This is a genomic window from Acinetobacter haemolyticus (genome assembly GCF_003323815.1).
Lineage (GTDB): Bacteria > Pseudomonadota > Gammaproteobacteria > Pseudomonadales > Moraxellaceae > Acinetobacter > Acinetobacter haemolyticus.
In genome coordinates this window covers 576,714-807,399 of the sequence record NZ_CP030880.1, presented here as the reverse complement: position 1 = coordinate 807,399, position 230,686 = coordinate 576,714, and the positions used below count along the sequence as shown (strand labels likewise).

Annotated in this window: 199 protein-coding genes, 7 tRNA genes, 4 pseudogenes and 1 riboswitch (1 of these 211 running past the window's edge); of the genes and pseudogenes, 103 read left to right on the top strand and 107 right to left on the bottom strand. The window is 39.9% G+C overall.

The features are described 5' to 3' along the window. Window positions 1-303: the start of a LysR family transcriptional regulator gene (locus tag DS737_RS03805; protein ID WP_113996805.1), read on the bottom strand. Its footprint begins 573 nt before the window's first position; 303 of the gene's 876 nt are visible here — the first part of the coding sequence; it begins with the start codon at window positions 301-303; the stop codon falls past the left edge of the window. 102 nt (window positions 304-405) lie between these two features. Between DS737_RS03805 and DS737_RS03800 the strand changes: the two genes are divergently transcribed. Beyond that, complete coding sequence (locus DS737_RS03800; protein WP_113996804.1) at window positions 406-1,011, top strand: LysE family translocator; 606 nt, start codon at window positions 406-408, stop codon at window positions 1,009-1,011. 127 nt (window positions 1,012-1,138) lie between these two features. Here the strand turns inward: DS737_RS03800 and DS737_RS03795 are convergent, their stop codons facing one another. Together DS737_RS03795 and DS737_RS03790 are read right to left on the bottom strand one after the other, a co-directional pair. Next, entirely contained in the window at window positions 1,139-1,663 is a 525-nt protein-coding gene (locus tag DS737_RS03795; RefSeq protein WP_004640385.1) for a YecA/YgfB family protein, read from the bottom strand. Between the two features lie 72 nt (window positions 1,664-1,735). Then, window positions 1,736-1,942 carry a PA3496 family putative envelope integrity protein gene (locus DS737_RS03790; RefSeq protein WP_004640386.1) on the bottom strand — a complete coding sequence of 69 codons (207 nt, stop codon included), beginning with the start codon at window positions 1,940-1,942 and terminating at the stop codon, window positions 1,736-1,738. A 343-nt stretch (window positions 1,943-2,285) separates the two neighbouring features. Here DS737_RS03790 and rpoD point away from each other — a divergent pair, with 343 nt between their 5' ends. The 6 genes from rpoD (at window position 2,286) to DS737_RS03755 (ending at window position 8,919) form a co-directional block, all read left to right on the top strand. Beyond that, window positions 2,286-4,166: an RNA polymerase sigma factor RpoD gene (gene rpoD, locus DS737_RS03780; RefSeq protein WP_004640390.1), complete on the top strand. Its 1,881-nt coding sequence runs from the start codon at window positions 2,286-2,288 to the stop codon at window positions 4,164-4,166. A gap of 138 nt (window positions 4,167-4,304) precedes the next feature. Next, window positions 4,305-4,592, top strand: a complete 288-nt coding sequence (locus DS737_RS03775; protein ID WP_005083022.1) for a YbeD family protein — start codon at window positions 4,305-4,307, stop codon at window positions 4,590-4,592. Between the two features lie 172 nt (window positions 4,593-4,764). After that, on the top strand, window positions 4,765-5,418 hold the full coding sequence (lipB, locus tag DS737_RS03770) for a lipoyl(octanoyl) transferase LipB (RefSeq protein WP_113996803.1): 654 nt from the start codon (window positions 4,765-4,767) through the stop codon (window positions 5,416-5,418). Between the two features lie 82 nt (window positions 5,419-5,500). Next, window positions 5,501-6,034 carry a hypothetical protein gene (locus DS737_RS03765; protein WP_005083027.1) on the top strand — a complete coding sequence of 178 codons (534 nt, stop codon included), beginning with the start codon at window positions 5,501-5,503 and terminating at the stop codon, window positions 6,032-6,034. Between the two features lie 2 nt (window positions 6,035-6,036). Continuing rightward, a complete protein-coding gene (locus tag DS737_RS03760) occupies window positions 6,037-7,221 on the top strand; it encodes an iron-containing alcohol dehydrogenase (RefSeq protein ID WP_004640396.1) in 1,185 nt (394 codons plus the stop codon). A 300-nt stretch (window positions 7,222-7,521) separates the two neighbouring features. Next, window positions 7,522-8,919, top strand: a complete 1,398-nt coding sequence (locus tag DS737_RS03755; protein ID WP_017394983.1) for an APC family permease — start codon at window positions 7,522-7,524, stop codon at window positions 8,917-8,919. Window positions 8,920-8,978: 59 nt separating this feature from the next. Here DS737_RS03755 and DS737_RS03750 read toward each other — a convergent pair whose 3' ends face one another. After that, window positions 8,979-9,536 carry a flavodoxin family protein gene (locus DS737_RS03750; RefSeq protein WP_004640399.1) on the bottom strand — a complete coding sequence of 186 codons (558 nt, stop codon included), beginning with the start codon at window positions 9,534-9,536 and terminating at the stop codon, window positions 8,979-8,981. Between the two features lie 116 nt (window positions 9,537-9,652). Here DS737_RS03750 and DS737_RS03745 point away from each other — a divergent pair, with 116 nt between their 5' ends. After that, window positions 9,653-10,033, top strand: a complete 381-nt coding sequence (locus tag DS737_RS03745) for a winged helix-turn-helix transcriptional regulator (protein ID WP_004640401.1) — start codon at window positions 9,653-9,655, stop codon at window positions 10,031-10,033. 15 nt (window positions 10,034-10,048) lie between these two features. Further along, window positions 10,049-10,372, top strand: a complete 324-nt coding sequence (locus DS737_RS03740; RefSeq protein ID WP_113996802.1) for a VOC family protein — start codon at window positions 10,049-10,051, stop codon at window positions 10,370-10,372. Window positions 10,373-10,442: 70 nt separating this feature from the next. On the opposite strand, the gene DS737_RS03735 is transcribed toward DS737_RS03740, so the two are convergent. The 5 genes from DS737_RS03735 to lolA form a co-directional block, all read right to left on the bottom strand. Continuing rightward, window positions 10,443-10,913, bottom strand: a complete 471-nt coding sequence (locus DS737_RS03735; protein ID WP_005083031.1) for a tRNA (cytidine(34)-2'-O)-methyltransferase — start codon at window positions 10,911-10,913, stop codon at window positions 10,443-10,445. 146 nt (window positions 10,914-11,059) lie between these two features. Then, window positions 11,060-12,436, bottom strand: coding sequence for a siroheme synthase CysG (gene cysG / locus DS737_RS03730; protein WP_113996801.1), 1,377 nt, complete (start codon window positions 12,434-12,436; stop codon window positions 11,060-11,062). Between the two features lie 67 nt (window positions 12,437-12,503). Continuing rightward, window positions 12,504-13,775, bottom strand: a complete 1,272-nt coding sequence (gene serS, locus DS737_RS03725) for a serine--tRNA ligase (protein ID WP_113996800.1) — start codon at window positions 13,773-13,775, stop codon at window positions 12,504-12,506. Window positions 13,776-13,877: 102 nt separating this feature from the next. Further along, window positions 13,878-14,642 carry a DUF3298 domain-containing protein gene (locus tag DS737_RS03720; protein WP_113996799.1) on the bottom strand — a complete coding sequence of 255 codons (765 nt, stop codon included), beginning with the start codon at window positions 14,640-14,642 and terminating at the stop codon, window positions 13,878-13,880. A 119-nt stretch (window positions 14,643-14,761) separates the two neighbouring features. Beyond that, on the bottom strand, window positions 14,762-15,457 hold the full coding sequence (gene lolA, locus DS737_RS03715; protein ID WP_004640412.1) for an outer membrane lipoprotein chaperone LolA: 696 nt from the start codon (window positions 15,455-15,457) through the stop codon (window positions 14,762-14,764). Between the two features lie 292 nt (window positions 15,458-15,749). On the opposite strand from lolA, the gene DS737_RS03710 reads away from it, so the two are divergent. After that, entirely contained in the window at window positions 15,750-16,619 is an 870-nt protein-coding gene (locus tag DS737_RS03710; protein ID WP_113997954.1) for a pirin family protein, read from the top strand. A 65-nt stretch (window positions 16,620-16,684) separates the two neighbouring features. On the opposite strand, the gene rpmA is transcribed toward DS737_RS03710, so the two are convergent. Together rpmA and rplU are read right to left on the bottom strand one after the other, a co-directional pair. Continuing rightward, window positions 16,685-16,939: a 50S ribosomal protein L27 gene (gene rpmA, locus DS737_RS03705; RefSeq protein ID WP_004640422.1), complete on the bottom strand. Its 255-nt coding sequence runs from the start codon at window positions 16,937-16,939 to the stop codon at window positions 16,685-16,687. An 18-nt stretch (window positions 16,940-16,957) separates the two neighbouring features. Continuing rightward, complete coding sequence (gene rplU / locus DS737_RS03700) at window positions 16,958-17,269, bottom strand: 50S ribosomal protein L21 (protein ID WP_005083041.1); 312 nt, start codon at window positions 17,267-17,269, stop codon at window positions 16,958-16,960. A 447-nt stretch (window positions 17,270-17,716) separates the two neighbouring features. On the opposite strand from rplU, the gene sdsA reads away from it, so the two are divergent. From sdsA to DS737_RS03660, 8 genes are all read left to right on the top strand, one after another. After that, window positions 17,717-18,694, top strand: a complete 978-nt coding sequence (sdsA, locus tag DS737_RS03695) for an All-trans-nonaprenyl-diphosphate synthase (RefSeq protein ID WP_005083044.1) — start codon at window positions 17,717-17,719, stop codon at window positions 18,692-18,694. Between the two features lie 13 nt (window positions 18,695-18,707). After that, complete coding sequence (locus DS737_RS03690; RefSeq protein ID WP_004640429.1) at window positions 18,708-20,750, top strand: site-specific recombinase; 2,043 nt, start codon at window positions 18,708-18,710, stop codon at window positions 20,748-20,750. A gap of 161 nt (window positions 20,751-20,911) precedes the next feature. Beyond that, entirely contained in the window at window positions 20,912-21,562 is a 651-nt protein-coding gene (locus DS737_RS03685; protein WP_005083047.1) for a phosphatase PAP2 family protein, read from the top strand. Beyond that, on the top strand, window positions 21,549-22,772 hold the full coding sequence (locus DS737_RS03680; RefSeq protein WP_113996798.1) for an AdeA/AdeI family multidrug efflux RND transporter periplasmic adaptor subunit: 1,224 nt from the start codon (window positions 21,549-21,551) through the stop codon (window positions 22,770-22,772). Before DS737_RS03685 ends, DS737_RS03680 begins: the two co-directional genes overlap by 14 nt. Window positions 22,773-22,784: 12 nt before the next feature. Further along, on the top strand, window positions 22,785-25,961 hold the full coding sequence (gene adeJ, locus DS737_RS03675; protein ID WP_004640435.1) for a multidrug efflux RND transporter permease subunit AdeJ: 3,177 nt from the start codon (window positions 22,785-22,787) through the stop codon (window positions 25,959-25,961). After that, window positions 25,961-27,418, top strand: a complete 1,458-nt coding sequence (adeK, locus tag DS737_RS03670) for a multidrug efflux RND transporter AdeIJK outer membrane channel subunit AdeK (RefSeq protein ID WP_113996797.1) — start codon at window positions 25,961-25,963, stop codon at window positions 27,416-27,418. Before adeJ ends, adeK begins: the two co-directional genes overlap by 1 nt. A gap of 118 nt (window positions 27,419-27,536) precedes the next feature. Beyond that, complete coding sequence (locus tag DS737_RS03665) at window positions 27,537-27,887, top strand: YbjQ family protein (protein ID WP_005083051.1); 351 nt, start codon at window positions 27,537-27,539, stop codon at window positions 27,885-27,887. 9 nt (window positions 27,888-27,896) lie between these two features. Next, window positions 27,897-28,337 carry a YbjQ family protein gene (locus DS737_RS03660; RefSeq protein WP_113996795.1) on the top strand — a complete coding sequence of 147 codons (441 nt, stop codon included), beginning with the start codon at window positions 27,897-27,899 and terminating at the stop codon, window positions 28,335-28,337. A 68-nt stretch (window positions 28,338-28,405) separates the two neighbouring features. Here the strand turns inward: DS737_RS03660 and DS737_RS03655 are convergent, their stop codons facing one another. The 4 genes from DS737_RS03655 to DS737_RS03640 all read right to left on the bottom strand — a co-directional run bounded on the left by DS737_RS03655 (window position 28,406) and on the right by DS737_RS03640 (window position 31,047). Next, window positions 28,406-28,741, bottom strand: a complete 336-nt coding sequence (locus DS737_RS03655; RefSeq protein WP_113996794.1) for a hypothetical protein — start codon at window positions 28,739-28,741, stop codon at window positions 28,406-28,408. A gap of 19 nt (window positions 28,742-28,760) precedes the next feature. Beyond that, the gene (locus tag DS737_RS03650; protein WP_113996793.1) at window positions 28,761-29,567 is read right to left on the bottom strand and encodes an SDR family NAD(P)-dependent oxidoreductase; all 807 of its coding nucleotides are present in this window, start codon (window positions 29,565-29,567) and stop codon (window positions 28,761-28,763) included. A 12-nt stretch (window positions 29,568-29,579) separates the two neighbouring features. Continuing rightward, window positions 29,580-30,242: a hypothetical protein gene (locus tag DS737_RS03645; RefSeq protein WP_100833928.1), complete on the bottom strand. Its 663-nt coding sequence runs from the start codon at window positions 30,240-30,242 to the stop codon at window positions 29,580-29,582. Window positions 30,243-30,366: 124 nt separating this feature from the next. Continuing rightward, window positions 30,367-31,047: a hypothetical protein gene (locus DS737_RS03640; protein WP_017394992.1), complete on the bottom strand. Its 681-nt coding sequence runs from the start codon at window positions 31,045-31,047 to the stop codon at window positions 30,367-30,369. 251 nt (window positions 31,048-31,298) lie between these two features. Here DS737_RS03640 and DS737_RS03635 point away from each other — a divergent pair, with 251 nt between their 5' ends. The 3 genes from DS737_RS03635 (at window position 31,299) to DS737_RS15975 (ending at window position 36,023) form a co-directional block, all read left to right on the top strand. Beyond that, entirely contained in the window at window positions 31,299-34,196 is a 2,898-nt protein-coding gene (locus DS737_RS03635; RefSeq protein ID WP_113996792.1) for a valine--tRNA ligase, read from the top strand. 79 nt (window positions 34,197-34,275) lie between these two features. Further along, window positions 34,276-35,526: an AAA family ATPase gene (locus DS737_RS03630; protein WP_113996791.1), complete on the top strand. Its 1,251-nt coding sequence runs from the start codon at window positions 34,276-34,278 to the stop codon at window positions 35,524-35,526. Between the two features lie 5 nt (window positions 35,527-35,531). Further along, window positions 35,532-36,023: a hypothetical protein gene (locus DS737_RS15975; RefSeq protein ID WP_162784519.1), complete on the top strand. Its 492-nt coding sequence runs from the start codon at window positions 35,532-35,534 to the stop codon at window positions 36,021-36,023. Between the two features lie 111 nt (window positions 36,024-36,134). On the opposite strand, the pseudogene DS737_RS03620 reads toward DS737_RS15975, so the two are convergent. From DS737_RS03620 to DS737_RS03610, 3 genes and pseudogenes are all read right to left on the bottom strand, one after another. Further along, window positions 36,135-36,389 (bottom strand): annotated as a pseudogene (locus tag DS737_RS03620) (endonuclease domain-containing protein); the annotation flags it as partial. Window positions 36,390-36,513: 124 nt separating this feature from the next. Beyond that, window positions 36,514-37,554, bottom strand: coding sequence for a coiled-coil domain-containing protein (locus DS737_RS03615; protein WP_113996789.1), 1,041 nt, complete (start codon window positions 37,552-37,554; stop codon window positions 36,514-36,516). 122 nt (window positions 37,555-37,676) lie between these two features. Beyond that, window positions 37,677-38,582, bottom strand: a complete 906-nt coding sequence (locus tag DS737_RS03610) for an AEC family transporter (protein WP_113996788.1) — start codon at window positions 38,580-38,582, stop codon at window positions 37,677-37,679. Between the two features lie 407 nt (window positions 38,583-38,989). Between DS737_RS03610 and DS737_RS03605 the strand changes: the two genes are divergently transcribed. The 6 genes from DS737_RS03605 to DS737_RS03580 all read left to right on the top strand — a co-directional run bounded on the left by DS737_RS03605 (window position 38,990) and on the right by DS737_RS03580 (window position 44,804). After that, window positions 38,990-40,174 carry an ammonium transporter gene (locus DS737_RS03605; RefSeq protein WP_005089390.1) on the top strand — a complete coding sequence of 395 codons (1,185 nt, stop codon included), beginning with the start codon at window positions 38,990-38,992 and terminating at the stop codon, window positions 40,172-40,174. Window positions 40,175-40,626: 452 nt separating this feature from the next. Further along, window positions 40,627-41,571: a transporter substrate-binding domain-containing protein gene (locus DS737_RS03600; protein ID WP_113996787.1), complete on the top strand. Its 945-nt coding sequence runs from the start codon at window positions 40,627-40,629 to the stop codon at window positions 41,569-41,571. Window positions 41,572-41,649: 78 nt separating this feature from the next. Continuing rightward, window positions 41,650-42,393, top strand: coding sequence for an amino acid ABC transporter permease (locus DS737_RS03595; RefSeq protein WP_113996786.1), 744 nt, complete (start codon window positions 41,650-41,652; stop codon window positions 42,391-42,393). A gap of 1 nt (window position 42,394) precedes the next feature. Continuing rightward, window positions 42,395-43,078 (top strand): ABC transporter permease subunit, encoded by a 684-nt coding sequence (locus DS737_RS03590; RefSeq protein ID WP_004640466.1) that lies wholly within the window; start codon window positions 42,395-42,397, stop codon window positions 43,076-43,078. 14 nt (window positions 43,079-43,092) lie between these two features. Then, window positions 43,093-43,818: an amino acid ABC transporter ATP-binding protein gene (locus DS737_RS03585; RefSeq protein WP_171055809.1), complete on the top strand. Its 726-nt coding sequence runs from the start codon at window positions 43,093-43,095 to the stop codon at window positions 43,816-43,818. A 173-nt stretch (window positions 43,819-43,991) separates the two neighbouring features. Further along, complete coding sequence (locus tag DS737_RS03580) at window positions 43,992-44,804, top strand: BUD32 family EKC/KEOPS complex subunit (protein WP_113996785.1); 813 nt, start codon at window positions 43,992-43,994, stop codon at window positions 44,802-44,804. Between the two features lie 22 nt (window positions 44,805-44,826). Here the strand turns inward: DS737_RS03580 and DS737_RS03575 are convergent, their stop codons facing one another. The 5 genes from DS737_RS03575 to DS737_RS03555 all read right to left on the bottom strand — a co-directional run bounded on the left by DS737_RS03575 (window position 44,827) and on the right by DS737_RS03555 (window position 51,709). Next, window positions 44,827-46,167, bottom strand: a complete 1,341-nt coding sequence (locus DS737_RS03575; RefSeq protein WP_113996784.1) for a sensor histidine kinase — start codon at window positions 46,165-46,167, stop codon at window positions 44,827-44,829. Window positions 46,168-46,169: 2 nt separating this feature from the next. Next, complete coding sequence (locus DS737_RS03570; RefSeq protein WP_005089378.1) at window positions 46,170-46,847, bottom strand: DNA-binding response regulator PmrA; 678 nt, start codon at window positions 46,845-46,847, stop codon at window positions 46,170-46,172. 14 nt (window positions 46,848-46,861) lie between these two features. After that, window positions 46,862-48,502 carry a phosphoethanolamine transferase gene (locus tag DS737_RS03565; RefSeq protein WP_113996783.1) on the bottom strand — a complete coding sequence of 547 codons (1,641 nt, stop codon included), beginning with the start codon at window positions 48,500-48,502 and terminating at the stop codon, window positions 46,862-46,864. 169 nt (window positions 48,503-48,671) lie between these two features. Further along, a complete protein-coding gene (locus tag DS737_RS03560; RefSeq protein WP_113996782.1) occupies window positions 48,672-49,934 on the bottom strand; it encodes a DcaP family trimeric outer membrane transporter in 1,263 nt (420 codons plus the stop codon). Between the two features lie 524 nt (window positions 49,935-50,458). After that, the gene (locus DS737_RS03555; protein ID WP_109441849.1) at window positions 50,459-51,709 is read right to left on the bottom strand and encodes an MFS transporter; all 1,251 of its coding nucleotides are present in this window, start codon (window positions 51,707-51,709) and stop codon (window positions 50,459-50,461) included. Window positions 51,710-51,854: 145 nt separating this feature from the next. On the opposite strand from DS737_RS03555, the gene DS737_RS03550 reads away from it, so the two are divergent. The 4 genes from DS737_RS03550 to DS737_RS03535 all read left to right on the top strand — a co-directional run bounded on the left by DS737_RS03550 (window position 51,855) and on the right by DS737_RS03535 (window position 54,924). Then, window positions 51,855-52,481 (top strand): lysophospholipid acyltransferase family protein, encoded by a 627-nt coding sequence (locus tag DS737_RS03550; protein ID WP_004640488.1) that lies wholly within the window; start codon window positions 51,855-51,857, stop codon window positions 52,479-52,481. Window positions 52,482-52,543: 62 nt separating this feature from the next. Next, a complete protein-coding gene (locus DS737_RS03545) occupies window positions 52,544-53,461 on the top strand; it encodes a patatin-like phospholipase family protein (RefSeq protein WP_005089351.1) in 918 nt (305 codons plus the stop codon). A 131-nt stretch (window positions 53,462-53,592) separates the two neighbouring features. Continuing rightward, entirely contained in the window at window positions 53,593-54,054 is a 462-nt protein-coding gene (locus DS737_RS03540) for an NfeD family protein (RefSeq protein WP_004640493.1), read from the top strand. Window positions 54,055-54,072: 18 nt separating this feature from the next. After that, on the top strand, window positions 54,073-54,924 hold the full coding sequence (locus DS737_RS03535; protein ID WP_004640495.1) for an SPFH domain-containing protein: 852 nt from the start codon (window positions 54,073-54,075) through the stop codon (window positions 54,922-54,924). 53 nt (window positions 54,925-54,977) lie between these two features. Here DS737_RS03535 and DS737_RS03530 read toward each other — a convergent pair whose 3' ends face one another. Both DS737_RS03530 and prpF read right to left on the bottom strand, forming a co-directional pair. Beyond that, a complete protein-coding gene (locus tag DS737_RS03530; protein ID WP_004640497.1) occupies window positions 54,978-55,889 on the bottom strand; it encodes a polyprenyl synthetase family protein in 912 nt (303 codons plus the stop codon). A gap of 113 nt (window positions 55,890-56,002) precedes the next feature. Then, the gene (prpF, locus tag DS737_RS03525; RefSeq protein ID WP_113996781.1) at window positions 56,003-57,190 is read right to left on the bottom strand and encodes a 2-methylaconitate cis-trans isomerase PrpF; all 1,188 of its coding nucleotides are present in this window, start codon (window positions 57,188-57,190) and stop codon (window positions 56,003-56,005) included. A gap of 367 nt (window positions 57,191-57,557) precedes the next feature. Here prpF and DS737_RS03520 point away from each other — a divergent pair, with 367 nt between their 5' ends. Together DS737_RS03520 and DS737_RS03515 are read left to right on the top strand one after the other, a co-directional pair. Beyond that, a complete protein-coding gene (locus tag DS737_RS03520) occupies window positions 57,558-58,916 on the top strand; it encodes an amino acid permease (RefSeq protein WP_005083094.1) in 1,359 nt (452 codons plus the stop codon). 70 nt (window positions 58,917-58,986) lie between these two features. Next, window positions 58,987-59,062, top strand: a tRNA-Arg gene (locus DS737_RS03515). Between the two features lies 1 nt (window position 59,063). On the opposite strand, the gene DS737_RS03510 is transcribed toward DS737_RS03515, so the two are convergent. Together DS737_RS03510 and DS737_RS03505 are read right to left on the bottom strand one after the other, a co-directional pair. Continuing rightward, a complete protein-coding gene (locus DS737_RS03510) occupies window positions 59,064-60,344 on the bottom strand; it encodes an OprD family outer membrane porin (protein ID WP_113996780.1) in 1,281 nt (426 codons plus the stop codon). Between the two features lie 29 nt (window positions 60,345-60,373). After that, entirely contained in the window at window positions 60,374-61,723 is a 1,350-nt protein-coding gene (locus DS737_RS03505; RefSeq protein ID WP_113996779.1) for an MFS transporter, read from the bottom strand. 398 nt (window positions 61,724-62,121) lie between these two features. Here DS737_RS03505 and DS737_RS03500 point away from each other — a divergent pair, with 398 nt between their 5' ends. The 5 genes from DS737_RS03500 to DS737_RS03480 all read left to right on the top strand — a co-directional run bounded on the left by DS737_RS03500 (window position 62,122) and on the right by DS737_RS03480 (window position 68,187). Beyond that, window positions 62,122-63,798, top strand: coding sequence for an arylsulfatase (locus DS737_RS03500; protein ID WP_113996778.1), 1,677 nt, complete (start codon window positions 62,122-62,124; stop codon window positions 63,796-63,798). A gap of 10 nt (window positions 63,799-63,808) precedes the next feature. Continuing rightward, entirely contained in the window at window positions 63,809-64,771 is a 963-nt protein-coding gene (locus DS737_RS03495; protein WP_171287574.1) for a formylglycine-generating enzyme family protein, read from the top strand. Window position 64,772: 1 nt separating this feature from the next. After that, window positions 64,773-65,960, top strand: a complete 1,188-nt coding sequence (locus tag DS737_RS03490; RefSeq protein WP_113996777.1) for an OprD family outer membrane porin — start codon at window positions 64,773-64,775, stop codon at window positions 65,958-65,960. A 193-nt stretch (window positions 65,961-66,153) separates the two neighbouring features. Then, window positions 66,154-67,230, top strand: a complete 1,077-nt coding sequence (locus tag DS737_RS03485; RefSeq protein WP_113996776.1) for an aromatic ring-hydroxylating dioxygenase subunit alpha — start codon at window positions 66,154-66,156, stop codon at window positions 67,228-67,230. A 12-nt stretch (window positions 67,231-67,242) separates the two neighbouring features. Beyond that, window positions 67,243-68,187, top strand: coding sequence for a PDR/VanB family oxidoreductase (locus DS737_RS03480; protein WP_113996775.1), 945 nt, complete (start codon window positions 67,243-67,245; stop codon window positions 68,185-68,187). A gap of 42 nt (window positions 68,188-68,229) precedes the next feature. Here the strand turns inward: DS737_RS03480 and DS737_RS03475 are convergent, their stop codons facing one another. Together DS737_RS03475 and DS737_RS03470 are read right to left on the bottom strand one after the other, a co-directional pair. Continuing rightward, a complete protein-coding gene (locus tag DS737_RS03475) occupies window positions 68,230-68,916 on the bottom strand; it encodes a GntR family transcriptional regulator (RefSeq protein WP_005083105.1) in 687 nt (228 codons plus the stop codon). Between the two features lie 174 nt (window positions 68,917-69,090). After that, window positions 69,091-69,645, bottom strand: a complete 555-nt coding sequence (locus tag DS737_RS03470) for a phosphatase PAP2 family protein (protein WP_113996774.1) — start codon at window positions 69,643-69,645, stop codon at window positions 69,091-69,093. Window positions 69,646-69,792: 147 nt separating this feature from the next. Between DS737_RS03470 and DS737_RS03465 the strand changes: the two genes are divergently transcribed. Beyond that, window positions 69,793-71,253, top strand: a complete 1,461-nt coding sequence (locus tag DS737_RS03465; protein WP_113996773.1) for a coniferyl aldehyde dehydrogenase — start codon at window positions 69,793-69,795, stop codon at window positions 71,251-71,253. Between the two features lie 41 nt (window positions 71,254-71,294). On the opposite strand, the gene DS737_RS03460 is transcribed toward DS737_RS03465, so the two are convergent. Genes DS737_RS03460 through kdpA form a run of 5 tightly spaced genes read right to left on the bottom strand, consistent with a single transcriptional unit; the run spans window position 71,295 to window position 79,018 of the window. Continuing rightward, on the bottom strand, window positions 71,295-72,005 hold the full coding sequence (locus DS737_RS03460; RefSeq protein WP_113996772.1) for a response regulator: 711 nt from the start codon (window positions 72,003-72,005) through the stop codon (window positions 71,295-71,297). Between the two features lie 9 nt (window positions 72,006-72,014). Continuing rightward, entirely contained in the window at window positions 72,015-74,657 is a 2,643-nt protein-coding gene (locus DS737_RS03455) for a sensor histidine kinase (RefSeq protein ID WP_113996771.1), read from the bottom strand. 13 nt (window positions 74,658-74,670) lie between these two features. Further along, the gene (gene kdpC / locus DS737_RS03450) at window positions 74,671-75,282 is read right to left on the bottom strand and encodes a potassium-transporting ATPase subunit KdpC (RefSeq protein WP_113996770.1); all 612 of its coding nucleotides are present in this window, start codon (window positions 75,280-75,282) and stop codon (window positions 74,671-74,673) included. Window positions 75,283-75,291: 9 nt separating this feature from the next. Then, a complete protein-coding gene (gene kdpB / locus DS737_RS03445) occupies window positions 75,292-77,301 on the bottom strand; it encodes a potassium-transporting ATPase subunit KdpB (RefSeq protein ID WP_113996769.1) in 2,010 nt (669 codons plus the stop codon). A 13-nt stretch (window positions 77,302-77,314) separates the two neighbouring features. Then, complete coding sequence (gene kdpA, locus DS737_RS03440; RefSeq protein ID WP_113997952.1) at window positions 77,315-79,018, bottom strand: potassium-transporting ATPase subunit KdpA; 1,704 nt, start codon at window positions 79,016-79,018, stop codon at window positions 77,315-77,317. Window positions 79,019-79,495: 477 nt separating this feature from the next. Between kdpA and DS737_RS03435 the strand changes: the two genes are divergently transcribed. Both DS737_RS03435 and DS737_RS03430 read left to right on the top strand, forming a co-directional pair. Next, window positions 79,496-80,935: an outer membrane protein transport protein gene (locus DS737_RS03435; protein WP_113996768.1), complete on the top strand. Its 1,440-nt coding sequence runs from the start codon at window positions 79,496-79,498 to the stop codon at window positions 80,933-80,935. Window positions 80,936-81,159: 224 nt separating this feature from the next. Then, window positions 81,160-82,374, top strand: a complete 1,215-nt coding sequence (locus tag DS737_RS03430) for an OmpP1/FadL family transporter (RefSeq protein ID WP_113996767.1) — start codon at window positions 81,160-81,162, stop codon at window positions 82,372-82,374. A gap of 98 nt (window positions 82,375-82,472) precedes the next feature. Here DS737_RS03430 and thrH read toward each other — a convergent pair whose 3' ends face one another. After that, window positions 82,473-83,090 carry a bifunctional phosphoserine phosphatase/homoserine phosphotransferase ThrH gene (gene thrH, locus DS737_RS03425; protein WP_004640546.1) on the bottom strand — a complete coding sequence of 206 codons (618 nt, stop codon included), beginning with the start codon at window positions 83,088-83,090 and terminating at the stop codon, window positions 82,473-82,475. Between the two features lie 173 nt (window positions 83,091-83,263). Here thrH and DS737_RS03420 point away from each other — a divergent pair, with 173 nt between their 5' ends. Beyond that, window positions 83,264-83,995 carry a phosphoadenylyl-sulfate reductase gene (locus DS737_RS03420; protein WP_004640549.1) on the top strand — a complete coding sequence of 244 codons (732 nt, stop codon included), beginning with the start codon at window positions 83,264-83,266 and terminating at the stop codon, window positions 83,993-83,995. A gap of 183 nt (window positions 83,996-84,178) precedes the next feature. Further along, a complete protein-coding gene (locus DS737_RS03415; RefSeq protein WP_005083130.1) occupies window positions 84,179-85,567 on the top strand; it encodes a WS/DGAT/MGAT family O-acyltransferase in 1,389 nt (462 codons plus the stop codon). Between the two features lie 29 nt (window positions 85,568-85,596). On the opposite strand, the gene DS737_RS03410 is transcribed toward DS737_RS03415, so the two are convergent. The 6 genes from DS737_RS03410 to DS737_RS03385 form a co-directional block, all read right to left on the bottom strand. Continuing rightward, entirely contained in the window at window positions 85,597-85,770 is a 174-nt protein-coding gene (locus tag DS737_RS03410; protein WP_004640552.1) for a PA1571 family protein, read from the bottom strand. 134 nt (window positions 85,771-85,904) lie between these two features. After that, window positions 85,905-87,359 carry a ribonuclease G gene (gene rng / locus DS737_RS03405; RefSeq protein WP_004640553.1) on the bottom strand — a complete coding sequence of 485 codons (1,455 nt, stop codon included), beginning with the start codon at window positions 87,357-87,359 and terminating at the stop codon, window positions 85,905-85,907. A 54-nt stretch (window positions 87,360-87,413) separates the two neighbouring features. Beyond that, window positions 87,414-87,974, bottom strand: coding sequence for a Maf-like protein (locus DS737_RS03400; protein ID WP_113996766.1), 561 nt, complete (start codon window positions 87,972-87,974; stop codon window positions 87,414-87,416). After that, window positions 87,962-88,456 (bottom strand): rod shape-determining protein MreD, encoded by a 495-nt coding sequence (gene mreD, locus DS737_RS03395; protein WP_004640557.1) that lies wholly within the window; start codon window positions 88,454-88,456, stop codon window positions 87,962-87,964. Before mreD ends, DS737_RS03400 begins: the two co-directional genes overlap by 13 nt. Beyond that, window positions 88,443-89,300 carry a rod shape-determining protein MreC gene (mreC, locus tag DS737_RS03390; RefSeq protein WP_005083136.1) on the bottom strand — a complete coding sequence of 286 codons (858 nt, stop codon included), beginning with the start codon at window positions 89,298-89,300 and terminating at the stop codon, window positions 88,443-88,445. Before mreC ends, mreD begins: the two co-directional genes overlap by 14 nt. A gap of 17 nt (window positions 89,301-89,317) precedes the next feature. Beyond that, entirely contained in the window at window positions 89,318-90,358 is a 1,041-nt protein-coding gene (locus DS737_RS03385; protein WP_004640560.1) for a rod shape-determining protein, read from the bottom strand. A 133-nt stretch (window positions 90,359-90,491) separates the two neighbouring features. Between DS737_RS03385 and gatC the strand changes: the two genes are divergently transcribed. From gatC to gatB, 3 genes are read left to right on the top strand one after another with little or no spacing between them, the layout of a single operon-like run. Beyond that, window positions 90,492-90,809: an Asp-tRNA(Asn)/Glu-tRNA(Gln) amidotransferase subunit GatC gene (gene gatC / locus DS737_RS03380; protein ID WP_005083137.1), complete on the top strand. Its 318-nt coding sequence runs from the start codon at window positions 90,492-90,494 to the stop codon at window positions 90,807-90,809. A gap of 53 nt (window positions 90,810-90,862) precedes the next feature. Next, window positions 90,863-92,341: an Asp-tRNA(Asn)/Glu-tRNA(Gln) amidotransferase subunit GatA gene (gatA, locus tag DS737_RS03375; RefSeq protein ID WP_113996765.1), complete on the top strand. Its 1,479-nt coding sequence runs from the start codon at window positions 90,863-90,865 to the stop codon at window positions 92,339-92,341. After that, entirely contained in the window at window positions 92,341-93,810 is a 1,470-nt protein-coding gene (gene gatB, locus DS737_RS03370) for an Asp-tRNA(Asn)/Glu-tRNA(Gln) amidotransferase subunit GatB (protein ID WP_113996764.1), read from the top strand. The genes gatA and gatB overlap by 1 nt, the downstream gene beginning before the upstream one ends. Window positions 93,811-93,839: 29 nt before the next feature. Here the strand turns inward: gatB and DS737_RS03365 are convergent, their stop codons facing one another. The 4 genes from DS737_RS03365 to DS737_RS03350 all read right to left on the bottom strand — a co-directional run bounded on the left by DS737_RS03365 (window position 93,840) and on the right by DS737_RS03350 (window position 98,546). Beyond that, window positions 93,840-95,666 carry a DUF4209 domain-containing protein gene (locus DS737_RS03365; protein ID WP_113996763.1) on the bottom strand — a complete coding sequence of 609 codons (1,827 nt, stop codon included), beginning with the start codon at window positions 95,664-95,666 and terminating at the stop codon, window positions 93,840-93,842. Between the two features lie 222 nt (window positions 95,667-95,888). Continuing rightward, complete coding sequence (locus DS737_RS03360; RefSeq protein ID WP_113996762.1) at window positions 95,889-96,410, bottom strand: hypothetical protein; 522 nt, start codon at window positions 96,408-96,410, stop codon at window positions 95,889-95,891. Window positions 96,411-96,491: 81 nt separating this feature from the next. Further along, window positions 96,492-97,562, bottom strand: a complete 1,071-nt coding sequence (locus DS737_RS03355) for a DUF1176 domain-containing protein (protein ID WP_113996761.1) — start codon at window positions 97,560-97,562, stop codon at window positions 96,492-96,494. Window positions 97,563-97,655: 93 nt separating this feature from the next. Further along, a complete protein-coding gene (locus DS737_RS03350) occupies window positions 97,656-98,546 on the bottom strand; it encodes a LysR family transcriptional regulator (protein WP_005083153.1) in 891 nt (296 codons plus the stop codon). A 99-nt stretch (window positions 98,547-98,645) separates the two neighbouring features. Here DS737_RS03350 and DS737_RS03345 point away from each other — a divergent pair, with 99 nt between their 5' ends. After that, entirely contained in the window at window positions 98,646-99,218 is a 573-nt protein-coding gene (locus DS737_RS03345; RefSeq protein ID WP_113996760.1) for a chromate transporter, read from the top strand. Next, window positions 99,215-99,730, top strand: coding sequence for a chromate transporter (locus DS737_RS03340; protein WP_113996759.1), 516 nt, complete (start codon window positions 99,215-99,217; stop codon window positions 99,728-99,730). Before DS737_RS03345 ends, DS737_RS03340 begins: the two co-directional genes overlap by 4 nt. Window positions 99,731-99,790: 60 nt before the next feature. On the opposite strand, the gene sbmA is transcribed toward DS737_RS03340, so the two are convergent. The 5 genes from sbmA to DS737_RS03315 all read right to left on the bottom strand — a co-directional run bounded on the left by sbmA (window position 99,791) and on the right by DS737_RS03315 (window position 106,607). Continuing rightward, window positions 99,791-100,987, bottom strand: coding sequence for a peptide antibiotic transporter SbmA (gene sbmA / locus DS737_RS03335; protein ID WP_113996758.1), 1,197 nt, complete (start codon window positions 100,985-100,987; stop codon window positions 99,791-99,793). A 202-nt stretch (window positions 100,988-101,189) separates the two neighbouring features. After that, complete coding sequence (locus tag DS737_RS03330; protein ID WP_213068178.1) at window positions 101,190-102,140, bottom strand: patatin-like phospholipase family protein; 951 nt, start codon at window positions 102,138-102,140, stop codon at window positions 101,190-101,192. A 139-nt stretch (window positions 102,141-102,279) separates the two neighbouring features. Then, window positions 102,280-103,755, bottom strand: a complete 1,476-nt coding sequence (locus DS737_RS03325; protein ID WP_113996757.1) for an alanine/glycine:cation symporter family protein — start codon at window positions 103,753-103,755, stop codon at window positions 102,280-102,282. A 95-nt stretch (window positions 103,756-103,850) separates the two neighbouring features. Then, window positions 103,851-105,086, bottom strand: coding sequence for a sodium/glutamate symporter (gltS, locus tag DS737_RS03320; protein ID WP_113996756.1), 1,236 nt, complete (start codon window positions 105,084-105,086; stop codon window positions 103,851-103,853). Window positions 105,087-105,266: 180 nt separating this feature from the next. Then, window positions 105,267-106,607 (bottom strand): DcaP family trimeric outer membrane transporter, encoded by a 1,341-nt coding sequence (locus DS737_RS03315; RefSeq protein WP_113996755.1) that lies wholly within the window; start codon window positions 106,605-106,607, stop codon window positions 105,267-105,269. 424 nt (window positions 106,608-107,031) lie between these two features. On the opposite strand from DS737_RS03315, the gene DS737_RS03310 reads away from it, so the two are divergent. Further along, window positions 107,032-107,739 carry a nitroreductase gene (locus DS737_RS03310; RefSeq protein WP_113996754.1) on the top strand — a complete coding sequence of 236 codons (708 nt, stop codon included), beginning with the start codon at window positions 107,032-107,034 and terminating at the stop codon, window positions 107,737-107,739. A gap of 49 nt (window positions 107,740-107,788) precedes the next feature. Here the strand turns inward: DS737_RS03310 and DS737_RS03305 are convergent, their stop codons facing one another. Further along, window positions 107,789-109,000 carry a multidrug effflux MFS transporter gene (locus tag DS737_RS03305; protein ID WP_113996753.1) on the bottom strand — a complete coding sequence of 404 codons (1,212 nt, stop codon included), beginning with the start codon at window positions 108,998-109,000 and terminating at the stop codon, window positions 107,789-107,791. 193 nt (window positions 109,001-109,193) lie between these two features. On the opposite strand from DS737_RS03305, the gene yccS reads away from it, so the two are divergent. From yccS to DS737_RS03275, 6 genes are all read left to right on the top strand, one after another. Beyond that, window positions 109,194-111,323, top strand: a complete 2,130-nt coding sequence (yccS, locus tag DS737_RS03300) for a YccS family putative transporter (RefSeq protein ID WP_265735951.1) — start codon at window positions 109,194-109,196, stop codon at window positions 111,321-111,323. Window positions 111,324-111,455: 132 nt separating this feature from the next. Then, entirely contained in the window at window positions 111,456-112,040 is a 585-nt protein-coding gene (locus tag DS737_RS03295; protein WP_005089297.1) for a YcxB family protein, read from the top strand. Window positions 112,041-112,415: 375 nt separating this feature from the next. Next, on the top strand, window positions 112,416-114,101 hold the full coding sequence (gene aspT, locus DS737_RS03290) for an aspartate-alanine antiporter (RefSeq protein ID WP_113996751.1): 1,686 nt from the start codon (window positions 112,416-112,418) through the stop codon (window positions 114,099-114,101). A gap of 55 nt (window positions 114,102-114,156) precedes the next feature. Then, window positions 114,157-115,761: a bifunctional aspartate transaminase/aspartate 4-decarboxylase gene (locus DS737_RS03285; protein ID WP_113996750.1), complete on the top strand. Its 1,605-nt coding sequence runs from the start codon at window positions 114,157-114,159 to the stop codon at window positions 115,759-115,761. A 218-nt stretch (window positions 115,762-115,979) separates the two neighbouring features. Then, window positions 115,980-118,508, top strand: coding sequence for a PepSY domain-containing protein (locus DS737_RS03280; protein ID WP_113996749.1), 2,529 nt, complete (start codon window positions 115,980-115,982; stop codon window positions 118,506-118,508). 123 nt (window positions 118,509-118,631) lie between these two features. Next, window positions 118,632-119,417 carry a YdcF family protein gene (locus DS737_RS03275; protein WP_113996748.1) on the top strand — a complete coding sequence of 262 codons (786 nt, stop codon included), beginning with the start codon at window positions 118,632-118,634 and terminating at the stop codon, window positions 119,415-119,417. Window positions 119,418-119,469: 52 nt separating this feature from the next. On the opposite strand, the gene DS737_RS03270 is transcribed toward DS737_RS03275, so the two are convergent. From DS737_RS03270 to DS737_RS03230, 9 genes are all read right to left on the bottom strand, one after another. After that, complete coding sequence (locus DS737_RS03270; protein WP_004640608.1) at window positions 119,470-119,940, bottom strand: DUF2750 domain-containing protein; 471 nt, start codon at window positions 119,938-119,940, stop codon at window positions 119,470-119,472. Window positions 119,941-120,033: 93 nt separating this feature from the next. Next, window positions 120,034-120,109: transfer RNA gene (locus DS737_RS03265), tRNA-Val, on the bottom strand. Window positions 120,110-120,249: 140 nt separating this feature from the next. Continuing rightward, window positions 120,250-120,326: transfer RNA gene (locus DS737_RS03260), tRNA-Asp, on the bottom strand. A 39-nt stretch (window positions 120,327-120,365) separates the two neighbouring features. After that, window positions 120,366-120,441, bottom strand: a tRNA-Val gene (locus DS737_RS03255). Between the two features lie 100 nt (window positions 120,442-120,541). After that, window positions 120,542-120,618: transfer RNA gene (locus tag DS737_RS03250), tRNA-Asp, on the bottom strand. 43 nt (window positions 120,619-120,661) lie between these two features. Then, a tRNA-Asp gene (locus tag DS737_RS03245) sits at window positions 120,662-120,738 on the bottom strand. A 23-nt stretch (window positions 120,739-120,761) separates the two neighbouring features. Beyond that, a tRNA-Val gene (locus DS737_RS03240) sits at window positions 120,762-120,837 on the bottom strand. Window positions 120,838-120,980: 143 nt separating this feature from the next. Further along, window positions 120,981-121,511: a cell wall-recycling L,D-carboxypeptidase ElsL gene (elsL, locus tag DS737_RS03235; protein WP_004640609.1), complete on the bottom strand. Its 531-nt coding sequence runs from the start codon at window positions 121,509-121,511 to the stop codon at window positions 120,981-120,983. A gap of 286 nt (window positions 121,512-121,797) precedes the next feature. Then, window positions 121,798-122,163, bottom strand: a complete 366-nt coding sequence (locus tag DS737_RS03230) for a YbaN family protein (RefSeq protein WP_004640610.1) — start codon at window positions 122,161-122,163, stop codon at window positions 121,798-121,800. A 100-nt stretch (window positions 122,164-122,263) separates the two neighbouring features. Here DS737_RS03230 and DS737_RS03225 point away from each other — a divergent pair, with 100 nt between their 5' ends. From DS737_RS03225 to dapE, 3 genes are all read left to right on the top strand, one after another. Further along, window positions 122,264-123,127 carry a DUF1853 family protein gene (locus DS737_RS03225; protein ID WP_113996747.1) on the top strand — a complete coding sequence of 288 codons (864 nt, stop codon included), beginning with the start codon at window positions 122,264-122,266 and terminating at the stop codon, window positions 123,125-123,127. A 109-nt stretch (window positions 123,128-123,236) separates the two neighbouring features. Further along, window positions 123,237-123,380 (top strand): entericidin A/B family lipoprotein, encoded by a 144-nt coding sequence (locus DS737_RS03220; RefSeq protein ID WP_004640614.1) that lies wholly within the window; start codon window positions 123,237-123,239, stop codon window positions 123,378-123,380. A gap of 125 nt (window positions 123,381-123,505) precedes the next feature. After that, the gene (dapE, locus tag DS737_RS03215; RefSeq protein ID WP_005089285.1) at window positions 123,506-124,639 is read left to right on the top strand and encodes a succinyl-diaminopimelate desuccinylase; all 1,134 of its coding nucleotides are present in this window, start codon (window positions 123,506-123,508) and stop codon (window positions 124,637-124,639) included. Between the two features lie 48 nt (window positions 124,640-124,687). On the opposite strand, the gene DS737_RS03210 is transcribed toward dapE, so the two are convergent. The 7 genes and pseudogenes from DS737_RS03210 to pilG all read right to left on the bottom strand — a co-directional run bounded on the left by DS737_RS03210 (window position 124,688) and on the right by pilG (window position 133,880). Continuing rightward, a complete protein-coding gene (locus DS737_RS03210) occupies window positions 124,688-125,143 on the bottom strand; it encodes a hypothetical protein (RefSeq protein WP_004640619.1) in 456 nt (151 codons plus the stop codon). A gap of 16 nt (window positions 125,144-125,159) precedes the next feature. Next, window positions 125,160-127,496: pseudogene (locus tag DS737_RS03205) on the bottom strand (hybrid sensor histidine kinase/response regulator); the annotation flags it as partial. A 236-nt stretch (window positions 127,497-127,732) separates the two neighbouring features. After that, window positions 127,733-130,241 (bottom strand): annotated as a pseudogene (locus tag DS737_RS16405) (Hpt domain-containing protein); the annotation flags it as partial. A 157-nt stretch (window positions 130,242-130,398) separates the two neighbouring features. After that, the gene (locus DS737_RS03200) at window positions 130,399-132,480 is read right to left on the bottom strand and encodes a methyl-accepting chemotaxis protein (RefSeq protein ID WP_004640623.1); all 2,082 of its coding nucleotides are present in this window, start codon (window positions 132,478-132,480) and stop codon (window positions 130,399-130,401) included. A 47-nt stretch (window positions 132,481-132,527) separates the two neighbouring features. Continuing rightward, window positions 132,528-133,064 carry a chemotaxis protein CheW gene (locus DS737_RS03195; protein ID WP_004640625.1) on the bottom strand — a complete coding sequence of 179 codons (537 nt, stop codon included), beginning with the start codon at window positions 133,062-133,064 and terminating at the stop codon, window positions 132,528-132,530. Between the two features lie 48 nt (window positions 133,065-133,112). After that, window positions 133,113-133,475, bottom strand: coding sequence for a response regulator (locus DS737_RS03190; RefSeq protein ID WP_004640626.1), 363 nt, complete (start codon window positions 133,473-133,475; stop codon window positions 133,113-133,115). Window positions 133,476-133,496: 21 nt separating this feature from the next. Next, window positions 133,497-133,880, bottom strand: a complete 384-nt coding sequence (pilG, locus tag DS737_RS03185; RefSeq protein ID WP_004640629.1) for a twitching motility response regulator PilG — start codon at window positions 133,878-133,880, stop codon at window positions 133,497-133,499. 277 nt (window positions 133,881-134,157) lie between these two features. On the opposite strand from pilG, the gene DS737_RS03180 reads away from it, so the two are divergent. Both DS737_RS03180 and DS737_RS03175 read left to right on the top strand, forming a co-directional pair. Further along, window positions 134,158-134,814, top strand: a complete 657-nt coding sequence (locus tag DS737_RS03180; protein ID WP_004640632.1) for a hypothetical protein — start codon at window positions 134,158-134,160, stop codon at window positions 134,812-134,814. 202 nt (window positions 134,815-135,016) lie between these two features. Continuing rightward, window positions 135,017-136,732: a proline--tRNA ligase gene (locus DS737_RS03175; RefSeq protein ID WP_113996745.1), complete on the top strand. Its 1,716-nt coding sequence runs from the start codon at window positions 135,017-135,019 to the stop codon at window positions 136,730-136,732. Between the two features lie 62 nt (window positions 136,733-136,794). Here DS737_RS03175 and DS737_RS03170 read toward each other — a convergent pair whose 3' ends face one another. From DS737_RS03170 to DS737_RS03160, 3 genes are all read right to left on the bottom strand, one after another. Then, window positions 136,795-137,130, bottom strand: a complete 336-nt coding sequence (locus tag DS737_RS03170; RefSeq protein ID WP_113996744.1) for a YegP family protein — start codon at window positions 137,128-137,130, stop codon at window positions 136,795-136,797. 159 nt (window positions 137,131-137,289) lie between these two features. Continuing rightward, window positions 137,290-137,634: a zinc ribbon domain-containing protein YjdM gene (locus DS737_RS03165; protein ID WP_004640637.1), complete on the bottom strand. Its 345-nt coding sequence runs from the start codon at window positions 137,632-137,634 to the stop codon at window positions 137,290-137,292. 186 nt (window positions 137,635-137,820) lie between these two features. Beyond that, the gene (locus DS737_RS03160) at window positions 137,821-138,273 is read right to left on the bottom strand and encodes an SRPBCC family protein (protein ID WP_171055811.1); all 453 of its coding nucleotides are present in this window, start codon (window positions 138,271-138,273) and stop codon (window positions 137,821-137,823) included. Window positions 138,274-138,454: 181 nt separating this feature from the next. Here DS737_RS03160 and ygfZ point away from each other — a divergent pair, with 181 nt between their 5' ends. From ygfZ to DS737_RS03140, 4 genes are all read left to right on the top strand, one after another. Further along, a complete protein-coding gene (ygfZ, locus tag DS737_RS03155; protein ID WP_113996743.1) occupies window positions 138,455-139,177 on the top strand; it encodes a CAF17-like 4Fe-4S cluster assembly/insertion protein YgfZ in 723 nt (240 codons plus the stop codon). Window positions 139,178-139,268: 91 nt separating this feature from the next. After that, window positions 139,269-139,502, top strand: coding sequence for a hypothetical protein (locus tag DS737_RS16235; protein ID WP_075314906.1), 234 nt, complete (start codon window positions 139,269-139,271; stop codon window positions 139,500-139,502). 2 nt (window positions 139,503-139,504) lie between these two features. Further along, a complete protein-coding gene (locus tag DS737_RS03145; protein WP_113997950.1) occupies window positions 139,505-139,822 on the top strand; it encodes a low molecular weight protein tyrosine phosphatase family protein in 318 nt (105 codons plus the stop codon). Between the two features lie 253 nt (window positions 139,823-140,075). After that, window positions 140,076-140,882 (top strand): tetratricopeptide repeat protein, encoded by an 807-nt coding sequence (locus tag DS737_RS03140; RefSeq protein WP_113996742.1) that lies wholly within the window; start codon window positions 140,076-140,078, stop codon window positions 140,880-140,882. A gap of 62 nt (window positions 140,883-140,944) precedes the next feature. On the opposite strand, the gene DS737_RS03135 is transcribed toward DS737_RS03140, so the two are convergent. Continuing rightward, a complete protein-coding gene (locus DS737_RS03135) occupies window positions 140,945-143,029 on the bottom strand; it encodes a TonB-dependent receptor family protein (RefSeq protein ID WP_407641406.1) in 2,085 nt (694 codons plus the stop codon). Window positions 143,030-143,281: 252 nt separating this feature from the next. Here DS737_RS03135 and mutM point away from each other — a divergent pair, with 252 nt between their 5' ends. After that, window positions 143,282-144,103 carry a bifunctional DNA-formamidopyrimidine glycosylase/DNA-(apurinic or apyrimidinic site) lyase gene (gene mutM, locus DS737_RS03130; protein WP_113996740.1) on the top strand — a complete coding sequence of 274 codons (822 nt, stop codon included), beginning with the start codon at window positions 143,282-143,284 and terminating at the stop codon, window positions 144,101-144,103. Between the two features lie 22 nt (window positions 144,104-144,125). Further along, window positions 144,126-144,404, top strand: a complete 279-nt coding sequence (locus DS737_RS03125; protein WP_113996739.1) for a peptidylprolyl isomerase — start codon at window positions 144,126-144,128, stop codon at window positions 144,402-144,404. A 209-nt stretch (window positions 144,405-144,613) separates the two neighbouring features. Here the strand turns inward: DS737_RS03125 and DS737_RS03120 are convergent, their stop codons facing one another. Both DS737_RS03120 and DS737_RS03115 read right to left on the bottom strand, forming a co-directional pair. Continuing rightward, entirely contained in the window at window positions 144,614-146,068 is a 1,455-nt protein-coding gene (locus DS737_RS03120; RefSeq protein ID WP_456049162.1) for a S8 family peptidase, read from the bottom strand. Between the two features lie 43 nt (window positions 146,069-146,111). Further along, window positions 146,112-146,423 (bottom strand): hypothetical protein, encoded by a 312-nt coding sequence (locus tag DS737_RS03115; protein ID WP_228206840.1) that lies wholly within the window; start codon window positions 146,421-146,423, stop codon window positions 146,112-146,114. Between the two features lie 319 nt (window positions 146,424-146,742). Here DS737_RS03115 and DS737_RS03110 point away from each other — a divergent pair. Beyond that, window positions 146,743-147,029: pseudogene (locus DS737_RS03110) on the top strand (peptidylprolyl isomerase). A gap of 69 nt (window positions 147,030-147,098) precedes the next feature. On the opposite strand, the gene DS737_RS03105 reads toward DS737_RS03110, so the two are convergent. The 3 genes from DS737_RS03105 to typA all read right to left on the bottom strand — a co-directional run bounded on the left by DS737_RS03105 (window position 147,099) and on the right by typA (window position 150,107). After that, window positions 147,099-147,434, bottom strand: coding sequence for a gamma-glutamylcyclotransferase family protein (locus DS737_RS03105; protein ID WP_113996737.1), 336 nt, complete (start codon window positions 147,432-147,434; stop codon window positions 147,099-147,101). A gap of 157 nt (window positions 147,435-147,591) precedes the next feature. After that, complete coding sequence (gene mscL / locus DS737_RS03100) at window positions 147,592-148,026, bottom strand: large conductance mechanosensitive channel protein MscL (protein WP_004640655.1); 435 nt, start codon at window positions 148,024-148,026, stop codon at window positions 147,592-147,594. A 245-nt stretch (window positions 148,027-148,271) separates the two neighbouring features. After that, window positions 148,272-150,107, bottom strand: coding sequence for a translational GTPase TypA (typA, locus tag DS737_RS03095; RefSeq protein WP_113996736.1), 1,836 nt, complete (start codon window positions 150,105-150,107; stop codon window positions 148,272-148,274). A 175-nt stretch (window positions 150,108-150,282) separates the two neighbouring features. Between typA and DS737_RS03090 the strand changes: the two genes are divergently transcribed. The 5 genes from DS737_RS03090 (at window position 150,283) to DS737_RS16030 (ending at window position 155,871) form a co-directional block, all read left to right on the top strand. Beyond that, the gene (locus DS737_RS03090) at window positions 150,283-151,641 is read left to right on the top strand and encodes a uracil-xanthine permease family protein (protein ID WP_005083229.1); all 1,359 of its coding nucleotides are present in this window, start codon (window positions 150,283-150,285) and stop codon (window positions 151,639-151,641) included. A 61-nt stretch (window positions 151,642-151,702) separates the two neighbouring features. Continuing rightward, window positions 151,703-152,728, top strand: a complete 1,026-nt coding sequence (locus DS737_RS03085) for a methyltransferase (protein WP_005083230.1) — start codon at window positions 151,703-151,705, stop codon at window positions 152,726-152,728. A 68-nt stretch (window positions 152,729-152,796) separates the two neighbouring features. After that, window positions 152,797-154,254: an amino acid permease gene (locus DS737_RS03080; RefSeq protein WP_004640663.1), complete on the top strand. Its 1,458-nt coding sequence runs from the start codon at window positions 152,797-152,799 to the stop codon at window positions 154,252-154,254. 248 nt (window positions 154,255-154,502) lie between these two features. Next, the gene (locus tag DS737_RS03075; protein WP_113996735.1) at window positions 154,503-155,708 is read left to right on the top strand and encodes an RtcB family protein; all 1,206 of its coding nucleotides are present in this window, start codon (window positions 154,503-154,505) and stop codon (window positions 155,706-155,708) included. A gap of 4 nt (window positions 155,709-155,712) precedes the next feature. Then, window positions 155,713-155,871: a hypothetical protein gene (locus DS737_RS16030; protein WP_005083233.1), complete on the top strand. Its 159-nt coding sequence runs from the start codon at window positions 155,713-155,715 to the stop codon at window positions 155,869-155,871. 124 nt (window positions 155,872-155,995) lie between these two features. Here the strand turns inward: DS737_RS16030 and omp38 (DS737_RS03070) are convergent, their stop codons facing one another. After that, window positions 155,996-157,024 carry an outer membrane protein Omp38 gene (gene omp38 / locus DS737_RS03070; protein WP_113996734.1) on the bottom strand — a complete coding sequence of 343 codons (1,029 nt, stop codon included), beginning with the start codon at window positions 157,022-157,024 and terminating at the stop codon, window positions 155,996-155,998. 431 nt (window positions 157,025-157,455) lie between these two features. After that, complete coding sequence (gene omp38, locus DS737_RS03065; RefSeq protein ID WP_017396692.1) at window positions 157,456-158,505, bottom strand: outer membrane protein Omp38; 1,050 nt, start codon at window positions 158,503-158,505, stop codon at window positions 157,456-157,458. 390 nt (window positions 158,506-158,895) lie between these two features. On the opposite strand from omp38 (DS737_RS03065), the gene DS737_RS03060 reads away from it, so the two are divergent. The 3 genes from DS737_RS03060 to DS737_RS03050 all read left to right on the top strand — a co-directional run bounded on the left by DS737_RS03060 (window position 158,896) and on the right by DS737_RS03050 (window position 161,274). After that, window positions 158,896-159,408, top strand: a complete 513-nt coding sequence (locus tag DS737_RS03060) for a GspH/FimT family pseudopilin (RefSeq protein WP_005083237.1) — start codon at window positions 158,896-158,898, stop codon at window positions 159,406-159,408. Between the two features lie 112 nt (window positions 159,409-159,520). Further along, window positions 159,521-160,696 (top strand): thiolase family protein, encoded by a 1,176-nt coding sequence (locus tag DS737_RS03055; RefSeq protein WP_005083239.1) that lies wholly within the window; start codon window positions 159,521-159,523, stop codon window positions 160,694-160,696. 128 nt (window positions 160,697-160,824) lie between these two features. Further along, the gene (locus DS737_RS03050) at window positions 160,825-161,274 is read left to right on the top strand and encodes a VOC family protein (RefSeq protein ID WP_008942327.1); all 450 of its coding nucleotides are present in this window, start codon (window positions 160,825-160,827) and stop codon (window positions 161,272-161,274) included. Between the two features lie 44 nt (window positions 161,275-161,318). Here DS737_RS03050 and DS737_RS03045 read toward each other — a convergent pair whose 3' ends face one another. From DS737_RS03045 to DS737_RS03005, 9 genes are all read right to left on the bottom strand, one after another. Continuing rightward, the gene (locus DS737_RS03045; protein ID WP_109439726.1) at window positions 161,319-161,804 is read right to left on the bottom strand and encodes a DUF934 domain-containing protein; all 486 of its coding nucleotides are present in this window, start codon (window positions 161,802-161,804) and stop codon (window positions 161,319-161,321) included. Beyond that, entirely contained in the window at window positions 161,797-163,440 is a 1,644-nt protein-coding gene (locus tag DS737_RS03040; RefSeq protein ID WP_005089243.1) for a nitrite/sulfite reductase, read from the bottom strand. Before DS737_RS03040 ends, DS737_RS03045 begins: the two co-directional genes overlap by 8 nt. Window positions 163,441-163,698: 258 nt before the next feature. Next, window positions 163,699-164,214 carry a hypothetical protein gene (locus DS737_RS03035; RefSeq protein WP_113996733.1) on the bottom strand — a complete coding sequence of 172 codons (516 nt, stop codon included), beginning with the start codon at window positions 164,212-164,214 and terminating at the stop codon, window positions 163,699-163,701. Continuing rightward, a complete protein-coding gene (locus DS737_RS03030; RefSeq protein WP_113996732.1) occupies window positions 164,198-166,585 on the bottom strand; it encodes a hypothetical protein in 2,388 nt (795 codons plus the stop codon). The genes DS737_RS03035 and DS737_RS03030 overlap by 17 nt, the downstream gene beginning before the upstream one ends. Continuing rightward, the gene (locus DS737_RS03025; RefSeq protein ID WP_113996731.1) at window positions 166,585-167,121 is read right to left on the bottom strand and encodes a hypothetical protein; all 537 of its coding nucleotides are present in this window, start codon (window positions 167,119-167,121) and stop codon (window positions 166,585-166,587) included. The genes DS737_RS03030 and DS737_RS03025 overlap by 1 nt, the downstream gene beginning before the upstream one ends. A gap of 3 nt (window positions 167,122-167,124) precedes the next feature. Further along, window positions 167,125-170,529 carry a type VI secretion system Vgr family protein gene (locus DS737_RS03020; RefSeq protein WP_113996730.1) on the bottom strand — a complete coding sequence of 1,135 codons (3,405 nt, stop codon included), beginning with the start codon at window positions 170,527-170,529 and terminating at the stop codon, window positions 167,125-167,127. 147 nt (window positions 170,530-170,676) lie between these two features. Further along, window positions 170,677-173,076, bottom strand: coding sequence for a glucose/quinate/shikimate family membrane-bound PQQ-dependent dehydrogenase (locus DS737_RS03015; protein WP_113996729.1), 2,400 nt, complete (start codon window positions 173,074-173,076; stop codon window positions 170,677-170,679). Between the two features lie 142 nt (window positions 173,077-173,218). Continuing rightward, window positions 173,219-174,442, bottom strand: coding sequence for a carbohydrate porin (locus DS737_RS03010; protein WP_171287600.1), 1,224 nt, complete (start codon window positions 174,440-174,442; stop codon window positions 173,219-173,221). Between the two features lie 144 nt (window positions 174,443-174,586). Beyond that, the gene (locus DS737_RS03005; RefSeq protein WP_113996727.1) at window positions 174,587-175,705 is read right to left on the bottom strand and encodes a CaiB/BaiF CoA transferase family protein; all 1,119 of its coding nucleotides are present in this window, start codon (window positions 175,703-175,705) and stop codon (window positions 174,587-174,589) included. Window positions 175,706-175,919: 214 nt separating this feature from the next. Here DS737_RS03005 and DS737_RS03000 point away from each other — a divergent pair, with 214 nt between their 5' ends. Continuing rightward, window positions 175,920-176,933, top strand: coding sequence for an AraC family transcriptional regulator (locus tag DS737_RS03000; protein WP_005083262.1), 1,014 nt, complete (start codon window positions 175,920-175,922; stop codon window positions 176,931-176,933). A gap of 19 nt (window positions 176,934-176,952) precedes the next feature. On the opposite strand, the gene DS737_RS02995 is transcribed toward DS737_RS03000, so the two are convergent. Continuing rightward, window positions 176,953-177,507: a P-loop NTPase family protein gene (locus DS737_RS02995; protein WP_113996726.1), complete on the bottom strand. Its 555-nt coding sequence runs from the start codon at window positions 177,505-177,507 to the stop codon at window positions 176,953-176,955. 178 nt (window positions 177,508-177,685) lie between these two features. On the opposite strand from DS737_RS02995, the gene DS737_RS02990 reads away from it, so the two are divergent. The 5 genes from DS737_RS02990 (at window position 177,686) to DS737_RS02970 (ending at window position 182,805) form a co-directional block, all read left to right on the top strand. Next, window positions 177,686-178,891, top strand: a complete 1,206-nt coding sequence (locus DS737_RS02990) for an acetyl-CoA C-acetyltransferase (protein WP_113996725.1) — start codon at window positions 177,686-177,688, stop codon at window positions 178,889-178,891. A gap of 10 nt (window positions 178,892-178,901) precedes the next feature. Then, window positions 178,902-181,037 (top strand): 3-hydroxyacyl-CoA dehydrogenase NAD-binding domain-containing protein, encoded by a 2,136-nt coding sequence (locus tag DS737_RS02985; RefSeq protein ID WP_113996724.1) that lies wholly within the window; start codon window positions 178,902-178,904, stop codon window positions 181,035-181,037. A 164-nt stretch (window positions 181,038-181,201) separates the two neighbouring features. Continuing rightward, window positions 181,202-181,465, top strand: coding sequence for a hypothetical protein (locus DS737_RS02980; RefSeq protein WP_113996723.1), 264 nt, complete (start codon window positions 181,202-181,204; stop codon window positions 181,463-181,465). 66 nt (window positions 181,466-181,531) lie between these two features. Beyond that, window positions 181,532-182,386, top strand: coding sequence for a patatin-like phospholipase family protein (locus DS737_RS02975; RefSeq protein WP_004640699.1), 855 nt, complete (start codon window positions 181,532-181,534; stop codon window positions 182,384-182,386). A gap of 188 nt (window positions 182,387-182,574) precedes the next feature. After that, window positions 182,575-182,805, top strand: coding sequence for a hypothetical protein (locus DS737_RS02970; RefSeq protein ID WP_004640700.1), 231 nt, complete (start codon window positions 182,575-182,577; stop codon window positions 182,803-182,805). Window positions 182,806-182,833: 28 nt separating this feature from the next. Here DS737_RS02970 and DS737_RS02965 read toward each other — a convergent pair whose 3' ends face one another. Together DS737_RS02965 and DS737_RS02960 are read right to left on the bottom strand one after the other, a co-directional pair. Next, complete coding sequence (locus DS737_RS02965; RefSeq protein ID WP_113997948.1) at window positions 182,834-183,274, bottom strand: GNAT family N-acetyltransferase; 441 nt, start codon at window positions 183,272-183,274, stop codon at window positions 182,834-182,836. Between the two features lie 11 nt (window positions 183,275-183,285). Further along, window positions 183,286-184,503, bottom strand: a complete 1,218-nt coding sequence (locus DS737_RS02960) for a class I SAM-dependent methyltransferase (protein WP_113996722.1) — start codon at window positions 184,501-184,503, stop codon at window positions 183,286-183,288. A gap of 100 nt (window positions 184,504-184,603) precedes the next feature. Between DS737_RS02960 and trhA the strand changes: the two genes are divergently transcribed. From trhA to lpxO, 3 genes are all read left to right on the top strand, one after another. Continuing rightward, window positions 184,604-185,245: a PAQR family membrane homeostasis protein TrhA gene (trhA, locus tag DS737_RS02955; protein WP_026056297.1), complete on the top strand. Its 642-nt coding sequence runs from the start codon at window positions 184,604-184,606 to the stop codon at window positions 185,243-185,245. Window positions 185,246-185,363: 118 nt separating this feature from the next. After that, a complete protein-coding gene (locus DS737_RS02950) occupies window positions 185,364-186,674 on the top strand; it encodes an MFS transporter (protein WP_005083279.1) in 1,311 nt (436 codons plus the stop codon). Between the two features lie 156 nt (window positions 186,675-186,830). Further along, window positions 186,831-187,736: a lipid A hydroxylase LpxO gene (gene lpxO, locus DS737_RS02945; protein ID WP_004640707.1), complete on the top strand. Its 906-nt coding sequence runs from the start codon at window positions 186,831-186,833 to the stop codon at window positions 187,734-187,736. Between the two features lie 58 nt (window positions 187,737-187,794). On the opposite strand, the gene DS737_RS02940 is transcribed toward lpxO, so the two are convergent. Further along, entirely contained in the window at window positions 187,795-188,223 is a 429-nt protein-coding gene (locus DS737_RS02940) for a hypothetical protein (protein ID WP_005083282.1), read from the bottom strand. A gap of 138 nt (window positions 188,224-188,361) precedes the next feature. Next, window positions 188,362-191,094 (bottom strand): preprotein translocase subunit SecA, encoded by a 2,733-nt coding sequence (gene secA / locus DS737_RS02935; protein WP_075314868.1) that lies wholly within the window; start codon window positions 191,092-191,094, stop codon window positions 188,362-188,364. Window positions 191,095-191,458: 364 nt separating this feature from the next. Here secA and DS737_RS02930 point away from each other — a divergent pair, with 364 nt between their 5' ends. Both DS737_RS02930 and DS737_RS02925 read left to right on the top strand, forming a co-directional pair. Beyond that, entirely contained in the window at window positions 191,459-192,094 is a 636-nt protein-coding gene (locus DS737_RS02930; protein WP_004640715.1) for a peroxiredoxin, read from the top strand. A gap of 224 nt (window positions 192,095-192,318) precedes the next feature. Then, window positions 192,319-192,900 (top strand): dual specificity protein phosphatase family protein, encoded by a 582-nt coding sequence (locus DS737_RS02925; protein WP_017394632.1) that lies wholly within the window; start codon window positions 192,319-192,321, stop codon window positions 192,898-192,900. A 38-nt stretch (window positions 192,901-192,938) separates the two neighbouring features. Here the strand turns inward: DS737_RS02925 and DS737_RS02920 are convergent, their stop codons facing one another. The 4 genes from DS737_RS02920 to trpA are packed head-to-tail and all read right to left on the bottom strand — an operon-like array spanning window position 192,939 to window position 196,988. Further along, a complete protein-coding gene (locus DS737_RS02920; RefSeq protein ID WP_004640720.1) occupies window positions 192,939-194,018 on the bottom strand; it encodes an SPOR domain-containing protein in 1,080 nt (359 codons plus the stop codon). Then, on the bottom strand, window positions 194,009-195,295 hold the full coding sequence (folC, locus tag DS737_RS02915) for a bifunctional tetrahydrofolate synthase/dihydrofolate synthase (protein WP_005089203.1): 1,287 nt from the start codon (window positions 195,293-195,295) through the stop codon (window positions 194,009-194,011). The genes DS737_RS02920 and folC overlap by 10 nt, the downstream gene beginning before the upstream one ends. Then, the gene (gene accD, locus DS737_RS02910; RefSeq protein WP_004640724.1) at window positions 195,292-196,188 is read right to left on the bottom strand and encodes an acetyl-CoA carboxylase, carboxyltransferase subunit beta; all 897 of its coding nucleotides are present in this window, start codon (window positions 196,186-196,188) and stop codon (window positions 195,292-195,294) included. The genes folC and accD overlap by 4 nt, the downstream gene beginning before the upstream one ends. After that, a complete protein-coding gene (gene trpA / locus DS737_RS02905) occupies window positions 196,185-196,988 on the bottom strand; it encodes a tryptophan synthase subunit alpha (protein ID WP_004640725.1) in 804 nt (267 codons plus the stop codon). Before trpA ends, accD begins: the two co-directional genes overlap by 4 nt. Window positions 196,989-197,306: 318 nt before the next feature. On the opposite strand from trpA, the gene DS737_RS02900 reads away from it, so the two are divergent. Beyond that, window positions 197,307-198,638: a Na+/H+ antiporter NhaC family protein gene (locus DS737_RS02900; protein ID WP_113996721.1), complete on the top strand. Its 1,332-nt coding sequence runs from the start codon at window positions 197,307-197,309 to the stop codon at window positions 198,636-198,638. Window positions 198,639-198,668: 30 nt separating this feature from the next. Here DS737_RS02900 and DS737_RS02895 read toward each other — a convergent pair whose 3' ends face one another. Next, window positions 198,669-199,691, bottom strand: coding sequence for an AraC family transcriptional regulator (locus DS737_RS02895; RefSeq protein WP_113996720.1), 1,023 nt, complete (start codon window positions 199,689-199,691; stop codon window positions 198,669-198,671). A gap of 115 nt (window positions 199,692-199,806) precedes the next feature. Here DS737_RS02895 and DS737_RS02890 point away from each other — a divergent pair, with 115 nt between their 5' ends. Beyond that, window positions 199,807-200,682: a metal-dependent hydrolase gene (locus DS737_RS02890; RefSeq protein WP_005083294.1), complete on the top strand. Its 876-nt coding sequence runs from the start codon at window positions 199,807-199,809 to the stop codon at window positions 200,680-200,682. A gap of 53 nt (window positions 200,683-200,735) precedes the next feature. Here the strand turns inward: DS737_RS02890 and DS737_RS02885 are convergent, their stop codons facing one another. Next, the gene (locus DS737_RS02885; RefSeq protein WP_113996719.1) at window positions 200,736-201,731 is read right to left on the bottom strand and encodes a DUF2804 domain-containing protein; all 996 of its coding nucleotides are present in this window, start codon (window positions 201,729-201,731) and stop codon (window positions 200,736-200,738) included. 228 nt (window positions 201,732-201,959) lie between these two features. Here DS737_RS02885 and DS737_RS02880 point away from each other — a divergent pair, with 228 nt between their 5' ends. Further along, window positions 201,960-203,735 carry a bifunctional metallophosphatase/5'-nucleotidase gene (locus DS737_RS02880; RefSeq protein WP_113996718.1) on the top strand — a complete coding sequence of 592 codons (1,776 nt, stop codon included), beginning with the start codon at window positions 201,960-201,962 and terminating at the stop codon, window positions 203,733-203,735. Window positions 203,736-203,785: 50 nt separating this feature from the next. Here DS737_RS02880 and trpB read toward each other — a convergent pair whose 3' ends face one another. Continuing rightward, window positions 203,786-205,030, bottom strand: coding sequence for a tryptophan synthase subunit beta (gene trpB, locus DS737_RS02875; RefSeq protein ID WP_004640735.1), 1,245 nt, complete (start codon window positions 205,028-205,030; stop codon window positions 203,786-203,788). Then, a complete protein-coding gene (locus DS737_RS02870) occupies window positions 205,011-205,670 on the bottom strand; it encodes a phosphoribosylanthranilate isomerase (protein ID WP_005083299.1) in 660 nt (219 codons plus the stop codon). The genes trpB and DS737_RS02870 overlap by 20 nt, the downstream gene beginning before the upstream one ends. 119 nt (window positions 205,671-205,789) lie before the next feature. Continuing rightward, a riboswitch (cobalamin riboswitch) is annotated at window positions 205,790-206,002 on the top strand. A 35-nt stretch (window positions 206,003-206,037) separates the two neighbouring features. Between DS737_RS02870 and DS737_RS02865 the strand changes: the two genes are divergently transcribed. The 3 genes from DS737_RS02865 (at window position 206,038) to DS737_RS02855 (ending at window position 209,317) form a co-directional block, all read left to right on the top strand. Then, entirely contained in the window at window positions 206,038-207,885 is a 1,848-nt protein-coding gene (locus tag DS737_RS02865) for a TonB-dependent receptor plug domain-containing protein (RefSeq protein WP_113996717.1), read from the top strand. A 103-nt stretch (window positions 207,886-207,988) separates the two neighbouring features. Continuing rightward, window positions 207,989-208,576 carry a cob(I)yrinic acid a,c-diamide adenosyltransferase gene (locus DS737_RS02860; protein WP_113996716.1) on the top strand — a complete coding sequence of 196 codons (588 nt, stop codon included), beginning with the start codon at window positions 207,989-207,991 and terminating at the stop codon, window positions 208,574-208,576. Window positions 208,577-208,597: 21 nt separating this feature from the next. Continuing rightward, window positions 208,598-209,317: a glycerophosphodiester phosphodiesterase gene (locus DS737_RS02855; RefSeq protein WP_113996715.1), complete on the top strand. Its 720-nt coding sequence runs from the start codon at window positions 208,598-208,600 to the stop codon at window positions 209,315-209,317. Window positions 209,318-209,352: 35 nt separating this feature from the next. On the opposite strand, the gene DS737_RS02850 is transcribed toward DS737_RS02855, so the two are convergent. After that, the gene (locus DS737_RS02850; protein WP_004640743.1) at window positions 209,353-209,880 is read right to left on the bottom strand and encodes an META domain-containing protein; all 528 of its coding nucleotides are present in this window, start codon (window positions 209,878-209,880) and stop codon (window positions 209,353-209,355) included. Window positions 209,881-210,091: 211 nt separating this feature from the next. On the opposite strand from DS737_RS02850, the gene DS737_RS02845 reads away from it, so the two are divergent. The 4 genes from DS737_RS02845 to DS737_RS02830 all read left to right on the top strand — a co-directional run bounded on the left by DS737_RS02845 (window position 210,092) and on the right by DS737_RS02830 (window position 214,780). Next, complete coding sequence (locus DS737_RS02845) at window positions 210,092-211,261, top strand: acyl-CoA desaturase (RefSeq protein WP_005089185.1); 1,170 nt, start codon at window positions 210,092-210,094, stop codon at window positions 211,259-211,261. A gap of 139 nt (window positions 211,262-211,400) precedes the next feature. After that, entirely contained in the window at window positions 211,401-212,843 is a 1,443-nt protein-coding gene (locus DS737_RS02840) for a protein adenylyltransferase SelO (RefSeq protein ID WP_113996714.1), read from the top strand. 32 nt (window positions 212,844-212,875) lie between these two features. Further along, on the top strand, window positions 212,876-213,472 hold the full coding sequence (locus tag DS737_RS02835) for a L,D-transpeptidase family protein (protein WP_042874462.1): 597 nt from the start codon (window positions 212,876-212,878) through the stop codon (window positions 213,470-213,472). A gap of 222 nt (window positions 213,473-213,694) precedes the next feature. Further along, entirely contained in the window at window positions 213,695-214,780 is a 1,086-nt protein-coding gene (locus tag DS737_RS02830) for a peptidase associated/transthyretin-like domain-containing protein (RefSeq protein WP_113996713.1), read from the top strand. A gap of 53 nt (window positions 214,781-214,833) precedes the next feature. Here the strand turns inward: DS737_RS02830 and DS737_RS02825 are convergent, their stop codons facing one another. Together DS737_RS02825 and baeS are read right to left on the bottom strand one after the other, a co-directional pair. Further along, window positions 214,834-215,517: a response regulator gene (locus DS737_RS02825; RefSeq protein WP_005083316.1), complete on the bottom strand. Its 684-nt coding sequence runs from the start codon at window positions 215,515-215,517 to the stop codon at window positions 214,834-214,836. Between the two features lie 44 nt (window positions 215,518-215,561). Further along, the gene (gene baeS / locus DS737_RS02820; protein ID WP_004640752.1) at window positions 215,562-217,238 is read right to left on the bottom strand and encodes a sensor histidine kinase efflux regulator BaeS; all 1,677 of its coding nucleotides are present in this window, start codon (window positions 217,236-217,238) and stop codon (window positions 215,562-215,564) included. Window positions 217,239-217,369: 131 nt separating this feature from the next. Here baeS and DS737_RS02815 point away from each other — a divergent pair, with 131 nt between their 5' ends. The 4 genes from DS737_RS02815 to DS737_RS02800 all read left to right on the top strand — a co-directional run bounded on the left by DS737_RS02815 (window position 217,370) and on the right by DS737_RS02800 (window position 222,429). Continuing rightward, entirely contained in the window at window positions 217,370-217,741 is a 372-nt protein-coding gene (locus DS737_RS02815) for a heavy-metal resistance (RefSeq protein ID WP_113996712.1), read from the top strand. Between the two features lie 326 nt (window positions 217,742-218,067). Next, on the top strand, window positions 218,068-219,870 hold the full coding sequence (locus DS737_RS02810; protein WP_005089176.1) for an acyl-CoA dehydrogenase C-terminal domain-containing protein: 1,803 nt from the start codon (window positions 218,068-218,070) through the stop codon (window positions 219,868-219,870). Window positions 219,871-220,030: 160 nt separating this feature from the next. Beyond that, window positions 220,031-221,812, top strand: a complete 1,782-nt coding sequence (locus tag DS737_RS02805) for an acyl-CoA dehydrogenase C-terminal domain-containing protein (RefSeq protein ID WP_004640759.1) — start codon at window positions 220,031-220,033, stop codon at window positions 221,810-221,812. Between the two features lie 116 nt (window positions 221,813-221,928). Further along, the gene (locus DS737_RS02800; RefSeq protein ID WP_113996711.1) at window positions 221,929-222,429 is read left to right on the top strand and encodes a phosphate-starvation-inducible protein PsiE; all 501 of its coding nucleotides are present in this window, start codon (window positions 221,929-221,931) and stop codon (window positions 222,427-222,429) included. Window positions 222,430-222,469: 40 nt separating this feature from the next. Here DS737_RS02800 and DS737_RS02795 read toward each other — a convergent pair whose 3' ends face one another. Both DS737_RS02795 and DS737_RS02790 read right to left on the bottom strand, forming a co-directional pair. Further along, on the bottom strand, window positions 222,470-222,844 hold the full coding sequence (locus DS737_RS02795) for an RcnB family protein (protein WP_113996710.1): 375 nt from the start codon (window positions 222,842-222,844) through the stop codon (window positions 222,470-222,472). Between the two features lie 153 nt (window positions 222,845-222,997). Beyond that, window positions 222,998-223,489 carry an RcnB family protein gene (locus tag DS737_RS02790; protein ID WP_113996709.1) on the bottom strand — a complete coding sequence of 164 codons (492 nt, stop codon included), beginning with the start codon at window positions 223,487-223,489 and terminating at the stop codon, window positions 222,998-223,000. A 168-nt stretch (window positions 223,490-223,657) separates the two neighbouring features. Here DS737_RS02790 and DS737_RS02785 point away from each other — a divergent pair, with 168 nt between their 5' ends. Then, a complete protein-coding gene (locus DS737_RS02785; protein WP_171065834.1) occupies window positions 223,658-224,104 on the top strand; it encodes a hypothetical protein in 447 nt (148 codons plus the stop codon). 41 nt (window positions 224,105-224,145) lie between these two features. Here the strand turns inward: DS737_RS02785 and DS737_RS02780 are convergent, their stop codons facing one another. Further along, window positions 224,146-225,609, bottom strand: a complete 1,464-nt coding sequence (locus DS737_RS02780) for a phospholipase D family protein (protein WP_113996708.1) — start codon at window positions 225,607-225,609, stop codon at window positions 224,146-224,148. Window positions 225,610-225,688: 79 nt separating this feature from the next. Beyond that, window positions 225,689-227,788 carry a zinc piracy TonB-dependent receptor ZnuD gene (gene znuD, locus DS737_RS02775; RefSeq protein ID WP_113996707.1) on the bottom strand — a complete coding sequence of 700 codons (2,100 nt, stop codon included), beginning with the start codon at window positions 227,786-227,788 and terminating at the stop codon, window positions 225,689-225,691. Between the two features lie 135 nt (window positions 227,789-227,923). Between znuD and DS737_RS02770 the strand changes: the two genes are divergently transcribed. Both DS737_RS02770 and aspS read left to right on the top strand, forming a co-directional pair. Further along, the gene (locus DS737_RS02770; RefSeq protein WP_113996706.1) at window positions 227,924-228,688 is read left to right on the top strand and encodes a DUF4184 family protein; all 765 of its coding nucleotides are present in this window, start codon (window positions 227,924-227,926) and stop codon (window positions 228,686-228,688) included. A gap of 137 nt (window positions 228,689-228,825) precedes the next feature. Further along, window positions 228,826-230,604 (top strand): aspartate--tRNA ligase, encoded by a 1,779-nt coding sequence (gene aspS, locus DS737_RS02765; protein ID WP_113996705.1) that lies wholly within the window; start codon window positions 228,826-228,828, stop codon window positions 230,602-230,604. The last annotated feature ends 82 nt before the right edge of the window (window positions 230,605-230,686 follow it).

Below are 230,686 nucleotides of genomic sequence, written 5' to 3'. Positions count from 1 at the left end.
CTCACATGAAAGGACCAGATTTTTTTGTACTACTGATTGTTTATTTAATTGCGTTAAACATTGGTCAATTTGCTGAAAAGCTTGCTGGCAGCAATCAAACAAAGCTTCTCCTTCAGCAGTTAAACGGAGCTTTCGAGATGCTCGAATAAATAAAGTAAAACCTAAAGCATCTTCTAAATTTCTAATTTGTTTACTCACTGCACCTTGCGTCACAAATAAACGATCAGCCGCAACCGTCACACTTTGATAGTGTGCTGCAAAATAAAAAAACTTTAATGAATTCAATGATAGACGCTCAATCATTCCAAAAACTCATATATGTATGCGAATTATTTTCGATTTTAAATATAACAAGATTATGAAAAATATAAAAATTATGTAAAAAGCCTTATTAGGAATAGATGAGTGAATGAAATATTAACAGTAGGTTTGATTACCCTACTCGCTGTGATCAGCCCTGGTGCAGACTTCGCACTTGTTACTCGAAATAGTTACCTATATGGGCGAAATTTAGGAATTTGTACCGCCTATGGCATTGCATGTGGTGTTTGGATTCATATTAGCTATAGTTTAATCGGCTTAAACTTTTTGAAGAGCCTTCTTCCTGATTTTATTCAACTTATCCAATATATTGGTGCAGCGTATCTCATATATATTGGCTATAAGACTTACACCCAAACTTCCGTTAAGTTAAATGACAAGCAGACAAACATCACCAGTTGGCAAGCATTCAAACATGGATTTTTAACCAATAGCTTAAATCCAAAAACAACCTTATTTGTGATGAGCATTTATTCTCAGATCATGACGATAGAGAACCAACTATTTACGCTCCTCGCTTATGGTATCTTTATTTCTAGTAGCCATCTGATCTGGTTTTGCTTAATTACGATTTTCTGCTCAACACCAGCGATTCGGCACAAAATTTTAGCTAAACAGCTCCTACTAAACCGATTAATCGGCATGATACTCAGTGGATTAGGTCTGAGTTTGTTATTCGCAAACCTGTAAATCAAAAAAGTTAAGTATAAAAACGACGCAGCAAAAATCATAAAAAAACGTCCATTACGGACGTTTTTAATTAATCTTTTTTTGTGATACGCAAGCTTCACCCTTGCGCAGTACAAGAGCTTCAGCTTTAGCTAGGCGTATGGTACATGAGATAAATTTCGTTTAAATTATCTGGAATCTCTTCTGCCAATTCATCCATGAGTTGACCATTGCGACGGAAAGACTCCATTTGTGGGTCTTCTTCATCAATACCGCTAAACACCATAATCGGTAGCGTCAAATCAACTAATTGTTCTTCATATTCAGGTGCAAACCAAGCATCTTCATTTAAGAACATTGCATCAACAAAGCCGACACTCCAATCACCTAAACTTGAATCAACATCAGCTTCTTCGATTTCAAATGGAAACTCAATTCCATCCTCATTCGCCAAATCCTGACGAATTGATTCCAACCAAAGTTTGATTTGCTCAATCACATCACTTGGAACTTTCTTTTGATTATTATCAAAAAGCTCATCTAACCAGCGATCAAAAGTAGGACCGACAGCAATTGCGCATAAAAAGCCATGAGTTGCAGCGAAATCTAGACCGTATTCGTTTTGATCACCGTCAAGATAATTACTCAATAAGTCTAAATCTAACGTGCTCATTCTCTATCCAACTCTAAAAATACATCGTCAACAGCATAACATTTTAGAACCTAAAATCTTAAGCAATTTTGCTTAATCTTCGTCATCAAAATCGTCGTCGTCGAAATCATAATCAAAATCTTTTAATTCTCGCTCTAAACGGCGTTGCGCTAACAAATCATCGATTAAACGGCGCTTTTCTAATGATTCTTTAGCACTGAGCTTGCTTGATGACTCATCAAAACCAGCGTCGTCTTCACCGTAGTTGTCATCATCTAGTTCAAAATCTGTAGAAGACACTAAGTACCTCAAATGAAAAAATGTTAATGGGCCTAGCCGCTATTTATCTGTCTTAGATTTTCTTGTCAAGTTTTATTTGCTTTTTTTACTATAAATCGCGGTTTTGTACTTTTTTTCAGCAGTTTTTTTGTGTATTTATAATCTAAGAACTTTAGGTATAAAAACACGTTTAGGAATTTTAGGCTTGAAAAAATACAACACACCCCCATATTCAAAAAATCATTGGAAAATGAAACCTATTTTTTATTTAGTGCAAACGGATCAAATCCAAAACATTCCTCGTGAATTGTGCTATCATGCACGGTTTTTCACCGCCACAGATTCAACAAAAGAGTAAGCAAAGATGAGCGATATGCATTCCCCTACTTCGCAAGTAGCGGCTCTGATTAGCCGAGGCAAAGAACAAGGTTACTTAACTTACGCTGAGGTTAACGATCATCTACCAGACTCGATTACAGAAAGTGAGCAGATTGAAGATATTATTCAAATGCTCCAAGACGTCGGTATTCCAGTGCACGAACGCGCACCAGAAACTGATGACACTATGTTTGGTGAATCGACTGAAGCAGCGGATGAAGTTGCTGAAGAAGAAGCTGCTGCCGTATTAGCATCGGTTGAAAGTGAGCCAGGTCGTACTACAGATCCAGTACGTATGTACATGCGTGAAATGGGTACGGTTGAACTTCTAACCCGTGAAGGCGAGATTAGCATTGCGAAACGTATCGAAGAAGGTATTCGTGATGTTTTACATTCGATTGCTTACTGGCCAAATGCCGTCGAAGTGGTTTTACAAGAATATAATGACTTTCTAACTGGTGAGCGTCGTCTTGCCGATATTCTCTCTGGTTATTTAGACCCAGAAACAGACGAAGAGATTCCTGAAGTTCTTGAAGATGAAGCTGAAATCGAGGAAGAAGAAAGCCCAACTTCAACAACCAAAGAAGTTAAACTCGATGATGACGATGAAGAAGAATCTGAAAGTGATGATGACTCTGAAGGTGATTCAGGTCCAGATCCTGAAGTTGCAAAAATACGTTTCACCGAATTAGAAACAGCTTGGAACGATACTAAAGCCATTATCGAAAAGCATGGTCGTAATAGCAAAGAAGCAGAAGCTGCTCTTGAAGCATTAGCTGCTGTATTTATGATGTTCAAATTTACACCACGTTTATTTGATATCATTTCTGAAATGATTCGTGGTACACATGATCAAATTCGTGCCAATGAGCGTGAAATCATGCGCTATGCGGTTCGTCGTGGTCGTATGGATCGTACTACTTTCCGCACGACCTTCCCTGAGCAAGAATCAAATCCAGCTTGGTTAGATGAGCAAATTGCAAAAGCTCCTGCGGAAATCAAAACACATTTAGAAAAAGTTCGTCCTGATGTATTGGCATTCCAACAAAAGATTGCTGATATCGAAAAAGAACTTGGCTTAAACGTGAAAGATATCAAAGATATTTCTAAACGTATGGCTGTAGGTGAAGCAAAAGCACGCCGTGCCAAGAAAGAAATGGTTGAAGCAAACTTACGTTTAGTAATTTCGATTGCGAAGAAATATACCAACCGTGGCTTACAGTTCCTTGACTTGATTCAAGAAGGTAACATCGGTCTGATGAAAGCCGTAGATAAGTTTGAATATCGTCGTGGTTATAAATTCTCGACTTATGCAACTTGGTGGATCCGTCAGGCAATTACCCGTTCGATTGCGGATCAGGCACGTACTATTCGTATTCCTGTTCACATGATTGAAACGATTAACAAGATCAACCGTGTGTCTCGCCAACTACTTCAAGAAATGGGTCGCGAACCGACTCCTGAAGAATTAGGTGAACGTCTGGAAATGGACGAAGTTAAAGTTCGTAAAGTACTTAAAATCGCAAAAGAACCGATTTCGATGGAAACACCGATCGGTGATGATGAAGATTCGCATCTTGGTGACTTCATTGAGGACTCAAACATCACTTCCCCAGTAGATGCTGCAACCTCAGAAGGCTTAAAAGAAGCGACGCGTGAAGTCCTTGAGAACTTAACTGAACGTGAAGCTAAAGTATTGAAAATGCGTTTTGGTATTGATATGCCAACCGACCATACTCTAGAAGAAGTAGGTAAACAGTTTGACGTAACTCGTGAACGTATTCGTCAGATTGAAGCGAAAGCTTTACGTAAGCTGCGTCATCCGTCTCGTTCAGAACACTTACGTTCATTCTTGGAAAACGACTAATATTGGGGAAATCCTGTGTAAAAGCAAAGCAATGCTTTGCCCTTACGCAGGGCTTGAAGTTTAATACTTTATCCCCATTTATGTATTAGATCATAAGCGCCTGCACTGATGCAGGCGTTTCAAATTAAGAGGTTGCTCATGTTAGACCGCACTCCTTCTCGTGAATTGCAAGAACATCTTTGGGTTTTCCCGATGGACTATCCAATCAAATTGATTGGTAATGCAGGGGATGAACTTCGAGTAGCTGTTGTTGATATTTTGCAGAAGCACTTCCCTGACTTTGATGGCGAATCAATTAAAATTCAGCCTTCACGTACAGGTAAATACCATTCTTTAACCGCACAATTGCGTTTTGAAGAGCTGGAGCAAGTTCATGCACTATATGCAGATCTTGCAGCATGTCCTTTAATTAAGACAGCGCTTTAATAGAAAAATCCAAAATACGAAAGTGTTTTGGATTTTTTCTTTTCACTCAGAACAATCATAACGATAGAATGTTTTTCAGCTAATTTTATAAAAGATCTCTATTTATCTTAGCCAAATCATTAGATAATCGATACCAAGATAAAACTGCACCAATCAAAGGAAAAATGCTGTAATGAACTTTGAGAAGCCCTCATTAATCATTCGCTGTTTCAAAGACCTACAAGATTATACCGATCGATTTGAAGCGATGAAAAATTTCACTGAAAATCGAGATGCAGATAGCTCTGATGAAATTTGGTTATTACAACATCACGACGTACTCACGCAAGGACAAGCAGGCAAAGCAGAACATATTTTAATACCCAGCCATCTTCCAATTGTGCAAACAGATCGTGGCGGCCAAGTGACATGGCATGGTCAAGGACAATTAGTGGCTTACTTTTTGTTTGATTTAAATCGTTTAAAATGGAATGTTCGCACCCTAGTGAGTTTTGCTGAGCAAGCAATGATTGACCTACTCAAAAAATACGGTATCACGGCCTACGCCAAAGCGGATGCACCAGGCGTCTATGTAGATGAGCGTAAGATCGGTTCTCTGGGTTTCAAAATTCGCCGAGGTCGTAGCTATCATGGTTTAGCACTGAATATTGACTGTAGTTTAACAGGCTTTCAAACCATTAATCCTTGTGGATACGCAGGTTTGGAGATGGTACGCTTACAAGATCTACTGCAAGACTATCCGAAATTTGAACAGCTTTGTGAGGATTTCACTCACTATCTACAAAATACAAATTTCTTTCATGACCTTGTAGTCAAATCTGAATAATTTACTTTTCAATTCAAAAGAAATAAATTAGAGTAAATACTCTAAATTAGCTTTTTGCATAATTTTAACAAGGGATACGCAAGTGATTTCAAGCAAAGCAGTGAAACCCACCTTGCAATTTGCCTACGTCAAACTCATGATGGATGTTGTCGGTCGTGGTTTAGTCATGGCAAGTCAGGTGGATGATGAAGTACATGAGGAAGTATCAAAATTTCCTGTCGGTTTTGTACTTTCGATGAATGTTTTCCCCAATGGACCTGCATTTATTGCAAAAGTAACCGAAGATAAAACGCTGGAACTTGTACCAAACTACAAAGGGAAACCAGATTTAACTATTACCTTTAAGCATCTTACCCATGCATTTTTAGTATTCTCATTTCAAGAAAGTACTGCCCAAGCTTTTGCCAATGATCGCATGATTGCTGACGGTGACGTATCTAGTGCAATCCGTCTTGTTCGTTGCCTAAATAAGATGGAAGCATTAATCCTGCCAAAATTAATTGCTTCACTCGCAGTAAAACGCTACCCAGCCGAATTGACATTAAAAGAAAAATTCACGGGTGCAAAAAATATCTATCTGAAAGTCGCTAAATCATATCTCAAACGGAGCGCATAACCATGGCTAAGCCTTATTACGAGTTTTTCTGTCCTGTAAAAGTCATTGCTGGTAACGCTGCGTTAGAGCATATCCCTTTCGAACTTGCAACTTTAGGTGCAAAACGCCCTATGATCATTACTGATAAAGGCGTTCGAGCAAATGGCTTACTCAGCCCAATTGAAGCAGCATTCAGCACCACAGATGCGGTAATCGGTGCAATTTTTGATGATGTTCCACCTGACTCAAGTTTAGAGGTAGTTCGCTCCGCAGCTGAAACTTATCGCAAACAAAACTGTGATGCCATTATCGCCATTGGTGGTGGTTCAGTGATTGACACCTCTAAAGCAACCAATATCTTGGTATCTGAAGGCGGTGATGACCTGTTACAGTACTCAGGTGCACACAACTTACCAAAGCCACTCAAACCTTTCTTTGTAATTCCAACAACATCAGGTACGGGTTCTGAAGTCACGATGGTTGCTGTAGTTTCTGATACGCAACGCAATGTAAAATTGGCTTTTGCTTCCTATTATTTGATGCCTCATGCAGCGATCCTTGATCCACGTATGACCATGACTTTACCTCCGCATTTAACCGCAATGACAGGTATGGATGCACTTACTCACTGTGTAGAAGCGTATACGTGTTTGGCAGCCAATCCACTCAGTGATGCATATGCAAGTGCGGGTATAAAGAAAATCAGTGAAAATCTATTCAAAGTCCTCGACAATCCAAGTGATGCACAAGGTCGTTTAGAGCTTGCTCAAGCATCGACAATGGCAGGTATCGCATTTTCAAATTCAATGGTCGGTCTTGTTCACTCGCTTGGTCATGCTTTAGGTGCGGTTGCCCACCTCCCGCATGGACTATGCATGAATTTATTCTTACCGTATGTACTTGAATACAACAAAGAAGTGAATGGCCAAAAGATAGGCGAGTTGTTGCTTCCTTTAGCAGGTGCAGACATCTATTCTCAAACCCCTGCAAACCAACGTGCTGACAAAGCAATTGCTACGATTTTGACGATGCGTGATCGTTTACATAGCTTGACCAAATTACCGCGTACGTTGCGGGAAACAGGTAAGATTACTGAAGCCCAACTGGATGAGGTTGCTGAAAAAGCATTGAATGATGGATCTATCATCTACAATCCGAAAGAAGCAAATCTCAAAGATCTTCGCGCTATTTTACAAAAAGCGTGGTAAGACCTCACTTAGCTAAATAAATATTTAGTAAATAAGCCTCGACTCACTTAGATTTACATCATGATCCATGTAAATTTAGGGTTCGAGGCTTTTTTATGGCAAATGAACCCATAATTCATCGAATTCTCAACCAAATTGGCAAAAAAATTGCTAAAAAATACAGAAAAGTGCTGACAATTTACGCCAAATTAGGATAGATTGGCGCACTTCGCTTTTTTTTCTGTAGGGGGGATCATTTTTGTCTCAAATGATCCTTAAACCATAGCTGATCCTTGATCAACGATAATGAGGATAACGCCGTTGACAAACATCTCTGGGACTCAATCAGCAGCTAAACTGCAAAAAACATTAGGTCTATGGCACGTCATAATTATTGGTTTGGCTTATGTTCAACCAATGACGTTATTTGATACTTTCGGTCTCGTATCCGAAGCAAGTAATCACCATGTTCCAACCTCTTATATCTTCGCCCTCGTTGCCATTTTGCTAACCTCAATTAGCTATGGGCATATGATCCGACGTTATCCTTCGTCAGGCTCCGCCTATACCTACGCACAAAAATCGATTCATCCGAATGTCGGTTTTATGGTCGGTTGGTCATCTTGGCTAGATTACCTACTCTCTCCTATGGTGAATATCATTCTTGCTGTCATTTATTTGACTGCATTATTTCCAGATATTAATCACTGGGTTTGGGTTGTAGTTCTCACCGCATTTATGACGGGTGTTAATTTACGTGGTGCAAGATTCGTTGCGAACTTTAACAGTTGGATTGTATTGGTACAGTTAATTGTTATCGGTACATTTACCTACTTGGTTTACAGTAAATTGCAGATGGGTGTAAACGCGGATGGTCCGATTACCGCAGAAACTCGTTATCAATTATGGACACTTGAGCCATTTTGGAATGAGCTCACATCTGTTGGTGCGCTGATTACAGGTGCAACTTTACTGTGCTTCTCATTTACGGGCTTTGACTCGTTGAGTTCACTTGCTGAAGAAACTAAAGATACCGAGAAAACGCTACCTAAAGCAATTTTCTTAACTGCTTTATTTGCAGGCGTAATCTTCATTATCAGCACGTATTTCATTCAGCTTTATTTCCCTGGTAACCCAAGCAGTTACTTTAAAGATATTGCTGAAACACAACCAGAAATCCTATTGCTCGTGGGTGGTTCACTGTTCCAATCATACGTACTTGCATTTGCAATTATTACTGTAATGGCTTCAGGTATTTCAGCGCATGCTGGTGTTTCACGTCTCATGTATGTGATGGGTCGCGATGGCATTATTAACAAAAAGATTTTCGGTCATATTAGTCCAAAAACATTTACACCATCTTATAACATCTTGATCGTTGGTCTTGTTGCTTTATCAGCAGGCTTTATGGATCTAGATATTGTGATTTCGATGATTAGTTTTGGTGCTTTAACCGCATTTACCTTTGTAAATTTATCGGTTATTTCTCGTTATGCACTTCGAGATGGCCGTACCAAGACATTTAAAGAAATCATCAATTATGTCGTTATTCCGTTGTGTGGTTTTATCAGTATCTTTGCCTTATGGCTAGAAATTGAGGAAACTGCATTGAAATACGGTTTATGGTGGGCAATGTTTGGGGTGCTATATCTAGGCTATAAAACTAAGGGCTTTAAATATACCGCTCCACAATACAATGAGTTTGATGACAAGCATTAACTTGCTTCCCAATTAACTCATTAAAAAAGGTGCAGTTTTCAACTGCACCTTTTTTTGTATTATGCAGAAGCCAAACGCTCCACAACATTTTTGACACGTTGTGCATAATGTTTAGCGGTTTCCAAATCTCCAGATGGAATTTCATCAGTACTCGCATCCGAAGGTGATTGCACCAATAAGCCAACCGATCCGCCTAGGTTGTTGACATCTTCCCTTTTGGCGGCTTTGGTATTGGCAGGAAGTAAGCCTAAGCTCACCCATATTCCACCATGCTGTGAAGCCAAAGTTTGTAGTTGAATGAGTGTCACTTGCTTATCACCATTTAAACTTGCGCTATTGGTAAAACCTGCAAAAACTTTGTCTTGCCAACCACGTGTAAACCAAATTTTTGATGATGCATCAGCAAATTTCTTAAATTGCCAAGGTGCAGCAGCCATATAAGTTGGTGTCCCAAAAACGATTCCTTGCGCATCACTTAAAGTTTGCCAGTCTTGTTCCGTAATTTCACCATTTTGATCAATCTCGATTAATGTTGCATCAATTGCTTGTGCAAAAGTTTCAGCCACAACTTTGGTATGGCCATAGCCTGAGTAATAAACCACTGCAATTTTTGTCATGAGTTCACCTAGTGTTTTTAAAAGTTCGATTTAATGATATATTTTAGAAACTAGGTGTCAATTAGTTACCAATAGGTAACTAGTGAACTGTGAATGAAAAGTTGAGGGTACCAAAGATGATTAAAGGCTTGAAATATAATATTTATCAACAGCATTGCCCTGCTCGATTATTTTTTGAAAAAATTGCAGATAAATGGGTTTTATTAATCATCAATGTTTTGGCTAAAGAGAGTCAGCACTTCAATTTACTTAAAAAGAACATCGAAGGGATTTCGCCAAAGGTTCTCTCACAAAAATTAAAAATGCTTGAGCGAGATGGCTTTATTGAAAGGCAAGTACAAGACACCTCACCAATTCGTGTGGAATATTCTTTGACGGCTTTAGGTTTAGAAGTTGCAGAAATGGCATTTCAGTTGAAAGATTGGGCTGAGAGTAATATCGAACAAATCATTTCTGCTCAACAACGTTTTGATGCTATACAAGAAAAAATAGAATAATCCGATGAGGTTCGTATGCACCCACAACCTTTAATTGCTGTTACAGATGTCGAGAAAACCAGTCAGTGGTATCAAACTGTGCTTGGCCTGCAAAGCGGACATGGCGGCAAAGAATATGAACAGTTGCTATTTGAGCAAACCATGGTGTTGCAATTACATCAATGGCAAGCGCATGACCACTCATATATTGGAGAGCCTAAATATGTGATTGGCAATGGTGTTCTGTTATGGTTTGAAAGCAAGCAATTTGATGAAATTGTCAAAAGCTTGCAAGCCCACCACGTTGAAATATTGGAAGGTCCAAAATACAACCCGAATGCACACCATCGCGAAATTTGATTTAAAGACCTAAATGGTTATACTCTCGTTGTTGCTAGTCCATATGGTGATATATAAAAGTCCAATACAATCAGAGCTGTTTGAACCCTTGTTGTCTCCACGCCTCGTACACAATAACTGCAGTTGCGTTAGATAGATTTAAGCTTCTAGAGTTTTCAGCCATGGGCAGGCGAATCCACTGATCTTGAGGGAACATCAAACGGACTTGTTCAGGTAGGCCTCGAGTTTCTGGCCCCATTAACAATGCAACAGGACGATTTAGATCAACTGTATGCGGTGTTGCAGTTCCTTTTGTTGTCAGTGGAAAAACATGTTCCACACCTTTAGCTTTTAGATCAGCAAGGCATAATTCTATATTATCCCAAATTTGCATTCTCGCCCATTCGTGATAGTCCAAACCTGCACGTTTCAACTTTTTATCATCTAGCTCAAAACCCAAAGGTTTGACCAAATGTAGTTGTGCACCAGTATTGGCACATAGACGAATGATATTACCTGTATTCGCAGGAATCTCAGGCTCGTATAGAACGACATGAATCACTTAATTACTCACTTATACATATATTAGCTAGCTTGGCACAGAACCCTAATTTAGTCGGGAATATAGTCATGAGTGTCCCTCAGGCACATATCCTTCTTGCGGAGTTTTCACTCCTCAGGGCAGCGATAGTCAATCGCTGCATCCCCTCACTCATGCCATTTTAACTGTTCACGTAGACTCACCACTTCACCAATAATGGTTAAAGTCGGTGCTACGATTTGATGCTCTGATACTTTGGTTGCAATATCCGCCAAAGTACCGACCACCACTTTTTGTTCAGGAGTAGTTCCTTTAGAAATGAGCGCTACAGGCATAGTTGGGCGCTGACCATATGCAATCAGTTGCTCACAAATTCGCTCTAATCCAACTAAACCCATATACAGTACCAAAGTTTGGTTTTCATAGACCAGTTCGTTCCAAGGTAACTCTGGTGAACCTTCTTTTAAATGCCCTGTCAAGAAACGTACACTTTGTGCATAATCACGATGTGTTAGTGGGATACCCGCATATGCAGAACAACCTGAAGCAGCGGTAATTCCCGGCACCACTTGAAAGGTCACATTGGCTTCTACCAATTCTTGAATTTCTTCACCACCACGCCCAAAGATAAAAGGATCTCCCCCTTTTAAACGGCAAACACGTTTACCTTTTTGCGCATACTCCACCAATAAAGCATTGATACCATCTTGCGGCACAGAATGATTGGAACGTGCTTTACCCACGTAGATCTTTTCTGCATCACGGCGGCATAATTCCAAAATGGGTGCAGATACCAAACGATCATAGATCACGACATCTGCCTGCTGCATGAGACGCAATGCTTTTAACGTTAAAAGTTCTGGATCACCCGGCCCTGCACCCACTAAATAAACTTCACCTTTGGGTGCAATCCATTCACTAAGTGCCTGCTGAATCAGATCGTTGGCAACATCAATATTGTCATTGAATACCTGCTCTTTAAGTGGGCTGGCATACAAATTTTCCCAAAAGATACGACGCTCATCTGGATTTGTGATTTTTTCTTTGACTTGCTTACGCCATTTTCCTGAAAACTCAGCAAGTCTCCCCATGCCATGCGGCACAATCGTTTCAATTTGAGTACGAAGCTGTCTAGATAAAACAGGTGATGCACCATTAGATGCAACTGAAATCACCAAAGGCGAACGATCAATAATTGCAGGAACCATAAAACGACAATGTGGAATATCATCAACACTGTTGACCAGCAGATTACGCTGTTCACATTGCTCAAATACCGTTTTATTGACCAGAGGTTGGTCGGTCGCTGCAATAACCAGGCGATAAGGAGTTGCAAGAATATCTTCTGAGAAAGGTTTGTAAATACACTGCCCTGCTGACTTTTCAACCAGAGCAGTTAATTCAGGCTCGATCTCAGGCGCAATCACATCAACAATTGCACCCGCTTTGACCAACAAGTTTGCTTTGCGATAAGCAATATGCCCACCACCGACAATCAGACATCGTTGCTGCTGCAACTTTAAAGAGATTGGGAAAATTTCCACATCATGCCTCTATATTTTCAATCTGATTGAGATAAAGCAAAAACTGTGCACAAATTCGATGCAAAGCTTAATCGATATAAGTTACACCGCCCATATATGGACGTAAAACTTCAGGAATCTCGATTGAACCATCTGCACGTTGGTAGTTTTCCATCACTGCAAGTAAGGTACGCCCCACTGCGAGTCCAGAACCATTTAAAGTGTGCACCAATTCGATCTTCTTCTGATCGACACGGTAACGTGCTTTCATACGGCGAGCTTGGAAATCCCCCATATTTGAGCAACTTGAAATCTCACGATACGTATTTTGGCTAGGTACCCAAACTTCGAGGTCATATGTTTTAACTGCACCAAAGCCCATGTCACCACCACAGAGCAAAATCTTACGATACGGCAAACCCAATGCCTGTAAAATGCCCTCTGCATGTGCAGTTAAGTCTTCAAGCGCCTGCATTGAGTGCTCTGGTTTTACGATTTGCACCATTTCGACCTTGTCGAATTGGTGTTGGCGAATCAGACCACGGGTATCACGACCATAAGAACCTGCTTCACTACGGAAACATGGAGTATGTGCTGCGTATTTAAGTGGCAAGCGATCTGCGTCAATAATTTCATCACGCACAAAGTTGGTGATCGGCACTTCTGCTGTTGGAATCAAATAATATTCTTTTTCGCCTTGAAGCTTGAATAGATCTTCTTCAAATTTTGGTAATTGACCTGTACCACGTAAGGTATCCGCATTCACCAAATACGGAACATAAGCTTCGGTATAACCATTTTTAAGCGTATGTGTATCCAACATGAATTGGGTTAATGCCCGTTGTAAACGTGCTAAAGGACCTTTCAATACACTGAAACGTGAACCTGTAAGTTTAGTCGCAGTTTCAAACTCAAGACCACCCATCCATTCGCCAAGATCAGTATGATCTTTGATTTCAAAATCGAACTGACGTGGTGTGCCCCATTTTAAGATTTCAAGATTATCGCTTTCATCTTTACCAAATGGAACAGACTCATCTGGTAGGTTTGGAATCGCAAGAGACTTCTGCTCAAGTTCAGTTTGCAATTCAGCCAAAGCGACTTCAGCCGCTTTGATTTCATCACCAATCGCAGCCATACGCGCCATAATTTCTGACGCATCTCCACCCGACTTTTTGATTTGACCAACTTGCTTTGCACCTGCGTTACGTTCAGCTTGTAAATTTTCTGCTTTAGATTGCAAATCTTTACGGCGAGCTTCTAAATCAGCCCATTCTTGTACATTGAGCTGAATACCACGTTTTGCCAAAGCAGCATTTACCACTTCGATATTATTTCTAAGTAATTTTGGGTCGATCATAATCAATCATGAATAGAGAAAAAACTGGCTATAGTGTAAGGCTTTAACCTGAAAAAATACAGCATCTACCTCGTAATTGCAGATGCTGTATCTAGATTAAGATTAATTAGGGACTTTCGGTAGGCTTGGCAAGTATTCTGCCTTGATAAACTCTTTTGCTGCATAATAAGGTAAGATCAACTCACTCATACCTTCAGCATAAGATGCAAGCTCATAAAGTGGATAAACGAATACGATTCCATTGACCCCATAATAATAATTATCGCTGACTTGTAGTTGATCTTTCTTGATATTGTGCTCATCTAACCAATTTTGATTTGCAGCGTACAACTCGTCCCGCAGTTTTTGATCCATACCATCTTTAACCAAATCCTGTACACGAATATGTTTTTTATCGCTTAAATCAAAATTAACAAATTCTTGATGATACATCCCATGTGCAGCACCCGCGGGATAGGTATAGCTCTGAATCGCAAAAGTCGCCAAATTGTAATTTTGCCCAACAAAGCGAACATAAGTACTGCTTTCACTGAGTGCAGGCTCTCCCTCAGGAACTTTTACTTGTTGATCATTCAAATTTGCAAACGCATTTGGTTCTGCTTTTTTCATACGCGCTACAAAATAATCATCAATCCATTGCAGATTGGTTTTTACCGTTTGCAGATCATAGTTGGTACAACCATCCTCTAAACAGACTTTCTGTTTAGGTAACTCAACTGCCACAACTTGAGCCTGAACCAATGGGATATTGGTTTTCTCAACTTTAGGTGTCGTATCTGATTTTGGTTGGCAACCTGCTAATGCGAAAATGGTCAGTATAGGAATCAATGGAATTAATATTGATGATTTTGAGCTGTTCATTGTCATGCAAGTCTCTAATGTTTTTCTTCACTATACAAAGCCTTGCTCACAGATGAAATTAAAAAATGTATCTGACAAAAAGCCGCAATATCTGCGGCTTTTTTGAGATAACATCTATAGAAATATTATTGATCAATAATATCAGTGCCTTTTGGCGGCTCAAAATTAAATACAGAAGCAGGAATTGCTTGATTGACCTTCACATTACTGAAACGCACATAAGTGGTTTGACCCAATGAGTCTTGTAAAATCATCAAATTCGGTGCTCTATTCGCGCCAAAGCTGATTGTTAAACTTTGGAACGTGCTGTCATCCTGTTTTGGATACAAGGTATAATACAATTTCGTGCGATCGGGTTGTGTCACACGATAAGACTGCATGATTTGATTGGTATTTCCCGACAACAATAATGCAGGGGTATTTGCCACCTGATCATCTAGGTTTTGACGAATTGCCTGTTGTAGATCAGGATCATAAATCCACACTGTTTTCCCAGATGTGACAATCGTTTGTTTTGCTGGGCTAGTAATTTCCCAATAGAATTTACCTGGGCGTTCAACCTTCATCACACCTTTAAAAGTTTGATTCATGTGCTGAGCAGTAAGCCCGCGTTTTGGTGCAGCCTTATTGTTGCTTACTTTCGTTGTTTGTTCAAAGTCTGCAGTGAAGCGTTGCAAGCTTGATAATTGTTGAACCAAACTCGTCGTTGCCTGTTGAGCTGATGCCGCCACCGGTGCAGCAGACACCTGAATACTAACAACAGGCGCAAGTGTAATTGCACTTAAAGTTGTCGCGTAAGCTATTTTTTTCATAAAATTCATAAAATGAACCTTCTATCAGAGTTCTACTGTTATGACGACATCTTACTGTTTTTAATCACTAAAAAAATGAAGAAAAGCAGCGGTTTTGTGTAGTTCGTGTCGCAAAGTTCAGCATTATGTATGAAGTTACAGCCTTTATGTAGAAATTGTAATAAATAAAAATTCTATTCCTCGACCACAATTTATGAGTTTGATGCTATGACATTTTGGATAGAAATTATTGATAAAGAATGTACTAGACCATAGCTTACAGTTTGATAATCTAAGTCCAATGACACAAAAAGCCCGAACCATGAAAAGTCTTGCGTTTATTCATCGTAACGATACTCGTTTTGCTATTGGTGATTTTTATCCTGCCTTATCAGTATTTTCATATCATGAACTTGGAAATACTACTTCACCCTTTTTATTACTCGACCACCTTGGTCCTGGGCAATTAGAACCACAAAGCAATAAAAAAGGTGTCAATGAACATCCACATCGAGGTTTTGAAACCGTCACCTTTGTTTTTGCAGGAGAATTAGCGCATAAGGACTCTACAGGTCAAGGTGGCATTATTCAACCAGGCGATGTGCAATGGATGACCGCCGCTGCAGGTATTCAACATATCGAACAATTTAGCCCTGAGTTTCGTCAACAAGGCGGAAAGTTTGAAATGGTACAACTGTGGGTGAATCTGCCCGCTAAAGACAAAATGTCAGCGCCACGGTATCAAAGCCTATCCAATAGTGAAATTCCTAAATGCATACTTGATCATCAAGCAGGTTATATTCGTGTAGTCGCTGGTCAATATCGAACTACGCAAGGCATCGCCAAAACCTTTACCCCAATGAATATTTTTGACATTCATTTAAAAAAGAACCAGCAAATTACCCTCCCCGCAGAAGAAGGAACCACAACATTAATCTACTTGCGTAAAGGCAAAGCCATGTTTGCAGCGGATGAAGATCATCTTGAAGAACAAGCTCTAGCCGTGATGTCGAGTTTAGGTAGCGATGTTGAAATAACAGCGATTGAGGATTGTGATTTGTTATTTTTATCCGCCCAACCTTTAAATGAACCGATCAATGGACATGGCCCCTTTGTAATGAATAGTTATGATGAAATTCTTGAAGCCTATGATGATATTAAAACTGGAAAATTCGGCCACTATTCAAACTAAAAATCTTTTAAAATATATCCATAAAAAAACCCGCTTAACGCGGGCTTTTTTTGAACCATAAAAGCTTAAGCTTCAACAGTTACGTAGCGACGGCCAAATTGACCTTTCACTTCAAATTTTACTACGCCGTCAGCAGTAGCAAATAAAGTATGGTCACGGCCCATACCAACATTTGCACCAGCGTGGAACTCAGTACCACGTTGACGAACGATGATGTTACCAGCAGTTACAGTTTGACCACCGTAAACTTTAACACCTAACATCTTAGGATTCGAATCACGACCGTTTTTCGTCGATCCACCGGCTTTTTTAGTTGCCATGTCTATTTACTCCTCGTGTTAGCCTGCGATACCAGTAATTTTCAACTCGGTAAACCATTGACGGTGACCTTGTTGTTTACGGTAATGTTTACGACGACGCATTTTGATGATGCGGATTTTGTCGTGACGACCATGGCCAACTACTTCTGCAGTTACTTTTGCGCCAGCTACAACTGGAGCACCGATTTGAATGCTATCACCGTTTACAAGCATTAATACGTCATCAAACGTAATAGTTGCACCAGTTTCAGCTTTCAACAATTCAACTTTAAGGGTTTCACCCTCAACAACACGGTGCTGTTTACCACCGCTTTGGATTACTGCGTACATAATGTACTCCAACATGCCCGTGTCGTCGTGTCGATAAAGGGATATACCGAACTTAAAACGAACGCCACTGGGGTTATACAAGGGGACAAATTTTAAGTGAAAATTGATCAAACAACAAGTGATTTTGCATAAATGCATAGATCCGTATGCATTATTTTATTTTCCCAATAAAATCAAATAGATTAACCATACATTGTTTTGATTGATTCTTTTTGTGATTTGCAATACATTTTTAACCAACCCATTTGGCAATAACAAACTGTGTTTTAACAAAATCTAGAAACCGTCTTTTTCTCGGTCAGGAAGTCAATTTTTCTGCCTAAAATAAGACCAAAAAACACCTTACCCTGTTCTAAACGGCAAATAACCATATGTGTATCAATGTTTAGCAACAGATTAGTTGATACACTTAACGCACTCACTCATCTATACGAGGTTCTTCTTCATATGGTCATCGATTTCAAGCAAGACATTCTCTCCCCTGTTGCGACAGATTTTGCTGCGATGGATCACCTCATCAATGAAGGAATCAGTTCTAAAGTCGGCTTAGTAATGTCCGTGAGCAAGCATGTGGTTGAAGCTGGCGGCAAACGTATGCGCCCGATTATGTGTCTACTTGCTGCACGTGCATGTGGATTAACCAATATGCAGCAAGCTCAACACTTAGCCGCTGTCATTGAAATGTTGCATACCGCGACACTGGTGCATGATGATGTCGTCGATGAATCCAATTTACGACGAGGCCGCCCGACAGCCAATGCGACGTGGAATAATCAAACTGCGGTTTTGGTCGGTGATTTTTTGATTGCACGTGCATTTGACCTACTGGTCGATTTAAACAACATGACACTATTAAAAGATTTCTCAACGGGGACATGTGAGATTGCTGAAGGTGAAGTTTTACAACTCCAATCTCAACATCAACCAGACACCACAGAAGAAATCTATTTAAATATTATCCATGGTAAAACTTCACGTTTGTTTGAGCTTGCGACCGAAGGTGCAGCAATATTGGCAGGTACTGAAGAATATCGTGAACCGTTACGTCGCTTCGCTGGGCATTTTGGCAATGCATTCCAAATCATTGATGATATTTTAGATTACACCTCGGATGCAGAAACATTAGGTAAAAATATTGGTGATGATTTGATGGAAGGTAAACCAACTTTACCTTTAATTTCTGCACTGGCGCACTCAACAGGTGAAGATCATGCGATTATCCGTCGCAGTATCGCAACTGGTGGTATCGAACATCTGGATAAAGTGATTGAAATCGTTCATCACTCAGGTGGTTTGGATTATTGCCAAAAGCGTGCTCAACAAGAAACTGACGCGGCTTTAGAGGCACTGAAAGCACTGCCTGACAATGAATATCGTCAAGCACTGATGAATTTAACCTTGATGGCTTTACATCGACTACAATAATGTCTGACTGCTTATGCATTTAAATTTATCTGATTTATTTTTAAAAATGCAGGAACAGCTTGAGCACCCTCAAACTGTTCTTGATGAAAATCTCCTCATTGAATTGGTTAATCGCTTACGACCGAAAAACCCAAATGATGCAGATGAAGTAAAACAAAGAATTCATCATCTCATCAAAACATTGTTACTGACACCTACATCTGCCAATTTACTTCAGCATTTTTTGTTGAAGCTGATGAGCCAATATAAGCAAATTAGCTTATATGCAGATAGTGGAATCCTCTCTCTTGATGGTTTTTGGAATCAGCTTGGACAACGTTTAGGTGCGCACTTTCTTCCATTAGTTGAAGATGGGCAACAACTCACAACGCTTGTAGGCAAGGTCTTTCATCAAGAAACAGACAGTGAATGGCTAGATCTCATCGACAAACAAGATTGGTCTACATTGTTTAATTTGATTTGTGAAAGCTCAAATAGTAGTGCTGAAAAACAAGTTTCAAGCAATGAGTTGATCAAAGCCATTACGGTTTTATCCTATCGAATCAGTGGTATTGGGTTATATCCTGAGTTTATTAATGCTCAACCCGATATTACCGAATACGAATCACCATTCTTGGTACAAAACCGAGAAATAGTTGATTTTATAGAAAAATATAAAAAACAAGTTGATCAGCAAGATGCTGTTGCAGTTCTCCCACCGCTGGATGCATCACAAGCTTTCGTGATGCTTGATCAGTGTCGTGATGTGGTGATGAAAATTCGTCGTGCTACGAAGCGGATTGGTGTCAGTATTAGTTTGACTTATTTATTGTCATTATTAGAACAAGCCTTAGATCGTATTGAATTATTACTCAGCCTATTAGCAAGTAAAGACGAAGTAAAATATCTTGCTCTGGGTGAATTAATAACAGATCTAACTAAAGCGCATTACGATAGTCGAAGCGTTCGTCATCTCCTATCCTCTACCAGTGAATTAATCGCCTTACAGGTAACAGAAAACGCGAGTAAAACCGGCGAACATTACGTAAGTACCGACAAAGCTGGCTTCTTTGGCATGTACAAAGCAGCAGCTGGTGCAGGTGCCATTATTGCCACCATGGCAACCTTAAAAATTCTGACTGCACGTTTGGTGTTAGCACCGTTTACCCATGCTTTTTTATATAGCATGAACTATTCACTCGGTTTCATGTTGATCCATGTGTTGCATTTTACTGTTGCAACCAAACAACCCGCCATGACTGCGGCTGCGCTAGCGTCTACTGTACAACAGCAAAAAGGTAGCCGAACCGCTCAAATTGCAGAGTTAGCTGCGCTAATTATTAATATCATTCGAACACAGTTTATTGCCATTTTAGGTAATATTTCGATTGCGATTCCTGTCGCCGCGCTGATCACATTTTCATGGCAGTTTTATTTGGATGAGCCACTATTAAATCATGCTAAATCAGCAGCGCTATTACATAGTCTCAATCCATTCACCTCGCTTGCTGTACCACATGCTGCAATCGCAGGTGTATGCTTGTTCCTTTCAGGTTTAATTGCTGGTTACTTTGATAATTTAGCTGTCTATCGAAAAGTTGGTCCTCGACTCAAACAACATCGTCGCTTGAAACGCTGGATGGGACAAGAACGTTTAGACAAATTTGCCAACTATATTGAAACCAATTTAGGTGCTTTAGGTGGTAACTTTCTCTTCGGTATCATGCTTGGGAGCATGGGAACCATTGGTTTTATCCTAGGATTACCTTTAGATATTCGTCATATTGCCTTCGCATCAGCAAACTTTATTCAAGGTTTGATGACCATTGGTTCTCCTGACATTGCATTGATTATTGTGTCATTCCTAGGCGTGTTATTGATCGGTTTAACCAACTTATTCGTCAGTTTTACTTTAACGATTATTGTGGCTTTACGTGCACGTCGAGTCCGTTTTTCACAATGGAAACCACTGGCACATTTGGTGATGACTCATTTCCTTACAAGACCAAGTGACTTCTTTTGGCCACCTAAACAACCCGTTGAAGTACAGGAAAAAACGACCACCGAGAAAAAATGAGATATCAATCAAATTTTGTTATGTTTTTTTACTAAACCTTAAAAAAACTTGAAAATGAAATTATCATAAAATTTCAATGCTTGACCAAAAGTGTACTCTTGAGTACACTTCAAAACACTCTACAACCCTTAAAATGGTTAAGCAAAAAAACTGAGGTTCGCATGCCGTACCTACTACTTTGTATTGGTTGCATTTTTTTAGTTTTAGGTGTGATTGGGCTGATTCACCCCTCTACATCAAACTTAGATCTTTTGAGTGTTCAAATGCTATTTGAACACCGTTTTTCCGTGCTTGATCATGTGGCGATCCTACTTTCTCAATTGGGCGGAATGCCCTTTTTAATCGTTTTAATTACATTTTTGTGCATATATCAAACTTGGATGAAAAATTATAAAAGTTTAGTTTTTATCGCATTGAGTGTAATCGGAAGTATTGCTATTGGTTGGCTCCTAAAATGGGGGATTGATCGACCTAGACCTTTAGAGTTTTATCATTTGGTCCAAAGCTATGGCGCCTCATTCCCAAGCGGTCATAGCCTTTACGCGGCAACCCTAGCGAGCTTAGCGTTGTTATTGTGTCAACAACATCGATATCGCCTATTTGTCATTTTAATCGCAACGTTATGGATTATGGTGATGGGTATATCAAGAGTCTACTTAGGAGTGCATTACCCAACAGATGTGCTCTCAGGCTGGGGAATTGGATTAATTTGGACTTCGTTGCTTTGGTTATGGCTGTACCAAAGCAACTTCAACAACAATTTGTTTTTTAGATCAAAATCTAAATTGAGGTGGAACAATGATGTCGGCTAAGCTTTGGGCTCCTGCCCTAACTGCTTGCGCATTAGCAACAAGCATCGCGCTTGTTGGTTGTAGCAAAGATACAAATGATGCACAGCAAGCTGCTGCTGCACAACAAATGCCACCTGCTGAGGTTGGTGTAATTGTAGCTCAACCGCAAAGTATTGAACAAAACGTTGAACTTTCAGGTCGAACATCTGCTTATCAAATTTCAGAAGTTCGCCCACAAACCAGTGGTGTGATCTTAAAACGCTTGTTTACCGAAGGCAGTTATGTCTCTGAAGGTCAAGCGCTTTATGAGCTTGACTCACGTGCAAATCGCGCAGCTTTAGACAATGCCAAAGCTGCACTTTTGCAACAACAAGCAAACCTAAGCTCATTACGTACCAAATTAAATCGTTATCAACAACTTGTTTCTAGCAACGCAGTCTCTAAACAAGAATATGATGACTTACTTGGTCAAGTACGTGTTTCCGAAGCGCAAGTTGCTGCTGCTCAAGCACAAGTGAAAAATGCAGAAGTTGATTTTGGTTATTCAACCATCCGCTCACCGATTTCTGGACAATCTGGTCGTTCATCCGTAACGGCTGGTGCGTTGGTGACTGCCAATCAAACTGCACCATTGGTCACGATTCAACAACTTGATCCAATCTACGTTGATATTAATCAATCCAGTGCGGAACTTTTGCGCTTACGTCAACAATTGAGCAAAGGCAGTTTAAGCAACAGCAATAACACCAAGGTAAAGTTAAAACTTGAAGATGGTTCAACCTATCCGATTGAAGGTCAATTAACCTTCTCAGATGCGTCTGTAAACCAAGATACAGGTACAGTTACTTTACGTGCAGTGTTCTCAAACCCAAATCATTTGCTGCTTCCGGGTATGTATACAACAGCACAAATCGTGCAAGGTCTTGTACCTAACGCTTATCTAATTCCTCAAGCGGCTGTAGCGCGCTTACCAACAGGACAAGCAACAGTCATGATCGTCAATGACAAAGGCGCTGTTGAAACTCGCCCTATTGATACAGCAGGTGTTCAAGGTCAAAACTGGATTGTTACCAATGGTCTTAAGGCTGGTGACAAGGTAATTGTTGAAGGCGCTGCTAAAGTCAAAGATGGCCAAGAAGTTTCAGCAAAACCTTATCAGGCCCAACCAGCAAATGAAAAGAATGCTGCGCAACCTGCTCAAGCAGAGCAAAAAGCAACTGTAAAAGCATAAGGGGCACATTGAATGGCTCAATTTTTTATCCATCGCCCCATATTTGCGTGGGTGATCGCATTAGTCATCATGTTGGCAGGGATATTAACCTTGTCAAAGATGCCTATTGCCCAGTATCCAACGATTGCTCCGCCAACCGTTACGATTTCTGCAACTTATCCGGGTGCATCAGCTGAAACTGTTGAAAACACCGTAACCCAGATCATTGAACAACAGATGAATGGTCTAGATGGTTTACGTTATATTTCATCAAACAGTTCTGGTAATGGTCAAGCATCGATCGAGCTTAACTTTGAGCAAGGTATCGATCCTGATATTGCACAAGTTCAAGTACAAAATAAATTGCAATCCGCAACAGCGCTTTTGCCTGAAGATGTACAACGTCAAGGTGTAACTGTTACTAAATCTGGTGCAAGTTTCTTACAAGTTCTTGCATTTTATTCACCAGATAACAGCATGTCTGACTCTGACATTAAAGACTATGTAAACTCATCAATCAAAGAACCGATTAGTCGTGTTGCTGGTGTTGGTGAAGTCCAAGTCTTTGGTGGTTCTTATGCGATGCGTATTTGGCTTGATCCAGCAAAACTGACCAACTATCAACTTACACCAAGTGATGTTGCTCGTGCATTACAAGCTCAAAACTCTCAAGTTGCTGTTGGTCAGCTCGGTGGTGCACCTGCGGTAAAAGATCAAGTGATCAATGCTACGGTGAATGCGCAAAGCTTATTGCAAACGCCTGAACAGTTTAAAAATATCTTCTTAAAAAACACAGCTTCTGGTGCTGAAGTTCGCTTAAAGGACGTTGCTCGAGTAGAGCTGGGTTCAGATACTTATGCATTTAACTCTATGTTTAATGGTAAACCTGCTGGTGGTCTTGCGATCAAGATGGCAACAGGTTCCAATGCACTTGATACCGCTGCTGCTGTTGAAGAGCGTTTAACTGAATTACGTAAGAATTACCCAGCAGGTCTTGAAGACAAACTGGCATATGACACCACACCATTTATCAAGCTCTCAATCGAAAGTGTTGTACACACACTGATTGAAGCGGTGATTTTGGTATTCATCGTGATGTTCCTGTTCTTACAGAACTGGCGTGCGACAATTATTCCAACGTTGGCGATCCCTGTGGTTGTACTCGGTACATTTGCAGTGATTAACATTTTTGGATTCTCGATCAATACTTTAACCATGTTTGCAATGGTGCTGGCGATTGGTCTACTGGTCGATGACGCGATTGTTGTGGTTGAGAACGTCGAACGTGTAATGACTGAAGAGCATACTGATCCTGTCACATCAACTGAAAAATCCATGAAACAAATCTCTGGTGCACTAATTGGTATCACCAGTGTATTAAGTGCGGTATTCGTACCGATGGCATTTTTTAGTGGTACGACTGGGGTAATTTATCGTCAGTTCTCGATCACGCTCGTTACGGCAATGGTTCTATCATTGATCGTTGCGCTCACCTTTACCCCTGCTCTTTGTGCAACATTGTTAAAACAGCATGATCCAAATAAAGCACCGAGTAACAGTATTTTTGCTCGCTTCTTTAGATGGTTTAACCATAGCTTTGACCGCGTATCGCATGGCTATCAGAACGGCGTAAGTCGTATGTTAAAAGCCAAAATCTTTTCAGGTGTGCTCTATGCCGTTGTGATTGGTTTATTGGTGTTCATGTTCCAAAAACTCCCTTCTTCATTCCTACCAGAAGAAGATCAGGGTGTTGTCATGACATTAGTACAACTACCGCCAAATGCAACGCTTGATCGTACCGATAAAGTTATTGATACCATGACCAACTTCTTTATGAAGGAAGAAGATACTGTTGAATCAATCTTTACTGTATCAGGCTTCTCATTTACAGGGATTGGTCAAAATGCAGGTATCGGCTTTATTAAGCTAAAAGACTGGAAGGATCGTACCACTGCGGAAACGCAAATTGGCGCATTGATTCAACGTGGTATGGCACTCAATATGATCGTCAAAGACGCATCATACATCATGCCATTACAGCTTCCAGCAATGCCTGAATTGGGTGTCACTGCTGGTTTCAACCTACAGTTGAAAGACTCAGCGGGTCAAGGTCACGAAAAACTGATTGCTGCACGTAATACAATTTTAGGTTTAGCATCTCAAGACAAACGACTGGTTGGCGTGCGTCCAAATGGTCAAGAAGATACACCGCAATATCAAATTATGATCGACCAAGCACAAGCGGGTGCAATGGGTGTTAGCATTGCTGACATCAACAGCACCATGAGCATGGCGTGGGGTGGTTCATATATTAATGACTTTATCGATCGTGGTCGTGTGAAGAAAGTTTATGTTCAAGGTGAAGCGGATAGCCGTATGATGCCTGAAGACTTAAACAAGTGGTATGTGCGTAACAATGTAGGTGAAATGGTTCCGTTCTCTGCGTTTGCAACAGGTAAATGGACCTATGGTTCTCCTCGTCTTGAACGTTATAACGGCGTGTCATCGGTGAACATTCAAGGTACACCAGCACCAGGAACAAGCTCTGGTGACTCGATGAAAGCCATGGAAGAAATTATTGCGAAACTTCCATCAATGGGCTTACAAGGTTTCGATTATGAATGGACAGGCTTATCTCTCGAAGAACGTGAGTCTGGTGCTCAAGCGCCATTCCTTTATGCGCTTTCTTTATTGATCGTATTCTTATGCTTAGCAGCATTATATGAAAGCTGGTCTATCCCGTTCTCTGTCTTACTTGTGGTTCCACTTGGTATTATCGGTGCGATTCTCTTAACTTACTTTGGTATGGTACTGAAGGATGATCCAAATCTTTCAAATAACATCTACTTCCAAGTGGCAATCATTGCTGTAATTGGTCTATCGGCTAAGAATGCGATCTTGATTGTAGAGTTTGCAAAAGACTTGCAAGAACAAGGTGAAGAGTTACTAGAAGCAACATTGCACGCAGCAAAAATGCGTCTACGTCCAATTATCATGACCACACTTGCCTTCGGCTTTGGTGTACTGCCACTTGCATTATCTTCTGGTGCAGGTGCTGGTAGTCAGCATTCAGTAGGTTACGGTGTATTGGGTGGTGTACTCTCTTCAACACTTCTAGGTATTTTCTTCATCCCTGTATTCTTCGTGTGGATTCGTAGTATCTTTAAGTACAAACCAAAAACTATAAACATTCAGGAGCATAAATCGTGATGCAAACAGTATGGTCTATTTCAGGTCGTAGCATTGCGGTATCTGCACTTGCGCTTGCTTTGACTGCATGTCAAAGCATGCGCGGCCCAGAACCGGTCGTGAAAACCGATATTCCAGAAAGCTATGCATATAACAGCGCTTCTGGTCCTTCTATCGCAGAACAAGGTTATAAACAGTTCTTTTCCGATCCTCGTTTAATCGAAGTGATTGATTTAGCATTGACCAATAACCGTGATCTGCGTACTGCAGCGCTCAATATTGAACGTGCTCAACAACAGTATCGAATTACTGAAAACAATCAGCTTCCAACGATTGGTGCGAGTGGCAGTGCGATTCGTCAGGTTACACCTACACGTGATCCAAACAACCCATATTCAACTTATCAAGTAGGTTTGGGTGTCACTGCTTATGAGCTTGATTTTTGGGGTCGCGTGCGCAGCCTAAAAGATGCAGCTTTAGATAATTATCTAGCCACTCAAAGTGCACGTGATTCGACGCAAATCAGTTTGATTAGTCAAGTCACTCAAGCTTGGTTAAATTATTCATTTGCAACAGCGAACTTAAAACTTGCTGAGCAAACCTTTAAAGCGCAACAAGAGTCTTATAATCTGAACAAACGACGCTTTGATGTTGGTATCGACAGTGAAGTTCCGTTACGTCAGGCTCAGATCTCAGTTGAAACAGCACGCAATGACGTTGCAAATTACAAGACACAAATTGCACAAGCAGCAAACTTACTGAATCTTCTAGTAGGTCAACCTGTACCGCAAAACTTGTTGCCTGTGCAACCTGTTAAACGTGTTACTCAGCAGAATGTATTTGCTACTGGTTTGCCAAGTGACTTACTGAACAACCGTCCAGATGTCAAAGCAGCCGAATATCAATTAAGTGCTGCCGGCGCCAATATTGGTGCGGCAAAAGCACAGTTGTTCCCAAGCATTAGCTTGACAGGTACTGCTGGCTACGCCTCAACTGATTTAAGTGATTTATTTAAGTCTGCAAATAGCATGTGGTCAATCGGGCCAAGCCTTGATATGCCAATTTTTGACTGGGGTACACGTCGTGCCAATGTCAAAATCTCTGAAACTGATCAGAAAATTGCATTGTCTAACTATGAAAAGTCTGTGCAATCTGCTTTCCGTGAAGTGAACGATGCCCTTGCAACACGCGCTAACATTGGTGAACGTCTTGCAGCACAACAACGTTTGGTTGAAGCCACCAATACAACTTATAAACTTTCAAATGCACGATTCCGTGCTGGGATTGATAGTTATTTGACTGTACTGGATGCGCAACGATCAGCATACGCAGCAGAACAAGGTTTATTGTTATTGCAACAAGCTGAACAGAACAATCAAATTGAACTGTACAAAACACTGGGCGGTGGTTTAAAAGCATCAACCAATGAAACAGTCACACTTCAACCTTCAAGTTCTGAAAAGTACTACAACAAGTAGCAAATAGCCTTTCGGTTATTTTCTAAAAAAGCTCACTGCAAATCAGTGAGCTTTTTTTATTGCAAGTTGAGTCAATATTTCTTATCTTCAAAAAGAATTTTTAATGGTCAAAAAAATAATGTTATTGAGCAATTTAGAATCTGTACCCGGTCATACGATCTTACGCCAACTCGACGTCGTTTATGGCAGCACAGTACGCAGTAAACATGTCGGACGCGATTTTCTCGCGGGCTTAAAAAACATTGTTGGTGGCGAATTAACTGCGTATACCGAACTGTTAGAAGAATCTCGCCAAGAAGCCATGCAACGCATGATCGATAAAGCACAAAGTCTAGGTGCAAATGCAGTCGTTGGTATTCGTTTCTCAACATCGAGTATTACACAAGGTGCATCTGAGTTATTTGTCTACGGCACCGCTGTCGTGGTGCAACCGATCGCACCCAAACTCCCAGATCCATTTAGTTCATAGGAATACCAAATGGATGGCTTAATTTTTCAGATTGTCATTTTTCTCATTTTATTCTCTGTAGGCTGGGGATTTGGTCGTTATAACGAACAAAAACACTTAAGAGAACTGGACGAAAATGAACGTCTATTGGCAGATATCCACATCGATAGTCGCCGCTTTGCAAGTAGTGAACATCCAGGACACTTAATTAGCAGTAATGTCGTGATCTCACATGATTATTTTAAATTCATCCTTGCATCAATTAAAAATATTTTAGGTGGTCGCTTAACCAGTTATGAAAGTATCGTTGAACGTGCACGCCGAGAAGCGATTGTACGTTTGAAGCAACAAGCGAAAGCCATAGGTGGCCATCAAATTTTAGGGGTACGTTTAAGTACTACTGAAATGGGCATGCAAGGTGGCATGGTTGAAGTATTTGCTTATGGAACGGTGATTGTAGAGCCACAATAATACGCCTTGCCGTCAAAAACCGCCTTGCTCTTTATGCTTGGGATTTTATTCTAGACTTGTCTGAGTTATTACATGAGGGTTAAAGAAAAAATCAAACATAGAGACAAGGCGGCAAATATCCAATTCATTACGGACAATGCTTTTGGATATTTCTTTATCAAGATCGGCAATGTAATTAAGCACAGTATATAAATCAAAGGTGCGATGATCATGAGCCATCCAATCCACGCATATCCACTCGCCCCTTCAAAATTAGAGACATTGTTTATCGTCACCAATAACAGCGCAACCAACCCAGCAATAAAAATACTCACCGGGACAGCAAATAACAGATAAAGAATAATTGAGAGAAGTGATACACGCTTTTTTATGAGTGAATGTGTCTCATTGGCATCACCTTTCATTTTCAACCTATTCTCCCCACTACTTCACTTTACTCTTACGGATCATTTTATATAGCAAACTTGGGGATAAACGAGAGACGAACACACCGAGTTGCTCTTTTTTACCACCAACGACAATGTATTCCTCTCCCGCCATCAATGATGCAACCACGCGCTCTGCAAAAATATCAGCGTCTAATCCATTCTCAATCGCTTCATCTTGATGCCCTTGTGGCTTTCCTTCTCCATTTAACGCATTAAAGGAAACATTGGTTTTCACAAAACCTGGGAACACCACAGAAACCTGTACCCCCTGTTTTGCAACTTCGGCACGCAGACTATTCGCCCACATATGAATCGCAGCTTTTGCCGCAGAATAACTGGCTCGATATTGTGTCCCTAATAGTCCAGCAACACTCGAAACAAATACCACTCGACCTGATTTCTGTTTCAGGAAAGTCGGGAGCACCGTTTTGGTCAGAAACACTTGTGAAAAGTAATCCACCTCCATGATGGCACGTTCTGTTTGCATCGTTGTATCTTGGATCAAAGCACGCTGACTTAAACCTGCATTATTGATCAACCAGTCGATGCGTCCCTTACATGCCAATACTTGCTCATACGCATGTCGAACTTGTGATTCATCGGTAATATCGGCAGCAATCGAAATATGTTGTTCTGGCTTAAATAAACCGACGCGCACTGACTCCAATTCATCATAACGGCGTGAAGTTAAGACCACCTGAGCACCTTGTAATGCGCATTCACGAGCCAAAGCTTTGCCCAAACCAGAAGATGCACCGGTGATCCAAACTATTTTATTTTCAAGACTTTTTAGCTTTGCCATATTTTTCCCTACCTATGCTTGCTGGCGCATAAACTTTAGAAAATAATCAACATAAGTCGATGCCATCTGTTGATCAAGTTGAGTGCCTAATTTTTCTAAGCGCTTGTAACCAAGATGCGTTGTCATATTGATCACGCCATTTAAGGTTTTATCAACGACAAAGTTAAATTTTAAACATTTTTTCGGCTCTCGAATCAGATGGGTTACCCCAACATCAATTACCTCTGTTAAAAGTTTGAGTGCGTGCTGAATTTCTTGTTGATTACCCACAGCTAATTTTTGTGCAGATGCCGTAACCTGCTGAGCGAGTTGCGACTCTACTGGATAAGTCATGTAAATATGATCATCTTCGATTTGCAACGTTTTGGATAAGTATTCAACCAGTGGAATGAGACGGTCATTTCCAAAAAAGGATACAGACCAAGGCATATATTTGCGAATCGCCTCTAGAATCTGCTGAATCACTTTTTCAGACTCGCCTGTTTTTGAATGCTGTTGGTTTTCTTGTAGTAACACCATAAAAACTTGTTCAATCACCTCACAAGCCATTTCAGACAATACATTACCCAACGCATTGGCCTGACTTTCTTTATTACCCTGCAATAATTGCGTTCGAATATGCGCAAATCTTGCATAAGTATCTGCATGAATACTTAAATAAACAGCGGTCTTCATCCTCACAACCTTAATTCTTTGAGTTCCGTAAATAAAAAAGACTTGTCAAAACAAGCCTTTTTCAAATTTAAAAGTAAAAATCTATTCTATCATTTTGGCTTTTACTTCATGAATGTAGCACAACCTAATTCGGTTCTGTATGCATAAATGCCAAAAAATGGTTAACGCACGCTGTAGCAGCCCCTGTATCCACTTGCTCGCCCATTTTTTCAAGTCGCTTATAACTTAAATTTGCAGTGAGATTGATGACACCATTGAGTGTTTTATCGACTACACGATTAAAATTAAGACATTTTTTCGGTTCACGAATCAGATTGGTGACCCCCAAATCCACGATTTGAATCAGTGTTTGAAATACATCCATCATGTCTTGAGTTTCATTATTTTTTAATTGCTCAACCAAAGCATGTGCTTGTTGGACCAAATGATGATCAATGGGATACGATACATATACTTGTTCATCATGATATTTAATCATATTGGAAAAATAATTGACGAATGGACATAAACGTTCATTGCCAAATAATGCAATCGACCACGGCATGTATTTTCGAACTGCAGCAATAATTTGTTGAATGATTTTTTCTGATTCTACGGTGTATTTCTGAGTTAAATGGGTTGGTTTTCGATTTTGGATCAACAGTACTGAAAAAACTTGTTCCACAATATCGCAAGCGATTTCAGATAACACCTCACCCAACACACGCGATTGATTTTCATCACTCCCTGTATTTAATCGTTGGCGTATCGCCTCAAACTGGCTATAGGTCGTCGTATTAATTTTTAATAGGATTGAATAGCTCATTGAAATCATCCTTTTCTTAGTTTTAGCATTGTTATTTTGTTGTTTTATGCATCAACATTATTTAATTATGTGATCCAATACACATAAATTTAACTTTTTATTATCAAAAAACCAACGCATTTCGTCGGCTTATTTAAACTTTGTAAAATTATTTAAGCAGATACGCTTTGCCAGCGGTGAAATGCCAACAGATTCGATAGATTTTTGCTACAATAGATGCAATTTTTTATTCATTTTTGATCTTCTGTACTATGACTGACGCTCAATCTGCTCAAAATATCGCAACGACTTACGATCCAACTGAGATCGAGAAAAAATGGTATCAAATCTGGGAACAACAGGGTTATTTCAAACCATCAGGTCAAGGTGAATCATTCTGTATCATGATTCCACCACCAAACGTCACGGGTAGCTTGCACATGGGTCATGGCTTTAACAATGCCATTATGGATGCCCTCACCCGTTACAACCGTATGATGGGTAAAAATACCTTATGGCAACCAGGAACTGACCATGCAGGGATTGCAACGCAGATGGTCGTCGAGCGTCAACTTGGGCTACAGGGGATTAACCGTCATGACTTAGGTCGTGAAAAGTTCATCGACAAAGTTTGGGAATGGAAAGAACAATCAGGCGGAACAATTACACGTCAAATCCGTCGTTTAGGCTCATCAGTCGACTGGTCACGTGAACGCTTCACGATGGATGAAGGTTTATCCAATGCGGTGAAAGAAGTGTTTGTTAAACTTCACGAAGATGGTTTGATCTATCGTGGTAAGCGTTTGGTGAACTGGGATCCAAAACTACAAACTGCCCTTTCTGATCTTGAAGTTGAAAGCAAAGAAGAAAAAGGCTCGTTGTGGCACTTCAAATATTTCTTTGAAGACAAATCGCTTAAAACCAAAGATGGCAATGACTACCTTGTGGTTGCAACGACACGTCCTGAAACATTATTGGGCGATACTGCCGTTGCAGTACATCCTGAAGATGAACGCTATGCACACCTTATCGGTAAAAACATTGTTCTACCGATCACAGGTCGTTTAGTCCCAGTTGTTGCAGATGAATACGTTGAAAAAGACTTCGGTACAGGCTGTGTAAAAATCACGCCTGCGCATGACTTCAATGACTATGAAGTAGGTAAACGTTGTGGTCTAGCGATTATCAATATCTTCAACAAAAATGCAGAAGTTTTGGCCGAGTTTGAATACATCGCTAAAGCCGGTGAGCAAATTTCACAATTGCTTCCTGCACCTGCTGACTATATCGGTTTAGAGCGTTTTGCAGCACGTAAGAAATTGGTTGAACAAGCGGAAGCTGAAGGCTGGTTAGATCAAATCCAACCTTATGACTTAAAAGCACCACGCGGTGACCGTTCAGGTGTGATCGTTGAACCATTATTGACAGACCAATGGTATGTGAAAATTGCGCCACTTGCTGAGCCTGCAATTGAAGCGGTTCAAGATGGTCGTATCAAGTTTGTTCCTGAGCAATACACCAACATGTATATGTCTTGGATGCGTGATATTCAAGATTGGTGTATCTCTCGTCAACTCTGGTGGGGTCACCGTATCCCTGCTTGGTATGATGCAGAAGGCAACATTTACGTGGGTCGCAACGAAGAAGAAGTTCGTAGCAAGAACAACATCGCTGCTGACGTAGAACTTAAACAAGACGAAGACGTTTTGGACACATGGTTCTCATCTGCGCTGTGGACATTCTCAACATTGGGTTGGACTGGCGACGCACAAAAAGATGCAGCGAATGATTTCCTTAAAACCTTCCACCCAACAGATGTGTTGGTGACTGGTTTTGACATTATCTTCTTCTGGGTTGCGCGCATGATCATGATGACCATGCACTTCATGAAGAATGAAGATGGTTCACCACAAGTTCCATTCAAGACGGTTTACGTTCACGGCTTAGTACGTGATGGTGAAGGTCAGAAAATGTCGAAATCTAAGGGTAACGTCCTTGATCCATTAGATTTGATCGACGGTATTGATTTAGAAAGCCTCGTTGCGAAACGCACCACGGGCTTAATGAATCCGAAAGATGCTGCGAAGATTGAGAAATCAACGCGTAAAGAATTCCCAGACGGCATCAATGCTTATGGCACAGATGCAGTACGTTTCACCTTCTGTGCGCTTGCAAATACAGGTCGTGACATCAAGTTCGACTTAAAACGTGTTGAAGGCTACCGTAACTTCTGTAACAAGATTTGGAACGCAACTCGTTTCGTTCTGATGAATGTTGAAGGTCAAACTGTTGGTCAAGAAGCACGTCCTGATCTTTGGGAACTTCCAGAACAGTGGATCATCAGCCGTTTGCAAAAAGCAGAAGCTGCGGTACATCAAGCATTTGCAACATATCGTTTAGACCTTGCAGCACAAGCGATCTATGATTTTATTTGGAATGAATACTGTGACTGGTACGTAGAGTTAACCAAGCCTGTTCTGAATGATGCGAATGTATCTGAAGAGCGTAAAGCTGAAGTTCGTCGTGTATTGCTTGCCGTGATGGAATCTTCACTACGTTTAGCACATCCACTCATGCCGTATTTGACAGAAGAAATCTGGCAAACCCTTGCGCCGATGTTAGGCAAAGGTGGTGCAACGATTATGACTGCACAATACCCTGTTCCTGAACAAGCGAAGATCAATGATCAAGCTGAAGCAGATATGCAATGGTTACAAGGTTTGATCGGTGCAGTACGTAATATTCGTGGTGAAATGGGCTTAGGTAATGCGCGTTTATTGCCTGTATTGCTCAAGAACATTTCTGATGCAGAACGCGAGCAAATCATTCGTATCGAAGCTTTGTTCAAAGCACTCGCAAAAGTTGAAAGCATTGAGTTCTTGACCAATGAGCAAGAGCCACCTCTTTCATGCTCTAGCGTTGTAAGCCATGCATCTGTATTTGTACCGATGAAAGGCTTGATTGATCCTAAAGCTGAATTGGGTCGTTTGCAGAAGGACTTGGATAAGGTTCAAAAGCAACATGATCAAATTGCCAATAAACTTTCTAACGAAGGTTTTGTCGCTAAAGCACCAGCAGCAGTAGTTGAAGGTGAAAAGGTTAAATTGGCTGAGTTTGCTGATCAGTTAAGTAAAATTAAAGCAAGTATGGAGCAGATTGCTGCGCTTTAATTTGTAATAATAAATCTATAGACTATAACTCTCTTTCCGTTTAGATTGGCGTTATAGTCTTCTTACATATAAAGGTTATATGGAAACTTTAGTTGTAAAAAACTTCTTAGTTATCAAAGAAGCAAATCTTGATGTTAAAAAAATTAACATTATCATTGGCTCTCAAGGTACTGGGAAGAGTGTACTTGCAAAAACTCTATATTTAGTTAAAAACTTAGAAAATCTAATTAGATCTCATCTACTTAAAGGGGCTGATTTTGAAATCTTAAATAGAGAAGTAAAAAGCAAATTTATTTCTATTTTTCCTGAATATGCTTGGAAATCTCAGAGTTTTGAAATCATTTATAAAATACATAATGTTTCTATTATCATAAAGAATGATAATGGGTTGGAATTTACTTTTTCCAAAAATTTAATCGACGATTACAAGAAAATAACCGAACAATTTAATATTATTAAAGAAAGTATTGATAAAGAGTATATAAAACAAAATGATGATGATGATGAGGTTTTAAACATCTTACCCAAGAACTTCATATATCGCAGGCATATTGGCAAGTTACTTAATGATTCTAATTTTTTACATTTAATGCCTACTAGTCATTTTATACCCGCTTCACGCGCATTTTTTTCATTATTCTACGAAAATTTATTTTCTATATTAAGTTCTGCTAGCAATTTAGACCCCTTTTTAATGGAATTTGGAAAATTATATGAAAGCTTTAGGTCAATGTATAATCGACATTTAGATGCTATTCAAGATTCATTTCCTCTTGAGTTCTCAAAACAAATATTAAATGGGGATATTGTCTTAAAGGAAGAAAAATGTTTTATTGTTAATGAGAACCAATCAATTGAACTTATTCAGGCATCTTCAGGACAACAAGAAGCTCTCCCGATGCTACAAACATTAGCTGTTTTAAGTATTTTTAGCAGAAATACCTTCACTTTTATTGAAGAACCAGAAGCTCACCTTTTTCCTACATCCCAAGCAAATATAATGAAACTTTTATCCTTTCTAAACAATAAAGGACAAAATTTCTTTATCACAACACATAGCCCATATATATTAAGTGAACTTAACAATTATCTATATGCTCAAGATCTCATAAAAAGAGAGTTATTATCTTTAGAAGATTTTGATAAAATTCTACCATCTACTTCTCCTATAGATATTAACAATATATCTGCATATAAAATTGAAAATGGTATTTTAACTTCCATAATAGATGAAGAGTTTTCAATTATAGATTCTGATGAACTAGATAAAGCTTCTAGTCATGCATCTGATATTTATAATCAATTATTAGAATTTGAAACTGAAGATTAATTTTTATGTCTACTTACGAATCTTGTTCATGTAAAAAAATTTTCTCTCAAAAAGAGAATAAATCCTCATACTCACTTCATAATAAAAACTATTACATTTGTGAGGTAAAAATTGATGGCGGCCTTATCAATACAGGAAATAGATGTGATTGGCTATATAAGATATATGAGCATTCATGCAAAAGTCGAGAGACTAATCCTATGTCAGCCTGCCCTACACACAATACCTGTAATACTCAGCAGTTAACTTTAAAAGAAACTATTTTTATTGAATTAAAAGGTGAGGACTTAGATAAAGCTGTTCTTCAAATAGAAGCTACTCATAAATATCTTAAGCAAAATCATCCTGATTATTTGTGTAACAATAAAAGAGCATACGCGGTAACAACTCGTTGTCCTAGCAAAACCTCTGAACTTGATAAGATCAAACGAAATCTTAAAAAAACCACTGGGATAACTCTTGATAGGCTAAAACCCACTTCCAATATAACTATCTGATTTCGTTATTAAATGTTTCTTTCATTTTAATCGAAAGAAACATTTTTTTATCTAATACTAAAATGTATAAAACCATCATGATATAAATATTTAGAAAATTTCCATTTTAACCTCTAAAAATTTAGTTCGTTCAGCGTCATATTCTTTTCCATCATTAGTCCCGTGCTGACTACCATCTAACTCAATGACCAAACCTAAATCATGACAGTAAAAATCTACAATATATGGTGCAATCACATGCTGACGGCGGAATTTCAAATTCATAAATCGTTTAGCACGAAGCAATTGCCACATCAGATTTTCGGCATCTGTCGCATTACTCCGCATGGTTTTGGCGAATTCTAATAATTGTGGGTCTAGTTTCATTTATTATTTTACCTCTCCCTAGCCCTCTCCTAAAAGGAGAGGGAACGTTCATTATAAATTTATGCAGGTACATAATCACTTGTAACTCCCTCTCCCTATGGGAGAGGGTTGGGGTGAGGGAAAATCAAAGCACCCCATGCCCCAACAACATCTCCACCCCACTTACCCTTTTCGTATGCTTTAAACGTTCCTTTTCCCATTTCATTTGCTGCTTTAACTCAGCACGATCCGCATCTATCGCTTTATACACATCGCTAATATGCAGATGCTCAGCTTTGACTTTCTTCGCTAACTGAAAAGAATCCAAAATTTCTTCTATTTGACTTTCAAGCTGCTGACTTTGTGCATCCAACGCCAGTTTATAAAACTTCACTTGCTCGGTACTAAGCTCTTTAGTTCCTACACCTTTATTCTGTTCAAGCTGTAATTGAAGTTTGAGCAAATAAAATAAATCCTGCTGTTCATATGCCTGACTCGACTGTTGAAACAATTCGGTTTTTTCTGCTTTCTTAGTTTCATCTTGCTCACGGTCAGGATGAATCATCGCAGCAATTTTTAAATACACCGTTTTAAGTGACTGTGCTGCCAGTTGCTCAGCTTGTTCACGTTTCTGTTGTTGGCGTAACTGTTTGGCTTTTTCTCTTGCCTGTTGCTGATCCGCCGCATATTGCTCAAAGTCGTCTTCTAGTTCGCTTGCTTGTTCTACATGTTGTTCGATGCTCTGTTCAGATGATGCTTGATACTCAAACTTTTTAGACTGTGCTTTTTTAGGCTTTTTAACAGATTGTTGTACGTGTTGCTGATAAAAGGTATCGATCTGCTTCACAAGATTGAGTTGTTCTTCATCCAACATTTGTGAGCGTTTCAACATACGGGCAAGTTGTGCGATTTTCTCATCGAGTTGTTGTAAGTCGGTTTTGGAAAATGTATGCGATTGCAACATTTGCCAAAGTTGCTCTAATTGTAGAAACAATACCTCATGTAGTTCACGGTAGACTGGCATTAACTTTTGTCGGGTATGTTGTTGAATCTCGTCTTGCGCATTTTTCCATGTCGCAAGACTGATTTTTTGCTGTTCAATTTGAGCAATCAAACGATTCAGTTTTTTCTGCTGTGCAGATGGTTCTGACCTTTGTTTGAAACTAACTTTGAGATCAAAGGACATGTTCATCTACCTGAAAAAGAAGAATTGAATAATAAGACAAATAAGGAATTAACTCTTTATAAGTATAGAATAATAATCCTTATGTTTAAGCATGAAGAGTAACTTGCCGCTCGATGTATAGCTCAAGATACCCACCAAATCACGATTGGCAGGGTCACAGCCGCACATAAAGTTTGAAAGCTAATCACCGCAGCCATCAATTGACTATCCCCGCCCAAGACCTTCGTTAAAATATAAGCAGCGGATGCCGTTGGCAAAGCAAAAAACACCACTAAAATTTGAGTTTGTAAGCTTGGCAAACCTAACCATGTACAGACCAAAAATGCCAAAGCTGGTACTGCTAAAAGTCGAGCAAATGTATCCGCAACTAACACCACAATATCTTTTTTCATCTGCATAAACTGTAAAGCCGCGCCAACACATAACAAACCCAGTGGCAAACTTGATGCTGAAAACAGCTTGATCAAACCAGAAAGACCATCCCAAATCGGAATATTTAAAACGTTAACCACTCCACCCACAATACAAGAAACAATCAACGGATTCTTGAGTAACGCAATTAAAACAGGTTTAACCGCCATCTGCTCTTTAGAGGTTAAAGCCAGCACTGAAATCACATTGACCAATGGAATACACAGCGCCAGTAAAATCACCAAAATCGCCATTCCTTCTTTTTGGAATAAAGAAGCAACCAACGCTAAACCAATGTAAGTATTGAAACGAACCAAACTCTGGACATGTACACCAAAACGAGCAGGTTGAATATTCCAAAACATTCGCAATACATACATAAAAGCCGTCACGAGCAGCACGACAAAGAACATAGCGAATATCGCTGTACTCAGACTTTGAAAGTCCACCTTTGTGGTCGATAAGGTATTGAATAATAAAGCAGGAAATAAAATATAGTAATTTAGCTTTTCTGCACCTGCCCAAAAATCTTGACTCAGGAAATGATATTTTTTAAATAGATATCCTGATGCAATCAATGCCACCAAAGGAAACAGGGCCAGAATAATACTATTCATTACTTTACTCAGCTTTTAATGTTGCAATGCTTGGATATTTCAAAAATCAACTTATTGGTATTGATTAAAGATGATTTACAGTTTGTTTTAAACCCGTTATTACACTTAAGTACGATATGAACTTTATAAATTAGAAGCATCTAGCTCTGTCACACCATAATGCATGCTCATTTTCCAGTTAATATCAAATAATGGCTTAAGGTTCTACCCAAAAGCCAAAATGCACTACTTTTCATCAAAAATAAAATATTACCTCTAAATTGGTGCGTTTTTTGCATATCTCAGTGCATCAAAATGAGCTTTTTATAGATCGCTCTAGTTTTTAGATGAATTAAATCCATTTTGGTGCAAAAAATGATCGTTTTATTTGCACCAAAATTGGGTTTAGCACTTATATCGAGCATGTTATGCAAAACGTAGATATCTTTTTTCTATTACTTGGTGCTGTACTCGTCCTCTCTATGCACGCTGGATTTGCTTTCCTCGAACTAGGAACAGTACGCCATAAGAACCAAGTCAATGCACTTAGTAAAATCCTGACCGACTTCTGTATCTCTGCAATTGCCTACTTCTTTGTCGGCTACTGGATCGCTTATGGTCAAAACTTCCTCGTGACTGGCGAATTGCTATCTGCCAATCATGGCTATGATCTCATGCGTTGCTTCTTCTTACTTACCTTTGCAGCGGCAATTCCAGCGATTGTTTCAGGTGGTATCGCAGAACGCGCGAAGATGCGCTCACAAGCATTGGCCACTTTATTATTGGTCGCACTGATCTACCCATTTTTTGAAGGTATGATTTGGAATGGCAATTATGGTGTACAAACATGGTTGGAAAATCAGTTTGGTGCCCCGTTCCATGATTTTGCTGGCTCAGTCGTCGTCCATGCGATGGGTGGCTGGATCGCACTTGCAGCAGTCTTGTTATTGGGTGCACGAAATGGTCGCTATAAAGATGGACGCGTGAGTGCTCATCCACCATCATCTATTCCCTTCCTTGCTTTGGGTTCATGGATTTTGATCGTGGGTTGGTTTGGCTTTAATGTAATGAGCGCGCAACGTGTTGAGGCCATCTCAGGACTCGTCGCCATTAACTCACTCATGGCTATGGCGGGTGGTACATTAGCAGCCAATTTCATGGGTAAAAATGACCCAGGTTTCTTACATAATGGCCCGTTGGCAGGACTTGTGGCAATCTGTGCAGGCTCCGATATTGTGCATCCAATTGGTGCATTAGTGATTGGTGCAAGTGCAGGAGCGATTTTTGTGTACTTCTTCACTTATACTCAAAATAAACTCAAAGTCGATGATGTACTTGGTGTTTGGCCTTTACATGGTATTTGCGGTGCATTCGGCGCCATCGTTGCAGGTATTTTTGGTCAACAAGCACTTGGCGGTTTAGGTGGTGTATCTTTTATTTCACAATTAATCGGTACAGGATTGGGTATCAGTGTGGCTTTAATCGGCGGTTTCATCGTCTATGGTCTATTGAAGCTCACTATAGGTATTCGCTTATCTCAAGAAGAAGAATTCCGTGGTGCAGATCTATCTGTTCATAAAATTTCAGCGAACTCAGAGCAATCAATGTTCTAATTTTTCAATTATTTAAAGCGGCAATCTAGCCGCTTTTTTTTCGACGATGATACGGATTTAAAGAATTACCGATCAATCACGGTACTTATTTTAATCTTTGACGACATATAACATCTAGAACGAAACCTAGTTCTAATGTCATCTATGGTTTTACATCCTAAAATTTACGCTGAAATTTATCCTCGCTAAAAATACAAGTTGTGGCATGTATTATGCTTTCTTTTTCCTGCAATTTTTACTGTAATTCGTTCGTTATTAAATTGCGTGATTGATCCATAGTTACGTTTAACAAAACCGTAAAAAATATCGCTTGAGCAACCGTATTGAAGTCTATTAATATGAAAACTAATGTATTTTTATACATGAAAAAAGATATTATTTTTCATAAAAACTGACCGCTCAATAGTAACAATTACGAATGCGTCCATAACGATACAAAAGGAGTTTTGTACATGACACCTAAACACACCATGACCTCTTTGCTTTGCGCAAGCGCTTTAATGTTCGGCCTAAGTGCCTGTAGTGATAATAAAGCCCCAGCCGCAGGTGATAAAGCAACTGAAGGTGATGTCTCTACCTCAGGTACCTTAAATAAAATCAAGAGCTCTGGCACGATCGTGCTAGGTTATCGCGATTCTTCTATTCCATTTTCTTATATTGCTGGCAATCCAAATCAGCCTGAAGGATATGCCCATGATCTACAACTGAAAGTGGTTGAGGCTGTTAAGCAAAAACTAAATATGCCTGACCTGAAAATCCGTTATAACCTCGTCACCAGCCAAAACCGTATTCCCCTCGTATCAAACGGTACCGTAGATCTGGAATGTGGTTCCACCACCAATAATAAAGAACGCCAACAACAAGTTGATTTCTCAGTGGGTTTCTTTGAAGTTGGTTCACGACTGTTAACAGCCAAAGATTCTGGAATTAAAGATTTTGCCGACCTCAAAGGCAAAAAACTGGTGACCACCGCAGGTACGACTTCAGAACGCTACATCCGTCAACATCAACAAGAGTTAGGCATTGGTGAAATCATTTCAGCCAAAGATCATGCTGAATCATTCCTGATGTTACAAAATGGTCGTGCGGTTGCGTTCATGATGGATGACATTTTACTTGCAGGTGAAAAATCAAAAGCCAAAGATCCGAATAAATGGGACATTGTGGGCACTGCACCTATCCAAGAAATTTATGGCTGTATGTTGCGCAAAGGTGATACCGGATTTAAACAAGTGGTCGATGATGCCATTAAAGCCACCTATGCTTCAGGTGAAATTAACCAAATGTACGAAAAATGGTTCCAACAACCAATTCCACCTAAAAATATTAACCTGAACTTTGCTATGTCTGATCAACTTAAAGCGTTAATCAGCAATCCGCATGATCGGGATCAATAACCCAATCACTTATATCGAAAATATTATTGCGGAACCGGGGAACAATGGATGTTCTCCCGCTTCTTCTCAGGAGTTATTATGACTTATAGCTGGAACTGGGGAGTTTTGTGGCAATCAACGGGTGTGGGCGATACCACTTACTTAAACTGGGTTGTAACGGGTCTAGGATGGCTGGTGGTTATTGCTGTGGTAGCGTGGACGATTGCCATGCTTCTCGGCAGTATCCTTGGCATTATGCGTACACTTCCAAATAAAACAGCCAGAGCCATAGGCACCGCCTACGTCACGCTGTTTAGGAATGTACCTTTACTTATTCAGTTATTTATCTGGTTTTATGTGGTTCCAAACTTTCTCCCTGCGCCAATTAAAAACTGGTGGATGAGTGATCTTGGTGCCAATACCACCGCATTGATTTCTGCCAGTATCGGACTCGGACTATTTACCGCTGCACGTGTTTGTGAACAAGTAAGAACGGGCATTGAAGCCTTACCCCAAGGTCAAATCAATGCAGGCTATGCAATGGGCTTTTCTACGGCACAACTGTATCGCTATGTGATTCTGCCACAGTCTTTCCGTACAATTTTACCCCCATTGAGTTCAGAGTTAACGAACTGTGTAAAAAATACCTCTGTAGCTTCCCTTGTCGGGGTTGCGGAAATTATTTCACAGATGAAAACCATCAGTGAATACACGCAAAATACCATCGAAATTTACACCATTGTCACCATCATTTTTATCGTCATCAACATCTGCTTGATTTCTGTAATGAACCTACTGGAAAAACGTCTGCGTATTCCTGGTCTAATTTCAGGAGGTAAGTAGTATGGAATGGCTAACTTCTTTTCTGAATGATTTACAACAATCTGGCCCTGCCCTTTGGCACGGTTTCAGCATCACCATAAAAGTGGTCGTGATTGCCACAATTGGCGGTATTTTTATTGGTACGCTGCTTGCGCTAATGCGTTTATCTTCAATTAAAGTCTTGAACCTAATCGCACAAGCTTATGTGAACCTCTTTCGCTCCATTCCACTACTGCTGGTACTGATGTGGTTTTATTTTGCGGTACCGTTTATTTACACCTCTATCACAGGTAAATATCTGACCATTGATACTGCTTTAGTCTCTAGTATCGTGGCATTCATGTTATTTGAAGCTGCTTATTTTTCTGAAATTGTGCGTGCTGGTATCCAATCGATTCCAAAAGGTCAGGTTGCCGCAGCGGCCGCTCTCGGCATGAGTTATGGTCAGTCCATGCGTCTGATAATCTTGCCTCAGGCATTTCGAAAAATGACCCCGCTATTACTTCAACAAACTATTATTCTATTTCAGGATTCCACCATGGTATATGCCATTGGTTTGCTGGATTTTTTCAGAACAAACTATGTCCGTGGGGATCTAATGGGCTTACTCACCCAATATATTTTATTTGCAGGGTTGGTGTACTTTACCGTTAGTGCCATCGCAACATTTGCAGTGAAACGTTTACAAAGGAGGTTACGTGTATGAGTGACAATAAAGTAATGATAGACCTCCAAAATGTCAGTAAGTGGTATGAAAAATTTCAGGTACTGACCGATTGTTCTACTCAAATCCGCCAAGGTGAAGTGGTTGTCGTTTGCGGTCCATCAGGTTCAGGAAAATCGACATTGATTAAAACTGTAAATGGTCTTGAGCCATTTCAACAGGGTAAAATTTTTGTAGATGGTGTACCAATTCATGATTCCAAAACCGATATGACCAAATTACGCAGTCGAGTCGGAATGGTGTTTCAACACTTTGAATTATTTCCTCACCTCAGTATTACCGAAAATCTAACCATTGCTCAGATTAAAGTGTTAGGTCGTTCAGAAGCAGAAGCGAACAAGAAAGGTTTGGCTTATCTCGACCGCGTTGGACTAAGTGCACAAGCCAATAAATACCCTGCACAGCTTTCAGGTGGGCAACAACAACGTGTCGCGATTGCCCGTGCGTTGAGTATGGATCCGATTGCGATGTTGTTTGATGAACCTACATCTGCACTTGATCCTGAAATGATCAATGAAGTGCTTGACGTGATGGTTGGACTTGCCAAGGAAGGGATGACGATGATGTGTGTTACCCATGAAATGGGTTTTGCTCGTCAGGTCGCGAATCGTATTATTTTCATGGATCAAGGAAAAATTGTTGAGGATTGTTCCAAAGATGAGTTCTTTGGTACACCACGCGGCGAGCGTGCTCAGCAGTTTCTGGATAAAATTTTGCATTAAGTTCATCGCAAGCATAAAGCAGCCGACGTGGTTGCTTTATGCTGAAATATAAGCCATTAATTTTCTTTTCGCCATCACACATCGCTATATTTCAATTCCGTAATTAAGCCACAATATGATAAAGTGAGTCCTCATTGAAATGAGTATGATGACTTAGGAATAAATAGCTGCACATGGATGACTTTCAAAAATTCTTAGATACCACAGTTACGACTCAACAAGATTCAATCCAAGCATATGAATTAAGCACCGGTAAAGTATGGTTAAAGAAAGCATCTGAACGTCATGGCTTATGGTTATACACGCCCCTGAAATGGCTCGCCAAAATTTTCAATTTGGGTGCAATCATGCCTGTTCCAAATCAAGGTGGTAGCAAAGCAATCCAGTGTGAATTTAACCGCATTAATCAACTCAAACAACTTGGTATTTCTACGCCGAATATTTTAGCAATTTCTGACCAAGGTATATTACTAGAAGATATTGGCTCACAACGTAAAAGCCACGTTACTCAGCTTGATCAAACCTTAGGCGGTTATAAAGACTATCCTGAAGCAAGATTTTCTTTATTTACCCAAGCGATTCAAGCAATCTCAAATATACATCTACAAAATGGATATTTAAGTGAAGCCTTTGCTCGGAATATCTTGGTTGATCAAAAACAACAATTCACATTTATCGATTTTGAAACAGATCCACAAGATGTATTAAGTCTGCACGACTGCTTTGTTCGTGACTGGCTATTGTTTATATTTTCCACTGCCTATCATTTTGAATTTGAACAATTAAATGATGCAAGCCACATACTTTACCAAGCTTTAAGAGCTGAGCCACAAGTTTATAGTGATATCTGTAAAGTGGGTAAGCGCTTAAATTGGGTACTAAAATTAAATGTTAGCCGAGTCGGTAATGATGGAAAACGTATCCAAAAATGTGTTTTATTTTTACGCTATTTAAAAGAACAATCAGAAGTAAATACCAGCATTTAATTTATGTTTGATAGAACTGATACTAAGTATGTCGTTCAAGGGTTTTGGGAAGTCGAACAGTCACGGATAATCCACCCAAATCTTTACTTTGAGCCAAGGTTAAACTTCCCCCCAAACGTTGCGTAGCTTTATCAACAATGGACAATCCCAAGCCACTACCCACTTCCAAATGATGATGGACACGATAAAAACGTTTAAGAACCTCATCATACTTTTCAGGATCGATCCCTGTACCACTGTCTTCAATTTGAATACAGGCAAAATCTTTATCGTCGCTATATACAGAAATATTGATAATACCTTGATTGGGGGTGTATTTAATCGCGTTATCAATCAGATTAAATATAATCGAATGTACTGTGGATTCAAGGCTTTGCATCTCAACAATGTCATTGCGTTCAAATCCTAGATCAATTTCTTTTTGCATCGACAAACTAACCAGTTGCTCGATACAGTCCAATACAACATCATTTAAACGAAATTGGCTATGCGGCTCCACCAACATTAGGCCAACATCCTGCTTTGCTAAGGCCAATAATTGAGTGACCAAATGCTGAATACGGGCCAACCCCTTGCTTAAATTTTGTAAGGACTGTTGTTCTGGTAATTGGCTCATCAGAATTTTCGTCTGCAAATTTAATGCAGTCACAGGAGTTCTGAGTTCGTGTGCTGCATCTGCAATAAATTGTTTTTGTTCAGCTTGAGCATGCTGAATACGCGCAAATAGATGATTCATTTCTTCAATGGTCGGTATCAACTCTTGTGGATACTCACCGCTATCAATCGGAGCTAGGCCATCTGAATCACGCTGTGTTAACTCTTCTTTGAAATCATCCAAAGGTTTTAAACTTAAACTAATAATGAATGCGAGAATGATGATGGCAAATGGCAAAAGCAACACATAGGGAATAAACATACTCCCAGCCAATTCCCATGCAAAATTCTTACGCACACTTTCTTGCTGACTGACTTGAATTTGATAGTCTTTCGAAGGGATCGCATATACTCGCCATTTACCTTGAGGGGTTTCTTGGCTATAAAAACCTGCTTGTTGTACCGGCGGAATAAGCAAATGGGTATGATGTGATAAATGACTACGATCTTTATATGCCCAAATATCAACCAGCAAATCTTCCTCATGATAACTACGATGCAACTCAACTTTACTGGCGATCGTAGTCATCGGCTGCGTGACAGATCGTTCCGCCATATACTGCATTTGCGTGTCTAGAATCTCATCAACTTCATACAATGCAATTTTATAAGCAGTAAATACCAGCAGACATCCAAGCAAAAGACTGAAAAGTGAAGTACCCCAAATCAGTCTTTTTTTCAGTGAAAATTGCTTAGATATCTTTAGCATTATTAAGGTTGCCCTAGTCGATAGCCTAATCCACGAATTGTCCGAATAAAGTCTTTACCCAACTTTGCACGTAAATGATGAACATACACTTCGATTGTATTACTGGTGACTTCACTATCAAAATCATACAACTTATCTTCTAGATTTGCCTTTGAAAAAATCTTATTAGGATGTGTCACCATCGGAATCAGAATCGCCCATTCTCGGTTCGAGAGTTCGATTTGCTCCCCTTTAAACGTCGCTAAATGCTGTTCCACATCGAGAACAAGATCACCACTTTTAAGAAGTTGGGTATTACCCTTATTCTGATTCATGACAGTATTGCCACGGCGCAATAAAGCATGGATACGAGCCAGCAACTCATCAAACTCATAGGGCTTAATCAAATAATCATCCGCACCTTGATTTAAGCCATCGACGCGATTCTGAAGTTGATCACGCGCTGAGATAATCAACACGGGCATTGCCGTGCGTTGACGAATTTGTTTAAGGATTTGCATACCATCCATCAAAGGTAAACCCAAATCCAGTAACACCAAATCAAAAGCTTGCTTTCCGAGCAAAGCCAAACCATCTACACCATTATTGACCCATTCAACATCAAACTGATGGAACTGCAATAAAGTTATAGTTGACTCTGCAATCATAAAGTCATCTTCGATCATCAAGATCTTGGTCATAAGCTCATCTCACCTTATGGATGGGTACATGCAGTTAGCATATTGTTGTTTGAGTCAATCACTTTGGTTTTCACATCCAATAAACTCAGCATGGTTGGAAATAAGTTATCTTGACTCAGTTTTTTATCCTGTTGTTGTAACAAACAGTGCACTTGTTTTTCTGCCTGTTGCTGCCATGATTTAGAAAACCACATCAACATCGGAATATGGGTTTGTTGTGTTGGTGCGATTGCATAGGGCGCGCCATGTAAATACATACCATGTTCACCAGTGGACTCACCATGATCTGATAAATACCACATTGCACTTCGATATTGCGTTGTATTTTTTAATGTTTCTATTAATGCATCCAATATATGATCTGTATAGAGCACCGTATTGTCATAACTATTGATCAATTGATCATGATCACAACCTTGAATCGCATTGGTATCACACGTTGGTTTAAACTGACTGAATACTCTCGGTACACGTTCATAATACGCAGGGCCATGACTGCCAATTTGATGTAACACAACCAAGCGTGGACGCGTATCTTGTGCTGGAATTTTTTCTAGATAAACCTTTAAACTATCGACTAAAATTCCATCAAGACATTCATCATTCTTACACCATTTTTGTTGAAGCGTATCTGGTATTTTAAACTGTTCAACACGGTCACAGGTTCCTTTACAACCTGAATTATTATCAATCCACGTCACTTGATAACCCGCTCGCTTAGCGATATCCAATAACCCCTCACGATGACTGGCGAGTTGCTCATCATAATCCACTCTAGGCATGCCTGAAAACATACATGGCAAAGATACAGCCGTTGCTGTACCACAAGAGCTCACTTGGGAAAAATTGATGATCTCTTGCTGAGCAAGTTTGGGATTGGTATTTCTTGCATAACCATCTAAAGCGAAACTTTCAGCACGCGCAGTTTCACCAACCACTAACACCATTAATTTAGGTAAATTTTCTGTATTTTGATCGTGAATCTCTGCATCCAAACCATAACCAAGCAAAGGTAGATTTTGCTGTGGTGCTTTCTTTTTATAATAAGAAGCAGATGCTGCAAGCATATTTTGTGGCGATAGCATACGTTTTAAATCTCGATGCTCACGAAAAATTGCAGCAAAATCAACATAAAAAATAAATAATGTCCCAGCTACAAGCAACAAAGCCAGTCCTGAAGCCACAACTTTCTTTAAAATTTGACCCATGATCGGTTCAGATTTAATTTTCAGAAAAAGCATTGCGGTGAGAGGAAGAATAATCATTCCTATAACCCACAACAACAAACTCCATGACCATGTATCTCGAGCTTCTGCAAAATTAGTTTGCATGATATTTTGAATTTGGTCGGCAGTGATCAACACCCCTAAACTTGTTACCATATAAGAAGCCAACCCACCGATTACGATTAAAATCATCGCAATCAGTTTTGCATTCCACTTCCAACTCACCCACTGCAAGATAAAGTTATATACGGCGATCACGACCATAACAGAGGCGGCAACAAATAAATTCGCCTTTATCCCTGTATAGGGTGTGAGTGATCGAAGTCTTTCATAAAAGCTAATATTAAGGAATAATCCCAACCAAACTGCCAACAAAAGGTTAAAAGTCAGTAGAGAAATGGCTTTGATCTTGAGTTTTTGCAGCAGCATGAAAGTCACACTCTACCAATCGATTTTGGAGTGTTGAAACCTTACTGAAACAAACTTAAAAATGACTTAAAGATAAAAGACTCTAATTTGCTATAGAACCTCTTAAGGGTTTTATCAATAAAAAATCGAGGCTTAACCTCGATTTTTTATCCTTGCGTATAGGGATGTGTTAGAAGCTGTATTTCGCCATCAAACCAACACGATTATCTTTAAAAGACTTACCTTCAAATGTTTCGCGCTTACCATTGATATATTCAACCCCTAAATCAATTGGTTTCGCAGGCGTATAAATAAAGTTGATCCAAGCTTGTTGTACTTTCTCATTGGCTGTGACATTGGCTTTGGCATAGTCAGTACCATCATCAGCAAAATGAGCACCGTATGCTAATGTTGAACGCAAGTTAGGTAAGATTTTATAAGTTCCACCGACTTGTACAGCGATGACTTCATTCTGCTCAATATCATTATTTACGACAGTATAGGCTGTATTGCTGCCATATAGATAGCTATTATCTCCGACCACATAAGATGCATCAGCAAAAAGCTTCAATGGGTCAGCAACTTTAAAGTCAGTCCCTAGAGCAATACCCCAACCAGTTTTATCGTCGCCAGCCTTTTCTGATTTATAATTTTCAACTAAAGCACGTGCTGAAGCAGAACCTTTACCTTCTGCATAAGCTTGTGTCACTTTAGCTGTCAACACAGGTAATCTATACTTAATTTTATCATCAGTTGCTGAGCTATCACCTTCTTCTGCTGAAACGAACAACTGTGTGGTTGGACCTAGTTTATAGTTATAACGGACTTGCGGAAGACGCTTTGTACCACCACCAATGTTGGTAGAGAAGTCTATCATTTCAGGCGCATGGCTCGATAGAAAGTTTGATGTGGTTTGACCAAAGAGCCAGTTATTATAAGTTAAGTATGCATGACGAATACGTAATGCTTCATTGGTGCCTGCGAAGTCCACCTCAACTTTCCCTCCTACCTTGGCATCACCGACTGGCGTGGTAAAATCTAAACCAAGACGCGTTGTTTTAGCTGTGGCCCGTAATTTATCTTTCGCCTCACCTGTTGACTTACTTACAGCATTAAAATCATCATCTGCACCTTCGATAATGTAGTTGGCATCTCCTCGAACAAAACCATACAGATTTACGTCAGCTCCCGCTTTCGACTTTAAAGATGCTAATGGAGAAACAGGCGTGGTTACTTGAGGCTGGGTCTTAACTTCCGCTAATTGTACCTGCTGCTGCTGTTGTACCTGTCGTTGTTCTTGGACTAAAGCTTTTAATGCTTCAACTTCCTGACGAAGCTTTTGAATTTCTTCCTTGTCGGAAGCTGCCGCATGTGCTCCGCTCATCATCAAAGCCGTGACAGTTAGCGCTAAACCTTTAATTACAAATGATTTACTATTTAGTGATAATTGCATCGAAAACTCCTAATCTATATTTTATGTTGCCTATCCATGCGAAATTGATCCATATTTTTGCTAAGAACTAAAAGGATCAAACATTTTCCAATGTATTGAGGTGCATGAATTTGGTTACTACATCTAAAAAAATGATTTATATATAAAATAAAGTTGAAACTTGGATCGAAATAAGGTGAAACCATCTTTCCAATTTACCAAGATATTCTCTTTACTATATTTGGTAACAAATCCTACACAGCACCTTTATATTACAGAACGATTAAAAAAATATTTCATTATTCTTATTTAGACTTTAGGCTAATACCCACCTTCTTTCTCACTGTTTTTAGCTTCATTATTCACGTAATTCTAATAATGAAAAATATAAAACCCTCTTCATGTTTTATTCCATATTCACATAAATTTAGTATGATTGAATACATATTTAAATGGCGAAAGAATACACTTTCCAACTATGAAAAAGCATATGCAAAAATATTAAAATAATATTTAATTAATTTATTTCAACAACTTAACACAATTTAAGAGAATTTTTTATATTTCCACGAATAAATTGGTATTAATGTAAACATCCCAACAATCACAATAATCATCAAATAAAAGTAGTAACCTAATACATCCCCCAATATGCCGCTGATCATGTAGAGTGAACCACTTACTGTCGCCATAATCGAAACCTGAAAGGTAAAATCAGTCCCTGCAAATTGTTTACGACTGTAATGCATAATCAAAGTCAGCATCACCACCAGCAATAGAGCAGAACACGCATCTTCAAATGCATTGACTAGATATAGCCACAACGGACTAATCTGATAACCATGTTCATAGACAAAAGCCAAACAAACATACCCCAGCAGGCTCAGGATTTTTAACCAAGAAAATGCAATCAATGCAGTTGGTCTAGCAATATATTTCAGCAAGACACCTGCTATTCCTGCCCCAGCCAAAGCTGCGACTGCACCTAACATAGTGATATAAATTCCAATCTGTGAGAAGCTCAAGCCCATATCAACCATTAATGGTTTGAGTAAAGGCCCCGACAACCCATCCGCAATCTTGAAACTGACCAAAACCAATAGCCATGCTTTTAATTCTGAAGAAGATTTAAAATAATCCAGATATGCAGTAATCGTTTTAAATATAGAGTGAGCTGGCTGATCATGCGTAGTTTGCACTTTGGCATGAATCGGTTCTTGAAAGAAAAGAACGGGTAGCGTATTCAAAAAAACCAATAGCGCCAAAATCAAAAATGTTGCTTGCCAATGTAACCAATCCAAACACCACAACACAGCTCCACCGCCTACGATAAACCCAAGTCGTGAGCCAATCACTTGAATCGTATTCCCCCAGTGTTGTTGATCACTTTTTAGTAAATTCACTGCCAAGGCATCCGTGGCAATATCCTGCGTCGCCCCAGTCAGATTCATAAACAACAATAACCCAAAGAAAATCAACAAATAACTGGGTTGATCAAGTGCATGAATTGGGAAAAAAGAAAGAATAACCAAAATGGTCACGCTGCATAATTGCGTTGGAATAACCCAACTGCGGTATTGTCCCAACCTAGACAATGCAACTCGATCAACAAATGGCGCCCAAAAGATTTTAATTGCCCAAGGCAACATCAATAATCCAAAACCACCGATATGCGCCAAAGACACACCTTGTGCTCTTAAGATCACAGGTAAAGCATGCGTCATAAAGCCAACGGGTAGACCTTGCGCCCAATATAACGAAAATAGCAGGAGATAAACCTGTCGAATATTAGGCATACAAACGATTCCTGTAATCTGCAATCCACATATAGAAGTATCTATTCATTCCATTTTCAAGATCATAAAATCTTATTTTTTGCCAATGCAGTGTATCGTATGACCGCTTAACATAATAAGACGTTGTTATTTTAAATTTTTATTTATGCCACAACATTTTCCTGATTTACCGCCATTAGTGCCACAGCGTGGAAACTTTTATAGCCGAGAATTGTGTAAAAAACTCTTTTTAAGCCAAGGTTGGACGGTCGTCGGCGAAATTCCCAATCTTCCTAAAGCGGTAGCCATTATTTCACCGCACACTTCAAATATTGATGGTTGGTATGGTTTTCTGGCGATTGGTGGCTTGGGACTAAAAATAACAGTGCTTGGAAAAGATACGTTGTTTAAACCACCCTTCAAAGCTTTTCTCAACTGGGCTGGCTTGATCCCTGTACGTCGCGATAGCTCATACGGGCTGACAGAACAAGTTGTTGCAACCATACACCAACACGAACGGATTTGGGTCGGTATGGCACCTGAAGGAACGCGAAAAAAAGCCGAGAAAATGAAAAGCGGTTTTTATCATATTGCGCATGCAGCAGGTATTCCAATCGTCATGTTCGCCTTTGATTATGATCATAAGACGATCTACAGCTTAGGTGCTTTCACACCAACAGGACATTATCAGCAAGATCTAGAGCAGATCATGCAACACTATGTTGGCCATTTCTCACCTAAAAACCCCGAATGGCTTGCAGAGCCATTACAAAAACTAGTGAAAAAAGACTAGAAAAATAAGGGTAAATCTGATCTGATGTGCCCTTCCAATTGGTTAATTAATCTACATTCGATATGAATATTGCTCGACTTTCTTGTTTGGCGCTGGTCAGCTTCACTTTATTTGGCTGTGATCCCACTGCAAAGAAAACTGTTCCCACTCCGACGATGCAAGCACGTGAACCTGTGATTGCAATTGCCTTAGGCGGGGGCGGCGCAAAAGGCTTTGCTCATATTGGTGTGATCAAAGTATTAGAATCACATGGGATTAAGCCTAAAATCGTCACAGGTACAAGTGCAGGCAGCTTTGTCGGCAGTATTTATGCCAGCGGACAAACGCCTTATCAAATGCAAAATCTTGCTTTGAAACTCCAAGAATCAGATATCCGTGATTTGACCATAAATAGTCAAGGATTTATTCTGGGTCAAAAGCTGCAAAACTACGTCAACACTCAAATTGGAAATAAGCCAATTGAAAAATTTCCAATTCGTTTCGCAGCTGTGGCGACACGTTTAGATAATGGTAAAAAGGCTGAGTTCATTAAAGGAAATGCAGGGCAAGCAGTTCGAGCGTCGTGTAGTATTCCAAACGTATTTGTACCTACCGTTATTGGAAATACCAAATATGTCGATGGTGGACTGGTCAGCCCGATTCCAGTGAAAACAGCAAAAGATATGGGTGCTGATATCGTGATTGCAGTAGATATCTCTGCCCGACCAACAGCCGATCGACCTGTCAGCATGTGGGGATTACTTGATCAAACGCTAAATATTATGGGACAGCAAAGTATCAATGAGGAACTCAATCAAGCCTCGATTGTAATCCAGCCTAAAGTCGGACATCTGGGTGTACTTGATTTAAAATCCAGTCATCAAGCCATTCTTGAAGGTGAAAAAGCAGCTCAAGCGAAGATCGTTGCGATTCAAAATGCGATTACTGCATTTAAGAAATCACCAGCTGCATTAAAACCTGCCCCGACACCTAAATTCTAAAAAAAGGACATAGCAGCTATCGATATTTCAAATATCGACAGCTCCTGTATATTCATAGAGTTAATGATCTGCTAGAGTACAGGAGATGAATAAATTTTCATCTCCTGTATTTTTATAATGCGAGCAAATCTATGGAATTTGTAGTTGAGCCTTGGCACTGGTTTGTATTAGGGATTTTACTCATTCTTTCAGAGTTAATTATACCTGCGTTTGCCGCGCTATGGTTCGGCATAGCTGCCATCATGGTCTGCATTTTATTATGGCTCTTCCCAATGATGGGATTTCCAACTCAAGTCATTACTTGGGGTATTTTATCTATCTTATGCACACTTCTTTGGTTCAAATTTATCAAACCGTTATCTATCGACAAAACCAAGGCTGGTCTTTCTCGTGAAGCCACCATTGGTCAAGTAGGTATGGTGATTCAAACAGGCCTTGAGCATGAACAAATTCTGGTTCGTTTCTCATTGCCTGTATTGGGTTCTGATGAATGGCATTGTCGCTGTACAACACCAGTCAAAGTGGGTGATCGCGTTCGAGTAATTGATATTTTGGGCAATGATTTAGTCGTCCAACCACATTGCAATTCATAAACAAAAAGAGGGTTTCAAATGTCTGTCGGTACTATAGTTGTCATTGCGTTTTTAGCATTTGTTGCGACAACCATTTTCAAAGGGGTACGTCTCGTTCCTCAAGGCTACAAATGGATTGTCCAACGATTAGGTAAATACCATACCACTCTACAGCCAGGTTTGAATTTCGTGATTCCGTATATTGACGAAGTCGCTTATAAAATCACCACCAAAGATATTGTTTTGGATATTCCTTCGCAAGAAGTGATTACCAGTGATAATGCTGTATTAGTGATGAATGCTGTGGCATATATCAATATTACAACACCTGAAAAAGCAGTCTATGGTATTGAGAACTATAACTGGGCGATTCAGAACATGGTTCAAACTTCACTGCGTTCAATCGCTGGTGAAATGGCTTTAGATGATGCTTTGTCTTCTCGAGATCAGATCAAAGCGAAGCTTAAAGCTGCGATTTCTGACGATATTGCAGATTGGGGAATTACCCTTAAAACGGTTGAGATCCAAGACATTCAACCATCACACACTATGCAATCAGCAATGGAAGCCCAAGCTGCTGCTGAACGTCAACGTCGTGCAACCGTAACTAAAGCAGATGGTGAGAAACAAGCTGCGATCTTAGAGGCAGATGGTCGTTTAGAAGCTTCTCGTCGTGATGCAGAAGCACAAGTTGTTCTTGCTGAAGCATCTAAACGTGCAATTGAAATGGTAACAAGTGCAGTTGGCGACAAAGAAACGCCTGTTGCTTACTTACTTGGTGAGCAATATGTTAAAGCCATGCAAGAGTTATCAAAATCAAATAATGCGAAAACAGTGGTGTTACCAGCCGATGTACTCAATACAATTCGTGGATTAATGGGCAAACACTAAACCATGATTCTCTAAAAAAAGCGGCAAATTTGCCGCTTTTTTTATTTCTTAGATTAGCTTTTTCGAGCAAGCAAAAAGTGTGAAATAGCAGTTAACTCCTGCGCTTGGTCACCAAAATACGCCAATGCATCAAAAGCCTGATCATGTAAAGTCTGAGCATAGGTTTTAGCCTGTTCCAAACCCATCAGTGCAGGATAAGTTGATTTCTGTACTTGTTCATCCTTGCCCGCAGTCTTTCCTAAAGTTTCAGTACTGGCGGTAATATCTAAAATATCATCTTGCACTTGGAAAGCTAAACCAATGGTTTGCCCGAATTGACGTAATTTCGGAATTGCTGGATCCGTCCCTGCAAAAACAGTAACTGCCCCCATCATGATCGCAGCCTGAATCAATGCCCCTGTTTTATTACGATGAATATTTTCTAATTCAGTTTGATCAACTTGTTTTCCTTCGGCTTGTAGGTCTAAGACCTGCCCAGCAACCATTTTTGAACTCGCAGTTGCCAAAATCTGGACTTGTTTAAGCACAATCGCTGCATCTGTTCCCTGCCCTTGCTCATCAAATAAACGACTAGCCAAAATCTCAAATGCCATCGATTGCAAAATATCTCCTGCCAGCAATGCCGTGTCTTCACCAAATACCACATGACAAGTTGGTTGACCACGACGTAATAAATCATTATCCATACATGGCAAATCATCATGTGCCAAGGAATAACAATGAATTAACTCAACGGCAACGGCAGCACGGCGAACTGCAGCAAAATTATGATTTGGTTTTAACGAAGCTGTGGCATAGCACAATGCTGGACGAACACGCTTGCCCCCAAGCATGACTGCATGATGGACGGCTGCTTTTAACGGTTCTGGAATAGAAAATGCAGCTAATGCAGTCAATAAATCTTGTTGAATACGTTGTTGAGCTTGTTTTAAAACATCCGCATTAACTGGAGAAATAGATGACACAATTGCCTCGAAATATTGAATAAAAAATGATATGACAAGATTTGTCGGAATGTCGACATCATATCATCAATTTCGAGGAAGTCCCCCTTATAACAGGGGGATTTATACAGACCTTAGAAACTATCTCCTGGAACGCGCACCCAGCCTTCCATTAATACGCGCGCACTTCGACTCATAATGGCTTTTTTTACTGACCATTTACCATCAATCAATTCTGCCTGCGCACCAACACGCAATGTTCCTGATGGGTGACCAAAACGTATCGCTTCTCGTTCACCACCACCTGCGGCTAAATTAACTAAGGTACCTGGAACTGCAGCAGCAGTACCGATCGCAACAGCAGCTGTACCCATCATTGCATGGTGCAGTTTCCCCATAGAAAGGGCACGTACCAGCAAATCAACCTCAGTTGCCTCAACAGATTTTCCGCTTGAAGAGATATATGTTTTTGGCTTAGACACAAAAGCGATCTTTGGCGTGTGCTGACGAGATGCTGCTTCAGAAATATCTTTAAATAACCCCATTTGCACAGCACCATAAGCACGAATCTTTTCAAAACGAGCCAGCGCTGTCGCATCACTATTGATATGATCTTGTAACTCAGTCCCTTGGTAGCCAATATCTTCAGCATTTAAGAAAATAGTTGGAATACCCGCATTAATAAAAGTCGCTTGGAATGATCCAATATCAGGTACATTGAGTTGATCCACCACATTTCCTGTAGGGAACATATCGCCGCCATCTTCACCATCATCCGCAGGATCTAAAAACTCAATCTGAACTTCTGCTGCGGGGAAAGTCACACCATCGAGTTCAAACTCACCTGTTTCTTGAACTTCTCCGTTAGTGATCGGCACATGTGCAATAATGGTTTTTTGGATATTTTTCTGCCAAATACGTACCGTACAAATACCATTTTCAGGGATACGCTCAGCATCAACCAGACCATTGCTAATCGCAAATGATCCAACTGCTGCAGTTAAATTACCGCAGTTACCACTCCAATCTACAAAAGGCTGGTCAATTGAGACTTGCCCAAACAAATAATCTACATCATGTTCTGGCTCAGAGCTTTTTGCCAAAATCACGGTCTTACTTGTACTAGAAGTTGCCCCACCCATCCCATCAATTTGCTTAGCATATGGGTCAGGACTGCCGATCACACGGAGAAGGAGTTGATCACGCGCTTGGCCAGCCACTTGTGCTGATGTCGGCAAATCATCTAATTTGAAAAAAACGCCCTTACTTGTCCCCCCACGCATATAGGTAGCAGGGACTTTAATTTGTGGGACTGAGCTCATTTCATTTCATCCTTTTATCGTGTTTTCGTACAATAGCGATTTCATTTAAAATTACTGTACAACAAGCCAAAATACTTTATAACCTATTTTTCTAAGCCAAATATCATGCTTAAATTATGCCCTGTATATTCATTGGATCGGCTGTGTTTGACAATGGCAACAAAATAAAAAATTGTGAATTAAACAGCAAGAGCTATTTCTAGTTGTTTAAACATTCATCTTTGTTTATTTTACCATCGATTCAAATATAGGATTTTCAAGGATTTTTTAACACTACTTTCCAGTCATAGCCTAACTGTTGTTTTACTAGGCGAAAATCTTTCAATCTATTAGAATAATCCACTTATTCCTCGTCGAGCTCAGTCCTTTGAACAACGATACTTCTCAACTTCAGCGTGGACTAAAAAACCGTCATATTCAGCTCATCGCCATGGGTGGGGCAATTGGTACGGGCTTATTTTTAGGTTCTGCACAAGTGATCCAGTCTGCTGGACCATCTATCATTTTGGGTTATGCAATTGGCGGTTTGATCGCATTTCTAATCATGCGTCAACTCGGCGAAATGATCGTCGAAGAACCCGTTGCAGGTTCATTTAGCCATTTTGCGTATAAATATTGGGGTAAATTTCCAGGTTTCCTATCGGGTTGGAACTATTGGGTTCTCTATATCTTAGTGGCTATGGCAGAACTTACTGCTGTCGCAAAATATATCAATTACTGGTGGCCTCATATTCCTGCATGGTCATCTGTATTGTTTTTCTTTCTTGTGATCACCGCGATTAACCTTACTAATGTAAAATTCTATGGTGAATCCGAGTTTTGGTTAGCGATCATCAAAGTAACAGCCGTGATAGCCATGATTCTATTTGGTTTGTTCTTGATCGCTACCGCTGATGCAAACTCAACTGCGTCATTTAGCAATCTTTGGACACATGGTGGCTTTTTTCCAAATGGTTTTGAAGGCTTGTTCTTCATGCTGGCTTTCTTGATGTTCGCTTTTGGTGGTATTGAACTCATCGGGATGGCTGCGGCAGAAGCAAAAGATCCAAAGAAAACCATTCCGAAAGCTATTAACCAAGTGGTATTTCGTATCCTGATTTTCTATATCGGTTCATTGACGATCCTTCTGTCATTGGTTCCTTGGAATCAACTTGATTTAGGTGGTCTCGATAAAAGCCCATTTGTGATGATTTTCAGTCAAATGGGCATCGGTTGGGCAGCACACTTACTAAACTTCATCATTCTAACCGCCGCATTATCTGTTTATAACAGTGGTATGTATGCAAATAGCCGTATGCTCTATGGTCTAGCTCAGCAAGGCAATGCGCCAAAAGTGTTCACAAAAACCAATAAACAAGGCGTGCCAATTCCTGCTGTTTTGCTTTCTGCTTTGTTGATTTTTGGCTGCGTACTTTTAAACTATTTTGTACCAGAAGAAGCACTTGGTCATTTGATGTATGTGGTTGTTGGGGCGTTGGTTTTAAACTGGGCGATGATCAGCTTAACGCATCTTCAGTTTATGAAAATGATCAAGAAAACTGGTCTGAAAACAAGTTTCCCTGCACTTTGGGCACCATTTAGCAATTATTTAGTATTAGCATTTATTGCTGTGGTTCTCTTTATCATGTGGCAACAAGGCTTTAAAGAGTCTGTGCTTATGATCCCTATTTGGATTGTGCTCATGCTTGCGCTATATAAAGTTCTCAACCCAAAATCCAAAGATTAAACAGTTGGTCGCTTTAATCAAAAAGTGATTGCTTCGGCAATCACTTTTTTGTTTATAATCATTGCACTATGCGCTCATAGCTTAACTGGATAGAGCAGTTGCCTCCTAAGCGACCGACGTGGGTTCGAGTCCCGCTGAGCGCACCAATTAAAACCTAAAACTATAATCAATGTTAAAACGCATTTCATTCGCTGAATGGAAAACCATATTCGTTGGCATATCATTACGATAATGGGAAAAACGGGCTCTCATCCCTAAACCTTGTAATTTACCTTCAGGGATTTTATACCCCAGATCGAACTCAATTGATTCCTCTTTAAAACGTTGACCTCCATATTGGAGTAAATCAATATCTTCCCCTTTTGCATATCGTGTCATAAAACGAAGACCATTTAGTGGAATATCACCTAATTGTGCATTTTTGAAATCATATTCATAACGAACTGAATAGACTTTTTCATCCTTATTCGAATAATCCGAACTCATAAAATCAAGCACAACAGGACTTTCTGTTCCCGATAAAAATGGTAATCCCGTCGAACCAAACGACTGCATATATCCCAAAGAAATCGTATGATTTTGATAATTCAAACCAAATAAACCACTCAAATGACGGTTATCCACCTCTCCGATTTGTTTGCTTCCCATTTCAGCACTATTAAAAAAACGCACATCACTTAAAAAATTAAGTTGTTCGTTTAAGGCTTGTTTCCCGTTAAAACCTAAAAATTGTTGCTGGTAAATATCTTTAAGTTCTGCATGATAAGCGCGTAAACGGTAATCTTTTAATTGATAATTTCCCCCGAAGCTATAAAAATGGTCGGTCTTTGCTGATTTATCAAAACGTTGGTTAATATTATCTATACCCACCTCTGTATAGCGAATCGAGTCGCGTTGTCGCACTTCATCTACATAAAACCCCTCTACTTGAAGATTTGGAATTTCATTTGAAACAAAGCGCACCCCGCGATAAGTCTGGGGAAATAAACGTGCTGGCGATGAAAATATAGTCGGCAATTGTGGAACGAGATCCCCCACAAACAGCTCATTTTTTCTGAATTTTGCCTTTCCAGTAACCCCAATTTTTCCATAATAGTCATCACGAGAATTATCCGCATTGACCTGCAATAAACCACTACGGGCATAGTCATCTGCACGATTGCCCATCAAGTTAAAGCCTGCCATCGCTAATACATCAAGACCGAATCCTACGCTACCCTCGGTATAACCTGACTGTCCTTTTAAGATTAAACCCTGTGCCCAATCTCTGACGGCGGTATAGGGATATGGATCTTGCTTATAGTCTCGGTCGAAGTAAAAATTTCGAAGTGTCAGCTCTGCTTTACCATCTTCAATAAACTCGGCATGTGCGATCTGGCTAAATAACGGGCACAAGCATATCCCCATCCATACAGATGTCTTTTTCATTTTTTCTCAACTATTTAATTTTTTAGGATTTAAGGTGCTGTTTTAAGGGAGTAATTTTGCTCTTTTTTATTCCTGTAAAAAGCATTACCCAAGCTTAAAATCAAGAAAATAGCTAAAATAAAGACCACACCGTAATAAGCATAAAGCGTGGCTGGAGCGATACCTTTATCCAGAAAAATGCCTGCAACTGTTGGTGATAAAATTGCACCAATACGACCAAATCCAATGGCATAACCTACACCACGACTACGGATTTCAGCATCATAAATTGTCGGTGAGATTGAATATAAGCCTGCTACACAACCATTGATAAGCGTTCCTAATAGCAAACCAACCACCAGCGCTATACTGACATGCGTTGATACTGCAACAAATAAGAATACACAAACTGCCGTTAACCCTAAGAACAGGCTTAATGCGTAGAAAATTTTGATACGTGAAGCAAGTAATCCGATGATTGCCGCACCAAAAATCCCGCCAATACTAATTAAAATTCCGGTCGTCACACCCTGATCAGCTGACATTCCCATTGAAAGTAAAATTTTAGGTGTCCAGCTCATCACAAAATAAAAACCGAACATTACTAAGAAAAAAGCAAACCAAAGGCAAAGTGTTTGGAAGCGAAGATGACCATCAAATAGCTTGACCAACTCCCCTTTATTTCCCGTGGTACTGGTTTTTACTTGGTGTGGTAAAGCAGACAGAGTACTTCCCCCTATTCTCTGCATCGTTATATTAATTTGCTTTAATGCTTGTTTCGGTCTTTTTGCCAACAAATAATCCAGTGATTCTGGCAGCAACCAGATGCTCACAAATAGCATCATGATCGTCGCAATCCCCCCTGCCAAGAAAATTGAACGCCAACCCAATTGTTCAATCAATGCCAGTGATAATACGCCTCCCAATGTCGCACCGATTCCATAACCAGTAGACATTAAACTCACTGCAAGACTTCTCCATCGCCCATTCGCATACTCACTTGCTAAAACATTACTACTTGCCAAAATTCCGCCGACACCAATACCCGTGATAAAACGAAGTATTGCTAAGGTATGGTGATTGTCTACAAATGCGCAAGCCAACATACTTAGACCAGAAATAACTAAGCAAGATAAAATCAATAAACGACGACCCACTTTGTCTGCAAAAGGCGCTAAAAATATTGAACCAGCAGCCATTCCAAACAGGCCTGCACTCAAGAGCAATCCGATTTGTGCTCCTGACAAAGACCACTCCATAGACACTGAGGGCGCCGTAAATGCCATGACCATAACATCAAAACCATCGATAATATTTAGACAAATACAAATTGAAATCACGAACCATTGATAACGGCTCATCTTATTTTGGTTTATTTCACTTAGAACATCTCGGTTCATGTGTATATCTCCAACACTGGATAAAATACACATACATCAACGCAAAAGCGTGCGATGGCTGATCATGCATATCCCTATCCAAAAATTTATTAACATTGTTTGATTTCACAAACCGCATGCTGTCGATACGTTTTACTAAGCATCCTGCTTTTTTTATAGTGAATATATGGATCCAAAAAATCAATGGTTTTTAACAAACAATTTAAGAATATAAAATTAAATACATGTATTTTATAAAATTAAATATAAAAATCACCAATACCAAAAAAACATTAAAATTATTAAAATTAAATATGGATCCATTTAAAAAAATAAATTATGCTTTTAGCAAGCCTATTTTTTAAACAAAGATAGCTTTTTGAGTGCAAGACGCACCAACCACACCAAAGGATTGCAATATGAAGCTAAAACAATTAGCCCACTTAACACTGGGGATCACTCTTCTTGGACACACCCTTCCAATAGCTCATGCTAAAACGACTCAAACACCAAATATCATGATCATTTTGGCAGATGATTTAGGTTTTTCAGATATTGGTGCTTACGGTAGTGAAATCAAAACACCAAACATTGACAGCCTGCTAAAACAAGGAAAAATGCTTTTTAATTTCCACGCTTCATCAATGTGTTCACCAACTAGAGCACAACTCATGACTGGTGCTGACAATCATCTCGTGGGTTTAGGCGCTATGTATGAAACCTCTAAACGCCAAACAGCACGGGTAGGTGAAAATAGCCCGCGCGCGCTACTTAAAGTCGATGGTTATTCTGGGCATTTAACCCCAAATGCCTACACACTAGCTGAGATTCTTAAGCACAAAAATTATTATACGTTCATGGTGGGTAAATGGCATTTAGGTCATGCGCCAGAACATAATCCTCATGCACGTGGTTTTGATCACTCCTTTGTTCTACTAGATGGATTCGACTTACACTTCAAAGATCAACCTAAAAACTATCCACGCAAAGTTCAATATACCGAGAATGGTCAAAAGACCGAATTGCCTGACGACTACTTCTCTACCGATTACTTTACTCAAAAAGCTTTTGAATACCTCGATAAAAACAAACAAAAAAAACCTTTCTTTGCATACCTTGCATACACCGCACCTCACTGGCCAATTCAAGCACCTGATGCGTATTTAAATCTCTACAAAGGGAAATATGACCAAGGTTACGATGCTATCCGGAAACAACGCTTCGAAAAGCAAAAAACGTTAGGACTTATTCCTGTTAATACAAAACTCCCAACACAACAAGGCAATCAAGCACTCAACACCAAGAGCTGGTCAGAACTATCACCAGAAGAGCGAAAATATGAAGCTCGAAAAATGGAAGTGTATGCAGGGATGATCACCCAATTGGACGATCGTATTGGCGATGTTATCCAGTATTTAAAAAAGCATAATCAATATGAAAATACACTCATTATCTTCATGTCAGATAATGGTGCCGAAGGAGGAAATCATAATTTCCCAATGGGTGAAGCAGACAATAGCTACGAAAATATTGGCAAAGCCACCTCCTATGTATATATGGGTTCACGTTGGTCAGAAGTGAGTAGCACTCCCTTCACCTATTGGAAATCAGCAGCTTCAGAGGGTGGTGTTAGAGTTCCATTCATAGTCAAATATCCACAACACCTCTCCAAAGACCGAGGAATTAATAATCATTTTGCAACTGTTCGCGATATTTTTCCAACCGTAATGGAGTTAGCAAATATTGAATCTGATCACCTCTATCCAGCATCAAACAAAAAAATCCAACCTTCAGGCTTTAGCTTAATTCCAGCCTTGAAAAGCAACAATGCACGTATCCGACCAGTAAACTATTACGACTTCAAAGAACTGCATGGCAGTCGCTATGCAAAGAATGATGAATGGAAACTCGTAGAAAACTCTCCTTCGAAATTTAACAGTCAAGGCTGGGAACTCTACAACCTAAAAAAAGATTTTAATGAACAGCATAATGTTTTTACCCAGCACCCAGATATCGTAAAAATTTTAAATGATAAGTACTTAAAATATGCCGATGAAAATGGTGTTGTCGATTTCGAACAATATATAAAACAATAGGAGTTTGCTGATGAAGACAATCATCATGCTCTTACCACTCCTATTCATATCTGGATGTCAAAAGCATCCACCTGACAAACACATGACTTTAAATCTAGGCGACATGTCAAAATGTTTAAATTATTCTGGCATGCCTCCTAACTGGTCAAACGACAAAACTACAGGCATGGTTCAACTACCTGCAGGTCAAATACAACTAGGTACAACAGAGGGTTATGCTGATGAAAAACCTTTCAAACAAGAGCTCACCTCCGTCAAATCATTTTGGATTGATGCAACTGAAGTAACAAATGCTCAGTTTGCTGAATTTGTACAGCAAACTGAATATATAACAGATGCAGAAAAACAAGGTGGTGCAGCCGTATTCATTCAGCCCACTGCCCCTGTAACAGAAATGCAATGGTGGGCTTTTAAGCCAGATGCCAATTGGAAGCAACCATGGGGGGCAAATAGCAACAAGCACCCACTTCCAAGTGAGCCTGTACGCCTAATCACATGGAATGATGCCTATGCTTATGCACATTGGTTAGGACACGACCTACCAACAGAACTTGAATGGGAATATGCCGCCAAAGGATTTCAACAACAATCAGATATCGGCCCCACCCATCAAGGACATACTACTGCAAACTACTGGCAAGGTGAGTTTCCTTATCAAAACACCCAACAAGACGGTTTCAATGAAGTTGCCCCCGTTGGCTGTTTTAAGGCAAACCCCTTTGGTCTATATGACATGATCGGAAACGTGTGGGAATGGACTCAAACCCCTTATACCGGAGTAAGAGACCATCATATGGGAGATCCAGCCACTTATAGACATGACCCCAACAGCATTTTGCAATACACCATCAAAGGAGGCTCTTATCTGTGTGCAAGTAATTATTGCGCACGTTATCGCGCTGCTGCGAGACACCCTCAAGAGCTAGATTTAGCAACGAGTCACGTTGGATTTAGAACCGTAAAAAGGAATTAACATGAAATACTTATTAGCTTATGGGATGCTTATCCCAGGGATCACTATTGCCTGCTGTTCTGCATACGCAACCGAAACTTTTAATTTTCAAAATGAGCTTAGTTTTAAAACCTTTAGTTTTGAACGCGACTACAAAGATGATCCAAGTGCAAATTCAAACAGCTTGAGCCAAGGCTTGCTTTATCGTGGTGACTGGTCAGTAAAATTGAATGACGTCCAACTTCATCTTATGCCAAGCTTACAATACGCCTATCGACTCAGTTCCGATCAGCATTCAAATGACTTTACCTTACCATTTGATGCAGACACAAAACAACAAGCCCAGCACTACAGCAAATATGGATTAGGCATGGGGGTTGAGTACAAAGACTTTCACATCAATATTGGCGAAATCATCCCGAATACACCACTAACACCACAAGTAGACACCCACCAATTAAGAGTTAATTACAAAGGTGCTGAATTTAAATATCATCAACAACAACAAAATTTCACGCTCGGATTTATCAATCAGTATTCACCACGAAATGAAGAGGACTATAGGAAACTGGCTATTTCGCAACAAGAGTCCGATGGTTTGTATTTTTTTGAATGGAATGGGAAAAAGCCACAATATAGTTGGAAATTCTACAATGGCTATTTAACCGATATCATTAATCAAAGTTACTTGGCCTTTGATTACCAGTGGTCAGACCAACACAATACAAAATTCCGCATGTTTCAACATACCGACATTGGAGATGCAAAATTAGGTCAATATAACAACACATCCTTAGGCGCAATGCACTTTATACAACATGGTAACTTTACTACTGGTATAGGTTATCAAGAAAACTTTGGTAAAAATGGGATACCTAAACTCGATGGATTACCCATTCCACACATGATGAACTGGACATTAGGGGCATTTACTAAAGCCAATGAAAAATCCTATCACTTCGTAAGTAGTTATAATTTTAAAGACTATATCAAAGGACTGAAGATTACCTACAAATACATATATGGCGATTCATTTCAAACGAAAAATAAAGATGACTTCGAACAAGAGAGTGATTTACTCATCCAATATGATTTAAATCACTGGGTTAAAAACCTAAAACTCCTATTCTTGAACATCAACTATGATACAAAACATGGCAAAAGCCTAGATGAGCAAAGAATGATCATTCACTATACGGTAAAGTTTTAAAACACCACAATATGGATCCAATTAATAATTTTATTTCAAACCACCCCACAAAACAAATCACTTAAAAAGACAAAAATAAGTCTAATTAAGCATAAATCACCCCTTAAAGTTACAGTCAACCCAAAACCATGGGTTGACCAACTTAATTATTTATTATAAATTGGATCCAATAAGTGATAAGGAGACGTCACACATGTTTATTAAAAATGCTTGGTATGTCGCATGCCGTCCAGAAGAAATTCAAGATAAGCCTCTTGGTCGCACAATTTGTGGTGAAAAGATCGTTTTTTATCGTGGCAAAGAAAATCAGGTCGCTGCCGTGGAAGATTTCTGCCCACATCGTGGTGCCCCCCTGTCATTAGGTTATGTTGAAGATGGAAACCTCGTATGTGGTTACCATGGTTTAGTGATGGGATGTGACGGAAAAACAGTGTCTATGCCTGCACAACGCACCCATGGTTTCCCATGTAACAAAGCCTATGCGGTGATAGAAAAGTATGGGTTCATTTGGGTTTGGCCTGGAGAAAAGGCTTTAGCTTCAGAGTCGAAACTTCCTGTTTTAGAATGGGCAGAGCATCCAGAGTGGAGTTATGGAGGAGGATTATTTCATATTCAGTGCGATTACCGCCTAATGATCGATAACCTCATGGATTTAACCCATGAAACCTATGTTCACTCAAGTAGTATTGGTCAAAAAGAAATTGATGAAGCCCTACCTGTAACGAAAGTAGATGGCGATCACGTCATTACTGAGCGTTATATGGAAAATGTTATTGCACCGCCTTTTTGGCAAATGGCACTTCGTGGCAACAATTTGGCAGATGATGTACCTGTAGATCGTTGGCAACGATGTCATTTCTTCGCCCCAAGCAATGTACATATTGAAGTCGGTGTGGCACATGCTGGATATGGTGGCTATGACGCACCAAAAGATAAAAAAGTGTCCTCTATCGTCGTAGATTTCATTACACCAGAAACTGAAACCTCGCATTGGTATTTCTGGGGAATGGCCCGTAATTTCCAACCAGAAAATGCCGCACTCACCGATCAAATTCGCGAAGGCCAAGGCAAAATTTTCACTGAAGATTTAGAAATGCTGGAACAGCAACAACAAAATATTTTAAGCAATCCTCACCGAAAGTTATTGATGCTTAACATCGATGCAGGTGGTGTTCAGTCACGTCAAGTCATTGATCGTCTGCTTACTGAAGAAAGCACAACGCCTCCTGAAATATCTAAACATAAGTTTCCAAATATTCATGTGATTTAAAGGAAGATGAACATGGACGTAATGATTCATAAAATTCATCAACTCACTCCCTCAATTCGTGCATTTGAACTGGTGTCAGCGAATGGTACAACGCTCCCTACTTTTGAAGCAGGTGCACATATTGACGTGCATCTTAAGAATGGCTTAACTCGCCAATACTCAATTTCAAATAGCTGCAGTGAACGACATCGTTATGTCATTGGTGTACTACATGACGCCAATTCACGAGGCGGGTCGCGCTGTATCCATACCGAATACCATGAAGGTGATCTTCTACAAATCGGGGAACCCCGTAATTTATTTAAAATTCATCCTGAAACGAAACAAGCTATTTTATTTGCTGGCGGGATTGGAATTACGCCTATTTTATCCATGGCATATCGGCTTAAATCCGCTCAAATTCCATTCGAGTTACATTACTTCGTCCGCAGTCATGACATGATTGCCTTTTATGGCAATTTAACTGAACATTTTGGTTCAAACATTCATTTTCATATTCAAGATCAGCCTGGTACTGGTTGCGATATGTCACAGGTACTTCAGCAGAATGCTCCCGACAAACATCTTTATGTCTGTGGCCCTACAGGGTTTATGGAGTTTGTGACCAATTCTGCAGTACAAGTTGGATGGCAAACTGAACAGTTACACCAAGAGCATTTTGTTGCACAACTCGCAGATACTTCAAATAATGAAGCCTTTACCATTGAAGTTAAAGGTACAGACCGTCAAATCAAGGTGTTAGCCCACCAGACTGCCACCCAAGCTTTGATTGAACATGGTTTTGATGTACCAATTTCCTGTGAGCAAGGCATTTGTGGGACTTGTATTACTCGTGTAATCGAAGGAACACCAGACCATCGTGATGTATTTATGACCGATGAAGAGCATGCGCTTAATAACCAGTTTACGCCGTGTTGCTCTCGTGCAAAGTCGAAAAAACTCGTCATTGAACTGTAGTATTTTCGAGTTCCTTTTCACCTCTGCGTCAAAAGGAACTCATTAAGTTTCATCACTAAGAATACCAGTTAAGGTTTCACCCAATATCACCACACTACTATGTTCGCGCATAAGGGTTTCAGCACGTCCTGCTTGGCGATGTAATAACGCGTCATAAATTGAACAATGTTGGAGATGTGCATAATGCAATCGACGATATTCAGATAACGCCTTTGTTTGATCAAAAGTAATCGCTTGCGCTGATGCCATTGGCAATTGATTATTTTTTGCCAAAGCCTGTAATAGCGCTATATTCTGCGCCCCTTGAATAATCGTATCGTGAAAAATTACATTATAGTGGTGATAGCGCTCTAATTCAGCATCACCAAATTCAGTATGCTCATTAAAAAGCTGTTCTATTTCCTGAATGCATTCTTGCAAGGTGAGTTTTTGCTGATCAGTTAATCCTTGCTCTGCTATTGTTTTTGCTGCTAATCCTTCAAGCACACCACGAACCTCAAGTGCATCATGAATCAGTTTTCCGGAAATCTCTCGTACCGTATACCCGCGAGTTGGATTTTTTATTAACAGACCTTCCTGCTCAAGCAAACGAAATGCCATTCGAATCGGCTGCCTAGAGACACCTAGCAACTCCGCAGTTGGAATCTCAGCAATTCGACTTCCCCCTTCAATTTCCCCTGCGATGATCATTTTTCTGAGTTTAATTAAAACTTGTTGCCCTGAAGACATGCTTAATCACACACTATCTAAACCGATCTTTGATGCTAACAACTTCATCTATAAAATGAAAATATTATTTTCCTCTGGAATTTCTAACGTTCGAGAACTTAAATATATAAATTTGACAACTAATCTGCAAAATAAACCATAAAAGACGGAGCATTTGCTTCGTCTTTTTTAGCTTCAATTTAGCAAAGGTATCGCCTTGCGTAATCTCAACGTTAATATTCTTAGGCTGTAATTCACAAATAATACCAACATTAAACCGATTAGAAAGGCTCCAATGATATCGAAAGGAAAATGAACACCCACAAAAATACGTGATAACCCCACGATCAGACTAAACACTAACCCAATACCACCAATCAATTTAAAACCTGCCAATAAGTACGAGCACCCAATAATCACAATCGTTAATGTATGTTGGCTAGGAAAAGAAGAAGTTGAACCATGACCAATCAATTTATGTCCTAAACCGAGTTGAAATGGCCGCGGTGAATGATAAAAATAATCAACTAAATCACATAATAATAATGATATAAGTACGATAAACAGAGTTTTTGCAAATATTAAATGGTGCGTCTTCCATTGCAGTAATAACAAAAACACAAGAAAACTAATAAAGACTGTGTTTAAATCATTTGCCAAAAAGATCACAATTTGATCTAAGACTGGATATTGTAAAGCAAAAGCATTGATACTATGAAATAAATGAATATTTATATCGTTCAAAATCATCTCTCATCAATCTTTGATCGCTTATTTGATCGCAATGTATATAAAATTGATGAAAGAATTATGAATCCAGCACTGACCGACATACTTTGATAGATATAGATTACTAAGACTCCTTGAAATCAAAGATAAAAACATAGAAGGTAAAATATGAATCAAGCGCATTCACAACAATCTGAGTCACCTGCTCACGAGCATATGTATGCTATTTTCGCTCAACAATCTGCTGCTTTTGCTGCTCAACCCTACCCAGACTTAGACACACGGCGCAGTAAGTTATTCAACCTCAAAAAGCAAATTATTCGCTATCAAGATGTTATTGCTGCTGCAATCAATACTGACTTTAGCTCTCGCTCTATCGATGAATCAAAACTATTAGATTTACTCGGCTCAGTACTCGAAGCGGAACATGCAATTCGGCATTTACGTAAATGGATGCGCCCAAGCAAACGCAGTACAGAATTACTTTTCTTATCCAATCGTTTACGTGTGCAATACCAACCCAAAGGAGTTGTTGGCGTTGTTGTGCCTTGGAATTTCCCCGTTTATTTGGCGTTAGGACCATTAATCGCAGCGATTGCAGCAGGCAATCGAGTCATGGTTAAACTGCCAGAAATTACTCCTGCAACAAATGCGGTCATGAAACGCATGCTTGCTGAGGTTTTCACTGAAGACGAAGTTGCTATTTTTGGTGAAGAAATCACAGACCCTTCATTATTTACAACCCTTCCGTTCAATCATATTGTTTTCACTGGATCACCAGCGATTGGCCGCGTGGTGATGCGTGCGGCAGCAGAAAACTTAACTCCAGTTACCTTAGAACTTGGCGGTAAATCACCTGCTTTGGTGAGTCGTCACTATCCTTTGGCTGATGCAGCAATGCGAATCTTACATGGTAAAGCAACCAATTGTGGCCAAATTTGTGTTGCACCTGATTATGCATTAGTACCGAAGGAAAAAATCAATGCCTTTGTGGAAGAATGTAAATCATATTTTTCATCGATGTATGGCGATAATATTTCAAAAAATACCAATTACACGTCTATCGTCAATGATCGGCATTTAAAACGATTACTCAAAATACTTGAAGATGCTAAAGCAAAAGGTGCAGAGATCATCACATGCGGGGACTATGTTCCAGACCAAGATGGGCGTCGCATGCCTGTACACATTGTCTTAAATTGCACACCAGATATGCGGATTTTAAAAGAAGAGTTATTTGGCCCAGTTCTTCCGGTAGTTGCATATGATGCAATAGATGATGCGATTACATATATCAAAACAGGTGAACGTCCATTGGCACTTTATTGCTTTACCCATGATGCCAATGAACGCGATCATATCTTAAAACAAACGCATTCAGGTGGCGTCACAATCAATGATTGGGGATGGCATGTCGTGAATCATGATGCGCCTTTTGGCGGTATCGGCAATTCAGGTATGGGAACATATCATGGCGTAGAAGGGTTTCGTGAACTTTCACATGCAAAAACAGTGTTTGCTCGTCATCGCTTTTTCCCAACGCAATTATTCTATCCACCCTATGGAACTTGGGTACAAAAACTTGCTTTGCATTTCTTTTTGAAAAAAGGCGATCCAAATTTAAAATAAATATCCATTACCCAAAAGAGAGTTAAAACTCTCTTTTATTTTCAGGTGTCAGATTGCCCTTGAAAACGTAATCCAACACCTGCAATTGTAAAAATATACTTGGGACTGATAGCTGAATCTCCAATTTTGGTTCGAAGTTTTTTGACTAAGATGCGGAGATAGTGAGTATCCTCTTCGTGGCTAACACCCCATAGCTCAGTCATGATTTGTTTTTGGGTAACAATCTTTCCTTGGTGGCGAATCAGTAATGCCAAAAGCTGTAATTCTTTTTTAGTTAGAATGATTTCTTCGTTTTCAACTCGAACAATATGTTCAGCAATATCAACAAATAGTTCCCCATCGTTAAACACTGTCTTCTGCTCTAATGTTGGCGCTTTATTACGAAACAAGACACGCATACGCGCGCAGAGCTCCTGAATACTGAAAGGCTTGGTAACGTAATCATTTGCCCCCGCATCCAGTAATTTAATTTTTTGGTTTTCATCAGGTCGAGCAGAAAGCACAATGACTGGAACATCAGACCACTGACGCAATTCTTTCAGTACGTCATGGCCATCCATATCAGGCAACCCCAAATCCAGAATCAAAAGATCAGCACCTCGTGTAGCTAAAATCTCTAAACCCTTCATACCATTTTCAGCAACTTGCACTCGATAACCTTGCGCCCGCAAAGCAATATCCAAGAATTTTCGAATTTGTGGTTCATCATCAATAATAAGAATTGAAGCTTGAGTATTTAATGTATGAGGCATGAAATCATTTTAATCCTGATGTAATGGTAATCGTATTCTAATTAAAGTGCCTTGACCATGCTTGCCGCTCAATGCTTCTATCGATCCCATATGTGCACCGATAATCGCTTTTACTATCGAAAGGCCAAGCCCTGTTCCTGTTTTACCCCGATCACCTCTTTGCATGGTGTAGAACATATCAAAAATCTGTTCACGTTCATCTTCAGGAATACCAACACCTTGATCTTCAATCTCAATCTGTAAATAGCTTTCGACCAGCTGAATGTTCACCTCTATCGGCACATTATCTGGAGAGAATTTAGCTGCATTTTCTAAAACGTTAAAAATAGCTTGTTCAATTAAAGCGGGATGGACATACAATTGCGGCAGATCTTCAGCTAACTGAACCTGAATTTTGACTTGAGGTTGATAACGTTTCAGACGTTCAGTGGCGGAGCCAATTAATTCATCCACACCAATCCAAGCTCGACTGAGCGTTAAGCCTTGATGTCCCAAACGGGTCATATCCAAAAGGTTTTGAATATAACGGTCTAAGCGCTCACCTTCTATATGAATGGTATCTAATAACTCATCACGATCTGTTTTAGGCATTTGCTCGCCATAATATTTGAGCGTATCTGCTGAACCAATCATCGCAGCCAACGGCGAACGTAAATCATGTGATACCGATGAAAGTAAAGCTGAACGCAATTTTTCTGTTTCAGCCACCACTCTTGAATTTTCCAATTGTAAGGAAAGCTGAATACGGGACAGCGTTTGTGCAATATCATCAATCATTAACTCAGCCAAACGCTGTAGTTCAAAACTAAGTGCTTGTGGATGGTGTCGAAAGCGAATTGCAATAACCCCATGACTCTCGACTAGATTCAGTGGCTTAAACCACCACTCTGTCTGCGTTAAAGTATTGGTAAAACGTCCACAAGGTTTTGCATTTTTTTGAGCCCAATCTGCCGCGATTTGATCTTTCTCATTTAGAACCGAGATTTCACCAGAAACTTGAGTACCAACTCTTAGCCATACATATGCGTTTAATGAGCTTTCTAAGTGTTGCTTAGCTATATTTAGAACCTGTTGAATATCGACACAGCTGGATAACTTTCTTTCTAACTCCTGTAATTGTAGTGAAGCTGAATTGGCAGCGCGTAAACTCAAAACCTGAGCACGCAATTGATTTGCTAAGCGTCCGACCAAAAGTGCTGAAATAATAAAAGTAATAATTGTAATCACACCGCGTTCAGCACTAATCATAAATGTGAAGCGTGGTTCAATAAAAAAGTAGTTATAGAGTAAAAAACAAATAAATACGCTAGCAAGCGTAATCAACATTTTTGCTCGAATTGCGACAAGCAAGACCGTGACAATAAAAATTAACGCTAAATCACTATATCCAATAAATCGGTCACTGATCGCAGCAATCATCAATCCCAATAAAATAATGAATGAACTTTCCAATAATTCTTTATGGTCAACACTAAATTTCTGCTCAGACTGAGCCATATCAAGTAGTGAGTTTTTTAACTCCTGCGACTTAGACGTTAAGGGCTGAACAAAAGTAATCTCAAAGGGATGCTGTTTTTCTAAAAGTTGATCCGCAATATGATCTGAAAACAAACGTTGCCAAAATGATTTTTGTGGGCTTTTACCCAATAAAATATTGGATGCGCCACAATCATATGCTGCCTGTAAAATTGTAGCTGCAATATGATTGCTATAGAGTAAATGGGTATCAGCACCAAGCTTACGCGCTAGGTTGAATGCTTTGCTCACTGCAAAAGTCTGAGTATTTTCAATTTTGCTTTTTTGAATTGAAATCACACTCCAAGTTGCATTCCTCCTTTCAGCGATCCGATGTGCTCGTCTGACCAAATCCTCTGAAAATTCAGTTCCATCAATGGCTAACATCACATGATTTTGAATCGGAATAATTTGTCCCTGAGCTACAAATTTCTCCCGATAATCAATATCCACCTGTCCTGCAACCGTTTGAATCGCAAGGTCTCGTAAAGCCGTAAGATTGGCTGGCTTAAAAAAGCCTTGCAAGGCATGTGGGGCGACATCAGCTAAATAAATTTTGCCATGATGCATACGCTCCAATAGTTCAGGTACAGGCAGATCAACCAAGCGAATATCTTTTAATCTTTTTAATAATGCATCAGGCACTGTTTCAGTTACCCGAATGCCCGTAATTTGATAGACCACATCATTCAAACTTTCGAGATGCTGAATATTCAATGTGCTATACACATCAATACCTGCATCTAGTAACTCATTCACATCTTGCCAACGATATTCATGACGGCTATTGGGTACGTTTCGATGTGCAAGTTCATCTACCAAAACAATTTCAGGTTTCAACTTCAGAAGTTGATCAAGATCCATTTCATCTAAAAATCGATCTTGATACTCAACACTTTTTCTCGGAATTACATTTAACCCATGTATCAAAGCCTGCGTATCAGCTCGACCATGTGTTTCAACAATACCCACCGCCACATGATGCCCTTGCTGCATTAACTCATGTGCTCGAGTGAGCATGGCATAGGTTTTACCTACGCCTGGCGCTGCACCCAAGAAAATGGTCAGACGCCCAGATTGCTCACGTTGGCTATGCGCCAACCATGCATCTGCTTTGTTATTTCGATCGATTTGCATAGGCTAAGCTCTATCAACGTGAAGTTGATGATAACTGATCTAAAGCTAAGTTCAGTTGAAGCACATTCACCCGCGCCTGCCCATACAAGCCCAATTGAGCCGATTGAATCTGCTGTTGCACTAAATCTCTCACTTTCTGCTCGGATAAAGCACGTTGTTGCGCTACCCGTTTCACTTGTAATAAGGCACTTTGAGGTGAAATGTCTGGATCAATTCCACTTCCTGATGCAGTTACCATATCATGTGGAACTTGCTGCACTGTAATTCCATTTTTGTCTGCAAATTGAATCACCCGTTCCTGAATCTGTTGTTGTAATTCAGGATTGGAGAGTGCCAAATTACTTCCCCCAACCGCATCCGCATCATACGCGATGGCACTTGGGCGAGCGTGAAAGTAGTGATCACTCACAAAATTCTGTCCCACCAAGCTTGACCCGACAATTTTTCCATTTAACTCGATAACACTACCATTGGCCTGCTTTGGAAATAACAATTGAGCCAAAGATACACTCACACTGCAATACAATACGCCTGCAATCAGAAATCCAACCACAATTAAACCAAAACTAGAACGAAAGAGTGGTTGTGGCTCAGAAGATAGCGGAAAATTTTCTAATCTATTCATGGTGTACTCCTAAATCCACAACGACACAACAAGGTCAATCAATTTGATGGCAATAAACGGAAAAACCACGCCCCCTACACCATAGATCAGCATATTACGACGCAACAATTGTAAAGCACTGGCAGGTTTAAATTGCACCCCTTTAAGCGCTAAAGGAATCAACATCGGAATGATCAGTGCATTAAAAATCAATGCAGAAATCACGGCACTGCTTGGACTACCCAACTGCAAAATATTCAATACATCAAGCTGAGGAATTGCAACGGCGAACAGTGCAGGCAAAATCACAAAGTATTTAGACACATCGTTGGCTAAAGAAAATGTGGTTAAAGCACCACGGGTAATCAACTGCTGCTTACCAATTTCTACCACATCAAGCAGTTTGGTTGGATCAGAGTCCAGATCAACCATATTTCCCGCTTCTTTCGCAGCTTGCGTACCAGAATTCATGGCTAAACCAATATCGGCTTGTGCCAACGCAGGTGCATCATTGGTTCCATCTCCAACCATCGCCACCAACTTCCCTGCAGCTTGCTCTTTACGAATGCAGGCTAATTTATCTTCTGGGCGAGCTTCAGCAATATAATCATCCACGCCTGCTTCAGCGGCAATTGCGGCTGCGGTCAAAGGATTATCACCCGTAACCATGATGGTTTTAATCCCCATCTCTCTCAACAATGCAAAACGTTCTTTAATGCCTTGCTTAATCACATCTGAGAGTTCAATTACACCTAAAATCCTATCATTCAGTGCGACAACCAATGGCGTTGCACCTTTTGAGGCAACATGCTCAACACAAACATTCAATTCAATATTATTTTTAATAGTTTGATTGGTGAATTTAAGAATCGCATCTACTGCCCCTTTACGAATCTGATCTCCAGAAGCTAAATTTACCCCTGATAAGCGTGTTGAAGCACTAAACTGAATAAATTCAGCATCTTTAGATTCATGGATATTTTCTCCCATTTCTTTAGCTAAACTCACCACTGACTTACCCTCAGGGGTTGGATCAGCAAAAGATGTAAGCATCGCTGCTTGGCGTAATTCACTTGGACTCACACCAGTTAAAGGGTAAAAGGCGGTTGCTTGACGATCACCATAGGTAATCGTGCCTGTTTTATCCAACAGCAACACATCAATATCACCAGCAACTTCAACCGCCTTACCTGATTTCGCCAACACATTGGCTTTTAAGGCTCTGTTCATCCCTGCAATCCCAATCGCAGGCAACAAACCACCAATTGTTGTTGGAATGAGACAGACCAATAATGCAATCAACATCACCAGACTGATTTTGATTCCCACCATAGAACCAATAAACGGTAATGTGGCAACCACAACAATAAAAGTAATGGTCATGATGTTCAGCAAAATACTGAGTGCAATTTCATTCGGTGTTTTTTGACGATTTGCACCTTCAACCAAAGCAATCATGCGATCTAAGAAACTATTGCCTGCCTCATTACTGACACGAACAATAATTTGATCAGACAAAACCTTGGTACCGCCAATCACACCTGACCGATCCGTATTGGCTCCACGCAATACAGGCGCAGACTCACCTGTCACCGCCGATTCATTAATGGTGGCAAAACCTTGAATGATTTCACCATCTGCAGGCACGATTTCACCTGCTTTGATGATCACCAAATCATCTTTTTTTAATAAATTTGCAGAAATCACCGTTGGAGTAGCATTTAGATCAGCAATTTTATTTGCCATTAAGTTTTCACGGGCTTGGCGTAAAGAAGATGCCTGTCCACGCCCTTTAGCTTCTGCCACTGCTTCGGCATAATTGGCAAACAAAACAGTTACTAGTAAGATCAAGCTCAGTAAAATACCAAATCCAAAACTGGTGCTACCCATCAACGTCGCCACGATGCTTAACACCGTTCCAATCCATACACATGCCATCACAGGATTTTTAAAGGCATGCTGTGGTAATAATTTATAAAAGGTTTGCTGAATAATTTCTTTATTCAAGATATCCATTTGTGTCGCATTAGAGTGATTCATGGTATTTGCTCCACTAGATCTTTACAGATAAATAATCAGCAATTGGTCCAATCACCAACACTGGCATAAATTGCAAAAGCGTTAAAATCAGTACAATTCCGATTAGAGTCAGTGCAAATGTAGCCGACTCAATCTGTAATGAACCCTTGGTCTCATCTGCTTTAGGTTTGGTTGCTAAACTAACTGCAATTAAAACGGGAATGATCAACACGCTATAACGACCTGCTAATAACGCAACACTGGCGCTGAGATTCCACCATAAAGTGTTGTCGGCTAAGCCTTCAAAACCAGAACCATTATTGGCAAACGCAGACACATATTCATAAAAGACTTGGCTAATAGCATGCGATGCAGGGTTTGAATTTCCTGTTAAAGATGGGAAAGCGATAGCGATCGCCGTCAAACCAAGAATCACCACAGGTTGTAAAAGAATGACCAGTGCCAATAACTTAATTTCAGTGACTTCAATTTTTCGTCCAAATAATTCAGGCGTGCGACCTGTCATCAAACCTGCAATAAATACAGCTAAAAATAGATAAATAAAGAACTGTAATAAACCACAACCAATCCCACCCCAAATGGCATTGATCAGCATATTGGATAGCTCAACCAAACCCGTTAATGGTGAAGCTGAGTCATGCATCATATTGACCGAACCATTATTTACCTGTGTGGTTAGACTTCCCCACAATGCAGAGGCTTCAGCTCCAAAACGGACTTCTTTCCCTTCCATTAGCGCAATATTTGGAACCAATGACGATTTTTCAGTCCACAAAGCAAATAATGTTGAAGTCAATGACATCAACAGCATCGTGCCCAAAATCATCCACATCAATTTTTTGCGTTGAATAAAACGACCAAGCATAAACACAACTGACATTGGGATCAGTAAGATCGCTAGCATCTCCAACACATTAGATAATGGCGTTGGATTTTCTAAAGGCACACTACTGTTAGGACCATACCAACCACCACCATTACTCCCTAATTGCTTGATCGCGACCATTGGTGCAACGGGTCCAAGTGGAATATGTTGTGTCTGTACTTCTACTGCTTGATCTAAAACTTGGACGGTTGGACCAGCAGAAAGTGTTGATGGCACACCTTGAAAAGTCAGTAATAGAGAAAAAACTAAACCCAAAGGAATAAAGAATCTGAATAATGGTCGGATCATATCCATCCAATAATTTCCAAGATTAATTTGCGACGCATTTTTGAGTTCAACATTTTCCACAGCTTGATCTTTGGGCTGTAAAAATAAAGCTCTTAACATGGCTGTTAGTAAAGCCAAACCCATAATTGGAGATAAATATTGCAAACCAACAATCACTGTCATTTGCGACAGATAAGACAATTGAGCTTGTCCTGAATAATGCTGCTGATTGGTATTGGTCAAAAATGAAATGCTGGTGTGTAATGCCAGATCCCAATTCATGTTAGGGATATGATCTGGATTTAATGGCAACCAAGCCTGTGTCATCAAGATTGCAACACTTGTGGCTAAGAGCAAAACATTACAGGTGATAAAAGCGCCAAGATACTGCCGCCAATTCATACCCACTTGTTTCACATTCAAAATGGAGTAAATTGGTTGCTCTATCCATTTAAAAAATCGGTCGCTTCGCATCGGTTTTGCTTGCATCACATCGGCGAGATAGCGTCCTAAGGGATACGCTAGAAGCAATGCAAACATAAATACGGAAATAAATTCCCACATAGGTAATGCCATAAAAAAATAGTTCGGCATAAGTATGGAAATTGAGTGCGTAAATTCTCTATGTCAGAACAACTAAAATGCGTAAATTTTCTGTAAAATTTATATGAATATTTATTTGATCCTAAAAATATGCATTTTTAGCCAATACTGCAAATAAGATCGTATTTTTTACAAAAAATCTTTGACCTAAAAAAAATTTTTTTTATAGAATTTGCAAGAGTAATTTTTCATAAATATTTTATATATTTCATTATTTTATCAATAAAAACACATATGTATATAAATATTTATAGCATTTTTTTTGTTCAATTTCATCCAATCAATCGTACTAACTAGTTCATTTAGAACATTTACTCTTATTTTAATTATGGTATTTTTGTTACATGAAGTTATAGCCAATCAAATATGAATGACTTTTTCATGTCATTTCATAGCTTCTAAACTTAAGAATCTTAAAAGTTCAAGGAAAGATTTAAAATGAAATTAAAACACCTTAGCACTGCAATGATCTTAGCGACGTTACCTGCAACTGGAGTCTTTGCAGCAGCGTTAGACCGTTCGGGTCAGTCTATGTCTGCATTCTTACAACCAGGTAACTATTTTGAAGCGGGTATCTCGGTTCTAGATCCGACAGTTAAAGGACAAGAAGCAGGTGGAACTGCGACAAATCGTAAAATTGATGATATGGCTGGGGATTATTTTTTTCCAAGTGCAGCATTAAAACTTCAACTCACAGATAAATTCTCATTTGGTTTACTCTATGACCAACCTTTTGGTGCAGATGCAAAATACACTGGGGAAAATGTATTTGTATCTGGTCCAAATGACGGTGTTTTATCAGCAAAATCTATTGATGGTATTGTTACAAAAAGAGCGATTGGTGCTTTAGAAGCACAAGGCATACCTGTAAATGAACAATCTATTGCTCAGGCAAAAGCCCAAGTGCAAAGCAGCCAAGAATTCCAACAGCTTGCTGGTGCGCTAGAAGCAGCCAAAGGTTATCTTGGTTCAAGTACAGACAGTAATAATACGGAAGTCAAAGTAGATACTCAAAACTTAGCAATGGTTTTTGGTTTCCAACCAAATCAAAACTTTAACTTCTATGCTGGTCCAGTACTGCAAACCGTCAAAGGCCACGTTAACTTACGTGGTGAAGCATATAGTCTTTACAATGGCTATGATGCAAACATCAAAGAAACCACTGGTGTAGGCTGGTTAGCAGGTGCTGCTTATCAAATTCCAGAAATTGCCCTCAAAGCTTCGATTACTTATCGCTCTGAAATCGACCACAAAGTCAATATCAATGAAGATCTAGCACTATTGGGCTTCCCTCTATTGGGGGGTGTACTCACCGGTTTAGGGCTTGATGCATCACAACTTGCGGCTCTAAGTGCTGACAATAAAACCAAAATTACCACACCACAATCTGTAAATCTTGATTTCCAAACAGGTATCATGGCGAATACCGTTGCATTTGCTAATGTACGTTGGGTAAACTGGAAAGACTTCTCAATCACTCCTTACAAATTTGGTGAAGTAGCAAAATTAGTTGGACCAATCATTGGTCGTCCTGATGGTTTTAGTCTTGTTGAATATGCAGATGACCAATGGTCAGTAAATGCTGGTGTTGGTCGTAAACTTAGCGAGCAATGGGCTGGTAACGTTTCTGTAGGTTGGGATTCTGGTGCAGGCAATCCAATCACAACCTTAGGTCCAACAGAAGGTTATTGGAATGTCGGTGTAGGCGTTCAATATAGCCCTACTCCAGCGACATTTATCGCTGGTGGTGTGAAGTACTTCTGGTTAGGCGATGCTAAAGCGCAAACTGGTGCACAAGCTGGTAGCGATGACTATGTCGCGAAGTTCGAAGACAACAAAGCTCTCGCTTATGGTTTGAAAATCGGTTACCGCTTCTAATCCATCTCAATGAAAAAGACCGTCGCAAGACGGTCTTTTTTTTATCGACTGAATTTACCGGTTAATCAACTTTTAGAGTGATTAATCTATAAAGCCTTATGACTCAACAACTTTTCATGACTTTATCAGTTCATTTATGAACATTTGTAAAAATATTTTAGCACTCAAAAATTGTGTTACTTTTCGCGGCATTCTAGTTACACCTGATATGAGAGAAAATATCAATGAAGCTGCATGCGATTCAAACAGCAATTTTACTTAGTTTATTACCAACAACCTCTGCTTTTGCAGCAGCCTTGGATCGTTCTGGTCAGTCAATTTCAGCCTTCTTGCAGCCAAGCAATTATTTTGAAGCGGGTATTACTTTTCTAAGTGCGGACGTATCAGGGAAAGATACATCTCAAAATAATACAGGAGACATGGCAAATCATTATTACTCTCCAAGCGCAGCCTTAAAAATTCAAGCAACTGAACAATTTTCTATTGGTTTGCTTTATGATCATCCATATGGTGCTGATGCTGAATATCATGGTCAAAATAACTTTGTAGAAAATCGTCCTGTCCCGTTCCAAGGGAATACCTCAGTTAAGGTTCGTACTGAAAATTTAAATTTACTTTTCGGCTACCAACCCACTCAAAACTGGAATCTTTATGCAGGAGCCGTTTATCAAACACTGGATGCTAACGTATTATTACGTGGCACAAGTTACAGTGCCTATAATGGCTATGACTTTAAAACAGGTCGTGATGAAGCTGTTGGCTGGCTAGCAGGTGTCGCTTATCAAATTCCAGAAATTGCACTGAAAGCATCTCTCACCTATCGGGCAAAGATTAAGCATGAAATGAATGCTTATGAAAAACATAATGCTGCGGGTATGATCCCATCATCTCCTGATCTAAATGCAAGTCTGATTCAAATTAATAATGCCCTAGGCGTTACAGAAATTACCACCCCACAGTCAATCAATCTCGATCTACAAACAGGGATTATGGAAAATACTGTTGCCTTTGCTAACATTCGTTGGGTGAACTGGAAAGACTTTGCTATTCGTCCTTATAAGTTTGGTGCAGCATCAGTACTAACACCTATTGTAAATGGCTTTGATCTTGTCGCTTATACCGATGACCAATATTCGGTAACTGCGGGTGTAGGGCGTAAACTGAATGAGCAATGGGCGGGTAACGTATCTGTAGGCTGGGACTCAGGTGCTGGTAACCCAGTCACCACACTGGGTCCAACTGAAGGCTATTGGAATGTTGGCTTAGGTGTTCAATACAGCCCTGCTCCAAACTACTTCATCGCAGGTGGCGTGAAATATTTCTGGTTAGGTGATGCCAAAGCACAATCTGCCTCACAGTTTGAGACACCTGCTTATATCGCTGAGTTCAAAAATAATGATGCTATCGCTTACGGCTTAAAGATTGGTTATAAGTTCTAATTGCTTTTAATAAAACAAAAGGCGCATGATGCGCCTTTTGTTGCTTTTAGCTTCACTCTTTGAGAAATCTCATAAAATAGACTCTCTGGATAGATTTATTATTCTGGAATATTACGTTGCGATACTGAACGAATGGCTTGTTTTAAAGCCTCATAGCCATGCAAAGGTGGAAATTGAGGAAACTCAGCGATTACATTATCTGGTGCATCAAACAAGAATCCATGATCCGCTTCACCCAACATCGTCGTATCATTATAAGAATCACCTGCCGCAATCACACGGAAGTTCAAACCATGCAAAGCTTTAACCGCCTGACGTTTTTGATCTGGTTGACGAAGTTTATACGCGGTAATCATACCATTTTCGTCTGTCTCTAATTTATGACAGAAAATTGTCGGTTGACCCAGTTGCTGCATTAAAGGATGTGCAAACTCATAAAACGTATCTGAGAGAATAATCAGTTGGAAATGAGTACGTACCCAATCAACAAATTCCTTCGCCCCTTCAAAAGGCCCCATATCCGCAATCACCGCTTGAATATCATTTAAACCCAAACCATGTTGTTTTAAGATATTTAGACGCTGTGTCATTAGTACATCATAGTCTGGAATATCACGAGTCGTTGCCTCGAGTTCTTTAATCCCTGTTTTTTTTGCAAAATTAATCCAGATTTCTGGAACTAAAACCCCTTCAAGATCTAGGCATACGATTTCCATGAATGCTTCCAATGTTGGTTAAAAATTGCTGTATCATACCACTAACATTTTCAATTTTTTGCGCTGTTGTTGAATAAATCAGCTTTATTCTGCAAGATTAAAGTTGAGAGCAAGTAAACTGCTTTGCTTAGAATGATTTACAATTGTGCCCAAGCCTATCGCCAGGAACACCCATGACTGTTATTCCGACTATTGACCTTGTGGATGCGCTCGCTGCTGAATATGCAGAAAAATCGCCACGAGAAATTTTAGAACTTGCTTTAAGTCAACAAGGTGAAATCGCCATTTCATTTTCAGGTGCGGAAGATGTTGTATTGATTGATATCGCTTCTCGTATTGGTAAGCCCTTTCGTGTCTTTAGCTTAGATACGGGGCGACTACACGCTGAAACCTATCAATTTATTGAAACAGTCCGTAAGCATTACAATATTAATATCGAAATCTGTTTTCCTGAGTCTGCTGCAGTTCAACAATTCGTCAATGAAAAAGGCTTATTTAGCTTTTTTGAAGATGGTCATCAAGAATGCTGTGGGATTCGTAAAGTTCAACCTCTTCGTAAAAAATTGGCGACTTTAGATGGTTGGATTACAGGTCAACGAAAAGATCAAAGCCCAACACGTAGTGATGTTCCAGTGGTTCAGGCCGATGTTGGCTTTTCAGGGGAAGGTAAACAACTGATCAAGTACAACCCACTTGCCAATTGGAGTAGTGCCGATGTATGGAGTTATATCCGTATGATGGAAATCCCATATAATCCATTGCATGAGCGTGGTTTTATCTCAATTGGTTGTGAACCTTGCACACGCCCAGTTTTACCTAATCAGCATGAACGTGAAGGTCGTTGGTGGTGGGAAGAAGCAACTCACAAAGAGTGCGGTTTGCATGCTGGAAATCTAAAAAAATAAGCTGTAACAATTTTGGTATATAAAAACCACTGATTTGTCAGTGGTTTTATTTTTTCTGACTGCTGTGTACAAAGTCATATTTTAACCAGACGAAAGCGTATATACTGATCTCTACGGTTCAATAATACTAATAAGAGCTCCAAGAGTATCTTATAAAAAATGCGATGAGAGGCTATATCTGCTATGCGCCCATTACACCCGATCGACTTCATTTTTCTTTCATTAGAAAAAAGACAGCAACCCATGCATGTAGGTGGGCTGTTTTTATTTGAACTACCTGAAAATGCGTCTCCAACCTTTGTTCATGATCTGGTTGAAGAAATTCGTCAATCAAAAAGCATTCCAGTACCACCTTTTAACAATCAGTTAAATGGTTTATTTTGGGGTGAAGACAATGAATTCGATTTAGACCATCATTTCCGTCATATTGCTTTACCCAATCCTGGACGTATTCGTGAATTACTAGTGTATATTTCACAGCAACATAGTTCTCTTATTGACCGTGCTAAACCATTATGGACCTGTGACATTATCGAAGGAATTGAAGGCAACCGTTTTGCCATGTATTTCAAAATCCATCATGCGATGGTAGATGGCGTTGCAGGTATGCGCCTAATCGAAAAATCGCTTTCAAAAGATCCAAATGAAAAACATGTCGTTCCGCTCTGGTGTGTAGAAGGCAAGCGCGCTAAACGTTTAAAAGCTCCGAAACCACCAAGTGTTAGCAAAATCAAAGGTGTGTGGGATACCATTAAATCCCAGTGCGAAGTTGCTCCTAAAGTGATGCAAGAACTCTCTCAAACTATTTTTAAAGAGATGGGGAAAAACCCAGACTACGTTTCGACCTTCCAAGCACCGCCGTCGATCTTAAACCAACGTGTTAGCTCTGCCCGTCGTTTTGCAGCACAATCATTCGAATTAGATCGTTTCCGCACCATTGCCAAAACCCTAGGCGTGACCTTAAACGACGTCGTTTTGGCTGTATGTGCTGGTGCTTTACGCGAATATTTGATCAGTCATAATAGCTTACCGAAAAAGCCTTTAATCGCTATGGTGCCAGCATCACTACGTACCGATGACTCAGATGTAAGTAACCGTATTACGATGATTTTGGCCAATCTTGCCACTCATATCGAAGATCCAATCGAACGTTTGGAAATTATTCGTCGCAGTGTGCAAAACTCCAAACAACGCTTTAGTCGTATGACCGCAAATGAGATTCTAAACTATAGTGCCGTGGTCTATGGTCCAGCAGGATTAAACATCGCTTCAGGAATGTTACCTAAGCGTCAAGCCTTTAACCTTGTAATTTCTAACGTACCTGGTCCACGTGAACCGTTGTATTGGAATGGGGCAAAACTCGATGCACTATATCCTGCATCAATCGTGATGGATGGTCAGGCACTCAATATTACCTTAACCAGTTATTTGGATAAATTAGAAGTTGGTTTGATCGCATGTCGAAATGCACTACCAAAAATGCAAAACTTACTGACACATCTAGAAGAAGAAATTCAACGTTTTGAACAAAAGATTCAAGAGTTACCGCAAGAGAAGATTGTAAATTCGTAGAGAAAAATTAAGGGGCTTTCAATGGCCCCTTACTTTTTAATTGCGCGACAACGTTGTAGCAATTGATGGCAGGCTGAACGAATCATTGCCGTAGTAATCGGAACTTCTTTACCTTGGCTATCGACCATATAACAAGTGTTCACAGGATTGCTGTCTAAAACATGCTTAAAACCGTGACTCACTAATCTTTTACTTACATTCATTTTATATACCTCATTATATTTGCTAAGACATTGAAAAATGCCTATGGCTAATCTTATGGTTCTAGTATTTAAAATTCATGATCGAAAGTAAAATTTCAGTTGTAACAAGGATTAAGCGAAATCTTGTTACAACTTTAGCTTAAAATGATATCGTATTGCTCTTGCGTATATAAATTTTCCACTTGGAATTTTATGACACGGTTCACAAAATGCTCCAAATCCGCGACGGCTGGGGCTTCTGCTGTTAAAAGCCGATCAATCACTGCTGGATGCGCAACGACAGTAAAGCCACCCTTGGAATCAAATGCACGCGCATATCGCATGATCTCGCGAAATATCTCGTAACATACTGTCTCTGCTGTCTTCACATAACCGCGTCCTTGACAAGTTGGACATGATTCACAAAGTAGATGTTCCAAAGATTCACGAGTTCGCTTACGAGTCATTTCAACCAAACCCAGTTCTGAAACTTGAGTAATTTTGGTTTTGGCATGATCGCGTTCAAGCATTTTTTCAAACTGACGCATCACTTCTTCCCGATGCCCAGCTTCCTGCATATCAATAAAATCAATGATGATGATACCGCCCAAGTTTCGCAAACGGAGTTGTCTGCTAATGACTTGGGTCGCTTCCATATTGGTTTTAAAAACTGTGTCTTCTAGGCTTCGCCCACCGACATAGGAACCGGTATTAACATCAATGGTGGTCATCGCTTCTGTCTGATCAAGCATCAGATAGCCACCCGATTTAAGTGCTACACGCGTTTGTAAAGCTTTTTGAATATCTTCTTCGACATTGTATAAATCAAAAAGTGGTTTTTCACCCGGATAATGCAGCAAACGATTTTGAATGGTCGGCACAAACTCCTTGACGAAGTCATTCAACTTGCCATGAATTTCGCGCGAATCCACATAGATTTTAGCGGTTTCATCGCTGGCTAAATCCCGCACAATACGTTGAGGTAAAGGAAGCTCTTCAAAAATTAGCTCAGGTGTTGAAACTTCTTTTTGCTTCCGTTGAATGAATTCCCACAGTTTACTCAAGTAATTCATGTCTTGTGCAATCGCCGCTTCATCCACCCCTTCCGCAGCAGTGCGTACAATCACACTTCCAGGTAGGTTATGTTCAGCTTGAATATGCTCAATAATCCCACGTAAACGATCACGCTCTTCTTCCGCTTCAATGCGCTGAGATACCCCGATATGATTCCCATAAGGCATCAGCACAAGATAACGCGATGGGATCGAAAGATCTGTACTGAGTCGAGCCCCCTTCGTTCCGAGCATGTCTTTCATCACTTGCACGGTAAGCATTTGCCCAGGATGCAACAACTCAAAAACATTAGGCGTCGGTTGTGAACGAGGCCAGACCATATCATTGATATGCAAGAATGCTGTTCGAGATAATCCAATATCAACAAAAGCAGCTTGCATGCCCGGTAGTACACGGACAACCTTGCCTTTATAAATATTACCCACTAAACCACGTTTTGCCGTACGCTCAACAAATAGTTCATTGACCGTACCATTTTCAATCAACGCAACCCGACACTCCATCGGTGTAACGTTAATCAGCAACTCTTCTGCCATAACCAACTCAAAACTTTTATAAAAATTCTTATGCCGACAGCGTTAATGCAGAATTTATGCTTTAACGCTTTCTAATAACTGTACTGTTTCATACAAAGGCAGCCCCACCACATTACTATAACTGCCCCTTATTTGTGGAATATATTGTGCAGCAATTCCTTGAATGGCATATCCACCTGCTTTGCCAATCGGCTCACCTGTTGCCCAATACTTTTCCATTTCTGCGTGACTAAGCGTTTGCAACTCGACTTGTGTCCGCACTACTGTACTGCATATTTGAATACGACTGGCAACACAGACGCCAGAAAATACATCATGCCACTGCCCAGAAAGCTGTGACCACATTTCAAAAGCATGTTGCTTTGATTCAGGCTTACCTAAAATCTTTCCAGCAAAACTTAAATTGGTATCTGCTGCAACTACAATTGCAGCAGGAAATTGAGCTAAAACAGCACGCGCTTTTTCTCTTGCCAACCGTTCCACATAATGCACAACCGTTTCAGCATCCCTTACTGTCTCATCAATGTCTGGACTAAAAACTTCAAAGTCCAAACCCAGTTGCGATAAAAGCTCCTGCCTACGCGGCGAGCTGGATGCGAGAATTATATGCGCCATTTATGTAAACAATAATAAAGGATCGGCCAAGCTAAAACACCCGTAATCAACGGTTGCCAATGTCGAGCTAGAGAAAAATGCATACCTGTTATGGTCTGACACATCCATAAAAAAGTGATATGCATCACTATGGCAATACTTGCAATCACCCATGAATTACCAAAAGTTAAAATTCGTCGTTCACGTATGAAATAGCGCGTGGCAAAACAAATTAGCACAAAACTTAATGCGTTTAACCCCAGTGGCGCATCTAAAAGTAAATCAGCAAAAATCCCCATACCGAAGGCAAACCAGATCCCACACCAAACAGGTTGATAAAGAATCCAGAACAGCATCACCATCAACATCACCGCAGGTCGCCATCCTGACAACTCATACGCCAACGGATAGACCATCAATACCGATGCAATCACAATCGAGATGATGATCATCAACAAAGGATCTTTATTGGATTTGCTATAACTTAACTTAGCGATTGGCATAAGGCTGCTCCTTTGCCAATGACTCTGAGAACAGAACCACGACATGATGACCACTTGCCAGTTGAGCCGCTGGCACTACATCAATTTCAGCAAATTCACCAGAATTATGACGACTGACTTTCGATACTGTCCCGACTAAGTAACCTGCAGGGAAATGCTCACCTAAACCAGAACTGAACACCTTATCCCCAACTTTGATGTTTGCACTGGTCGCCACGTAGTCCATTTTTAACTGACCTAAATCACCAGTACCCGACACAATCGCACGCATACCTGTCCGCTCTAAGCGTACAGATAGAGAATGCTCTTTGTCAGATAACAACATCACACGCGCACTATGTGGATAGACATTGATGATCTGTCCCATGATGCCCTGATCATCCAAAACTGTTTGTCCAATTTTAAGCTGATCGGCAGAACCACGGTTGATAATAATGATATGACGTAATGGATCCGCATCCGTTCCAATCACTTCAGCAATCTGCATACGTCCATCAATGATCAATGGCGTATCTAATAAACCTCTTAGACGGTTATTTTCAGCAGAAAGTTCAGATAATTTTTGGAGTCGAACACGTGCTTGCAATAGCTCTGCTTGCATCGCAGTATTTTCACGACGCAATTGAGCTTCGGATTTGGTTTGTTGATTCAGCCATTCTCGCGACAGTACTGGATAACTCGCCAATGCATAAATTGGGTTATACGCGGCGTACAAGACATCCCTTGCTGGTTTAATCACATGCGGCATGCGCCAATCAAAAAATAGCACTACCAAACATGTGATCACTGCAATAACAAATGAGCGAAAAGATGGCGGTTGTCTTGAAAAAAGATTCGGTTGCACCGCCTAGTCCTTATGGTTTAGCCAACAAAAAGCATGTCGTGATTTGGATTGTCAAAGAACTCTAATACTTTTCCAGCGCCACGAGTGACACAAGTCAACGGATCTTCAGCAACCACAACTGGTAACCCAGTCTCTTGCGCAAGCATCTTATCTAAGTTACGCAATAATGCCCCACCACCCGTCAACACGATACCACGCTCAGCGATATCAGAAGACAATTCTGGCGGCGTTTGTTCAAGTGCAGATTTCACCGCACTGACAATGCTTTGTAATGGATCAGCAATCGCTTGCGTGATTTCATCAGAAGTCACGGTAATCGCACGAGGAACACCCTCAGCTAAATTACGACCACGAACTTCGATTTCTAATGTTTTACCATCAGCAACCGCCATTCCAACTTCTTTTTTGATCACTTCAGCTGTGGTTTCACCAATCACACAACCATGCGCTTTACGTACATAATTGATGATTTGCTCATCAAAAACATCACCACCGATACGTAGTGAATCAGCGTAAACACAACCTTGTAATGAAATGATTGCGATTTCAGTGGTACCACCACCCACATCCACCACCATCGAACCACATGCTTGCTCTACAGGCATACCCGCACCGATTGCTGCCGCCATCGGCTCTTCAATCAAGCGGACATCACGAGCACCTGCATTGAATACAGCTTCACGAATCGCACGGCGTTCTACCAAAGTAGATTTACACGGTACACAAACGACAACACGTGGTGCAGGTGGAAATAAACGCTTTTCATGTACTTTGCCAATAAACTGATGCAACATGGTTTCAGTTACTTCAAAATCAGCAATCACACCGTCTTTCATCGGACGAATCGCTGAAATATTCGCTGGGGTACGACCTAACATCTGTTTAGCATCAAGTCCAACATTGGCAACAATTTTTTGTGAACCACTATGGCGAATTGCCACGACAGTTGGTTCATTTAAAATAATGCCACGGCCTGGTGCATAAATAAGCGTATTAGCAGTACCTAAATCAATGGCTAAATCCGGCGAAAACAAGCCAATTAGTCGTTTTAGAATCACGGGGGCGTTCTCAATTAAACTTTGTGTGAATACAAGGTGGCAACTTTAACTAAATGTGATGATTTGAACAAGTCAATCGCTTATTATAACGCACGATATTTTGAAATTTTTTGATACTGAATTAGGTAAAGTTATGTCTACATCATCCGATGCTCCACAGACGGCGGATCTAAATGCGCAAACTGTATCGCAAATTGCAAATTTGGCACGCTTATCGCTAAACGACACGCAATCTGCTGAATATGCTCAAAGTTTAAATAAAATTCTGGGCATGATGGAAAGCTTGAAAGGCATTAATACCGATGATGTTGAGCCTTTGAAAAGCCCATTTGATAACCCACAACCATTACGCACAGATGCAGTTACTGAAAGCAATCACCGTGATGAATATCAAGCGATCGCACCTGCAACCGAAGCTGGTTTATACCTTGTACCTCGTGTAATTGAATAATTTTTATTCAATTAACTTTTATTTTATATTTAGAATGTAAAGAAATTTTTCATATGACAGATTTACATCGCTTATCAATTCGTGAACTTTCTGAAGGCTTAAAACAAGCCCAATTTTCATCACGTGAATTGACTGAACATTATTTAAAACGTATCGCCAAAATTGACGCAAAAGTAAAAAGTTATGTGACGGTGACCGCAGAGCAAGCCTTAGTAGAGGCGGATGCGGCTGATGCAGCAATCAAATCAGGCAATGCGCATGCGTTGGCAGGTATTCCTCTTGCACATAAAGATATTTTTTGTACCCAAGGCATTAAAACCACTGCGGGTTCAAAAATGCTGGACAATTTCATTTCACCTTATGATGCAACCGTGGTTGCCAAGGCTAAAGCCGCAGGTCTTGTGACTTTAGGTAAAGTGAATATGGACGAATTCGCGATGGGTTCAACCTCAGAAAGCTCTTACTTTGGTGCAACCGGCAACCCATGGGCCTTAGATCATGTCCCGGGTGGTTCATCAGGTGGCTCTGCTGCAGCTGTAGCGGCTGATCTTGCGCCAATCGCAACAGGTACAGACACAGGTGGTTCAATTCGCCAACCAGCTTCATTCTGTGGCTTAACGGGCTTAAAACCGACTTATGGCCGTGTATCGCGCTTCGGTATGATTGCGTATGCATCATCATTGGATCAAGGCGGCCCGATGGCACGTTCAGCAGAAGACTGTGCCTACCTCATGAATGTGATTGCAGGTCATGATGCTAAAGACTCAACTTCTGTAGACAAAGAAGTGGATGATTACGTGGCTAACCTAAACGGCACAGCGGTGAAAGGTTTACGTATTGGTATTCCAAAGCAATACTTCAATGTCGCTGGTTTAGATGCAGACGTGAAAACTCGCGTTGAAGAATCATTGAAAAAGCTTGAAGAAATGGGCGCGACTTTGGTTGAGATTGATCTCAACATGACTGAAGCCTACGTTCCAACTTACTATTTGATCGCACCTGCGGAAGCATCATCAAACTTGTCACGTTACGATGGTGTTCGTTATGGCTACCGTTGTGAAAATCCAAAAGACATTTTAGACCTCTACAAACGTTCACGTTCAGAGGGTTTTGGTGCAGAAGTACAACGTCGTATCCTGATCGGGACTTATGCGCTGTCTGCGGGTTACTACGATGCTTACTATGTGAAAGCACAAAAAGTACGTCGTTTAATCCAACAGGATTTCCTGAAAGCATTTGAAAATGTTGATGTGATTGCGGCGCCATCTGCACCAACGACTGCGTACAAAATCGGTGCGAACCTCAGTCCAACTGAAATGTACTTAGGCGATATCTATACCCTTGCTGTGAACTTGGCGGGTCTACCAGCCATCAATGCTCCTGTTGGTTTCGATAAAGACAGCTTACCAGTCGGTTTACAGTTAATTGGTAACTATTGGTCTGAATCACAATTGCTTTCGATTGTGCATCAATATCAACAAAACACAGACTGGCATACCAAACGTGCGGCAATTGCTGAGGAGAATGCATAATGGCTGAAGCTCAAAAGTTAAAGTTAATTGACGGTTGGGAAGTCGTTATCGGGATTGAGATCCACACTCAGCTTGCAACCAAATCTAAAATTTTCTCGGGTTCATCGACTGAATTTGGTCAAGACCCAAATACTCAAGCCAGCCTTGTTGATTTGGCGATGCCAGGTGTATTACCCGTATTAAATGCCGAAGTCGTTGATCTTGCAATTCGCTTTGGCTTGGGTATCGATGCCTATATCGATCAAGCCTCTGTATTTGCACGTAAGAACTATTTCTACCCAGATTCGCCAAAAGGCTATCAGATCAGCCAGATGGACAATCCAATTGTCGGCTTGGGTCATATTGATATTCAGCTTGAAGATGGTTCTACTAAGCGCATCGGCGTGACTCGTGCCCATCTTGAAGAAGATGCAGGTAAATCAATCCATGACCAATTCGAAGGCATGTCTGGGATTGACTTAAACCGTGCAGGTACACCATTACTTGAAATCGTGTCTGAACCTGATATGCGTTCCGTTGAAGAAGCAGTTGCTTATATCAAAGCCATTCACACCCTTGTGCGTTGGTTAGGTATTTCTGACGGGAACATGGCTGAAGGCTCTTTCCGTGCTGACTGTAACGTGTCTTTACGTCGTCCAGGTCAACCTTTCGGCACACGCTGTGAGTTGAAAAACCTCAACTCATTCCGTTTCATTGAACAAGCGATCAATGTTGAAATTGAACGTCAAATGGAAATCTTGGAATACGGCGGCGAGATTGATCAAGAGACTCGTTTGTTCGATCCAAACAAGATGGAAACTCGCTCAATGCGTTCAAAAGAAGAAGCGAACGACTATCGTTACTTCCCTGACCCTGACTTGTTACCAGTGATCATTTCAAATGAGCAAATCGAAGCGGCACGCGCTGCCCTGCCAGAATTGCCAGCTGCACGTCGTGAGCGCTTTATTGCTGACTTCGGTGTGACTGAATACGATGCACATGTATTGACGCTGTCACGCGAAATGGCGGACTTCTACGAGGCTGTTGTAGCTGCTGCTGGCGGTGCGAAGCAAGGTAAAGTTTCAGCAAACTGGGTGATGGGTGAATTCTCAGGTGCTTTAAACAAAGCAGGTCTAGATTTAGCAGACTCTCCTGTTTCTGCTGAGCAATTAGGTGGCATGATCGCACGTATTGTCGATAACACCATTAACGGCAAAATTGCAAAGCAAGTGTTTGGCTTTATGTGGGAAGCAGAAGGAAAATCTGCAGATGACATTATTGCCGAGAAAGGCTTGAAACAAGAAACCGATACAGGTGCGATTGAAGCGATTATCAAAGAAGTGCTTGCAGCCAATGAAAAAATGGTTGAAGAGTACAAGTCTGGTAAAGAAAAAGCCTTTAATGGTCTGGTTGGTCAAGTCATGAAAGCCGCAAAAGGTAAAGCTAACCCAGCTCAAGTGAATGAATTGATGAAGAAATTGATTGGTTAAGCTGATCTAATTTTAAAAGAAAACCCGCTTTAGAGCGGGTTTTTTACTAAATTCTGAAAATCGTCTTCGTCCAAACTTTGTACTTTCCTACAAAAATGCATAAAGGTAATCCTTAATAAAAAATACCAAGCATAGAAAAAGCCAACTTGATTGTAATCATCAGAACTTACTAAACCATGAGCTACATCATTTCTAATATTGAAACCACTTGGGTGAGTAAATATTGTTTTTAACTCAATTATCAAACCTTCATTAAATACTTTTTTTGCCTCTTCTTTTTTTAATAATGCACTAAGGCTTAGCTCTGTTTCGATACCATCTTCAAGCGTGGTAGTTCTTACATCTGAATTTTTCAGATGATATCGAACAATATGCTCAATCTGAGGTGCTAACAAATGAAGTGACGTCAAAAAATCACCATCGTAGCCAAAATATAAGCCTTTAGCTATATCTCTTGATCTGTCTTGTGGGATAAAAGGAGAAAGTTGAGTTAAATGAAAAAAATCTTCTAATCTAAGGTTATGTTCTCTTTGTAAAACTTTAAATCCTTCTATCAGAGCTGACTTTGTCCAAAATTCTACATCACTCTTACACTCTTCAATCATTTTTACTTCTAATTGTTCATCAGTGAATTCATTAGTGCTCATTGCCGATGATCGCTTAATAACTCTTGCATCCCCTGAAAAATACTTTTCTCCAAACAAATTTGATAAAAAATTATTTTTAATTTTTTCAAATACTTTTTCTTGTAAATCATCTAATTTGACTATAGGTTTTATAGACAAAAATTTATGTAAAGCTATTGGGAAGTCTTGTCCACTAATTTCAGTACTGACCCAATCTATTATGTCTTTTATATCAATTTTATGTGTAATTTGGGGTGCGGTTTCTAAAAATACCACTGCTGCTTCATGCATCTTTTCATACAGATTTTGCTCTATTTGTGCATATTGGAATTTTCCTCGAAATTTTCTTTGTATAGTCGCTAAAATTTGTAATGCTTTTTCATATGCATCTTGGGCTAATACAGCTCCTATTATTTGCTTTTTTAAATGTCCATCGCCCTCTTTTTCATAAAGCTTGGTACGTTGCATAATAATTTCAGAGACTTTTTCAAATTGTTTCAGTTGCTCATATATATGTATTACTGCTTTCAAATAACCATCAGCTAAATGAATATTTATATTTTTACATGATTCAGCTAACTCAAGGTACTTTTCAATTAATTGAGTTTCATAATTTTCAATCATCCCATAATTAACTAAAAGTTCCCCCATTTTTAAAACAGTAAAGTTTTCAGCCTGATATTCATTCAAAATAATCCCTATTTTTATACCTCTCATTTTTTCTATATCAATATTAATATTTGGGTTTCTTCTAAATTTAGTTCCTAGATAAAATGCCCTTTCATGACAATTCCCAACATCCTTGAACCAATTCTCTTTAGTCTCTTGAAGTGATAAATAACAATCAATTGCTGTTTGTATCCAATTAATATTTTTTGGCTTTTTTCGTAACCATAATATTTCTGCTAAGCGTGCCTTTAACCATGGATTATTTAAACCCTCATAGGTACTTTCTAATTTTTCAATTTCTACTTCAGTCAAATCTTCTGGTCTCGCACTCCGACCATGTTCAAAGAAATTTATCCTTTCTTTCAACGGTTCATTCATACTCGTAGGTATCAGCATCATGAAACAAATTTTTGAATAAAGCTCTAATTCTTCTTTTAGTTTTCCACTTTCTAATTTCTTAGCTTGCTCACTCAACCAGCTACTGATATTTGAATATCCATAAAATTCATCTTCGGCACATAAATGTGCTAATTCTTCTTCGATGTTTCCCCACTCAGACATAAAGTTCTCACTTGATATTTTGGAATATCTATTTTTAATAAAGTAGAAACTACATTAACATTTGAAAAAATATTATCCAATTAACTCCAACATTTAGGATGCATTCAACTTTCAAAGTCTTTTTTTATACGTGATTTATGAATACCTCTACTAGCGAAGCTTCTCAATTTTAAGAAAAGAGGGACTTTGTCATATACATAGCCTCCTCTCCCCTAGGTAAGGTTACTGCCCTCTTAACACACCCAACTTATTCCAAATATCAGGCGTTAAAAAAGTCGTCACTAATTTATTTAAATCAATATAACGCAAAGTACCTTGCAACTGCTGTCTAACCGCTGGGTCTTTGACAATATCCTCACCCGCACTCTGACCTAACTGCTGAAAAGCCTCTCCAACCGCTTGAATACCCTCAGCCTGAATCACTGCCTTAGTCTGAGCCGAACATTGCTCGACAATCACACGCTGTAAAACTTGTGCCAATTTCTGATCCAGCTGATTCTTTTGCTCAGGCGTGACATTACTAAACGTTTTTAAATCAGGATGTGCCGCTAAAGCACTATAGGTCCATTGCAATACCGTGGTTTTATCCGCAGCTGTCGTGGCTTTCACTAAACAATCACTCAGTTGATCCACGGTTGGCCCTGCCATCGCCACTTGCGTTGTACCCAAAAAAGCTACAGCCATCAACACAGAACGACTTAAATGAGAAAATTTACCAAGGGGAGAAATATAAACACGAGACATAAGCGCAGTTCCAAAATGCAATCTGTCTCTTTGTACCATAGAGCCAATACAATCATCTGTGAGACTGTGTAACCACAGGTATCATTTCACAACCGCTTCGATCAAATCTAACTCCCACACACCACCAGCAGCTAAACCTTTACACATTCCCGTCCACATATCTCTACTTTGAACAAACGTTTGACCATCCCACACCCATTCCGAACTCGACCAGCAATCACCAATTCCTCGACCTTTTTGTGCACTGCTAATTACACCTTCATTAAAATATGATGCAGCTTCAGTCACAAACGTCGCTTTACCCTTTAAGGATTCATCCAATACCCATGCACCATAACCCTCGTTATAGGCTGCACGCCAACACAGACTCATTGCCAATACTTTTTTATTACTCAATTTATAAAGTGCGATCGGCTGAGGTTTTGCACCACCACTGGTATAGTCATATACACCGTCACAAAAATGCTCATCTCTCGCCGAAAATGATGCAGTCATTAATTGTGAGTAAAGCGACTGAAATTGCTTATTTTTAGGTTGCAGAACTAGGTAAGGCTTTGCAGCGGTTTTAACATGTTTCACTACGATTTTGGGACGAGCTGCCAACACCTTTGACTCATCTGCTTTGCCTTTTTTAACCAGTGCGCCGACCGTGCCAACACGCTTCTGAAAGTCATCCATTTTTAATAATGTAGCCGTCATTCCTGCATCAGAAATTCTCCATTGGAAAGCTGAGTTTTTAAATACAATCTCATTTTTCTGTTTAGACTGTTGTAATAAGGCATTCACTTGTTGGGTAGATAATTTCCCCATCAAAGGTGCTTCCTTCGTATTGACACCGACTGGACCTAAGTCTTTTCCATTGACATAAAAATGAATATTTCGGAGTCGATGGGCTGGAATAGGACTTTCATCATAAAGCGACAACGCATATTCGGCATTTACAGCTTGCTTCGCCCCTGCATGGCGCGTCAATAAAAGCGATGCAGGGTTTTCACTTCCATCTAAAGCTTGATAACCTGCCGCGCGACATGTCCCAGTATTACTACAATAGATTTCCCAATCTTGATGTGAGAATGAAACCCCTTTCATCTCCTGCGCAACTGCAAAAGAACTGATCACGAACATACAACATACGGAAAATATATTTTTCATTATGGTATTTCTCTAAGGTGTAAGGTTATTTTTAAAAATTAACTATAGTTTAAATCTCTTGGCATATTGCGTCATATTTTTTTCATTGACCAACTACCTCATCTTAAGTAGATCAACAAAATGCTCTATGCGTACACTCTTTTGCTTAGCTCGGTATATCGCATATATGGGGGCAATACTGGGTTGGTCCGCAGCAAGCGGACGATACACAATCTGCTTATTCCAAAAACCTTGAATCGATGCTGGAACAATCGAAAGCCCAATCCCTGCTGCAATCAAATTCAGACTTGAGGTTAAACGAGGTGCTTCCTGCACGATATTTGGGCTAAAACCAGCTTGATAACAGTTTGCCAAAATATTATCAAACAAATCTTGCCCACCTAAACGGCGATATAACACAAATTCATAAGCCTCTAAATCAGACAACCGAATTGTCCCCTGTTCCTCTGCCAAAGGATGATTACTCGGCAAAGCCACGATGAGTGGTTCATCGAGCACATAAAAACTATGCAAATCAGCATGAATAGGGGCAGGTTTACGTAAAAAGGCGATATCTAATTTTTCGTTGATCACAGCATCTACCAAAGAGCTACTGCTGTCTTCTTCTAAATGAATCGCCACAGCAGAAAATCGCTCCCGATACTGGCGTAATAGCGCAGGTAAAAAAGGATGTAGTCCTACAGAATGAGTAAATCCAATATTGATCTGCCCCTCCTTTCCTTGTGCAATATTGCGTACTCTTTGAGGGATAGAGTCAGCATGATCCAAAATCGTAATTGCTTCTTGGTATAAGGCTTTACCCGCTTCAGTCACCTCTACACCACGTGGTAGACGTTTGAGCAATACCGTATCTAAATCTTTCTCTAAGCTTTTAATAAGTCGCGTCAATGGCGGTTGCTGTATATGCAAGCGCACAGCAGCCTTGGAAATATTACTTTCCTCCACCACAGCAATAAATGCCTTGAGTTTATGAATATCAATCATACATACCTTGAGAGTATAGATAAGGAAAAATAAAGCATTTGTAAATATACTACTATTCCACCATCCTATCATGAGTCAGATTGATGAGGATAATCCCCAATGAAAGCTCAAGTCATCTCCGTAGCGGACCTAACACAATCAAGTACCCCAGATTGTAAAGCGCTATTTATGGGATTTATGAAACTGGGCTTAATGGGATTTGGTGGAGTCTTACCACTGGCGCAAAGGGTGATCGTCGAAGAGCAAAAATGGATTGACCTGAACAAATTTACCGACCTACTTGGGATCTGTCAGATCTTACCCGGCGGCAATATCATTAACATGGCCGTTGCGATTGGAATGGAGTTTCAAGGCGTTAAAGGGGCGATCAGTGCATTATTAGGTCTGATTTCTGCTCCAACAGTGATTGTCTTGCTGATTTATCAAACTTACGTGCATTTCCAGCATTTATCGAGCGTCAAGCATTTAATCCAAGGTTTAGCCGCTGCTGCTGCAGGCTTACTTTTTGCAACAGGTTTACGCATGCTGCAGCCCATTTTAAAAAGTTATCTCACCCTGATCACGATTGCGCTGACCGCAGTTTTTATGCTTTGGATCAAACTGCCATTAATCCTCACCCTGATCCTTTTAGTGGCAATGAATATGTTGATCTTAGGAGTGAAAAAATCATGATATTGCTTACGCTCGCAATGGTATTTACTCAGCTTTCTATCGTTGCTTTTGGTGGAGGAAATGCAATCTTGCCGGAAATGCAGCATCAAGTTGTCACTGTACATCAATGGATGACAGCAGAGCAATTTAGCTCCTTATTTGCGATGGCGCAGGCAGCCCCCGGTCCCAATATGATGATTGTCCCTTTGGTGGGTTGGCATGTTGCAGGACCAGCAGGACTACTTGCGACCTCGATTGCCAAGTTTGGTCCATCTTCGGTCTTAACCATTTATGCACTGAAGTTTTGGCAACGTTTTAAAGATCATCCTCTGAGAGCACGCTTTGAACAAGCACTAAGACCAATTACAGTCGGTTTGGTGTTGGTCAGCGCATGGCTGATTGCTGATGCATCTGTACAAAATATCTTGCTCGTTTTGATTGTTATTTTGACCGCAGTTCTAGGGTTATTTAAGAAGATACATCCTTTATGGGTCATGGTATTGGGTGCAGGATTAGGTGTTTGCTTCCTATAAATTCTCATAAAAAAAGACCTGTATTTCATCAATACAGGTCTTCACTATCAGATTTACTCTTTATTTCTCTAATGTAGACTCAAAAGCCTTGAGACGTTTATGAATCGACATTAACTCAATAATCGTTGGCCATGAACTAATCAAATATTGGAATGAACTACGTACCTGATTAAAGACATTTAAAATTTGCATCATCAATCCTAAGGTAATTGCACCCGCAGCAATCGATGGAAATAAAATAAAGAGTCCATAAATATTATCTAACTGCAAATACCAAATACGCACTAAATTAAAGTAGGCATAATGGAAATATAAACGAAAATAATTTTGACGTACTTTGGAAAAAAGCTGTTTGAGTGTCTGCGGTTGTGCCCGATCATGCTGATCTTCCCCATAAACTAATTCTTTACGGAAGGCCGCTTCTACTTTTTGATTATTAAACTCTAAACCTGGTAACTTATAACCAACAACCATCAATACAACTGTACCCAACACTGCCCAACCAATTGCAGCAATCATAAGTGCATGTGGAATTTCTCCAACAATAGGTAACTCTTTTACATGTACAGATAATTGTACCAAGATCGGTAAAAAAGCAATCAAGGTTAAAAGTGCTTCGACGAGGTTAACCCCAAGTGTTTCCGTCGTCTTCGCAAAACGCATCGTATCCTCTTGAATACGCTGTGAAACTCCCTCAATATGTCTTAATCGCTCCCAATGTGAGGTATAAAAATCATTCATCGCTGTACGCCAACGAAAAACATAATGGCTCACAAAGAACAAATTAAACACAGCAAAAGTCACATAAACCATTGCAATATACAGGAAGGTCATGACACCTGAATAGAGCTCTTGTACATTACCACCACCACTAGATAACATGGTTTGGATGAGATTATAGAATGGGTTATACCACGCATTAATCACGACACTGACTTGTACTCCAAACCAGATATTAAACAAAATAAATGCCGACCCCCAGACTGACCAACGCTGCCATTTATTGTCGGAGAAAAATCGCCAAAAAATCGCAAATAATGCTGTTGCCGCAAAAAACCAAAGGTAGAACCATAGAAATGTTGGAGACCAAAAACGGCTCACATCAATGGGTAAAGCTGCCTCATGATATCCCGCTGAAAAGCCAAGATATGTCCCCCATTCTTTTCCACCTGAATACCATAACAACATGTTAATGATGACCCACAGTAACAATGAAGCAAAAAAATAAAGTGGATTTGGGAAAAAAGATTTAAACATCGTACTGAACTATCCTTGTGGTGCTGCAATAGACGGATGGTTGTATGCTATAACCTCAAACTTAAATCAGTCTGATGGATTGCTAATGTAGTTATTTACCTGTTTTTTCATTATTTTCATAGCGTTTTATCAGGCATTTTTTTATTGTTTTGATCATTTTCGGAAAATCTTTCGATCTTGTTTTAACCCCCATCATCCTTGATTAAGGCAATAGCGCATTCACGCGTTCTTTTGAATAACGCTTGGTTTGAATTGCCAGCTGAATATCTGCAAGTTTACTTTGCGCAGCATCAACGCCAGCTTGCATGGTGATTTCACGTCCTTTCACATCAAAAATATGAACTTTCTCACGTAGGTCTGGTTGAATCACAATATCCGCGTATTTAAGTTCTTCTTCTGCTAATCGCCCCTGCATGATATTGATATTTTGGTTAAACAGCCCCCAAACATTGGTCGTTTCTGTATGGACGGGTTGCGCCAGAATATCCACCGCAATGACAATATCCGCTCCCAAATCTCGTGCAACTTGAACCGGTACAGGACTTACCAAACCGCCATCAACATATTCGTTGTGACCAATTTTGATCGGAACAAACATACTTGGAATCGAAGCCGAAGCACGTACTGCCTGCCCAGTGTTGCCATAATTAAAGACAGTTTTAGTTCCTTCTTTCAGTTCAGTTGCGACCACATACATCGGGATCTTAAGGCGCTGTAATGGTGTATTTTGGACTTGCTCATTGACATAATCCTCAACTTTTTTCCCATCGAAGAAACCTTTTAAACTGACACTCACATCACGTACATCATTGGCTTTTAATTTGAGTGCAATCTCACGTAACTCAGCAGCACTTTTTCCACTGGCATAGATTGAACCTACAATACTTCCAGCACTGGTTCCTACGATTAAATCAGGACGAATGCCATGTTGCTCTAACACCTCAATCACACCAATATGTGCATAACCTCGCGCACCGCCACTGCCTAAAACCAATGCGACGACAGGGCGTTTTTGTTGTTTAATTTGAGCAAAGGGTTGTTCTACAACACGTGTTTGAGCGTCTTCCACAACTGGAGATATATGTGCAGTCGTTTGACAACCAACCAAGGTCATCATCGGTATAACAAACATCCATAATCCAAGCTGTTTCATACGCAATCTGGGCCATTTCCACGCAATTTCCGAGCAAATTTTAACGGCTCGATTGTGAAAATACTGTAGCAATTTTTTGTATTTTGACAGCAAAACAGCGTAAAAAAGCTCCTCGAAAGGAGCTTTACGACTTAGAACATTACCAAATATCCGAATCGACTTTTTTCTTCAATTCTGGATACTGATCCAGCTTAAACTCAGGTTCTTTAACACCCTTTTTAAGCTGAGATAGGTAATCTCTTAATAAAATCAATAAGATTGGCGTGAGCAATAAAATTGCAATCAAGTTAATGGTTGCCATTAGTCCCATAGATAAATCAGCCATTGACCAAACCAATGGAACGCTGGTGATTGCACCGAAGTACACCATAACCAACACTAATACGCGGAAAATGAACATAATGGTTGGATTGTTATTGATAAATTGCACGTTACTTTCTGCGTAAGCATAGTTACCAATAATCGAACTAAACGCAAATAAGAACAACAGCACCGCTAGGAAACCACCACCCCAGCTTCCGATCTGACTTTCTAAGGCTTTTTGAGTTAAGGTCACACCTTCAAACCCAGCCTCATGATACAAACCTGAAACCATGATAATAATAGCTGTACACGAACAAACCACGAACGTATCAACAAATACCCCCAGCATTTGTACCAAGCCTTGATTTACAGGATGTTTAACATCTGATGCTGCTGCGGCATTCGGCGCAGAACCCATACCTGCTTCATTTGAGAACAAACCACGTTTGATTCCCATCATCATTGCCATAGAAATCATTGCACCAAAGAAACCGCCTGCTGCCGCTTCAAATTCAAATGCTTTGGTGAAAATCAATTTGAAAATTTCAGGCAACATTGGGAAGTTAATCATCGCAATGTATAACGCCACCAAGATATACAACAGCGCCATAAAAGGAACGATTTTTTCAGCAACTTTAGCGATACGCTTGATACCACCAAAGATGACCAATCCTGTCATAATGACCAGTACGATTCCAAGCCATGAAACTTCTAAATCGAGTCCACCTAATCCCATAATGAGATTTGCTTTATCCCAACCCCAAGCATGTGAAGTTGCACCAATAATTGCATTTGCTTGTACCGCATTGAAAACAAAACCATAAGCAAGAATAAGTGAAAGCGCGAACACCACACCAAGCCATTTTTGTTTTAAACCTTGGGTAATGTAGTAAGCAGGTCCACCGCGGAATTGTTTATTTTGATGATCACGGACTTTGAATAACTGTGCTAATGACGACTCAACAAATGCCGAACTCATCCCTAAAAATGCAGTCAGCCACATCCAAAATACAGCTCCAGGCCCACCAATCGCAATCGCGATCGCAACCCCTGCAACATTCCCTACCCCAACACGACTAGCCAAACCTGTCACAAAGGCTTGGAAAGGGGTAATACCGTGATCATCCTTCCCTTCTTTGCGACTCCCTTTCATCACACGAATACTGTGTAAAAAGAGGCGTAACTGTACTGCACCTGTGATCAAGGTATAAAACAAACCAACTGCAACGAGTAAAATAACCAAGAAATTCCACAGCGGATCATTCAAGTATTGTACCCACGACATGAGTGTGGCATTTAATTGTTCATTCATCACTTATTCGCTTTTGCATATGCTATGTAAATATCTACATAGACGATTAACAATGGATGAATCAAAAAAGCCCCATTTGGGGCTTTTGATCCGACTTAGGCAAAGAATTTCAAGATCAATTGAATTACAGTTGCGTTAATTAAATCGACAAAGAAAGCACCACATAATGGAACAATTAAGAATGCTTTATGTGATGGTCCGTACATATTGGTAATCGCTTGCATGTTTGCAACAGCCGTTGGTGTTGCCCCCATACCAAAACCGCAATGACCCGCAGCCAATACTGCAGCATCATAGTTTTTACCCATGATCCGGAAGGTAATAAATGCTGCATACAATGCCATCACTAAAGTTTGCGCCGTTAGAATGATCACCAATGGACCAGCCAAGTCAGCCAATTGCCACAACTTGAGAGATAACAATGCCATTGCTAAGTATAAAGAAAGTGATGCATTACCAAATACATCAATTGCGCGATCAAAAATATCGACCTTCAACACACTTTCTAAAATATTACGTAGGATAACACCGCCGCCTAAGGCCCAAACGAAGGTTGGTAATTCAAACCATGTGCCTTTGCTGTATCCCGTCATAAACTCTGCAAATGCAAGACAAGCAGCAAACATACCTAATGTGGTAATCGCATTGTCAGCAGTAATCAAACGGACTTGATGTGGATTTTCAAAAGGCGCTAAATCTTCTGGATGTGGATCTGGATGAGTATCACGATCTTCGATCTGTGCAGGCGTTTTTGCGCGCGCTAAACTATGACGGTTGATTAGCATCTTCGCCAAAGGACCACCGATAATACCACCGATAATCAAACCAAAAGTTGCACTCGCCATACCCAATGCCAATGCACCTTGGATACCGTATTGGGTTTCAAAAATCTCACCCCACGCACCCGCCGTACCATGACCACCCGTTAAGGTTACAGAGCCTGCGATTAGTCCAATCAGAGGATCAACCCCCAATAAGGTTGCCAAACTCATGCCTACCGCATTTTGTACAACAATATAAGCTGCGACACAGCCAAGGAAGAGTACTAAGCCTATACCACCTTCCTTTAGCTTCATAAAATTGGCACTCAAACCAATCGAAGCAAAGAAGATCAACATAAAGCTTGTCTGTAACTGACTACTAAAGGTAATACTGTATCCTAAGAATGAATGGACCAGTAATGACAGTATTGCTGCAACCAAACCACCAGCGACTGGCTCAGGAATATTATAACGCTTTAAGAAATCAATTTTGTTGACGAGCAAACGTCCTAATAACAAAACGATAACCGCTGAGATTAAGGTATAAAAACCATTAAAAGTAAATTCCATATCTTCTTCCGTTTATTTCATTTGTTCTTAGACGTTTTTTCCATCTTATAAACAATGAAATAGTAACTCTCAAAATGAGTGAAAACTCAATCCACTTAATAAAACAATACAGTTCTTTGTAAGAATGTAGCTTCGATCAAGTTGATTCATTTTCACGGATGATTACACCTACAGGATAGGCTAGAAGTTATAGCGTGCCATTGCTCCTACACGGCTATCCTTACCTTTTTGTCCATCAAAGGTTTTACGTTCACCATAGATATACTCCAAACCAAACGTAATAGGTGTGACAGGTGAATACATGACGTTCCACCAGCCTTGTTGCAAAGTCTTATTTTGGGTTTCATCTGTTACAGCCTGTTTAGCAAAGTCATTGCTATCATCTGCAAACATTGCGCCATAAGCTAAGGTACTACGCAATTTAGGCGTAATTTGATAGCTTGTACCGACAGTCAATGCATCAAACTCATTCAGATTTAAACCCATATTATTTGGATTCACATTAAAAGCATTGTTGGTATAGAGTAAAAATTTACTGTCACCTTTGACATGCGAATAGTCAACCATCGCTTGCAATGCATCTGTGAGTTTATATTTTGCACCGACTGCAACACCCCAACCTAAATCTGAATCATTGCGACTGATTTGCATGTTGTCTTTGTTAAAAGCAACTTTACTGCGTGCTTCTGTCAATAAAGCACGTACAGACGTCGTGCCTTTACCTTCTGCAAAATCATATTTCAGTTTAGAGCTTAGGGCTGGTAGTCGATTATCATCATTGCCTTTTTCCAAAGCAATGGCATAACTTATATCTGGATTTAATTTATTACTGTAACGCACCATTGGCGTACGATAAGTACCAATCCCTAATGGCGAGTTAAAATCAAGCATTTCTGGCTGTAAATCAGTTGCCAAAAATGTCGATGTGGTTTGACCAAATAGCCATTCATTCATGGTTAAGTAAGCATGACGAATACGGATCGTGTCATTATTGCTACCACCACGGAAATCAACTTCTAACTTTCCACCCACTTCTGTGCCTTCAACTGGCGATTTAAAATCGAAGCCCAGTCGCGTTACAGTCGCTGTGCTATAGAAACGATCACTATTTTTTTCAGCGCCTTCCAAATCTACTTTATTGATGCGGTTAAAAATCCCATCACCACCCTTTGCTTGATAAGATGCGTCACCACGCAAAAAACCATAGAGTTTAACTTGCGCACCGGAAGCAGTTTGTATCGCGAGTGGAGATTTTTTTGCAGGCTCTGTATTTACAACTTTAATATTTTGATTATGTGTTGTAACAGATGCAGGTTGTGCAACAACTTGAGAGGCAACATTTTCTTGTTTTGGTTGTGAAACATATTGTTCTAGTAAAGCCCTTAATTCACTCACTTCTGCACGAAGTTGTTGAATTTGCTCTTGCTCACTCGTCGCGTGAGCAGTGTTCATCATAAGAGTAGCAACAATAATTGCTAAACTTTGCATTACGAACGGCTTGCGGATGAGAGTTAAACTCATAAGAAGCTCCTTTATCCAGTGTATATTTCCACGTTTTCCCAAAGCATAAAACTCGAAAATTAAAATGCTTTGTACAGAAAATCTCCCCCACCCTAATCAGTAAGGAAAGTCTAATCGGTTTTTTAAAAAGGGCGTATTATGCATAAATTTAGGATATTGTGTGTACTTTTTTATTCGAAGAGCCACGGCACTTTTTAGAATACCTATAAAATATTTTATTTTTTTCATCGTGTTATAAATAAAATTCTTTTTCATGCAAATATAACATAGTTCAAAAAACGCACTAGAATAATCAAGTCTTTTGCAGCAATGACTATTTTTCACTCAACATATAAACCATGTTCAAAAAATCATCCGCAAATCTCATGTATTGCTTTATAGTCACCTCACATGAGCAAGATTCGAAAATAAAGAGGCATTTTTTATGAACATGGAACAAGTCCGTTACGTGGATGAGGCAATCCGATCTCGTCATTCTGTACGTGCATTTTTAGACCGCCCTGTTGAGCAACAAATCATCAAAGATATTCTAGATGTTGCCTGTCGTGCCCCTTCAGGTACAAATACTCAACCTTGGAAGGTTTATGTCATCACAGGAAAAAAACGTACGGAAATGATTGACCGTGTTTGTACCGCCCAAGCTGAATCATTTCAAAATCCTGCACTTGCATCACAATACAAAGAAACCTTCGCTTATTATCCTGAAACATGGATTTCACCTTTTATTGATCGCCGCCGAGAAAATGGTTGGGGACTCTATGGTTTATTAGGTATCCAAAAAGGTGAGAAAGAAAAGATGGCGGCACAGCAGTTGCGTAACTTTCAATTGTTCGATGCGCCTGTTGGTCTTTATTTTACTGTGAATAAAATAATGGGCATTGGTGCCAAAATGGATATCTCTATGATGATTCAAAATGTCATGGTCGCAGCTAAAGCTCGTGGCTTGGATACTTGCCCACAAGCCGCATGGAATCACTTTCATCCAATCGTTTTAGATGTTTTGGGTGCCCCAGACGATGAAGAGCTGGTTTGTGCTATCGCACTCGGTTATGCCGACCCCGAACATATTGTGAATACCTTCATTACGCCTCGTGAGCCAGTTGAAAATTTCACTGTGTTTCTTGATGAATGATTAAAGTTTAGGACAATCCCAGTTAGAGGCTATAGAAATCTATAGCCTTCTAAACTGAAGCTCGCTGTTGTCGCCCAACTTTAAAGATCATCAATAATCCAAGACTGGTAAACATCAGCATCATCAGCCCCATATTGAGTGATGCCTTCCAAACTAAAAAGTTCAGTATCACCCCACCCAACAACCCACATGCAAACTGCATGCTCCCCATGATCGCACTCGCCGTACCTGCACGAGCACCTTGTTCAGACATTGCCAATGCCATTGCATTCGGACCTGTCAAACCAATACCAGAAACAACCAAAAATAAGCCTGACATTAAAAACCACAATGGCGCATTGACCATCAATCCAGCACTCACCACGCAAACTGCTCCAAAGCACTGGATTGAACCGCCAAGGACTAAACGAGGAAATACCCCCATTCGCGTATTCAAATGCTTATTTAATGAAGACATCAACATAATGCCCGCAGCATTAAAGGCAAAAGCATAAGAAAAATGTTGCTGTGACAAACCATACTGCCCCATGAATACCGCAGAAGCAGAACTGATATAACAAAATAATGCTGCACCTGTCAGACATCCAGCCAACATCGGGATTCTAAAACTTTGATCCTTAAAAATGGCAGCGTATAGAGTGGTTACTTGATAAGTCGATAATTTTAAACGGCGTTCTACAGGCAGTGATTCTTTAAAGAAAAAGTGTACACATAAGCCACAAATCACCCCAATCATTGCTAAACAAACAAAAATAGACTGCCAAGGAAAGAAAATTAAAATCCACGCCCCAAAAATCGGTGCCAAAATTGGTGCCAATCCCATCACAATCATCATGCTCGAAAAAGCTTGTGCTGAACCTTGTACATCTAATCGATCGCGAATTGCAGCCCTAGCAATCACGACGCCAACACAGCCCCCCAACGCCTGAAAGATACGAGCAATGATCAGCGCCCATTCATTCGTAACTAAAACACAGGCTAAACTGGCAATCACATAGAGCGTCAACCCAAAATATAAGGGTGTTTTTCGACCTATACGATCACTGACCGGTCCATAAAAAAGCTGCCCGATGGCAAGCCCTAAAAAGTAAGCTGGTAGAGTATTGGCCACCATTTGGGTACTTACCCCAAATTCATCTGCCATCTGGGGTAAGGCAGGCAGATACATATCAATAGATAAAGGTCCCAAGGCCGTTAACAAAGCAAGCAACATAATCCATGTTGTTGAATATTGACGTTGATTGGTTTGCTCTACCTGCATAATGCTCTACTATTCAAGTTTATTCATGTGCAAGCTTAACACTCTCACGTGAATTTGTGCATAATAATACTGTCTGTTAATCATTGATAAACATTCAGCGCACGCAGAATAATTTGATTGCAAAATACAAGAAGGATAAACCTTGAATTCTGGGTTAAAACGCTTAAAACAAGCGACCTATAACACCACGTTTATGTATAACGTACGGATGTTAATTGCTTTTACAGGAACGGCTTTCGTTCCTTATTTGCTCGACCACCAACTTGCAACCATTCCACTTACGCTGGGTGTCGTAGCAGCAGCAATCAGTGACATTGACGATCGCTTTTCAGTTCGTCTAATGAACCTGATCTATACATATATTGGTTTCTTTATTACCGCGGCGTCAGTTCAGCTACTCTTCCCTTATCCAATTGCGTTTGCAGTTGGCTTAATTGCTTCGTGCATCGGATGGATTCTATTAGGTTCACTTGGGCGTCGCTATGCAACGATTGCCTATGGCTGTCTGGTGATCTCTGTCTATACCATGTTGGGTGTACATCTATTTGAAGAATGGTATCTGCAACCTGCACTTTTAGTCGTTGGTGCTGCCTGGTATGGTTTGCTCTCCACCATTAGCTTTTTATTGTTCCCTGTTCGCCAACTACAAGATCAACTTGCTGCGTCCTATAATGCTTTAGGCGGTTTTCTCTATGCTAAATCAAACTTATTTGATGTAGATATGACGCCATCCAGTTATCAACAAAGTATGATTGATTTGTCCATGGAGAACAGCAAACTCATTGGACTTTTCAACAACCTGCGTGTGGCTTTATTAACCCGACTCAAAGGTGATAGAGGACAAAAAGATACCCGAAGAAGTCTCCAGTATTATTTTGTTGCACAAGACATTCATGAGCGCGCAGATTCAGCACATATTGACTATCAAAAGCTGACCAAAGTCTTCCAACACAGTGATATTTTATTCCGCTTTCAACGAATTCTCTCGATTCAAGGTAAGGCTTGTCAGGATTTAGCTCAATCTATCTTAAGTCGTACTCGCTACACGCATAACAAACGCTTTAAACATAGCTTTGAAAATTTAAGATTGTCCTTAGAAAAGCTTCGTGAAGATGGGCTATATGATCAAGTACGGGTCAATGCACTGTTCGCACTGTATCAAAATCTTAAATCGATTGATGCACAATTACAAAACTTAGAAACCGAACGAAATCTCGTTTTAGATAACGCACAACAGCCTGAGCATCAACTCAAAGATGATGATCTCAAAGGAATGAAGGATATCGTTGTTCGAATCAAACAGAATCTTACGCCTGAGTCTGTTTTATTTCGCCATGCTGTCCGCTTATCAATTGTGCTTTTTATTGGCTATCTCTTTATCCAAATGACCAATATTGCTTATGGCTATTGGATTTTATTGACAGCACTGTTTGTTTGCCAACCTAACTTTAACGCGACTAAACGTCGGTTATATTTACGGATTATTGGTACTTTGGTTGGGATCATCGTCGGTCTTGCCATTATCTATTTTATTCCTTCACTCGAAGGTCAACTGGTGATGCTGGTGTTGAGCGGCATTTTGTTCTTTGAATTACGAAGTAAACAATATGCTCAAGCCACTGCATTTATTACCATCCTTGCTTTAATTAATTTCAACTTGGATGGTTCCGCATTTGCCGCAGGATTTCCTCGTTTTATTGACACAATTATCGGTTGTGCATTGGCATGGTTTGGTGTCAGTTTTATCTGGCCAGATTGGAAATTCCGTAGACTTCCACGTTCAATTCAACGTGCTCTACAAGCCCAGTGCCAATACTTAGCTGAAGTCGTCACTCAATATCATCAAGGGCGCAACAATGCCCTCAATTATCGTGTAGTTCGACGTGCAGCACACAATACCGATGCCGAAGTTGCTTCTTTAATTTCGACTCTGGCAACAGAACCGAATATTGACAGTACTCAAAAAGCCCAAGCTTTTGAATTCTTATGTCTGAGCCATACTTTTTTGAGTTATATCGCTGCACTCGGCGCACATCGTGAGCAAATACAAGACCAAGAAGTTCTTGACCTATTAGATCAAGCGCTGGATGATATTCAAGGTGCATTACTCAGAGATGAAGTCCCAGACCTTTCCGCACAAAATATGCTACAAACCATCAGGCAGCGCTTAACCCAAAAAGAAAGTAATGAAAACGACCAAAAGTCATTGATTATTTTACAGCAGCTGTCACTTATGCTCAGTATTTTGACTCGTTTGAGTATGCTCAAACAAAGCTTAGGACATGAACCAAGTGAGGATGGCACTGAGTTTGCGTCACTTTAACCTTGAACTATCCTTTGGATTTCATAGTACTTGATACATTGGTAGAATATCTTTGATTATGAGGGTTTATATCGTGTCAACACCCTCTATTAATGCTAAACTTAATTCAGTTCTAGACTCATTTTTTAAACTATGACCGCCAAAACTCTATACGCTTATACGCTACAACCTGTTCCTTATGAAGTTTCTGAAGTTGAACAACGTCAAGCTCAACTTATGATTTGGCGCAGCAGCAACAAATTTAGCCGCAAAGCTTGGATCATTATGATCTCTCTTGTTGTGCTTTCTTTAGTCGCAGCAGGACTTATCAAATATTACTCGACTTACTCGACTGTGATTTGCTGGGTAGTCATCATTGGGGTTGCTTTTTACTACCTCACCAAAAAGTTTGGTCTTGAATGGTATGTAAAACGTAAAATGAAAGAATTCCCAGTACAAGAAATTAAAGGGATTCGCTTAGGCGTACAACCTCATGGTCTTGTAATGCGTCAAAAAGTAGGTTTACAAGATGGTACAGCAACCATTGGCTGGAAAGATATCTATGAATGGTATGCTTCACCTGACTTTATTTTGGTTAACTTCAAAGTAAAAACACCAAAAGGTGATGAGCAACAAGGTGCTTATATTTTACCTAAACGAATGGATTCAAAGAACTTCTCTTTCAAAACCATTCGCAGACATTTAAATGAAACTGTGGGTGCGCCAAAAACCTTATAAGTTAAACGATCAATATCAAGGCTAACCAATTGGTTAGCCTTTTTTGTTTCTGATGGGCTCGAAATCAAATCATCCTTTGCGCCCAATTGTAACAATACGAAAATATATGTAATAAATTTTATACAGCAACTCTGAACACTTCTAGAACAATTTTGCTCTACCTATTCAATCCTTGTCCTGATTCAGTAATAAATACACGAGCTTAACTTTAAAACAATATAAACCAAGTAAAAGACTCAACAAAATATTCTGATATAACAGTAAATTGCCAAAATAAAACATCAAGAGTATGTTATCAATCACATAAAAAAGAAATCAAATTCATTCATTTTTATTCGATATACAAAATATTTAATAATAGTAAGGTTATAAGCAATGATAGAAACCATACAAAATGAGTTAAGACACAGCCCTGAAATTCTCCTTTTTTTATCTTTAGCAATCGGATTTTGGATTGGTCAATTTCAGTTTGGCAAATTCCAGTTTGGCGGTGTTGCTGGCTCGCTTTTAGTAGCAGTTTTACTAAGTCTTTTAGGCGTTCCTATAGACAATGGAGTCAAAGCAATCCTCTTTGCATTATTTATATATGCAGTTGGTTTTGAAAGTGGACCTCAATTTTTCAAATCTTTAGGTCCAGAATCGATTAAAGAAATTTTATTGGCTGTTTTCATGGCAGTCACAGGTCTAATCACTGTTCTGATTATGGCCAAACTATTCAATTTAGATAAAGGTTTAGCCGCAGGAATGGCGGCTGGCGGGATGACGCAATCGGCAATTATTGGAACCGCTGGCGATGCCCTATCACGATTGGATTTACCCTTACAAGAAATTCAACGATTACAGGCTAACGTTGCGATTGGATATGCAGTCACGTATATCTTTGGATCTTTGGGTGCCATCATCGTATGTGTCAATATTTTACCTAGATTTATGGGAAGAGAAATCCGTGATGATGCCCTCAAGGCTCAATCTGAAAAATTAAAAGGCGCTTTTGAATTGGCACCGGGGCAAGAGCTAGCAATGCCTGAAATTGTCGGGCGTATCTACAAGGTTGAACACATTGATGGTCAAAAGGTTTCAGAGTTAGAAAGTAAAGTGTCTGGGATTACCTTGGAACGCTTAAAACGTAAAAACCAACTCGTTGACATTCGCCCAGATACCATACTACAAACAGATGACATCGTCCTTGTGATTGGAAGACGAGCAGCAGTCATCCAAGTCGCTGATCTAATTGGCACAGAACTGCAATCCTCTCAAGGTATGGAAATGATCATGGATACAACTGACATTATCCTAACCAATACCAAATACACCAATCGCTCGCTTGGAGATATTAAAACCAATACACCTTCTGATTTAAAACATGGCATTTATGTATTGGGGATTCAGCGTAACGGAGAACAACAGCCCCTTAATGATGAAACCATTCTAAAACAAGGCGATCGAATCACTGTTTACGGTACGGAGAGTGACCTTCAACGTTTAATCAAAGAAGGTGGTCAAGCCCTTCCTGAAAGCCTAAAAACTGACTGGATATTTCATGGTGCAGGTCTAGTCGTTGGTCTGTTAATTGGTTTAATCGTCGTTCGTGTTGGAGGTGTTCCACTTACGCTTGGTGCTGGCGGTGGTGCTTTATTATCAGGTTTAATCTTTGGATGGCTAAGAAGCCGACATCAAGTACATGGCAATATGCCAGCAGCAGCCTCACAGTTGCTTAAAGATCTGGGTCTGGCTGGTTTTGTGGCAGCGGTTGGTCTGCAATCTGGTCTGCAAGCCATCCAAACAATTAAAGAAAGCGGCCTTTCCCTATTCATGATCGGTGTTGTAGTTACGCTGGTACCACTCATTCTTTCGATGTTTTTTGCGCGTTATGTTCTCAAATATACCAATGTTGCTGTCATGGCAGGTGCTATCTCAGGCGCCCGAAGTGCAAATCCAGCATTTGGTGGTGTTCTCGATAAAGCTGGAAACTCCATTCCAACAGTTCCATTTGCAATTACTTATGCATTGGCAAACGTCTTCCTGACATTGCTTGGGCCATTAATTGTCGGTCTAGCCTAAATAAGTTTATGTATTCATCACTGATCTAACTTACGATAACAAAGGAGAAATTCCCATGGGGAATACTGATTACTCAAAATATGCAAAACTAAGCCCTTTCGAGCTTAAAGATAATTTAATTGAATTAGCACAAAATCATACTGATCGAATGATGTTAAATGCTGGACGCGGTAATCCTAATTTTCTAGCGACTATCCCACGCCGAGCTTTTTTCCAACTTGGTCTTTTTGCAACGACAGAATCAGAGTTTTCATTTTCGTATATGCCCGAAGGTCTTGGCGGCTTTCCTCGACCTGTAGGCTTACAGTCTAGATTCGATCATTTTGTGATGGAAAATAAAGATAAAGCAGGTGTGCTGTTTTTAGGAAAAGCGATTTCTTATGTTCGCGACCAACTTGGTTTAGACCCTGATGCTTTTTTACTGGAAATGGTTGAAGGAATTTTAGGATGTAATTATCCAGTTCCAGATCGAATGTTGAGATTAAGTGAAACCATTATCAAAGAATACATCCTTCGTGAAATGGGTGTACAAGGTATGCCGAAAGAAGGTCTAGACCTTTTTGCTGTTGAAGGTGGCACAGCAGCAATGGCTTATATCTTCAACTCTTTAAAAGAAAATAAAATTATTGATAAAGGCGACCGTATCGCGATTGGAGCACCAATTTTCACGCCATATCTAGAGATTCCAAAACTCAACGACTACCAATTAGAACAAGTTTTGATTGAAGCTGATCCTCAACAAGGTTGGCAATACCCAGAAGCTGAGCTACGTAAACTAGAAGATCCAACGATCAAAGCTTTCTTTTTGGTCAATCCAAGCAATCCGCCATCCGTCAAAATGAGTGACGAAGGTCTAGCAATATTAGCGGATATTGTTCGAAAACGACCTGATCTCATTATTCTAACCGATGATGTTTATGGAACCTTTGCCGATCAATTTAAATCAATATTTGCGATCTGCCCAAACAATACGATTTTAGTTTATTCATTCTCTAAATATTTTGGTGCTACAGGATGGCGACTTGGAGTAATTGCATTATCCAATCAAAACATTATTGACCAAAAAATTGCTACGCTGTCTAAGAAGGATAAGAAAGAGTTAGAAGAAAGATACTCCTCACTGACCACTGACCCTAGTGGCATTAAATTTATTGACCGTATGGTTGCGGACAGCCGTAACGTAGCATTAAATCATACGGCTGGACTGTCAACACCTCAACAAGTACAAATGGTCTTATTTGCACTATTCAATATGATGGATTCAAGCCAAGATTATAAGAATGCTGTTAAATCTGTAGTTCGCGAACGCGATGCAGCATTACACCGCCAACTGGGAGTTGAGTCTGCTCATGACCTGAATGCAGTCAACTATTACACACTCGTTAATCTTGAAAGTACATCACGTGAATTGTATGGCGATGAATTTGCAGACTGGGTAATGAAAACTAAGAACCCGACCGAACTTCTGTTCCGTATCGCAGATGAAACTGGTGTCGTATTGTTACCCGGCTCTGGTTTTGGTGTACTACATCCCTCTGCACGTGCATCGTTAGCCAATCTAAATGAATATCAATATGCAGCTATCGGAAACTCATTACGACGTTTTGCTGAAGAAGCCTATGAGGAATATTTAAATAACAGACCTAAACGGAAAAAATAATCCTTACTCATCTCACCAAACAGACTCAGAGAAGGCCTAGTTATTCACATTATTAGGTCTTCTCTTACTTAATGCTGAATCATTCATAACTTCCTTCGATACAATGCACCAAAATAAATGATAATCAAAATCAATATTACCTACAAAATCCACATTATGTACGTATTCTTGCGTTATAATTTTTTACATGAATTCCATTATCTTTTCATTTTTCAACCATGTTTAAAAAAGTTTTCTTCCAAATCCATTGGTTTTTAGGCATTACTGCGGGCTTAATTCTTTCATTAATGGGAATCACAGGTGCAATTTACTCCTACGATCAACAAATCCTGAAGTGGATCAACCAAGAAAGCTATGTCGTTGAAGTCGTCAATACACCTAAGCTTACCCCAGCCCAACTTTATCAGCACTTTAACCAGCAACAACCTGAAATCGAAATCAATAGTATTACCATCGCTGCCGACCCTACTGCATCCTCTACTGTTAATATCAAAAAAGAAGGTGCACGTCGCGGCTATAACATGATGGTCAATCCATATACCGCAGAAATATTACCCGAAGTAAAAGGGCGAGAATTTTTCCAATTCATTCAACGCTTGCATCGAAATCTCACTGCGGGTGAATATGGAGCTCAGATCACTGGTGCATCAACGTTGATGCTTATTTTCTTTGTAATCAGTGGACTTTACTTACGCTTTCCCAAAAAACATAGCTTGAAACAATGGCTTTTCATTAAACCCAAATTAAAAGGTCGTAACTTTATTTGGGACTTGCATGCAGTCGTTGGTACGTGGGTAGTCGCTTTCTATCTTCTATTTGCCTGTACAGGTCTATATTGGTCATATGACTGGTGGCGTGCAGGTATGTTCAAAGTCATGGGAGTAGAACAACCTCAACGTCATCAACAAAATCATGATCATGAGCAACCAGATTTATCAGATCAACAAGTGAATACAATTTTGACCCAAGTCTGGACGGGAGTGAATACCAATATTGGTCGTGAATACTCAAGTTTGACTCTTCATATCCCTAAAATTGCTGATCAAAAAGTTGAAGTAACCTTTATTGATCCAACTCCACAGCACGAACGTGCACGCAATCAAGCAATCTATAATTATCAAAGTCATCAATTTGAAAAACTAGATCTTTATGAAGATAAAAAGCTTAATGAAAAAATCATGAGCAGTATGCTTCCTGTCCACCGAGGAAGCTTCTTTGGATCAACCTATCAATTTATTGCGATGCTTGCCTCACTGACAATGCCGTTATTTTTTGTGACAGGTTGGATGCTTTATCTTAAGAGACGAAAGCAGAAAAAACTCACTCAATCAGCACGCCAAACGTTAATCAACCAACAAATAGATCCAAATGCAACCCCATGGTTAATTAGCTATGCATCGCAAACTGGCGTGGCAGAACAACTGGCTTGGCGTACTGCTACCAGTTTACAAGAGGCACAACAACCAACAACGGTTAAACCAATCCAACAACTCACTGAACAAGATCTGCAACAGGCACAGCAGGTTTTATTCGTTGTGAGCACATATGGCACAGGTGAAGCCCCTGATCTTGCCACCAGTTTTAGTAAAAAACTCATGCAGCAATCGCTTGATCTTGCTCATCTAAAATATGCTGTATTAGCGCTTGGTTCAAAAGAATACCCTGACAGTTACTGTCGTTTTGGTTATGTTGTTGATGCATGGTTAAAACAGTGCAAAGCCCAAGCTTTGTTTGATCTTGTCGAAGTTGATAATGCCAATAACGAGGATATTCAACGGTGGAATCAGGCTTTGTCGGTTGTGACTCAGCATGAATTACATGCAATGAATATTGAAAAAGTCTTTGATCAATGGACTTTAACTGAACGTAAATTATTAAACCCGAACAGTTTGGGAAATGCAGCTTACAATATTGAGCTCAGAGCTCCTTATGACATAACATGGCATGCAGGTGATATCGCAGAAATCCAACCTGCAAATAGTTTGATTGAGATTCAAAACTTCTTGATTAAATATCAAATTCCAGCGCAGGCAGAGATTAAATCACTCAATCTTACGATTGAACAAGCACTATGGAATAAGAATTTACGTATTGAGATTGATCAAATCGACGATCTCGAAACTTTAGTTGCACAGTTACCGACTTTACCTACCCGTGAATATTCAATCGCCAGTATTCCTTCACAGCAATTACTACGACTTGTGGTACGTCAAAAGTACGATGCAAATGGCGAACTCGGATTAGGTTCGGGCTGGCTTACAGAGTTTGCTCAACTAAAACAAACCATTGCATTGCGTATTCGCACTAATGAATCATTTCATTTGATTGATGACAACCGCCCAATTATTTGTATTGGCAACGGTACAGGCATTGCAGGTTTGATGAGTCTATTACAGCAACGCAATCGACAAAACTATACCGCCAACTGGTTGATTTTTGGAGAGCGTCAGCATCAATGTGATTTCTTCTATGAAGAAACCATTCAAGCATGGCTAAACATGGGAAGTTTACAGCGTCTAGATCTGGCTTTTTCTAGAGATCAGGAGCAACGTCGATATGTTCAAGACGTATTACGCGAACATGCAGATGAGTTGAAAAACTGGATTGAGCAAGGGGCTGTCATTTATGTCTGTGGTAGCATTGAAGGCATGGCCACTGGTGTAGATCAAGCCCTAAACGATATTTTAGGTGAAGACGCTGTTGATGAATTAAGACAAACCCAACGTTATCGACGGGATGTATATTAGTCCTATTTAAAAAGTAAAAAACGAGTGGTTCACCACTCGTTTTTTATTTGATGAATGAAAAGATTTGCCTTTCGACTTTTTTTCCATACACTTAGCAAGTTTAAATCGACATCGATTCAGAGTATGCAAATAAGTTCTTGGCTTCGTATTTTTTTTGCGGTTATCGGTTTTATATTATTAATCGATGGCGCAGTGCTCATTGCGCTTAAGAAAATTCATATCGGAACCGTATTACCTTTATTACTTGGGCTTTTTTTCTGTCTCTATTCATTTTTTTACTATCACCTAGAACGCTTTTTCTTCTACCATTTTCGTCTGCATTCAATTTGGAGGTTTGGCTGGCTGTGCTTTTGGGTATGGTTGATTAGCTTAGGCTATTTCTTTAACTATTTAAATAAGAATAATAGCCAAGTAGAAGTACCGACTTCAGTCGCTGCCATCATTGTACTAGGCAGTGGTATCGAAAATGGTCAACCATCTGCTACGCTTGCAAAACGCTTAGATCGTGCCGCCCCAATTGCCCTCACCCAACCAAATGCTAAACTATTGCTCACAGGTGGTGTTGATTTTGGTGAAACAGAAAGTGAAGCCATTGTGATGTCACACTATTTACAGCAACAACATCATATTCCAGCAACACAAATAATATTGGAAGATAAAAGTACCAGTACTGAATTAAATCTCAAAAATAGCCAACCCCTATTACAAGCTCACAAGATTTCACTTCAACAACCCATCGCGATTGTCACCAGTGATTTTCATACACTACGAGCTGCTGCAATTGCGAAAAAACAAGGTTATAGCAACATCACAACGATTGGTTCAACAACACCGCTACAAACACGATATAACGCATGGTTAAGGGAATATTTTGCCTACGTAAGTGGTTGGTTACTTAATGAATATTGATTGGGAAAGACCCAATCAATATTTCTAGCTGCGATCGCTAAGTCTAAAAAAACTATTGATGTATACGAATATCACGAGGTAATGGTAACTTTAATTCAGCAAAAATATCAGGACGCTGTAAATAGATTTGATACAAGAAATTTTTAATATCTAATAACAAGGTGTCAGGTGTTACCAGTAAATTATTTCCTTCAGGGGTTAAATCTAAAGAAAGAATTGTATTATTTTCTCTTAGAAAAGGGATCATTTTTCCAACAAAGTCCAGCAAAGGAACTTCTTGCAAATCGTATTTCACCCAATTGTCTTTGATGAGTAATTTAGCCAAACTTTTATTTTGCCAAACAGCTAAGGCATGTTGTCCAGAAGGCGTTGAGCATAATGCCCAACCATCGTGATATAAGGCAATCACTTGACGTTGTAAAATAATATTTTCAATAAACTGGCGATAAGCGTCTTTAGAAGATGTGTTTGATGTCGTTGTTTGAGATTTCGACGCAGCCTTACGTTGATAAGGGTTTCTCATATATTACTTCAATATTAGAATCATTATTGAGGCTAATAATAAAAGAATTTAGTATTGATTACAACGATCTGAGGAGGAGTATCTAAGGAGATATGGTGGGCGCTGACGGGATCGAACCGCCGACATTCTGCTTGTAAGGCAGACGCTCTACCAACTGAGCTAAGCGCCCTGAGCGAGGATAAACAAAGCGAAGCTTTGTCTGAGCACAAGAGAAAAATCTTTGATTTTTCTAATGGCATCTCGAATCAGAGATCAAGTATAAAGATACTTGTTAAAACTAACACCCTCTTGAACAGAGAATCAAGAGAATGGCGCAGCGGACGGGGCTCGAACCCGCGACCCTCGGCGTGACAGGCCGATATTCTAACCAACTGAACTACCGCTGCACTACGATACTTCTATCAAGAAGTAAATGTCACAAATTATGGTGGGCGCTGACGGGATCGAACCGCCGACATTCTGCTTGTAAGGCAGACGCTCTACCAACTGAGCTAAGCGCCCTGAGGAATAAAAATTGATTAACTATCAACTTTTATGACGCAAGACAAACTAAGTGCGTAGTCTTGTATCCTAAGGTATATCCAATCTTGCAATCTTAAAGTGGCGCAGCGGACGGGGCTCGAACCCGCGACCCTCGGCGTGACAGGCCGATATTCTAACCAACTGAACTACCGCTGCACGATAATTTTGCAATTATGGCAAACGACTATTAAAACTTAAGTGGCGCAGCGGACGGGGCTCGAACCCGCGACCCTCGGCGTGACAGGCCGATATTCTAACCAACTGAACTACCGCTGCACTTGAGTTTTAACGTAAAGGCTTGGTGGGCGCTGACGGGATCGAACCGCCGACATTCTGCTTGTAAGGCAGACGCTCTACCAACTGAGCTAAGCGCCCTTAACGTCTTCATCGTTTGTGAGGTGCATTATAGAGAATCTTTACAGACTGTCAAACGCTTTTCATATACTTTTCCGAAAAAACCACCTGAGTGATTAAAAAATAAGTAATTCTTTGATAATTCCAATGTTTTCGTATTTTATTTAAACACTTCTTTCTGATTTTATCATCGACTCATCCAGCGCATGTTCCGAAATATAAACCAATGCCTGCTCTGAAATCAGCTCAAAAAGCTCAATGACCTCATCATTCTTCATTCGAATACAGCCATGCGACATTGGGATGCCCATAGGTTCTGTCTCTGGTGTTCCATGAATATAGATATATCGCTTGAATGTATCACATCCATCACCTTGATTGAATCCAGCTTGTAACCCATCCAGCCACAAAATCCGAGAAAGAATCCAGTCTCGTTCAGGAAATTGTTGCGCAAGATCTTGATCGTATATTTCACCAGTCGCTTGTCGGGCAATAAAAACCGAATTTTTAGGCGCATCATCACCAATTTTCTGAGCAATACGATGCCACCCTCTTGGTGTCTTCCCTGTATTTTCTTGCTCACCAATACCATTTTTTCCTGAGGAAATAACATAAAATTTATTATGTTTTGGCAAGTACAAAGTTTGTTGTGCTAAGTCAATTAAGATATCGGCCTGTTCGAGCGCATAGGGCATGTTCAGTCTCTATATTTTTAATCAGATGGTGTTATTTCAACATAAATAGAACTGCTTTTCTGTAGTTTTGATATAAGACAGGATGATTATTGATTTTCAGATGCTCGTCTTATTACAAAGCTTTAATTCCATCTCAGGACAAAGCGTTGCTTTTCTTAACTCGCCACTCACAGCATAGCTGCTCGTCTTGCGCATGAGGAATATATTCCGCAAGAGCGTTGCTTTTCTTAACTCGCCACTCGCTGCATAGCCGCTCGTCTTGCGCAGCTAAAAAGCGTTGCTTTTCTTAACGCTGCTCAGGCTCTGGACGGAACCACAGCCAAACAGCAACAATAAACATGGTTGTATTGGTAAACACCTTTACCCAAAAAGGTGCATTGGTAAATAACATCAAAATGCCGCTAATTAACATCATAATGCTGGCAAGCCACTTTGCTCTACGTGGCACAGTTCCATTTTCTCGCCAGTTACGCAAGGTAGGACCATATTTGGGATGATTGAGTAACCACGCATCCATTTGTGGCCAACCTTTAGATGCCGCCCAAGCAGCGATAATGAGAAAAACAGTGGTTGGCATGCCTGGCAAAATAGCCCCTATGATCCCTAATGTCACAAAAAGGATAACTAAACTGCGCCAGAATAGGATCTTCATTTACCAATTCACCAACATGTCAAAACAACCGTGCTAGTATAAAGTGTTTTTGTTCTTGTTTCTTAAACTTAGCCTATTATTTCCATGATCGAGTTCCTTCATGTTTAGCGTCGCTGACCGTCCTTGCTTTTTTGAACCATGGTTAAAATTTAAGAACCCAATTGTACGTCAACTGGCCTTCGCTATCGCTAGTCCAAATATTTTATCAGCCGTCCCTAGCGAGCTAATGATAAAAAACAAGTTTGACTTACACGATAACGCGACTTGGCAAATATTGTATCAAAACTACGAAAAACGTTTATATCAACTCGATCAACAACCTCAACCTTTACACGACTTTTTAGCTCGACTTAAAAGTACTCGCTTAGGTTTACGTTTTGAGAACTTACTTTGGTTTTGGTTACTCGATGATGAATACCACCCTTATAAACTGTTAGGGCATAGTATCCAAAAAATTGCTGGTGCAATCACTTTAGGCGAAATTGATTTTCTTGTGCTTAATCAACTGACACAAGAAGTTGAGCATTGGGAGGTTGCTTTAAAATATTATCTTGGCGAGGGTCATTTAAATCTAGCGCACTGGTATGGACTCAATCGAGAAGATACATTACATCGTAAACTAAAGCATTTTACTGATCGCCAATTTCAATTTTCAGAAGCAAATGGCTATAACATCCAACGGAAATTTGCGGTCATGAAAGGCCAACTTTATCTTCCCCATCAACAGAAAAACAATCAATGCTTACCGATGTGGATAAATACATCTCGTCAATTAGGAACATGGGGAACGAGTATCCCTCTGCAAACATACTATCGACTTCAACGCCATGAATGGCTTTGCCCGAATCAAATAGCCACTTCATCCAATGCAATATGGTGGACCGACGGTTTATATCATACAACTGAATCTGATCCGGCATTTTATATGTTCCGCCAACCTGCATTATTATTTAATCAAACTTAACTTACCCAAGTAACATTTCATAACACATCTATAATCAAACCATTATGTTCATTTTCTTCTAATTTTCTTAGCCTCTTAAATACATCAAAATTAAATTGAAACGGAGAATATGATGAAAAAAGTTTTAGTTGCATCAATCATGACTGCTTTTGTTTTAACAGGCTGTAATACATTTAAAGGTTTTGGCCAAGATGTGTCAAAAGCTGGTGATAAGGTTACTCAAACGGCTGAAAAGACACAAAATAAAATGTAATTTTACCGAACAATCCCCCACAAGACCTTATCTACACGTAGATAAGGTTTATTTTGACATACCTTTCTTGGCAATATTCCCCTATTATATCGGTTCAGATTTCACCAGATTTAGCACCATCTCGCATGAACCACTCCGATACGCTTGAACTTAGTTTACAACTCCTCCGCCAACCTTCTGTAACGCCAGTAGACCATGATTGTCAAAACATCATGGCTGATCGTTTAGCAAAAATTGGTTTTAATATCGAAAAGCTCCGATTTGAGGATGTCGATAACTTATGGGCTCGTCGTGGTACAGAAAATCCAGTTTTCTGTTTTGCTGGTCATACTGATGTGGTTCCAACTGGACACCTAGATGCATGGAACTCAGATCCGTTCCAACCCACCATTCGTGATGGAAAATTATATGGTCGTGGCTCGGCGGATATGAAGACCGCTTTAGCTGCAATGGTTGTTGCTTCAGAGCGTTTCGTCGCAAAACATCCAGATCACAAAGGCTCAATTGCTTTTTTAATTACATCAGATGAAGAAGGCCCATCGATTAATGGTACGGTCAAAGTAGTTGAAACTTTAGAAGCACGTAATGAAAAAATGACCTGGTGCTTAGTTGGTGAGCCATCAAGCACCAATCAACTCGGCGATATCGTAAAAAATGGTCGTCGAGGCTCTTTAAATGCGGTATTGACTGTAAATGGAAAACAAGGTCACGTTGCTTACCCTCATCTTGCAGAAAATCCGATTCATCTTGCTTCTAAAGCATTAAATGAGTTATGTGAAACTGTATGGGACAATGGTAATGAATATTTTCCAGCCACCTCATTCCAGATCTCGAATATTCAAGCAGGTACGGGTGCGACCAATGTCATTCCTGGTCACCTAAAAGTGACATTTAATTTTCGCTATTCGACTGAAGTTACCGCAGAAATCCTTCAACAGCGTGTCTTAGAAATACTAGATAAACATAAGTTAAATTACGATATTAGCTGGACATTTTCAGGCTTGCCATTCCTAACACCCGTCGGTGAATTAGTAAATGCTGCAAAAACTGCAATTAAGGATGTGACTGGTGTAGAAACAGTACTTTCAACCAGTGGCGGCACGTCCGATGGTCGCTTTATCGCTCCAACAGGCGCACAAGTTTTAGAACTTGGGGTTTTAAATGCAACAATTCATCAAATTAATGAACATGTTAATGTCGATGACCTAGAACCATTAGCTGAGATTTATGAACAAATTTTAGTGCAACTGCTTACCTAAAATCATGATTTAAAAATAAAAGGAACTCAAAATAGAGTTCCTTTTATTTTATAAGCCCAATTGGGTTTCTATATTTTGTAAGTTAGGGACAAAATATCTTTTCTCCCCCATTTTCACATACTTAAAAACCTTTGGATCCTCAACGTCTCCATCTTCATCCACGATCTCAGAAATACGTAAACGAATTGATTCAGGCATTTCATTACAAATGAGTGCAAAACGCTGTGAAACGTCCTCACCTTCCACAACCAACGCAACCCCCTGTTTTTGCATTGGGTCATGCAAAGCGAGTACGGGTAACTTTAAATCATGCCACTCAATATGTTCCACATTGGTAGGCGTATCCATTGCGGATAAAACAATATTTTGCGGTAGAAGCATCGGAACTTTCTGATGACACTCAATAATATAAGCATCAATAAATCCAGTCGAAACTGTAATAAGATGCTGCAACTCTTGTTGATCAATCTGTCCTAATGCGGTGTTAGTGCTTTTCTTTACCATTCTTTTTTCACCTTAATCAACGCACAGCAAGTAAGCTTTCAATATTTTCTAAGAGCGTTTCCTCTTGGAATGGTTTACCCATATATTGGCTCACACCTAAGGATAACGCACGTTCACGATGCTTCTCACCCGTACGTGATGTAATCATAATGATTGGTAAATCACGATGGATTTCATGATGTCGTACTAGATTCGTTACTTCAAAACCATCCATTCGCGGCATTTCAATATCCAGCAACATTAAATCAGGCTTCACTGTTTCAAGCTGCTCCATTGCATCGACACCATCCTTTGCAGTCACCACATCATAGCCTTGGCGCTCTAACAAGCGCGACGTTACTTTACGAACTGTCACCGAGTCATCGACAATCATGATGAGACGGCGCTCATCGTAACGCTGCTTCGTATAGGTTTCATCTGCTTGCTTACTTCGTGCAGTTGACTGGGCTTGGCGCGCTAAATTTTGACCATCTAAAATCAAACAAACCTGACCATCACCCAAGATCGTTGCACCAGCAATAACACCAATGCTTGAGAATTGTTGACCAACTGGTTTAACGACAATTTGACCACGAGAACCGATTAACTGGTCAACCAATAATGCAGTCATCTGACCTTGAGCACCTTTGATCAACAACACAGGTAAAGAATGAACAATACCAGTTAAACGAGGAATAGGCTGTCCAGCAACAAACTCTGATAAATAGCGTAAACGATAATCTTCTTGATCAATTTTGAAGTAATCATCTTGGCTTTCAAAGTATTGCTCTAAAGCCATTGGTGAGATACGAACAATACGATCGATCTGTGCCAATGGGAATGCAAACTGTTGATCGCCTGCTTTTACCATCAAAGCATCACTTACTGCTACAGTAGTCGGTACACGAATCGTAAATGTGGTTCCCTTACCTAAAATAGAACCCACACTGACATGTCCACCTAAAGCTTTAATATCACTTTGCACCACATCTAGCCCGACACCACGTCCAGAAATTTGTGTGACTTGTGCTGCGGTACTAAAACCAGGATGGAAGATAAACTGAAGAATCTCATCTTGATCAAGTTTCTGATCTTTGGTCATCAATCCAGTTTGAATCGCTTTTTCTTTAATACGATTGACATCGATCCCTTTACCATCATCACTGAAAGTGACAACAACATCTGTACCTTGACGACCGATGTTTAAAACAATATGTCCAGTTTCTGGTTTCTTTGCTTGTAAACGTTGTTCACGGTCTTCAATACCATGGTCAATCGCATTACGGAGCATATGCTCAAATGGTGCAACTAAACGCTCCAAGATACTACGATCTAACTCACCTTCTGTATTATTCACGACCAACTCAGTTGGACGATTAAGGGTCGAGGCTGTTTGACGAACAATACGTTGTAACCGAGGCAATAAACGCGAGAATGGTACCAATCGTGTACGCATTAGACTTTCTTGGATTTCTGCCTGAATACGAGATTGTTGTAATAATAATCCCTCTGTATCACGGATCTTCTCTGAAAGCGTTGTCTTAAAGTCAACCAAATCTGATGCAGACTCTGCGAGAGATTTTGATAACTGATTTAAAGAAGAATATTGATCCATTTCGAGCGGGTCAAAGTCTGCATAGCGTGCATCTTCACCACCATGACGGGCAATAATCTGACTTTCTAACTCCCCTTCCATTCGTCGTAGCTGGTCTGCTAAACGCTTGATTGCCAACTCCATTTCCGTCAACGTACCACCGAGTTGGCCTAAATCCATTTCAATACGTGAACGGTTAATCGCATTCTCACCTGATAAATCAATCATCTTCTCAATGACTTCAGCTGAAACACGAATCATTTCATTGTTCTGTTCAATACGTTCAGTGCTTTCCCACTCACCCAGCATCGATGGTGGTTCGGTGCCATCCCCTTGCACAAACTCCATTGTGTATTCTGGAGTAAATATATCGCGTGCAGAAAGTTTTTGCGGCAGTTGCGCAGCTACATCGACAAACTCCATATTTTCAAGACTTTGTTTTAAGCCATCGAAATTGGCATATTGACGTTTAAAGATTGCATCATTGAGCCATGCTAATGCAGTATTCAATAAATTATCGTAAACGTTTGAACTAAAATGATGTAAACCAAACTGCTCAAATGCATTTTCGAGATGGTAGGCAATAATTGCGATTGCATCCATTTCAGCCATACGTGCACCGCCTTTAAGACTGTGTGCATTACGTTGAAGCTGTAATAACAAACTGCGATTACCGCGTTGTTCAAACCACTGTTTTAATAGATGTTGAGCTTGGTCGAGTAACTCTTCTGCTTCTTCGAGGAATGTTTGTTCTACTAAAGAGCGAACATCATCTTCCTCGGTGTCATCCTCCACAACATCCTGCATCAAACTCGATGTAACATCATCTTTATCCGAATCTGCTTCAGCTATTTGAAGCAATGATTCTGTCTCTACAAAATCGAGTTGCGTTTCAGCCGATATACTCTCTGATTCAATATTATCAATAGATGTGGCAACGACCTCTAAATCTGCATTTACAAGTTCAGCTGAGGTTTGCTCAATCTCAGTTTCAGTCGCATAGCGCTCAACATCGATATCTTGATCAGCATGTTGTAACAACTGAATCACATGTGTTGAAGGATAATCTGTTTGTTGATCACGGATCGTTTGAATGCGATCTGCAATATCATCTTGAACGAGACGAATAATTGCAACTAACTGAGGCGATGCTTGAATTTGTTGATTGATCAATTTCTCATAAATCGTTTCTAATTCATGCGCAATCAGACCAATGTGACGCGCTTGAATCATATTTGAACCACCTTTTAAGGTGTGCAAATATCGCATCAAATTCTTTAAAGCATTTACATTATGACGATCTGTCGTCCATGTATTAAGCTCAGCATCAATACCCACCATCAGCTCATCAGCTTCCTCAAGGAAGATATCTAAGAGGTCAGGATCAAAGTCTCGATTAGATTGCTCTGATTGTAATTGTTGTTTATCCAAAGCCAATTGAGCAGCGAAACTAGTAACATCAATCGATGGCTCTGCAACATCTGAATGAGTCGATTTTTCTATTTCAGTTGTGCCATCTAAATCTACTGCTTTTTCAATATTGTCATCTTCTGACACAACAAATTTATCAATCTGAATAGCTGTCGTTGCAGTTGATTTCATCAAATTAGTTAACACGTCTAAGACATGCGTAGATGGATAATCCACCTGCTGGTCACGAATCGTTTGAATTCGATCCGCAATATCGTCCTGTACTGAGCGAATCACAGAAATAAGTGATGGTGTGGCTTGAATCTGTTGGTTAATCAGCTTTTCATAAATTGTTTCTAACTCATGCGCAATCAAACCTATATGACGTGCATGGATCATATTCGAGCCACCTTTTAAGGTGTGTAAATATCGCATCAAGTTTTTAAGTGCGTTCACATTTTGTAGATCAGCAACCCAAGTATTGAGATCCTCATCGATACCAACTAAAAGTTCATCAGCCTCTTCAAGGAAAATGTCCAATAAGTCTGGATCAAAATCACGATTTGATTCACTTGTAGACAGTTGTTGTTTGTCTAATGCAAACCGAGCGGCTAAATCACTTGTATCAACAATTGAATCCTGCACAACTTCTGCTTCACTCAATGGAGCTGCTTGATCATGATCTGTTTCAATCGATTCCGCTTCTAATAACTCGATATTCTGTTGAGTGAATGTACTTAACTCATTGAGCATCTGCTCATGTTCTTTCGTCAGCGTAACTCGTTGTCCAGCAGCCAATGTATCAAATAACTGAATAAACTGTTGATGAACTTGATCATACAACTCAAATCCATATTCAAGATTAAGTAAGCTTGGCTTATAAATTAAGTCCTGATAACTCGATCTTAAGAGGCTTGTGTATTGATACATGCCAATCGTTGCATGATGATGTGTATGCTGTAGCAAAATTTCAGCTTGCTGGCTGAGTTGCTGAATATATTGTGGGAACTCAGTCCTTGCACGCTGATCAAAATCAGATTCCACATCTAACAGATCTTGAATATTGAGTTCCAAGAGCTGTGAAACTAAGCCTTGCGGTCTTAGATTTTCTCCATGAGAATCTTCAAGTTGGAAATCATAGCTATCCCAAGCAGTATTGAAAGTTGCATGAATTTCGTCTGTTTTTTGCGCTGTCTCTAACTGTCTCAAACTATATAAATAATCACGCACAAATTGAGCATAATGCGTTAGCAAGGCTGTTTCATTTGAGTTCGAATCCAATTCATCATGCAATAGCGTTTTAAATAAATTTTCTACTTTTGAACTAGCATCAAAAATTTGATCAATGTGTGCCATTGCCGAACTACCACGAAGCGTATGTAAGGCTCTGATTAAATGATTGTAATGCTCATTCGTCGGATGATCATTTTGTAAGAATTGATCAATTGTCGCCAAGTGCTCCTCAGCTTCCTCCAAGAAAATAGCCAAAGTTTCTTTAGCAAGTAGCTCATCTTCAGCTAGCACTTTATCTGCATTATCTAATGCCGATTGCTCAGTTTGAGTTAAGTGATCAACAAATAGTGTTTCTTCAACTAATTCTAATCCCGTACTTATGTCCTCACTTACCAAATGATCAGCAAGCATTAATAAGTCAGAAAGCGCAGGTTCAACACTCTGTTGTTGTAATTGTTGTCCTAATAGCACCAATGGTCGTAAGTCGATCAGATGTGCTCGAACCGCTTTGAAATCGTGAATTAACTTAAAGCGATAAATATTAAAAATCGCTTGTACATAACGTTGAATTTCTGTCGTAAGCGGAATCGTTCCCGCTAAGACACGATTTAACGTATCTTCCACCGTCCAGCCTAGTTCTCCTGAAGATTTCGCACCGACCATGCGACCAGAACCTTTGAGCGTATGGAAATGACGACGAATATCAGTCAACACATTCTGTAGATTCGGCTGTTCAATCCATTGAACCAATAATGGGTCTAACTCGACAAAGATTTCATCTAATTCTTCAATAAAAATTTCAAGAATTTCTGCATCTTGTTCAAGATAACTATCTTCAGGAAGCGTCATCGTTTCAACTAACGTTTTTAATATTTCTTTCATAGCGGCTTCTTTCGTTTTTATCCACCAATTGTGGGTAAAAAATACGAGTATCAATCACACAAGATGTCGTTCCATTTCGCCATCACCTTGTAGAGATATCCTACATCTCTAAAAATGGAAAGACAGACACCCCCATCTGTCTTTCCAATCCTGCTGCTTATTCTGGTAACTTAAAGTCAGTCACCGATTCACGTAATGATTCAGCCATATTCGCCAACTCTGAAACCGAACGTGCTGTATCAAACGTTGCTGTTGTTGTTTGCGACGTAATTTCCTGTACAACATTCATCGTCGTCGCAATATGACTTGCTGAAGCAGATTGAAGTTTTGCTGCGTCCGAAATGCTTGCAATCAGTTTTGCCAAATCGCCCGATACCGTTTGAATTTCATCAAGTGCAATACCAGCATCTTTTGCTAAGTTAGCACCACGTACAACCTCAGATGTTGTTTGCTCCATCGAAATAACAGCTTCATTGGTATCTGTTTGAATGGTTTTTACTAAGCTTTCAATCTGTTTGGTTGCTGATGCAGAACGTTCTGCAAGACGTTGAACCTCATCCGCTACGACAGCGAAACCACGTCCTGCCTCACCTGCCATCGATGCTTGAATCGCAGCGTTCAATGCCAAGATGTTGGTTTGGTCGGCAATATCGTTAATCAATGAGACAATGTTACCAATCTCTTGAGATGATTCACCTAAACGCTTAATACGTTTAGATGTTTCTTGAATTTGTTCACGGATGTGATCCATCCCCTCAATCGAACGGTTTACCACTTGCGCACCATTGGTTGCAATTTGTACCGAACGTTTTGCTACTTCTGCTGATTCAGATGCATTCGCAGATACTTGGTCAATTGACAATGCCATTTCATTCATTGCGGCTGAGGCACCTGCAATTTCTTGAGCCTGATGTTCAGAAGCTTCTGCCAATTGGTTGGTAATGCTTTGTGTATCTTGAGTATAACGCGCAACTTCTTGTGATGTATCTGTAATACGAGAAACAAGATCACGTAATTGATCAATCGCAAAGTTGATCGAGTCAGCAATTGCACCAGTGAAGTCTTCTGATACAGTCGCATATGAACGTAAATCACCATCAGCTAAGTCAGCAATCTCATCAAGTAAACGTAAAATCGCGTTTTGGTTACGGTCATATTCGTCTTGTAAACGTGTCACACGTTCTTTATCCGTATTACTACGTAATGCCAATAATTGAAGTGCCGAGAAAACTAAGACACCTAAAGCTAGAATTAATGCAATACCAGCTAATACATTGCCCCAACCCCCTTCTGCTTTATCTGATAAAGCATTTAATGAGCTTAACAAAGCATCTGATTGAGTAAAAATTTCAGAGGATGCCTGACGTACATGGACAATCTGGTTGGCATTTTTTAGAACCGTTTCAGCCGCCAATTTCAAAACTGCATCATAATCAGATTTAATACTATCAACAGACTCGCGCAGATCAGGTGAACTAATACGATCTACACCAAGTTCTGAACTACCATTCAATTGAGCATTTAAGTAAATACCAAAGGTGTCAATGTCTGCACCGAAGTCATTCGCTGATGCATTAGAGTTGTCCGTACCGACCAATACCGAGTTGATCGAACGCAAGATACGCTCTGCAATAAACACTTGGTTCTTGGTAATGATTACCTGACTACTTGGCATGTTCTCACGAACCATTTGGTCAACCATCAAGTTATATTCAGCTTGAATCTCAGGAATCGTTTCACTAATCGAAATGTTAGTGTCATAAAGCTGATTAATGATCGCTTGTTGAGATGCAATTAAGTCGATGTTTTTAGATACGTTGGTCCACAACTCATTGACCTTTTTATATTCATCTGAGCTTTTACCATATACATCTTCAACAACTTCCAGATTTTCTGCAAATCGCTTTTCAGAAGCAACCAAGTTATTCATCGTCTCAGATGTACCTGAAGCAGTGGCTTCAGTTGCTTGGCGTGAAATCATCTGCGAAAGCAAACGCAACTCACCTAAGCTACGCGTTAATTGGTTAGAACGTGGCAAACTCACGAACAAATAAATTAAGAGGATAACTGCAAGGACCAAAGCAATTAAGGCACGATAGATAATCGGCTTAGACTTTTCAGTTTCACCGAATAAACGAGAAAATTGATCAAGTTGCGTTCGAATTTTTCCTAGAAAAGCCCCGCCCTTTTTCGATCCTGCACCGTCACTACCATTCTTCTTTTTAAGTTTAAAGCCCATTCCAGCTTCTCCCCTGAATACGCGCTTATCTTCCGTCGCGTATTAAATTAGTTTATAAACTTTATTGATGCGTTCATGTACTGAGGATTTTTTAGCAATCGACTCAGTAAGAACACATGCCATTGTTGATTATGTTGGTGGAAATACCCCTGACAATAGTCTTTTAATTTACTGTCTAGCTCATTACTTTGAGAAAAAAAACTCTTTTTATTGAAGTGTTGAATTCCCAAGACCTGATCAACGACCAACCCCACATAATGATCTTGATGGCTAATACAAATTACTTTTTGTGTCGGAGAAAATTGACTTCGTTGATCTGAGATAAAATGTGATAAATCAGTCACTGAAAGCAATCTTCCGCGGATATTTGCCAAACCGCGCACCCATGCCTGAGTATTCGGTACAGGTGTGTATTTCGGAGGATAAATCACCTCTGAAATTTCCCCCAATGGTGCAACAAAATATTGCCCTAACATCTCAAATGCAATACCAGACCAACGGCTGACTTCATTTTGAGTTGCAGTGTATTGTTTGTTGCCTCGCTTGGATAAACGAAGCAACTCGATAAATCCGTTTGCTGCCATACTCTATCCCGTTATTACGTCATGAGAGGCTCATAGTGAGCGAACCAATTAACTTAATAGCTGTTTAATCACATCAATAAGCTGTTGCTCATCTACTGGCTTGGTCAAATAATCACTTGCCCCTTGACGCTTACCCCATACACGATCCGTCGCTTGGTCTTTAGTACTGACAATCACAACAGGAATATGTTGTGTATCTTTCGCTTTACTGATCTGACGTGTTGCTTGGAAGCCATTCATGCCAGGCATGACAACATCCATAAGCACTAAATCAGGCAGTTCAGCTTGTGCCATCGTTACCCCATCGGCACCATTAGTTGCTTCTAAAACTTCATAACCGTGTTTAGTTAAAATTTCTCTAAAGCGAAATGTTTCAGTAGGTGAATCATCTACAATAAGAATACGAGCCATTTTTTCCTCAATTTTTAAATTTTATGCGCTGACATGGTTACGGATCGCACTCAACAGCTCATCCTTACTAAACGGCTTAGTTAAATATTCATCAGACCCCACAACACGCCCTTTTGCTTGATCAAATAAACCGTCTTTGCTTGAAAGCATGATGACTGGAATATTTTGATAATTTAATGAATTCTTGATCAATGCACAGGTTTGATAACCGTCTAAACGCGGCATCATAATATCCACAAAAACAATATCTGGATTTGCTTCAGCAATTTTTGATAATGCTTCAAAACCGTCAACTGCAGTAATTACCTCACAACCTTCACGTTGTAATAAGGTCTCAGCTGTACGACGAATCGTTTTAGAATCGTCAATCACCATCACCTTTAAATTTTGAAATTTATCTTCCATTTAATTGTTCCGCCCCATTCACTCAATACAAATTGTGGTTGGTTTAATTTGTTTTATACAGTTTGATATTTTTAACATATCTTTACTTGCATTATCAATGAAGTTTTTTGAACCAACCTATCAGTTTCTTAGAACAACCGTAAGTAGTTCACACTTTTAATTAAATTCCTATTTTTTTTGCATTCCAACTATTTTTAATTGTATAAATAACCACTAATATACAATTGATTATTATTTAAAAATAAGTGATTTAGTTAACTTTTTTACGGGAGATGTAATGACTGGTTCGTTAAAGTGCGCTTTCCGCGTTAGCCAGCTTAAAACGATGACTTGCATTTACATTTGCTCATTTTCCCTATTGATATTCATTTGCACATCTACCCTTGCTGCCACAGACCAAGCTAAAGCCGTTTGGTACCGTTATTATGATAATAATGGTGTTGCTAATGTCAGCACATCTGTTTCACCAGATCATATTCGTCACGGATACGAAGCACTTGATCGAAATATGCAAGTGATCAGGCGTAACCGACCATACAATGCAGCTGTAGACGCACAACAATCAGCACAAAGAGAAGCTTTAGCTCGCCAAAGAGAACAGGATTTACGGTTAAAACGAGCTTATGGTAGTGCTCAAATTGCAACGGCAAAAAGGAATCAGATCCTAGAAAACTTAAAAAAACAGTTAAATTATCAGCAAGAACAACTCCAGCAATTACAAAGCGATAAAATTCGATTTAAACGTCAAGAGATGGAATATCATCGCAAAGGGCAAGCTGTTCCAGCACAACTCAAGAGCAACTTAGCAAATAATACGCAGAATATTGAAAGTGTAAAAAAAACGGTTGAAAGTCTTCGAAATGCATATCAAAAAACAGATCACGAATATACAGACATCATTAATCGACTCAAAAAACTCGAGTCAAATCAATAATCACACAATAAATCCAATCTTATATTGTGCTTTAAATAACAAGGATTTTGTTAGATCGCACCTTCATTTAGAAATCAGATATGACTTTTTACTGCGCCAAATCCCTTGATTCATGTCATAATGCCCGTCAGTTCAAATGTAGGTGAGCAGTATTGACCTACACTCACCATTTTTAATTACACTTAACTTTAGGACAGTTTCCATGCGCGCAAGCCGCTTTTTATTTGCAACGTTAAGAGAAACCCCAAATGATGCTGAGGTTATTTCTCATCAGCTCATGTTACGTGCGGGGATGATCCGTAAACTCGCTTCTGGCTTATACTCTTGGTTGCCCATGGGAACACGCGTTTTAAAGAAAGTTGATGCTATTGTCCGCGAGGAAATGAACCGTTCGGGTGCATTAGAAGTTTTTATGCCTGTGACACAACCTGCAGCGTTATGGGAAGAATCTGGTCGTTTTGAACAATATGGTCCTGAATTACTTCGTTTCAAAGATCGTCACAATAACGATTTTGTGCTTGGCCCTACCCATGAAGAAGTCATCACAGATTTGGCGCGTAATGAATTAAAGAGTTATAAACAACTTCCTTTGAATTTTTATCAAATTCAGACCAAATTCCGTGATGAAATTCGTCCACGATTTGGTGTAATGCGTTCTCGCGAATTCATTATGAAAGACGCTTACTCTTTCCACGCAAATCAAGAATCATTGCAAGAAACATATGATGTGATGTATGACACTTACAGTCGTATCTTTAGCCGCTTCGGATTGGACTTCCGTCCTGTACAAGCAGACACAGGTTCTATCGGTGGCTCAGCATCCCATGAATTTCATGTTCTTGCAGCAAGTGGTGAAGATGATATCGCCTTTTCAACTGAATCAGACTACGCTGCGAACGTCGAAATGGCTGAAGCAGTTTTAGTGGGTGAACGCGCTGCTGCGACCCAAAATCTTGCTTTAGTCGACACGCCAAATCAAAAAACCATTGCTGATGTCTGCCAATTTCTGAATGCTGATGCTAAACAATCTGTAAAAGCACTCCTTGTACAAGGAATTACTGATGAAGCTGGCAATACACCAATCGTGGCATTGTTCATACGTGGTGATCATGAGCTGAATGAAATCAAAGCAGAGAAACATCCTTTGATTGCAGCACCTTTAACTTTTGCAACTGAAGAACAATTACAACAACACGGTTTAACAGCTGGTTTCTGTGGTCCACAAGGTTTAGTCGAAAAGGGCTTAACTGTCATCGTAGACCGTGCTGCGTCTGTATTATCTGACTTCATTGCTGGCGCAAATGAAGTTGATAAACACGCGACTGGTGTCAACTGGGATCGTGATGCAACCTTTACAGAGGTTTACGACCTTCGTAATGTGGTTGAAGGAGATCCCTCTCCTGATGGTAAAGGCACTCTGCAAATTAAGCGCGGTATCGAAGTCGGTCATATCTTCCAACTCGGTACAAAATATTCAGAAGCTTTAGGCTGTAAGGTACTTGGCGAAGATGGCAAACCATTTACAGTGACCATGGGCTGTTATGGTATTGGTGTGACCCGTGTTGTCGCAGCAGCAATTGAACAAAACTTCGACGATAAAGGGATTATTTGGCCTCAAGCAATCGCGCCATTCGATGTAGCTATTGTTCCAATGAATGCGCACAAATCACCACGTACCGTAGAAGCAGCTGAAGCACTGTATGCAGAACTACAAGCACAAGGCTACGATGTGTTACTTGATGATCGTAATGAGCGTCCTGGCGTTAAATTTTCTGATCTTGAGTTGATGGGTATCCCGCATCGTATCGTCATCGGTGAAAAAGGCTTAGATGCTGGTACTTTTGAGTACAAAGGTCGTCGTGATGCAGAAGCAAGCAATCTCAATAAAGAAGAGTTATTCGCAAAACTTGTTCGCTAATCAGACTTCAATTCAAAATATAAAAAAAGCCGTTTCAATGAAGCGGCTTTTTTATTGAATTATTAAGCGGTAGTATCTTTGATGGTCTCTGATGAACCATTCTGTTTGACCGATTCAATTCCTTTATCGCGTGACTGTTCGCTCGCATACATCTGACTCGTACCAATAATCTGGTGATTTGCTGCCTTAAGATTAAAATAAGGCTTATCATTTTTAGCGGTTAAACGTTCATAACGCGCATCATCTGGGCTATTCTTTTGTACCGAGGCAATGCCATTCATTGCTGAAGCTTTTGCTTTATACAACTCACTCGTTAAAATCACTTCACCATTACCAGCTTTTAAAACAAAACGATATTGGCCATCGCTCGCTTGACTCACTTCAAACCACCCTGCCATAAACACCTCTTTTTCTAATATTTAGATTCATCTTATTGTTCAAACAATATAGAACAGCACAAAAGCGCATTAGATCGTTTTTTGTTCTTTTTTGGTAATTGATATAATTGTAAAAAGGGAGCTCTAACTGCTCCCTCATCTAACCTGATCGCAAATAAATCAAACTTTTTTCACAAATTCAGATTTCAGTTTCATTGCACCAACCCCATCAATTTTACAGTCAATGTTATGACCATCACTTGCGTCAGGTACTAAACGAATACTTTTAACTTTTGTTCCTACTTTAACAACTGAAGATGAACCCTTGATTTTCAAATCTTTAATTACGGTAACACTATCACCATCAGCTAGAAGGTTGCCATTTGCATCCTTAATCATTTCTTCTAATTCTGCAGCCTGACTCTCTCCTTCTTTCCACTCATGTGAGCACTCAGGGCAAATCAATAAGTCGCCATCTTGATAAGTATATTCTGATTGGCATTGTGGGCAATTTGGAAAAGACATAAAAAATCTCAAAAACTCTATTATGAGCTATAGACTTTATTTTTCAAAATTTTGCACTTAACTCTTTTTTCTATGTAAACCGTTCTGGAATCAATTTGATATCTGAGCTCCGTATTTTAGATTGCAAATACAATTAAATCTTCCTTTTCAATTTTACAGTGATCAAATGATAAATGTTAGTGTCTGTTATTGGTCAGGGATATCTGCTTGGACCAATAAACTTAATAGATACAATGATTCTTGCCAACCTAGATAACACGCCTCAACAGGAATCACATCAGGTAAGCCCTCTTGGGTAATATAAACCTCAGTGCCAACCATGACGGGCTTTAATTCAATCGTGACCTGAATGTCTCCAACTAAATTTGGATCATCAAATTTATCGATATAACGGAGTCGTTCATTTGGAACCAGTTCAAGATAAGTACCACCAAATGAGTGTACCTGACCCGTTGAAAAATTTGTAAATGATATCTTATATGTCCCGCCTTTCTGCGGATCTAAATGGTGAACTTTAGCAGTAAACCCATGGGGTGCCATCCATTTAACCAATGCATCCGGATCTAGAAAGGCTTTAAAGACTCGTTCTGCTGGTGCACTAAACACACGATGTAGCTTCACTGTGCCTGTCATTTTTATTCTCCAATCTCACTATTATTCTCTAAATGTAGCCTGCAATCACAATCGTTCTACCAAGATGATGTGATCAATTATTTATTTCAACACGAATATCAACATTCAAAAGCTGCTTTTTTGTGAAAAATGGCGCAAAATAATATCCCTTATTTTAACGATCAGAATGCTGCTTTAGGATTGATCTATGAACCAACTTGCTTTTACTGCTTTTAGCTTAAATGGTGTAGATGCACAAAAATTCTTACAAGGTCAAGTCACTGTTCATGTTGAACGATTGGTTGAGAATGAAAGCCGTTATACTGCAATTTGTGATTTAAAGGGCCGTATCCACTTTGGTCTATGGATCAAAAAAATAAATTCAGAAAGCTTTGAGCTGGTGACAACACAGGATCAAGCCGAAGAGTTTGCCAAACATATTCGTAAGTTCGGTGCATTCTCTAAAATGAAATTAGAAGAAATTGGTCAAGTTTTTCCAACTGTAAATGGTATTCAAACTGAGTTTTCTAAATCTGAAACCGATATAAATGCGTGGCAAATTCAAGCAATTCAATCTGGACAAGCATGGATTACTCAAACCACTGAACATCTATTCCAACCTCAAGAGCTACGTCTACATCAACGTGAAGGTGTGCACTTTGATAAAGGTTGTTATCTCGGACAAGAAATTGTGGCTCGTCTTTGGTTTAAAGCCAAACCTAAACACTGGTTACATTTAATTCAAGGTAAAGGTGAAGTTCCCTCTCCTACAACTCAACTGAGTAAAGATATAGAAGTGGTCAATAGTGTCTCCATTGAAGATGGTTATATCGCACTTGTGGTAGCAAAACCAACTGCTCTAGAGGAGCTTGATTTGACAGTGTTGGACTTGCCAGAAGCGCTAAGTGGTGATGTGGCGAGACCAAGTTAATCTATTGTTAAAAACAGGACTGTAAGCTAAAATTCAAAACTCATGTGTTATCGCGGCTGCTGAACCCGATTAATTCATGAGTTTTTTAATAATGGATGATTTACCGCAACAACGCACGCGAGCTTGGAGACGAAAGAAAAAGTTTCATTTCAGAGGTCGAGACTGTCGGCATACTTCTCTTTTGTGGAAACCCCAGAAAAAATGGAAGTACTTGTGTACCCGTCAAGATAAACTCGCTCGCTCAAAAAAATTAGGAATTGAATATCCTCGAGTTTCTAAAATGAAGAATCTAATTGAATCCCGTTTTAATTATTGGACACTATAACCCTGAACTTTTTATTCATCTGTAGTCGTAATCAATGGCGTAGTCCAACTGCTGAACGCATCTTTGCACAAGGGTATGGTCTCCATACCCGATCAGCTGGTACCAGCCGCCACGCTAAACATACAGTTTCGATCAAAGATATACTTTGGGCTGATCAAATCTTTGTGATGGAAACACGACATAAACAACAAATTAAAGAGAAATTCTCTAAACAGCTCATGAATAAGAAAGTGTTTGTTTTAGATATCCCTGATAATTATCAATATATGGATTCTGATCTAATTGAATTACTACAACTCACGATGCAACGTTATATATAATAACGTTAGCGTTTATTGCCTCATTCACTTTCTCTCCATATATTCTTCATGGCAATTCCATAAAGAATAGCCATATACCATTGTTTTTATGAATTTTAATGGCACAATAATAGAAATTAAAAAACCTTTTTTCTGGCACGATACATACAAAATCATTATTTACATTCTCTGCGAAACTTTTATGATGTGGGGATTAAGTTATTTTCTGCTGATTACAAAGGATTTGAGCAGAAATGAAGGAAAGGAAAAAAAGATGAAAAAGTTGCTCATTGCCAGTCTAATGATTATTGCAAGCCACTCAACATTGGCAGCAGACAACAAAGCAACCAATAAGCCCGATGTATTTGCAAAAGCAACTCAACTCTACGAGGCAAAAAATTACCCAGCAGCATTTGCAGAAATGCAACGTCTTGCAGAATCTGGAAATGCTCAAGCAATCTATAATCTTGGCTCCATGACCCAACATGGTCAAGGAACCAATAAAGATGAAAAGAAAGCACTGCAATATTATCAAGACGCTTCAAATAAAGGTTTCGGGAAAGCAAGCTTCGTTATTGCCCAAGCCTATCGTCAAGGTAACTTAGGTTTAAGCAAAGACACTCAAAAATTTAAAGAGTACCTCGACAAAGCATCCAAACAAGGGTCCGAAGAAGCTATTGTTGAAATCGCAACTTTATTATTTGCTCAGGGTAAACCTGAGACAGATCAAATTGCAATTCGCCAACTCAGACCATTAATTCAGAAGAATTACTACCCTGCAATGCATATCAGAGCGATATATGATCTTGGACAAGGGGTTAAAAATAAGAATCCTGTTACGCGTCAACAAGCGATTAGATCTATCCAATCACTTGCTGAAAAAGGTTACGCACCGTCTTTAATGGCTTTGGGTAATATGCTCGCAAATGGAGATATTCTTCAGCAAAATCTACCTGAGGCGAAAAAGATTTTTACCGAGCTAGCGAGACAAGGTATCCCTCAAGCTAAAGAATCTTTGGCCAAAGTAGAACAGATTGAAGCTCAACAAAAGCAAGCTAAAGCATCTGGCGCAAAGCCATAAATATCGTAAAAATTCACCAAATACCTATTCTTGCAAGATAAGGTATTTGGTGATTCATATGGTTAGAATTGCTTCGTTACGGAAAAACCCGCACTCCAGTTACGCCCATCTGCTGGTTCAAAGAAACGCCCATTACCATCATTTACGATCACTGAACCGATATAATTTTTATCCAACATATTATCGATACGTGCATAAGTATTTACACGCCAGTCATTCATATTCCAAACATAGCCAGTGTAAGCAGAAATGGTGGTGTAACTTGGCGCTACCTCAGTATTAATATCATTGACATATATTTTGTCACTATATTGAGCATCTACACCGCCATATAATCCAGCTTTAGGTTTCCATGCCAATGAAGCATAGGCTCGTTGTTTTGCGATCCCTGGAATCAGATTACCCGATTCGATTTTGGAAACTGAACCAATCGCAGACACATCCGATTCAAAAGTCGCATCTAAATATGCATAACTAGCATTTGCAATCAAATCATGCCATAGCGCTTTGTTCCATGTTAACTCTACACCTTCACGTAAAGTTTTATCAGCGTTGCGGAAAGTATTGCGTCCATCTTTTGCACCAGCCGAAACAATGTCATCTTTAGTCTTGGTCTGAAATACCGCCAACGTAAAATCACCCAACATATTTTGTGACTTTAAGCCAAACTCATACGTATCACTACTTGATGCTTCTAAATCAAAATTAAATCCACCTAACCCATCAGGGCGATATGCCATTTCAGTAAATGTTGGCGTTTCAAAACCCTTAGCGTAACTCACATAGGTCAATAACTCTGGAAAGACTTGCCAGCTTAACGCAATCGACGGAAGTAACTTAGAATAATCTGTTTTGCCACTATCATCCCCATTAACTCCAACAATGAAATGATCCTTGGATTTGTAGTGTACATTGCTATAACGCACACCTGTATCTAACTTCCATGTAGGTAAGAACTGCCAAGAAGCTTGTAAATATGGGTCAATATTCCACAAGCTGTTATCTTCATCACGGCGCAATTTGCCTTTAACACCATAAGAAGGTTGACCATTTACTAAGTTAAAATTCTCATATCCTTTACGGTCTTCGTCCATTGCATCAAGCGCAACACCTAAACTCACTATTGTATTTGGCAATAGCTCCTTGCCTGTCCAACGGAAGTCAGCACCATAATAGTTACGCTCAAAGTCAATTACACCACCTGCATGTCTCAGATTTTCTTGAGTAGATTTTGGAATGGATTGATACTGCGTGACTTGGCGATTTCCCCAATATCCCATCATATAAAGTTCATTTTGCTCATCAATTGGTTTTGACCACGTTACTCCAGTTTGAATCTGCTCTATATCCTTACGCACATCAAACTGCTTGAGAAAAGGAACCTGTTGTCGTGGATTTTCACGCCATTGTTCGCGAGTTAAACCTTGTGGATCATTTGCATTGATTTTGACGTAATTGGTAATCCAGTTCACCTTGGAACCATCTTCCAAATTCCACGTTAGCTTGGCATTATTTTGAACTTTATCAGCATCACTATGTTGTCGGTAGCCATTTGTATCAAAGTAAGATGAACTAATGATATAGCTTGGTTCATTTTTATTTTTGGCGCCACCTTGCAAAATGATACCCGCACGATTTTTATCGTGACTACCACCAGTATAATTTAATTCAATTGAATCCTTGCCTTGACCTTCTTTGGTTGTGGTTAACAACGTCCCACCAGAAGAATTTCCATAGAGAGAAGAAAATGGTCCTGTTAGAACTTCAAGATGACTCAGACTACTCAAATCAATATTTGAAGTTTGACCTTGACCATCCGGCATCGTCGCAGGAATACCATCAACATAAAGACGAATCCCTCGCACCCCAAAAGTAGAACGCGCACCAAAACCTCGCATGGATAGCTGTAAATCCTGTGCATAGTTTTCACGATTATTCAATTGTAGACTCGGTACACCTTTTACCAATTCAGTCAAATTAACTTGAGCAGATTGTTGTTGCTCAGATGTATCCACCCGAAAAACAGATGCTGGTGTATGTAAATAGTCAGTATTCATACGAGTTGCTTCAACAGTAATCGTTGGGAGCTGAACTGTAGGCTCTGAATTAGATTCAGTAGCCCAGATTGAGCTACTACCCAAACCCATACATAACACGACACAACCGTATAAAAAGTTAATTTTCATTGAAGGCATGAAGATTCCTTATTTCTCAAAAATTCAAACAGGATTTTTAAAGTAAGCATTTGATTATTTTATATTTGTCTTACATCATTAACTTTAGCCACAATCATCAATCTTGTTACTGATCGACATTGGCAAATAAAGTTAAATACCCTCATAATTGTAAGTGAAACATTTACCCTCATTGTATTGTTGTTGAAACAACTTGAGCTTTTTATGCCTGAACTTCCTGAAGTTGAAACTACGAAAACCAGTCTATTGCCGCTACTCACACAACGTGTTCAATCGGTTAAGGTATTGAATGCCAGTCTCCGATGGCCCATTCCTGATAATCTTGAAAAGTTAGTGGGACAACGCTTAACAGCTCTTAAACGTCGGTCTAAATATATATTGGCTGAATTTGAACAAGATCAAATGCTATGGCATCTCGGCATGTCAGGAAGTTTTCGTTTATGTGAACCGAATGATGCTTTGAGAAAACATGATCACCTCATCATTGACTTTGAAGATCAGCAACTTCGCTATCACGATCCTCGACGTTTTGGATGTATTCTTTGGCTAGATCAGACAAACCAAAGCAAACTGATTGACACTCTTGGACCTGAGCCACTCTCTGAGGATTTCAACGCTAGGTATCTTTTAGAAAAATTACAAAAAAAGAATGTCGGCATTAAAATTGCTTTAATGGATAATCATGTGGTGGTTGGCGTTGGCAATATTTATGCAACCGAAAGCTTGTTTAACATTGGCGTTCATCCAGCACAACCTGCTAGCACCTTAACGAAGGCACAAGTGGAAAAGCTAGTGATTGAAGTGAAACGGATCTTGAAACAAGCAATCGACTTAGGTGGTTCAACTTTGCGTGATTATAGCAATGCAATGGGTGAAAATGGTTATTTCCAACAAACCCTATTGGCTTATGGTCGCGCTGGTGAAATGTGTGTCAACTGTGAGACCACATTAGAGAATCTGAAACTTGGTCAAAGAGCAAGTGTGTTTTGTCCACAATGCCAACCATCGAAATTGAAAAAAGCATAGTTTTAAAAAAGGAGAACAACGCATGAAAACTGCTATTGTTCGACATATCTTAGTCAAAGATAAAGACATGGCTGAACAGTTGAAAAAACGTATCCATTCTGGTGCTGATTTTTCAAAAATTGCAAAGCAATATTCAACCTGTAATTCATCCAAACGTGGTGGCGAGTTAGGCGAAGTCAAAAAAGGACAGCTTGTTCCTGTGATAGATAAACTGGTTTTCAGTGCTGCTGAGCGCGTCTTACACGGCCCGATTAAAAGTCAGTTTGGTTTCCACTTGATCGAAATCAAATTTAGAATGTGAGTCAATAACCAATACCAATCCTAAAACACGCAGGCTTGCATAATGTTTTAATCTCAGCTAGCCGAAAGAACAATTGAAGTTTTACCTCAAGAGATGACACTTTCAAAGTGAGTTTAAAGAACTTTTAAAATTTGCACCAAAATCCATAAAAAATGGCAACTTAATTATATATAAGCTGCCATTCATCCAACTATTTTACTTCATTCAATTTATACAGATCGGCATACCGTAAAGAAGAAATAGTTAGTACACACCTGCTTTGGTGTTGGTGTTGGTGTTGGTGTTGGTGTTGGTGTTGGTGTTGGTGTTGGTGTTGGTGTTGGTGTTGGTGTTGGTGTTGGTGTTGAAGATGTTAAACCATCAACTGCTGCACTCAAGTTCAGGCGTGGAAAACGTTGATTCGTACGATGATCGGTCACCAATGTTCCTGTATTTTTCAAACGGTTTACAATGTCATCTAAGCTAGCATTTGGTAAGGCATTATTTGCAAGTAACACAGCAACTGCGCCCGCAACATGTGGAGCTGCCATGGATGTACCACTTTGGGTATACCCCCCTGCTGTAATCGGTGCTCCTGGTGCTAATAAGGTTAAGTTTGATGCACTATTGCTGAAGCAAGTCACTTTATCCATATAGGTCGACTGATCTGAGCAATTTTGATAACCCCGCCCTCCAACATTCGCATCATAAACAGCGCCAACACTGACTGCACCAGCTGTGCATGCTGGATATGAGATACCATTGGTATAAGCATCATTACCAGAAGCAACCACAGGGATTACGCCCACATTACGTAACTTTTGGAATGAATTAGTCAACGATGAAGAAGTACAAGTTGATGAATATCTTGTTGAATTACCCAAACTCAAGTTAGCCGATTTGATATTGAGAGTTTCCGCTTGATTCGCCACCCAGTTTAAAGCCGAAATAATATCGCTATCATAGGCACTTGCGCCACGAAATACATCAAGAGCAACAATCTTAGCCTCGGATGCAACACCAGCAACAATTGAAGATACATTTGAACCATGACCATTGTCATCCAATGAGTTATCTTCTGGGGCAAAATCAAGTGCATAGCTGACTCTACAACTAGCTGGTGTGCCTGGTGCAGTACAGCTTCCTAGATCGGGATGTCTATAATTCGCACCGGTATCTAAAACTGCAACTGTTGTACCCGCCCCTGTAAAGCCTTGCGTTTTTGCTACAGATTGACCAATTTGGTTTAAACTCTGAGACAATGTGGCTTTGGATACACGGTTAGGATAGACCGCTTTGACATTCGGGTTATTTAATAAACTCACCAATGCATTACGATTTTGTATACGATAAAAACTAATCGGCAAGGCATTGTAATCACGCAACAACTGAACACCTGAATTTGGTTGTGCAAATTGATTGGATATTATTCGTTTTTGTTGCTGAAAATACGTTCTTAACTGTGCAGCATTCAAATTTTGATCAGCATTGTTATAATATTCAACAATCAAGTCATTTGATGTATTTTTTAACAATGCGTTAATATCAATTTTGCCCTGTTGAATTTTTTGTATAGCAGCTTTACTCAATTGTGCATTTGCAGCTTGCGGTGAAATTTGCGCCTGTGCATTGCTAACTCCAAAAGTAAACCCCAAGCATATCGCTAACAAAATTTTTTTGTGAATCATAAATATTTCCTTTTTTGCTTGTTTTAACAAATTATGTTGATCAATTTGGTTCAATAATTTGGTTGCCTACATCGGTTTCTGGATCAATCGGTTGAATGCTCATATCACTTTTAGTATCAACCAATTCATTGTCACCCGAAGTGTTTGTGGTAGCCTGTTCAACATTAGAAACTAACTGAGTTGGATGTCTTGCTTCAGTTGTGAAGGCATTTTTATCGTTTGATGCACTTTGTGATGTTGTTTCTGTTGGATACATATTGACCGAAACTGATGTTTCGTTAGCTGGCTTAAAATAAACAACCAGTGCAATCACCAAACCAAACACAATGACAATACTTAAGATAACTTTCACCTTATTATTCATAGCTCTGTTCACTTCTATTTATTTGCTTGAATTAAATTGCATTTAAAATCTGTACACAATCAATAGTTAAAAATTAAACAGCGACTGCCATTTATTGTCTAGATATGACATAAATTATTAATGTGAATGACCTCACAAAAGATTTTCTTTCTTTGATTTAAATGAATCAAAGTTACAAAAAAAATTTATTACTTAATTTGAAATATTATAACATTAAAAAAATAATCCATTTTCTTATAGAAATGATCTGATAGATAAATCACTCAATTAGATGATTTTTCAAGTATATTGATGCTGTTTTAAGCTCTTGCAAACAACCATAGTTCGATATTTCTTAACAAAAGAGAAAATATAGTTCAGCAATTGAAAACACATTTATTTAGGTGCTGATTTTTCAAAAATTGCGAAGCAATATTCGACCTATAACTCAGCCAAACGCGGTGGTGAACTCGGCGAAGTCAAAAAAGGAACTCGTTCCTGTGATAGATAAACTGGTTTTTAGTGTTGCGGAACGCGTTTTTACATGGTCCAATCAAAAGCCAATTCGGTTTCCACTTGTTAGAAATTAGGTTTCGGATGGATGAATTAAGATAATCCAAGATGAGCTTAAATCTTATTTTAAGCTCATTCAACTTATAAAGATCAATTCAATTTGTCAGCAAATTAGTTTTGTTTCAGTTTCATCACATACGTCCATGCATCTATGCATTCACCTGAAGTGAGAATCACCTCCGTCTGTACGCGTTGATATTGAAATCCTTCAAAATCATCTAACATTTTCCAATTTTCATCTAATTTTTCGGAACTGAATAAGTATCCCTCAACAAATGGGTCTTGTGAATTAAGAACGATCGCTGGCAACCCTTTATCAGGCCCCCAATCTAAAACGTAAACAGTTCCATGCACACGTGCTTGCTGCCAATCCCCTTCGATCGCACCCAAAATATGGGCATTTTCTCGATTTGGACACAAGGTTCCATAAACAAAGAGACGATTCATTTCTCCACTCCCCCTTTAATATTCGGATGTATCTTAGAATGAAATTCAGGATTTTTCTATGTAAGCATAGGCATTAAAAAAAATGGATGTGCTACTGCGACCAATTGATTGGCAATAAAAAACGGCATACTCTGATGCCGTTTTTTTATTGCGGATGTTATCCTTGTTTTTTCAACTCATCACGAATTTCACGAAGCAATTGAACATCTTCTGGCGTTGGTGCAGGTTCTGCTGGCGCTGCTTCTTCTTGTTTACGCAGACGATTCATCACTTTCACTAACAAGAACACCACCCATGCCAATAATAAGAAATTAATCAATACAGTAATAAAATTACCATACGCAAACACATTTAACCCAGCTTCTTGGGCTGCTGCAAGATTGCTAATACTATTCGGATTATCTCCCAACACCACAAACCAATTGGTGTAATCTACATCACCACCCAAAATCCATGAAATAATTGGCATCAGAAGATCTTTGACCATAGAGTCAATAATCTTGCCAAAAGCACCACCAATGATCACACCAATCGCGAGATCCATGACATTGCCTTTGACAGCAAACTCTTTAAATTCTTGAATAATACTCATCTATAACGCTCCAGAATTAAAATGAATACAGCCTGTTTTGGGATTGTTTAATACACAGGTGTAAATCGTTAGCATAATGTTGATAATTTAATATTTTTATCAAAAAAAGAAAGTTATTTCACACTTTAACAACATATTTTATTTTAGTAAAAATATGAACTTAAGCATGTAATCACTCTTTTCATGATGCAATAAAAAAACCGCCAAATCAATTTAGCGGTTTTTCACTTTCCACTTAGGAAAAATTATTTATCACGGTTACGTTTACGTTCATTTTCAGTCAAGTAACGCTTACGAATACGAATTGATTTCGGTGTTACTTCAACTAACTCATCATCTTCAATGAATTCAAGCGCTTGTTCTAGCGTGTATTCCATTGCAGGTGTTAAAGTTAGTGCTTCATCAGTACCTGATGCACGAACGTTGGTTAACTGCTTCGCTTTGGTTGGGTTAACAACCATGTCATCTGAACGCGAGTTAATACCGATGATCATGCCTTCGTATACTTCAAGCTGTGGCTTAGCGAATAAACGACCACGGTCTTGAAGTGTGAATAATGCATAGCCCAAGCAAGTACCTTGAACCATAGAAATCAACACACCATTTTGACGTTTCGCAACAGTACCTGCTTTTGCTGGACCGTAATGCGAGAAGCTTGATGTCATGATCCCTGTACCAGAAGTCATGGTTAAGAATTCAGAACGGAAACCAATCAAACCACGTGAAGGTACAGTTGCCTCAATACGGATACGACCTTTACCGTCAACTTCCATATTGGTCATTTCGCCTTTACGGAAGCCCATTTGTTCCATTACAGAACCTTGATGCTGTTCTTCAACGTCAAAAGTTACGTTTTCATATGGCTCTTGTTTTTCGCCATCGATTTCTTTCATGATCACTTGTGGACGCGATACGCCCATTTCAAAGCCTTCACGACGCATGTTTTCAATCAATACTGAAAGGTGAAGTTCACCACGACCAGAAACTTTAAAACGGTCTGGACTGTCAGTATCTTCAACACGTAATGCAACGTTGTGAATCAATTCACGATCAAGACGCTCACGGATATTACGTGAAGTAACGAATTTACCTTCTTTACCAGCAAACGGTGAGTTGTTCACTTGGAACGTCATCGAAACTGTAGGTTCATCTACAGACAATGCAGGTAATGCTTCAACATTTTTCGGATCACAAATCGTGTCAGAAATATTTAATGCATCAATACCTGTGATACAAACGATATCACCAGCAGAAGCAGATTCAACATCAACGCGCTCTAAACCGTGATAACCCATGATTTTTAAGATACGACCATTACGTGTCTTACCTTCTTTATCAATTACGGTTACTTGAGTGTTCAATTTTACAGAACCACGTTGAATACGACCAACACCGATAACACCAACGAAGCTGTTATAGTCAAGTGAAGAAATCTGCATTTGGAACGGACCATCAACATCAACTGCTGGTGGTTCTACGATATCAACAATCGTTTCAAACAACGGTGTCATATCATCCGCTAATTCCTCTGGTGATGGACCGGCCACACCACGAAGACCAGAAGCATAAACAACTGGGAAGTCCAATTGCTCATCAGATGCACCTAAGTTATCAAATAAGTCGAATACTTGATCAATAACCCAGTCACAACGAGCGCTTGGCTTGTCAACTTTGTTAATAATCACGATTGGCTTCAAACCACGAGCAAATGCTTTTTGTGTTACGAAGCGAGTTTGTGGCATTGGACCTTCTTGAGAGTCAACAAGAAGCAATACACAGTCAACCATCGACATTACACGTTCAACTTCGCCACCGAAGTCTGCGTGTCCCGGGGTATCCACGATGTTGATCCGGTATTCAGTATCAGTACGCTTATCTAACCATTTGATCGCAGTGTTTTTAGCAAGAATGGTAATACCACGTTCACTTTCAAGCGCATTCGAGTCCATGACACGCTCAATCTCACCCGCGCGTTCGCCGAGTGCACCAGATTGTTGAAGTAATTTATCGACAAGCGTGGTTTTACCGTGGTCGACGTGCGCAATAATTGCGATATTGCGGAGATTCTTAATATCAGACATAGAATTCGAAACGCTTAAAATTTGAGGGCAAATTATACAGAAAAATACTACGCTTTAGTAGTGACAGTTTATTGACATGCGACTTTTTTTCTGACGAAACGTTACAGAATCGTTGGTAAAGTAGGCTAAGTCTATTAGAATATTCCACTAATGCTTACCTGTTTTATATACTCCCATGTCGAATCCCCAACCCCAGCAACAGTTAGATCTGGTCTATGGACTCAATGATCGTCCGAAACCTTTTGTTGCATTTTTAGCCGCTTTACAACACCTTTTAGCAATTCTGGTACCGATCGTCACCCCTGGCTTATTGATTTGTTTAGCCTTAGGCGTATCTCGTGAAGATACCAATATGATCCTTTCAATGTCCTTGATTATCTCAGGGATTGCCACCTTCTTACAATGCAAAAAAGTGGGACCATTTGGTGCAGGACTTTTGATCGTTCAGGGCACAAGCTTTAATTTTATTGGTCCAATCATTGGTATTGGTAGCGCGATGGTCGCGGCAGGTACACCGGTTGAGCAAGTAATGGCTGCAATTTTTGGTGTGGTCATCGCAGGTTCATTTATCGAAATGGGCGTTTCTCGAATCTTACCTTGGGTAAAGAAACTAATCACGCCCTTGGTTACGGGTATTGTGGTTCTGTTAATTGGTCTGACCTTGATTAAAGAAGGTCTGATTAGCATGGGCGGTGGATATACTGCCATGCAAGACAATACTTTTGCCAATGCGGACAATCTAATCATGTCTTGCACCGTACTCGGCATCATTATTTTATTGAATCGTATTCGCATTATTTGGGTGAAAAGTTCAGCAATTTTAATCGCCTTAATTATTGGTTATATTCTTGCTGGATTTATGGGGCATTTAAACTTTTCAGCCCTCGGTGAAACACCTCTGATTCAAATTCCGACCCCAATGCATTTTGGTTTGAGCTTCTCATGGAGCTTATTTATTCCAATGGCATTTATTTATTTGGTCACATCGCTTGAAGCGATTGGCGATGTAACAGCGACCAGTAAAATTTCCAATCAACCCGTTGATGGTCCTGTTTGGATGCAACGAATTAAAGGGGGCGTATTGGTGAACGGTGCTAACTCATTCTTGGCTGGTATTTTTAATACCTTCCCTAGTTCTGTTTTTGCCCAAAACAATGGCGTTATTCAACTCACTGGCGTAGCAAGTCGTTATGTCGGCATCTGGATTGCAATCTTACTGATCCTATTAGGCTTATTCCCTGCCGTTGCGGCCGTAATACAAGCCGTTCCTCAAGCTGTCTTAGGCGGTGCAGTGATGGTGATGTTTGGCGCTGTAGCAGCCTCTGGAATTAATATCTTGTCAGGAATTCACTTAGATCGCCGCGCTTTGTTGATCATTGCGATCTCACTAGCACTTGGCTTAGGCGTTGCTCAAGTCCCGCAGATTCTAGAACACCTTCCTGAATTATTTAAAAATATTTTTAGTTCAGGCGTTGCAACTGGCGGTATTGCTGCTTTGGTTTTAAATCTTGTTTTACCTGAAACTCACAAATAATCATCCAACCATAGCAAACACCCAGTTTGACCACTGGGTTTTGTTTTGATGAGAGATCAATATGGATCCACGTAGCGAAGTTGTCTTACGTCAACAAGATTATTTAAATGGGCATGTCTTGTTGATTAATGCCCCGAATGATCAACTGAGTAAAAATATGCCGAGTCAAGTCCAAACTTCGATATGGACTTGGAATTATGCAGATCATCAAAGTTTTGTTGGTCATCAAATTAACTCGTATTTCTCAACTGAATTTCCTCAGATTACGGTTGATCAAGTCATCATTTTCGTTCCGAAATCCAAGGAACTCCTCAACTATCTATTGCATGTTGTTGTGAGCCACTTAAATCAAGGGCAACGTATTTTTCTAGTGGGTGAAAAAAAAGGGGGCATCGAACGTGCAGCCAAACAATTACAAAGTTATGGAAAAACACTCAAACTCGATAGTGCTAGACATTGTCAATTATGGCAAATGCAAATTGAAAAAACTGAACAATTAAAACCACTTGACCATTGGTTAAAAACCTACACTGTGGATATGGGAGAAGATCGTTTAGAGGTCTGTGCCCTACCTGGGGTTTTCAGTCAAGATCATTTAGATACTGGAACGGCTGTATTAGTCCCTTACCTTCCACAGGTAAAATCGGGTAAGATTGCCGACTTTGGTTGTGGTGCAGGCATTATTAGTGCGTATTTAGCTAAGCTTCATCCAAACCAACATATTTTTGCGCTTGATGTTGATGCATTTGCATTACGGTCGACTGAGATGACATTTCAACGTAATGGGCTGAACTTGGCTCATTTACATCTTCAGCCAGTAACAGGCTTTGCCGATGCGCCTAAAGACTTAGATGCAATCGTAAGTAATCCACCTTTTCATCAAGGGATTCATACGGATTACGATGCCAGTGAAACATTATGTCGACGAGCAAAATTGCACTTGAAACGTTCAGGTGAATTATGGATCGTGGCGAATCGTTTCTTAAATTACCCTCCATTGATTGAACAAAGCTTTGGAGAATGTATGGTGAAAGCAGATCAACAAGGCTTCAAGGTATTATTCGCCTGTGCAAGTAGGGTCGGCTGATATTTCAGCCTACAACGTAATTCATTTATAAAGTGTCAACCGACCCTTATAGTGTTTAAGGATTTTTTATGAGCGATACATCTGCTCCCCAACAGCTTCTGCGTAAGCTTGGCGCCCGCCATCTCAATATGATCGCCATTGGTGGTTCTATAGGCACAGGCTTATTTCTCGCTTCAGGTTCAACCATTGCTAGTGCCGGTCCAGGCGGTGCATTATTGGCATATGCCTTAATTGGTCTAATGATTTATTTTTTAATGACCAGTTTGGGCGAACTTGCCACACACACACCAACTTCTGGAGCATTTTTCACTTATGGTAGCCGTTATGTGGAAAGTGGATTTGGCTTTGCGTTAGGTTGGAACTATTGGTACAACTGGGCAATTACAGTTGCATTTGAGCTGGTTGCAGTACAGTTCATCATGAAATTTTGGTTTCCCGATCTTCCTGGATTCTACTGGAGTGCCATTTTCCTCGCGGTGATATTTGGAATTAATGCACTCACGGTAAAAGGCTTTGGTGAAAGTGAATTTTGGTTCTCAATGACAAAAGTTGTTGCGATTGTGATCTTTATCATTATTGGTATTTTCATGATTGTTAAGATCATGCTCACTCCAGATGTTTCCGCTTTTAGCAATTGGACTAAAGGAGATGCACCTTTTGTTGGCGGTCTACAAGCCATGATTGGTGTGGCAATGATTGCAGGATTTTCATTCCAAGGCACAGAAATGGTTGGGGTTGCAGCAGGCGAATCTAAAGACCCGAAGAAAACCATTCCGATTGCAATTAAACAAATTTTCTGGCGTATCCTGTTGTTCTATATCTTATGTATTTTCATTATTGGTACATTGATTAGTTATGACAACCCACTGCTATTACACGCAGCGGAAAGTAAAGATATTGCGCTGTCACCATTCACTTTATTGTATGAAAAAGCAGGTTTTGCTTTTGCGGCGAGTGTCATGAATGCGGTTATTTTAACTGCGATATTATCTGCGGGTAACTCAGGCATGTACTCATCGACACGCATGCTGTTTGATATGGCTAAACAAGGGCGTGCACCGAAATGGTTTGCTAAACTTGACCCGCGTGGCGTACCTATGAATGCCCTTTATGCAACTACGGCAGTCGCTGCATTGTGCTTTTTAACCACGTTTATTGGTGAACAAGAGGTTTTCAACTGGTTACTCAATATGTCGGGGATGTGTGGCTTTATCGTTTGGTTAGGCATTGCGATCTCACACTATCGTTTCCGTAAAGGCTATTTAGCACAAGGTTACCGTCTTGAAGATCTCGCGTATCGTGCCAAATTCTTCCCATTTGCACCGTGGTTTGCATTCATTCTATGTTCAATTATTATTCTTGGTCAAAACTATCAAGCTTTAATGGGCGGAAAAATCGATTGGATTGGGCTTATCTCAACCTATATTAGCATTCCTTTATTCTTGGTCATCTGGTTAGGTTATAAATGGAAACACAAATCTAAGCTCATTGCTTATCAAGATATGAATGTTAAACCAGGTGAATAAACCACATAAGACTTGACCAAAATTTAAATATGAGTAGAATCTTTGCTCATATTTTAACGGCAACATTTATTTTAGGAGGACGACACGCATGCCAACATTACAAGGAACAACTTACTAAGATTTGGCACGCTGTCGACTCACGGACAAGTGGCAAATCAACTTCACTTGTCCGAATGTCTACTTAAACCTAGCATTCGCTAGGTTTTTTTATGCCTATTCGGACACCAAATAAAATAAGAGAGAATCTTATGGGCATACAAAAAATACTTAATGCAGATGCTCAATATGGCGTTCCAGTGAAAATATTCACTCGCGATATTGATCAGGAAAGCATTGAACAACTTAAGAAAATGGCACAACTTCAATTTGTTTATTCGCATATTGCAGTGATGCCTGATGTACATGTCAGTAAAGGTGCGACCGTGGGCAGCGTTATCCCGACAAAACATGCCATTATCCCTGCCGCAGTTGGCGTAGATATTGGTTGTGGCATGAATGCGATACGCCTAAATCTAAAAGCTGATCAATTACCTGACAATCTTGCACCGATACGCCATGCGATAGAACGCAAAGTTCCTGTAGGTTTTGAGCTACACAAACAGGTTAAAGCGAAAGCCTCAAGTATTATTCCATTGGAAAAACGCTTGCAGCCTATCATTAAAAAACACCCGGGTCTTGTCCGAATGCTCAGAAAATTTGACGCAACTTGGCAAAAACAATTGGGAACTTTAGGTGGTGGTAATCACTTTATTGAACTTTGCCTTGATCAAAATCAAGATGTCTGGGTCATGCTTCATTCTGGCAGTCGTGGTTTGGGCAATGTGATTGGTACCTATTTTATTGAGCTTGCCAAGAAAGAAGCGCAACATCGTTTTGGGCATGTTCCTGACAAGGACTTGAGCTATTTTGCTCAAGGCTCAAATAGCTTTGATGATTATGTTGAAGCTGTGGAATGGGCACAAAGTTATGCTTTCGAAAATCGTCGTGAAATGATGCGTCTGATATTAGAAGCGATCCGCCCTCTTCTACCAGCCTTTCAGATGACGAAAGAAGCGATCAATTGTCATCACAATTATATCAGTCAGGAAAATCATTTTGGTGAAGACCTATTCATTACGCGTAAAGGTGCAATTCGAGCAGGCCAAGATGAACTCGGAATTATCCCAGGCTCAATGGGGGCTCGCTCCTATATTGTTAGAGGGAAAGCCAATCCAGAATCTTTCTGTTCGTGCTCACATGGCGCGGGAAGGAAAATGAGTCGCAATAAAGCGAAGCTATTGTTTAGCCAAGATGATCTTATTCAACAAACTCAAGGTGTTGAGTGTCGAAAAGATGTAGGTGTCATCGATGAGATTCCTAGTGCCTACAAGGATATAGATGCGGTCATGGCCAATCAATCTGATTTAATTGAAGTCGTACATACACTCAAGCAAATTCTATGTATAAAAGGATAATCATATGAAACTTAAAAAAATGCCACAAATCAAAGTTCGCAATCCAGTTGCTATGTCACCCTTGCTCAAAAAAGGTGGAATTCATGAAACTGAAAAGCCGCGTGCACAGCATCGCCGCGATCGCCAACATGCCAAACAGCAGCTCAACAAAGGTGTTTGGTAGGATAACTTAAGCCAGACTTCGATTTAAATTTTAGAATAAGGAGAGATAAAATGAATATTTACAGCATAATAACCATCAAAAAAGCGACTCATATTGAGTCGCTTTTTTCAGTTCAAAAACTCAATTATTGAGCTTGTTGATCTGGTTGTACTAAAACAGTACGGCTACCAGAAATCGCAGCGAATACGCGACGATTCATAGCACGACCCTCTTTAGTGTTATTGTCAGCAATCGGTTGATCCCAAGCGAAACCTTGAGTAGACAAACGAGATGCGTCAACATTGTATTCGTTTACAAGCGCTGATTTAACAGAGTTTGCACGAGCTAAAGATAGACGTTCGTTCAATGCACGCGGACCAGTGTTATCAGTGTGACCTTCAATACGAGCAGTCGCATTCGGGTACTCAGCTAATTTCTCTGCTACTTTTGCAATTTCAGACTTAAATTGTGGCTTGATGTCTGATTTGTTTGTATCAAAGAATACACGAAGTTCCATGTTAAGATCTTCAATTAACTCTTGTGGTTGTGGCGCAACTGGTGTTGGTTCAACTGGAGTAACTTCTACTACTGGAGTAGCTGGCTTCAAGTGACCACCAAGAACAACGTTTAAACCAGCAAGTGCTGTGTAGTTCCAGAACTTTTCATCAAAATGATATGTACCACGAGCTTCAGTACGAAGAGATAAAGCATCATTTAAGCGCCAGAATACACCACCACCTGCATTTGCTAATGTACCTTCCTGCTTACCGCCGTATATATCATCACCTTCATATTTGTAATGACCAGCACCCGCCAATACATATGGCTTGATTTTGCTGTCATAATTTTTAGTGATCAAATCAGAAGTAGCGTAGAAGTTACCAGCAATATTACGACCCTTATAGTCGTTACTTGTACTTGTATCACCTTTGATTTGGCTATATTCAACTTCAGCACCTAACCAAGGTGTTACTTCAACACCAATAGCTGCACCAACGAATAAATCATCTTTAAGCTCTGGACTTGGGGTCAATTGACCTTTATCACCACGGTTATTATGTTCAGTATCAAACATTGTATAACCAAGCATTAATGGAGTGATTGTTACGCCTGCATTAGCAGCAGCGAAAGGAGCAGCAACAAGCATAGCAAGTGCAATACGACTCAATTTCATGAATATCTTCCTAAAAACAAAATGTTTGCCCTGTAAACTTTAATAGTCTTGAATACAAGAAATAGCTTTATTAAATCTTTTTCAGCCACTCAATTTATGTTGAATCTTACAAAATACCTGATTCATTTTACAAGTATTGAATCAACAATTTTCTGAAAGTTCTATTTCTCGTTGCAAAAGCTACCAAACTCTAATTCGACAATCGTTATTAAAGCTGCGAGAGTTTATCACTTTTTAATCAAAAACTTAACAAAATCCCGAAATACCCTCAATAGAACTAAATAATTCACACGATTTATTCAATATAAACACATAATTATTCTAATCATTCACTTTTATTGTAATCAGATCAATTTGAGATAAATGTAATTGAGATAAAAAAAGCGACTCATATTGAGTCGCTTTTTTCAGATCATTTCAATAACTTGAAATTATTGACCTGGTTGTACTAAAACAGTACGGCTACCAGAAATCGCAGCGAATACGCGACGGTTCATAGCACGACCTTCTTTAGTTTTGTTGTCAGCAATCGGTTGATCCCAAGCGAAACCTTGAGTAGACAAACGAGATGCATCAACATTGTATTCGTTTACAAGCGCTGATTTAACAGAGTTTGCACGAGCTAAAGATAAACGTTCGTTCAATGCACGCGGACCAGTGTTATCTGTGTGACCTTCGATACGAGCAGTCGCATTCGGGTACTCAGCTAATTTCTCTGCTACTTTTGCAATTTCAGACTTGTACTGTGGCTTGATGTCTGATTTGTTTGTATCAAAGAATACACGAAGTTCCATGTTAAGGTCTTCAGTTAACTCTTGTGGCTGTGGCGCAACTGGTGTTGGTTCAACTGGAGCAACTTCTACTACTGGAGCAGCAGGCTTCAAGTGACCACCAAGAACAACGTTTAAACCAGCAAGTGCTGTGTAGTTCCAGAAGTCTTCGTCGATATTATAAGTACCACGAGCTTCAGTACGAAGAGATAAAGCATCGTTTAAGCGCCAGAAAGCACCGATACCAGCATTACCTAGAGTACCTTCTTCTTTCAAACCACGACCAGTACGACCTAACTGAACATCAGTAGCGTCAGTGAACGAGTATTTGTAATGACCAGCACCTAACAATACATATGGCTTGATTTTGCTGTCATAGTTTTTAGTGATCAAATCAGAAGTAACATAGAAGTTACCGTTGATTTGTTGTTGCTTGTATTCAGAGTTAGCAGCAGCGCTGTCAACATCACCTTTAACTTGGTTATATTCAACTTCGAAACCTAACCAAGGTGTTAATTCAACACCAATAGCAGCACCAACGAATAAATCGTCTTGTAGTTCGCCACCGTTAGTTAAGTGCTTATCACCATTGTTGTGTTTAGTGTCTTGGAATGTGTAACCAAGCAATAATGGAGTGATTGTTACGCCCGCGTTAGCAGCAGCTAAAGGAGCAGCAACAAGCATAGCAAGTGCAATACGACTCAATTTCATGGATATCCTCCAGAGATAACAATTGTTTGTTGTTCAAGCTTAGCCTATGATTTTTGGCCACTGCGAACAGGGTCTGCCCTACAGTATTTTTTTTAAGCTATTCACTTCACTTTGAATCATACAAACACTTGATGAAATTTCCAAGTGCTTGATAACTTTAACCTCGCAAATTATTGACAAATTTTCTTACAATTTCCGTTGTAGTTCAGTAAATTTTAATTCGGCGTAAAAGAATGAATAGCTTATTGTACACTTTCTTCGATTTTAGCAGCATTTGATGAAGGAAGTAATCATTAGTTTGTCTAGATATTAAACTTAATTTAATAAATATGATCTTTACTTAACACTTTGTTAATAAAAAAATTACAGAAACATTATATAGGTAAAAAAATGTTTAAGAATTTAGGATTCACAATCAGTGAATTGATCACTTGTGTCGCGATTTTGGCAATTTTAGTTACTTTTGGTATCCCTCATTTAAGGGAGCTTATAATCTCAAATGAAGCAAAACAACTCAAAAGAACACTCACAATTCACATACAAAAATCCAAATCTGACGCACAAATCTATCAAAAAAACGTGACCCTGTGCGCAAGTCATGATTTACAAACTTGTGGGAATAACTGGAATCAAGGCATCATCAGTTTCATCGATACAAATAACAATCGACAACGCGATCCTTCGGAAACGTTATTGTATGCCCTGCCATTAAATTACAAACATGGCACATTAGAGTGGAGGGGTACCCTACGAATTAATTCAGTCACATTTCAGGGTAATACTGGTTTACCTCGGGGTTCTAATGGCAGCTTTTTCTATTGCTCAAACTCTCCGCAGTACCATACACGGATAAAATTAAGCCAAATGGGACATCTTACCCCCGAACGCTTAACCAGTTGCTAAGAACTGTTCAGTCTAGCTTAAGCGATGTAAAACACTTTCTTCACTGTTTTTTTTTACTATACTGCATAGGTTTTGAACATTTCTCTGCAAATTATAAGTCTGGAGACACATAATGACTGACATCGTAATTGTCAACGGCGCTCGTACAGCAATGGGCGGCTTCCAAGGCGCATTATCTAGCGCTACAGCACCTGAATTAGGTGCAATCACGATTAAAGAAGCAATTGCTCGCTCAGGTTTACAACCAACTGACGTAGAAGAAGTTATCATGGGTTGCGTATTACCTGCTGGCCTAAAACAAGGCCCTGCGCGTCAAGCAATGCGCAAAGCAGGTTTACCAGACTCAACAGGTGCGGTCACTATCAATAAACTATGCGGTTCAGGCATGAAAGCCGTCATGCAAGCGACTGACATGATCAAAGCAGGCAGCGCAGAAATTGTGGTTGCAGGTGGCATGGAGTCGATGACTAACGCTCCTTATATATTACCAAAAGCACGTGCTGGTTATCGGATGGGCCATGGTGAAATCAAAGATCACATGTTCTTTGACGGTTTAGAAGATGCAGAAACTGGTCGTTTAATGGGTTCATTTGCACAAGATATGGCAAATACGCGTGGCTATACCCGTGAACAAATGGATGATTTTGCGATCCGCTCATTACAACGTGCCCAAAAAGCCATTACTGAAGGTTATTTTAAAGATGAAATTGTTCCTGTAACTGTTTCAACTCGCAAAGGTGATGTTGTTGTCGATCAAGATGAACAACCTTTGAATGCTAAAATTGATAAAATTCCAAGCCTAAAACCAGCATTTGCAAAAGATGGGACAATTACCGCTGCCAATGCCAGTTCGATTTCAGATGGCGCTTCTGCACTTGTACTCACTTCAAGTGATGTTGCAGCTCAACGAGGCTTACAACCTTTAGCAAAAATCGTTGCAACAGCATCTAACTCACAACACCCTTCAGAATTTACCATTGCACCAGTGGGCGCAATTGAAAAAGTGTTGAAAAAATCGGGCTGGGATGCACAAGACGTAGATTTATGGGAAATCAACGAAGCTTTTGCAATGGTAACCATGTGTCCAATTGACGACTTTAAACTTGATGCTGAAAAAGTAAATATTAATGGTGGTGCATGCGCCCTCGGCCACCCAGTGGGCTCTACAGGTTCACGTATCATTCTTACCTTAATCCATGCACTTAAACGTACAGGTGGTAAAAAAGGCGTTGCGGCGCTGTGTATTGGTGGTGGTGAAGCAACCGCAGTTGCTGTTGAATTGATTTAAACCTCAAATCTACAGCTAAGAATCCTGCTTTTTGCAGGATTCTTTTTTAGAATTACAAAAAATAATGCACCATTTGTTAAAAAATATCGATAATTTATGTTGTGTAAAAAAAGAACAAGGACCTTCTCATGCAATTAAATCATTATTTAAATTTTCAAGGACAAGCTGAACAAGCATTCAACTTTTACAAATCTGTATTTGGTGGTGAGTTTTCAATGTTAAGTCGTTATGGAGACTTACCTCCAGAAGAAGGCGTAACATTTACAGAAGCGGAGAAAAATTATGTACTTCACGTTTCTTTGCCAATTAATGAATCTACAATACTCATGGCATCGGATGTGAATGATCAATTTTGCGCTCCAAATAGTGTGTTTACCCAAGGCAACAATCATTATATTTCGATTAATTTAGATGCAAATGAAATAGATGAAGCCAAACGTTTATTTGATGCGCTTTCACACAATGGACAAATAGAAATGCCATTAGAACAAACATTTTGGGGTGCGCTGTACGGAGCATTTACCGATCAATTTGGTATTAAATGGATGATCAACTGCCAACTTGCACCAGAAGCATAAAAAAGCTGAACATTTAAATGTTCAGCTTTTTTTTCAGACAGGACTTAGGCCCCTGTCTGATAACTTGCTTGTGGTACAGCGGTAGAGGCCTGATAAGGATTGGTAAAATCTTGAAGCCCTGCCGCAGCTTCATGGATATCTTTACCTTCTTTCACCACAAAAGTATCAAAGCCTGAACGTTTTAAATAATTTAAAACATCTTTGAAGATATCACCGACGGCACGTAACTCACCTTGATAACCTTGGCGACGTAACAGCGCAGCAAATGAATACCCACGACCATCATTAAATCCAGCAAATTCAATGAAAATCGCATCAAGTTCATTTAATGGAAATTGATGAGTTTCAGGCGAATCATTCACAGTGATATACAGCGCTTTTTTACCTTGTATATTTGCTAATTGATCTAATTGAGCAGTTGTAACAACAACATCACCTTGTGGAATCACGCCATCTTCAGCAATGACTTGATAGGTATTATCAGCAATTGTACCGTCTTTAAAAAGCACTTGTAGCGAAGTATTAAGCATAAGCACGCTCCTTAAATGGTTGAATACCAACACGGCGATATGTGTCAATGAAACGCTCACCCTCTGTACGTAGATCGAGGTAAGTATTCAAAATTTCTTCAATAACATCGGGCACTGCGTCCGCCGCAAAAGATGGTCCTAAAATGTCACCAATTGAAGCGTCATGATCTGCATTACCGCCCAATGTGATTTGATAGAACTCAGCACCTTTTTTATCTACACCGAGAATACCAATATTTCCGACATGGTGATGACCACATGCATTCATACAACCCGAGATATTTAAATCTAGCTCACCTAAGTTATAGATGGTATCCAAGTCTTCAAAACGACGGGTGATCGCCTCTGAAATTGGAATAGATTTAGCATTTGCCAATGAACAGAAATCTCCGCCAGGACAGCAAATAATATCCGTGATAAAACCGATATGTGCGCGAGCCATATCGTTTTGTTCAAGTGTTTGCCACAACTCAAACAAATCTTTTTGAGGCACATCCACTAACGAAATATTCTGTTCGTGTGTGGTGCGGAATTCGCCAAAAGTATATTTATCAGCTAAGTCTGCAATTAAGTTCATTTCCTCTGACGTCATATCACCCGGTGCAATACCCGCACGCTTCAAGGAAATCGTCACGATACGATAGCCTTTGACTTTATGCGCATTGGTATTGACATTGAACCATTGCTTAAATTTAGGATATTCAGCAAATAATGCCGTAAAATCTTGATCTTCTAAATCTTGATAATCAAATGGGGTAAATTCTTCATCTAACTTTTTCAAGATTTCAGGCTGAATCTTCAAAGCTTCACGTGTGTGTTCAAATTCAGCTTCAACCTTTTGTGCGAATACTTCAGGCGTTAATGCTTTTACGAGAATTTTAATACGTGCTTTATATTTGTTATCACGGCGACCATGCAAATTATAAACACGCAAAGTCGCTTCAAGATAAGCAATTAAATCTTCACGCGGTAAGAACTCACGAATGACACTACCAATGATTGGGGTACGACCCAAGCCCCCACCAGCCATGATTTTATAGCCTATTTCACCCGCCTCGTTACGCACGATATACACGCCAATATCATGGAATGCTGTAGCGGCACGGTCTGTTTCAGCCAGTGCAGAAACTGCAATTTTGAATTTACGTGGTAAGAATGCAAATTCTGGATGGAATGTACTCCATTGACGAATCAATTCGCATGTTGGACGTGGATCAGCAATCTCACCCGCAACAACGCCAGCAAACTGATCTGTTGTCGTATTACGAATACAGTTACCAGATGTTTGAACTGCGTGCATTTGAACTGTTGCCAATTCCTCAAGAATATCTGGCACATCTTCCAATGCAGGCCAATTCAACTGGATGTTTTGACGAGTCGATACGTGTGCATATCCACGATCATACTCAGTCGCAATCTCAGCAATTTTTCGAAGTTGTTTTGTATTCATCAAGCCATACGGCACGGCAATACGCAACATAGGTGCGTAACGTTGCACATATAAACCATTTTGCAAACGTAAAGGACGGTACTCGTCTTCAGTCAATTTTCCCGCTAAATAGCGTTCTGTTTGATCACGGAACTGAGCAACACGTTGATTAATCAGTTGTTGATCGAAATCAGTATATAAATACATGGCGTACGGCTAGTAAATTCATGATAAAGGCAGTTAGCATAGCGAGCTTTTTATCATCAATAAAATGCTTTTTTTGCATATTTAATAACGGTTTTATTGATAAGCTTGATGGGGCTCAGTAACAGATGACATCAATAAAAAAGAGAACTTTAAAATTGTATCGTTCTCCTTTCTATCTAAACAAAAACATCAATAGGTATTGAAAGGACGCTTATCTAACAACCTCATACAAAGTCACTAGATAAGTGCTTAGGAAACCTATATACAATCCATTAAACTTCCCATAGATATTGATGTAACAATATCTGAATCAACACTGTATTTTAAACCTGACTGTTGATTTGGTTCATTCCAAAAATAGATAAAAATATTTTCACCGGCTAAACCATTTTCATTATCTTCAACTTTAGGTTTCAGATTTGAAGGATGCTTTTTATAAATTTGATCCACATGATCCCCTACAGCAACACCATAAGGAGATAAAATACCTTGCTCCGAAGTTCTTATAGTTTTAATAAAACCATCACTAACTTCATAACTTATTCCATTATCAGAATTTACTTCTTTAGCTAAAAAACAGCCATCAATCTCTTCTGTATATTTCTCTAATTTAGCACTATCAAAAGAACTATTTACTTTTATACCATTCACACCATCTAGTTCAAATTGAATATTTTTTACCTTTATATCAGCTTCCTTTTTTATATCATCACTACAGGAAATAAGTAATACTCCCACTAAAATCAACCAGCCCCATTTAAATATCTTCAACATTATAACTATGCCTTCCTATGTGTAAATGATGATGGTGTCCATCCCAATAACTAGTACCAGGGACTTTAGCTGTACCACCAACTTCTTTAGTACCTGTTAAAAAAGTACCAAACCCAAACTTCCTTAGTACCTGTACAAATTTTGTATTCGCTGCCATATCAAAAGTAGGATAATTAGTCCATACAGCCCCACTCTTATGAGCTCCATTAATACCTAAATATCTAAAATCGCCAGCTTCTCCATTAATATGACTAGTACTTGGTCTAGCTGATTTAGCATCAACTGTACTAAAACCACTCCCAATAAACTCTTCACTACCATAATCAATAAGTGCCCCTAACACTGCAGCCATTGTTACACCATTTAAATAGTATCTATGGCTACTACTTATTATAGTCCACTTATAATTAATAGTACCATTTCTATAATATGTATGTTTTCTTTGATCAATAAGATAAACATTACCACCTACAGTTATATTATTTTTTCCTCTTTTCAACGCAACAACATACCTCGACTTCCCCAAATTATGAGCATTGCCTTGCTGATCATAATAAATAAACTCTGCATATCCTGTAGCAGCTTTATTCTCTCTTTTAATTTTTCCATTATGATAAATATGATAGCGAGTTGTATCACTGGTTACAGGTGCTTGACGACTCACTGTGGTGATTGGTCGACCACCATTCTGAGTATAGCCATTATTTTGTCGTGCTTGATTATTTTTATCAGCTTCAGTTTTAGCTTTTTTTCTTTCCTCCTCAGCTTCTTTTTCTTTCTTTTCAGCCGCTTCTTTTTGCTGTCGTTGTAATCTCACTGTTTCTGCTTCTTGTTGTCGTTTCCGTTGCTCGTCCGCTGTTTCATTTAGTTTTGATGCTTTTACTGCACTTGCATTCACAATAAAGCCTTTAATTGCAGCAGATTTTTCAACACGACTTAATACCAAACTTTTACCTTTGACTCCAAAGCCAAAAACAAAGCCTGTGAGCATTTTTACAGTAATAATTCCTGATGCATTTGTTCTTTTCGGAATCTCCCGTCCTCTATAAAAAATACTAAACAATGTATTTGCTACATGTTGACCGTTTTGGGTGACTCTTATACTAAAGCTATGTACAGGTAACCGTACTTTTAAGGTTTGATTACTGAGTGCTGCATCCACTTTGAAATCATGAATCACTTGTTTATGACCATCTCCTTCCACTGATAGTTCAATATCTTGCCCTTCTTCAGCAATTACTCCTTTTCTAGTCCCCGTACCATCCGCAGTATGTTTTTTTATATTCCCCTTATACGTCAGAAAAAAGGTCATATTAGGAATAGGACGTCCAGAATCTCCTTCCACAATCTGAATATTAAATGGGATATCTCTTAATATTCTAGAATGCTCAACTGGTGTGGATGGCATTGTTTGAGATTGTTCACTTCTCAATTCTTGAGGAGTTTTGTTCGTTTGTGGTTTTGGTTGAGGTGTACTTTCTGTTTCTAAAGTTGCAGCGTAACTAGAAATTGGAAAGTCGCTTAAAGTTGCTCTCTGCTTTTCATTAGCTTTCTGTACAATACTATTCGACTCTTTTCCATCTGCTAAAATTTTTATTTCAGTATTTGGATGGCGCACAATCACTGGGAGATTTCCCTGCTCATCACTCTTTAACTTAACTCTTGTTTCACCAGATACATATTTTCCATTATAGCGAGAAACAACAATAACCTCTTTATTTGCTAAAGCATTTTTTTCAGCATCCGTCAAACCAATATAAATTTTTCTTTGGCAGCAATTTTCCAAATCAAAATGGTTAAACATTTCGATATATTTACTGATATGGACACCATTTCCATCAGATTCTTTGTATTTACCTTTAAAACCGTTTATACCAAAAAATGAACCTAAGCCACCGTCTCCAACTAAGTGAGCACCAGCTATCGCTCCAGACTCAGTAATTTCTATACCGTTGATGGTCTTTCCGTAAAACTCATTGAAATTTCGATTCCGTAATCGATTACATAAAAGATCAATCCATTCATGAATAGCTTGAAGTTGCTTCTCAGGGGAATTTAGAAACTGAGATAAACTATTAATTCCAGCTTTACCTGTCCATGCTCCAGTCCAGTCATTTGCTTTTGTTTTATCTGTGTTATTATCCCAATGCTTATAATAACCCAAATCTATTAGCGCAGCTTCACCAAATTGAAATAGTCCAATATAACCTTGCTTATTCTTCTTAGATGCAGAGATCTTATTAAAGTTGGTACTTAATGGTTGACTCAGATCAGAAGATGACTCTTTATAACTGACAGCCTGAATAAAACCAGCTCTACTTAAATCAAAATTATCAACATCATTATCTGAAAATTTTATTGTTTTTTTCATTATTTAAACCTATCAAAAATCTGATATTTAGAAATATCTTTAATATTCGTCTCTTTAAGAATATAACTATTTATAACTGACACCATATTAAGATCACTTCCAGACTGGGCACATGACAAGTTAACATCAAGAATATCTTTACGTGTATAACCACTTTCTTTAATTTTAGTTCTATCTATTTCTCTAGAATATAAAAATGCAGCATTATCATTAAAAATCATAATAATATCCGTTTTATTGTGCTTCATGTCCGCCCAGTAAATGTAATAATTATTCTTCTTATATTTAATATGATTACATATCCCTGCAGACATCCAATTATTATTTTTAAGATTAAAACCTATCTTCTCCACCACTTTTTTACCATGCGGATTAAAGTTATCTTCCCATACATGCGGACATTGAGTATCTTCTAGCAACTCAAATTGAACTACTGGCTCATTCCAATATTTCAAACATTGTTTAGCACTCTCGGCATATAAGCTCACACTTTGGAATAAAACCAGTGAACCTATCAATACTTGCGCTATTCTCATTTCTTATTCCCCACATCCAAAATGCTTAAAATCATGTTCTAAATCTGACTCATCCGTTGTCTCTGCTTGAGAGTGTTCACAATCGTCATGGTGGTGCTCATCACCACCACAACATGCTTCTTCCGAAGACCCGCCATCCGTTATAGTCTCCTCTACTAACAAAAGCTTATCGGCACTTTCTTTATTTTTTCCTAATAGAACAACTTCAATTTGATCCGGGTTATCACTAAAAACTCGCTCAGTCCTTGCGTCTTCATCCAAAACACCAACATATTCAGTTTTTTTGGCTCGATTAATTACTTTGTACAGAAATCCCTCTTGTAATAATTCAGGTGAAACCAAACCACTAAAATCAAAACGTCGACTGTAAATACCACTTTTCGGTAAGCTCGGTAACTCTGCATTGACGGTTGTGCCACTTTCAAATACATGCTGTCCTGCTTTCACTTTAAAGTATCCACCCGTATTTATAAAAACCCCTTCTTTATTTATCTTGAGTTGTGAACCACCAGCTTTTAGGTCAATCTCAACAGGACTAGTGATCTCTATTTTTTCTTCGGTCGATATAATCTTTACGACACGACGGGCAATTGCTTCGATCATGTCATCTTGTGCTTGTAATTCAACTTTTCCTTTTGCAGCAAAGGCTTTAAGTCCTTTCGTGGCAGCGAATAAACTCACTTTATCTTGCGCATGACCAATAATATTTTTCTGAGCACTCAAATTAATCGAACCGCTAGCACTTTCCGCTATGTCTTGTGAGGCTTGAAGAATAATATTTTCAGGTGTGGTCAATGCAATCCCATTCGGTGATGCGAGGAGCATTAAAGCTTGTCGAAATATTTTTCCTTGTTCTTGTTGTTTTGCATCAGCACTATTTTCTAAGTTTTGTGTATATCCTTCCATGAAACCTTGTAAGGAGTTCAGCGCTTGTAAAGGACTAACATTGAGTTGACTCCCTTTCTTGAAGGTGCCGCAGGTACTCATCAAATCAAAATCTTTGATATCTACGTTTGCCAGCACTTGTCCAACTTCTTGAAGGCTCTCAAATGGATTCTGTTTAATTTTAGCTTTTAAACTGGCCAGTTGTCCTTTAACAATATCTGCCCCGTGTGCTTCAACGTTTTCGATGAAATCTTTTAAGTTATTGATTGCATCTTTGCTATCGGCAAAGAATTGATTAAATTCGTCAATAATTGTTTTTGTATCTCCACCAAAACCACTGATATCCTTAATAAAACCTCCACAGTCTTTCAAGGCATGTAATGGATCGTCTTTCAATCCATTCTTAAACAGATTTACGGTCTTATTCAGCGCTTGAGTTTTGCTATTAAGCTCTAACGACTGAATAAATTTAGGCAGTCGCTGGATGACATTTAATGCATCCGCTTGCTGTTTTTCAGCAATATGACTGAGCATTTTCATGCTTTCATAGCCTTGATTGAGTAAAGACTGCGCTTGTGCTGCTTCTAAGTGATCTGCAATCGCTTGCTCTTGTGCATAGGTACTGATCAGCATGCCTTTGCCAGCGCGGACAGCACCCCAAGCATCTGTTCTCAGCTCAAAACCTTCTCCACGTCCAGCACTATGTTCTTGGACTTTAGGATGACTTAAATGACCTAAATTTAATTGTGTTGCTGCATGACTACTTTGTAATTGCGTGCTGATTTGTCCAGATGTATCATCAAATCGTAGTTGGTTAAATCCTTGCCCACCAATCTCCTGACTACGAATACCACTTAGTCGTCTGGTATCAGGTAATTGTCCTTTAATATCAAAGCGGGTCGGTGAACGCTGTGCTTCATGGATACGCCCCATCACAAACGGACGATCAATATTACCGTCAAAGAAGTCAATCACCACGATTTCACCGATTCGAGGTAGGAACCGTGCACCATAGCCCTCGCCCGCCCAAGGTGTCAGGACATCAATCCATGCAGAGTCGCTATCATTATTATTAGAGCCAGCACCCCCATCATGCTGATGATCATCACTCCTCGTGAACAGGAATCTGACTTTAATCCGCCCCCATTCATCGACATAAATGCTCTCACCTTCAGGTCCGACCACTCTTGCTCGTTGAGGATATGCAATCGGACGATGCCTGATCGGGTCATATTCAGGGACAATTGGAACATGGTAACGCTGTAAGGTAAGCTGGTTGGCTTGGCGTTCACTGTTGTTATTAAAATCTCTGACTTGCCATTGGCTATTTTGTAAGAGTTGTCTAACTTGTAAATTTAACTCTTTGGGTAGATTGTTATGATGATAAAAATGTTTTGCTGTAATTAAAAAATTTCGGTCTTGGGCAGTATGTAAATCAATCTCAGGATGTTCTCTCAGTTCAAACCAATAACCGACATAGGCATCACGAACCGTTGTATGCGCAATAAAGTGTTTAGCAGCAGCATTATAGTATTGATTACGGTGCTCATTTAGACGTTCAATTTGTTGACTACCTGATGCTGTGACACCATCATCACCTTTTAAATCCTGAATCCATGCGGGTGTAAAATGCCAAGCATCCTCCAATCCTAGACTGAGATTGTCATGATGTTCACTATGAGAATGTGTACTTTGAACGCTGCCCGCGCCATCTTCTTGATCCAATGCATCAGCTTGCCATCTTTGAATATGTACCGTTGTGGGTTGTAATCTCCGTTGAGCAACCAAACTGGTCATACTGTCATATTGTTCTGCTGCACTGCTCCGATGATACCGAATGGTTCGACGTTCGAGTGCCTGATATTGTTGATTATCATCAATCAGACGTAATTTTTGTGCTTGGATTGGCGCAGTATTGTGAGGAACAATATGCTGTGCTTCATCGATCAAACTATTTATAGATTCTGAAGCCAGTAATCTCTGGATAAAATCAGCGTCTAGCTCATTGTGTTGCATCGTAAAAGGACGTATATCATAGTCTTTACTTAGCCCACTCAGATCTAATGTCAAACTTGCAGCAAATAATGGGCTACGTGTTTGCCATTCCTTAAATAAAGTTTGGACAATTTCAACCACGGATTGGTTCATAAATACGCGGCTATTACGACGCTTTGCCCAAAGCGCTGTGGCATCTTGTAGCGTCAATCGATACAGACTTAAAGCACCATCACTTTGTCCCTGTGCTGCGGCAGTGATGATTCCTGTTGTACGTGTCAATTGTCCTGTATCCGTGACCTGATCAACAGCAACTTGGCATCCTATAAATGTTTTTAATGGAATAGCTGCATTCGTTGACAGACAGATCAGCTCAGCCGTTAACCCCTGATTCAGTTGATGATTTCCATCAATCGATTGCAAAAATACTTGCGCATTGAGCATCGGATGTGAAAATTGAACTTGTATTGCACGTTTTTGTGCATTTAACCCCAGTTTTTCAAGTACATGGAATATATTTAAAAGCATTTTCTTATCGTATTCCTTTTTTATTAGGTCGAAATTTTATACAAGCCAGATCGATCTGTCTATTTTTGTTTAAAAGTGACGTATTTAAGCACTAAATCAATCAAAAAAAATGCCCACCGAAGTGAGCATTTTGGATGCTAAAAGGAATTAATCTGGTAAAGCATAGGCAACTAAATAATCACCCATTTTGGTGCCAAAAGAACCATGTCCTCCAGCCATAATGACCACATATTGTTTGCCATTGATTTCATAGGTCATTGGTGTTGCCTGCCCACCTGCTGGTAGACGCGCTTCCCACAATTTATCACCATTCGACACATTAAATGCTCGAATATAATTGTCTTGTGTTGCAGCAACAAACATTACATTACCAGCCGTTGATATCGGTCCACCTAAGCCTGGCACACCAATTTTCACAGGTGGTAATTGGAATAGATTTGGTAAACTGTCACGAATCGTACCAATACGTTTTTTCCATACAACATCGTGAGTTTTCAAATCCACACCAGCAACAAAGCCCCACGCAGGTTGTTTACATGGCAAACCAAATGGTGACAAGAATGGACTGATATCAACCCCATAAGGCGTACCATACATTGGTTGCATGCCATGCTCAGTACCCGCACCACGCGCAACAGCTTGACGATTTGGATCTGCTGGAATCAGACGACTTACAAAAGGTAATCCAATTGGATTCATCACAGCCACTTGACGGTCAGCATTCACTGACATCCCGCCCCATTCAAACACACCTAAGTTACCAGGGAAAACTAAAGTTCCATTCTCAGAAGGTGGTGTATAAATGCCATCGTAATTGAGACGTTTGAATTTCACACGGCACATTAACTGATCCAACATGGTGGCACCCCACATGTCTTTATCGGTTAATTTATCTTTTGGTGCTAAATTGAAATCAGAAAATGGTTGTGTTGGTGAATAAAACTCACCCTTGGTCTGTGGTCCCCATTTTACTGTTTGTGGAACTGGCTTTTCTGTAATCGGTACAACAGTCTCACCTGTTCTCCGATCCAACACAAATACGTTACCTGTTTTTGTTAGTACATAAATCGCAGGAACCGTCTGACCAGATTTATCTTGAATATCAGCTAAAGATGGTTGTGATGGTACATCCATATCCCACAAATCATGGTGTGTGGTTTGGAAATGCCAAACAAGCTTACCTGTGGTTGCATTGATGGCAAGCATTGCGTTTGCGTAACGCTCTTTCAACTCGGTACGATCACCGCCCCAGATATCAGGTGTACCCACACCAGTTGGGACATAAACAATATCAAGTTTCGCATCATAAGCAAGTGGTGCCCATGCATTTGGAGAGTTATGAACAAATGTTCCACCTTCACCCGGTAAAGCATTTGGATCTTCAGCACCCGTATCAAATGCCCATAGCAATTTACCAGTATTCACATCATAGCCACGAATCACACCTGATGGCTCTTGGCTCGAATGGTTATCTGTTACTGAACCTGCAATCACAACAGTCGTCCCAGTCACAATACCAGGAGAAGTCGGATTGTAGCCGCCCGGATAAGCATATGGCATGAATTTTTGTAAATTCACCTCGCCATTTTCACCAAAATCTGAACATGCTTTGCCCGTATCTGCATTTACAGCAACTAAACGACCATCATTGACAGGAACAAAGACTTTTCTTGGACACTCGGTTGAACTCGACTTTTTAGCCTGTAAACTGGTTGCAAACTTAGTCGTATTATCCGCATCGTAGTACATCACACCACGGCAGGTTAAGTGTTGGAAAGTTTTATCCGATTTCAGCTTTGGATCAAAACGCCACTTTTCTTCACCTGTTGCAGGATCAATTGCTATTAAATGCTGATGTGGAGTACACATAAACAGATTATTGCCAATTTTAATTGGAGTCACCTGATTCGTTGTTTCACCTGAATCGTGCTCAGTTCTAAAGTCACCGGTACGGAAAGTCCAAGCCACTTTCAGATCTTTAACGTTTTTATCATTGATCTGTGTGAGTGGTGAATAACGCTCACCGCCCTGACTGCGACCATATGCAGGCCAATCTTCAGGTGCGATCCCCTCTAATGCTTTCGCTTGCTCAGGCTGTGGCGTTTCAATAACGCCATTAATTTCTTGTGGATCATTAAATATCGAATACACCATCACCACAATCGCAATAGCCAAAGTCGATGACAAAGCCACTTTACTTGAGGTTAAGTTATCTATACCACGTGTAACCACTGGTACTAACAACCACAAGCCTAAAACACCTAACACATCAAGGCGTGGTGCAAGTGCCCAGAAGTCTGTACCCACTTCCCAAACACCCCAAATTACACTCCCTAGCATTAGAGCCGCATAGACCCATAATGGACCAGAAGCACGTTTATGAAGTTGAACTGCGACAATAAGTAACAGCACACCTGCAATTATGTAATAAAAAGACCCGCCTATTGCTGCGAGCCAGATACCGCCAACGAGCAAGAACAATGCAATGAGGGCAATAATAATTACCGTCAATGTTCTAAGCCCAGATTTTGAAGCAGATTGATTCATACGATCACCCTTGCATCTTTAGTATTTTAGATACGATGAAGCAAATCACTCCGCCTCATCGTCAAATTCAAATCACAATGAAAACTTTGCAGATGTAATCCATCAAAGTGAACTAAATCTGCAAAATTATTCAAATCAAAAATTAGAAAACCGTTTGGAACTTAATTCCGCCAACCCAAGTTTTGTCACCGTTTTTAAGGGCACCGACGTGATATACATATTGGATATTTGGACGAATCGTCAACCAATTGGTCGCATGAATGCCGTAATACAATTCGGTGTTATATTCTTCATCCAATAAACTGTTATTTTTATCATTGGCATGAATACGCGCTACACCAAGCGCCAACTCATCTTGTGGGCGCTGATCCAATAGACCTTTATAAATCAAACCAATATTTTGCATATCTTTGACTGCATTGTTTTTTGAGTCATGAACCGTCACATTCACAAAGCCAGTCAAACCACGATCAGACTGACCGTCGTGACTAGTCAATTGTTGCTTTGCAGTAAACCAACCACCTTGTTTATGTGAGGTTTTCGCTGGGTTGGCAATTTCCACAGCATCGGCGGTACTGTAGTAATAGCCAAAACGATATTCGCCAGAAAGTGACTGTGCACCGAGTTTCGGTGTCCAAACCAATTCTGCTGGAATAATGGCACCATGTGATCCATCAGTACTTAGATTGAAGCCTTTGCCACGTTGCAAATTTTCAGGGTTATATTCATACGCTCCAATCTGCGCATACAAGTCAGGTTGGAAATTGTATTTGACGCGCAATGCCCACTGACTCACTGGCCAGTTGTACCATTGATCACCGACCCAGTTACCCACTTGTGAACCGCATAATGCTAAATTTTGGAAATCACAGTCAAAACTATTAAAGTCGGCACCTTCGCCAAATCGACCAACTTTAATATCTAGTGCTTGATCCAAAAATTTCTTTTTGACCCAAAGCTCTGTTAAACGCCATGTTTGACCACGCCCCCAAACTTCTTGTACCGAACTTAAATGTCCTTGTAGACCATCTGCCGTTTGAGAAAGAGATTGGCCATCACGATAAGTTAAAGTGATTTGGGCCTCTGTATCTTGCCAACCTAAAATTTTATTTAGATCAAAGTGAGTACCTAATGCCAGTTGACCTGTGTATTCATTTCCACGACTAGAATACTGTTTAGAATCTAAAACCCCTGCAAATTCGCCTGTGTAATTCGCAGAAAAGTTATAACCCTGTTCTTGTAACGCTGTGCGTTGACCGTTCCAATCACCAAACAACCATTGACCATTTGGATCAAATGCGGGAGATGCTGCTTGAGTATGGTGTGTGAAAAGACTCAATGATAGAACGGATAAACAAGAAACAATCATAGATTTAGAGATTGTCATGTTTACGTAACCTTTTATGTTATTGTGTATAAAAGGTTACTCTTATTTTTAAATTACAATTTATTCAAAATGTTAACGATCTGTACAATATTTTAACATTCAGTGATCATATGCGCATATTTTCTACCATTTCCCTCCTCCCAAAGCTTGCCCTATAAAGATATATACCATTTGTGATCGAGAAAACTTAATCGGACAAGCTAACTGAGGTTCTGTTTGAGATGCATTTTCCGATAATGGTACATCAACGACCCACCCTCGTTGCTGTGCCATTGGTGACACTAATGCTTCGTCTAAACTAAGCACTGGCTCCACACAAATATCTAAACTCTGGAATACATGTTGCCATTCGGCAAAGTCTTGGGTTTTAAATTTATCTTGTAAAGCCTGTTTGACTGCTTGGCGATCGTCTGGATCAAAAGAAGCACCTTTTGCCAAAAGTATCGGTAAATCTAGGGCAGTAGCTAATCCAGCCATAAATTGTGGCTCTAAACTCCCCACTGAAAAATAACGACCATCTTTTGTTTCATAATAGTCATAAAAACTCGCACCATTGAGCATGCCTTGTTCAGGACCTTGTGGCGTTTGTCCTGCCAAGCTCGCTGAAGCAGCCATACTATTTAAACTCGCCACACAATCGGTCATCGAAATATCAATGTATTGCCCGATACCACTACGTTGACGTTCAATCACTGCTGCGAGAATACCAATCACTGCATGTAATGAACCACCAGCAACATCTGCGATCTGAATTCCAAGTGGTGGAGGTCCACCATCTTGACGCCCACAATGACCCGAAACACCAGCAAGCGCTAAATAATTAATATCATGCCCCGCACGATCTTTATAGCTTCCTGTTTGACCATACCCCGTAATAGAACAGTAAATTAAACGGGGATTGATTTCTGCTAAGGTTTCATAATCCAAACCCAGACGGCGCATCACATCAGGACGAAATTGTTCCAACACAATATCAAAATCCGAGATTTTATTTTTAATGAGCTCAATACTCGCTGGATTTTTAAGATCCAATGCAATCGACTGCTTATTTCGATTCAGATAACTATGTGCAGTGGCCTGACCGTTCGCATAAGGTGGCATAATCCTTACTAAGTCTGGACGAGTCGGTGATTCAATATGGATAACTTCTGCACCCATGTCTGCAAGATACATACTTGCGAATGGACCAGGTAACAAAGTAGAAAAATCGAGAACTTTCAATCCTTTTAATGCAGATGGCATGATAATTTTTACTCATTTTGTTTAAATTTTCTTTTATACTAGGTAGGGATAAACATAAAAACAATGTCATGTTCAGCCATTTACCTTGATAGTTTCGGCAATTTAACATGTACGCATTGAGCAATTATTTTTTCTTGTCAATTGCCCAATTTGATATTTTAGACGGTTATTTAGGTCAATTATCGTGAATAGTAAAGAAACTGAAGGATTCAATATGAGCCGTGATACGATCAGCATCCACTTCGTGAATGCGGCTTTAACAGGTGTGAAACGCCTAGGCATGGACGTTGAAACATTACTTTCACATGTCGGTATAGAAGCAGAACTCCTGCGCCAGCCTAAAGCTCGAATCTCCCCTGAACAATATACTCGCTTTGTTAAAATGTTATGGATGGTGACCCAAGACGAACATGTCGGTTTTGATATCCAACCTCGTCGCTTAGGTACATTCGCAATCATGTGCCAATTGATTATTCATTCAAAAACACTCGGTCAGGCACTTGAGCTTTCATCACAATTCTACAAACTGTTTGGTGACGAATGGTCTGTAAGTTTAGAGCGTGACAAACATGAAGCGCGCTTAGTTCCTCACATCCCAAAATCACTCGATCCAGATCATTTTATTACTGAAAGTATGCTGATGATTTGGCATGGTCTTGCATCTTGGTTGATTGAACGTCGTTTGCCCTTAGAACGCGTACATTTTGGTTATGAGCGCCCAAGCCATGCCGATGAATATGATGCATTGTTCTTTGCACCTGTCATGCAGTTCGATGCACCGCGTACAGAGATTACGTTTGCGGCAGATTATCTTGATTTACCAATTCGCCAAGATGAAAATACTTTAGAAGAGTTCTTAAAAGCAGCGCCAGCGCAGCTTCTAGTGAAATTCAAAAATACCAACTCGCTCACTTCTCGTATCCGCGATGTATTGAAGAGTCAAATTGGTGAAGAAATGCCGACACTCAATGATGTAGCGTCGATGTTGTATTTATCCCCTCAAACCTTACGTCGTCGTTTAGCTGCCGAAGGTAAGAGCTATCAAGGTGTCAAAGATGCGCTGCGTCGTGATGCTGCGATTCACTTATTGTTAACACCGAATCTCACTTTAGAAGATGTTGCTCAACAAGTGGGCTTCAGTGAAACCAGTACCTTCCACCGCGCCTTTAAAAAATGGACAGGTGTTACCCCTGGTTTATATCGTCAGTTGCATGGGCATCATTCATAAAAATCACTACATGGATCGTTTAAGAATATTTAGGCGATCCATTCATTTTATTAAGGAATTCGGCTGCTTCTCTCGGAGAAGTTAATTGAATAAAGCGAATATGTTGATATTCGGGATTTTCCATCATTGCGAGATACTTTTTTCTATTTTTAGCATGATGACTGATCATCCATAAAATAATGGAATCCTTAGAAAGGAAACTGGACTTAAAACTTTCTCGATTATTCGAGTTTGGCCATAATTTTTTCTGTGTCACAGCTCTAGTAATTGCTCGTTTGATTGATCGATAAAGGTTGAATGAAAATGAGTAATCTAACCAAATAATCGTATCAATATATCTAAGCTTCAAATCTTGCGTTCGAGAATAATTACCATCAAGTATCCACCCACTAGAGGCTTGATCCATTCGATTTTGTAATTTAGAAAAAAATTCATCATCTGGCGTTTCTTGCCAATTATCCAACCAAAACAAGTCATCCATTTCGATATGAATCAACCCTAACTTTTTAGCAAGTTGGCGAGCAAAGGTCGTTTTTCCAGAAGCTGATGTTCCGACAACATTAATAAATTTCATCAGGATAATTTTGTTGAATTATGACCATATATTTTACTGAATATTTCATCTTTTCAACAGTCAACTGAATTGGCGAAAAACATCAAACCTGCCAATGTTTATCATCATTGCACTACCTCTTAAATTGAGTACACTCAAAGCACAATGATTTTAATTTAAGGCAATACAAGGAACAGCTATGAGCGAGGCCTATATTATTGATGCCATTCGCACACCACGCGGAAAAGGAAAAAAAGACGGCTCATTACATGAAGTAAAACCAATTACTTTACTCACAACATTATTAAATGAATTACAACAACGCCATCAACTCGACACATCTAAAGTCGATGATATCGTTCTCGGTTGTGTGACACCGATTGGTGATCAAGGTGGGGATATTGCCAAAACTGCTGCGATTGCTGCAGGTTGGAATGATGATGTCGCAGGCGTACAAATCAACCGTTTCTGTGCTTCTGGTTTAGAAGCGGTGAACTTGGCAGCACAAAAAGTTCGTTCAGGTTGGGAAGATGTTGTGGTTGCTGGCGGTGTGGAGTCAATGTCACGCATTCCAATGGGTTCAGATGGTGGTCCATGGGCGCTTGATCCTGAAACCAATTTGAAATCGTCTTTTGTTCCACAAGGTGTAGGCGCAGACTTGATTGCAACTTTAGATGGTTATAGCCGTGCAGATGTAGATGCATTTGCGGTCGGTTCGCAACAAAAGGCTGCTGCCGCTCAGGCAAATGGTTATTTCGATAAATCAGTTGTACCTGTGAAAGATCATGCAGGTGTAACAATTTTAGAAAAAGATGAATTTATCAAAGGAAATACCACAGTTGAAGGTTTAGCAAAACTGAATGCTAGCTTTGAAATGATGGGTCAAATGGGCTTCGATGCTGTTGCTTTACAGAAGTATCCTGAAGCTCAAAAAATCAATCACGTCCATCATGCGGGTAACTCATCAGGTATCGTTGATGGTGCTGCGGTGGTGTTATTGGCTTCTGATAAAGCAGTCAAAGAGCAGGGTTTAAAACCTCGTGCAAAAGTACTTGCAACTGCATTGGTCGGTACAGATCCAACCATTATGTTGACTGGTCCTGCCCCTGCTGCACGTAAAGCATTAGAAAAAGCAGGCTTGAGCATCGACGATATTGATTTATTTGAAGTAAATGAAGCTTTTGCAGCGGTGGTAATGCGTTTTATTACAGAACTGAAAGTTCCTGCTGAGAAAGTCAACGTCAATGGTGGTGCAATTGCGATGGGACATCCATTAGGGGCAACAGGCGCCATGATTCTAGGAACTTTGCTAGATGAATTAGAGCGTCAAGGTAAAAAACGTGGTCTAGCAACATTATGTGTCGGTGGTGGTATGGGTATCGCTACCATTATCGAGTTGGTGTAAGGAGAACAACATGAGCGCTATTAAATACGAAAAAAACGCTGACAATATTGTAATTCTTACGCTTGATTCATCTGGTCAATCTGCAAACACCATGAATGCAGAGTTCCGTGATGCTTTAGATGAAGTCAGTCAAAAACTCAAAGCTGAAACTGATCTGAAAGGTATTATTTTCCGTTCAGCTAAGAAAACCTTCTTTGCTGGTGGTGACCTAGATGAGCTGATTCAGGTACAACCTGAACACGCTACTGAATTTTTCAAGATGATTGAAAAACTCAAAGGTGACTTACGCACAATCGAAACTTTAGGTGTGCCTGTTGTTGCAGCTTTAAACGGGACTGCGCTTGGTGGTGGCTGGGAAATCGCTTTAGGTTGTCATTATCGTATTGCCATTAATGATCCAAAAACCAAATTTGGTTTACCTGAAGTGACTTTAGGTCTACTTCCTGGTGGCGGTGGTATCGTCCGTATGGTACGTTTGCTGGGCTTACAAAATGCATTCCCGTTCCTCATGGAAGGTAAGCAATTTGGTGTCGATAAAGCAAAATCTCTTGGTTTGGTACATGACACGGCTGAGAATGAACAAGAGCTGTTAGAAAAAGCGATTGCTTGGGTGAAAGCCAATCCAAAGTCACAGCAACCATTTGATGTGAAAGGCTACAAAATCCCTGGTGGCGATCCTAGAACGCCTGCGGTTGCGCAAGTGCTTGCAATTGCCCCTGCCATGCTACGTGACAAAACCAAAGGTTGCTACCCTGCTCCTGAAGCGATCATGGCGGCTGCAGTTGAAGGTGCACAAGTCGATGTCGATACCGCACTTCGTATTGAATCACGTTACTTTACACAACTGACTATCGGTCAAGTGTCGAAGAACATGATCGGTACGTTTTGGCATGGTCTAAATGCAATTAAATCAGGTGCGAGTCGTCCTGCTGAAGTTGCTAAATGGCAAGCGAAAAAAGTCGGTGTTTTAGGTGCAGGTATGATGGGTGCAGGGATTGCTTACTCAACCGCAATCAAAGGCATTCCTGTCGTACTCAAAGATGTGTCTGTAGAAAATGCAGAGAAAGGCAAAGCTTACTCGCAAAAGTTACTTGATAAACGTGTTTCACAAGGTCGTATGACAGCAGAAAAACGTGATCAAGTGTTAGCGCTTATTACTGCTACCGCTGATGCAGCTGATCTACAAGGCTGTGATTTAATCATTGAAGCAGTATTTGAGAATCAAGAACTCAAAGCCAAGGTGACTCAAGAAGCTGAACAGTATTTAGCTGAAGGTGGAATCTTTGCATCGAACACGTCTACCTTACCAATCACAGGTTTAGCAACCGCAAGCAAAGATGCCAAAAACTTTATTGGCTTACATTTCTTTAGCCCTGTAGACAAAATGCAATTGGTCGAAATCATCAAAGGCAAAGAAACTTCAGCTGAAACATTAGCGAAAGCCTATGACTTTGTTCAACAAATTGCTAAAACACCAATCGTAGTGAATGATAGTCGTGGTTTCTTTACCAGTCGTGTATTTGGGACCTTTATTCAAGAAGGTATGCGTCTTCTTGCTGAAGGTGTTCATCCAGCCAAAATCGAAATGGCAGCTCTCAAAGCAGGCATGCCTGTAGGTCCTCTTGCGATTCAGGATGAAGTATCTTTAACTCTGACTGAGCATGTTGCAAGCGAAACGCGCAAAGCACTGCAAGCTGAAGGGAAAGACTTACCGAAAACGCCTGTAGATGAAGTGGTTCACACCATGATTCACGAGTTGAATCGTAAAGGTAAAGCTGCTGGTGCAGGCTTCTATGAATATCCAGAAAATGGCAAAAAACATTTGTGGGATGGACTCAGCCGCTGGACAAAAGAAAATGATATTTCTGAACAAGATATGATTGATCGTTTCTTGTTTGTTCAAGCACTGGATACCTTACGCTGCTATGAGGAAGGTGTTCTAGAGTCAGTGATTGATGCCAATGTGGGTTCAATTTTCGGAATCGGTTTTGCACCTTGGACTGGCGGTGCGATTCAATTCTTAAATCAAAATGGGATTGAAAAATCATTACAACGTTCAGAAGAATTGGCAGCTAAATATGGTGAACGTTTCGCTCCACCGCAACTGCTGAAAAACAAAGCGCAAAAGAAGGAAATTATTCAATAATTCATTTCTTTTTATAAGCTTAAAGCTCATGTCAGTATTGATTACCGATATGAGCTTTTTACTATTCGACAAAATCACTGCAAAACTTCTGCCTAATTCATCACAAATTGTGCTATAAATCTCCCTAATTCTGCTTTCTTTTTTGTCCTTTGGAAATTTGTCTTATGTCTGAGAAATTATGCCCAGAAACTTCACCTTGGGGGTGGAAAGCGCTGATTATCACGATCATTCTAAGCTTTATTTTTATGGTGATTTTTTACTTAGCCATCACCAATGAACCTGATTATATGCCAAGCCAAAAGCAAACTAGCAGCCAACATCATGCTTTTAAAACAGCACCTGCAATGTCGCCAGAAGCATTAGAGGCAGCTAAAAGCAATACAGCAACAGCAACTACAGCTGCCCAAGCAGAATCTCATCAACACTAAAGTGCTATTGTCGAACATGATAAATCCGTGTTAAACAGGGGTTTATCATGGTATTCGAGATTTTCAATGCTTCAACAAAATCGTCAGGCACTGGTCGTTGAAGGTGGTGGAATGCGCGGCGCATTTACCAGCGGTGTCTTAGATGCATTTTTACAGCAACAATTTAATCCTTTTGATCTCTGTGTTGGTGTCTCCTCAGGCTCAACTAATGTTGCAAATTACTTAGCTGCTCAACAGGGTCGAACACTACAAATTTATTTAGATCATTCTCTTCGTTCAGAATTCATTCATTATGGACGCTTTTTTAAAGGCGGTGATTTACTTGATCTAAAATGGATGTGGGATGTGGTTGAGAAAGAAAATCCACTCAATCAAACCCAACTATTTGCCAATCATCCTGAATTTTATATGGTGCTTACTCACGCTATTTCTGGTGAGGCGACTTATATCAAAGCATCTAGAGATAATATTTTGGATGGCTTAAGGGCATCGAGTTCGATTCCTGTATTGACACGTCAAGCGGTTGAAGTGTTTGGTGAACCTTATTTCGATGGTGGCGTTGCTGATGCCCTTCCAGTCCATTGGGCAGCACAACAAAATCATGTTTCTAAACTCATGGTATTACGTACTCGCCCTAAAAAATACTATAAAGCGAGTAATAGAGGCGATCAGTTCCTCGCGAAATATTTGTTTAAACAACAACACGGTTTTGCACGTAGTCTTTTAACGCGAACCCAACGCTATAATGATTCAGTTCAGTTTGTTCGAACACCATCTGGACAAAAAATCTTGGAAGTATGCCCCCCAGATTTAAAAAATATGGCAGGTCGACTCACCAAGAACAAATCTAAAATTCGCTATAGCTATGATGTTGGTATCGAAACTGGCCTAAAGGCGATAGAAGATTGGCACAAGCTATAACTTCGAAATCAATGTAATACATTTTAATGTAATGGCGAGATGACGCTGCTTTCAGCCGCTCGCCAAATTGAACAACTCAATAACATATCTCTCCCTATTGAAGCACATAGAAGAACTCCATATAGATACTTGGCAAGCGAGCTAAAAAAGGCGCAAAATTACGTTTTCTTTATTTTTTGGATTTTTTCATGAGCAATCAACCATCTCCACAAAAAGACTCAAATGAAACAGTATTGGGATGGAAATTTGTCATTATTGTTGGGGTACTCAGCACCATTTTTTTAAGTTTTTTCTATTTAGCGATGACCCAAGAACCTGATTATATGCCTGGCGCGCAACGTAAAGCACAGCAACAGCAAGAGCTTTCTCAGGAAGTCGCTCCTGCAAGCTCCGAAGTGGCTGCACAACCTAAACAATAGTCAGATCGATAAATGCCAATCTTATAGGTTATACCTTTCCTGTGATTGGCATGATCATTTCAATATGTGGAATGCCACACTCATCATATTCATCGCCTTGTGCCACGAAACCTAATTTTTCATAAAATGAAGTAGCGTGCGTTTGTGCAGAAAGCTGTAAAAATGGACGGTTTTGGGATTTAGCATAAGCAATCATTTCCAACATGATCAATTGTCCAATGCCCTGACCTCGATATTCCTGCAATACGGCAACACGCCCTAAATGATGATCAGGTAACAATCGAGCGGTGGCAATCGCTTGCTCTTGTGCATAGACGACAAAATGTTCCGACACTTGGTCTTGATCGTCCCATTCATCTTGCTCAGGAATGTTTTGCTCATTGATAAACACAAACTTACGAATGCGCTTGGCATCCTGCTGTAGTTGCAATTGATCCCATTGACCATGTTTCACAACAAAACGATTCATCTTTTGTCCCATTAACACTTACAACCTACATTTTCGATAGGCATTTGATCCTTTAATAACAACTCCAAACTTTGCTTTTGAATGCCATACATCGTTTTTAACGCTTGTATTTGCTGCAAAATTTTAGCATCTGGCTGCTGAATATCTTTGCGTTTAGTTGCCAAAATCATTTTGTTCTTACTAGTATGTTCTAATGAGACAAACTCGAAGACTTTAGTTTCATAGCCATAGGCCTTGAGCAACAATGCGCGTAGCGTGTCAGTGAGCATCTCAGCTTGTTGACCCGCATGAATTCCGAACTGCAACATTGGTTGCAACACTTCTGGACTCTTGAGTTGCGGTCTTAATTCTTTATGACAGCATGGGGCGCACATGATCATCGAGGCATTGAGACGAATCCCAGTATGAATCGCAAAATCAGTTGCAATATCACAGGCATGCAGGGCAATCATGACATCCAACTTTTCAGGTTGATAGCTCCGCACATCCCCTTCGAAAAAATCAAGATGATTAAACCCGACGTCATCTGCAACTTTCTGGCAAAACTCAACTAAATTCGAGCGTAATTCCACACCTGTAATCAGGGGCGTTTTTTGTTGGGCTTGTAAATAGTCATATAAAGCAAAGGTTAAATAGCCTTTGCCAGAACCAAAGTCAACGATATTCAGTTCTTGTTGAGAAGCATCAATTTGAGCATAAGCATTGGAAAATATCTCAATGAATTTATTGATCTGTTTCCATTTTCGCGCCATGCTTGGAATGACTTGCCCTTTTTCATCTGTGATACCTAGATGTTTTAAAAATGGGCTTTGCTGCTCTACATAACGATGCTTTTCTCGATTATGCTGACGTTGCTCTATTTCCATGGACAAGGGTTGTCTTTTTTGCACATTGAGCATTGCTTTCTTTTTATTTTTCTTGAGTTGGGCTTCTTGATCAAGCGCGAATAAATTAGCCTGTTTAGATTGTGCCAATAGTTCAGCAATTTTCTCAATCCCTTCATTCATCGAATAGTTTTTAGTAATGTCTTGAGTTTTATAATGATATAAACAAGATAAAGTGGCTTGCCCCTGCAATTGAATAATCCGAAATGTCATTTTTTCTAAATCTGTCATTTCACCTTTGTACTGACTCAAAATCAGACGATCAAAGCTTTTATTTTCAATCGATTGCTGGATATCCAAGAAAAATTGTTGTTCTTGTTCAAAAGAAAATTTCGGCGCAAACATAATGAAAACCTGACAAATAGAAACTAAATTCTAAAGCGTCTTACTTTAAAAGGGAAATTGCATTACGATACAGTTGTATTTTTATGCAAAGCTTATTGCGATGAACATGAACTCAATGTTGAATTATGATCCAAAAGAAGAACGACTCAATGCATATAGTCATGGTATCGGTGCAATATTAGCTTTAATTGCCTCGGTATTTTTAATTATTAAAGGGAGCTATCTTCCCTTGGGTCAATGGATCAGTCTATGGGTCTATGGCTTTAGTTTAGTATTGCTACTCAGCAGTTCAATGCTTTATCACTTCGCACAAGATGAAACCAGACGATATTGGTATAAGAAACTAGATCATACCGCGATTTACTATCTGATCGCGGGCACCTATACCCCCTTTCTCAGTATTGCCATTCCAACAGCCAAGGCGCACTATCTTCTAATTGCGCTTTGGGTGATTGCATTTATTGGCACCCTATTTAAATTGGTGTTTATTCATCGCTTTCAAAAACTGTCATTAGTAGCTTATCTGGTGATGGGTTGGTTAGCTGTATTATTGATGGATGACATGCAACGTTATTTATCCAAAGATGCTCTACAACTGCTGATTGCAGGTGGATTGGCTTATACCATCGGTACATTGTTTTATGCCTTAAAAAAGGTAAGATATACCCACGCAATATGGCATATCTTTGTGCTACTAGGAGCAGGTTTACATTTTCTAGCGATCTATTGGTATGTGCTGTAAGCAAGCATTTTGCTGGCATTCATTACATTCAATTCCGAAGTAAGCCCCGCATTTTATAAGGAACATCTAAGGCGAACACTTCGTATTTTGTCTTAGATCATTAGAATTAAGGTCATCTATGTCGTCAAACTCTATGGCTGCCACTGGTGAGGTGGCAAGCAATTCAAAAACACGTGTACTGTTTGCAAGTCTCGTTGGTACCACAATTGAGTTTTTTGACTTTTATATTTATGCCACTGCCGCAGTCATTATTTTTCCACATCTGTTCTTTCCAGCAAGTAGTGGAAGCGCAGCCTTACTCCAGTCATTAGCCACCTTTGCAATCGCATTTATTGCCCGCCCCGTCGGCGCTGCACTTTTTGGTCATTTAGGCGATCGGATCGGACGTAAAGCCACCTTGGTTGCAGCACTATTGACCATGGGTGTTTCAACTGTCTGTATTGGCTTGTTGCCTACTTATGCTCAAATCGGCATTGCTGCTCCCCTATTATTAGCCTTATGTCGTTTGGGACAAGGGCTGGGCTTAGGCGGTGAATGGAGTGGTGCGGTGTTACTTGCGACTGAGAATGCGCCCGAAGGTAAACGTGCATGGTATGGCATGTTCCCTCAATTAGGGGCACCTATTGGATTTATCCTTGCAACAGGTTCATTCCTCTTGCTTGGTGCATTCATGACGGAACAAGCATTTATGACGTGGGGATGGCGTATTCCTTTTATCGCGAGTGCTGTTTTAGTTTTAGTCGGTCTATACATTCGCTTGAAATTACATGAAACACCAGCTTTTCAAAAAGTTCTGGATAAACAAAAAGAAGTAAATGTTCCATTTAAAGAAGTCATGACCAAGCACTTGTCTAAATTGATTCTTGGAACGATTGCTGCAATTTGTACATTTGTGGTGTTCTATCTCACCACTGTTTTTGCACTGACTTGGGGAACTACACAGCTTGGCTATACCCGTACTGAATTTTTGCAATTACAGCTTATAGCGACTTTATGTTTTGCTGGCTTTATTCCTTTATCAGCGATTTTAGCGGAGAAAATCGGTCGTCGAACCACGTCGATTGCTGTCTGTATTTTAGCTGCATTGTTTGGTTTAGTCTTCGCAAGCTTGCTTGATTCTGGTAGTCCTGTATTGGTGTTTTTATTCTTGTGTATCGGGTTATCGATCATGGGACTGACTTATGGTCCGATTGGCACAATCTTGTCTGAACTGTTCCCAACGTCTGTACGTTACACGGGTTCGGCACTGACCTTTAATCTAGCAGGCATCTTTGGTGCCTCTTTTGCACCCTACATTGCCACTAAACTTGCTGAAAACTTTGGTTTACAAGCAGTCGGTTATTATCTCAGTGCCGCGGCATTATTATCTCTGATTGCTTTTTTATTGATCCGAGAAACTAAAAATATCGATGTAAATAACCAAATCTAATCACGCATAAAACATCAGGTGAGCATCAAGCGATGCTCGCCTGAGTGACCTTTTATCGTACAATTAAAGACCTTTCCAACTTGTATCTATAACCATACTCGTCCAAATATATTTTGTGCTAAACTAACCGCCTCCCATTTTTAGACTATTGTGCTTATGTACGCAGTGATTATCATTGCCGTATTTTTGGTTAGTTTCTTATATACTTATTTTCGTGGTAAAGAACGATTAAAAATATCTCGGCAACTATTTGACCATTCTACATTTTTAGCGCCTGTAAACATGTTTATGACTGGTTTTTCTAAACTCCCAAACCAGCCATTTTTTGATGTGGCGCAATTCCCTGAACTCAAACCATTACAAGATAATTGGGAGGTGATTCGGGAAGAAGCCATTCAACTACAAAATCAAATCAAAGCATCCGAAAAAAATAATGATGCAGGCTTTAATACTTTTTTTAAGCGTGGCTGGAAACGTTTTTATTTGAAATGGTATCAAGATAGCCATCCATCAGCGCAACAGCTTTGCCCAAAGACTGTAGCACTACTTGAAAGTATTCCATCGGTTAAAGCAGCAATGTTTACTGAGTTGCCATCTGGAAGTTACTTGGGTAAACACCGTGATCCATATGCAGGTTCAGTACGTTATCACTTGGGTTTAGTCACCCCCAATAGTGATGACTGCTTTATCGAAGTTGATCAAGAGCGTTATAGCTGGAGAGATGGTGAAGCAACCGTTTTTGATGAAACCTATGTACATTGGGCACATAACCAAACGGATCAAACTCGTATCATCTTATTCTGTGATATTGAGCGCCCAATGAAATGGGGCTGGGCGCAAAAATTCAATCATTGGTTTGGTCGTAATGTGATGTCAGCAGCCAGTTCACCCAACGATGATCAGGATAAAACAGGATTTATTAACCGTATCTTCAAATATGGTTATGCTATTCACCACTATGGTCGTGGCTTGAAAGCGCGTAATCGCCCACTCTACTATGCTTTGAAATGGTTAATGTTTGCGATCATTATTGGTTTGGTCTTACTGCCAAGTTTTTTATAAGATAAGCACGCAATAAAAAAGAGATGCGAATGCATCTCTTTTTTTGCATAACAATCAATTAATTGCTTGTTGCTGCTTGAGCACTAGCTGTTTGCGGTGCTTGGGCATTGGCTGTTTGTGCAGCGGCTGCATTTGCAGCTTGTACAGCGGCTTCACCAATTAAAGCAATCTTGGCTTTTTCTTGGCTTTTTTCAGACAAGGCAGGATTTGATGCCACAATACGATTAATATTTGCTGAGTTTGCTGGTGCAATCGCAGCAGTTTGCAAGACGATTGGACGGTTGCCCGTATCACCTAAGGTATAGCGAATCCCAGTACGAGGACTAATCACTGTCGTCACATCGTGCTTTACTTGTGCCTGAGCAGAAGTCTCACCTTTTGCAGCCTGTACTTTTTCCACTGTTGTGGTTTGAGGCGCATCTTTTGCAAATGCAAAACTTGATACTGCTGCACTTGCCAAAATTAAAAGTTGTAATGGTTTTTTCATTGTCTTCCCGCTTTTAATATCAATTCAATCAAGAACTGTAAGTTCGATAATCAAACTACAAAGCTTGACTCGACTCAAGTAGTTTATCGTAAAAAAAGCAGAGCCTATGCTCTGCTTTTTAATGAAGGCAACTCCAAATTAGAGTTTACCGTGACATTGTTTGTATTTTAAACCAGAGCCACATGGACAAGGTGCATTACGACTTTCAGGTACTGGGAATGCTGTATTGTTTGCCAGTTCTGTTTCTTCAGAAGCAGTCACTTCACCCGTTAAACCATCGACCTCATCATGCTCAAAAGAAAGACGCATCGATTCAGCTTGGCGTTGCTGCTGTGCTTCCATTTCTGCTAGCTCTTCAGCTGTTGGAACATGTACACGAGATAAATCAGTTACCACATCCGACTTAATCACACCCAACATATTCACAAACAAATTAAAGGCTTCTTTCTTATATTCTTGTTCAGGATTTTTCTGTGCATAACCACGTAAATGAATCCCTTGACGCAAATAATCCATCGCTGCCAAATGATCTTTCCAATGGCGATCCAGTGAATTTAGCATAAAGTGGCGTTCTAACATCACTGCAGATTCAGCGCCCATTTGTTCACGGCGTTGACGATAGCGGTTTACAACCTCATCTGAAATACGAGAAATCAAACCTTCTTCGTCCAAACGGCGATCTTGGTTTAACCATTGCTGTACAGGTAATTCAATGCCGAGATCCACTTTTAAAGCATTCTCTAAACCTTCGATATCCCACTGATCATGAACTGATTCTGGCGGAATAAAGTTGGCGATCACCCCTTTAATAACTTCACGATGCATTTCTTCGATGTAATCTTGCAAAGTACTTTCAGCGAGAACTTCATCGCGTTGTGAGTAAATAATCTTACGCTGTTCGTTGTTAACATCGTCGTACTTCAATAAGTTCTTACGAATATCAAAGTTACGCGCTTCAACTTTACGTTGTGCATTTTCAATCGAGCGACTCACCATTTTATGTTCAATGGCTTCATTTTCTTGCAAGCCCATTGCGCGCATCATGGCAACAACACGATCACCTGCGAAAATACGCATCAAATCATCTTCAAGCGACAAATAGAAGCGAGAAACACCAGGGTCACCCTGACGACCTGCACGACCACGTAGCTGGTTATCAATACGGCGTGATTCATGACGTTCAGAACCAATGATATGTAAACCACCTGATGCTAATACATCTTCATGGTCTTTTTCCCATTGTGCTTGCAAACGTGCTTCATCTTCAGGTGTCGGATTTTCAATTTTAGCCAGCTTAGCTTTCCAGTTACCACCAAGCAAAATATCTGTACCACGACCTGCCATATTAGTTGCAATGGTTACCGCATTCGGGCTACCTGCTTGCGCGATAATATCTGCCTCACGCTCATGCTGTTTCGCATTTAGGACTTCGTGATGAATACCTGCCTGTAATAATTTTGAAGACAGGATCTCGCTTGCTTCAATCGTTGCAGTACCAATCAGAATAGGTGCTACACCCTTCTGACGAATATTGGTAATTTCTTCAATAATGGCATTGTATTTACCATTGCGATTTAAATAGATTAAATCATTATGGTCGATACGCACCATTGGTCTATGCGTTGGAATGATCACCACATCCAAGCCATAAATTTCTTTCATTTCCGCTGCTTCTGTATCAGCAGTACCTGTCATACCTGAAAGCTTTTTATACAGACGGAAATAGTTCTGGAATGTCGTCGTTGCAAGCGTTTGGTTTTCTGGTTGAATTTCCATGTTTTCTTTGGCTTCAACCGCTTGGTGCAAACCTTCTGACCAACGGCGACCTGGCATGGTACGACCAGTACTTTCATCCACAATAATCACTTCTTCTTTTTGCGTTTGTGGATTGATGCCAATGATGTAGTGCACGTTCTTTTGATAAAGATAATGTGCACGAATCGCTGCCGTTACATGATGAACTAAATTCAGATTTGTTGCAGAGTAGAGACTTTCACCTTCCGCTAACAAACCCATCTGAATCAATTCTTGTTCAACAGTTTCATAGCCGATTTCAGTCATTTCAACTGAACGTTGCTTTTCGTCTACCCAGAAATGCCCACCATCCGCAACTTTTTCTTCTTTCTGAGGTTTTAATTTTGGAGGAATACTGTTGATTAGCTGATATAAATGAGAGGAATCTTCACTCTGCCCTGAAATAATCAATGGTGTACGTGCTTCATCGATCAAGATTGAGTCAACTTCATCAATGATCGCATAGCTCAGACCACGCTGCTTTTTCTCTTGTAAAGAAAAAACCATATTGTCACGGAGATAGTCAAAACCAAATTCGTTATTGGTACCGTAAGTAATGTCTGCAATATAAGCTTGCGCTTTCTCATCAGGCATTTGCATAGAGTAAATTACACCAATACTCAAACCTAAAAATTCGAATAATGGACGGTTTAACTCCGCATCACGTTGTGCCAAGTAGTCATTCACGGTAATGACGTGAACACCTTGACCACTCAACGCATTGAGATAACAGGCCAAGGTACCCATCAAGGTTTTACCTTCACCTGTACGCATTTCAGCAATTTTACCTTCATGCAAGGTAATACCACCGATTAACTGCACATCATAATGACGCATACCCATGACACGTTTAGCAGCCTCTCGACAGACCGCAAAAGCTTCAGGCAGTAATTTATCTAGACTTTCACCGTTTTGGAAACGTTGTTTGAATTCTGGAGTTTTTGCAGAGAGGTCTGCATCGTTAAGAGTAGATATCGTCGGTTCAAGCGCATTGATTTGTTCAACAATTTTACGCATGCGTTTGAGCTCACGCTCATTTTTAGTACCGAAGATACCTCCGATCAGACTTGCCAACATGAATAAACTCTCTAATCCTGTTTGTTATAAGGTTTGGAAATATCAACAAACCTTAGGTCGGTTAATTTTTTCTTAGCTGTTATTATGGAGTCAGAAATAAGAACTACAAGTGCTTTACGTTCAAACAGCAAAAAAAACTGCAAAATGATTCTGACATCATGCAACCAAAGATCGTTAATGTAGCAAATTTACCTTTCCGTTACATCGATTTAAATGTGAATTTCTGATGATTTTTATACCATAGCGCCTACACTCATATATTAAAAAATGATAATAAAATGAAAAAACAATAATTTTTTTTATAAGCAAAATACTGCATATTGGGTTATCGCATTATTAAATAACATAGAGTTAAGGAGTAGTCATGACATTACGTTTAGGTGATATCGCGCCAAATTTTCAACAAGCATCAAGTGAAGGCACGATTGATTTTTACGAATTTTTAGAGGATGGCTGGGCAGTTTTATTTTCACATCCAGCTGATTTTACTCCTGTCTGCACCACCGAACTGGGTTTTACAGCAAAACTCAAAGATGAATTTAATAAGCGTGGTGTCAAAGCAATTGCTCTTTCAGTCGATGATGTAGACTCACACCAACGTTGGATTGAAGATATTAATGAGACACAAAATACGACAGTGAATTTTCCAATCATTGCAGATAAAGACCGTAAAGTATCCGAGCTCTATGGCTTTATCCATCCCAATGCCAGCGAAACCTTAACCGTTCGCTCATTGGTAATTATTGATCCAAATAAAAAAGTTCGCCTAATCATTACCTACCCAGCCTCTACAGGACGAAACTTTCACGAAGTATTACGTGTCATAGACTCACTGCAATTGACAGATCATCATAAGGTCGCAACGCCAGCCAATTGGCAACAAGGTGAAGATGTGGTGATTATCCCTTCGCTTAAAGATGAAGAAGAAATCAAACAACGGTTCCCTAAAGGTTATAAGGCGGTGAAACCTTATTTAAGATTGACTGCTCAACCAGAATAATAAAAAACAGCAAAGATTTATGATGCAACCAGCCCTTTAACTCACTTGTTAAAAGGGCTTTTTTTGTCTATCCATGATTGATAATAAGCATGGACTACAACAACCTATTTTTCTAGATATTCTTCTCTACCGCTTTTTATCGTTACAATTTCTCGCTCAACTTCTATTTATTATTCAGTTACTTTGTGCGCACAACTTTTCCATATCCAATCATGACCTTTACAATGAAAAAATTATTGATCAGCACCATTCTCATTAGTACACTCAGCATGAATGGTTGTATGAAATATCCCGGCCTAAGTGATGAACAACGCCCAAACAATTGGGGTACGTTGATTTCTAACACACATAATTTCTATCAAATTAGTCAAGATGTCTATCGAAGTGAGCAACCTGACGCTGAGCTGATTGCCAGTTTAAAACAACATCAAATCCACACTGTGATCAATCTCAGAGCACGTAATAAAGATGCGAATGTGTTTAAAGATCAAGATTTTAATCTGGTACATATCCCCATCTATACGTGGGCAATCAATCGTGATGATCTCTTAACCGCAATGCGAGCAATCCAAACTGCAAAACAACAAAATCAGAAGGTTTTAGTTCATTGTTATCATGGCTCTGATCGTACGGGAGCAACCATAGCGATGTATCGAATTATTTTTGAGAATTGGTCAATTGAAGATGCCGTCAAAGAAATGAAGCAAGGGGGCTATGGCTACCATGTCATCTGGAAAAACATTGAACATTTATTCACTACAGACAATGTAAAATGGATTCAACAACAATTGTCGAATCCATCATAATTTAGAAAAAAACAGGGGCGAAAAGCCCCAGTTTTATTTTAGCGCTGATCAAGTGGAACCCAATCAATCACCCATGCTGATTTCATATTTAAACTTTCATCCGCTGCGATCTTTTTACGGGCTGCATCAGCAGTTTCTCTATCTTTAGATGGACCAACCATGATGCGTATTCCTTTCGAGGTCGGACTGGTCGTGACTTTATAACCTTTAGCTCTCAGTTTGGATACCACGGCATCTGCATTGGCCTGATTTGCAGCCAAGGCCACTTGAACCATCCAATTTTTATCGCCATTTTCCATGAGTTCACGTGCTTTTTCTGCTTCAGCTTTTTTCTTTGCTTCTTCTTCAGCCTTTCGCTTGTCTTCCGCAGCCTTCTTCTCAGCATCAGCTTTACGTTTCTCTTCAGCAGCTTTCTTTTCTGCCTCAGCCTTACGTTTATCTTCTGCTGCTTTCTTCTCTGCTTCAGCCTTACGTTTATCTTCAGCAGCCTTTTTCTCTGCTTCGGCTTTACGCTTATCTTCCGCTGCCTTCTTCTCAGCTTCAGCCTTACGTTTCTCTTCGGCAGCTTTTTGGTCTGTCTCTGCTTTACGCTTATCTTCAGCAGCTTTTTTCTCTGCCTCAGCCTTGCGCTTCTCTTCTAATTTACGTTTTTCTTCAGCCAATCGCTGAGCTTTCGCAGCATCATCCTCAATTAATTCAGGCGGTATATTGTCTGAGCTTTGTTGTGCTGCCATACGTCTTGCATTAATTGCCGCGTACTCTTCTGCGGCTTTACGCGCAGCTGCTGCCTCGGCTTCTTGTTGCATTTTCAAAAATTCGGCAGCGCGAGCTTCCTGTTCCGCAACCGCTTTTTCACGAGCATGTCGCTGTTCTTCGAGTAGACGTTTTTCTGTTTCAACATCGATCGCCAAAGGTTGCAACGATACCATTTCGCTATCTTGTGCTGGTTGTGCCAACTTAGGCTTAGATTCTGTTTGAGCAGTTTGTTGTGCAGTTCTTGCTTGAGCTTTATCTTGCTCTATTTCATCATTACCTTTAAGAAGTAATGCTGCCAATAAAACACCACCTCCAAGTAGAACAACGCCACCCATCCAGCGTTGTTTGTTATTCATTGACATTGTTCTAAATACTCCCAGACCGCTTCCAAGGTATGAAACGAACCACAGACTAAAATCAGCTGATTGTTATTACATTTCTTCAGCGTAGTTTCAAATGCTTGCTGGATACTGCCAAACTCACATACCTGTTGACCTTGCAATGCATCTTGTAACTGTTGCATTGGCGCGGCTCTAGGCACATCTAAAGTAGCAATAAACCAATTTTTTACTGTTGTTTTTAGTAAATTCGTGACCGATAAGATGTCTTTATCTGCCAACATTGAAAATACTGCAACAACTTCTGTGTACTGTTTATTGTATTTTAGAAAATTTCGCAACTGCTTCAATAAAAATTCAACGCCATGTGCATTATGCCCAGCATCAAAAACAACCGTTTGACCTTGAATCTGACGGATCTCAAATCGTCCTTGCAACGCTGCTCGCTGAATACCTGTAGCAATTGAATCTTGAGAAATGGTAATCCCGCTCGCCAATATCGCTGCCACGGCGGTAGAGATATTTTCAAGTGCCAACTGACCGTTTGGAAGTTTTAACGTTGTTCCTGAAGAGGCAAATGACCATGTCTCACCATCTTCATTTGGCTGATAAAAATAATCTCGATTTAATACATACAGCTGAGCTTGTGTTTCAGAAGCTTTATCTTGAATCGCTTGTGGAAGCTGTTGATGCCCCGCAAAAATAACGGGAATATTAGGACGAATAATGCCCGCTTTCTCGAAAGCAATTTTTTCAATGGTATCGCCTAACCAATCGGTGTGATCCAGCCCAATATTGGTAATCACTGCAATATCTGGATCAATGACATTCACCACATCTAGACGGCCACCAAGACCAACCTCAAGTACCCAGACATTGCACTGTTGATGCTTAAAGATCACAAAAGCAGCTAAAGTCGTTGCTTCAAAGAAAGATAGACTTAAACCACAATCACGACGTGCTTGATCCACAGCAACAAAAGCATCAACCAAGCTTTGATCATCAACCTCAATACCCGCTAATTTTACTCGCTCATTAAAACGATAAATATGGGGTGATTGATACAAACCAACTTTATAACCTTGTGCATTTAAAATTGCAGCCAAAGTGGTCGTCGTTGAACCTTTGCCATTGGTACCAGCAACTGTAAATACCTTTGCGTTAGGTCGCATTACTCCTAATTTTTCAGCAACAGGAATAACGCGCTCTAAACCTAAATCAATGCCTGTAACATGAACATGGCTCCAATAATCGAGCCATGTTGTTAACGTATCCGTAGAGCGTGGAGCGTGTGGTTTCAAGGTAGATTCATCAGCTTTGCAACAAGTCGATATACAGTATCACGTAATGCGTGACGATGAACAATTTGATCGACTACACCATGATCAAGCAAATACTCAGCGCGTTGGAACGGCTCTTCTAACTTTTCACGCACGGTCTGTTCGATCACACGCTTACCAGCAAAACCAATCATGGCTTTTGGTTCAGCAATATGAACATCGCCTAGCATTGCCAATGATGCAGTGACACCACCATAAACAGGGTGAGTCAATACCACTAGATAAGGAACACGTGCCTCTTTCATTTTTTGAATCGCAGCTGCGGTACGCGCCATTTGCATTAAAGACAACATACCTTCTTGCATACGCGCACCACCAGATGCAGCAAAACAAATCATTGGTTGATGTAATTCAATTGCTCGTTCAGCCGCTTGTACAAAACGATCACCCACGACTGTACCCATTGAACCGCCCATAAAGTCGAAATCAAAGGCGCATGCGATTAAATCTAGTCCTTTGAGTGAACCTTGCATCACTACAAGCGCTTCCGTCTCACCTGTTTTATCTTGCGCTTCACGCATACGATCAGGATAAGCTTTACTATCCACAAATTTTAACGGGTCTTTAGCACTGAATTCTTGACCGAGTTCTGCGTCCACTTGGTCAAAAAACCAATTCAAGCGATCACGTGCACGCATACGTAAATGCTCATCGCATTGCGGACAGACATAGGCATTAAATGACATAGCTGTACGTGTCACCAAAGCATGACATTCTGGACATTCAATCGTAGGCTCAGTAAAAGTCGCCTTGAATATCTGCTGCTCATTTGCAACCTGAATACCTGGAACTTGACGCTCAGTCCAAGGCGTTGACGGGTTTAGAACCGTCCCTGCTGTTAATTCTTGACTCATACTAACTCATCGAGCGCAGCCCGAAGCTCCTTCACTTTATTCACCGTCTGTTGCACAGCCTCATCAGCTGGCAATGTCGCAAAAGATTTAACGAAAGCACTTCCTACAATCACCGCATCAGCGACTTGACCCATTGCTTTTGCAGACGCTGCATCACTAATACCAAAACCAACTCCCACAGGAACATTGGTTTTGGTTTTAATTTTCGCAATACGTGCTGCAGCTTCAGAAGTATCTAATGTCGCTGCACCAGTCACACCTTTGAGGGAGACGTAATACACAAAGCCACTTGCTTGATCAACCACATGTTGAATACGGTGATCTGTTGAAGTTGGTGCAAGCAAGAAAATTTGATCCATCTCATTTTGTTTTAAGACTTCACCAAATTGCTTTGATTCTTCTGGGGGTAAATCCACCAAAAGAACACCATCTACACCGCAGGCTTTCGCATAGGCAACAAACTTTTCATAACCAATCACTTCAACAGGATTTAAATAACCCATCAAAACGACTGGTGTTGTCTGATCTTGCTCACGAAAGGCTTTCACCATATCCAATGCATCAAGTGTATTGGTTCCACCAGCCAAAGCGCGCTCAGCAGCCAAAGCAATCACAGGACCATCGGCCATAGGATCGGAGAATGGTAGACCAAGCTCAATCACATCAACACCGGCTTCAACCATTTGATGAAGCAATGGAACAGTTACCTGTGGATGCGGATCACCTGCCATAACATAAGAAACAAGCGCTTTACGTTGCTGAGATTTAAGCTGTTCAAAACGAGTGGCAAGACGTGACATAGGATTATGCTTTCCTTGATTTATATTGGGGCCTGCTTGACATTTTACAGATGCACTTTGCAGCCCCCTAAGTTGAGGAGTTGTTTGTAGTTAGACAAAAACACTGCATTGTAACGCTATTTTTTGCTCATTGAACAGAGTTTGACGTGATTGCAGTGCTGATTGTCATCACTAACAACAGCCCCTACACATTTATCTATATTTTCGTTATTTTCTCAATGATCAAAGCTTCCTAATTTCAAGCCAATCTTTCTACATTTTAGAAATGAGCCAAGCTCCTTTATACTATGTCCACTTTTTAAATTTTCTTTTGATTTTATGTCTGCCCACACTCAGGAAAAAGTACAAAGCAATGCACTTGCTTTGCTACCGCTATTGGTATTTTTGATCATCTTTCTCGGGAGTGGTATCTATCATTCAATCATCGGGACCGAATTTGCCTTCTATCAAATTAAAGCACCAATTGCAGCTATACCAGCAATCATCTTAGCTTTACTACTGTATAAACAAAAACTCAATACAGCTATTGAGGAGTTTTTACAAGGTGCGAGTCATCCCAATCTGATTCTGATGTTCATGGTATTTATGTTGGCAGGCGCATTTGCCAGTGTCTCAGGGGCTATCGGGAGTGTCGATGCAACGGTTCAACTTGGACTTTCGTTGATTTCAGCACAATTTGTGTTGCCTATGCTGTTCATCATCGCTGCCTTTATCGCAACCGCCATGGGAACCTCAATGGGGACCATTGCTGCATGTGCACCTATCGCTTTTGGCTTTTCCCAAGCAACGGACATTACGCCCCTTTATGCAATTGGTGCAGTGGTTGGTGGTGCCATGTTTGGAGACAACTTATCGATGATCTCCGACACGACCATTGCCGCCACACGCAGTCAAAACGTTGAATTAAGAGATAAGTTTAAGGTCAATGTTTGGATTGCATTACCTGCCGCAATTATAACGTTAATTGTTTATTTTTCTCTCAGTCACCAGTCTGAGGCGATACAGACCAAACCTTATGATATTTGGTTAATATTACCTTATTTGATGGTTTTCTTTCTGGCCTTTACGCGATTACATGTACTGGCTGTGCTGATGATTGGCGTGGTGTTGTCAGGCATGATGGGCTTACTCAATAAACCTGACTTCCATTTGCTGCAACTCAATAACTCGATCTATAACGGCTTCGTCGGTATGTTTGAAGTTGCATTGTTATCCATGTTATTGGGAGGCTTATCTGCATTAATGCAAAAAGCTGGGGGATTACAATGGTTGATCCAGCGCATTTATGCCATCACACGTTTATTTAAATTTGGAACCCAACGTGCGGGTGAGTTTGGAATCAGCTTTTTGGTGGTATTTTCAAATTTATTTGTTGCGAATAATACCGTGGCGATTATTTTATCAGGGGATATGGCGCGAGAAGTTGCGAAAGAATATGGGATTGATCCTAAGCGTAGTGCTGCCCTGCTCGATATTTTTTCCTGTGTAACTCAAGGGATCATTCCTTATGGCGCACAATTATTATTGGCTTGTTCAATAGCCAAGATCTCACCAATTGAACTGATTGGGCATATTTACTACTGTTGGGTATTAGCGATTTTTGCAATTCTCGCAATTGTCTTTCATTATCCACGCTTAAAAACATCGTAAAATTCATATGAGACTCTTTAGGGCTTAACGCTAAAGAGTCTTTAAAAACTGTTTCGGAGTAACACCGGTCCAACGCTTAAATGCTCGTCCAAATGCACTTTGATCAGCGTAATTTAAACGCTCAGCAATCTCAGAAAATGTTTTACCTTGCTGCAAATACAATTTACTTTGTTCTAAACGGTATTGATCCAAAATATCTTGAAAATTCAAATGATAAGCTTTGAGCTGGCGTTGTAAGGTCCGTTCAGAACAATGCAAATGTTTTGCCACATAACTCGATAAAACTTCTTCTTGTTGTAATAATCCTTGCTCAATAAAGCTTTGTATTTTTTGTCTCAACTGCTGCTGTTGAATCTCGAAAGAAGTGACATGATTTAACGATTGCTGCGCCTGCGTTGATAGCACCTGATTCAATTGCTGATCAGCAGCGATACTTTTCGCTTTCAAAATCTGATTTGAAAAGCGTATTGCATATTGCCCTGATTGAACTTGGATTGGACAGCCGTAAAATTTCTCAAAATGAAACAAAGCAGTATGTGGTGTATAGCCAAATTGAATCATTTGTGGTGGATGTAAAGTATCTTGAACAATGGATTGCGCTATCTTAAAAAGCAATGCCAAATTCAGCTCATACATTTCACGATAATCTGGATATGAAGCACTCCAAACAATTTGAATGTAGTCAGAAAACTGCTGGACATTGAGTTGCTCTAAATTGGTCTGCTTAAAAATCAGAGAATAATAGCGCTGTAAAAGTTGTAATGCTTGTTGTAAGTCCAAACTGGTTGATGCTAGATATCCCATTAAGCCCAGATCTTGCAAATTGGCACGCTCTGCTAGAACTAAGGTAATTGGGCGTGAGAAATAGGGTTGAGCCGCCTGTAATAATTGAGCATAACGTTCGACATCAAAATCTTGTTGGTCAGGATTTTCAAGGCACGAATAGAAGTCTTGCCAAAGTTCAGGCACAGCAACTTTGGACAAATCAATATGTTCCTGTTGTAAAACACGATTTAACAATCGCAAATACCCAATGATAATTTTAACTGACATATGTCAATCTCACCCTGATCTGTCGTTATTTGTATAAAACTTGGCTGAAACTGTCAAAACTTTTCGTCGGACTTTTCCCATACTGAATCTATGAAAAAGGCAAGGAATCGTACAAATGAATGCACATGTTTCCTATCAGGTTGATCCAGTCGTTAGAACAAAATTAGATTTCCATCTAGACCAAGCTCCTCGCTTTTGGTTTGGTGGCGATCCATTTCGTACCCGTATGTTTGATGCATTGAGCCTCACTTTTCCAGATGGTGAGCGCTATTTTATTGAATGTGTCCGTCTATTCCGTGACAAGATTACAGATCCAAACTTACAAGAACGTGTCGCTGATTTTATCCGTCAAGAAGCTCAACACGGTATCGCTCATGACAAAATGAATCAGATCATGAAACAACAAGGTATGCCTGTTGAGCAGTTCACTGATCGTTTAAAGAAAATTTTTAAGTTTGAATTAAAGTATCGCTCCCCTCAATACAACATCGCCATGACTGCCGCTGCAGAGCATTTAACTGCACTGATGGCAGAAACGTTCTATAGCAAAAAAGAAACTTTGGCAGAGGCGGATCCTTTCGTAAGAGCACTTTTTGCTTGGCATGCGATTGAAGAAATGGAACATCGAGATGTTGCTTTTGATGTCATGCGTGAAGTTGGTGAAGTGCCTGAAGCAACTCGTCGGTTTGCTTTAGTATTTACCACTGTACTCATGTTTGGTTTTACACTCTACCGTACCGATGTAATGTTGAAAAAAGATGGTTTTAATCTAAGGCAACGTATTGATTTAGCGCGTAAAGGTTTGCCATGGTTCTTTGGTCGTAACGGTATTTTAACGGCAAAAAGAGCACAATATAGCGATTGGTTTAAAAAAGACTTCCATCCAAATCAACACCCTGTTATTCGTCAATACGATGTCTGGATTGATACTTTGGCTAAGACCAATGATCCAATTGCTGCGGGTGAAGCTTTTTGGCAAGCAGGCCTTTAATTCATCCTTTATCGAAAAATCCCCTTTAAGTTAGGGGATTTTTTATTTCTTTTTCACCACTTTGCATAATGCTGTTCTAACAAGCCATATTGCTGATCCAACTGTACCAATTCAATTTGTTCACGTTCTATCGTACCACTGACTTTGGCTTGCCATTGATTAAACTGACTGCCAATTAAACGTAGATTAATATTTTCAAAACGACACCACCCCGTTTCGATGACTAAGTTTAAACAGCCCCCCAAAGAACGAATCGACCACGTTTTTTCATTCTGATGTTCAAATAAAACATCTGTGAGTGGATATAAACGCCCATCTACCCATAACGCATTTTCATTGCCAAAACTTTCATTGACACCTGATGCAAGATTAAGCCCAATCCGACGCCCTTGCGCATCACGAAATTGACAGGACAACCAAAACCAAGCCGTTTCTGGTCGTAAAAAACCACAAGTATCATCTAAAGCAGCCAGACTTTGGGCATCGAACTCTATCCGTTGCTGATCAGGACTAATAAAAAATCCCTCGACCGCCAGCGTTGTTTGCTTTTGGGTATACGTCCAACCATTTATTCCTGTCGGGCTACATAAACTCAGTGCATCTGTTCCAGCACAAAAAATACGCGCTTTCAGTTGTATCTCGCCGTATTTCGTGACCTGAATATAGCGCACGCCATTGGCATGTTGTATGTCAAACTGATAAGACGATTTTTTAAAATGACTTTGGCTAAATAGTGGTTGTTCATCAAGTTGTGTATTGATCGCCAAAGGTTGAATTGCATTCCACTCGATGACTTTGCCCGATAGATGGTCGTAAACATAGAAAAAACCATGGCCAGCCCACGATAAATCAACGATCGCAATTCCAATACTAAAATGCGCATGTTGCAAACCACAGAATTTGAATTTTTTATACTTAAGGTGCTTACGCCACCCTTTCAGCACCTGACCATAAGGCGTTTTATAAATATAGTCGTCAATATTAATTCGTGATGGTACTTGATCGAAACGCCCATAACGCGGCTGACCATTGGCTTGTATCAAATCCATTTTTCGTTCCTTGATTTTGCAGCTTCGTGTTGCTTAATCACATCCACGCCAATAATAGACGGGAAATTGTACAATTGACTATCATTTTTGCATCAATATTAATTCCTTGGATGTACCCACCAATCGATGTACTGCCTACATACAGCTATCATCGCTCACTATTTCATCAAAGGTTCATACTGATCTTTTATCTTTAAAAACAATCTTATACCACTTGATCAAAAAATCATGAAAACACGTACTATTTTTAAGGTAAATGCATTGTGCGTCATGTTATTGGCACTCACTGCTTGTAATGACAATGATGATAAACAGTCACCCAAAGTTGAACGTAAGAATCAAACGATTAACGTGCTTGCTTTCAACGACTTTCATGGAAATTTAGAACCACCGAAGCGGTTTATTGAAGCTGAAGATCCACATGATCATAGTCAAACAGTACGCATTCCAGTTGGTGGTGTCAGTTATTTTGCCGATGCAATTAAGAAACTTCGTGCCCAATATCCAAATAATGCGGTCGTTTCTGCTGGCGATTTGATTAGTGCCTCACCATTAATTTCATCACTATTTTTAGATGAACCTACCATTGAGGCAATGAATGATATTCAAATTGATTTCAATGCGGTTGGAAACCATGAGTTTGATCGTGGGACAGATGAACTTCGCCGCTTACAAAATGGTGGTTGCCAACAGTATACCACCACAAAACCTTGTCAAATTAATCCAAACTTCTCAGGAGCAAAGTTTGAATTTTTGGCAGCCAATGTTTCGATGAAAGCTGATCCCCAAAAGACGTTGTTCCCAGCTTATAAAGTCAAAACGTATGGCGGTATTCCAGTCGCCTTCATTGGTTTAACACTCGAAGCGACGCCAAGTATTGTTTCTGCGGCAGGTATTACCGATGTAAATTTCCATGACGAAGCAGATACCGTCAATGCGTTGATTCCAGAATTAAAAAAACAAGGTATTGAAGCAATTGTGATGGTGGTACACGAAGGGGTGGCTCCAAGTACCAAGTTTAATCAAAAAACATGTGAAGGTCTGAGTGGGCCACTGATCGACGTGCTTGAACGTCTCGATCCAGCCGTAGATGTCGTTGTTTCTGGTCACACCCATCAATCCTATATATGTGATTATGCAACCAAAAATCCAGCCAAGCCTTTTCTACTCACTTCAGCAGGTCAATACGGCACAATCATTACCAATATCCAACTTGAACTCGATGGAAAAACTGGTGATGTCATCAAAAAAGATGCTTCTCAAGTTCCTGTACAAAGTGAAAGCTATACCTCTGGTACAACGACAGTCAACCTCACAGATCTTTATCAAAAATTTAGTAAAACACCGAGCATTGAAGCAATTTTAGATAAATATCGCCCTGCGGTAGCGACCATTTCTGCACGTGTGGTCGGCTCAGCAACCAGTGTAATTGATCGCAATCGTACTGAAAGCGGTGAAACTGCATTGGGTAATTTGATTGCAGATGCGCAACAAGCAGCAGCGCTTGCAGCCAGCAACCAAGGATCAGATTTTACTTTGATGAATCCGGGCGGCGTCCGCGCAGATCTATTGATAAATGGCAATAATCAAATCACCTTTGGGGATGTGTTCAGTGTCCAACCCTTTGGAAATTCGTTGGTCACACTCAGCTTAACAGGCAAACAAATCCGTGAACTATTAGAACAACAATGGTCTGGGGCAAATGCAAGCACTCCTCGAATACTACAACCATCGAAAGAATTGAGTTATTCCTATAAACAAGATGCTTCAGTATCACCTCGTGCTAGCAATATTATGATTGCTGGACAAGCATTGGTCGATACCCAGACTTATCGCGTTACTGTGAACAGCTTTATTGCCGATGGTGGTGATAACTTCACGGTTTTAAAACAGGGTAAAAATCCTATTGGGGGAGGTCAAGATATTGACGTGTTAGAGCGTTATATCAGCCAGAACTCTCCACTGACCGCACCAAAGACAGATCGAATCAAACTAATCCCATAGCTCTACAAAAAATAGGGAGGCAAATGCCTCCCTATTTTTTTCAGTGAGATTTACATCTCAACCATTTCAACACCATCAATACGTGCAACCGTCATCAAGTCTTTATCACCACGGCCTGAAACCGTTGCAATAATGATCTGATCCTTTGACATGGTTGGCGCAAGTTTGGTGACATAAGCCATCGCATGTGAGCTTTCTAGCGCAGGAATAATCCCTTCAATCTTAGTCAAATCACGGAAACCTTGTAAGGCCTCATCATCATTGATTGGCACATATTCCACACGGTTCATATCTTTGAGGAAACTATGTTCAGGACCTACGCCTGGATAATCCAGACCCGCAGAAATACTGTGTGTTTCAATGATCTGACCTTGCGCATCTGACATCAAATAAGTACGGTTACCATGTAAAACACCCACATGACCAGCATTCAATGGCGCAGAGTGTTTACCTGTTTCAATACCATAACCAGCCGCTTCAACACCATACATTTTCACATCTTGATCATTCAAGAATGGATAGAACAAGCCCATCGCATTTGAACCACCACCCACACAAGCGACCAAAGCATCTGGTAAACGCCCTGCTTGCTCTTGGATTTGACGGCGCGCTTCACGACCAATAATCGACTGGAAATCACGTACAAGTTGCGGATATGGATGTGGCCCTGCAACCGTTCCAATCACATAATAGGTGCTATCAACATTGGTTACCCAGTCACGCATCGCTTCATTCATGGCATCTTTCAATGTTTTTGAACCACTTTGCACTGGAACTACGGTCGCACCCAACAAACGCATACGGTATACATTCATGGCTTGACGTTTTACGTCTTCAGCGCCCATATATACCACACATTCCATGCCCAACCGTGCGGCGATTGTAGCTGTCGCCACACCGTGTTGACCTGCACCTGTTTCCGCGATGATACGCTTCTTACCTGACAACTTTGCCAATAACGCTTGACCAATGGTATTGTTCACTTTGTGCGAACCTGTATGATTCAGGTCTTCACGTTTCAGGTAAATTTGCGCACCGCCGAGGTGCTGAGACCATCGCTCAGCATAATAAAGAGGACTAGGACGACCAACATAAAACGCAAGATCACGATCAAACTCTGCTAGAAACTGAGCATCATTTTTCATACGACCATAAAGACTTTCTAAGTCTTCAAGTGCAGCCATAAGCGTTTCTGACACAAAACGCCCACCATGAATACCAAAATGCCCTTGAGCATCTGGAAACTGGGTGTAGTCAATCGCCTGATTTTGTTGACTAAGGTTTTGCTGATCCACGTTGGACTCCTTGCATAAATTTTTCAATGAGTTGTTGGTCTTTTATACCTTTTGCGGACTCGACGCCTCCGCTGACATCTACAGCAAAAGCCGCTGTAGTATCAATAGCTTCACTCACATTTTCAGGGGTTAAGCCCCCTGCCAAGATTAGTGGAATTTCAATTTGAGGGAATTTATTCCAATCAAAGCAATGACCAGTGCCACCTTTTAATTCAGGATGCCATGCATCCAAGAGAACAGCACTAGCTCCGACAGCTTGATAACGTTGAATTTCGGTCAAAATATCTAAATCAGGTTTAACCTGAATCGCTTTGTACCAACGACGTTTACATTGCTGAGCAATCTGTTGGCACTGTTCAGGAGTTTCATCTCCATGCAGTTGTAATACATCCAAAGGAACTGAATCAAGCACTGTTTGTATTTCTTCTACGCTTGCATTTACAAATAAACCAACCAACTGAACATAAGCGGGTACTGCATTTGCCAATACTTTTGCTTGTTCAATACTGACATGACGCGGGCTTGGCGGGAAAAATACAAAACCGATTGCATCCGCCCCTGCTTGTACTACAGCTTGAACATCTTGTAGTCGAGTAATACCACAAATTTTGGCGCGAGTTCGCAGTTGATGTTGGCGCATGCTCTGTCCAATTTTAATTTGAATATTTTAAAACTTTCGCATTGTAAAGCAATTTGACCCGGTTGGGGAAAAGTTGATTTCGAAATGCAATTGTTTAAAAAACGTTAACACTTTATACTTTGCGTAATCTTGCAACAAGTCTAAAGCAAATTCTTTTGCTTATAGGGAAGTTGGTGGAATTCCAACACTGCCCTCGCAACGGTAACACCGTATTATTAATCTTAGCTCTACGCCAAATCACTGCATCAGAATGATGTGGGAAGATGATTAATAGCATCATTCTTGTGATGATATAGTGAAGTCCGGAGACCTGCTTGTTGTTTATTTCCACATTATCATTCACGACGGGTGAATGTCTGGAGTACGCATGTCTACTGTCTTTCAACCAACTCGCCTCGTTGGTGCTATCGCTATTGCGATGGGGTTTTCTTCACCTGCTTTGGCTCAAGAGCAATCAACAAATAAAACTGCAACGCTTGATACAATTGTTGTCACGGCATCAAAAATACCAGAATCAGTTAAAAACGTACCCGCTCGTATTTCTGTAATTGGTGAAAAGAATATTTCACAATCACCAATCAAAACACTTCCTCAAATTTTAACTCAAGAAGCCAGTTTAAATGTTAAACAAACTGGGGGATATGGACAAACTGCTTCAGTTTCAATTCGCGGTGCAAATCCATCTCAAACTTTATTTTTACAAGATGGAATGCGTTCAAATATCGCAACTGTCACAGGAACAAACTTACATTTGTTTGATCTGACAGATATTGAAAGAATTGAGGTATTAAAAGGTGCAGCCTCTGTACAATATGGAACAGATGCGATTGGTGGTGTGATTCAACTGATTTCAAAAATACCGCAAAAAAATCAAATTTTCACTACCATTGAAGCAGGTGAAAAAAACACTTATAAATCTATTTTAGGTATCGATCTTGCTCAAGATGGTTACTATGCTCAACTTCGTGGACAACGTTTTGAAACTGATGGTGATAAAATTATCAGCAATGAAGAACGTAAAGCCAGCTATGACCAAAAAGGTTATGCTGCAAAAGTTGGTGTAGAACAAGAGCAATATGCTTTTTCAGCAGAAGCTAAAGAAAATAAGGGACATGGTGATTTTTTTTCTTATGGTGCAGCACAAGGTTATGATTTCGTAAATCGTTTATATAATGTGAAAGCTCGTATCAATCTAAATAATAATGTGATTTTAAATACTCGTTTGTCGCAATTTGATGATCAATATAATAGTGTAGGTCAAGCAGCCTTTCCTTCTATTCTAAAAACAAAGCAACAAGAAGTTGACTCTAATATTCAATGGAAATTTACGCCATCACAAAATATTTTGGCAGGGATCGAATATAATGATACAACCGCTAAGAAAGTTGTGGCTTACATAGGCGACAGTACATTTAATAATCATAATGAAACGATTGGTTATTATTTGCAACACCAATATCAAGAAGATGGCATCAGTACACAAGCAGGTCTGCGAGTTGAAGATAATCAGCAATTTGGTACACATACTGTTGGACAATTGGCAGGACGGTTTCAAATTACTCCTCATACCAGTATTTATTCCAATATTGGTACAGCATTTAAAGCACCAGTTGTCGGACAACTTATCACAGAACCTTCATGGTGGGGTGGAAATCCTGATTTAAAACCAGAGGAAAGCATCAGCTATGAACTTGGTTTCGATCAACAGTTAAATACTGGATTGCAAATCTATGGCTCAGTTTATCAAACCAAAATCGATAATTTACAAGTCTCTTCTGCTAAAACGGGTTATAAGTATTACAACATTGATAAAGCAACCTTAACAGGCACGGAACTTGGTTTAAAATGGAGCTTAAACCATTGGTTTATAAATGGTGAATATGCCTATATTCGCCCTAAAAATGATAAAACCGATCAAGATTTACCAAACCGCTCACGCCAAAACTTTAGTTTAAGCACAGGTTGGGATAATGGCATTTATGGTTTATCCACAGTAATGGAAGCAAAAGGAAAATCGAAAGATCTACAAGATATTGCTGGACATGTCAGTCTAGATGTCAATGCATATTGGCAAATCACTCCAAATATTAAAGCCTTTAGCAATATCAGCAATTTGACTGATACTATTTATCCAACTGCTTGGAACAATGAAGTAAAGTCTTATTATATAGCTAGCGGTCGCCTTGCATCTATGGGTGTCACATTCCGTTATTAATCCTGCTCTAAAATAATAAAAACATTTTCTTCACTCCAGTTTCGGGGTAATGTTCTGACCGACATTATCCCCTTTTTATTTTCAGGATCAGAGAAACAAAACTATGGGACATCGTTTAAGTAAAATATATACACGTACAGGTGACTCAGGTACCACAGGTCTGGGAGATGGTTCCCGCGTTGCCAAAGATGATTTACGTATTGCCGCGCTCGGTGATGTCGATGAACTCAATGCAACCATTGGTGTACTTCGCGCACAAATCAGTGCCAGCCAAATTGAAAATAAAGCGCATTGGGATAAAAGTTTAAGCTTGATTCAGCATTGGTTATTTGATTTAGGCGGTGAAGTCTGCATTCCAAACTATCATTTACTTCAACCCGTATGCATCGACTTTCTGGAACAAGAAATTGATCGTATGAATGAGTCTTTACCTATGTTAAAAGACTTCATTTTACCATCAGGAAGTTTGGCATGTAGCTATGCCCATCAAGCCCGTGCAGTATGTCGTCGTGCTGAACGTGCTTTATTGTCGGTACACAATCGTGACCAAAATATCCAAGCCACAGCCTTACAATTACTGAATCGCTTATCCGACTGGTTGTTTGTTGCCTCACGTGCCTTGCAACGTGCCGAAGGTGGTAGCGAAATGCTGTGGCAAAAAAACATTAATGACAGTATCGATCCAGCATAATCATTTCCAAGGTGAATAAAGATGCGAATTATTGGTCATCGTGGTGCACGTGGTGAAGCGCCTGAAAATACCTTAGGTGGATTCCGCTATCTGCATGGGCTTGGCATTCGTGCAGTCGAGTTTGACGTTCGTCAGCTTAACGATGACCAACTCATCGTAATTCATGATGATGATTTTGTTCGGACTACTGGGCGCTTACAACATGTAGAAAGTTGTAATCTGCTAGAAGCCCAACAATTTGATCATCGCCATCAGTGGCAAGACTGGAAAACTGAAGAATTTACGCCGAGTTTAAAACAGGTTATGGATTGTTTAATCGACTTTGAGCATATCGAAGTTGAAGTAAAATCAGTCGTTGATGAGGTTGCGGCTGAACGGCTGATTATAAAACTACAGCAAGAACTACAAGGTTTTGAAAAAACAGCAACCATTACCAGCTTTGATACAAAAATTTTAGATGCATTACAGCAACATCAGAGCACTTTTAAACGAGGACTCTTGGTCGAAGTTCCGATTGGTGAATATGCAATCGAACTTGCACATCAGTATCAATGTCGTCAAATTGGTTGGAAAGATCAACTCGCTACAGATGAAATCATTCAACTGACCCAGCAAGCGCAATTAGATATTAGTGTTTGGACAGTAAATGATGTTGAACGTGCTATGCATTTACAACAGCTTGGTATTCAAGGTTTGATTACTGATATTCCTCAAACAATGTTGCAGCATTTTTCACAATAAAAATAAAATGGTGGAGACCACTCCACCATTTTTTATCATTTCTTACGTTGTGCTTGTATTAAGCGTTGCCCTCTAGCATCCAATAAATAGAGGTTGGTTCCATCATATTGAAAACGCTCGACTCGCTGAATCGCATCCATCAACTCTGCTTCTTGTGCCAAAGACTTATTACAACTGTAATGCCCTGCTCTCACATCGAAATCAAGTTTACGTTGAGCAAAATCATAGCTATAACGCCCATAAATATTATTACATCCAGTATGCCCTGCAACACTTTTACTCACAGAGTTCAATGTAAAACTTGGAAATTGACTAAAGAACAATGCCCGTTTGTTGTGAATCATTGTAATTTGCCAATCAACATCTTGAATTCCATCACTACTCTTACGAACCTGCATTGGTGGAAGTGTATGTGACGGTTTAGGTTGTAAAGTATTTTTTTGCACTTTTGAAGGTTGGCTCTGGCAAGCAGCCACCATCAAAACACTAGAAAATATTAAAGTTTTGTGAACAAATGCCTTTATAGAGAAAATAGGATTTTTCACGATAATTTGCTCAGACATTGATTTATTTCACCTTTTAATAAATTAACCTGTTCGGCAAACGAATTCTGTTACTGTTCTTTCGATACAACTGTAGAATAATACTAGTGCTTATTGATTTGAGCATGCTAATATCAGGACTAAAATAGCAATATATCGTAAAGATTGGTCTTGCTATCTCGTTTAGTTTTATTATCTTGTGCAAACAAGGTTGTTAGGAGCGCTGCCGGATATGAATTCCGCCCCACTCAAAAAAGCACCCATTAACTGGACTGCTAGCATTACCTTAATTGGAACCCCAATTCTTGCTGCTATTTTAATTCCTTTATACGCTTATTATTATGATTTTAGTGTAAGCGCATGGGTAAGTTTATTCTTCCTCTTAGCATTGAGTAGTTTAGGCATCACAGCGGGTTACCATCGCTTATGGGCACATCGTGCTTATGAAGCATCTTTACCCTTAAAAATTCTATTGATGATTGGTGGAACTTTTGCCGTTCAAAACAGTATTCTGTTCTGGGCTTCTGGACACCGTACCCATCACCGTCATGTCGATGATGTAGATCAAGACCCATACTCGATCAAACGTGGTTTTTGGTATGCACATTTAGGTTGGATGATCCGCGATCATTCACCGTCTCAACCTGATTTCAAAAACTCACCAGATTTGCTCAATGACAAACTCGTGATGTTCCAACACAAGTACTATGTCCCGATGGTCATTGCGGTTCATGTTGGTTTATTGGGTGGTATTGGCTGGGCTGTTGGTGATGTTTGGGGCGTAGTTCTACTAGGTGGTCTACTGCGCTTGATTATCAGTCATCATGTTACCTTCTTTATTAACTCACTCTGTCATATGTGGGGCAAACGTCCTTATACTGATGAAAATACGGCACGAGACAACTTCGTCTTAGCGATTTTCACTTGGGGTGAGGGTTATCACAATTACCATCATATCTTCCAATACGACTATCGTAATGGTGTGAAATGGTGGCAATATGACCCAACAAAATGGTTAATTTGGACCAGCTCTAAATTAGGTCTAGCTAAAAATTTACGTCGTATTCCGAGCTTTAATATTCAAAAAGCTGAGTTAGCGATGAAATTTAAATATGCTGAACAAGACTTGGCCATTTATGGACATGATGTAAACACAGATATCGTGCAAATGAAGCAACGTATTGCTCAAGAATACGAAGCATTTACCCATACATTAAATGATTGGGCAAAGCTTAAAGAGCAAGAGCTACAAGCTAAAAAAGCAGCGATGGCAGAAAAGATTCATCAAATCGACCATAAATTAAAAGTTGATTTCCAATTACTTGAGCATCGTCTTGCTCATCATCGTGAGTGCTTAGAAACTTTAATGCGTAATATCAAAAAAGCACCTGTTTCTGAGTAAACATAAATGATAAAAAATGGTCTCTTTAAAGAGGCCATTTTTTATATCTATCAGGTGCAAATCCGCCCCTGCTTCTCATCGCTGCCAAGCTGAAAATTTGCTATAGTCATTCTTCGCTCATACTTTTGATGCTTCTCTTATGCAGTTTAATCCACGCTACTCTTCTCTCGATACAAAGCTTTTTCATCAACAGCAACCAAGCCCATTACGCGGTGCTAAAGCAGGTCATTTCAATGAAGCCTTAGCCGATGAATTACAATGGAGTGCAGAGGATAAAGCCAACTGGGTTGAGATTTGTAGTGGACAAAAAACCTTTGCTGAGTTTCCTCCTTTAGCTATGGTTTATGCAGGGCATCAATTCGGACAGTGGGCAGGTCAACTGGGTGATGGACGAGGATTGCTGATCGGACAAATTCTAGATCACCATGGACAAACCATAGACCTTCATCTAAAAGGAGCAGGCTCTACGCCCTACTCTCGTATGGGGGATGGAAGAGCTGTATTACGTTCCGTGATTCGTGAATATCTTGCTGGACATGCGTTAAATGCACTTGGTGTCGCATCGAGTCATGCTGTGGGCTTCACCACCTCATCCCAAGGCGTACAACGTGAAACATTAGAACTCGGTGCAATGCTTTTACGTACATCTGACTGCCATATTCGTTTCGGTCATTTCGAGTGGATTAACCAATATGCACCAGCACTTTTAGCTGATTTCATGCAGAAGTGTATCGAATGGCACTATCCAGAATGCTTAGATGCAGATAATCCAATTCTTGCTTTTGCCCAGAAAGTGATTGAGCGTACCGCTATCATGATCGCAAAATGGCAACTGGTTGGTTTTGCGCATGGGGTGATGAATACCGATAATTTAAATATTACAGGTTCAACTTTAGATTTTGGTCCTTATGGATTTATGGAACGCTTCCGTCCAAACTGGATCAATAACCATTCAGACTATCAAGGTCGATACACCTACCAAAATCAGCCAAGCATTGGCCATTGGAATCTTTGGACTTGGTTAAATAATCTGATTCCTCTGGCAACACCTGAAAATAAAGAACAGTTCAAACTGGATTTAGCAAAATGTCTGGAACAATTTGAACCTATTTTCTTGGAGCATTACGGCCAAGGTTTATGTCAAAAGATGGGATTGCCTCATTTCCACAAAGATAGTCTGGATTGTAGTTTTGCATTCTTGAGAATTCTTCAAACAGAACAACTCGACTACACTCAAAGTTTTATTCGCTTACAAAATCAGGAATATAAAATACTACGTGATGATTGTTTGGATTTACGTCAATTTGATGCCTTTCTCCAACAATATCAAGAAATACGTAAACATCAGGATATCGACGCATTAGATCACGCTATGCAACAAGCAAATCCACACTATGTATTACGCAATCATATGGCGCAAAAAGCCATCGAGCTTGCAGAACGTGGAGATTTTAGCGAAGTTGATCGTTTGTTTAAGTTACTGAATCTACCTTATAGCAAACAACCTGATCTAGAAACGGCTGAAGATATTGCTCCTTTGCCGAGTGACGTCCCTGAGATTTCTGTTAGTTGTTCATCCTAAAAGGATCAGTATGCAAAAGGAATAAAAAAACAATGAAACCTTGGATAGCGATATGTGCCAGTATCATTATTTTGCTGATTGGGATAGGGCTATATGTTTACAGAGCCTATATTCCAAGCACAATGATGCCGACAGGCTCTGTCATGCCACAATCATTATCCGACGAGGAAATCATATACATTAGAGACAACACCCCGATTACCAAGATTGAAGTGTTTAAGCATCAACGGATCTTACAACTCAAGCATCACAACGAGATTATTCGTGAGTATCCAATGCGCTTAGGGTTTAATCCTTTGGGTCATAAACAATTCGAGGGGGATGGAAAAACACCTGAAGGGACATATAGCATCGACTGGCGCAATCCCAATAGCGCCTATTATAAATCGTTGCATATTTCCTATCCAAATGAACAAGATGCCGCTTATGCTAAACAACAAGGACGATCAGCAGGTGGAGATATTATGATTCATGGTAGTGTGCCAAAGGAATATCTTAATTTACCAACCAGTATGACTTATTTTCCTCAGGGAGATTGGACACTTGGTTGTATTGCGGTTAGAAATATTGATATGGATGAAATCTGGCAATTGGTGGATAACAATACTCAAATCGTAATCCACCCATAATGCTCTAAATGACCCTAAATAACTGTAGATATAAGCAGCACAAAGCTCAGAAAAATATCCACATTTTCTGTGGATAAACTTGTGGTTATCCACAGGATAAAAGCATTAGAATAAATGAGTACTATTCAGATGCTCAAAACAAATTAAGATAGTTATCCATCCTCTCTTTTAGGAAATGAGTAGCTATGACAAAATAAGCAAAATATAAATGAGATCTTAAAAATGTATCGAACAACATTAATAAAAACAATTTTTGCGTGTGTCTTTTTAAGTTTTAGTTGTTCTTCACTCGCCGCCCCATTGTCAATCTCAAATGAAGATACCCAAGTAATTTCGAGATCCGCTCTAGGCGCTTGGGTACTAAAACAAGACTTAAAACAACCTCGCATGAACTGTGCGATTCGATTTATACCCTTACAGGATTCAGAGACTAGTTTTTCCATTTTCGGGCCAACCAAACAATCGTCGAGTGCGACCATTTTGTTTCAAGGAAAAAATATCCCAACAGCCCGCTCCCCTCAAGATGCACGTGTTGAACTGGTACAAAAAAAATTAGCCTCAACGCCACTTAAAGCTCAAATTTTACCGAGTCAAAATACAGGAATACTTGCAGTCAGTACTGGAGACATTCATCAAACCCTAAAATCCATGCGTGATGCTGAACACGATCTACAATTGCGCCTCAATCATGCAACCATTTTCAGCTTAGATTATGACGGTCTTGCTCTAGCGCGTAATGCCATGCTGGATTGTATTGCAGGTAACACAGTCAAAACCAAAACATTGAAACAGGCTACAGCTGAAATTCGACCATTGGGTAACTCAACTATTACTGGACAAGCTTTTTACAAAGGTGCAATTCTTGCGAAAAAGCAATACCCGCCAAAAGGAAGTCAAGCAGTTGGATTAATCTGGATGACAGATGAGTTTAAAGCATGGTACGAACAAGTTAAGCGCAATCAAAAGATTCCTGAGCAAATTCCTGAGAACATTCTTAAACATTTTATGTCTACACGTATTTTAGATGATCAAGGACATTTTAAATTCACTAATCTACCCGCAGGTGAATACATCCTCGTTGCAAATTTTTCTTATGAAAAAAGTGTTAGCCGTACTGAAGTTGTAGGAAGAACCGATGTCTATGTAGGCAATCAACATATTGGTTCAAATGATCAGATTGCACACTGGAGCTATGTGATTAAAGAAGGTACTTCCTTTGAAAAACCCGTAACCATTCCAAAAGATGGCGATAGTGTAAATATAATTTTAGACAAATCCCAAATCATGTGTTTCTTGGTTTGTTTCTAAGTTTATATGTTGATTAAGCTTGCCTTATTAAGACTCTAAGGCAAGCTTTTAGATTATTCAGGATATTCAAAACGATAACCTACACCATACACCGCTTGAATCCATTCATGGCGATTGCCTGTGTCCGCAGCTTCTGAGATCTTACGACGCAGGTTTTTTATATGACTATCAATCACGCGATCTGCCACATCAAAACTGTCAGGATTAATATGATCTAATAATTGTGCACGCGAATAGACCTGCCCTAAGTGCTCTAAGAATAACTCAAGTAAACGAAACTCTGTTGGTGTCAAAGTCAGTGCTTTTTGTTGATACCAAATACGTTGCTGAGCCTTATCGATGCGGAATAAATCATTTTGCTCTGGTTCGGCCTTACGCTCTAAACGACGGAGTACCGCTTGTACTCTCGCAACTAATTCTTTCGGGCTAAATGGCTTACAGATATAGTCGTCAGCACCCATGTTCAAACCCAAAACACGATCAATTTCTTCAGTTCGTGCGGTTACCATAATAATCGGTAAATCTGACTGCTCGCGCACTTTACGGCAAATGGTCAAACCATCCATACGTGGCACCATCAAATCCAAGATCATCAAACTTGGTTTGCGTTGCTGAAATTGGGTATAAGCATCTTGACCATCATGAAACATGCTCACTTCAAAACCAGCAGCTTCTAAATAGTCACGAACGAGCTGAGCCAGTTCAACCTCATCTTCCACCAACATAATATGTTTCATGATTTTCATCCTATTTTACGATCCTCAAACCGAGGACTACGACGTTATTTAATTTGTTTTGGGAACGTGAGTACACAGCGTAATCCACCTAATGGGGAATGCTCGAACGTCAGTGCACCACCTAATGCTTGTGCGAGTTTAGTCGAGAGTGCCAAGCCTAAACCTGTACCACCTGTACTGCGTGTACGTGAATCATCAACCCGATAGAATCGCTCACCAAGACGTGCCAATTGCTCATCACTCACCCCCAAAGGACTATCATCCACATACAATATCCATTGTTGTTGATCTTGTTGAGTGTGAATCTGTATTTTTCCGCCTTTTTCGGTATAACGCACACAGTTTCCAAGTAAATTCACGATAATCTGTTTAAAACGATCACGATCTAAGGACAACAATGCCCCCTCACCTAATAATTCAACTTCGAGCTGATGTTGCTCAAAAGTCGATTTAAAATTTTCTACTTCTTGTAGTACGACATCCCAAGGATTGACTTCAGCAAAATAACATTTCAGTTGTTGTGCTTCCGCCTGCGCTAAATCTGCTAGGTCCTGAGTTAGTTTCTTTAAACTGGATACTTGACGCATCATTGCCTCAAGATGTTCTGGTGTCGCTTTTCGAATTCCATCCTGCATTGCCTCAATTTGCGCTTGCAATACTGCTAATGGTGTCTTCAACTCATGTGAAGTATCCGCCACCCATTGACGGCGAGATTGCTCATGCTGATGTAAAATATCGGCTAAATGATTCAATTGATTCGATAGATCACCGAGTTCATCGTTTCGCTTGATCATCACCTGATGTTGATAATTACCACGGGTTAATTCCAACGTTGCTTGCAACAAACGTTGAATCGGCTTTTTAAAATAAGTGGCCATTAGTAAGGCGGCAACCAGACTCGATAGCAATGTAAGTGCGTAAACCAAAAGTAAATAACGCTTTTGATTACTAAAGAAATTGATACTAGAAGCATCATCCTGATCTAAAACAGGTTTCAGACCGAGATAACCCACTACTTTTTCATCTACGACAATAGGACGATACGACAACTGATCCGATGATGGTTCACCCACAATGAATTGTTGATTTTCATTGTATAACGATAGACGAGAGCTTAATCCTAAACGATCGGGTATTGATACAAAACGCTTTTTCGCTTGCGTATTTACATTAGCACTGTTGGTTTTGTTTTCTTGTTCGTCCTCCGAGCCTTCTTTTTTCAAACGAAATTGGCTAGGACTTAGTGGAAAGCGCAACCCCTCAAAAGGTTGATATTCTGATGGTAAATTCTGTTTTAAAACCTGTAATTCTTCTTCATTAAAGATCTGACGACTTCTGATCTCGGCATTATTTTGCGTCAACGTTGGTGAAAGGTTTAACAATGTGTGTTCATTAAAATAACGTTGTTGTAAAGCAATATCATATTGTCTACGCAACCACCACTGTGAAAGACGATCATAATCATCAGGTGCGGCGGTTCCTTCAATTTGTAAAATTTGTGCCTGAATCGCATTGCCCCAGTCATGATATATTCTATAAACGTTACCAAGATTGGCAATCAAACGATCCAACTTCTGCATTTCAACGTCAGCAACATAACGTGCAAAGTTTTTTTGCATCGTCCAATGCAACACGCCTAAGCTAATCGTTGCGATCAGCAAGGTCGTGAGTAACACTGTGAGAAATAAGCGCAAAGCGATCGGAACACGACGAACATTCAAAATTTAAGTCTCAATATTGTTCTACTTATGAATTGTACCCAACATGCTTCAAAAAAACTCTCCATTGTTTCTTCATCTTTATTATCTAATCTTTATCCATCAAATCACAATCAATGATATAGGATATAGCGATGAACAAAACTAGACTCGTTATGATGACGGCACTATTTGGTTCTGCGATGGGTTTAGCAGCTTGCCAATCAACAACAGCACAAAAACCGTCAATAGAAGCAGAGCAGCGTCATGCTCACCAAAAACGTGAACTTACACCAGAACAACATGCTGAGTGGCAAGCCAAACGTGAACAACGCTTAGAACATCGTGAACAAATGCGAGCGAAACATAAAGCGGAGCGAGCAAAAGTAGAACAAGCTTGCCAAGGGAAAAAAATTGGTGAGCGTGTCAATGTTCAGTTGAATAATCGTGTAATCGAAGGAACTTGTGAAGTACGCTTTACGCCTGATAAATCACAATTTAAACGACAAAGTAATGCAACAACTTAATTCAAATCACCGTTGATACAGGCGCATTGAAGCGCCTTTTTTAGTGGTGGAATTTAGTATAAAAATCACATTTTTACTGCTTTACACAGCTGCTTACGATTTTAGCGATCGAATTTGAGTAAAAAACTCAAAAAACACATACAATCTCAGTGCTTAAACAGGCTACATAACAATCTTTGACTTAGCAGTCACTAAGAAATGACCTGTAATAGCTTGTACCGAACTATAACTTGTTGCACGATTAGCGGTACAAAATGGTGCCATTGGGCACATTTATCATTGACTAAGATTATAACTCTGGTTTCACCAGTATTGAGGAACCCGCTATGCCACAATACAAAGCACCCTTACGTGATATGCAGTTCGTATTGCACGAATTATTAAATGCTGAAGCACATTACGCAAAACTGCCTGCATTTCAAGGCACCGTAAGCCGTGAATTGGTTGATCAATATTTAGAAGCAGCGGCTGATTTCTGTGAGAATGAGCTTTCTCCATTAAACCAAGTTGGCGACCGTGAAGGTTGTACTTGGAATGACGGTGTTGTGACTACGCCTACAGGTTTTAAAGAAGCGTATCAAAAATATATCGAACTCGGTTTCCCATCACTTTCTGCAGATGAAGAATTTGGCGGACAAGCATTACCAAACTCTTTAGGGATCACCATCTCTGAAATGGTAGGCACAGCAAACTGGTCTTGGGGTATGTACCCTGGTCTTTCTCACGGTGCTGTACGTACTTTAGAACATCATGGTTCTGACGAGCAAAAAGCAACTTACTTACCAAACCTTGTTTCAGGTGTTTGGACAGGTACCATGTGTTTGACTGAATCTCATGCAGGTTCAGACCTTGGTATTATCCGTACCAAAGCAGAACCAAATGATGATGGTAGCTACGCAATCTCTGGCGAGAAAATCTTTATCTCTGCTGGTGAACATGACATGGCTGACAATATCATCCATATCGTTCTTGCACGTTTACCAGGTGCTCCAAAAGGCACTAAAGGTATTTCATTATTCATCGTACCAAAATTCAACTTAAATGCAGACGGTTCTATTGGTGAGCGTAATGCGGTTCGTTGTGGTTCGATTGAACACAAAATGGGTATCCATGGTAACGCAACTTGTGTAATCAACTTTGATAAAGCAAAAGGTTACTTAATCGGACCTGAAAACCGTGGCTTAAACTGCATGTTCACATTTATGAACACTGCACGTATCGGTACTGCGGTTCAAGGTTTATCTGCTTCTGAATCTTCTTTCCAAGGCGCTTTGGCTTATGCGAAAGATCGCTTAGCAATGCGTTCACTTTCTGGTCCTAAAGCACCAGAAAAAGAAGCAGATCCAATCATTGTTCACCCAGCTGTTCGCAACATGCTTTTAACTCAAAAGTCATTTGCTGAAGGTGGTCGTGCGCTGGTTTACTTATTGGCTCAATATGCTGATATCGTTGAAAAAGGCGAAACAGAAGAAGAGCGTAAGTTTGCTGACAACATCTTATCGTTGTTAACACCAATTGCTAAAGCATTCTTAACTGAAACTGGTTCTGAATCTGCGAAGCACGGTGTACAAGTCTTTGGTGGTCACGGTTTCATTTCTGAACACGGTATGGAGCAAATCGTACGTGATACACGTATTGCTTGCTTATACGAAGGTACAACTGAGATTCAAGCACTTGACTTGTTAGGTCGTAAAGTATTGCAAACTCAAGGTGCAATGCTGAAAGATTTCACCAAGATCATCCATAAATTTGTTGAAGCGAACAAAGACAATGCAGCAATGCAAGAATTTGTTGCGCCATTGGCTGCTGCTAACAAAGAATGGGGCGACATCACCATGCAAATCGGTATGCGTGCAATGCAAAATCCTGATGAAGTAGGTGCAGCTGCAGTTGATTACCTATACTTTGCTGGCTATGTAACGCTTGCGTACTTATGGGCGCGTATGGCACTTGTTGCACAAGAGAAATTGGCAGAAGGCACAACTGACGTAGACTTCTACAATGCGAAAATTACCACTGCACGTTTCTACTTCAAGAAGATCTTGCCACGTATTCGCTCTCACGTAGACGTTCTTTCAACAGGTGTTGAGCCATTGTTTGAACTTGATGCGGAACACTTCGCGTTCTAATCATAGATTAGAATGAGATGCAACGTTCATCACAAAAAAAGGACTGGTCAGTTTTGACCGTCCTTTTTTTGTTTAATCAATGCTAAATTTACCTTATTCATTTATTTGTTCGTTTTATTTGATCACTTTGCACATGACCTGTGCGTAGAAGGGAACGATTATGCCAATTTACAATGCTCCTTTAGCAGACATGAAATTCATCTTAAATGATGTATTTAAAGCAGAACAATTTTGGCAGTCTAATGAGAAACTTGCTCATGTAGATGCTGCAACCGCAGAAGCAATTTTAGAAGAAATGGCAAAATTTGCCCAAAACGTCACTCACCCACTGAACCGTACAGGCGATGAAGAAGGCGCGCGTTGGGAAAATGGTGATGTATTTACACCTGCTGGTTTTAAAGAAGCTTTCCGTCAATATGCTGAAGGCGGTTGGATCGGCTTAGGTGCGGATGAAGAATGGGGCGGTCAGGCAATGCCTAAAATGCTGACTGTACTTTCTGATGAAATGTTATTCGCAACCAACCCATCATTCATGCTCTACCCGCTTCTTTCTGTGGGTGCTGGTATGGCATTAAATAGCTATGCATCACAAGAGCAAAAAGAAACTTATTTACCTAAAATCTACTCTGGTGAATGGTCAGGTACCATGTGCTTAACTGAGCCACATGCAGGTACAGATTTAGGGATTATCAAAACTAAAGCTGAACGTAACGAAGATGGTACTTATAACATCACTGGTACTAAAATCTTCATCACTGGCGGTGACAACGACCTAGCTGAAAACATCATTCACTTGGTACTTGCAAAAACCCCTGATGCGCCAGCTGGTTCACGTGGTATTTCTTTATTCATCGTACCAAAGTACCTTGTAAATGAAGATGGTTCGTTAGGTGAACGCAATCCAGTAGGTCCTGGTTCAATCGAACACAAAATGGGGATCAAAGCCTCTGCGACTTGTGTCATGAACTTTGACGGTGCAAAAGGCTACCTCGTTGGTAAAGAAAACGAAGGTCTTGCAGCGATGTTCGTGATGATGAACTACGAACGTTTATCGATGGGTATCCAAGGTCTTGGTGCTTCTGAATTTGCTTACCAAAATGCAGCACAGTATGCGACTGATCGTCTACAAGGCCGTAGCGCAGCTGGGGTTCAATCTCCAAACAAACCGGCTGACAGCATCTTAGTTCACGGTGATGTACGTCGTATGTTGCTCAATGTTCGTGCCAACAATGAAGCATCTCGTGCATTTGCAGTTTACGTAGGTCAGCAACTCGACATCACTAAATTCTCGACTGATCCAGAAGCAGTGAAAAAAGCCAATGATCGCGTTGCGCTGTTAACGCCAATCGCAAAAGCGTACCTCACAGATACTGCATTCCAAGCAACCTTAGATGCACAAATGGTATTTGGTGGTCACGGCTATATCCGTGAATGGGGCATGGAACAATGTATTCGTGATCTTCGTATTGCTCAGATCTACGAAGGCACCAACGGTGTTCAGTCTCAGGATTTAATTGGTCGTAAAGTGATTAAAAATGGCGGTGCATTTATCGCTGAATACATCACTGAAATCCGTGACTTTGCCAATACATTAGACGCAGATTTGAACTTCATCAAAGATGCAACTTTAGATGCGGCGACAGAAATTGAAGCAGTCACTCAGTTTATCATTGAACAAGCTGCGGAAAATGTAGAGTTCCCGAACTCAGCTGCGGTTGATTACTTGCATGCGGTTGGCTTACTCAGCTTTGCCTATATGTTCGCAAAAATCGCTGCTGCTGCGAAAGACAAGTCTGGTGATTTCTACCAAAGCAAGCTTGCTTTAGCTCAATATTTCGTAACACGTATTTTACCTGAACTAGAATCACGTATTAAGAAAGTTGAAGCTGGTTCTGACTTAATCATGAGCTTTAGTGAAGACTATTTCACAAATCAAGCTTAATCACTGAATTGAACAAAAAGCGTCTGAATATTCAGGCGCTTTTTTTCATCAAATTTTATAAAACAGCATAGAAATTGCATAACAGACTTATCATCGCGCTGAGAGTCACTATTGCAATGCCTACTCAAAAAGATAAAAAACTGGAAAATTTACAACGCTTGTCTGATCGTTTTGGTCATTATGCGGTTGAGGCTTTTCATTATATTGCCTTATTCATCATTGGCTGCATGATCGCATGGTCAGCCGTGCATACTGTGATTGAGATGCTCACCGTCAAACAATATGCAAGCATCGATGACATTCTTCTACTATTTATTTATCTTGAACTGGGGGCAATGGTTGGCATTTACTTCAAAACCAATCATATGCCTGTCCGCTTTTTAATTTATATTGCCATTACCGCTCTGACTCGCTTATTGATTGCCGACATTCAGCACCATCATAAAGCATCAATAGATCTTGTGATTATTACTGGTTCGATTCTAATCCTAGCTTTTGCAATTCTCGTGGTTCGTTTTGCATCATGGCACTACCCATCAGTACTTCGCGGTAAAGATCAAGAACATACTGTGTCCGCCAATAAAATCCCGAAACCCCAAGATGACGAATTAGCATAAAAAAAAGCAGGCCACAGCCTGCTTGAATTTTGTCTCTAGTTTATGCGACACGATACACGCGGTATTTAGAATCAACTAAGATATAACGACCTTGTATCTTTATCCATTGATAACCACGTGGTGGTTGATACAAACGATGTTGACGATAATTAGAGATCACATAACGGCTATTGCGGAACTGAGAAGGTACACGTTCACCACGTTTAAATGTAATACGTTGCCCATAATGATTCCCACGATCCGCATTTGACCAATGTGGTGGCTTACGTTGGTCTTTACGATGGTCATAACGGTCGTAACGATGGTCATAACGATCTCTATGATCATGTTTCCATTGGTTTGACGGCTCTGCCACAGCACATGCAGACATACCTAACATTATTGTTGAAACTAGTAGTGCTAATGTCTTTTTCATTCTTTGATCCTCTGCTCTTTGATCTGAAGTCAGATTAAAAGAAACTCTGGGAGAAACCATGAACAAAAGCTTGGACATTGCAAAACTTTGTAATCATTTCCAAGAAATTATGGAGACTGATTGAAGCTGTCCATTATTGGTACACTGAGCATATCAACGGATAATTTCAATGGTGTAATTATCATCCGTCACCAAAAAGTAACGACCATCGACCACAACCCAATGGCGGCCTCGTGGTGGTTCACGTAATGAATAATATCCCCAATCTCGCACCACATAACGTTCATTTCTAAACTCAGCAGGTAATGCATTTCCAACAACAAACGATTCACGGCGATAGCGATATTCTGTTTGTGTATCAGGATAATATTCTATTCGTACTCGAGGTTGTGGATAGCGCGGATATGGATGGCTATTTTGATAAGGTTGATAGTAATAGCCTTTAGGTGGAGCAGTTGGCGTATAGCGCTGATTAGAAAATGCAAAAGGATCTTGCGCAGGTTGCTGATAAGAAGGTGTAGTTTGATGATAAGACCGACGTTCTACACCACTATAACCACCCCATGCATTATCAGCATAAGTCATCGCTGAAAAGTAGCTCAGCAAACCGATCATACCATGTCGATAATATTTTGATTGCAGCATTGCCCTATCCTCATAAGGACTATCATTACAATATTTTAGAACAAAAAATCTACAGAGACTGTTACATTGTTTGCCATTTCAATTTGATTTAGGATGAAATAAGGAGACACTTTTTAGCTGACTTTTAGAATGTGCTAGAATCTATTTTTGAGTTTTGAGTCAATAGCTGTGTCGGAAATGAACTTTGATCGTCTCTATCAATTTTTTTGTAAAGTTCCTAGCGTTCAAGAATCACGTATTGTTGCGCATGGCTCAGATGGTCAACATGCATGGTGGTTTAAATTCAATATCGATGTAGAACATCCACTCGCATGGCAAACCGTTCAGGAACTCGGACATGTATTGAACTATTTATCGACCAATGAACGTTTACCTACACAGTTTTTCCCAGTTTCTCCCCCACCGTATATGAATGGCGAGCCAAAAGACTTTTTGGCTTGGGTAATTCAATGCAATCATCCTGAGTTTAATCCAGACGTGATTTGTGATTGGTTAGAAGCACGTTTACCCAATCCAGTAGACGAAGTAGGACAATGGAAAATTCAAACAGACCTAAGCGAATTAGAGCAACTTGCAGATAAAGATTTGGATCAGTTGATCCCGCCGAGTGCCTAAAGAAATATCCCCCCCTCTTATCAAAAGAGGGGTTATAAGCATTAAAAAGTCGATAAACCTGACCACTCCATAAAGCGATACAACCAGTATTTTCCTTTCGATTCATCCGCATACTTTACATAATCAACCGTGATTTGACGTGCATTCTGATTCTCCCACGATGAATCAAAATACTGCTGAGCATCTTTAAACACTGGCGCTTGTGTAGAACCAAACACTCGCATATTGGTTTCGAGATTATAATTTTTTAGATTACGTGCGGTTAAGTTAGCAGAACCCAAAATCAACTCGGCATGTTGTTTATCGTATTTTAATAACATTTTACTATGACACTGCTCGCCACGGGTATCACACCAACGTATTGGAATGCCTACAGCATTCAATTCAGAAGCGACTTGTCGATTAGGCATGCCATTCTTCTGACGTCCGAAAGCATCTTTATTGGGATCAAGAATAATCCTAATCTTTGCGCCCCGTTGTTGTGCCTGTTTCAACGCATTGATAATTTTTCTTTCAGACAGATAAAACATTGCAACATCTAAATATTCATCTTTCTCAGTACCTTCAATCATTTTCAGAACAGCTGTGTAAATTGCTTTTTCAGTCAGTACTTGAACTTGAGGGAGACTTTTATCTTCAGTTAGGCCGCCCATAATCACGATCGGGCTTCCCCCGTGTGACATCTGTGCAACCGTTTGCTCTGTTTGCAGCATATCAATTGCTGTTGCGCCGTCTACGACTAGTGCAACATTACTATGACGCGAACTGCCATCATGTGGATTTGCCGAAGTGACTAAACTTTTCCAACCTGAATCTGTATCCACAACCAAGGTTTTACGATGATTGGCCTTAAAATTAAACAGCGATAAATAACTACGCAAAGTTATTTTTTGCTCACCAAATGGGTTGTTTAACCATCCTCGATTTGGGTTATTCCCTAAGTCCTGACAACAGATATACCAAAATCCAGACCATAGTGGATTTGAGGCGCGCAAGGGTTTCAAGTCTGTTTCAATGACTTGAATACCTGCTTGGCGTAATTGAGCATAATGTGTTGGAGCAATCCCACCATAAACCGAGTTAATTGGATCCGTGATCAGCACCACCTGTATTTGTGGGTTTTCTTGACGTTTGACCACCAACGCATCTGTTAATTGTTGCATTAATGGGCGCTGCTGGACTTTTGACTTTCCGACTTCCTGATTAAAAAGAAACATATCCAGCACAATGGTGGTTTTAGCCTCGTTAATCAGTTGCAACATTTCATCAAAAATGTGTTGATCAACCTGTTGCTGTCCCTGCGTATCTAGATAGGTTTGATCCGCTAAAAATTTCACATTGGCATGGCGAAGTGGTCCAGTAAAATCCAATCCTTTCGGAAGTGGTTTTACTGTGTGGTAAATTGCAGAAGCAAGATACCCGATCACCAAAATACTTAATATGACTGCCATGTAACGCCGACCTGACCAGTTTAATTTTTGATGGATTCGTTGGAAGATACGCATATAAAAAGAAAAAGCCCTAGCCTAATGAATTAAGGCTAGAGCTTATACTTTGATTTTTCAATAAGATTTAAGTGAAAAATTAGAAGTTAAAATTTACACCGACTGTAAAATTACGACCAACTTGTGGAATCGTTGATAAGAATGACGCATGTTGATAAACCTTTTCATCTAACACGTTGTTCGCATTCAAGAATACGCGATAGTCAGCCGCTTTACTGTATTGACCAGAGTAAGCTACACCGAGATTAACCATATTGTAGCTTTGCGTATCGGTTTCATATGCAGCAATCTTATCCTGTTGGAATACATGATAATACTCTGCAGAACCACTAAATCCGTCGCCAAAGTCAGCCTTGACTTTAGTACCTAAACGACCGGCTGGTACACGAGGCGCGTTCTCATTGTCAATCTTGCCACGAACGTAATCACCAAATACGCTCACTTTATAGATTGGTGAAACTTGATAGCCAGCCTCAGCTTCAGCACCATAGAAACGAGCTTTATCTTGAGTGTATTCAACCAAACGGAAGTCTTCATAACGATCTAATGTCTGTGCAAAGATATAATCGTCGAACCAGTTATGATAAACGTGAACATGGTAATCAAATGTATTGTCGTCATAATGGAAACCTAGTTCTACATTATTTGACTTCTCTTTCTTCAACTGATCATTGCCCAATTCATAGGTATTGGTCGCAAAATGCTTACCATTTGCATATAACTCTTGTGCAAGCGGTAAACGCTGTTGATGTGATGTCACAAATGAAAGTTTATAGTTTGGAGCAAACTCCCAATTCGCTGCGCCTGATACTGAAAACGCTGAACCATCAAAATCTTTCTTGCTTGAATCTTCAATATCAATTTTTTGTTGTTCTGCACGCGCTGCCAGCTCAACATGAACATCATTGAATTGCGCATGCTCTAAAGCAAATACACTCCATTTCTTGGTGGTATTCGGTGCCAAGAAAGCTTCTTGACCAGTTAAAGTCAACTTCTGTTGGCTGTACTGAGTTCCAATTACCCCTTCCCATGCCCCAAGTGGATTATGAACTAGCTCAAAACGTCCGTCATAACCCTTATTTTTGAATCGAGTCGTGATGGTATCCTCTTCGATTTCATCATGGCGATAATCAGTGTAGCTCGCTTGAGCACGCATCTTTTTAAAGCCTGCGAATGGATCATCTAATTCTGTACGGAAATCATAACGTTCAGATTTTAGATCAATCCACGGCCCACCATGTGCATGATCATGATCATGATCATGGTCATGGTCATGGTCGTGGTCGTGGTCGTGGTCGTGGTCGTGGTCATCATTCCCATGACCATGTTCACCACAATGCAAATGCGGTCGACTTGTTAAGTGTGCGCTACAGCTTTCGTATTCATGGCTATGTCCAGGTAAACCATATTTATCTTGACGGTTGCTATATGAAATCCCTGTAAAACCACGATCATAAATCCAAGATAATCCCACATTTACCGTTTGTCCTTCGGCAAAAGTATTATCTACACGACGCTCTTTTTCCCCCTCATGGAAATAGTTCGGTGCAATATAATCATTAGCTTCTCGCTTTAAACCTTCAATACGTAATGCAAATTGATCTCCCAATCCTACAGTTACGCCCGCACTTGCTAATTTTTCGTCACTGCCTGTGTTGTAACGTAGCCCTACATTACCTTCATAGCCTTTTTCTGGCATTTTTGTTGGGAGTTTACTGTCATTTACATTGACCAAACCACCCACAGTACCCGCACCAAATAATAAGGTAGATGGTCCACGAATTACTTCTACTTGCGTTGCAAGCGCAGGATCAACCGTTACGACGTGGTCAGGCGACAATGTAGAAACATCGATATTTTCTGAAGAGTTTTGAAGCACCTTAACACGTGCACCATCTTGCCCACGGATTACAGGTCGGCTAGAACCCGCACCAAATTGATTGGAATAAATGCCAACTTCACTGGCAAGTGCATCCCCAATCGTAACAGCACCTTCAGTCAAAGTTTTTTGGTCAACCACTGTATCTGCAACCGCAAAATCTTGTGAAGTTTGCTCAAGTGGATGTGCTTTGATTCTTATCGTTTCTAGCGTTTGGACTTTTTGATTTTCTGCTGCGAGTGCGGATACAGATACAGCAGCAAGTATAGATAAGGTTAAAATATTTTTTGAAAATGACATACCGTGTCTCGGATCAGCTCAAATATTAGTTGTTATACTATAACATTTCATTTATTTTGCAATAAAAAACATAGCTGAAAAAAACATTTGCTACACTGTGTCTCCATGATTTTATAAAACTTGTTTTATAACAATATGCCTTTTACCTTGTCTCACGCTGTTCTTGCACCTCCGTTATCCAAACTCAGCAAAGGTCATTTACCGATTGCAGCATTGGCAATCGGCTGTATGACACCAGATTTATATCGGTTGTTTACACCCGAAAGCATTGCTCTTACCCATCAATGGGCCGGGGTTTTATTTCCAAATCTACCCATTGGACTATTCTTTAGTTTACTTTGGTATTTACTTTATCGTCCCGTCCTCTATCGACTATTTGCAATTCGAGATGATTTAAATATTCATTCATTTGACAGTTTTATTGCTTTTAGCTTGATGAATTGCTTTGCGATTATCATTGGAACAGCAACGCATTTGATTTGGGATGGACTAACGCATCTCGACTTTCGCACCTTTGCATTTAAAACTGTACTTGCTCAGCAAATCTCGTTGTTCGGCTTTACTTATCCATTGCATTTTATCTTACAAATTGGTTCATCTATTGTCGCCCTCCCTTTTATTTTTTGGATGTGTTGGCATTACTATCAAAGTCACAAGCAAAACAGCTTGGTTCCACAAAAAATTAAAACGTTCGCAGTTGTCAGTTTAATTATTTCAGTCCTTGGCGGACTATTATCCATTTGGGATTATAGCCGTCATATTGCGTCTGAAATCTGGTTGAGTGAACCTTATTTTTTCATTGGAAAATCGATCAATGAATTTACACAGACTGGTCTCATCTTGTTTACGGTTGCATGTCTCCTGTTATTATTTTTAGATCGTAAAGCTTATAAGGCTTAGTTTTCTCTCAAAGCATCTGTTTACATATATTAAGACTTGAGACAAGACGCTCAACAAGGCATAATCTCCCCTTCATTGGTGCTGCGCTGTTTACGCATTCACCTTCTAGCCAATATAGTTTGGATATATAATTCAATATGATGCGCACTCATTACTGTGGCTCTCTTACTGAAGCCCAAATCGATCAAACAGTTACTCTATGTGGATGGGTCCACCGTCGCCGTGACCATGGTGGTGTAATTTTCCTTGATATGCGTGATCGTGATGGTCTCGTACAAGTGGTTATCGACCCAGATACCCCAGAAGCATTTGAAACTGCTGATAAAGCGCGTTCTGAATTCGTTTTAAAAATTACAGGTCGTGTTCGCCGTCGTTATGCTGGTACTGAAAATGCCAACATGGTCAGTGGTCAAATCGAGGTTTTAGGTAAAGAAATCGAAGTACTTGCTGCTTCTGAAACTCCTCCATTCCCATTGAATGATGAAAACACCAATATTTCTGAAGAAATTCGTTTGAAATATCGTTTCTTGGACATTCGTCGTCCAGAAATGCTAGAACGTTTACGCTTCCGTTCTAAAGTAACCAATTTGATCCGTAACTATTTTGAAGATCATGGTTTCTTAGACGTTGAAACACCAATTTTGACGCGTGCAACTCCTGAAGGCGCACGTGACTATTTGGTTCCAAGCCGTGTTTCAAATGGTAGCTTCTATGCACTTCCACAATCACCACAGTTGTTCAAACAATTGTTGATGGTTGGCGGTATTGATCGTTATTACCAAATCGCTAAATGTTTCCGTGACGAAGATTTACGTGCGGATCGCCAGCCTGAATTTACCCAAATCGACGTTGAAACATCGTTCATGAGTGACGATGACATCATGGATTTAATGGAAGGCTTAACGGTTAAAATGTTCGATGAATTATTGAATGTAAAATTCGATAAATTTGAACGTATGACCTATGCGGACGCAATGCGTGACTATGCATCTGACAAACCGGATATGCGTATTCCATTGAAATTGGTTGACGTTGCAGACTTAATGCAAGACGTTGAGTTCAAAGTATTCGCTGGCCCTGCGAAAGATCCTAAAGGTCGTATTGTTGCGTTACGCGTTCCAGGTGCTGGTTCGCTACCACGTAGTGCGATTGACGAATACACCAAATTCGTCGGTATCTACGGTGCAAAAGGCTTGGCTTATATTAAAGTTAACGAGCTTGAAAAAGGCATCGAAGGTCTACAATCACCAATTGTTAAGTTCATCGAGCCAATCGTACTTGATCTATTAAAACGTGTTGGTGCTGAGAACGGCGACATCGTATTCTTTGGCGCGGATAAAGCCAAAGTCGTAAACGATGCAATGGGCGCACTTCGTGTCAAAATCGGCCATGATTTGAATCTTGCAACCTGTGAATGGGCACCACTTTGGGTGGTTGACTTCCCAATGTTTGAAGAAACAGAGGATGGCAAATGGACCTCTGTTCACCATCCATTCACACTGCCAAAATCAAGTGTTGAAGAAGTGAAAAACAATCCAGGTGAAGCACTTTCTGTTGCATACGATATGGTATTGAACGGTACTGAAATCGGTGGTGGTTCACTTCGTATCTATACTTTAGAAATGCAAAAAGCGATTTTTGAGGCTCTAGGTATTGGTGAAGAAGAGGCTGAAGAGAAATTTAGCTTCCTACTCAATGCATTACGTTACGGTGCACCTCCGCACGGTGGTTTGGCATTTGGTCTTGATCGTTTGATCATGTTGATGACAGGCGCATCTTCTATTCGTGATGTGATTGCATTCCCGAAAACCAAGACAGCTGAATGTCCATTGACACAAGCACCTGCACCTGTTGAATCAAATCAATTGCGTGACCTAGGTATTCGTTTACGCGAACAAGCAAAAAAAGAAGCTTAATCATTTAAGTGAGATAAAGGCGCTGTTTACAGCGCCTTTGTTGTAAATTGAGATTGATTCTCTTTAATGGCATAATAAGCCA

Excerpts from the sequence above, each read along its gene's own strand:
- DS737_RS02990 (WP_113996725.1), top strand. The coding sequence starts at position 177,686 with ATGAGCGAGGCCTATATTATTGATGCCATTCGCACACCACGCGGAAAA.
- DS737_RS03415 (WP_005083130.1), top strand. The coding sequence starts at position 84,179 with ATGCGCCCATTACACCCGATCGACTTCATTTTTCTTTCATTAGAAAAA.
- DS737_RS03355 (WP_113996761.1), bottom strand. The coding sequence starts at position 97,562 with ATGAAAAATATATTTTCCGTATGTTGTATGTTCGTGATCAGTTCTTTT.
- DS737_RS03470 (WP_113996774.1), bottom strand. The coding sequence starts at position 69,645 with ATGATTTTGAACGATATAAATATTCATTTATTTCATAGTATCAATGCT.
- DS737_RS03005 (WP_113996727.1), bottom strand. The coding sequence starts at position 175,705 with ATGCCATCTGCATTAAAAGGATTGAAAGTTCTCGATTTTTCTACTTTG.
- DS737_RS03495 (WP_171287574.1), top strand. The coding sequence starts at position 63,809 with ATGAAGACAATCATCATGCTCTTACCACTCCTATTCATATCTGGATGT.
- DS737_RS02960 (WP_113996722.1), bottom strand. The coding sequence starts at position 184,503 with ATGTTTGCGCCGAAATTTTCTTTTGAACAAGAACAACAATTTTTCTTG.
- DS737_RS03420 (WP_004640549.1), top strand. The coding sequence starts at position 83,264 with ATGACTGTTATTCCGACTATTGACCTTGTGGATGCGCTCGCTGCTGAA.
- DS737_RS03085 (WP_005083230.1), top strand. The coding sequence starts at position 151,703 with ATGGATCCACGTAGCGAAGTTGTCTTACGTCAACAAGATTATTTAAAT.
- rng (WP_004640553.1), bottom strand. The coding sequence starts at position 87,359 with ATGGCAGAAGAGTTGCTGATTAACGTTACACCGATGGAGTGTCGGGTT.
- prpF (WP_113996781.1), bottom strand. The coding sequence starts at position 57,190 with ATGAGCTCAGTCCCACAAATTAAAGTCCCTGCTACCTATATGCGTGGG.
- DS737_RS03760 (WP_004640396.1), top strand. The coding sequence starts at position 6,037 with ATGGCTAAGCCTTATTACGAGTTTTTCTGTCCTGTAAAAGTCATTGCT.
- lpxO (WP_004640707.1), top strand. The coding sequence starts at position 186,831 with ATGTACGCAGTGATTATCATTGCCGTATTTTTGGTTAGTTTCTTATAT.
- DS737_RS03490 (WP_113996777.1), top strand. The coding sequence starts at position 64,773 with ATGAAATACTTATTAGCTTATGGGATGCTTATCCCAGGGATCACTATT.
- mscL (WP_004640655.1), bottom strand. The coding sequence starts at position 148,026 with ATGAGTATTATTCAAGAATTTAAAGAGTTTGCTGTCAAAGGCAATGTC.
- DS737_RS03140 (WP_113996742.1), top strand. The coding sequence starts at position 140,076 with ATGAAAAAGTTGCTCATTGCCAGTCTAATGATTATTGCAAGCCACTCA.
- DS737_RS02810 (WP_005089176.1), top strand. The coding sequence starts at position 218,068 with ATGCCACAATACAAAGCACCCTTACGTGATATGCAGTTCGTATTGCAC.
- DS737_RS03535 (WP_004640495.1), top strand. The coding sequence starts at position 54,073 with ATGTCTGTCGGTACTATAGTTGTCATTGCGTTTTTAGCATTTGTTGCG.
- DS737_RS02770 (WP_113996706.1), top strand. The coding sequence starts at position 227,924 with ATGCCTTTTACCTTGTCTCACGCTGTTCTTGCACCTCCGTTATCCAAA.
- DS737_RS03595 (WP_113996786.1), top strand. The coding sequence starts at position 41,650 with ATGACTTATAGCTGGAACTGGGGAGTTTTGTGGCAATCAACGGGTGTG.
- DS737_RS03025 (WP_113996731.1), bottom strand. The coding sequence starts at position 167,121 with ATGAGAATAGCGCAAGTATTGATAGGTTCACTGGTTTTATTCCAAAGT.
- DS737_RS03090 (WP_005083229.1), top strand. The coding sequence starts at position 150,283 with ATGTCGAATCCCCAACCCCAGCAACAGTTAGATCTGGTCTATGGACTC.
- DS737_RS03280 (WP_113996749.1), top strand. The coding sequence starts at position 115,980 with ATGTTTAAAAAAGTTTTCTTCCAAATCCATTGGTTTTTAGGCATTACT.
- DS737_RS03045 (WP_109439726.1), bottom strand. The coding sequence starts at position 161,804 with ATGCTTAATACTTCGCTACAAGTGCTTTTTAAAGACGGTACAATTGCT.
- DS737_RS02800 (WP_113996711.1), top strand. The coding sequence starts at position 221,929 with ATGCCTACTCAAAAAGATAAAAAACTGGAAAATTTACAACGCTTGTCT.
- mutM (WP_113996740.1), top strand. The coding sequence starts at position 143,282 with ATGCCTGAACTTCCTGAAGTTGAAACTACGAAAACCAGTCTATTGCCG.
- DS737_RS03055 (WP_005083239.1), top strand. The coding sequence starts at position 159,521 with ATGACTGACATCGTAATTGTCAACGGCGCTCGTACAGCAATGGGCGGC.
- DS737_RS02985 (WP_113996724.1), top strand. The coding sequence starts at position 178,902 with ATGAGCGCTATTAAATACGAAAAAAACGCTGACAATATTGTAATTCTT.
- DS737_RS03710 (WP_113997954.1), top strand. The coding sequence starts at position 15,750 with ATGAAAAGTCTTGCGTTTATTCATCGTAACGATACTCGTTTTGCTATT.
- DS737_RS03360 (WP_113996762.1), bottom strand. The coding sequence starts at position 96,410 with ATGTCTCGTGTTTATATTTCTCCCCTTGGTAAATTTTCTCATTTAAGT.
- DS737_RS02880 (WP_113996718.1), top strand. The coding sequence starts at position 201,960 with ATGAAAACACGTACTATTTTTAAGGTAAATGCATTGTGCGTCATGTTA.
- DS737_RS03680 (WP_113996798.1), top strand. The coding sequence starts at position 21,549 with ATGATGTCGGCTAAGCTTTGGGCTCCTGCCCTAACTGCTTGCGCATTA.
- sdsA (WP_005083044.1), top strand. The coding sequence starts at position 17,717 with ATGGTCATCGATTTCAAGCAAGACATTCTCTCCCCTGTTGCGACAGAT.
- DS737_RS02805 (WP_004640759.1), top strand. The coding sequence starts at position 220,031 with ATGCCAATTTACAATGCTCCTTTAGCAGACATGAAATTCATCTTAAAT.
- DS737_RS03190 (WP_004640626.1), bottom strand. The coding sequence starts at position 133,475 with ATGGCTCGTATTCTTATTGTAGATGATTCACCTACTGAAACATTTCGC.
- serS (WP_113996800.1), bottom strand. The coding sequence starts at position 13,775 with ATGATCGACCCAAAATTACTTAGAAATAATATCGAAGTGGTAAATGCT.
- znuD (WP_113996707.1), bottom strand. The coding sequence starts at position 227,788 with ATGTCATTTTCAAAAAATATTTTAACCTTATCTATACTTGCTGCTGTA.
- trpA (WP_004640725.1), bottom strand. The coding sequence starts at position 196,988 with ATGTCACGTCTTGCCACTCGTTTTGAACAGCTTAAATCTCAGCAACGT.
- DS737_RS03170 (WP_113996744.1), bottom strand. The coding sequence starts at position 137,130 with ATGGCAGGGTGGTTTGAAGTGAGTCAAGCGAGCGATGGCCAATATCGT.
- DS737_RS03050 (WP_008942327.1), top strand. The coding sequence starts at position 160,825 with ATGCAATTAAATCATTATTTAAATTTTCAAGGACAAGCTGAACAAGCA.
- DS737_RS03480 (WP_113996775.1), top strand. The coding sequence starts at position 67,243 with ATGGACGTAATGATTCATAAAATTCATCAACTCACTCCCTCAATTCGT.
- DS737_RS03655 (WP_113996794.1), bottom strand. The coding sequence starts at position 28,741 with ATGAAAGGTGATGCCAATGAGACACATTCACTCATAAAAAAGCGTGTA.
- DS737_RS02975 (WP_004640699.1), top strand. The coding sequence starts at position 181,532 with ATGCTTCAACAAAATCGTCAGGCACTGGTCGTTGAAGGTGGTGGAATG.
- DS737_RS02895 (WP_113996720.1), bottom strand. The coding sequence starts at position 199,691 with ATGTCAGTTAAAATTATCATTGGGTATTTGCGATTGTTAAATCGTGTT.
- adeJ (WP_004640435.1), top strand. The coding sequence starts at position 22,785 with ATGGCTCAATTTTTTATCCATCGCCCCATATTTGCGTGGGTGATCGCA.
- DS737_RS03295 (WP_005089297.1), top strand. The coding sequence starts at position 111,456 with ATGACCGCCAAAACTCTATACGCTTATACGCTACAACCTGTTCCTTAT.
- DS737_RS03585 (WP_171055809.1), top strand. The coding sequence starts at position 43,093 with ATGATAGACCTCCAAAATGTCAGTAAGTGGTATGAAAAATTTCAGGTA.
- DS737_RS03630 (WP_113996791.1), top strand. The coding sequence starts at position 34,276 with ATGGAAACTTTAGTTGTAAAAAACTTCTTAGTTATCAAAGAAGCAAAT.
- DS737_RS02940 (WP_005083282.1), bottom strand. The coding sequence starts at position 188,223 with ATGAAAAAACCATTACAACTTTTAATTTTGGCAAGTGCAGCAGTATCA.
- DS737_RS03175 (WP_113996745.1), top strand. The coding sequence starts at position 135,017 with ATGCGCGCAAGCCGCTTTTTATTTGCAACGTTAAGAGAAACCCCAAAT.
- omp38 (WP_017396692.1), bottom strand. The coding sequence starts at position 158,505 with ATGAAATTGAGTCGTATTGCACTTGCTATGCTTGTTGCTGCTCCTTTA.
- DS737_RS02840 (WP_113996714.1), top strand. The coding sequence starts at position 211,401 with ATGCAGTTTAATCCACGCTACTCTTCTCTCGATACAAAGCTTTTTCAT.
- gatC (WP_005083137.1), top strand. The coding sequence starts at position 90,492 with ATGTCTACATCATCCGATGCTCCACAGACGGCGGATCTAAATGCGCAA.
- typA (WP_113996736.1), bottom strand. The coding sequence starts at position 150,107 with ATGTCTGATATTAAGAATCTCCGCAATATCGCAATTATTGCGCACGTC.
- DS737_RS03505 (WP_113996779.1), bottom strand. The coding sequence starts at position 61,723 with ATGAACCGAGATGTTCTAAGTGAAATAAACCAAAATAAGATGAGCCGT.
- DS737_RS03340 (WP_113996759.1), top strand. The coding sequence starts at position 99,215 with ATGATATTGCTTACGCTCGCAATGGTATTTACTCAGCTTTCTATCGTT.
- DS737_RS03435 (WP_113996768.1), top strand. The coding sequence starts at position 79,496 with ATGAAATTAAAACACCTTAGCACTGCAATGATCTTAGCGACGTTACCT.
- yccS (WP_265735951.1), top strand. The coding sequence starts at position 109,194 with ATGTATAACGTACGGATGTTAATTGCTTTTACAGGAACGGCTTTCGTT.
- pilG (WP_004640629.1), bottom strand. The coding sequence starts at position 133,880 with ATGGAAGATAAATTTCAAAATTTAAAGGTGATGGTGATTGACGATTCT.
- DS737_RS03565 (WP_113996783.1), bottom strand. The coding sequence starts at position 48,502 with ATGCTGCTGCAAAAACTCAAGATCAAAGCCATTTCTCTACTGACTTTT.
- DS737_RS02815 (WP_113996712.1), top strand. The coding sequence starts at position 217,370 with ATGAACAAAACTAGACTCGTTATGATGACGGCACTATTTGGTTCTGCG.
- DS737_RS02855 (WP_113996715.1), top strand. The coding sequence starts at position 208,598 with ATGCGAATTATTGGTCATCGTGGTGCACGTGGTGAAGCGCCTGAAAAT.
- DS737_RS03605 (WP_005089390.1), top strand. The coding sequence starts at position 38,990 with ATGCAAAACGTAGATATCTTTTTTCTATTACTTGGTGCTGTACTCGTC.
- DS737_RS03060 (WP_005083237.1), top strand. The coding sequence starts at position 158,896 with ATGTTTAAGAATTTAGGATTCACAATCAGTGAATTGATCACTTGTGTC.
- DS737_RS02870 (WP_005083299.1), bottom strand. The coding sequence starts at position 205,670 with ATGCGCCAACATCAACTGCGAACTCGCGCCAAAATTTGTGGTATTACT.
- DS737_RS03570 (WP_005089378.1), bottom strand. The coding sequence starts at position 46,847 with ATGACCAAGATCTTGATGATCGAAGATGACTTTATGATTGCAGAGTCA.
- elsL (WP_004640609.1), bottom strand. The coding sequence starts at position 121,511 with ATGCCCTATGCGCTCGAACAGGCCGATATCTTAATTGACTTAGCACAA.
- DS737_RS03365 (WP_113996763.1), bottom strand. The coding sequence starts at position 95,666 with ATGTCTGAGTGGGGAAACATCGAAGAAGAATTAGCACATTTATGTGCC.
- DS737_RS03475 (WP_005083105.1), bottom strand. The coding sequence starts at position 68,916 with ATGTCTTCAGGGCAACAAGTTTTAATTAAACTCAGAAAAATGATCATC.
- DS737_RS03430 (WP_113996767.1), top strand. The coding sequence starts at position 81,160 with ATGAAGCTGCATGCGATTCAAACAGCAATTTTACTTAGTTTATTACCA.
- DS737_RS03165 (WP_004640637.1), bottom strand. The coding sequence starts at position 137,634 with ATGTCTTTTCCAAATTGCCCACAATGCCAATCAGAATATACTTATCAA.
- DS737_RS03040 (WP_005089243.1), bottom strand. The coding sequence starts at position 163,440 with ATGTATTTATATACTGATTTCGATCAACAACTGATTAATCAACGTGTT.
- rpoD (WP_004640390.1), top strand. The coding sequence starts at position 2,286 with ATGAGCGATATGCATTCCCCTACTTCGCAAGTAGCGGCTCTGATTAGC.
- DS737_RS03745 (WP_004640401.1), top strand. The coding sequence starts at position 9,653 with ATGATTAAAGGCTTGAAATATAATATTTATCAACAGCATTGCCCTGCT.
- DS737_RS03750 (WP_004640399.1), bottom strand. The coding sequence starts at position 9,536 with ATGACAAAAATTGCAGTGGTTTATTACTCAGGCTATGGCCATACCAAA.
- accD (WP_004640724.1), bottom strand. The coding sequence starts at position 196,188 with ATGAGTCAAGAATTAACAGCAGGGACGGTTCTAAACCCGTCAACGCCT.
- DS737_RS03220 (WP_004640614.1), top strand. The coding sequence starts at position 123,237 with ATGATGAAAAAAGTTTTAGTTGCATCAATCATGACTGCTTTTGTTTTA.
- DS737_RS03210 (WP_004640619.1), bottom strand. The coding sequence starts at position 125,143 with ATGGTAAAGAAAAGCACTAACACCGCATTAGGACAGATTGATCAACAA.
- DS737_RS03485 (WP_113996776.1), top strand. The coding sequence starts at position 66,154 with ATGTTTATTAAAAATGCTTGGTATGTCGCATGCCGTCCAGAAGAAATT.
- adeK (WP_113996797.1), top strand. The coding sequence starts at position 25,961 with ATGCAAACAGTATGGTCTATTTCAGGTCGTAGCATTGCGGTATCTGCA.
- DS737_RS03180 (WP_004640632.1), top strand. The coding sequence starts at position 134,158 with ATGACTGGTTCGTTAAAGTGCGCTTTCCGCGTTAGCCAGCTTAAAACG.
- DS737_RS02885 (WP_113996719.1), bottom strand. The coding sequence starts at position 201,731 with ATGGATTTGATACAAGCCAATGGTCAGCCGCGTTATGGGCGTTTCGAT.
- DS737_RS03345 (WP_113996760.1), top strand. The coding sequence starts at position 98,646 with ATGAAAGCTCAAGTCATCTCCGTAGCGGACCTAACACAATCAAGTACC.
- DS737_RS16030 (WP_005083233.1), top strand. The coding sequence starts at position 155,713 with ATGAAACTTAAAAAAATGCCACAAATCAAAGTTCGCAATCCAGTTGCT.
- DS737_RS03640 (WP_017394992.1), bottom strand. The coding sequence starts at position 31,047 with ATGAGCTATTCAATCCTATTAAAAATTAATACGACGACCTATAGCCAG.
- DS737_RS03545 (WP_005089351.1), top strand. The coding sequence starts at position 52,544 with ATGAATATTGCTCGACTTTCTTGTTTGGCGCTGGTCAGCTTCACTTTA.
- DS737_RS03000 (WP_005083262.1), top strand. The coding sequence starts at position 175,920 with ATGAGCCGTGATACGATCAGCATCCACTTCGTGAATGCGGCTTTAACA.
- rpmA (WP_004640422.1), bottom strand. The coding sequence starts at position 16,939 with ATGGCAACTAAAAAAGCCGGTGGATCGACGAAAAACGGTCGTGATTCG.
- DS737_RS03635 (WP_113996792.1), top strand. The coding sequence starts at position 31,299 with ATGACTGACGCTCAATCTGCTCAAAATATCGCAACGACTTACGATCCA.
- DS737_RS03275 (WP_113996748.1), top strand. The coding sequence starts at position 118,632 with ATGCAAATAAGTTCTTGGCTTCGTATTTTTTTTGCGGTTATCGGTTTT.
- DS737_RS03315 (WP_113996755.1), bottom strand. The coding sequence starts at position 106,607 with ATGAGTTTAACTCTCATCCGCAAGCCGTTCGTAATGCAAAGTTTAGCA.
- DS737_RS03610 (WP_113996788.1), bottom strand. The coding sequence starts at position 38,582 with ATGAATAGTATTATTCTGGCCCTGTTTCCTTTGGTGGCATTGATTGCA.
- DS737_RS02830 (WP_113996713.1), top strand. The coding sequence starts at position 213,695 with ATGTATCGAACAACATTAATAAAAACAATTTTTGCGTGTGTCTTTTTA.
- DS737_RS03500 (WP_113996778.1), top strand. The coding sequence starts at position 62,122 with ATGAAGCTAAAACAATTAGCCCACTTAACACTGGGGATCACTCTTCTT.
- gatA (WP_113996765.1), top strand. The coding sequence starts at position 90,863 with ATGACAGATTTACATCGCTTATCAATTCGTGAACTTTCTGAAGGCTTA.
- DS737_RS02980 (WP_113996723.1), top strand. The coding sequence starts at position 181,202 with ATGTCTGAGAAATTATGCCCAGAAACTTCACCTTGGGGGTGGAAAGCG.
- DS737_RS02965 (WP_113997948.1), bottom strand. The coding sequence starts at position 183,274 with ATGAATCGTTTTGTTGTGAAACATGGTCAATGGGATCAATTGCAACTA.
- DS737_RS02790 (WP_113996709.1), bottom strand. The coding sequence starts at position 223,489 with ATGCTGCAATCAAAATATTATCGACATGGTATGATCGGTTTGCTGAGC.
- DS737_RS02825 (WP_005083316.1), bottom strand. The coding sequence starts at position 215,517 with ATGAAACATATTATGTTGGTGGAAGATGAGGTTGAACTGGCTCAGCTC.
- gatB (WP_113996764.1), top strand. The coding sequence starts at position 92,341 with ATGGCTGAAGCTCAAAAGTTAAAGTTAATTGACGGTTGGGAAGTCGTT.
- DS737_RS03540 (WP_004640493.1), top strand. The coding sequence starts at position 53,593 with ATGGAATTTGTAGTTGAGCCTTGGCACTGGTTTGTATTAGGGATTTTA.
- DS737_RS03575 (WP_113996784.1), bottom strand. The coding sequence starts at position 46,167 with ATGCTAAAGATATCTAAGCAATTTTCACTGAAAAAAAGACTGATTTGG.
- DS737_RS03580 (WP_113996785.1), top strand. The coding sequence starts at position 43,992 with ATGGATGACTTTCAAAAATTCTTAGATACCACAGTTACGACTCAACAA.
- DS737_RS03075 (WP_113996735.1), top strand. The coding sequence starts at position 154,503 with ATGGGCATACAAAAAATACTTAATGCAGATGCTCAATATGGCGTTCCA.
- DS737_RS03125 (WP_113996739.1), top strand. The coding sequence starts at position 144,126 with ATGAAAACTGCTATTGTTCGACATATCTTAGTCAAAGATAAAGACATG.
- DS737_RS03400 (WP_113996766.1), bottom strand. The coding sequence starts at position 87,974 with ATGGCGCATATAATTCTCGCATCCAGCTCGCCGCGTAGGCAGGAGCTT.
- DS737_RS03080 (WP_004640663.1), top strand. The coding sequence starts at position 152,797 with ATGAGCGATACATCTGCTCCCCAACAGCTTCTGCGTAAGCTTGGCGCC.
- DS737_RS02865 (WP_113996717.1), top strand. The coding sequence starts at position 206,038 with ATGTCTACTGTCTTTCAACCAACTCGCCTCGTTGGTGCTATCGCTATT.
- secA (WP_075314868.1), bottom strand. The coding sequence starts at position 191,094 with ATGTTGGCAAGTCTGATCGGAGGTATCTTCGGTACTAAAAATGAGCGT.
- DS737_RS03555 (WP_109441849.1), bottom strand. The coding sequence starts at position 51,709 with ATGCCTAATATTCGACAGGTTTATCTCCTGCTATTTTCGTTATATTGG.
- DS737_RS03030 (WP_113996732.1), bottom strand. The coding sequence starts at position 166,585 with ATGAAAAAAACAATAAAATTTTCAGATAATGATGTTGATAATTTTGAT.
- gltS (WP_113996756.1), bottom strand. The coding sequence starts at position 105,086 with ATGGAATTTACTTTTAATGGTTTTTATACCTTAATCTCAGCGGTTATC.
- DS737_RS03410 (WP_004640552.1), bottom strand. The coding sequence starts at position 85,770 with ATGAATGTAAGTAAAAGATTAGTGAGTCACGGTTTTAAGCATGTTTTA.
- DS737_RS03225 (WP_113996747.1), top strand. The coding sequence starts at position 122,264 with ATGTTTAGCGTCGCTGACCGTCCTTGCTTTTTTGAACCATGGTTAAAA.
- omp38 (WP_113996734.1), bottom strand. The coding sequence starts at position 157,024 with ATGAAATTGAGTCGTATTGCACTTGCTATGCTTGTTGCTGCTCCTTTC.
- DS737_RS03465 (WP_113996773.1), top strand. The coding sequence starts at position 69,793 with ATGAATCAAGCGCATTCACAACAATCTGAGTCACCTGCTCACGAGCAT.
- DS737_RS02835 (WP_042874462.1), top strand. The coding sequence starts at position 212,876 with ATGAAACCTTGGATAGCGATATGTGCCAGTATCATTATTTTGCTGATT.
- DS737_RS03600 (WP_113996787.1), top strand. The coding sequence starts at position 40,627 with ATGACACCTAAACACACCATGACCTCTTTGCTTTGCGCAAGCGCTTTA.
- lolA (WP_004640412.1), bottom strand. The coding sequence starts at position 15,457 with ATGAATTTTATGAAAAAAATAGCTTACGCGACAACTTTAAGTGCAATT.
- DS737_RS03720 (WP_113996799.1), bottom strand. The coding sequence starts at position 14,642 with ATGACAATGAACAGCTCAAAATCATCAATATTAATTCCATTGATTCCT.
- DS737_RS15975 (WP_162784519.1), top strand. The coding sequence starts at position 35,532 with ATGTCTACTTACGAATCTTGTTCATGTAAAAAAATTTTCTCTCAAAAA.
- DS737_RS02925 (WP_017394632.1), top strand. The coding sequence starts at position 192,319 with ATGAAAAAATTATTGATCAGCACCATTCTCATTAGTACACTCAGCATG.
- DS737_RS03200 (WP_004640623.1), bottom strand. The coding sequence starts at position 132,480 with ATGGGCTTTAAACTTAAAAAGAAGAATGGTAGTGACGGTGCAGGATCG.
- DS737_RS03740 (WP_113996802.1), top strand. The coding sequence starts at position 10,049 with ATGCACCCACAACCTTTAATTGCTGTTACAGATGTCGAGAAAACCAGT.
- DS737_RS02930 (WP_004640715.1), top strand. The coding sequence starts at position 191,459 with ATGACATTACGTTTAGGTGATATCGCGCCAAATTTTCAACAAGCATCA.
- DS737_RS02780 (WP_113996708.1), bottom strand. The coding sequence starts at position 225,609 with ATGCGTATCTTCCAACGAATCCATCAAAAATTAAACTGGTCAGGTCGG.
- DS737_RS03690 (WP_004640429.1), top strand. The coding sequence starts at position 18,708 with ATGCATTTAAATTTATCTGATTTATTTTTAAAAATGCAGGAACAGCTT.
- DS737_RS02890 (WP_005083294.1), top strand. The coding sequence starts at position 199,807 with ATGAATGCACATGTTTCCTATCAGGTTGATCCAGTCGTTAGAACAAAA.
- kdpC (WP_113996770.1), bottom strand. The coding sequence starts at position 75,282 with ATGAATAGATTAGAAAATTTTCCGCTATCTTCTGAGCCACAACCACTC.
- DS737_RS02900 (WP_113996721.1), top strand. The coding sequence starts at position 197,307 with ATGTCTGCCCACACTCAGGAAAAAGTACAAAGCAATGCACTTGCTTTG.
- DS737_RS03325 (WP_113996757.1), bottom strand. The coding sequence starts at position 103,755 with ATGAATGAACAATTAAATGCCACACTCATGTCGTGGGTACAATACTTG.
- DS737_RS03685 (WP_005083047.1), top strand. The coding sequence starts at position 20,912 with ATGCCGTACCTACTACTTTGTATTGGTTGCATTTTTTTAGTTTTAGGT.
- sbmA (WP_113996758.1), bottom strand. The coding sequence starts at position 100,987 with ATGTTTAAATCTTTTTTCCCAAATCCACTTTATTTTTTTGCTTCATTG.
- rplU (WP_005083041.1), bottom strand. The coding sequence starts at position 17,269 with ATGTACGCAGTAATCCAAAGCGGTGGTAAACAGCACCGTGTTGTTGAG.
- lipB (WP_113996803.1), top strand. The coding sequence starts at position 4,765 with ATGAACTTTGAGAAGCCCTCATTAATCATTCGCTGTTTCAAAGACCTA.
- DS737_RS03795 (WP_004640385.1), bottom strand. The coding sequence starts at position 1,663 with ATGAGCACGTTAGATTTAGACTTATTGAGTAATTATCTTGACGGTGAT.
- DS737_RS03510 (WP_113996780.1), bottom strand. The coding sequence starts at position 60,344 with ATGAAAAAGACATCTGTATGGATGGGGATATGCTTGTGCCCGTTATTT.
- DS737_RS03285 (WP_113996750.1), top strand. The coding sequence starts at position 114,157 with ATGGGGAATACTGATTACTCAAAATATGCAAAACTAAGCCCTTTCGAG.
- DS737_RS03230 (WP_004640610.1), bottom strand. The coding sequence starts at position 122,163 with ATGAAGATCCTATTCTGGCGCAGTTTAGTTATCCTTTTTGTGACATTA.
- DS737_RS03645 (WP_100833928.1), bottom strand. The coding sequence starts at position 30,242 with ATGAAGACCGCTGTTTATTTAAGTATTCATGCAGATACTTATGCAAGA.
- DS737_RS03550 (WP_004640488.1), top strand. The coding sequence starts at position 51,855 with ATGCCACAACATTTTCCTGATTTACCGCCATTAGTGCCACAGCGTGGA.
- DS737_RS03195 (WP_004640625.1), bottom strand. The coding sequence starts at position 133,064 with ATGGCAGCAAACGGATTTATCGAGTTGCTTCGTTTATCCAAGCGAGGC.
- DS737_RS03650 (WP_113996793.1), bottom strand. The coding sequence starts at position 29,567 with ATGGCAAAGCTAAAAAGTCTTGAAAATAAAATAGTTTGGATCACCGGT.
- DS737_RS02845 (WP_005089185.1), top strand. The coding sequence starts at position 210,092 with ATGAATTCCGCCCCACTCAAAAAAGCACCCATTAACTGGACTGCTAGC.
- kdpB (WP_113996769.1), bottom strand. The coding sequence starts at position 77,301 with ATGAATCACTCTAATGCGACACAAATGGATATCTTGAATAAAGAAATT.
- DS737_RS03270 (WP_004640608.1), bottom strand. The coding sequence starts at position 119,940 with ATGAGAAACCCTTATCAACGTAAGGCTGCGTCGAAATCTCAAACAACG.
- kdpA (WP_113997952.1), bottom strand. The coding sequence starts at position 79,018 with ATGTGGGAATTTATTTCCGTATTTATGTTTGCATTGCTTCTAGCGTAT.
- DS737_RS03460 (WP_113996772.1), bottom strand. The coding sequence starts at position 72,005 with ATGCCTCATACATTAAATACTCAAGCTTCAATTCTTATTATTGATGAT.
- DS737_RS02995 (WP_113996726.1), bottom strand. The coding sequence starts at position 177,507 with ATGAAATTTATTAATGTTGTCGGAACATCAGCTTCTGGAAAAACGACC.
- DS737_RS03350 (WP_005083153.1), bottom strand. The coding sequence starts at position 98,546 with ATGATTGATATTCATAAACTCAAGGCATTTATTGCTGTGGTGGAGGAA.
- DS737_RS16235 (WP_075314906.1), top strand. The coding sequence starts at position 139,269 with ATGGATGATTTACCGCAACAACGCACGCGAGCTTGGAGACGAAAGAAA.
- DS737_RS03305 (WP_113996753.1), bottom strand. The coding sequence starts at position 109,000 with ATGCAGGTAGAGCAAACCAATCAACGTCAATATTCAACAACATGGATT.
- DS737_RS03135 (WP_407641406.1), bottom strand. The coding sequence starts at position 143,029 with ATGGGTTTGGGTAGTAGCTCAATCTGGGCTACTGAATCTAATTCAGAG.
- trhA (WP_026056297.1), top strand. The coding sequence starts at position 184,604 with ATGAACATGAACTCAATGTTGAATTATGATCCAAAAGAAGAACGACTC.
- DS737_RS03660 (WP_113996795.1), top strand. The coding sequence starts at position 27,897 with ATGGATGGCTTAATTTTTCAGATTGTCATTTTTCTCATTTTATTCTCT.
- aspT (WP_113996751.1), top strand. The coding sequence starts at position 112,416 with ATGATAGAAACCATACAAAATGAGTTAAGACACAGCCCTGAAATTCTC.
- DS737_RS03105 (WP_113996737.1), bottom strand. The coding sequence starts at position 147,434 with ATGAATCGTCTCTTTGTTTATGGAACCTTGTGTCCAAATCGAGAAAAT.
- DS737_RS03330 (WP_213068178.1), bottom strand. The coding sequence starts at position 102,140 with ATGAAACAGCTTGGATTATGGATGTTTGTTATACCGATGATGACCTTG.
- DS737_RS03615 (WP_113996789.1), bottom strand. The coding sequence starts at position 37,554 with ATGTCCTTTGATCTCAAAGTTAGTTTCAAACAAAGGTCAGAACCATCT.
- ygfZ (WP_113996743.1), top strand. The coding sequence starts at position 138,455 with ATGAACCAACTTGCTTTTACTGCTTTTAGCTTAAATGGTGTAGATGCA.
- DS737_RS03560 (WP_113996782.1), bottom strand. The coding sequence starts at position 49,934 with ATGCAATTATCACTAAATAGTAAATCATTTGTAATTAAAGGTTTAGCG.
- DS737_RS02795 (WP_113996710.1), bottom strand. The coding sequence starts at position 222,844 with ATGAAAAAGACATTAGCACTACTAGTTTCAACAATAATGTTAGGTATG.
- thrH (WP_004640546.1), bottom strand. The coding sequence starts at position 83,090 with ATGGAAATCGTATGCCTAGATCTTGAAGGGGTTTTAGTTCCAGAAATC.
- DS737_RS03775 (WP_005083022.1), top strand. The coding sequence starts at position 4,305 with ATGTTAGACCGCACTCCTTCTCGTGAATTGCAAGAACATCTTTGGGTT.
- DS737_RS03665 (WP_005083051.1), top strand. The coding sequence starts at position 27,537 with ATGTTATTGAGCAATTTAGAATCTGTACCCGGTCATACGATCTTACGC.
- DS737_RS03455 (WP_113996771.1), bottom strand. The coding sequence starts at position 74,657 with ATGCAAATCGATCGAAATAACAAAGCAGATGCATGGTTGGCGCATAGC.
- DS737_RS03590 (WP_004640466.1), top strand. The coding sequence starts at position 42,395 with ATGGAATGGCTAACTTCTTTTCTGAATGATTTACAACAATCTGGCCCT.
- DS737_RS03035 (WP_113996733.1), bottom strand. The coding sequence starts at position 164,214 with ATGTTGAAGATATTTAAATGGGGCTGGTTGATTTTAGTGGGAGTATTA.
- DS737_RS02970 (WP_004640700.1), top strand. The coding sequence starts at position 182,575 with ATGAGCAATCAACCATCTCCACAAAAAGACTCAAATGAAACAGTATTG.
- aspS (WP_113996705.1), top strand. The coding sequence starts at position 228,826 with ATGATGCGCACTCATTACTGTGGCTCTCTTACTGAAGCCCAAATCGAT.
- dapE (WP_005089285.1), top strand. The coding sequence starts at position 123,506 with ATGAACCACTCCGATACGCTTGAACTTAGTTTACAACTCCTCCGCCAA.
- DS737_RS02850 (WP_004640743.1), bottom strand. The coding sequence starts at position 209,880 with ATGTCTGAGCAAATTATCGTGAAAAATCCTATTTTCTCTATAAAGGCA.
- DS737_RS03310 (WP_113996754.1), top strand. The coding sequence starts at position 107,032 with ATGAACATGGAACAAGTCCGTTACGTGGATGAGGCAATCCGATCTCGT.
- DS737_RS02860 (WP_113996716.1), top strand. The coding sequence starts at position 207,989 with ATGGGACATCGTTTAAGTAAAATATATACACGTACAGGTGACTCAGGT.
- DS737_RS03020 (WP_113996730.1), bottom strand. The coding sequence starts at position 170,529 with ATGCTTTTAAATATATTCCATGTACTTGAAAAACTGGGGTTAAATGCA.
- DS737_RS02920 (WP_004640720.1), bottom strand. The coding sequence starts at position 194,018 with ATGTCAATGAATAACAAACAACGCTGGATGGGTGGCGTTGTTCTACTT.
- DS737_RS03015 (WP_113996729.1), bottom strand. The coding sequence starts at position 173,076 with ATGAATCAATCTGCTTCAAAATCTGGGCTTAGAACATTGACGGTAATT.
- mreD (WP_004640557.1), bottom strand. The coding sequence starts at position 88,456 with ATGCCAATCGCTAAGTTAAGTTATAGCAAATCCAATAAAGATCCTTTG.
- DS737_RS02950 (WP_005083279.1), top strand. The coding sequence starts at position 185,364 with ATGTCGTCAAACTCTATGGCTGCCACTGGTGAGGTGGCAAGCAATTCA.